A 226880-nucleotide genomic window follows, 5' to 3' on the forward strand; every position below is an offset into this window, starting at 1 on the left:
GCTGGATCCTGGAGGATGAGGGGCGGGTGATCGGCTCTAACCATGTTCCGCTGTGCTTCTATAATCAGATGCTGCAGGCGGCGGTGGCGGTGGTGGATGAGCCCTTTGAGGCCCGTCTGGTTCGGCTGCAGGAGGAGTATATCGACCTGATGCGCGTGGAGTATGAGCGCGCCTATGGCCAAGAAGCGGGCTGGCAGGCCTATGCGGAGTACCTGCATCACGGGCTGTTTGCCATCCGTCGTCGACTGGGGCTAGAGCGTTACGCTGAGCTGGATGCCCATTTGGTCAGAGCGCTGCAGCAGCAGCAGGCTGGCCGCGGCAGTGAGGGACATCTGGCCTGGCTGGTCCCGCTGCTGCATGACTACTATGATCCGATGTACGGCTACCAGTTGGAGAAGAAGGCAGCGCGGATTGTTTTTCGCGGTGACTATCGGGCCGTCAGGGAATATCTTCTCTCTCTCAGCCAGACATAGGGTGACTGATGCGGCTGTTTATTGCGGAAAAGCCCAGCCTGGGGCGGGCCATTGCGGATGTGTTGCCTAAGCCGCACCGGCGTGCGGATGGCTATATTCAGTGCGGTGACGGCGACGTGGTGACCTGGTGCGTGGGTCATCTGCTGGAGCAGGCCGAACCGGATGCCTACGATGCCCGCTACGCGCGCTGGAATCTGGCCGATCTGCCGATTGTACCGCAGAAGTGGCAGCTGCGGCCCAAGGCATCGAGCGCCAAGCAGCTGAAGGTGATCGAGCACCTGCTGCGCGATGCGCAGCAGGTGGTGCACGCCGGAGACCCGGATCGCGAAGGGCAGCTGCTGGTGGATGAGGTGCTCGACTTTCTGGCCCTGGCGCCGGAAAAGCGGCGCCAGGTACAGCGCTGCCTGATCAACGATCTTAACCCCCAGGCGGTGGCGCGGGCGCTGGAGCGACTGCGCGATAACCATGAGTTTATGCCGCTGTGCGTCTCCGCGCTGGCGCGCGCGCGCGCCGACTGGCTGTATGGCATCAACATGACCCGCGCCTATACCCTGCTGGGGCGCAACGCCGGCTATAACGGCGTGCTCTCCGTGGGCCGGGTGCAGACGCCGGTGCTCGGGCTGGTGGTTCGCCGCGATGAGGAGATCGCGCACTTTGTCGCCAAGGACTACTACGAGGTGCGGGCGCATATCGTAACGCCGGCCGGCGAGCGCTTCTGGGCGCAGTGGCAGCCCAGCGAGGCCTGCGAACCCCATCAGGATGAAGAGGGGCGCCTGCTCAACCGTGCGCTGGCGGAGCATGTTATCGCCCGGATCCAGGATAAACCCGCCCGGGTGACCGGCTATAACGATAAGCGTGAGTCTGAGGTGGCGCCGCTGCCGTTCTCCCTGTCAGCGCTGCAGATCGAGGCCGCCAAACGCTTTGCCATGAGCGCTCAGCAGGTACTGGATACCTGTCAGCGTCTGTATGAAACCCATAAGCTATTGACCTATCCCCGCTCCGACAGCCGTTACCTGCCGGAGGAGCACTTTGCCGGGCGCCATGCGGTGATGGCGGCGATTGCCGCCCATGCGCCGACGCTGGCCAATCTGGAGAGCGTCGACGTCCAGCGGCGTAACCGCTGCTGGGATGACAGCAAGGTTGATGCCCACCATGCCATCATTCCCACGGCCCGGGCAGGCAGCGTCGCGCTAAATGAGGATGAGCGTAATATCTATCAGCTGGTGGCGCGTCAGTACCTGATGCAGTTCTGCCCCGATGCGCAGTACCGTAAGTGCGTCATCGATCTGGAGATTGAGGGGGGGATCTTTATCGCCAAGGCGCGTTTTCTGTCTCAGGCCGGCTGGCGTGCGCTGCTCGGTGCCAAGGAGCGCGACGACGAAGATGAGGGGATGCCGCTGCCGGTGGTGGCCCGCGATGACCTGCTGCACTGCGAGCGGGGCGAGCTGATGGCGCGCCAGACGCAGCCGCCGCGTCACTTTACCGATGCCTCGCTGCTGTCGGCCATGACCGGGATCGCCCGTTTTGTGCAGGATAAATCGCTAAAGAAAATCCTGCGAGCGACCGATGGTTTAGGGACCGAGGCTACGCGCGCCGGTATTATCGAACTGCTGTTTCGCCGCGGGTTTCTGCATAAAAAGGGGCGCTATATCCACGCCAGCCCGGCGGGCAGCGCGCTGATCCACTGTTTGCCCGAGATGGCCGGTCGTCCGGATATGACGGCACACTGGGAGGCGACGCTGACGAAGATCAGTGAGCGGGGCTGCCGCTACCAGGACTTTATGCACCCGCTGGTGGAGACGCTGCAGCAGTTGATCCACCAGGCGCGTACCGCCGTGAACCCCCGTGCGTTCCGTGATCTGCCGCCCGCTGAGAGCGCCCGGCCACGGCGCGCCAAAGGGGCATCAACTGCGTCAAATAAGAGGAAAAAAGCATGAAACAGGCCGTAATGATGGCGCTCGCTGCGCTGCTGTGGAGCGGGGCGCTACAGGCTCAGGGATCCGTCTCCACCGACGGTGCCCAGCAGGGGGCCGCCGCCGTCGCCGCCGGCGGTATCGATGTGGTGGTGCCGATGCCGGCCAACGGATATACCAACGGGGTCAACGGCGTGAACTGTAGCCGCTGCTGCCTGTATCAGGATCGCTACTACTCCGAGGGGGCGGTCGTCAGCACGGATGGCCTGCTGCTACAGTGTCAGGCCAATCCGCAGGTGTTGAGTACCAACAACCTGCGCTGGGTCGTGCTGAAGAAAGGGTAAACGCAACAGGATCTCGTTGCGCTGGCCTCAGGCATCGGCGTGAAAACGCGCCAGCAGATCCAGATAGGCCTGCAGCAGCGGTCTATCCGCCGGTGCTAGGTCGTATGTCTGCGCCTGGCATGGGGTAACCCAGCACAGCGCCGCGTGCTCTCGCGCCTCGGGCTCACCCTCTTCCGGCTCTACCCGCCAGGCGTGCAGGTGAATGCGCTTACCCGGCAGGTGTAACGTGCTGCTGGCGACATAGTCGCTGACCCGGCAGCGTAGCCCCAGCTCTTCATCCAGCTCACGCTGCAGCGCCTGGGGCTGACTCTCTCCCGCCTCGACCTTCCCGCCGGGAAACTCCCACAGCCCCGCCTGATCCTGGCCTGAGCCACGCTGGGCTAACAGGATGGCGCCGCGTCGCTCAATGATGGCTGCGACGACGTGCAGGATTTTCTCCGCCGTCTGCGCGCTCATGACAGCGCGAACTCGGCCCAGATCGGGGCGTGATCCGAGGGTTTCTCCATGGCGCGGATCGCGTAGTCGATGCCGGTATCGGTACAGCGCTGGGCCAGCGGCTGACTGGCCAGCAGCAGATCGATACGCAGACCGCGATTATCATCGAACCCCTTGGAGCGGTAGTCGAACCACGAGAAGCGCTCGTCACCCTGCGGGTTGGCCTGACGATAGGTATCGACCAGCCCCCACGCCAGCAGACGATCCAGCCACTCCCGCTCTTCCGGCAGGAAGGAGCACTTGCCGCTGCGCAGCCAGCGCCGCCGGCTATCTTCGCCGATCCCGATGTCGATATCGCGCGGAGTGATGTTCATGTCGCCCATGATCAGCACCGGGTTCTGCGGCGAGAGCGCATCCTGCAGATAGCGCTGCAGATCGGCGTAGAATTTGCTCTTTGCCGGGAACTTTATCGGGTGATCGCGGCTTTCGCCCTGAGGAAAGTAGCCGTTAATGACGGTCAGCGTGCCCAGCTCGGTGGGGATATCGGCCATGATGATGCGCCGCTGCGCCTCGGCATCGTCACCCGGGAAGCCCTTACGCACCGCCAACGGCGCCATACGGGTCAGCAGGGCGACGCCGTAGTGGCCTTTCTGGCCGTGGTAGTGCAGGTGATAACCCAGCTGCGCCAGATCCTGCAGCGGAAACATATCGTCATGTACCTTGGTTTCCTGCAGACCGATCACGTCCGGGCTGTGCTTCTCAACAATCGCCGCGAGCTGATGGGGGCGGGCGCGCAGCCCGTTGATGTTGAAAGAGATAAACTTCATGGATTCTGGCCATTGAATAAAGGTGCCCGCATGGTAGCAGATGGCGGGCGCGAGCTGAACCTTGTCCTGCGTGGGGGTATTCGGGGGATGGGCGGCGTTCAGTCCCAGCGGCTCAGGTTGTGTGGCCGGTAGCTATCGAACGCATCCAGCAGGCGCTCGGCGCTGTCGTCGCGCAGCAGCGTCGCCAGATAAGGGGGACGAATAAACCCTTCGTCGGCGCTGTAGCGTAAAAAGTCGCACAGGCGCTGATAATAGCATCCTACGTCCAGCAGCCCTACCGGCTTGCTGTGGCAGCCAATTTGACTCCAGGTCCAGATCTCAAACAGCTCCTCCAGGGTACCGATGCCGCCCGGGAGGGCGATGAATCCGTCGGCTCGGGCCGCCATATGCGCCTTGCGCGTGTGCATATCGGGGACGATCTCCAGCGACGTCAGGCCGTGATGCGCCGTTTCGGCATCCACTAAACGCTGGGGGATCACGCCGTGAACCTCGCCGCCGGCCTCCAGCGCTGCGTTAGCCAGCGCCCCCATCAGCCCCTTGTCGCCGCCGCCGTAGATCAGCGTTCGTCCCTGGCGGGCCAAGGTGCGCCCCAAATGGCGAGCGCTGTCCACGTAGCGTTCGGCTACGCCGTCGCTGGCTCCGCAAAAGACACAAATCGCATTACGCATTATTTCCCTTAATTTGCAGGCAAAGTGTGAGGTATAGCGAATGTCCCGTCGGATGGCAAGGGATAAGCGCCGCGTTTGGGGCCGATACAGGCGTTTGGGATAGACGATAGAGAACAGCAGAAGACGGGGGGAAGGATGACTCGCCGCGCTGCGGCTCGCCCTACGGCCGTGGCCTGCGGCAACGTTGTCTCGCGTTGCTCGACGCGAACCTGGGTCGACGGTTCTCACCTTCCCCGGATCGGGTCATGGCTTGATATAGGTATTTGGGATGTATAGCAGAGAACAGCAGGAGAATGGTGGTGGGGGAAGGATTCGAACCTTCGAAGTCTGAGACGGCAGATTTACAGTCTGCTCCCTTTGGCCGCTCGGGAACCCCACCTTTTGGGAATTACATTGTTAACCGGTAAAACCGGACGCCGGGCTAAGGCGTTTTACGACACCATTTCGAGAGAAGAAATGGTGGTGGGGGAAGGATTCGAACCTTCGAAGTCTGAGACGGCAGATTTACAGTCTGCTCCCTTTGGCCGCTCGGGAACCCCACCAGATTGTCGCGCTTCGTTATCACCGGAAGCGGGGCGCATAATAACAAATCGCGCCGCGCTGTAAAGCGTTGGAGAGGAAAAAAATTTCGTTTGCCGTTTTTTTGCCCGCACTGCTGTGCGGGCGTACAGAAAACAGAGAAAAAACGAACAAATCAGAAAATTACAGTGCGATTGCCGCAGACGAATACCCGCTGAGCCAGCACGCGATACAGGGCTCGACTGAGCATATTTTTTTCCACATCGCGCCCCGCGCGTATCATCTCCTCTGCGGTATAGCTGTGATCGACGTGGATAACGTCCTGCATGATGATCGGTCCTTCATCCAAGTCATTGTTTACAAAGTGCGCCGTCGCGCCAATGATCTTCACCCCGCGCTGGTAGGCCTGGTGATAGGGGCGGGCGCCGATAAACGCCGGGAGAAACGAGTGATGGATATTGATGATGCGGTCAGGATAGCGGGCGACAAAGCCGGGGGTCAGCACCCGCATATATTTGGCTAGCACCACGTAGTCCGGCTCAAACCGATCGATCTGTTCGGCGACGGCCGCATCGTGCGCCTCGCGGCTAAGGCCTTCGTGACCGATCAGGACGAAGGGGATATCAAACTTTTCGACTAACGCCTGTAGCGTCGCGTGGTTGCCGATCACAGCGGCAATCTCGACATCCAGTCCGCCATAGGCGCTCTTGATCAGCAGATCGCCTAGACAGTGGGCCTCCTTGGTGACCAGGATCACGATGCGCTGACGGGATGTAGTGATGATTTCGCGGTCAGACCCCGGCGGCAGTGCGTCATCCAGATCGGCCAGCAGGGTGGCGTCGTTAAAGATCCCCTCAAGCTCGGTACGCATAAAGAAGCGCCCGCTGGCGTGGTCGACGAACTCATTGTTCTGAATAATGTTGAGCTGATGCTTGTAACAGATATTGGTGATTTTGGCGATCAGCCCCTTGGCATCGGGGCAGACGGTACGCAGTACTTTTCGTTGAATAACGGGTTGTGACATGTGTTTGCATCCTTGTTCTCGCCGGGGCCGTTACCGCCGGGCCCGCCGAGAAGGGAGCGTTAATTCCCCGTTCAGGGCGGGACGCAGCCTAGCGTCCGCAGCATTTTTTATATTTGTTGCCGCTGGCGCACGGGCAGGGGTCATTGCGTCCTACCGTGGGCCGGGCTCCATCAACATAGTACCAAGTGTGATTGAGATCCAGAAAACGCGATCGTTCGTGAATCGCGCCGTTTTGATGCGTCGAGGGGGTATGAAAGCGGGCGATAAACTCGACAAAGCCTTCATGCGCATCGCGGCCCGGCATCGCGGCGATAACGCGGAGTCCCAGCCATTGGGTATCGGCAAAGCTGGCGATAATCGCCTCGCGCTCCGCCGCCATCTGGCAGTCGGGATGCCAGGTGGCGATCAGATAGTCGGCGTGGTGGGTGACAAAGGCGCTGTAGCGTGAGCGCATCAGTTGCTCCGGCGTTGTCGCCCGCTGCTCTCCGTTCAGGTAAGGGGCGCAGCAGTCAGAAAATAGGCGCTCGCTGCCGCAGGGGCAGGGCGCATCGAGAGGGTGGCGTAACGTCATAGGAATAACCATTTGCAACTATTGGTGAGAAAAGGTTAGGCGCAATATCGCCCGGCTTCTATTCTGATCATAATAACCAATATCCACCGTAGATAAGTAAAAATCTGATTTTTAGAAAACTGCGGGGAATCGCGCAATATATAACATTTTTACTGGTCGTCAGGGCAAGCGTGCCGATATTGAACCACACTAGGATCAGTCAGCGTATGAGAGGCCGGCCATGTCACAGGTGCTCACCGATAAACAGATTATGATCGTCGACGATGACGCCGTGTTTCGTCGCCTGTTGGCCGGGTATCTGACGACGCAGGGCGTCAGGGTCACCGAGGCGGCCAACGGACGCGAGGCGTTGAAACTGTATCCGCAGTGTCATCCCGACCTTATCCTGTGCGATTTATCTATGCCGGAAATGAATGGCATTGAGCTATTGCGCCACCTGCTGATGCGCGGCAGCCAGACCCCGGTAATGGTGATTTCGGCGACGGAGTCGGTCAGCGATATTGCCCGCGCGATGCGGCTCGGGGCGAAGGATGTCCTGCTGAAGCCGGTGCGTGATTTTACCCGCCTGAGGCAGATGCTGCTGGCCTGCCTCTACCCGGCGCTGTTCGATTCGCTGGCGCTGGAGGAGAATGCCCTGAGCCATGATTGGGCCGCGCTGCAGCGTGAGCCTGCGCAGGCTGTGCGGCTTCTGCGCCAGCTACAGCCGCCGGTTCAGCAGGTGATCGCCGGCTGTCGAGTCAATTACCGCCAGCTGACGGAGCCGGACAGCTGCGGCCTGGTGCTCGATATTGCGCCGCTGTCGTCGCGGGATATGGCGTTTTACTGCCTGGATACGACGCGTAGCGCAGAGTATGGCGTTCTCGCGGCGCTGATGATCCGCGCTATCTTTAACGCGCTGTTGCAGAGCCAGCTGGCCGCTCAGGAGCGACCATTGCCGCCTATGTCAGTGATCCTTAAACGCGTCAACCAGCTGCTGCGCAAGGCGGGGCTGCGCGGGCAGTTTCCGATGCTGGCCGGCTATTATCATGCCGTCAGTGGCAATGTGGTGCTGGTTTCCGCAGGGTTACACGCTCGGCTGGAGGCGGAGGATCGTACGGTTCAGCTGAGTGGCGCTATGCCGCTGGGAACCCTGGGGAGCATACATGTGAACCAGCTCAGCCTGCGCAGTCGACGTTGGCAGTGTCAGATCTGGAGCAGCGTAGGGCAGCTTCGCCTGATGCTGGCGGCACCGGAGCATCAGGCGCTACAGGCGCTACAGGCGCTGCGGCATCTGGCGCCGGGGGCCATCGCGCGGTAGGTGGCCCTCCGCGTTTTTCGGTATTTTCTGCTATCCTTTTTCTCATCAATCGGCGCTGTTCTGGGCGCTGTCGTTTGTTTATCCATTTGATCTTAAATACAGATGAAAGACATGCGCGTGATTACCGAGCTGGTATACTCGCTGAGAGTTTTGCATTCATATCGTTCGGTTATGGACGAGCGAACAATGCGCCATTCGTATAGAGAGGTTGTATGTCAACGTCAGTGAGAAAAGTAAAAAAAGCCGTTATCCCGGTGGCCGGATTGGGAACGCGTATGCTGCCAGCAACGAAAGCTATTCCTAAAGAAATGTTGCCGCTGGTAGATAAACCGCTGATCCAGTACGTGGTTAATGAGTGTATTGCCGCCGGTATTAATGAGATCATTTTAGTCACGCATTCATCGAAGAACTCCATCGAGAACCACTTCGATACCAGCTTTGAGCTGGAGGCGATCCTTGAGAAGCGCGTTAAGCGTCAGCTGCTGGCCGAAGTCCAGGCCATTTGTCCTAAGCACGTGACCATTATGCAGGTGCGTCAGGGACTGGCTAAAGGTTTAGGTCATGCCATTCTGTGCGCACATCCGCTGGTCGGCGATGAGCCTTTTGCCGTGATATTGCCTGACGTTATTCTGGATGAATACAGCGCAGATTTAAGCAGCGATAACCTGAGTGAGATGCTGCGTCGCTATGAGTCCACCGGCGCCAGCCAGATTATGGTTGAGCCGGTGCCGATGGCCGATGTTTCTAATTATGGCGTGGTGGATTGCAGCGGTGCGCAATTGGCTGCGGGGGAAAGCATTGCTATTCGCGCCGTGGTTGAAAAGCCGCCGCGCGATAAGGCGCCGTCTAACCTGTCTATCGTTGGCCGCTATGTTCTCTCTCCGGACATTTGGCCGTTGCTGTCTAAAACCCCGCCGGGAGCCGGTGAGGAAATTCAGCTGACGGATGCCATTGCCATGCTGCTTAAGAATGAAACCGTTGAGGCTTACCACCTGAAAGGGCGTAGCCATGACTGTGGAAATAAGCTGGGCTATATGCAGGCGTTTGTCGAGTATGGGCTACGTCATCCTGCGCTGGGCAAAGATTTTGCAGCCTGGATCAAAGGGCTGAATTTAAGCAAGTAAATCGGTAAATAAAAGATGGCGTCCTTGGGGGCGCCATTTTTTTTGTCATTATGCAACTAGACAAAGGTATGGGTTTTTGGGTACCTATAATTGATTAAATTCATGAATGAGACTATTCCTAATGGCGGTGAAGGGCGCAGCGGTAATAACCATACAGAAACAATCATTACCAATAATGAGGCGGTGTGCGGCGGTGGCGTTGGCAGGAGTGATGGGGAAAACAAAAATAGCCTCATCAGAGGCTATTTTTAACATAGGTACCGAGTGTCTCGATTAGATCAGGAAGTCGTCCAGAGACTTGCCCTGCTCTTCAATGGCGTTCTTGATCACGGCAGGGGTACGACCCTGACCGGTCCAAGTTTTGGTTTCGCCATTTTCGTCAACATACTGATATTTAGCCGGACGTGCAGCACGCTTGGTTTTGCCGGCAACCTTGGTGGCATTCATGGTCTGCAGCAGTTCATTCGGGTCGATGCCGTCTGCGATCAGCATTTCACGGTACTGCTGCAGTTTACGGGTACGCTCTTCGATCTCGGCCTGAGCTTGCTGATCTTCTTCGCGGCGCTCTTTTACCACGACTTCCAGTTTCTCCAGCATTTCTTCTAGAGTTTCCAGAGTGCATTCACGGGCCTGGGCGCGGAGAGTACGAATGTTGTTAAGAATTTTTAATGCTTCGCTCATTTTCCTAATCTCAAATTATATTGGTGGGGGCGTCATCTTTATAATAGAGTGCGACTTTATTTAACGCAATAGTGAATTTTGTAAGAATGGAAAAATATTCGTCGGTATGAGTCAAATATCGAGAGGCTGACCTTGTTAATATTTCACCCTATTATCTATATCACCGTACGACGCTGGCTAGGCCATTCCGTGTGCGGTTTTACCTGTTGATTAGCCGTTTAATGTATATAAATGCACCCTGATTCTGCCTTTGCGCGGACAATTGTCCGGGAAGTGCTTATGGTATGCTTGTCATAAACCTGCCGGAGACAACTGTTAGGTCGATCACTTATTTGCATGAATCACGTCATATTTATTCTGTAAGCACGCTCTCGTATGCCGGTAGATAAGTGCGGTTTGTACAGATTTTGCACATCGGCGAAGCGGTGTCTTGGGGAATAACCCGGACATCACGCGGCCCGGCATATATGGTAGAATCCTGCACATCAGGTGATTTTTTCGGTTTAAGGCTGTTTGATGGCACAACTTTATTTTTATTACTCTGCAATGAATGCCGGGAAATCCACGGCGCTGTTACAGTCCTCTTATAACTACCGCGAGCGGGGTATGCATACCCTCGTATTCACGGCTGAAATAGATAATCGCTATGCGGTGGGGCAGGTCAGCTCGCGTATCGGGCTGCACTCGCCTGCGATGCTGTATAATCAGCAGACCGATCTGCTGGCTGAGATCCACCAGGCGCATCGGCAGCAGTGTGTACACTGCGTTCTGGTCGATGAAAGTCAGTTTCTCACTAAAGCGCAGGTGCTGGCGCTGTCGACGGTGGTCGATGATTTAGATATTCCGGTGCTGTGCTACGGCTTACGGACCGATTTCCGGGCGGAACTCTTTCCCGGTAGCCAATATTTGCTGGCCTGGGCCGATAAGTTGGTAGAGCTTAAGACTATCTGCCACTGTGGCCGCAAGGCGAATATGGTGCTGCGTCTGGATCAGGATGGACGGGCGCTGAAAGACGGTGAGCAGGTAGTGATCGGCGGTAATGAGCGCTATGTCTCCGTTTGTCGTCGGCATTATAAGGAAATGCTCGGCGTGACCGCCCCGTAACCTCCCGTCGCTCATCCTCTGCGCGCGTCGCCCGGCGCGCGTTCAACGCCTCTCAGCCTCTCCAGCGCCTTCCTCAGGCCATGGCGCGGTGATCCGTCGATAACGACCGCCCCGCGTGCACCGCGCCGATATCGTTCCCGCTGAGCGCGATGCGGAGGCTGGCCTCATCCTGTGCAGATGCTCTCCTTACGCCGAGCCCTGTGTCCCGTGAACCACGGCGGCGGCATGGCCTTTGCACGCCGCACAGCACGCGGCGATGGCTGCGGTTAACCCCCACATCGGGCGGGCGCGCTACGGCGAGGGGAGACGCGTCTGGGGACGCGGAGAGGCGGGGGCGACGGCGCCGGGGGACGTGGTTGGGCGATAGATAAAGAAAACGGGCCCCGCGTAAGCGGGGCCCGTACAGTGATTTATGCCGATTGCATCAGTGCGCATCGGCATGGCGCGGGATTAATCAGGCTTTTTTGGCCTTCTTTTCCGCTTTCGGCGCGGCAACGGTCTTGCTTTCTTCCTGCGCGTGCTCGACGAACTCGCGGCCATAGTAGGTGTCCAGCAGAATTTGCTTGAGTTCGGCAATCAGCGGATAGCGCGGGTTGGCGCCGGTGCACTGATCGTCGAAAGCATCTTCGGACAGCTTGTCCACTTTCGCCAGGAAGTCGGCTTCCTGTACGCCGGCTTCACGGATGGAGGCCGGGATACCCAGTTCAGCCTTGATGCTCTCCAGCCAGGCCAGCAGCTTCTCGATCTTCTGCGCGGTGCGGTCGCCCGGTGCGCTCAGACCCAGGTGGTCTGCGATTTCAGCGTAACGACGACGCGCCTGCGGACGGTCGTACTGGCTGAACGCGGTCTGCTTGGTCGGGTTGTCGTTCGCGTTGTAGCGAATAACGTTCGAGATCAGCAGGGCGTTGGCCAGACCGTGCGGAATGTGGAACTCGGAGCCCAGTTTGTGGGCCATGGAGTGACATACCCCGAGGAAGGCGTTGGCAAACGCGATGCCGGCGATAGTGGCGGCGTTGTGCACACGCTCGCGGGCTACCGGGTTTTTAGCGCCTTCGGCATAGCTGGCCGGCAGGAACTCTTTCAGCAGTTTCAGAGCCTGCAGTGCCTGGCCGTCAGAGTATTCGTTGGCCAAAACGGAAACGTAGGCTTCCAGCGCATGGGTTACCGCATCCAGACCGCCGAAGGCGCACAGGGATTTCGGCATATTCATCACCAGGTTGGCATCAACGATGGCCATGTCCGGCGTCAGCGCATAGTCAGCCAGCGGGTATTTCTGCCCGGTCGCGTCGTCGGTCACCACGGCGAACGGCGTTACTTCAGAGCCGGTGCCAGAGGTGGTGGTGATGGCGATCATCTTGGCTTTGACGCCCATTTTCGGGAACTTGTAGATACGCTTACGGATATCCATAAAGCGCAGCGCCAGCTCTTCGAAGTGGGTTTCCGGATGCTCGTACATCACCCACATGATTTTGGCCGCATCCATCGGGGAGCCGCCGCCCAGCGCGATGATCACGTCCGGCTTGAAGGAGTTCATCTGTTCGGCGCCTTTGCGCACGATGCTCAGGGTCGGATCGGCTTCAACTTCGAAGAAGACTTCGGTTTCGATACCGTGTGCTTTCAGTACGTTGGTAACCTGGTCGGCATAACCGTTGTTGAACAGGAAACGGTCGGTGACGATAAAGGCGCGCTTGGCACCGTCGGTTGCCACTTCTTCCAGCGCGATCGGCAGGGCGCCGCGGCGGAAGTAGATAGACTTCGGAAGTTTATGCCACAACATGTTTTCTGCTCGCTTCGCTACCGTTTTCTTGTTGATCAGGTGCTTCGGACCCACGTTTTCAGAGATGGAGTTACCGCCCCAGGAGCCGCAGCCCAGCGTCAGGGAAGGCGCCAGCTTGAAGTTGTACAGGTCACCGATACCCCCTTGAGAGGCCGGGGTATTGATCAGGATACGGGCGGTCTTCATCTTCTCGCCGAAGTAGTTTACGCGCGCACCCTGGTTATCTTGGTCGGTGTACAGGCAGGAGGTATGACCGATACCGCCCATGGCAACCAGTTTCTCGGCTTTCTCGACGGCGTCTTCGAAGTTTTTGGCGCGGTACATGGCCAGGGTCGGAGACAGTTTTTCGTGGGCGAACGGCTCGGAGTCGTCAACGACGCTGACTTCGCCGATCAGGATCTTGGTCCCTGCCGGTACGCTGATGCCGGCCATTTCGGCGATCTTCTCTGCCGGCTGGCCTACGATGGCGGCGTTCAGCGCGCCATTCTTCAGGATGATATCCTGAACGGCTTTCAACTCTTTCCCCTGCAGCAGGTAGCCGCCGTGGGTAGCGAAACGCTCGCGAACCTTATCGTAGACGGCGTCAACGACGATAACAGACTGCTCGGAAGCACAGATAACGCCGTTATCGAAGGTTTTGGACATCAGGATAGAGGCGACGGCGCGCTTGATATCCGCGGTTTCGTCGATCACGACCGGGGTGTTGCCGGCGCCAACGCCGATGGCCGGTTTGCCGGAGCTATAGGCCGCTTTAACCATGCCCGGGCCACCGGTGGCCAGGATCAGGTTGATGTCCGGATGGTGCATCAGCGCGTTGGACAGCTCGACGGACGGCTCATCGATCCAGCCGATGATGTCTTTCGGTGCGCCGGCGGCGATGGCAGCCTGCAGCACGATATCGGCGGCTTTGTTGGTCGCCTGCTTGGCGCGCGGATGCGGGGAGAAGATGATGCCGTTGCGGGTCTTCAGGCTGATCAGCGCCTTGAAGATCGCGGTAGAGGTCGGGTTGGTGGTCGGTACGATGCCACAGATCAGGCCGGTCGGCTCGGCGATGGTGATGGTGCCGAAGGTATCGTCTTCGGACAGGATGCCGCAGGTCTTTTCATCTTTATAGGCGTTGTAGATATATTCGGAGGCGAAGTGGTTTTTGATCACCTTATCTTCCACGATACCCATGCCGGATTCAGCGACGGCCATTTTAGCCAGCGGAATACGGGCATCGGCAGCGGCCAGAGCGGCGGCGCGGAAGATTTTGTCTACCTGTTCCTGAGAGAAGTTGGCAAACTCGCGTTGGGCTTTTTTGACACGGGCGACCAGCGCATCGAGTTCAGCAGTGTTGGTTACAGCCATGAATGCTCTCCTGATAATGTTAAACTTTTTTAGTCAATCAGCCGCATGAGGCATACCAGTATAGATGCTGGTGCATCGCTTAGCCGGGCATTCGCTGCCGACGGGCTGCTAATTTGCTAAAACAGCTTAACGTGGGGGTAAGGTGGATGCCGCGTCGAATGCGTTATCCTGGCACCTTGCCGAGATGGCCATCCGTATCCATCTTTTTTGATATCGTCGAGCTTACTCATTCTTGGGTATTTGTTTTGTGATTAAGGTCACGAAAACGTCAAGCTGACACCATTCAGCATGGTTTTAATGAGAATGAATCTCATCTTTAACGAAAACTCAGCGCCTTTACGTATAAAAAACAACAAAACCGGTATCCCGTCGCCAAATTTAACTACAGACGATACTGCGCATATCGACGGCAAATAGTAAAAATTCTACGGTGGAATGATAGATCGGCGCAGTCATTTCAATTACATTACGCGCGATGACCATCATCTTTATATTGTGGAGCACATAGTGACTCAGTCTCTGCTGGACCTGTCCGGGTATATCAAATTCTTTATTGGCCTGTTCGCCTTGGTAAACCCGGTTGGGATCTTGCCCGTGTTTATCAGCATGACCAGCTATCAGGCCGCCGCGGCGCGCAACCGAACTAACCTTACGGCGAACCTGTCGGTGGCCATTATACTGATCACGGCGCTGCTGCTGGGGGATTCGATACTGAATGTCTTTGGTATCTCCATCGACTCTTTCCGTATTGCCGGCGGTATCCTGGTGATGACTATCGCCATGTCGATGATCAGCGGTAAGCTGGGTGAGGATAAGCAGAATAAGCAGGAGAAGTCGGAAACGGCTATCCGCGAAAATGTCGGCGTAGTGCCGTTGGCGCTGCCGCTGATGGCCGGCCCCGGTGCCATCAGCTCGACCATCGTCTGGAGCTCCCGCTATCACGGTTGGCAAAACCTGCTGGGCTTTTCGCTGGCGATCATCCTGTTCGCTTTCTGCTGCTGGCTGCTGTTCCGCGCCGCGCCGCTGCTGGTGCGATTGTTAGGGCAGACAGGGATCAACGTCGTAACCCGTATCATGGGGCTGCTGCTGATGGCGCTGGGGATTGAATTTATCGTCACCGGAGTGAAGGCCATTTTTCCCGGCCTGCTGTAATCGCGCGGGGCGGCGGGGACGTCGCCCCTGTAATAGATATATCTGCACAATATCGTTACTCATCTTATTTTTATTTTGCGATCGTCTTTGTCGACGGGTTAATTCGCCTACCTCGCGCCCATTTCCGTAAAATTCTCCTACACAGACGCTGACATTGTGTACATTGTCCGGCGTTTCTTCATCGTTTCCTCGATTTTAATTAGTTTTTTTATCTGAATAAATCTTATCAAATGTAATATTGTTTTGATTTTCAGCGAAAAGTTGAAATTTTAGACAATGCAAAATGCTTTAAGCTTATATTTTATGTTATATCAGTGACTTACAATTGATTTTTATCATGGGGGAGGGCAGTCTGTGAGAAAGCACGGAATACAACAGTGCTCACAGGCCATCAGTCGGTTCACCCAGGACGTCACGCACCTCTGCGGGCGTCGGTTCGCGAGACGACGCGCTCGGTAGCCCAGGATGCTATAGGAGATCGACCGCTCGGTAGCCGCACTGACCCAGCCCATCATCAAACGGCCATAGGCGCCGTTATTTTGTTACCCGGCAACAATAAATGCCAGCCGCCGCGAAGGCGGTATAAGGCAAGCTGCAGCGAATGAACCGTTCCTTCATTACCGCAGTGAATAAATAACGATGTTGACCCGCCTGCCCGCAGGCTTCCTTTCGAATACGGGAGTGGTAGTAATGAGCAAACACATCATTAAAAAAAGTATGTTAACCCTTGGGATTTGCAGCGCACTGGGCGTCGCGGCGATAGCGCAGGCCGCCGAGGTTCCGGCCGACGTAAAATTGGCGGCTAAGCAGGAGCTGGTCAGAAATAATGGTTCTGAGGTCTCCTCTCTCGATCCGCACAAGATCGAAGGGGTGCCGGAAAACAACGTGACCAACGATCTGCTGGAAGGGCTGACGCAGCACGATAGCCAGGGGCAGACGATCCCGGGCGTCGCGCAGCGCTGGGAGAGCAAAGATAATAAAGTGTGGGTATTTTACCTGCGTCCGGACGCGAAGTGGTCCAACGGTGACCCTGTCACCGCAGAGGACTTCGTCTATAGCTGGCAGCGGATGGCCGACCCCAAGACCGCATCCCCCTACGCGAGCTATCTGCAGTATGCCCACGTCGCGAATATCGATGACATCATCGCCGGCAAACAGGATAAATCCGCCCTGGGAGTCAAGGCGCTGGACGATCGCACGTTCCAGGTGACCCTGAGCGAGCCGGTCCCCTACCTACCGGAGATGACCGCGCACTATGCGATGAAGCCGGTCAACAAGGCGGCGGTAGAGAAATTCGGCGACAAGTGGACTCTGCCGCAGAATTATGTCAGCAACGGCGCCTATAAGTTGAAGGACTGGATCGTCAACGAGCGCATCGTGCTGGAGCGAAACCCGCAGTATTGGGACAATGCGAAGACGATCATCGATAAGGTGACCTTCCTGCCCATCGCATCGGAAGTGACCGATGTGAACCGCTATCGGGCCGGCGAGATCGATATGACCTATAACAATATGCCGATCGAGCTGTTCCAGAAGCTGAAGAAGGAGATCCCCGAGCAGGTGAAAGTGGATCCCTATCTGTGCACCTACTATTACGAGATCAATAACCAGAAGCCGCCGTTTAACGACCCCCGCGTGCGCGAGGCGCTGAAGCTGGGGCTGGATCGCGATATTATTGTGAATAAGGTCAAAAATCAGGGCGATCTGCCGGCATACAGCTTTACGCCGCCCTATACCGACGGCGCCGCGCTGACGCAGCCGGCCTGGTTTGGCTGGTCGCAGGAGAAGCGCAACCAAGAGGCCAAGAAGCTGCTGGCGGAGGCGGGCTATGGCCCGGGCAAGCCGCTGACCTTTAATCTGCTCTACAACACCTCCGATCTGCACAAGAAGCTGGCGATTGCCGCGGCTTCGATCTGGAAGAAAAACCTGGGGATCGACGTGAAGCTGGAGAATCAGGAGTGGAAGACCTTCCTCGATTCGCGCCATCAGGGCAATTACGATGTCGCTCGCGCCGGCTGGTGCGCCGACTATAACGAGCCGAGCTCTTTCCTCAATATGATGCTGTCGACCAGCAGCAACAATACCCCGCACTACAAGAGCCCGGCCTTTGACCGCATTATGGCCAGTGCGCTGCAGGCGCCGGACAAAGCCGGCCGCGCGACGGTCTACCAGCAGGCTGAGCAGCAGCTGGACCGTGATTCAGCCATCGTTCCCGTGTATTACTACGTTAACGCCCGTCTGGTGAAACCCTTTGTCGGTGGCTATACCGGCAAGGATCCGCTGGACTATGTCTACGACAAAAACCTTTATATCGTTCAACATTAATTGCGCGTCGTGCGGCCGGGAAACCGGCCGCCGGCGTGGCTGACAGCCCGCGAGGCTGATGTACAGGGTTTGGGCTATGCTAAAATTTATCTTCCGTCGCTTCTTGGAAGCGATTCCGACGCTGTTTATTCTGGTCACCATCTCGTTTTTTATGATGCGTCTGGCGCCGGGCAGCCCGTTTACCGGTGAACGCACGCTGCCGCCAGAGGTGATGGCCAATATCGAAGCCAAATACCATCTTAACGATCCCATCTGGAAGCAGTATGGCCACTACCTGCTGCAGCTCTCTCAGGGGGACTTTGGCCCCTCGTTCAAATACAAGGATTATTCGGTCAACGATCTGGTGGCCGCCTCTTTCCCCGTTTCGGCCAAGCTGGGCTTTGCCGCCTTTGTCATGGCGGTTGTGCTGGGGGTCTCTGCCGGGGTCATCGCGGCCCTGAAGCAGAACTCGCGCTGGGACTATGTGGTGATGACCTTTGCCATGACCGGGGTGGTGATCCCAAGCTTTGTGGTCGCGCCGCTGCTGGTGCTGATCTTCGCCATCTCGCTGCACTGGCTGCCGGGCGGCGGCTGGAACGGAGGGGCGCTGAAGTTCATACTGCTGCCGATGGTGGCGCTGTCGCTCTCCTATATTGCCGGTATCGCGCGCATTACCCGCGGATCGATGATCGAGGTGCTGCACTCTAACTTTATCCGCACCGCCCGGGCCAAGGGGCTGCCGCTGCACCGCATTGTGCTGCGCCATGCGCTGCGCCCGGCGCTGCTGCCGGTGCTCTCCTACATGGGGCCCGCTTTTGTCGGCATCATTACCGGCTCGATGGTCATTGAGACTATCTACGGCCTGCCGGGGATCGGCCAGCTGTTCGTCAACGGCGCGCTGAACAGGGACTACTCGCTGGTGCTGAGCCTGACGATCCTGGTCGGCACCCTGACGATTGTCTTTAACGCTATCGTTGACGTGCTGTACGCCGTAATCGATCCCAAAATCCGTTACTGAAAGAGGCGCCTATGTTCGTTAATAAAAACAGCGCCGCCGCGGTGAGCAGCTTCAGCGAGCAGCTGGACGTGGAAGGGCGCAGCCTGTGGCAGGATGCGCGCCGCCGCTTTATGCATAACCGCGCGGCGCTGGTCAGCCTGTGCATTCTGTTTCTGATCGCCCTGTTTGTGATATTCGCCCCGATACTGTCGCCGTTTGCCTACGACGATACCGACTGGGGGATGATGTCGGCGGCGCCGGCGCTGGAGGGGGGGCACTACTTCGGTACCGACTCCTCCGGGCGCGATCTGCTGGTGCGTGTCGCCATCGGTGGACGTATTTCGCTGATGGTCGGGATTGCCGCCGCGCTGGTGGCCGTGGTGGTCGGTACGCTATACGGTGCACTCTCCGGTTACCTGGGCGGTAAGGTGGACTCGGTGATGATGCGCATGCTGGAGATCCTTAACTCGTTTCCCTTTATGTTCTTTGTCATTCTGCTGGTGACCTTCTTTGGCCAGAATATTTTGCTGATTTTTATCGCGATCGGCATGGTTTCTTGGCTGGATATGGCGCGTATTGTCCGCGGACAGACCCTGAGTCTGAAGCGTAAGGAGTTTATCGAGGCGGCGCAGGTGGGCGGGGTGACGACGGGGCGTATTATCCTACGCCACGTGGTGCCCAACGTGCTGGGCGTGGTGGTGGTGTACGCGTCGCTGCTGGTGCCGAGCATGATCCTGTTTGAATCGTTTTTAAGCTTCCTGGGGCTGGGTACCCAAGAGCCGCTCAGCAGCTGGGGCGCGCTGCTGAGCGATGGGGCCAACTCGATGGAAGTGTCTCCCTGGCTGCTGATCTTTCCGGCCTCTTTTCTGGTGATCACGCTGTTTTGTTTTAACTTTATCGGCGATGGGCTACGCGATGCCCTCGACCCGAAAGATCGCTGAGGAGCGCAGAGATGAAATCCAGTTTACTGAACGTACGCTCCCTACGCGTGACCTTCGCAACGCCGGACGGCGACGTCACGGCGGTCAACGATCTTAACTTCTCGCTGGACGCCGGCGAGACGCTGGGGATCGTCGGTGAGTCCGGTTCGGGAAAGTCGCAGACCGCGTTTGCCCTGATGGGGCTGCTGGCGCCGAATGGACGTATCGACGGGTCGGCCAGCTTTGATGGCCGTGAGATCCTAAATTTACCGGAGAAGGCCCTGAATCGCCTGCGCGCCGAAGAGATCGCCATGATCTTTCAGGACCCGATGACCTCCCTCAACCCCTATATGCGCGTGGGTGAGCAGCTGATGGAGGTGCTGATGCTGCACAAGGGGATGAGCAAGGCGCAGGCGTTTGATGAGTCTGTGCGGATGCTGGATGCGGTGAAGATGCCGGAGGCGCGTAAGCGCATGCGCATGTTCCCCCATGAGTTTTCCGGCGGGATGCGCCAGCGCGTGATGATTGCGATGGCGCTGCTGTGCCGCCCACGGCTGCTGATTGCCGATGAACCGACCACGGCGCTGGATGTGACGGTACAGGCGCAGATTATGACGCTGCTCAATGAGCTGAAGCGCGAGTTCAATACCGCGATCATCATGATCACGCACGATCTGGGGGTCGTGGCCGGTATCTGTGACAAGGTGCTGGTGATGTATGCCGGGCGAACCATGGAGTATGGCCAGGCGCGCGACGTGTTCTATCACCCCTCGCACCCGTACTCCATCGGGCTGCTGAACGCGGTGCCGCGTCTGGATGCTGAGAACGGAGCACTGCTGACGATTCCAGGCAACCCGCCGAACCTGCTGCGTTTGCCGGCCGGCTGCCCGTTTCAGCCGCGCTGCCCCTATGCCGATGCCGGCTGCGATGCGGCGCCGCCGCTGGCGGCCTTTGGCGATGGGCGTCTGCGCGCCTGCTTCAGAACGGTGGAGGAACTGGCATGAGTGGGTCAATGAGTGACAAAAACGTATTGCTGGAAGTGGCCGAACTGCGGGTCCATTTTGATATTCGAGACAGCAAGGCCTGGTTTTGGCAGCCGCCCAAGCGCCTGAAGGCGGTGGACGGTGTGACCCTGCGCCTGTACCAGGGGGAAACCCTGGGGGTTGTCGGCGAGTCAGGCTGCGGCAAGTCGACCTTTGCCCGCGCGCTGATCGGTCTGGTGAAGGCGACCTCCGGTAGCGTCAGCTGGCTGGGGCGCGATCTGCTGGGCATGAACGAAAAGCAGTGGCGAGAGGTGCGCAGCGATATCCAGATGATCTTTCAGGATCCGCTGGCGTCGCTAAACCCGCGGATGACCATCGGGGAGATTATTGCCGAGCCCCTGCGGACCTATTATCCGCAGATGGCGCGCGGCGAGGTGCGCGACAGGGTGAAGACGATGATGATGAAGGTGGGCCTGCTGCCCAACCTCATCAACCGCTATCCGCACGAATTCTCCGGCGGTCAGTGTCAGCGTATTGGGATTGCCCGGGCGCTGATCCTGGAGCCCAAGCTGATTATCTGCGACGAGCCGGTGTCGGCGCTCGATGTGTCGATTCAGGCGCAGGTGGTCAACCTGCTGCAGTCGCTGCAGCGAGAGATGGGGCTGTCGCTGATCTTCATCGCGCACGATCTGGCGGTGGTGAAGCATATCTCCGACCGCGTGCTGGTGATGTATTTGGGACATGCGGTGGAGCTGGGTACCTATGATGAGGTGTATCACAACCCACAGCACCCCTACACCAAGGCGCTGATGTCGGCGGTGCCGGTGCCGGATCCCGATAGGGAGCGCAATAAGCAGATTCAGCTGCTGGAGGGGGAGCTGCCGTCGCCGATCGATCCGCCGTCGGGCTGCGTGTTCCGCACCCGCTGTCCTCAGGCCGGACCGGAGTGCGCACAGACCCGGCCGCTGCTGGAGGGCAGCTTCCGCCACGCGGTCTCCTGCCTGAAGGTCGATCCGCTGTAGCCGAGCGGCGCGCTAAAAAAACCGCCTGACGGCGGTTTTTTTACTGGACGCGGCGCATCGGCGCTACTCTTTCCACAGGATATGGCACATTTTATGATCCTTCTCCCGGCAGATCAGAATGCGGGCGAAGACATCCTCGATATCGTCGCTGTCCGGATTCCCGTCGGTCAGGCCGATCACGACCTCGGCAAAGAAATCGGGGTTGAGCTCGACATCGACATGCTCCTGCCAGTCTTCGGCCGGATCGAACAGTTCGGCGGCGCCGCGCTGCTCAAACTGCAGGTTAAACAGCAGCACGTCCGCCGGATCCAGGTTGTCCGCCGCCAGCTCCAGAAAAATATCGTAGGCCTGATCCAGGGTCTCTTCTTCGCTCAGGCGGTTGTTTAAATCCATCATCTCAGTATCTCATTGAGGCCGCGGTCGGGGTGTGGCCGACCCGCGGACGGTTACAGCAAAGGGCTGAAAAAGTAAAAGAGGCGTTCGACGACGCGCTGCCACAGCGGGCGTTTTAACCATTCCAGCGGATCCAGCAGGGAGGAGCGCGCGATATAGTCCTCCTGTACGCAGGCGAGATCGCTGCCGAAGCCGTCATCGTCGATGACCAGCGTAATTTCAAAATTAAGCCACAGGCTGCGCATATCCAGGTTGACGGTGCCGACCAGACTGAGCTGACCGTCGACCAGCACGCTCTTGGTATGCAGCAGACCGCCCTCAAACTGATAGATTTTAACGCCGGCGGCCAGCATTTCGGTAAAAAAGGCGCGGCTGGCCCAGCCGACCATCATCGAGTCATTCTTTTTCGGCACGATGATCGAGACATCGACGCCGCGCTGGGCGGCGGTACAGATGGCGTGCAGCAGGTCATCGCTGGGCACAAAATAGGGGGTGGTCATCACCAGCTGCTGGCGCGCGGAGTAGACGGCGGTCAAGAGCGATTGGTGGATCAGCTCCTCCGGGAAGCCAGGGCCGGAGGCGATCACCTGAATGGTGTGACCCGACTCTTTTTCGAAGGGGAGGATATTGCATACCGGCTCCGGCGGCAGAATGCGTTTACCGGTCTCCATTTCCCAGTCGAAGGCATAGTAGATGCCCATGGTGGTTGCGACCGGCCCCTCCATACGCGCCATGACATCGATCCACTGTCCGACGCCGGCGTCCTGCTTAAAGTAGCGCGGGTCAACCAGGTTCATGCTGCCGGTATAGGCGATAAAGTTGTCGATCAGCACCACCTTGCGGTGCTGACGCAGATCCATGCGGCGCAGGAAAACGCGCAGCAGGTTGACCTGCAGCGCCTCGACGACCTCAATACCCGCTTCGCGCATCATGGCCGGATAAGGGCTGCGGAAAAACGCCACGCTACCGGCCGAATCGAGCATCAGGCGGCAGCGTACGCCGCGTCTTGCCGCCGCCATCATCGCTTCGGCAACTTGATCGGCCAATCCGCCGGGCTGCCAAATATAAAACATCATCTCAATGCTGTTATGCGCCAGCGCAATATCGCGGATCAGGGCATTGAGCGTGTCATCGGTAGAGGTGAGCAGCTGTAGCTGGTTACCCTTGACGCCGGCAATGCCCTGGCGCCGTTCGCACAGCTGGAACAGCGGTGCGGCAACCTCGCTGTTATGGGTGGCAAAAATGCTGCGACAGCTGCGCAGATCGGCCAGCCAGCGGGCGGTGGATGGCCACATCGCGCGCGCGCGTTCGGCGCGGCGTTTTCCCAGATGCAGCTCACCAAAGGAGAGATAGGCGATAATGCCGACCAACGGCAGAATGTAAATGATCAGCAGCCACGCCATGGCGGAGGGAACCGCCCGGCGTTTCATTAATATCCGTAACGTGACGCTGGCGATCAGCAGCCAGTAGCCAAAGATCGCCAGCCAGCTGATTACTGTATAAAAAGTGCTCATAACCGCAGGTTGTCCTTGCACAAATCCATCAATTGAGAGTTTACGCACAGATATACAAAGAAGAAACCTTTAGCGGTTAAATATATACAGATCGTGGTGGGCAGCGCTTTTTATACGATGGGTCCGTTCGGGGGTTGGTTTGTCTCTCAGGGGGGGTATAATCGCAGCGCAATTATCCGGAGGGGTACAATGCGACACAGTCGAAATGAAGTAGGGCGCTGGCGTATGCTGCGTCAGATCCATCGGCGGCGTAGCCGCTGGCTGGAAGGTCAGTCACGCAGAAACCGTCATATCTATTGCATTCGCCGTTTACACAGAATTCAGCATCACCGTTCTTTGCTCTATTCCGTTGCCTACGAGTGGTAGTCATTCAGCCCCGCGCAGCGGGGCTGAGGTCATATTTCGCCCGTCGGCTATTGCCCCAGATAGGCGTTCAGCATCCACACCTGCTTTTCCTGCTGCTTAATATAGTCGCTCATCAGAGAGACGGTTCCTTCGTCCGACGCGTCCGTCGCCAGCTGCAGGATTTCCCGCTGCTGCTGCAGCAGCAGGGCATAGCCGCTCAATAATCCCTGCAGGGTGCCGCGATCGTCGGTGATATCGACGTCCTCTTTGATATCGGCGCTTTTCAGATAGTCGCTGAAGGCGTGACGCGGGCGATAGCCGAGCGTCAGGATCCGCTCGGCCAGCTCATCAACTTTCAGCAGCAGATCGTTATAGGTCTCTTCAAACTTAACGTGTAGCTCAAAAAACTGCGGGCCGCTGATATTCCAGTGGTAGCCACGCACATTCATATACAGGATCTGGTAGTTGGCCAGCAGGACATTGAGTGCATCGGCCAGCGCGGCTGATTTTTTGGGATCCAGACCGATATGGGTTTTGGCGTTCTTTTTACTGTTTGCCATTCTGCATGCTCTCCTTGGATGACAGGGTGGATAGCGGCAGGCGCGCTGGACGCCAATCACCGCTGAATACAGTGGGATAGCCCGTTTTTTATCCATCCTGCCAGAGTCGGCGGCAGAGATCCAGCCCGCGTGACGCGGGCAGGCGACGCCCGCCATAAGCGACAGGTGAGAATAAAAGCAGCGAACGCATTTATCCGAATTATCATGATATTGCGACCCGCGAGGAATCAGGGTAGACTGCCCGGCATCACAGCAATGTGACAGAAAAGCGCATTTAGCATTTTAATGGAATCTCCATGTAGCCCCGGCTAAGTGCGCTTCTCTGAGGTAAGGAAAAGCCCGCGAATGCGGGCTTTTTTCTTTGTTTTTTTCAGCGCTGATGCGGCGTTAGAACACCTGTTTGTAGGGGGTTACGCTGACTTGGCGGTAGACCCCGGCGGCAACGTAAGGGTCGTTTCCCGCCCATGCCTGAGCCTGGCTCAGCGATTCAAATTCGGCGATCACCGCCGAGCCGGTGAACCCTGCGGCACCGGGATCGCTGCTGTCGATCGCCGGCAGGGGGCCGGCCGTCAGCAGACGGCCCTGATCGCGCAGCGTCTGCAGCCTGGCCAGATGGGCCGGGCGCGCCGCCAGACGCTGCTGCAGCGTATCTGGTGCATCCTGAGCATAAATCAGGTACAACATATTCTCCTCCTTATATTTATTCGAGCCAACCGAGGCTAGTGTGCTCTGGTTTTGGCCTCTCTCGAGAGGGCATAGACGCAGAGCCTGACGCTGGGGGAAATGCGGCGCCGCCTAAGCCGATACGTTAAGGTATCGTTGTCATAGGCGCAATATCCGTACCGTCGGCGCAGAGGATAATCCGTGCGGCCGCACAGTTTTACGCTCTCTGACAGTTCGCAGTTGAATATGATTGCTATTTGCATTTAAACTTGGCGGCAACACGCGATGTCCATTTACCCATTGAGTTACCAACACCTTGTCGGCTGATAAATTAACCCTGAAGCGATTTTTCCTGGTCCGTCGCCTTTCTTGGCCGATGGCGCTATCGGTATCCCTACATGCCTCGCTGATTGCTGGATTGCTGTATGCCTCTTACCATGAGATCCGCCCACAGCCTGCCGAGGAGGCGGGGCAGATCCAGGCGATAATGGTCAATCCGGCCATGTTTGCCGCCGTCGGGCAGGCGGCGTCTGCCCCACAGGCCGCGACGGCATCGCCTGCGCCGCAGGAGGCCAGTGCGGCAGCGGCACCGAGCGTTACCGCGCCCACGGCGCATAAGGAAAAAGAGCCGCCGCCGCCCGAGGCGCCGAAGCCGAAGCCGAAGCCGAAGCCGAAGCCGAAGCCGAGCGAGAGGGCGCAGCCCCGTAAACGAGAGGTGAAACCGGCGCCGCCGAAGGCGAAACCACCGGTACCGACGCCGCAGGCGACGGCGGCCAAGGCGGTATCACCTATGCCGCAGGCGGCGACGTCGCCGGAGAAGGTCCCCGGCGCCGCGCCCAAGGCGACGGCAGGCGCTCAGCTGGGTGTGGCGAGCGGTCACGCGCCGGCGGCGAGCGGTGGGCCGCCTGTGGCCTCGGGCGCGCCGCAGGCGGCCAGTCGTCCTGAGCCGGTCTATCCCCAGCGTGCGCTGGCGCTGCATATTGAGGGGCGAGTGAAGCTGCGCTTTGACGTCGACAGCGAGGGGCGCGTCGGCAATGTCACTATCCTGTCGGCCGATCCGCCCGGGGTGTTTGAGCGCGAGGTCAAGCGTGCTGCGCGGCGCTGGCGTTACCAGCCCGGGCGCCCGGGGCAGAACGTCGAGGTGACCGTCTATTTTCGGATCGATGGCCGGACGGCCGTCGAGTAAGCGCACGCCGGGCCAACGCTGGCCCGGCGTAGGGGAGGGGCTATTGCGCGGCGTCGTTGCGGAAGTTGGCCTTCCCCGCCGGCAGCGCGCGGGATTTATTCGCGTCGTTGACCGCGACATAGGTAAACACTGCCTCGGTAACGCATTCGCGCTGTCCAATCGGCTCGGAGGCGACCTTTTTCACCCAGACCTCAATGTTCACGGTGATGGAGCTGCGACCGGTGCGGATGCAGTGGGCATAGCAGCACACCACATCGCCTACCGCCACCGGCTTAAGAAAGGTTATCGCGTTCACTGCCACGGTAACCACGCGCCCCTCTGCGATCTCTTTTGCCAGGATAGCGCCGCCAATATCCATTTGTGACATGATCCAACCGCCGAAGATATCCCCGTTAGCGTTGGTGTCGGCCGGCATAGCCAGAGTACGCAGAACAAGTTCACCTGCCGGTAAACGCAGTTTTTCGCTCATAGTAAATGTCAGTCTTGATGTCTCAGTGTCAAAAGAAACGCCGGTCAGAGGCCGGCGCACAGTCTTAGGAGTGCTTTTGCTCTTCGGACATATTGCGGTAAATATAAACCCCGCTCAGCAGCGTGAATACCAGCGTCAGCGCCGTCAGCCCAAAGACCTTAAAGTCGACCCACACGCTTTGCGGCAGCCAGAAGGCGACATAGATGTTGGCCAGGCCACAGCCGAGGAAAAACAGCGCCCACGCCGCATTCAGACGGGACCATACGCCGTCCGGCAGCTGCAGCTCTTTCCCTAACATACGCTGGATCAGCGGCTTCTTCAGCACCATCTGGCTGATCAGCAGTGCCAGCGCAAACAGCGTATAGATAACGGTCACCTTCCATTTGATAAACAGATCGTTATGGAAGACCAGCGTCAGGGTGCCAAAAATAGCCACCATAATAAAAGTGATCAGGGTCATTTTCTCTACCCGGCGGTATTTCAGCCAGGTTAACACCAGCGCGACGGCGGTCGCGGCGACCAGCGCACCGGAGGCGACATAGATGTCATACAGTTTGTAACAGACAAAAAATACCACCAGGGGTAAAAAATCTAACAATTGCTTCATTCGGCAGTCCATCCTTTCATCGACCGGGCGACTATACCTGATTCGGCGCAGCGGCGGTATCTTTGTCGCTGCCGGGCCGCACGGTCATGCCCGTTGATTCTCTGTGATCCTGCATTATGCCGCCGTATTTCTCCCAGCTTTATTTTTTTGCAAAAAATTACACGCGAACCCGTTCTCCGGCCGACTTGACCAAGTGCGTCGGCCTATCCATGATGGAGGGGGCGCCTCTGAGGATTACGACGTTATGCAATGGAATTTTCTGCGCCGCTGGATGCCGGGGCTGTATCAACTGACGAAATACCGGCGGGAGTGGCTGGGCGACGATCTGCGCGCCGGGCTATCGGTCGCCGCCGTGGCGCTGCCGACGGCGCTGGCCTATGCCGATCTGGTCGGGGTAACGGCGGTGGTGGGGATTTACTCTTGTATCCTGCCGATGATCGCCTACGCGCTGTTTGGCTCCTCTCGGCAGGTGATCGTCGGGCCGGATGCGGCCACCTGCGCGGTGATTGCCGCGGTGGTAGCGCCGTTGGCGGCCGGCGATCCGCAGCGGCTGTGGCAGCTGTGCGTAATGATGACCCTGATGACCGGCCTGTGGTGCCTGGTCGCCAGCCGCTTTCGCCTCGGCGCGCTGGCGGATCTGCTGTCACGCCCGATTCTGACCGGCTTGCTCAATGGTCTGGCCATCACCATCATGATCGATCAGCTGGCGAAGATGCTGGGCTACCAGCCCGCCTCGCGCGAGGTGATCGAACGCATTCTCTCGCTGCCCCACGACCTGCTCTCCAGCCATTGGCCGACGGTGCTTCTGTCGCTGCTGACCCTGCTGCTTCTGCTGGGGCTGCGCCGTCTGCGTCCCGGCTGGCCCGCGGCGTTACTGGTGATCATCCTCGCCATGCTGGTGGTTTGGCTGGGGGGGCTGCAGCGCTTTGGCATTCAGACGATTACCGGTCTCGACGGGACGCTGCCGGTGGTGCAGTGGCCCAACTTTCAGCCTGCGCTGCTGCGCGATCTGGTGATGCCGTCCTTGAACCTGGCGCTGATAAGCTTTGTCAGCCTGATGCTGACGGCGCGCAGCTTTGCCTCTAAAAACGGCTATGAAATCAACCCAGACGCGGAGTTCCGCGCGCTGGGTATCGCCAACATCGTGTCGGCGCTTTCGCAGGGATTCGCCATCAGCGGCGCCAGCTCCCGTACCGCGGTCAACGATGCCAACGGCGGTAAAAGCCAGCTGGTCTCCATCGTGGCCGCGCTGTCTATCGCGGCGGTGCTGCTGCTGCTGGGGAGCCTGCTGCGCTATATTCCGGTGGCCGCGCTCGGCGTGGTGCTGGTGTATGCCTCCTGGCTGCTGCTGGACATCCGCTCGCTGGTGAATCTGCGTAAACACAACCCGTCGGCCTTTCGCCTGGCGCTGTTCACCTTCGCCAGCGTGCTGTTGGTGGGGGTTATGCCGGGGATCGGGTTGGCCGTGCTGCTGGGACTGCTGCAGTTTTTCCGCACGGTCTTTCGCCCCAGCGAACAGCTGCTGGGGGTGAATGAGGAGGGGATGATCCACTCGCTCGGCAACGGTAATCAGGTCCGGGCGGTCGAGGGGGTGCTGATCTACCGCTTTAACTCGCCGCTGACCTATTTCAATATCGCCTATTTTAAGCGTCGGGTGCTGAATCTGGTCGACGGAATGCCGTTTCAGCCGGAGTGGGTCGTGATCGATGCGGTATCCTGCTTCACCTATCCCGACATTAGCGTGCTGGCGGGAATCGATGAGCTGAAGCGCGATCTGCGCCAGCGTCGGGTGCATCTGGTGCTGGCCGGGCGTAAAACCGACCTAAAGCGCTGGTTTGGCCGCAGTCGAGCCGCCGGGGAGGAGAAGGGGCTGCTGTTTGTCGCCGATCTGTATCTGGCGCTGAAGCTGATCCAAAGCAGTCGCTGTGCCCACGCCGACGGTGCGGGCGCATCCCCGGGAGCCGATCAGCGCGGTACGACGACGATGCCTCATTAACGCACCAGGCTAACCATTATTTATAGAGGGAAATGTATTTTCTATAGTAGATAAATCTGTGATTAAACAGCTGATCTCCGGTGAGCAGGTCGCCATCTTTACCCTTCAGTCGCGTGTCGATGCCGGCCTTTTCAAAGCCTATTTTTCGTGGAAAGGGCAGCGCATTGAATGCGCTAATATGCTGTTTTTCGCCATCTCTTTCGCACATCTTAAAGATGATGTTATCGACTCCCCGTGCCGCGATATAGCTTACCAGCCGGGCCATTCGGTCATTCCACTTCCGGATGGCCTGCTCCTCACTCTGGTAATGCATAAAGTAGATCGTAATCTCCTGTATCCGGGCAACCGGAAACGGCATGTCGCTTTTAATAAAGCTTTCTTTATTGAGTGTGCAGCCAATGTAGCGGCTTAAGTTAGCGCACATTTTAATAAAATCGGCGGGTATAATGTATAGTCCGATAAATGGCGTGTTGTACGGTTTTTTTGCTATTTTATACGCGGCAAATCCCCAGCAGTTATTTGATATAATTGCGAAATCTTTATTGCGCAATATCATCCTATCTAAGATGTCGGTAATTCGGTATTTGATGATCAGTCGGCTCAACATGGCTGTGTCCTACGCGGGGGAGTCGAACGCGCGGCGCTCTGTCTACGGGAGCGCGGGAGGCGTGGCGCCCCCGCCTGCGGGCGGGGGCGGCCGATCAGGCTGGGGTCCGCAGCAGCATATACAGGCGGGAGAGATAGATAATCAGGCCGACGGAGATCAGGTTACTCAGGGTGCCCATGATGACCATGCCCAGGCTCGGGTGCAGCGCCGCCAGCGTATCGACCAACAGCAATAGAACCAGCTTCATCAGCATCCACAGCAGGATTGCCGGGCTGATGAGCCGTACGTGGGCGAAGGAGAGCCGAAAGCTGCTGCGAATGGCGGCGATCACACCGCAGCGCTCTGTGGTCATGATCATCGGGGAGAGGGCCAGACCAACGGCCAGGATGATCCCCGGTAAGATAAACAGCGTAATACCCAGTTGAACCATCAGGGTGCACAGCAGCATCAGCAGCAGCAGACGCGGCAGCATCGGCGCAGAGAGGCCGATGGCGCGCAGTGCGCTGAGGCGTGCGCCGGTGGACGCCTGAGGGATCAGCGTCAGCATGCCTCCCAGCAGCAGCACATTACCGATCAGCACCGAAAAGCTGGAGGCCGCCGAGACTTTCAGCAGCGTCATTTGTTGCTCCGGCGTCATCTGGCGGATCATCTCTTGCAGGCCTCGGGCGGCGCTGACGCCGTCGCCGCTGCTCAGCTGGCTGATCGCCTGTGCGCTGGGGCTGAGGGCCTGATTCAGCATCACGCTGATAAAGGCGGTCAGTAGCGCCAGCAGGACGATGGGCGTCACCTGATGGCGGAAAAAGTTAACGCTGTCACGGTAAAGGCTCCGGGCCGTGATGGGCATGCATAGCTCCTTGGCATGTCGTCGGGCGGCACCGGCCGCCCGGGGTGGAAAGAGATTTGCGGCGATTGTACCCCGTTAGCGGCCGCTGTGGCACCCCGCAATCGGCCAGGTGGCGATTTCTTCTGCGCTCCGCGTATTTTCCCGGTGTTCAGCGGCGGCGGCAGGGGGCGCCTATGGACCCCGTAGGCCGGATGGCGTGCGGCTCCTCCCGCGCGCGTCGGCGAACCTCGCTCTTTGCATACCTCGCGCGTTGCTGCGCCCTCCGCGCTCAGGTTAGCGTCTGCGCGCAGCGCCGTGGTCGCAGGGGGACTCTTTCCCTAAACTCGATGAAATGACGTCTGATTGATGTCTATCAAATTTCACTATTTCATTTCAAATCAAGAAACGGCGTCAACATCATTTAGTTCAATTTATATGTAAAAGATGTGATCTCGATGGGATCAATAATCACTCAATATGGTTATATTGCAAGCGAACGATAACCATATAAAGGAAAGGGATGATGATGAAAAAGTGTAGCGTTGCGCTATGTCTGGCCGCCGTATTGGCGCCTGCGGCGGCCTCGGCGCATCAGGCCGGTGACGTGATTGTCCGCGCCGGCGCGGCCACCGTGCGTCCGACCACCAGCTCTGACAATGTGCTGGGGCTGGGCGAGTTTAGCGTGGATAACAACACCCAGCTGGGGCTGACCTTCGGCTACATGGCAACGGATAACATCGGTATCGAGCTGCTGGCGGCTACGCCGTTCCGCCATAAGGTCTCGCTGGGGGCGCTGGGAAATATTGCGACCGTGCATCAGCTGCCGCCCACCCTGATGGCTCAGTGGTACTTTGGCCGCGCGGAAGATAAGCTGCGTCCCTATCTGGGGGTTGGGGTGAACTACACCACCTTCTTCAATAACAGCTTCGATCAGAATGCGACGTCGCTGGGGCTGCACGATCTGAAGGCGACGGACTCTTGGGGCGTTGCCGGGCAGGCGGGGCTCGACTATATGGTCAGCGAAAATTGGATGATCAACGCCTCGGTGTGGTACATCAACATTGATACCAAGGTGAAGTTCCGCGACAGTGCGGATAACCAGCACAGCATAAATACCAATATTAACCCGTGGGTATTTATGTTCGGCGCCGGCTACCGCTTCTGATCGGCGACGACGGTGAAGAGGCTGCCCCGTACGGGCAGCCTGAGCGCGTTATTTAATGCGCATATCGTTTTCGACCGAGCGGACGCCCTTGACGCCTCGGGCAACCTCAACCGCCCGCTGGGCATCGGCCCGGGAGGAGACAAACCCGCTCAGCTGTACCCGTCCTTTGTAGGTCTCCACGCTGATCTCTGTCGATTTAATACTTTTGGCATTGAGCAGCGCGCTTTTCACCTTGGTGGTGACCACGGTGTCATCAATGTAGTTGCCGGTACTCTCTTGGGTGGTGGATCCGGCGCAGCCCGCCAGTGACGCTGCCAGAACGGCGGCCAGTCCTAACGCCTGGATCTGTTTCGACCATTTCATGCTTTTCTCCTTATGCGGTGACGCGAAAGGGCAGCCGCCATGAACGGTGTCCCGATCTATCAATAATCATATCAATAGGTCAGCAGAGGGCAAGTCAAAATCCGCGGCGGGGGAAGACCGGCCGCCGCGGAGGGCATCAGGCGCGCGTGGCGGCCTTCATCGTTTGGATAAACGCGCGCAGCTGCTGCAGCATCTGGGGCGGGTTATCCAGATGCTGGGCGATCAGGTCAACCACCGCCGAGCCGGAGATGACGCCCGCGGCCCCGCCATCCAGCGCACTGCGCACCTGATCGGGGGTCCGAATCCCGAACCCCTGCAGCGCCGGCGCGGCACCCAGCGCCGCCAGCCGGGTCGTGAGATGGCGCAGCGGAGGCAGGCGGGTGCGATCGCTGCCGGTGACCCCGGCGCGTGACAGCAGGTAAACATACCCCTGACTGCGCGCGGCCAGCTGCTGCAGCAGCGCGTCATCGGCGTTGGGCGGACACAGGGCGATCGGCGCGATCCCATGCCGCTGCGCCGCCGCGTGGAAGGGGGCGGACTCCTCCAGCGGGACATCGGCAATCAATACCGAGTCTACGCCGGCCTGGGCACAGCGCCGGTAAAAGGTGTCGATCCCCGGATTGACCACCAGGTTAGCGTACATCAGCAGCCCAATGGGCAGCTGGGGATATTTTTCCCGCAGGGTGGTCAGCAGCGTAAAGCAGCGCTCGGGGGTCATGCCTGCCTTCAGGGCGCGCAGGGTCGCATTCTGGATCACCGGGCCGTCGGCCAGCGGGTCGGAGAAGGGGATCCCCAGCTCCAGCGCATCGGCGCCGGACTCAACCAGTGCGTCGATAATTTGCAGCGACAGCGCCGGCGTGGGATCGCCCAGCGTGACGAAGGGGACCAACGCGCCTTCCCGGCGGCGCTGTAGATGGGTAAATAATGTCTGGTAGCGTGTCATTGCATTTCTCCCCGGGACTGCAGAATGTCGTGAACGGTAAAAATATCCTTGTCGCCGCGCCCGGAGAGATTCACCACCAGCAGTTGCTCTTTCTCCGGCTGCTGATGAATGAGCTTCAGGGCGTGGGCCAACGCATGGGCGGACTCCAGCGCCGGAATAATGCCTTCCTGACGCGAGAGCTGCATAAAGGCGGCTAGCGCTTCGTCGTCGGTCGCGGAGACATAGTCGGCTCGGCCAATGCTGTTCAGGTGGGCGTGCTGGGGGCCGACCGAGGGAAAATCCAGTCCGGCGGAAAGCGAGTAGGACTCCTCAATCTGCCCCTCGGCGGTCTGCATCATGGGCGAGCGCATACCGAAGTAAATGCCGACGCGGCCGTGCTTGAGCGGCGCGCCGTGCTGTCCGGTTTCAATGCCCAGCCCGGCTGGTTCGACGCCGATAAGCTGAACCGACGCATCGTCGATAAAGTCGGCGAACATCCCGATGGCGTTGGAGCCGCCGCCGACGCAGGCCAAGACCGCGTCGGGCAGGCGGCCTTCGGCCTGCAGGATCTGACGGCGCGTCTCCGCGCCGATCATCCGCTGAAATTCGCGCACGATGGTCGGATAGGGATGGGGGCCGGCGGCGGTGCCCAGCAGATAGTGGGCCTGGTCATAGTTGGCAGACCAGTCGCGTAGCGCCTCGTTGCAGGCATCTTTTAGGGTGGCCGATCCGCTGTGTACCGGGATCACTTCGGCGCCCATCAGCCGCATACGAAACACATTGGGAGACTGGCGGGCAACGTCTTTGGCCCCCATATAGACCCGACACTTGAGCCCCAGTAAGGCACAGGCCAGCGCCGTTGCGACGCCGTGCTGCCCCGCGCCGGTTTCCGCGATGATCTCGGTTTTACCCATGCGCTTGGCCAGCAGCGCTTGGCCAAGGACCTGATTGGTTTTGTGCGCGCCGCCGTGCAGCAGATCCTCACGCTTCAGGTACAGGCGGGTGCGGGTACCGGCGGTGAGGTTGCGGCAGAGGGTCAACGCCGTCGGTCGCCCGGCATAGTTGTGCAGCAGGTCATTGAACTGGGTCTGAAAGGCGGGATCGTCGCAGGCGTCGACGAAGGCGGCCTCCAGCTGGTTTAGGGCCGGGATGAGAATTTGCGGCACAAACCTGCCGCCAAATTCGCCGAAATAGGGATTCAGTAAGCTCATGTCATCTTCCTGTCAGTCATAAAAACGGTGATAGCGTCTCAGGCGAGCAGCGCCTGGAAGGCCGCACGGAGTTTCCTGGGATCTTTACGCCCGGGAGCGGACTCCACGGCGGAGTTAAAATCGAGGCCCAGCGCGCCGAGGTCGGCCGCTGCGCGGCAGTTATCGGCGCCGATCCCCCCGGCCAGCATGATGTCGCCCAGGGGATGTCCATCCAGCAGGCGCCAGTCAAAGGGGTGTCCGCTGCCGGGGCGTACGCCGTCAAGCAGGTAGCGATCGACGTGGTGCAGGCGCGCGGTAGGCAGGGTATCGCTGACCGGCAGCGCCTTCCAAATCCGACAGGCCGCCGGTAACAGCGGACGCAGGCTATCGATATAGGCCTGATCTTCGCCGCCGTGCAGTTGAACGGCGTGCAGATCCAGGCGCTCTGCGGCCAGCGCAACGCTGGCGGGCTTGGCGTCGCGAAAGACCCCGACGTACCGCAGCGGGGCGGCCGAAATAATGCCGCGGGCGGTGGCGATATCGACGTAGCGCGGCGAGTCGGCAACGAAGATCAGGCCACCGTAGACGGCGCCGGAGCACAGCGCGCTGACCGCGTCTTCAGGGCGTGTCAGGCCGCAGACCTTATTGTCGCCAAAGCGCAGACGACAGACGGCGCTGCGCAGATCGGGCTGAGACATCAGCGCGCTGCCGATCAAAAAGCCCTGCACCAGGCGACCCAGGTCGCGGATTTGGGCGTGGCTGTGGATACCGGACTCGGCGATAAGCGTCGCGCCCGGCGGCGCCAACGCCGCGAGATGCCGGGTACGCTCGGGATCGACGCTGAGATCGTGCAGATTACGGTTATTAATACCGATCGCCCTGGCGCCCAGCGCGACGGCGCGCGCCATTTCGGCGGGGGTGCTGACCTCGGTGAGGATCCCCATGTTCAGCGCCGTGGCCACGGCGGCCAGCTGGCGGTACTGTGCATCGTCCAATACGGAGAGCATCAGCAGGATGGCATCGGCGCGGTAATGGCGCGCCAGATAGATCTGGTAAGGCGAGAGGATGAAGTCTTTACACAGCACCGGCTGCGTGACAACGTCACTTACCGCGCGCAGATAGCGGAAGTCACCCTGAAAATAGTCGCCGTCGGTTAGGACCGAGATGGCGGCGGCATGATCGCGGTATACCCGTGCGATAGCCTGCGGGTCAAAGTCAGCTCGGATTAGCCCGCGCGAAGGCGATGCTTTTTTACACTCCAGGATCAGGGCGCGCGGCGTCGCGTTGAGCGCCCGGTGAAAGTCGCGTTCGCTGCGCCGCAGGGTAGATTGAAAGTCTGACAGCGGCTGCTGCCGTTCCCGGGCGGCGATCCAGCGCCGTTTATCGGCGATGATGCGGCTGAGCAGGCTGGCGGGCGATGGCGAGGGTTGCGTCATGATAGATTCCTTGCGCTGTGTAAGGTTAGCCGCGGGCGGCCAGGGCGGTGACATAGTGATAGGCCCGTCCGCTGCGCAGGACATCCAGCGCCTGGCGGGCGTTAGCGGCCAGATCGCGCTGGCCGAACAGGCGCAGTAGCAGGGCCACGTTGGCGGCGACGGCGCCCTGATGCGCGGGCGCGCCCCCCCCCTGGAGCAGGCGAGTCAACAGGATGCGGTTCTCCTCCGGCGCACCGCCGCGCAGCGCGCTGAGGGGATAGTCCGGCAGGCCGAAGTCACGCGCCGTCAGCTGATAGTGGCGGATCTCGCCCTGGTGCAGCTCCGCCACCTGCGTCGGGGCGTGCAGGGCGACTTCATCCAGTCCGCCGCCGTGCACGACTGCCGCATGTTGATAGCCCAAACCGCGCAGGCTCTGCGCCAGCGGTAGCACCCGATCGGGACTGTAAACGCCGATCAGCGCTCGGGTGGGCCGGGCCGGGTTGATCAGCGGGCCGAGCAGATTAAAGATGGTGCGGGTCTTGAGCTGCTGGCGCACCGGCATGGCATGGCGAAAGCCGCTGTGGTACTGGGGGGCGAACAGGAAGCAAAGCCCCAGCTCATCCAGCGCTCGGCGCGATGCCTCGGCGCTCATGTCCAGGCGGATCCCCAGCGCCTGCAGCAGATCCGACGATCCGGTACGGCTGGATACGCTGCGATTGCCGTGCTTGGCGATGCGTACGCCGCAGGCCGCGGCGACAAAGGCGCTGGCGGTCGAAATATTGATGCTGTCGCTGCCATCGCCGCCGGTGCCGACGATGTCGGCAAACTCGTACGATGGACGAGGAAACGGCAGCGCCGCTTCCAGTAGCGCGCTGGCGGCGCCGGCGATCTCGTCGGGATGTTCGCCGCGGATCTTCATGCTGATCAGCGCGGCGGCCAGCTGGCTCGACGCCAACTGACCGTGCACGATGGCGCTAAAGAGCCGCTGACTCTCCGCGCGACTGATCACCTGCGCCCGGTACAGCTTATCCAATATGGTCAGATGCTCAGAGGTCAGTGACATGGCGGGACCTCCGCTGCGCTGAGGGGGGATAATCGGGGCTGGGGTGGCGCGGCGCGGGCCCAGTCGATGCTCTGCTCCAGCAGTCGGGCGCCCTGTGGCGTGAGGAGCGACTCCGGGTGAAACTGGAAACCGCAGACGCGCTGGCGATCGTGGCGCACCGCCATAACCATGCCCTGGACGTGGGCGTTGACGCAGAGTTCGGCCGGAATGCGCCGGGCGGCCAGCGAATGATAGCGCGCTACCGGCAGCGGGGACGGCAAGCCACGAAACATGGCCTCGCCATCGTGTTCGATGGCGCAGACCCGCCCGTGCAGGATTTCCGCCGCCCGATCGACCTGGCCACCATAGTGTTCGACGATAGCCTGGTGTCCCAGACAGATGCCGATGATGGGCAGGCGTCCGCACAGCGTTTGCAGCAGCGCGGGCATGCAGCCTGCGTCAGTCGGCGCGCCGGGGCCGGGGGAAAGCATCAGCAGCGGCTGGTGCAGCCTATCCAGATGCCGCAGCAGCGTATCCGGCGCGACGCTGTTACGGTAGATAACCACCCGATGACCGCCGCTGCGTAGCTGATCGACCAGGTTGTAGGTAAACGAGTCAATATTGTCGAGCAGTAAGACGTCGGCCATCAGATCGCTCCTTGCGGCTGGGGGGGATTCGCGTGCGCCGCCGCGATGGCGTTCAGCACCGCCCGGGCCTTGCTGCGGGTTTCATCGGCCTCCGCCTGAGGCAGGGAGTCCAGCACCACGCCGGCGCCGGCCTGTACGCTGGCGACGCCATCCTCTACGTAGGCGGCGCGGATAACGATACAGGTATCCAGATCGCCGCGGGCCGTGAGGTAGCCGACGGCGCCGCCGTAGCTGCCGCGCCGCCGCCGTTCGCTGGCGGCGATCAGCTGCATGGCGCGCACCTTGGGGGCGCCGCTCAGGGTGCCCATATTCATGCAGGCACGGTAGGCATGCAGCGCGTCGAGATCGGCGCGCAGGGTGCCAACGACCCGGGAGACCAGATGCATCACCACGGAGTAGCGATCCACGTTGGTCAGCTCGGCGACGTAGCGTGAGCCCGGCTCACAGATCCGCGCCAGATCGTTGCGCGCCAGATCGACCAGCATCAGGTGTTCGGCCAGCTCTTTGGGATCGCTGCGCATGTCCAGCTCCAGTCGGCCATCGAGATCGCGATCGATGCTGCCGTCGGCGCGCCGCCCGCGCGGGCGGGTGCCCGCGATGGGGTAGATTTCGACCTGTCGGCTGTCGGCGTCGTATTTCAGGGCACTCTCCGGCGAGGCGCCGAACAGCGTGAAGGCCTGATCCTGCATGAAGAACATGTAAGGGCTGGGGTTACTCTGCTTCAGCTGGCGATAGGCGGCCAGCGGGGCGGGACACGGCAGCGTGAAGCGGCGTGAGGGGACTGCCTGAAAAATGTCGCCGGCGAGGATAGCGCGCTGCATGTCGCGGACGATCGCGCCGAACGCCTCATCATCCCGATCGACCTCGACCGTTAACGGCGGACAGGGCGCAACGGGTGTCGCCTTGAAGGGGCGCTGCATCTCCGTCAGCAGAGCATCCAGGCGTCGCTGCAGGCGCTGGTACTCATCCGCCGCGGCGCTGAAGAGGCTGGCCTGCAGGCGGGCGCTACCCTGACGATGGTCGAGGATCAGCAGAGTTTCGGCCAAATAAAAGCAGAGGTCGGGGCAGCGCGGCCCTGCGCTGAGGTGTGGCAAGGGCTCAAAGCCGGCGACCAGATCATAGGCGAACAGGCCGCCGAGTAACATGGCCTCCGGCTCGGCGTCCGGCGTTGGCTGGCAGGAGAGCAGGGTACGCAGCGCGTCGAATACCGACGGGGTGTGCAGCCGGCTGTCTTCATCCTGCTCATTATCCTGCGCGGGAAAGGTGAGCGTACAGCTGTGGGCCTGACACGTACAGGCTACGTCTGGGGGCAGGGCATGACGCAGGGTGGTCAGCAGGGCGGCGCCGTTGGCGCTTAAGGACTCCAGGGTGACCTCTCGCTCACGCGCGGTAATACGCAGGGCGCTATCGATGATCAGGAGACTTTTCAGGTGGTGCTTACTGGCGATATCGGCAGACTCCAGCAGCAGCGTCGCCGGGCGCTGGGCACACAGTTGTTCAAAAAGCAGCGTCGGATCCGCGGAGTAAGCGGCGCTGCGGGTTAATACGGTCACGGCTGTTTTGGCCTGATGCATAGAATAGATCCCTGACGGTCATACACGGCGCGGACATAAAAAAGCCCGCATTATGCGGGCGGTAATAACGCAGGCGTACGGTTTCTGCGCGTTTATACCGCCTGAATGCGATGAGGACGCCACCCGCGTACGATGACGATGTCGCGAGATTGACACGGTATTTTCTGCATGACGCGCTCCGATTGGCTTCTGAGTGAACTTGCGTACTAGTAAACTAGTTTCGTGGTTCTATGTCAATGCCGCGGCGCATTTTTTCATCATCTGTGGCGTTGGGTCGCTATCCGCATTAGTGCCACAGAGCGTAAAACGCTATGATGAGGGTCATAACTGATTTGCAGTGGAGATCCATGGTGTTAGCGTATTTCCCAGAGGGACGCCCGGCGCTGTTTGATTTACACAGCCATACCCGGGCGTCGGATGGGCTGTTGAGCCCTGAGGCGCTGGTGGCGCGGGCCGTGGAGCGGAGCGTCACGACCCTGGCGATCACCGATCACGATACGTTAGGCGGCATCGCCGCCGCCCGTCGGGCGATCGCCGACCAGGCGCTGCCCCTGGCGCTGATCGCCGGCGTAGAGATTTCTACGCTGTGGGAGCATCATGAAATTCACGTCGTGGGATTGAATGTGGACGTGGACTGCCCGGCGCTGGGCGCTTTTCTGACGCTGCAGGCGCAGCGACGCGACGAGCGCGCCGCGGAAATCGGGCGCCGCCTGGCGCGTGCTCGGATTGAGGGTGCGCTGGAGGGTGCGCAGCGCCTGGCGCAGGGCGCGCAGTTGACCCGGGGGCATTTTGCCCGCTACCTGGTCGAACGCGGCTACGCGACCTGCAGCGCAGACGTGTTTAAACATTTTCTGGCGCGCGGTAAGACCGGCTATGTTCCCCCGCAGTGGGGCTCGATTGCCGAGGCCGTGACGGCTATCCATCAGGCGGGCGGCGTGGCGGTGCTGGCGCATCCCGGGCGCTATCGCCTGAGTGGCAAATGGCTGAAACGCCTGCTGACGACGTTCTGCGCCGCCGGCGGCGACGCGCTGGAGGTTGCCCAGTGCCAGCAGCCGCCCCATGAGCGTCACCAGCTGGGGCTGCTGGCTCGCCAGTTTGCGCTATCGGCATCGCAGGGGTCTGACTTTCATCAGCCTACGCCCTATCTGGATCTGGGACGAGGCCTTTCCTTACCCGATGGGGTGCTCCCCGTCTGGACGCATTGGGCTTCGCTGCCGCAGGCTTCCCAACCCGGCGCGAGTCTACTGGAGGCGTTATGAGTCAATTATTTTATATTCACCCGGAAAATCCGCAGCCGCGCCTGATCAAACAGGTGGTGGAGGTGCTGCATAAAGGGGGGGTGATCGTTTATCCCACGGACTCCGGCTATGCGCTGGGCTGTATGCTGGAAGAGAAAAATGCCATGGAGCGGATCTGCCGCATCCGGCGCATCGACAGCAATCACAACTTTACCCTGGTATGCCGGGATCTCTCCGAGCTCTCCAGCTATGCCTTTGTGGACAATGCGGCTTTCCGCCTGCTGAAAAACAATACGCCGGGCGGCTATACCTTTATTCTGAAGGCGAGCAAAGAGGTTCCCCGTCGGCTGATGAGCGAGAAGCGCAAGACCATCGGTCTGCGAGTGCCCTCCAACCCGATTGCGCAGGATTTGCTGGCTGAGCTGGGTGAGCCGCTGATGTCTACTACCCTGATGCTGCCGGACAGCGAGTTTGCCGAGTCCGACCCGGAGGAGATCCAGGAGCGGCTGGGTAAGCAGGTGGATCTGGTGATCCACGGCGGCTATCTGGGGCAGCAGCCGACGACGGTGATCGACTTGACCGACGATACGCCGTTGGTGGTGCGCGTCGGCGCCGGCGATCCCAAGCCCTTTCAATGAGGCAGACGGCGTCGCCGTATGCCCTGTTTTTATTTGCCGTTGTTAATTGTGGTTAATTAAGGAAACGCTATGTCGCAGATACTGAGTGAGCGCGATGAGCTGGCCTCCGATCTGGTGGCCTGTCAGCTGGTGATCAAGCAGATCCTGGATGTGATCGAGGTGATCGCCCCGGCCGAGGTGCGTGCCAAGATGGCGCAGCAGCTGAAAAGCATTGATTTTAACCAGCGGGGCATCGATGAGGTGACCCAGCGCGGAGTGCAGAAAGCCATCGCGCTGATCGAGCTGAAGTTTTCTGGTGAGCCGGAGAGCGCGGCGCATTAAGGTGATGCTCTGCACAGTTTAACGAAAATAAATTGTTAAAAAAATGTAGTGTGATAGCCTGTGATTGTTGAATAATTTCGACATAGAGTTTCTCATTGCATTTGAGCCCGCGGGAATTGCCTGCGGTTTTTTTTTGTCTCGCGTCCCCCGGCGACGCCGGGGGAGCGTGATGACGTTGATGGCTTACTCGTAGCGACGGTAATAGCGCTCCAGACGCAGCTGCAGCTTGCCGAGCAGGGTGCTGAAGGCCAGGTAGATCAGCGCCGTTTCGCTGTAGATGATCAGCGGTTCATAGTTGACCGCCACAATGCGCTGGGCGGCGAGAAACATCTCCGGTACGGTGATCACCGCGGCCAGGGAGGTATCTTTTATCAGCGAGATAAAGGCGTTGGAGAGCGGCGGCAGGCTGACAAAGACCGACTGCGGCAGGATCACCCGACGCATCGCCTGAGCGCTGCTCATACCGATGGCGCTGGCCGCCTCCCACTGACCCCGCGGGACCGACAGGATCGCGCCGCGTACGATTTCCGAGCTGTAGGCGCCGACGTTGAGAGTAAAACCGATCAGCGCGGCGGGAAAGGCATCTAGCGTGATCCCGGCGCTCGGCAGACCATAAAAGATCAGGAACAGCTGTACCAGTAGGGGGGTTCCACGGAAAACCCAGACATAGAAGTCGGCGCAGATCTTCAGCGGGCGAATGGCGTATAGGCGGATTAATGCGGTGGTCAGCCCCATCAGCAGGCCGCCGCAGAATGAGAGCAGCGCCAGCGGTATGGAGAAGCGCAGCGCGGCGGAGAGCAGCGGCCAGAAGGCGTCAACGACCGGCTGCAGCCAGTCGGGATGCGGCAGGGTATCGAGCAGGGGGGACAGCCAGTGGGGCATCATGGGGACTCCGTATCGGACGCCCGCCGCGAGAGCGGCGGGATAACGCCGGACATACGCGGCGGACGATTATTGAGAGACGTCGCTGCCGAAGTAGCGCTGAGATAGGGTCTGGTACGTGCCATCGGCGCGGATCTCGCTCAGCGCACGGTTCAGCGCTGCAACCAGCTGGGGCTGGCCTTTACGCACCAGAATCGCGGAGTCGGCGCGCTGATCCGCGACGGCCACCACCTTGAGGGGGGCATTGGGCTTATGCTGCCGAAAGTCGAGATAAGAGAGGTTATCGTTTAGCGTCGCCGCCGCCCGGCCGCTGATCACCAGCTCCAGCGACTGGTTGAACCCGTCGGTCGGCACCAGGTCTGCGCCATAGTGCTCCGCCAGCTTGGCATAGTTGCTGGTGAGGCTCTGGGCCGCTTTCTGCCCGCGCAGATCGTCAAAGCTTTTGAGCTGGGCATTGTCGCTGCGGACGATCAGCACCGCCTTCGCACCCACGTAGGGATCGGAGAAGTCAAACTTGGCCTGGCGCTCCGGGGTGATCCCGACCTGATTGATCACCGCATCGTAGCGTTTGGCCGATAGCCCGGCGATCAGTCCGTCCCAGCGCCCCTCGACAAAGACGGGCTTCAGCCCCATCTTGGCGGCCACGGCGCGGGCGATATCGACATCAAACCCGACCAGCTTGCCGCTGGCATCGTGGTAGGTATAAGGAGGATAGGTTCCCTCGGTGCCAAACTTGATACTGCCTGCGGACTGTATCGCCGCTAACTCGTCGCTACTCTGGGCCAGCGCACCGCCGCTCAGCAGGGTGAGGGCCAGCAGAGCCCGGGCTGTTTTTTTCATCATATTCCCGCCTCATTTATGGTTTGGTGTTGTTCGGATGCGGCCGCAGGTGACCGATGAGAGCAGGCTAACCGATAGCGTGATCTTTGCTAAATCACATTGTGGGATTATTAATAACCAGAAGGAATAAGCTCTTCGGAGGCTACAGTAGCCCGCCGCCGATCAGCGTCGCCAGCAGCAGCGCTGGGAGGCTGTACAGATGAAATAGGCCCCAGATACGGCGCCCGCCGGCCATGCGCAGGGCGATCAGGTTGGCCATCGAGCCCAGCGCAACGCCAAAGCCGCCGATATTGACGCCATAGGCCAGGGGGAGGCTGGGTGGCTGAACGCCCAGCAGCAGGATGGTGGCGGGAACATTGCTGATGAGCTGGCTCAGGGCGATCGCCGCCAGATACAGCGACGTCCCCTGCATCTGCGTCGCCTGCTGGCTGAGCCCCTCCAGCTGCGGCAGACTTATCAGCAGACGAACATCAATAAACATGATGATAAAGACGGCCAGTAGAGGCCAGTCGATGCGACGGAGGGTCGCTGGCGCCAGGTAGAGCAGCACCGCCGCCAGCAGCAGCAGCCCCGACGCGGGATAGCCGGCGTCGATGGCGGCGATAAACAGGGGATACAGCGCGAGACAGCTCCACAGCTGACGGCGTCGCCGATCGGGCGGCGCGGCGGCGTTGGGGAGTATGAGGCGGCGGCGCGGCGTCGACAGGCAGGTCAGCAGCAGCAGTAGGGCGCTCAACGTCGCCGCCAACGGCAGCATCTGCGCGATAAACGGCCAGAATCCCCACCCCGAGTGACCCCAGATCAGGATGTTCTGGGGGTTGCCTATGGGGGTGAGCAGCGAGCCCACGTTGACCGCCAGCGCTTCGAGCACGATCAGCCGGGTGACTGCCATGTTGGCCAGCTTTTTCAGGGCCAGGGTCAGCGGTACCACGATAAATAGCGCGACATCATTGGTCAGAACGGCGGCGAGCAGCAGAGAGGCGACGACCAGCAGCAGGGCGATGGCGCGCTCGCTGTGCAGTCGGGCGATGATACGCCGTCCCAGCCAGTCAAGGTAGCCGCTGCTCTCCACCCCTTTGCTCAGCAGCAGCAGACCGGTCAGGGTGATAATCGTACGCCAGTCGATGGCGGCGGGTAGGCTACTGAGCGGCAGAGGCGTAAAGGGTAACAGGGCGATGGCGAGCAACAGCGGCAGTAGCAGCAGCGGATCGCGCAGTAGGGATGTCAGACGGCGTGCGGCGGCACGGTAGCGGCGAGACATGGCCGTCAGGCGCTTTGCGCCGCGGCGGCATACTGGTGATGTAGCGCCGGCGCTGGCGTCGTGGGCTGCTCGGCCTGCAGACGGTAGCGGGTCGGCGTCATACCAAAGTGTTTACGAAACATATAGGTAAAGTGGGACTGAGAGGCAAAGCCATAGCACAGCGCGATATCGATGATCCCCTCATCGCTGTGACGCAGGCGCCGGGCGGCGCCGGTGAGTTTGCGCAGGCGAATATAGCGCCCCAGCGACATACCGGTGGTTTCTCGGAAGATCTTTTGCATATGCCATAGCGAATAGCCTGAATAGCGCGCCAGCTCATCCAGGTAGATATCGCGCCCCAGGTGTCGCTCGATCCATTCGCTCAGGGCGCAGACCAGTGCGGCATTGCGTTGTTGCTGGGTCATCGGCTCTCCGCGGCGGAAAATGGCCTGGTCACCTTAGCGGTGACCGTCCATATCATAAGGGAGGGTCGGCAGCGTCAGGGTGCGGTAATACTGCAGGCGCTCCCGGAAATAGCCGCGCAGCGCCTCGGGTTGTTCGCGTTCGACCTGTTCAGCGATCACCGGCATATGGTAACGCTCTTTATAGGACACCCCACTGGCCGCCAGATCGACATTGATGCGATCCATCTGTGCCTGGGGCAGCGTCGCCAGATTAAAACTCATAATAGCCTCCGTTGAGTATCGGACTATTATTTCAGAATTTGGCGGAGGGAAAAAGGGCTGGCCGCCGCGCTGATGCCAGAAGCGCATCGGGCGGCGGCCGGAAAATCAGAAGGGATTAGAGTGGCGCGGCCCTTGGGTTATCGGGCGGCGCGGGCGCAGCAGCGCAAGCAGACCGCCTACGATGGCGGCGCTTAAGACCACCAGATTAAACAGCAGGAAACCGGCCATCAGCATGGTCATCATGACAACGGCGCTCACCAGCATCAGCGCCTGGCGCAGTTTACCCTCCAGCCCCATCTTGCGCGACTGGCGCGACAGATACATCCGCCAGTATTGCATCTGCTGCTGCAGAAAACTACGCAGGCGGCCGGTGGTCGAAGTGGCAGAAGAAACGTCGGTCATAGAAACTCCTTTAAAACCCGGCGGGATCGCGCGGGATAGTGGCAGCCTACGGGATCCCTGGCTCCCGGCACAGTGGATTTAGGCAATTTTACGCCCCTGACAAAAGCTGACACGGCTATCGGGACGCAGCGCATTACAGCAGAAAGATCTTAAGAATTGCTTACGGCATCGCCGCGGGCGCGGCCTGTAAATTATTCACGGCATATGCATTGATTTCGTGTAAAATAAGCGCCCGCGTTGAGCCGGGCCCATGCCCGGTGGAAGCGACGCCTGTTTTAGCACCGGTCGCCGCGGCGGCCGGTCAACAATAACGACGCCTGTGAAGGCGACAGCTGAGGTTGCTCAATGAGCGAAAAATTACAGAAAGTTCTTGCCCGCGCCGGTCATGGCTCACGCCGTGAAATCGAAGCGCTGATCAAAGAGGGCCGGGTAAGCGTGGACGGTAAGCTGGCCACGCTGGGAGACCGTGTTGAGGTGATGCCCAACATGAAAATCCGCGTTGATGGCCGGGTGGTCTCCATCCGTGAGTCTGAGCAGGAAATCTGCCGCGTGCTGGCCTACTACAAGCCGGAAGGCGAGCTGTGTACCCGCCGCGATCCAGAAGGCCGCCCGACGGTGTTCGATCGTCTTCCCCGTCTGCGCGGTTCGCGCTGGATTGCCGTGGGACGCCTGGATATTAACACCTCGGGTCTGCTGCTGTTTACCACGGACGGCGAGCTGGCGAACCGCCTAATGCACCCGAGCCGGGAAGTTGAGCGTGAGTACGCGGTGCGCGTTTTCGGCCAGGTTGACGAAGACAAGCTGCGTCAGCTGCGCCGCGGCGTACAGCTGGAGGATGGTCCCGCCAGCTTTAAGAGCATCAGTTTCCAGGGCGGTGAGGGGCTGAACCAGTGGTACAACGTCACGCTGACCGAGGGGCGTAACCGCGAAGTGCGTCGCCTGTGGGAAGCCGTCGGCGTACAGGTGAGCCGCCTGATCCGTGTACGCTATGGCGATCTGCCCCTGCCGAAAGGGCTGCCGCGCGGCGGTTGGCAGGAGCTGCCGCTGGAAAATATTAACTATCTGCGTGAACTGGTGGAGCTGCAGGCGGAGACCGCCAGCAAGCTGCCGGTTGAGCGTGAGCGTCGCCGGATGAAGGCCAACCAAATCCGACGGGCGGTTAAGCGCCATGGCCAGCACAGCGGCGGCAGCCGTCGTGCGCCGACCACGAAACGCGGCTGAGTTTGTCGCGCTAAACCGCCTGACGGCGGGTAATAAGATGGTTTACACACACCCTGTGAGCGGTACGCTGACAGGGTGTTTTTTTATGGACAAGCCCCTCATGCAAAACGCGCGTTGGGTGGCATCCAGGAGCGGCATATCGGCCTGATGAAAAGCGAATATAAAAATGGTGCGCTGAAGCCGGGCAGGGTTTAAGCCACCCGGTGCGATGCTCATCGCGGCGTCGGCATCCATGGCCATAGCGACGCCGAATCGCGTTAGGCGAGCGAGCGTGAATCAAATCAGCGTTGCCAAAAGGGCGGGGTGCACAGATGTTTATGTCTCGCGCCCAGTTAGTGAGTTAGTCGAACGGACGGGCTATCTCAGGTATTTTCCTCTGCTAAGGCTGGAATCAAGCACAGAAAGTGGTATTACTATAGGGGTATCAGTACGTTATTGGATCGTACCACGGAGCGTCCCCTGGATGGGGGCCGCGGAAACGGTGCGGCACTTTTTTATGGATGGCTTAACGGACAATGAAACTCTTTCTTGCGACCCTGCAGTTTATGACCCGGATCCCGGTATCGCCGCGCTGCAGCGATGATCTGACCCTGAATGATTATCCGCGCGGCATCATCTATTTTCCCTTTGTGGGCTTGGTGATCGGGGTGATCAGCGCGCTGGCCTATGGCGTACTGGCGACCACCTACGGCAGTTGGCTGGGGGCGGTCGCTGCGGTGCTGGCGTCGACCCTGGTGACCGGCGCGTTTCATCTCGACGGTCTGGCGGACACCTGCGATGGGCTGTTCTCCGCCCGTCCGCGCGATCGGATGCTGGAGATCATGCGCGACAGCCGCATTGGCACCAACGGAACGCTGGCGCTGATCTTTGTGATCCTGCTGCAGGTGCTGCTGATCCAGCATCTGGCGGGCGGTAGCCTGCCTATCTATGCCGTGCTGGTGGCGATGCCGGTGATCAGCCGCACGCTGCTGGCCGTCATGATGTTCCGCCAGCGCTATGCGCGCGAGAGCGGCATGGGCAATCTGTATATCGGCAAAATCAGCGGCAGTCACTACGCGCTGACCCTGGTTATCGGCCTGCTGCTGGTGTTTGGTCTGTTGCACTGGCACGCCGTGCTGGCCGCGTTTATTACCTACCTCTTTGCCTTGATATACCGCGCTTTCATCAACATGCGGCTGGGGGGGCAGACCGGGGATACGCTGGGCGCGGCCAACGAGCTGTTTGCGCTGGTGTTTCTGTTGTCGCTGTACTGAGGATATCCCATGGAGCTCTATCTGGTTCGTCACGGCGAGACTCAGGCCAATCGGGATGGCGTCTACTGCGGCAGCAGTGATGTGGCGCTGACGCCGCAGGGGCTCCAGCAGGCGCAGGCCGTGGCGCATCAGCTGCAGGGGATCGCGTTCGACGCCGCCTATGCCAGCCGCCTGCGGCGTACTCAGCAGACCCTGCGCCCCATCATCGGTGCACAGGGGCAGTTTCACGTCCATGCGGGGCTAGATGAGATCAACTTTGGTGAATGGGAGCTGTGTCATCACCGCGATCTGGCGCGCCAGCAGAGCGCAGCCTATCGCGCCTGGTGCGATGACTGGCGCAGCGCTGTGCCGCCGGGCGGCGAGGGGTTCGTCGACTTTAGCGCCCGGGTGGAGGCGGTGATGGCAGAGCTGCTGGCCCGTCACGAGGGCCAGCGGGTGCTGGTGGTGGCGCATCAGGGGGTGCTCGCTCTGCTGTGCGCCCGTTTGCTGGGCATGGCGGCGGAGAATATGTGGCACTTCTCGTTCAGCCAGGGTAGCCACAGCCTGATCGCGATCCGACAGGGGTTTGCGGTGATCCGCAGCCTTAACGATCGCGCCGCGGCAGGCTAGCGGCCGCGGCGCGGGATTACCAGTCGATGCCTTTCTGCGCTTTGACGCCGGCGTTGAAAGCATGTTTTTCCGGGCGGATTTCGCTGACGGTATCGGCCAGGGCGATCAGATCGCGGTGGCAGGCGCGCCCGGTGATGATCACCGACTGGTGCGGCGGCCGGTCGCGCAGGGCGGCGAGCACCGTTTCCAGCGCCAGATAGTGGTAGCTGACCATGTAGGTCAGCTCATCCAGCACCACCAGATCGCGCTGCGGATCGGCGAGCATTCGCTGCGCCTGCTGCCAGACGAGCCGCGCGGCCTGGATGTCTGCGTCGCGATCCTGCGTTTCCCAGGTAAAACCGCTGGCCATGACGTGAAATTCGACGCCGTGGGGCTCCAGCAGGTTACGCTCCCCGTTTTCCCAGGTGCCCTTGATAAACTGTGCGACGCCGACCCGCTTGCCGTGACCGACGGCGCGGGCCACGGTACCGAAGGCGGCGGTGCTTTTCCCTTTCCCGTTGCCGGTAAAAATCATTATGATGCCGCGCTCCTCGCGGGCGGCGGCGATGCGCGCATCCACTTTGTCCTTCAGGCGCTGCTGGCGCTGCTGATGGTGTTGCCGATCCATGATGTTCTCCTGCTGAGCGCGGCGTCTGCGCCGCGCGTCATGTCGATGGGTTAACCCGCTTTCCCGGGGCGTCGCCCCGGCTGGGCATCCAGGCTACGCCCATTTTCACCCAGGCTGTCGTCTCCCATGAGATAGAGATACAGCGGCATAATCTGCGCCGGAGTGCGCAGCGCCTGCGGATCTTCGTCGGGAAACGCGCTGGCTCGCATCGCGGTACGCGTGGCCCCCGGGTTAATCGCGTTGACCCGTATCGCGCTGCCCGCCAGCTCTTGGGCCCATACCTGCATCAGTCCTTCGGTCGCGAACTTGGAGACGGCATAGGCGCCCCAGCCGGCGCGTCCTGCGCGTCCGACGCTGGAGCTGGTGAAGATGATCGAGGCCCGCTCGGCCCGTCGCAGCAGCGGCAGCAGATCGCGAGTCAACAAAAATGCGGCGTTGAGGTTGACCTGCATCACGCTCTGCCATTCGCTATAGGCCTGCTGCGCCAGCGGCGTGATGCTGCCGAGCAGGCCGGCGCAGTGGAGCAGGCCATCCAGATGACCGAACCGCTGGGCGAGATCGTCTGCCAGCGCCTGGCTCTGCGTCGGCGACAGCGTCATCAGATCGCAGCAGAGGGCGTGGGGGCGCGGGGCGCCATCGGCGACGATCTGGCGGCTGACGGCGTCCAGTCGCTCGGCGTCGCGACCCAGCAGGATCAGCCGAGCGCCGTGACGGGCGTAGCTTAGGGCCGCCTCGCGGCCAATGCCGGCGCTAGCGCCGGTGACCAGAATAGTGCGCCCCTGTAACAGGGCCGCGGGGGCTTGATATTGCACCATAAGACTCCCAACGCGTTCGCGTAGAAGGGGAAAATTCTCCGAGGGCAGATCTATAGCCCGTCGCCTGCGCCCCGGTCAACGGGAATATGACGAATGGCGTCATACTGGCGGATTTACCGCCTGTTTACCTGACAATGCTTGAAATTTTGTGACATGGCCTTAGGCTGTCTGACGCAGGGCCATCGCCTCCGGAGATGAGGAGGCCTTGGTCGATGGCATTAACATAACGAGCAACAAGGCGGTGAGTGTGGAGTGGTTATCTTTATATAGCCTGTTTTTGGCCAAGGCGGCGACGCTGGTCGTGGTCGCAGCGGCGGTTGTATTTCTGGTGGTCGGACTGCGCCAGCGTCAGGGCAACGGCGGTGGCGAGCTGCTGCTGACGGACCTGGGCGAACAGTACCGAACCATGCAGCGCAGCATGCGCAGCGCTCGCCTGCAGGGCGCCGCGCTGAAGCAGTGGCGCCGTCTACAGAAGAAGGTGGCCAAGGCGGAGGAGAAGCAGCGTAAGTCAGAGGCGCGCGGTGGCCTGCTGGCGGCAGAGAAGCCCTGCGTCTACGTGCTCGACTTTACAGGCAGCATGGATGCCCACGAGGTGGGCTCGCTGCGCGAGGAGATCAGCGCGGTGCTGGCGGTTGCCGGTCCGCAGGATAGCGTTCTGCTACGTCTGGAAAGTCCGGGCGGTGTGGTGCACGGCTATGGTCTGGCTGCCTCGCAGCTTAAGCGCCTGCGTCAGGCCGGGGTGCGCCTGACGGTGGCGGTCGATAAGGTGGCGGCCAGCGGCGGCTATATGATGGCCTGCGTCGCCGATCGTATTGTGGCGGCGCCATTTGCCATTATCGGCTCCATTGGCGTTGTGGCCCAAATCCCCAACTTTAATCGCTGGCTGAAGAAAAACGATGTCGACGTGGAGCTGCATACCGCCGGCGAGTTTAAGCGTACGCTGACGCTGTTTGGTGAGAATACCGATGCCGGTCGAGAAAAGTTCTGTCAGGAGCTGGATGAAACCCACCTGCTGTTCAAGCAGTTTGTGCAGCGCCAGCGCCCGTCTCTGGACGTGGATAGCGTGGCGACCGGTGAACATTGGTACGGCGAGCAGGCGCTGGAGAAGGGGCTGGTGGATGCGCTGAGCACCAGCGACGATCTGCTGATCGCGGAGATGGAGCAGGCCGACGTGATCGGCGTGCGCTACGTGCGCCGTAAGGGTTTCATGGCCCGGATGGGCATGGCGGCGGCGCAGGGCGCCGATACGCTGCTGCTGCGCTGGTGGCAACGCAGCCAGCGTCCGCTGCCCTGAGAGACACGCGAAAGGCGCGTATCGTCGCGCCCTTCGCGGTATCCGCCGCGCACAGGGCGGCCAGAATCAGTCGGCCAGGTGGTATTTCTCTGACAGCCTGTGGGCCAGATGCTTAAACATGTTGAAGGCCGCGGTGCTCTTCGGCGTCGGTAGGCCATCTTCATCCAGAAAAAACTCGCCGCGGAAAACCAGCACGTTGCCTTTCTGTTCGACGTCGGTTGCGACCATACCTTTCATATAATCCTCATGATCGCGGATGATCTGATTGGCCTCGGCCAGCAGCTGTTCACGTGTGATGGGGGTGGTTTCACTGAACATTTTCTCTCTCCAACTGTTACTTTTCCCCTATTTTACCCTGTCTTCCACGCAGGGCAAGGTGGGGGCGACGTGAGGCGAAAATTGGTAAAAATGTGCGGCGCGTGCTAATTAAGTTGCGTGGCGCTGGCGATCGGGTAGAGTGAGGCACTTCTTGATCCGTACGGAATTTATTGTTTACACTCTGCGCGCGTCGGCTAACGTGCCGCGGAGAGTGTGAGCGAAATATTGCGATAGATCAGTAAATTGTGGGGCACTTGCGCAACGATAGCGCGTTTGAACACAATTGCCTTGACCTCTACGGCGCCTGTCGCAATATACAAAAGAGTTCTATACAGTGCCGGCTTAATGGCGAATTAAAGGCTTCTGGCAACAGAAGGATGCATTCAGGTAAAGAGAATTATGGGTAAAGCTCTCGTTATAGTTGAGTCCCCGGCAAAGGCCAAAACCATAAATAAGTATCTCGGCAATGACTACGTGGTGAAGTCCAGCGTCGGTCATATCCGCGATCTGCCGACCAGTGGCTCAGCCAGTAAGAAGGGCGCGGCCTCGGCCGACGATAAGGCGAAGACGAAGGCCAAAAAGAATGAGCGCGATGCGTTGGTCAATCGTATGGGGGTCGATCCCTATCACGGCTGGCAGGCGCATTACGAAGTTCTGCCGGGCAAAGAGAAGGTGGTGTCTGAGCTAAAGTCCCTGGCCGAGAAAGCCGATCACATTTATCTGGCAACCGACCTTGACCGCGAAGGAGAGGCCATCGCATGGCATCTGCGCGAGGTGATTGGCGGTGATGACAGCCGCTATAGTCGCGTGGTGTTTAACGAAATTACCAAAAACGCCATTCAGCAGGCATTCAGTCAGCCCGGTGAGCTGAATATCGATCGGGTCAACGCCCAGCAGGCGCGCCGTTTCATGGATCGCGTGGTGGGCTATATGGTGTCGCCGCTGCTGTGGAAAAAGGTCGCCCGTGGTCTCTCGGCTGGCCGAGTCCAGTCCGTCGCCGTGCGGTTGATCGTTGAGCGGGAGCGTGAAATCAAGGCCTTCGTGCCGGAAGAGTATTGGGAGCTACGGGCCGATCTCGCCGTTGGCGCAGAGGTCAGCTTCCAGGCCCAGGTGACCCACTGCAACGATAAACCGTTTAAGCCGGTTAACGCCGCGCAAAGCCAGGCGGCCGTTGCCGCGCTGGAGCACGCCCGCTTCGCGGTGCGTGAGCGCGAGGATAAGCCGACCAGCAGCAAGCCGTCTGCGCCCTTTATCACCTCGACACTGCAGCAGGCGGCCAGTACTCGCCTTGGCTTTGGGGTGAAGAAAACCATGATGATGGCCCAGCGTCTGTACGAGGCAGGGTACATTACCTATATGCGTACCGACTCGACCAACCTGAGTCAGGACGCTCTGAATATGGTGCGGGCCTATATCGGCGATAATTTTGGTGCGGAGTACCTGCCGGCGGACGCCAACGTCTACGCCAGCAAGGACAATTCCCAAGAGGCCCACGAGGCGATTCGCCCGTCAGACGTCAACGTGCTGGCCGACGATCTCAAAGGGATGGAGGCCGATGCGCTGAAGCTGTATCAGCTGATTTGGCGCCAGTTCGTCGCCTGCCAGATGACGGCGGCCAAGTACGATGCTAGCACCATTACCGTGCAGGCCGCGGATTATACTCTGAAGGCGCGCGGGCGCACCCTGCGCTTTGACGGTTGGACTCGCGTGCTGCCTCAGCTGCGTAAGGGCGATGAAGATCGCGCTCTGCCGGCGGTGGAGAGCGGGCGGGCGCTGGATCTGCTGCAGCTGCAGCCAAGCCAGCACTTTACCAAGCCCCCGGCCCGATTCAGCGAAGCCTCGCTGGTGCGCGAGCTGGAGAAGCGCGGCATCGGCCGTCCATCGACCTATGCGGCGATTATCTCGACGATCCAGGATCGCGGCTATGTGCGCACCGATAACCGTCGTTTCTACGCGGAGAAGATGGGGGAGATCGTTACCGATCGCCTGGAAGAGAACTTCCGCGAGCTGATGAGCTACGACTTTACCGCGCACATGGAAGATGGCCTGGACCGCGTCGCTAGCGCTCAGGCTGACTGGAAAGTGATGCTGGACGGCTTTTTCAGCGACTTCAGCCAACAGCTGGAGGTCGCAGAGAAGCCGCCGGAAGAAGGGGGAATGCGCCCCAACCCGATGGTACTGACCAGCATCGCCTGTCCGACCTGTGAGCGGCAGATGGGGATCCGTACCGCCAGCACCGGGGTTTTCCTGGGGTGCTCGGGCTATGCGCTGCCGCCCAAAGAGCGCTGTAAAACCACCATCAATCTGGTGCCGGAGGCCGAGGTGCTTAACGTGCTGGAGGGCGATGATGCGGAAACCAACGCCCTGCGCGCGAAGCGTCGCTGCCCGAAATGCGGTACGGCGATGGACAGCTACCTGATCGATAACCACCGTAAGCTGCACGTGTGCGGTAATAACCCCGCCTGCGATGGCTATGAGGTAGAAGAGGGCGAGTTTCGTATCAAGGGGTATGACGGCCCGATCGTGGAGTGCGATAAGTGCGGCGCCGAAATGCATCTGAAGATGGGGCGCTTTGGCAAGTATATGGGGTGCACCAACGAAGCCTGTAAAAACACCCGTAAGATCCTGCGTAACGGTGAGGTCGCGCCGCCGAAAGAGGACCCGGTACCGCTGCCGGAGCTGGCGTGTGAGAAGTCAGACGCCTATTTCGTGCTGCGTGACGGTGCCGCGGGGGTGTTCCTGGCCGCCAACACCTTCCCTAAATCGCGTGAAACCCGCGCCCCGCTGGTGGAAGAGCTGTATCGCTTCCGCGATCGCCTGCCGGAAAAACTGCGCTATCTGGCAGAGGCACCGCAGCAGGATGAGCAGGGCAATGCCACGCTGGTGCGCTTTAGCCGGAAAACCAAGCAGCAGTATGTTTCCAGCGAGAAGGAGGGTAAGGCGACGGGCTGGACCGCGTTCTTTATCGATGGAAAGTGGGTCGTATCAGAGAAAAAGTAATCCCGCAGGGAGATGCTTCTATGCCGGCCTTTGGGCCGGCATTTTTATAGGGTTCACCGTGCCAAGCAATAACAAGTGCTATTGCTTTGTTATCTGTTTATACGTTCAGTAACATAATGATATAGTGGTTATATTAAATCCGTTTTCCGGTTTTTAATGTTATTTGCATGCCATGCGTCGCAATAACCAATGATAACTTAGGATGGCACAGGCTATGAAATTGCAGCAGCTTCGTTATATTGTTGAAGTTGTTAACCACAACCTTAACGTTTCCTCTACCGCGGAGGGGCTTTACACCTCACAGCCCGGTATCAGCAAGCAGGTGCGCATGCTGGAGGATGAGCTGGGGGTTCAGATCTTTTCGCGCAGCGGCAAGCACCTCACGCAGGTGACGCCGGCGGGACAGGAGATCATTCGGATTGCTCGCGAGGTGCTGTCCAAAGTCGATGCCATCAAGGCCGTAGCCGGTGAGCATACCTACCCCGATCAGGGGTCGCTGTATGTCGCGACGACCCACACGCAGGCTCGCTATGCCCTTCCTGCGGTGATCCAGGATTTTATCAAGCGCTATCCGCGGGTATCGCTGCACATGCATCAGGGGTCGCCGAGTCAAATTGCCGAGGCCGTTTGCAAGGGGAACGCCGATTTCGCCATCGCGACGGAGGCGCTGCACCTGTATGCCGATCTGGTGATGCTGCCTTGCTATCACTGGAATCGAGCGCTGGTGGTGACGCCGGATCATCCGCTGGCCGGGCGCGATCAGGTCAGTATTGAAGAGCTGGCGGAGTACCCCTTGGTGACCTACACCTTTGGCTTCACCGGGCGCTCCGCGCTGGACAGCGCCTTCAGTCAGGCGGGGCTGACGCCGCGTATCGTCTTTACCGCAACGGATGCGGATGTGATCAAGACCTATGTGCGGCTGGGGCTGGGGGTAGGGGTGATCGCCGGAATGGCCCTTGACCCGCAGATCGATGGTGATCTGGTCGCGCTGGACGCCAGCCATCTGTTTGGCTACAGCACCACGAAGATCGGTTTTCGCCGCAGCACTTTCCTGCGCAGCTATATGTACGATTTTATTGCTCGCTTTGCGCCTCATCTGACGCGGGAGGTGGTTGATGCCGCGCTGGCATTGCGCAGTAATGAGGAAATAGAGGCGATGTTTCAGGATATCGCGCTACCGGTAAAATAATCGGCAAATTCGACGTCCGTCGCCGCCTTTGCTGCGGACGTCGAGCTGTTTTACGTCGTCGGGTATTTTTTTATTCCGCAGCCTTTCCTCTGCGACCTTGTCCGTTAACGCTGAACATTTATCGGGATGCAATAGGTGATATAAGCTGCGCTGGTATCAGATAGGTCATATAAACAGCGGTACGCAGAGATCCTCTCCCTTTTCACGCGCGGTGCATCGCCGGCGTCGGCACCAGCTTGCTACAAATTAGCATTTTTCCAAATAATTATATAAATAATTATCTAGTAAAAATATATTCATTCTAATCAAGATATTACCAATAGGTGCTGTGAGTGAGATCACGAGATGGCAAGAGGCTATGGGGCTGAGCTATCTATTTGGCACTTTTTTTGAAAAGTGCTAAAAAAACAATTTGTAGTATGAATAATATGGCGTAGTCGGCCTAAAGTGAGGATGGAATCGGCTCAAAATGTATAATACATCGCATTTTAAACTTATTATTTCACTTTTTTCGCGGATAAGAGGATGACGAATGCGTCAGAATAGCGTAAAAAGGAGGACATGAGAGTCAAGGAAAACCAAAGGGTGAGTGCTGGAAAAATGAACGTCGCTGTGGCAGCAGAAAACGCTACGCATGGCAACTTATTTCAGCATAAACATGACCAGTTTTCCGCCGACCGTTTTATTTCTGTGCGACATGTCGTTCACTGAATAAAAATGGCTTGCCATTGAATTGAGAGTATGTGATAACGCATTGGAGTAAAGCGAGGTACAGTTCTGTCTATGTGTGGCATTTTCAGTAAAGAAGTTCCGAGTAAAAACGTTTGCGTTGCTTACTACTTCTCTGCCGAACCTTATCTTAGTGCCTCAAGCAGTAACGACTCTAGTTTGTCTGTGTAACGCCCTCGGGCGGTTTAATCAATAGTAAGGAAATACGTAAGATGGCTAAGATCAAAGGTCAAGTGAAGTGGTTCAACGAAGCGAAGGGTTTCGGTTTCATCACCCCGGCTGACGGCAGCAAGGACGTGTTCGTTCACTTCTCTGCAATCCAGGGCAACGGTTTCAAAACTCTGGCTGAAGGTCAGCACGTAGAGTTCGAAATCCAGGATGGCCAGAAAGGCCCGTCTGCTGTTAACGTAACTGCTATCTAAGTTAGCTGCGTTAGTGGTTAAAAACCCGCCGCCGGCGGGTTTTTTTACGTCCGTAGCCAGCCTGGGCGCCTATGTCCAGCGCGAGTGCCTTGCACCTGGCGCCGTCGCCCCCGATAATACCCGTCCTGTGTTGCCCCCGTCTCCATCGACGGCGGCGCGATTCCTCCAAGATAAGAGTAAACGCCATGCCGTACCAATGTCCCCTGTGCCACTCACCGCTGCGCCAAGATGCGCACCAGTGGTGCTGCGTTAACAACCATCGCTTTGACTGCGCGAAAGAGGGGTATGTCAACCTGATGCCGGTGCAGTTTAAACACTCGCGTCAGCCAGGCGACAGCAGTGAGATGATGCAGGCCCGTCGGGCCTTTTTGCAGGCGGACCATTACCTGCCGCTGCGCGACGCCGTACAAGGCCTTCTGGCGCGCTATTTACCCGCTGACGGCGGTAACGTTTTGGACATCGGCTGTGGCGAGGGATATTACACCGCCAGCTGGGCCAGCGTGCGGGGGGCGCAGGTGTATGGGCTGGACATCGCCAAGGTGGCCATTCGCTATGCGGCGCGGCGCTATCCGCAGGTTCACTTCTGCGTGGCGTCCAGTCTGCGCCTGCCGTTCGCCGATGCCAGCATCGGCGGTGCGGTACGTATCTACGCGCCGTGCAATGCGCAGGAGCTGGCGCGAGTGGTGGCGACGGGGGGCTGTCTGGTGACCGTGACGCCGGCGGAGCGTCATTTGTATCAGCTGAAAGCGTTGGTCTACCCCGAGGTGCATCTGCATGCCCAGAAGGCGGAGTCGCTGCCGGGCTTTACCCTGGTCGAGAGCCAGCGTCTGGGCTATGCCATGACGCTGAACGGGGACGAGGCGGCAGCGCTGCTGCAGATGACGCCCTTTGCCTGGCGGGCGCCGCAGGGGGTTGCAGAGGCGCTGCTGGCGCGCGCGACGTTTGAGTGTGAGACTGACTTCTTGATCCGGGTCTATCGCCGCGACTGAGGCGGCGGTAGAGAGGGGGCCTGGGAGCGACGCCCCTAGGCGGACTTCTGCTGATGCTCTAGCATAAACTTAAAGATCTCGTCCAGCGAGTCCAGGTTGGCCACCTGGATCAGTAGGCGCCGTTTTTCTAACGCGATCACCAGAATGCCGTCTTCCGACAGGTTCATGCTGCGGATGCGCGCATAGTCGATAAACACGTTGCCATAATAGAATCCCTGCGCTTTAAACAGCAGCTTGGGCCAGCGTAGATAGAAAATATAGATCGAGACGATTATCAGGCTAGCCAGTAGCCAGGTGGTAAAGGGCTCGCCCTGATCGCTGATGTTGCGGTAGGCCAAGATCGCCAGCAGTCCGACAAAGATCAGGCTATCGGCCTTATTGCGCCGCTTCAGGTTCACCCGCAGCAGGGTCGCACCGCGCTGGCGCGGCATAATGGCTTCGTCATAGATAGCGTACAGCAGAAACAGCACGATAAAGACCAACAGGGCGATATCGGTTAAAGACATGAACAACTCCGCAGGCTGGGGGTAAAACGGCACCGGACGGCCTGGGCCGTCCGGTGCTGGGGAAGATTACTGACCGAGCAGGCCGATCCAGTAACCGAAGATACCGATAAAGAAGAAGCCCACGATGATCCACAGGGCGTTCACCTTACGGCGCAGCAGCCACATACAGCCAAAGGTCAGCAGCAGCGGCACCAGGCCCGGCATCAGCTGGTCCAGAATGTTCTGTACCGTGGTGACGGTGGTGTGGCCCTCTTGGTTGGTCACCTTGGAGACCACCAGCGGAATGTTGACGTGGGTCCACTTGTTGACCAAGGCCCCCATGACAAACAGGCCGAGGATAGACGCCCCTTCCGTCAGTTTCTGCAGGAAGCCACCGCCCATATCGGAAACGATATCGACCCCTTTCTTATAGCCGTAGGCGACGCCGTAGTAACGTACCAGCAGACGCACCAGGTTAAACAGCACGAAGAACAGGATCGGGCCAAGCAGGCTACCGGTCATAGCGATACCGGCGCCGAGGGCGGCGAAGACCGGACGGACGGTACCCCAGAAGATCGGGTCACCGACGCCGGCCAGCGGCCCCATCAGACCGACCTTGATACCGTTGATCGCGGCATCGTCGATCGGTGCGCCGTTGGCGCGCTCTTCTTCCATCGCCATGGTGACGCCGAGGACCGGCGCCGCGACGAACGGCTGGGTGTTAAAGAACTCCAGGTGGCGACGGATCGCCTGGCGGCGCTCTTCGCTGTTCTCCGGGTACAGGCGACGGATTACCGGCACCATGGAGAAACAGAAGCCCAGCGCCTGCATACGTTCGAAGTTCCATGAACCCTGGAAAAGGTTAGAGCGCAGGAATACACCGCGGATATCGCCAGCGGTCAGCCTCTTCTCACCCTGAGACGGGGTTACAGATGAAGTCGTATCAACCATTTTTCTCACCTTCTCTCTTAGTCCAGTTCGTTGTCGAGATCGTTATTGCCGTTGGCAGCGGACTGTACCACCTGTGCCTTGTTGTATTTCGGGCTGAGCTGGATATACAGGATGGCCATGACCAGACCCAACACACCCAGTGCAACCAGGTTGAAGTTGGTGAACGCGGCGGTGACAAAACCCAGGTAGAAGAACGGCATCAGGTAGCCAGCGCGCATCATGTTGATGACCATGGCGTAACCGACGACGACGATCATCCCGCCTGCGATACCCAGACCGGTGGTGACGACCTCCGGAATGGCGCTCAGCATGGAGTGAACGGCATCGGTACCGACGGAGACGGCAACGATCACGGCCGGGATGGCGATACGCATTGCCTGCAGCAGCAGGGCGGAACAGTGCAGGTAAGAGATGGCGCGCAGATCCCCTCGCTCGGCGGCACCGTCAGCCGCGTGCTGGAAGCCCACGGTGATGGTACGTACGATGATGGTCAGCACCTGACCGGCGGCGGCCAGCGGGATCGCCAGCGCGATACCGGCGCCGATGCTCTGTCCACCGGCGATGACCAGGATGGTCGAGATGATGGAGGCCAGGGCGGCATCGGGTGCAACGGCGGCACCGATGTTCATCCAGCCCAGGGCGATCATCTCCAGGGTACCCCCGATGATGATGCCGGTCTTCATATCGCCGAGCACGATACCGATCAGGGTACAGGCGACCAGCGGGCGGTGGAACTGAAACTCATCGAGGATAGAACCCATCCCCGCAATACATGCCACGATAAATATCAGCACAATCTGAAGAGTGGTAATCTCCATTGTACTTCTCCTTTGACCAAAGAGCCGAGTTAGTTAAATCAATGCCTTACGGCATATCAGTTCATTTTACTGATAAGGTCCATCATCTTCAGACGCGGATCGTTGGACACCTTACGCACCTCCAGTTCAATGCCGCGGGCATCCAGCTTTTTGAAGGCTTCGATATCCGTTTCATCGACGGAGACGGCATTGTTGACCTGGGTTTTCCCCTGGCGGAATGCCATACCACCGATGTTCACCGTGGTGATCTTGACGCCGTTTTCTACCAGACGCTCGACGTCGGTCGGGTTGGTAAACAGCAGCATCACGCGATCGTTGGCGTATTTCGGGTTATTGTAGACGCGGATCATCTTAGCGACATCGACGACGTGGGCGGTCACGCCCGGCGGCGCCACCTGCTTAAGCAGGGTAGAGCGAACGTGGTCGTTGGCGACCTCATCACTGACGACGATGATGCGGGAGACGCCGGTTTCCTTGGTCCAGCGGGTGGCAACCTGGCCGTGGATCAGACGATCGTCAATACGCGCTAAGCCGATCTTCATGTGATCCTCTGGGTTCAGCGGCGCGGCAGGTTTAGCCTGTACCGGCGCGGCCACTTTCGGGGCGCTGGCCGCGGGGGCCTCTTCTTTGGCACGCAGTGCGCGTACACCCTCACGCCCCGTTTCCAGAGCCACGGCGACCAGCTCATCAAACGTAGGGTTATCGTCGCGGGCCATGAAGGTTTCAACCAGCATCGGTACGTTGACGCCGGTGATTACGTCATAGTGCTCTTTGTCCAATACGATCCGGCTGGCCGCGTTGAACGGGCTGCCGCCCCAGGTGTCCACCAGGAAGAGTACCCCTTCGCCGGTCTCCATCTGCGCCAGTTTCTGACTGTATTTTTCGATCAGGGTCTCGGCATTCTCACCGGGCACGAAGTCGATAAAGCCAACGTTACTTTGTTCGCCTAACAACATCTCGGCGGTTTTTAGCAACTGCTCCGCCGCGGCCCCGTGAGTACCGATCATAATAGCAATACTCACTCGCTACCTCCTCTGCTTTCCTTGATACTTTCACGCCGTAAAATAAACACGGCGTACCGTATGCAATTAAAGATACGAACTGTTTAACGAAACATCCATGTCGAGTCACTGCCCGCTGAAATTTCTTTGATCTTACGGACGTAAGATTCAGCCATTCCAAATCAATCACTTAGTTTTATGAATCGATTCAGGTATCGCCTGCAATCGGTTTCAGCAGGATTTATTTTAGTCAGTAAAAAAAATTTTTATGTGACGCCCATCGTTAATTGGTACATGACGTGAACAAATGTAGCCGCGATGGCGCTTTTTTGTACATTTGATTTTACGATTTTGCCGCGAGATGAAAGAGGAATGTTGCCAGGCTTCCCCTTGGTTATTCTGTGGATTTCTTGCTACAGTAGGCCGCCTGATTAATATGAGGAGTATTAGGTTCAACCTGACCTATGGATCGTCACCGACGCCGTTTTACCATCCCGCTTTTTTTCCCTTTACCTTTCCACGCTGGGCGTAGCCCAGGTTCTGCCACTCCCGCAGGGGTGCCGCGGCGTATGCCTTGGCCCGCTTTGCGCCTGCGCGGCTGTCGATGGTCGTCCGGCCCGCGCGCCGCTGCGTTGACGAGGGCAGAATAACCCATGATGGAACTGTTACTGGATCCCGCTATCTGGGCCGGCCTGCTGACGCTGGTGGTGCTGGAAATTGTCCTGGGCATCGATAACCTGGTGTTTGTCGCCATTCTGGCTGAAAAGGTGCCGCCGCAGCAGCGCGACCGGGCTCGGCTGATCGGGCTCAGTTTAGCGCTGATCATGCGCCTGGCGCTGCTGTCGCTGATCTCATGGATGGTGACGCTGACTCGTCCGCTGTTCAGTATCGCCATGTTTACCTTCTCCGGGCGCGATCTGATCCTGCTGCTGGGGGGGCTGTTCCTGCTGTTTAAGGCCACCATGGAGCTGCATGAACGTCTGGAAGGGCGGGTGCATGAGGTCAGCCATAAAGGCTATGCCAGCTTTTGGTCGGTGGTGGCGCAGATCGTCATTCTCGACGCCGTGTTCTCACTGGATGCGGTGATTACGGCGGTTGGGATGGTAGAGCACTTGGCGGTGATGATGCTGGCGGTGGTGATCGCGATGGCGATCATGCTGCTGGCCTCGAAGAGGCTGACGCGTTTCGTGAACGCCCACCCCACCGTGGTGGTGCTGTGTCTGAGCTTTCTGCTGATGATCGGTCTGGGGCTGATGGCCGAAGGCTTTGGTCTGCATATTCCCAAAGGGTATCTGTATGCGGCGATCGGCTTCTCGATCCTGATTGAAATGTTCAACCAGATAGCCCGGCGCAACTATCTGCGCCATGAGCAGCGCCGGCCGATGCGTCAGCGTACTGCCGAGGCCATTATGCGTCTGATGGGCAGCGGTCGCGGCGAAGGTGCGGCGGCGCAGACGGATGCGGCGCTAGTGCCGGGCGCGGCGGGTGCCTTTGCCGCCGAGGAGCGCTATATGATCAGCGGGGTGCTCACCCTGGCCTCGCGCTCGCTGCGCACGATCATGACGCCGCGTAATGAAATCTCGTGGATCGACTGTCGCCAGCCGGCGGATGAGATCCGCCGTCAGCTGATGGAGACGCCGCACAGCCTATTCCCGGTGTGCGAGGGATCGCTGGATCAGCTGCTGGGCGTGGTACGGGCGAAAGATCTGCTGATGGCGCTGAAGCAGAATACGCCGCTGGCCGAGTTCGCGGCTCAGCACACGCCGATCGTCGTACTCGAAAGCCTGGACGTGATCAACGTACTGGATGTGCTGCGTCAGGCGAAAGGCCGGCTGGTGATGGTCAGCGATGAGTTTGGCGTCGTTCAGGGGCTGGTTACGCCGCTGGATGTGCTGGAGGCCATCGCCGGCGAGTTTCCGGATGAGGACGAGACGCCGGATATCGTGGACAATGAGCAGGGGTGGCTGGTCAAAGGCAGCACCGATCTGCACACCCTAGAGCAGACGCTGGACGTTCACGGGCTGGTGCTGGGCAGCGGCACGCAGTATGCCTCGCTGGCCGGACTGCTGCTGGCGCACTTTGACCGGATGCCGGCGGTGGGCGCGGCGCTGACGCTGAACGGCCTGCGTTTTACCGTCGCAGAGGTCGAAGAGTACCGCATCGAACGGGTTCAGGTAGAGCGCGTCGGCCGTGCGCCGGATCCGTCCGCCTAAGTTTGTGCCGGGGCGCGGGAGAACTCTCCCGCGCTTTGCGCCGCCGGCGTAGAGTCGCCGCACTGCCGCTGGTAGTGGGCGTGCCAGCCGGGGAAATCCCGCAGCGGCATCGGCCGGGCGAAGAGATAGCCCTGCATGGCGTAAACCTGCCGCTGGCGCAGATAGTCGGCCTGCTGCGTCTGTTCGACGCCCTCCATGACCAGGCGTAGCCGTAGCTGGCGCGCCAGATCGATCATCAGGTCCAAGACCCGGGCATTAATCGCGTCGCTGCCGATGGTCGCGCAAAAGGCGCGATCGATTTTCAGCATTTCAGGCTGCAGATCCTGCAGGTAGCTCAGCGAACTGTGGCCGGTGCCAAAGTCATCCAGCGCCAGCGATAGCCCCATTTCACGCAGGATATGCAGCTGTGGATAGTCCTGGCTGGGCAGGCGCGTGCGCTCCGTCAGCTCCAGCATCAGGCGCTGTTGAGGTCGGTGGCGTAGCCACAGATTCTGGATATCCAGGGCCAGCTTGCCCTGGGCGAAATGCTCTGCCGCAACGTTAATACTGAAGTAAAAATCACGATCGTGCGGGAAATGGTGGCGCTGCGCCGCCAGCGCTTCCAGCAGGTAGCGAGTCAGCGGAACGATCAGCCCATTCTGTTCGGCCAGAGGAATGAAGATCTCCGGCGAGGTCCAGCCATGACGCGGATTATACCAGCGCAGCAGGATCTCCACGCCTTCGCAGCGGCCGCTTTCCGTGTGGATGATCGGCTGACAGTACAGCGTAAGCTGACGGCGGCGGATCGCCTGGGCGATCGGATAGGCCAGACTCATGCGATTGGCCGATGCCAGGTAGGTGAGGATCGACGCCAGCAGGAACAGCAGCAGCGCCAATGGAATATGGCGCGGCAGGCGCTGCAGCGCCAGATCGCGCGCGGCGGGGGAGAACAGTGAAATCGAGAACGGGTAGCGGCTGGAGCGTAGCTCCAGGCGCGGCGGCGTCTCGGCCTCCGCGGCGTCGGTCGGCGCCCGTACCCGCATATCGTTGAAGCGCAGCGTGTGGCCAGCCACATTCAGGGCCATGTAGTCGACATAGGGCGGACGCGGCGCCAGGATAAAGGCGGAGAGGGTGGCAATATTAAAAATATACACCATGCCGCTGGTGGGATTGGCCTGATCCGGTCGCCAGAACAGTAGGATCGGGCTACCGCGGTTAAGCAAGCGCGCCGCCCGCAGGACCAACGTATCTTTGGCCGATAGCATTTCGGGGTAAATGGCCCGCAGGGATTTGATCGGCTGATTGATCAGATTGGAGCAGGTCACGATGCCATCCTTTACCAGCAGTACGGCGCGAATCGTCTCCAGGTGTATCGCCATATTGGTCAGGTGCGGACTGATTTCTTCGCAGCGCTGATTTACCCAGCCGATATTATTTTTACTGACGGTCTCGGCGCGGGACAGGATCCTTTCCAACTGCGTAATGGCAATCGTGGCGGCGTTGCGCTGCATCTGTTGTACCGTTGTCAGCTCCTGTTGATAGCGGCTGGCGAGGGAAATAATACAGACGAGTGCGCCGATGGTGATAGCCAATAGGGCACGATACAAACGATAGCGTTTCATCGTGATATGTGAAAAAAGCATCAGGGCGCCCTTAAGCTGTGCTGTATCCGCGGGTAATCGACTACGGTTAACGGGCGGCGGCACGTTGCGGGTTGGCGTGGCTCGGGCCAACGGCAGACGGGCGGCGCTCCGCAACAGCAGCGCGATAAGCAGGCTCGCCATAACGGCCAGATATTATCGCGTATCCCAATAATTCATAAGAGAATAACTCAGTCGACTAAGCAATGTTGTCCGACCACTCTCATGGTATCTATATTTACCGTCTACCAGCAATAACGGCGCTATCCAATGACGTATAATTAGGATAAAACTCAATTATTACATTTGGTGTTGACAGCGGATCGCGCCGCTGTCGTGCCGATAGGCGTTGTTTTTACGCGCTTGCGTCGCTGCCGCGTACGCAAAGGCGTTATTTGGGCGTTTCAGAATAACCGGAACGCCGATGTGCGCCGGGATTTTTTGCTGTGCCATCCGCGGGGCGGTTGCCTAAGGTGAAACGATAGGATACTTTGATATAATAATCTGGATAAACAAATAGATATAAATTAGGTCCACACAGGCGCAGCAGGGCTGCGGCGGACCGCATACCGAGTGGATAAGGAGTGGTGATATGAATAACGCAGTAAAGGCGGCGATCCTGGCGCTGTCGGTGGCGGGTTTAGCCGCCTGCAGTACCCCACCGCAGACCTCGTTGGGCGGCGGTTTCGATGGCCCGCATCAGCAGAATGTCATGACGGTCAGCCAGGTGCAGAAGTCGACGGTGATCGATGAGGGGCAGATGGTGCAGCTGCGCGGGCACATTGTTCAGGCGCTGGGAGGCGAGGACTACCGCTTCCGCGACGACAGCGGCGCAATGACGCTGATCGTTCCCTCCAGCGCCTGGGCCGGCCGGGTGGTGACGCCGCAGCAGCGGGTCAGCGTGCAGGGGCGCATCGTCAAAGAGTTTGACGGGGTGAAGCTGTATACCGTTGCGATTCGTCTCGACTGAGGCGCTATGCATGGCCGGGCGCGTCCCGGTCATAGGATGACGATCCCGCGCGAGTGCGGCGGCGAATGACGCTGACGGTTAGGGTTAAAACGCTGGGGAGAGGATGCGAAAGAGAGAATGGTGCGTCCGAGTAGACTCGAACTACCGACCCCCACCATGTCAAGGTGGTGCTCTAACCAACTGAGCTACGGACGCACTGGGCGTATGCTGTGAAATGGTGCGTCCGAGTAGACTCGAACTACCGACCCCCACCATGTCAAGGTGGTGCTCTAACCAACTGAGCTACGGACGCATTAGGTGCATACTTTGAAATGGTGCGTCCGAGTAGACTCGAACTACCGACCCCCACCATGTCAAGGTGGTGCTCTAACCAACTGAGCTACGGACGCATCCGGTGTCGTCGTGGCTGACGACGGGGACGAATATTAGCGGCACATGGCCGAGCTGGCAAGGGGGGATTATCACTTTTTTCCTAGAAATTCACACGATTGCTGGCAGAGTGCGCAGCGCGGTGAAAAAAGCGGCGCCGCAGCGCCGCTCCAGCGGGTATTTTCCGCGCTTAGCGTGCGGCGCGCTGTAGGATCCAGCTTTCCGGCTGGCGCTGTAGCCAGCGGATGCGCAGCGCCATCATGATGGCCGCGGAGGTCAGACCGATGATAAAGCCGATCCAGAAGCCGCTCGGCCCCATGGCCGGGGTGATCCGGTTGGTCAGCGCCAGCAGATACCCGATCGGCAGCCCCAGTAGCCAGTAGGCGACAAAGGTAATGAAGAAGATCGAGCGGGTATCCTTATAGCCACGCAGCACGCCGCTGCCGATCACCTGCACGGAGTCAGAGATTTGGTACAGCGCCGCCAGCAGCATCAGGTGGGTCGCCATGGCGAGCACCTGTACATCGTCGTTATACAGCAGGGCGATAGGCTTGCGCAGGACGATGGTAAAAATGGCGGTGCAGGCGGCCATCGCCATTCCCACCGCGATCGCGGTGCGCGCCGAGACGCGGGCGCTCTCCGTCGAGCCTTGCCCCAGGCGATAGCCGACGCGGATGGTGGCTGCGACGCCCAGCGACATGGGCAGCACAAACATCAGCGAGCTGAAGTTCAGCGCGATCTGATGCCCGGCGACCGCCACGATCCCCAGCGGAGAGACCAGCAGGGCGACCACGGCGAACAGGGTGACCTCGAAAAACAGCGCCAGGGCGATCGGCATCCCGATAGCGATCAGACGACGTAGCGTGGCCCAGTCGGCCGCCTCAAACGCGCGGGGGCGACGGACATCCTTCAGCGATGGCGCCCGGGCGACGTAGCTGCGCATCAGCAGATACATGATCCAGTAGACGCTGGCGGTAGCGACGCCGCAGCCGACGCCGCCCAGCGCCGGGGCGCCGAATTTACCGTAGATAAAAATGTAGTTGATCGGAATGTTGATCAGGAGGCCGGCAAAGCCGATGACCATCCCCGGCTTGGTCTTGCTCAGCCCTTCACACAGCCCGCGCAGCACCTGGAAACAGAGATACCCCGGCGCTCCCCACATAATCGCGTGCAGATAGCCGATAGCCTTGTCGGCCAGCAGCGGATCGATATTATCCATCATGTTGATGATGTGTCCGGCATTATACAGGACGGCGATGATCAGCACGGAAAGCCCGGCCACCAGCCAGAAGCCCTGATTGACCTGGTGGGGGATGCTGGGCCGTTTACCTGCGCCGTTGAGCTGGGCGATGACCGGCGTCAGGGCCAGCAGCAGGCCGTGGCCAAATAGGATGGTCGGCAGCCAGATAGAGGTGCCGACGGCCACCGCGGCCATATCGGTAGCGCTGACGCTCCCGGCCATGATGGTATCGACAAAGCCCATTGCCGTTTGGGCAATCTGGGCAATGATAACGGGAATAGCCAACGCCAATAAACTACGCGCTTCGCGCCAATACTTCTGCACGGATACACCTTTATGGTTTTTGTGACACAAAATAGGGATGCGCCTATCCCCACGGCACACCATGGTGGGTCGCTTACGAGTAAGGGGGACGAACGGGTGATTCTACCGACTTGTTCGCGATATGGAAATATGCACAGGTAGAATGTTGAGCCAGGTGCGCGTATAAGGGGGTTTTATAGCGTAATACTTTGGTTTACGAGTGATTTAGGGCAAAATCATAGACAGTAATCCTAACCGAATATCTCATAGAGGAAGGCATTATGTTTACCGGTATTGTTCAGGGCACCGCGCCGGTGGTGGCGATCGATGAAAAACCTAATTTCCGTACCCACGTAGTACAGCTGCCGCCGGAGATGCTGCCGGGATTGGCGCTGGGCGCCTCGGTGGCCAATAACGGCGTGTGCCTGACCGTCACCGGGATTGAAGGCGATCGGGTCAGTTTCGACCTGATGAAAGAGACGCTGCGGGTGACGAATCTGGGAAGCCTGCGGGTGGGCGATCGGGTCAACCTGGAGCGGGCGGCCAAGTTTAATGATGAGATCGGCGGCCATTTGATGTCCGGTCATGTGATGGGTATGGCGGAGATCGTCAAAATCCTCAGCTCAGAGCACAATCGCCAGATTTGGTTCCGTATCAGCGATAGCGAGATGATGAAATATGTGCTGCATAAGGGGTTTATCGGCATCGACGGCATCAGCTTGACCCTGGGTGAGGTGAGCAAGAACCGCTTCTGCGTACACCTGATCCCGGAGACCCTGCAGCGCACCACGCTGGGAGAGAAGCGCCTGGGCGATTGGGTGAACATCGAGATCGATCCGCAGACGCAGGCGGTCGTCGATACCGTTGAGCGGGTGTTGGCCAGCCGCGCCGCCGTTGACGGCGCGCAGCCAGCCTAATGTTTGCGGGCTAGCGCTTAGCGCTCTGCGTGGGCGAGCCCGCGGGTGCGCATCATGCTGACAACCGCGGCCAGCGCGGCGCAGGCGGCGCCCAGCAGCAGGGCGCCGTGGGTTCCCCCGTCATCCCCCAGCCAGTTAAACATCAGCGCGACCAGCGCGGCACCCAAGGTTTGGCCAAACAGGCGGGCGGTGCCCAGCATGCCGCTGGCGCCCCCGCTGCGCTGACGCGGCGCCGCGGCGATCATGGTGTGGTTGTTTGGCGATTGAAACAGGCCAAAGCCGGCGCCGCACAGCGCCATACGCCAGATAATTGCCGCACTGTCCGGCTGGGCCGGCAGCAGCGCTAGCGCCAGCAGACCCACGCCGGTGAGCGCCATACCCATGCAGCCCAGCAGACCCGCATTGCATCGCTCAACCAGGCGTCCCGCGAGGGGGGCCATCACCATGGTGGCCAGCGGCCAGGGCGTCAGCAGCAGGCCGGTCGCCACCTCGCCATACCCCAGCGTACGCTGTAGAAAGAACGGCAGTGAGACCAGCGCCAGCATTTGCGCGCAGAAGGAGCAGATGGAGGTGGCGATGGAGAGGGCAAAAATGGGAATGCGCATCAGATCGATCGGCAGCAGCGGCTGCGGCTGGCGACGTTCGCGCCGGATCAGCAGCGTCGCGCTGCACAGCAGGGCGGCCAGCTCCAGCCACAGCAGCGCGGGAGACTGATGCTGCGCCAGCCCGCTGATCAGGGAGAGCAGCAGGCCGAAGGTCAGGGCGTTGAGCAGGGCGCTCTGGCGATCGAAGGGAGGGCGAGCCGCGGCAGGCGGATTGCGTGGCAGCGTGCGTCGGCCAATCAGCCAGGCAGCCAGGCCGAAGGGGATATTGATGGCAAACAGCCACGGCCAGTCGCCCAGGGCCAGCACGGCGGCGGCGATCGTCGGGCCGGCGGCGGAGGAGACGGCGACCACCAGTGCGTTTAATCCCATGCCGCGTCCCAGCTGATGCTGGGGATAGATCAGGCGTATCAGGGCGGTATTGACGCTCATCAGCGCGGCGGCGGCAAACCCCTGCAGCACCCGGGAGAGGGTCAGGGTCAGCAGGGAGTCGGAGAGGGCGCAGGTCAGTGAGGTCAGACTGAACAGCAGGCAGCCGCTGAGAAAGATGCGCCGATAGCCAATGCGTTCGCCCAGGGCCGCCAGCGAAAGGAGTGACACTGTCACCGCAAGCTGGTACGCGTTGACGATCCAGATGGCATCCGCCGCGCTGGCGTGCAGATCGCGGGCGATGCTCGGCAGCGCGACGTTAGCGATAGCGCCATCCAGCACGGCAATGGCGATACCCAGCGCGATGGCCAGCATGGCGCTGTAGCGCTGACGCAGCGGCAGCCCGTCACTGAGGCTTGGAGTCATAGCGAGCGTTTCCGTGGATACAGTCGGTTTTTATGATGGATCTCACTGTGCGCGCAAAAGCGCGCGCTGGCAATCTTTGCATCACCTTGATTGTCACGCGGTTGCAGCGACGTATCCGACTGTTATTCGGGGAGTGTTCCTACTATACTGAAACAGAGGTTCGTTTTTTTTGATAAGGGTAACCCGACTCCATGACAACAGAAATAGATAAACAGCCCGACGCCGTTTCCTCTGTCCTTAAAGTTTTTGGCATTCTGCAGGCGCTGAGCGAGGAGCGCGAAATCGGTATCACTGAGCTCTCCCAGCGCGTGCTGATGTCCAAGAGCACCGTCTACCGTTTTCTGCAGACCATGAAGTCGCTGGGCTATGTGGCGCAGGACAGCGGGACTGAAAAGTATACCCTGACGCTGAAGCTGTTCGAGCTGGGGGCTCACGCGCTACAAAACGTGGATCTGATCCGTCTGGCAGACATTGAAATGCGTGAGCTGTCGCGTCTGACGAAAGAGACTATCCACCTGGGGGCGCTGGACGAAGACGGCATCGTGTATATCCACAAGATTGACTCGATGTACAACCTGCGCATGTATTCCCGCATCGGACGTCGCAATCCGCTGCACAGCACCGCCATCGGCAAGGTGCTGCTGGCCTGGCGCGATCGCGCCGAGGTCGAGGCGCTGGTCAGCCAGATTGAATTTACCCGCAGCACCCCGCGTACCATCGCCGACGCCGCGCAGCTGATGCAGGCGCTGGAGCAGGTACGCGCCCAGGGCTATGGCGAAGACAACGAAGAGCAGGAGGAGGGACTACGCTGCATCGCCGTGCCGGTATTCGATCGCTTTGGCGTGGTCGTGGCGGGGTTAAGCATTTCGTTCCCGACGCTGCGCTTTTCAGAGGCGGCGAAGCAGGAGTACGTGGCGATGCTGCACAGCGCAGCACGGCGGATCTCGGAACAGATGGGCTGTCACGACTATCCGTTCTGATCGCGCCGACATCCGGCGCCCCGCGCGTCAGCGGAGCATCGAAAGCGCGGGGGCCGATGGCCCCCGCTGTCGTATGGTCACGGGTGGGATGGGGGTCAGTGGCGGGAGAGGTCGGCCTCCTCCGGCGCGTCAAAGATCCGGCGGTTGGTCTGGCGTAGCAGCTGGCTGGTAACGGCGCCGGCGGTCATGGCGCCGTTGACGTTGAGGGCGGTTCGCCCCATATCGATCAGCGGTTCAACGGAGATCAGCAGCGCAACCAGCGTGACCGGCAGCCCCATCGCCGGCAGAACGATCAGCGCGGCAAAAGTCGCACCTCCGCCCACGCCGGCGACCCCGGCAGAGCTGATGGTAACCACCCCGACCAGCGTGGCGATCCAGATCGGGTCAAATGGGTTGATCCCGACGGTGGGGGCGACCATCACCGCCAGCATGGCGGGGTAGAGCCCGGCGCAGCCGTTCTGGCCAATAGTGGCGCCGAACGAGGCGGAGAAGCTGGCGATGGCGTCGGGAATGCCGATGCGGCGCGTCTGCGCCTCGACGTTGAGCGGAATACTGGCAGCGCTGGAGCGGCTGGTAAAGGCAAAGGTCAGTACCGGCCACACCTTGCGGAAAAAGCGCAGCGGGTTAATCCCGACCAGCGAGAGGATCAGCGCGTGGACCGCGAACATGATCGCCAGCCCCAGGTAGGAGGCGACGACAAAGCCGCCCAGCTTAATGATATCCTGCAGGTTAGAGCTGGCGACGACTTTGGTCATCAGCGCCAGCACCCCGTAAGGCGTTAGCTTCATCACCTGACGCACCAGCTTCATCACCAGCGCCTGCAGGGTATCGATGCCCTGTACGACCCGCGGGCCCCGTTCGGCGTCGTCTTTGAGCAGCTGCAGCGCCGCACAGCCGAGAATGGCGGCAAAGATCACCACGCTGATGATCGAGGTGGGATTGGCGCCGGTCAGCTCCGCAAAGGGGTTTTTCGGAATAAAGGAGAGGATCAGCTGCGGCACCGTTAGATCGGCGACCTTACCGGCATAGCTGCCCTGGATCACCTGCAGTCGGGCACTCTCCTGGCCCCCTTGAACCAGTCCGTCGGCGGTCAGGCCGAACAGGTCGGTCACGCCAACGCCAACCAGCGCGGCGATCAGGGTCGTCAACAGCAGGGTACCGATGGCCAGCAGGCTGATCTTGCCCAGCGACGCGGCATTGTGGAGCTTCACCACGGCGCTGAGGATCGAGACGAAAACCAGCGGCATCACGATCATTTGCAGCAGTTGAACATAGCCGTTACCGACGATATTGAACCACGCGATCGAGTGTTTCAGCACCGGGCTGTCGGCGCCATAGATCAGCTGCAGCGCCAGGCCGAACAGTACCCCGATAACCAACCCCACCAAGACCTTTTTCGACAGACTCCAGCGGGTGTGGCGCGAGCGAGCCAGCAGCAGTAGCAGGGCGACAAATGCAATAACGTTGCCAATAAGCGGTAGATTCATCCCAAAATCCTCTTCAGTCTCGGGGCATCCTCCCCCGGCGCCGTGGCGCGCCAGCGGTAAAGGGCTGACCCGTGATGGTCATTGTTATGGGCGACAACCTGCGATGCCGCCATTATGCGCGACAGAATATCAGGACTCTGACGTCCTGATTTAGAATCAAATGGAATTAAATATAACAATATTTTCGGAATATTCTGCAGCGCGCCGCGCGCAGTGTGACGGTGCGCGTGCTGCGGTTTACGTCGGGGCGGCTGGCGTTACCAATAGGTGGAGTGATGGCGCAGCCATTCCATCAGCGGCATCAGGCTGCCTTGCCAGTAGAGAGAGAACCCCACCAGCGCCAGACACAGCACCCGTTCGAGCTGGTTGCCCTGGCGGGTGACCAGCAGCGGCAGGCGAAAGCGCCAGCGGATCGGCCACAGCAGCGGCACGCCGGCCGGGGTGAGCATGTCGGCCAGCAGGTGGCTGAGATAGCCGATGATCATGGCCTGCAGGGCGTCAGCCGGGATCCCCCAGGCGTCGCTGGGCCATTCATTGTTGAGCAGGTAAAGCGCGCCGGCGACGGCCAGCAGGCTGTGGGTGAATCCCCGGTGCCCGAACGCTCGGGCTATCGGCGCGGAAATCCAGCGCAGACGCTGGCCGAGCAGTGAGCGGGGATGGTCGATGTCCGGTAGCAGGCTGGTCAGCAGGGCGCCTGGGATCATATGCCACCAGTCGCCGTGCGCCAGTACCGGCGTCAGCTCGGCCTTTTTCGCCATGATAATGCAGGCGACAGAAAAGAGAAGGTGGCCTTCCGCCGTCATGATAGTGCCTAATCTGAATACTGTGGATTTATCCAGATTATATCAGTCAGACAATTCTGCAATAGGTGACAGCGTCACCCTCGCGCGTTTGCTGTATAAATATACAGAAACGGGGCCTTTCTGTGCGGTTCTGTACGGCCCCGTGCCGCGCGGGGGGTTAGGGCTGCAGATCGCGCCCTGTCAGCTGGGTCAGCGAGGCCAGCTTCACGTCGGCGAGCGCCCAGCGCGGATCGTCAAAACAGGCGGCGGCGGGGACGACGATGGAGCGCATGCGCGCCGCCTTGGTGGCGATCATGCCATTAAAGGAGTCCTCTAGGGTCACGCAGTCCAGCGGATCGCTGCCCAGCGCCTGCGCCGCGCGCAGGTAGACCTCGGGATGCGGCTTACTGTACGGCAGGTGTTCGGCCGAGGTCAGATGGTCGAAGTACGCCTCCAGCTGGAACATGGAGAGCACCTCCCGCAGCATTGCGAGGGGGGAGGCCGAGGCTAACCCGATGCGCAGATCCTGAGCGCGACACAGCTGCAGCGCGCTGACGACGCCCGGCAGCAGCGGACGGGTCTCCCGCACCAGCTCCAGCACCCGATCGAGAATGCGCTGGCAGACCACCTGCTGGCTGGGACCTTGCCAAGGCTGGCGCAGATACCATATCCGCACGACCTGGTCGATGCGCAGCCCCAGGGTTTCCGGTACATCGTCATGTACGTTCAGCCCTAGCTGACTGAACACCTCCAGCTCACCGCGCAGCCACAGCGGTTCTGAATCGATCAATAGTCCATCCATGTCGAAAATGGCGCTGGTAATACGTCCGGTACTCATGAGGGCTCCTTGCGGTGACAGACAGAAAGTCAGGACGGTTACTGTATCATTCACTATGCTTTTGTTTAAGCAGATGATGTGGCGGGAATGGTAATGTCCATATCGCGCAGGGGATGGATTGCGTCGCCGGACGCGGGCACGTAGACTGCGCACGTTTATTGAGAATTCGCAGAGTGTTAAGGGGAGTTTATGACCTATCAACAGGCCGGCTGGGTGGCGGTCGCCAAGCGTGTTTTGGGCTGGATAGTGTTCATTCCCGCGTTGCTGTCGACGCTGATTTCGCTGCTGGGCTTTCTGTACCAGCACAGTGAAAAGCAGCAGGGTATCAATGCGGTAATGTTGGATTTTATGCATGTCATGATCGACATGGTGCGTTTTAATACGACGTTTTTGGATTTTTTCTGGCAGCACTCGCCGTTGCCGCGCTGGGACGCGGGGCTGAGCGGCGCCAATCTACTGTTTTTAGTGATTTACTGGATGATTTTTGTCGGTATGGCGCTGTGCACCTCCGGCGCGCGCATGGGGCGCCAGGTTCGCCATATCCGCGAGGGGCTGGAGGATCACCTGATCCTCGAACGGGCCAAAGGGGAGACGGGGCAGACCCGCGCCCAGCTGGAGCAGCGCATCGTGATCCCGCGTCATACCATTCTGCTGCAGATCTTTCCGCTCTACCTGCTGCCGCTGATTGTTCTGGCGCTCGGCTATCTGGCGCTGCATCTGCTGGGGATGGTATAGCCCGATCGCGCCCGGCGTTGACCGGGCGCGTCGGTGGGATGCTATGCCGGCGTCTCGTGTCCCAGTGCCTCGATCGCTTTTTCAGTCTGCGCTAGGTGCGATCCGCCGTACAGGTTGCACTGATTCAGCCGATGGTAGAGCTGATAGAGCGGCTGGCGGGCGATAAAGTCGGCGGGCAGCGGCCAGACGCTCTGGTAGCCATCGTAAATCTGCGGCGGCAGCTGTGGCGAGAGCGGCAGCATCGCCAGATCGCATTCGCGGTCGCCCCAGTAGCAGGCGGGGTCAAACAGCACCGGTCCCTTCGCGCTGAGTCCCATGTTGTCCGGCCACAGATCGCCGTGCAGCAGCGACGGCTGCGGCTGGTGGTCCTGCAGGCGACGGCGCACGCGTTCGACAATCTCATCAATATTGCCAAAGGTGATCCCTTTCTCGGCCGCCAGCTGCAGCTGCCATCCGATGCGCTGCTCGGCAAAAAAGGTGGCCCAGCGCCGCTGCCAGGCGTTGGGCTGGGGCGATGTCGCCAGCAGGTTATCCGTATCCAGGCCAAACTGTGGCTGTTCGCTCCAGCGGTGCAAGCGCGCCAGCTGCTGTCCCAGTAGGTAGGCATGGTGGGCATCGAGCGGGCGCACCGGCAGATACTCTAGCAGCAAAAAGCTGGCGTCGCGGGTACTGCCGACGCCGTAGACCGCCGGCGTTTGCACCGTGCCGCTGCGCGCCAGCAGCGCCAGCTGGTCGGCCTCGGCCTGAAAGCTGTGCAGGACGTCGGGCGTATCGCATTTGACGAACACGCTGCGCTCTCCGTCGCCGATCCGCCAGGCCCGGTGCACGGCCCCGCCGGGGAGCTCCTGACGCTCACGCAGTGTGAAGGTTTGGTTGAAATGGCTGGTTAACAGACGGCTTACGGCTTGCCACATGGTTTACCCCCTCGACGTGAGCAGAGAGACGATTGACCGCGCTAGCGAGCGGCGCGGCGCCAGGATAACCGGACGGTGTGGTGCGTTCAGGCGTTATGGCAGTGACCGCGGGTCGTCGCCCGGGCCTGACGCAGCGCCGTAAAGTATTCATCGCACAGCAGTGCCTCCGCCTGGGGCATCTGCCCCAGCGCCTGCTGTCCCAGCGCCTGCGCCAGACGTTCGACGTCTGACTTTTCCTGCACGCTGGTCAGGGCATAGCAGTCGGTCGCGAGACGATGGGGAATACCGTCGGCATCGGCCACCGTGGTGGCGAAACCGGCATGCTGCAACGCGTGCCGCAGCGCGGCGCGCGCCGCGTCGTCGTTGGGCAGCGCCGTAAAGCGGACGATATAGCAGGCAACAGTGGATTGACTCATGGCATACCTCAGAGGATCTGCGAATCACCTCAAGAATAGACTAAAAATGTGTGCAAAAAGGTGAAAGGAGCAACAAAGCGTAAAAATCAGCTAGCCACGCCCCTTTTTTTTCTGGCACCATTCCCCAATTCAATTTTTACGCAAAAAAAGTAGAGGTGCCGTAACGGTGAAGATTCGACTCGGTTGTATGTTGGCAGTGCTGCTGCTGGCCGGATGTGCCAAACAGCATACGCCGGCGCCAGCCAAGGTAACGCTTAATCAGCATAGCGGGGGGTTTTTACGCGATTCGGCCGATATGGATCTGGCGGATGACGGTGAGTTCTCGACCTATATCCGCAGCGCGGCCAATACCTACAATGTGGATGAGACCCTGATCAAGGCGATCATTCAGGTGGAGTCGGGCGGCGATCCCCGGGCGGTGAGCAGTTCCAACGCGATCGGTCTGATGCAGCTGAAACCCTCGACCGCCGGGCGTGACGCCTATCGCAAGAAAGGGCGCTACGGTCAGCCGACCACCCGCGAGCTGAAGGATCCGGCGGTCAATATCGACCTGGGTACCGCCTATCTGAATATTTTGAAAAACCAGCAGCTGGCCGGGATCACCAATCCCGAGACCATGCGTTATGCGATGATCGTGGCCTATGCCAACGGGGCCGGCGCGATGCTGCGGACCTTCTCCCGCGATCGCGATACGGCAATTGCTAAAATTAACCGTATGACGCCAAAGCAGTTTTACCAATATATTCAGAAGCGCCACCCGGCCGCTCAGGCGCCGCGCTATCTGTGGAAAGTCAATACCGCCTATCTGGCAATGGCGCGTTAATTCAGGCTCAGTCCTGACTGTGGTTAGCCCCGGTTCGGTAGTAGGTTAACCACAGTCATCCCCCCTGAACCCCCGAGGAAACCGTTTGGGTTTCCTCGGGTGGTGGTTTTTTATGCTATAAAACCTGCTTTTTGTGACTTCTCACGCAAAATTTTATATCATTGCACCCGCACTTATTCTGCCACCCTTCGCTCATCGTCGTATTACCTCCGCATTTGCTGTGTCAATGCCGCTGGGATAACACGCCTGCTACCAAGGTAATGCCGCGTCGGCAGGGGGCAGTGTTCCGGGCAGAACAGGATGTCTGCATGAGCCTATCGTCCGTATAAACAAGGTATGACGAATTAATGACCGTACTTTCCACTGATGTCGGGCAAAACGCCGGTACGCGGCTGTCCCGCTGGAATAAAAACGATACTGTCTGGATGTTTGGACTGTATGCCACCGCCGTGGGGGCGGGGACGCTGTTTTTACCGATCAACGCTGGCCTGAACGGGCCGCTGGTGCTGATCCTGATGGCGCTGCTGGCTTACCCGTTGACCTACTTACCCCATCGGGCGCTGTGCCGCCTGGTGCTGTCCGGCAGCCGTCGCGATGGCGATATTACCGATGTGGTAGAAGAGCACTTTGGCACGCTGGCAGGCAAGGGAATCATGGTGCTGTATTTACTGGCATTTTTCCCTATCGTGCTGGTTTACAGCATCTCCATTGCCAATGCGCTGGAGAGCTTTTTGATCAATCAGTTTCATTTGACGCCGCCGCCGCGTCTGTGGCTGAGCTTTGGCGTGGTCGCCCTGCTGGCGCTGGTTCTGCGCACGGGGCGCGAGACCATCGTGGCCGCCATGGGGGTGCTGGTATTCCCGCTGATCTTGTTTTTAATGGGGATTTCGCTGTACCTGATCCCGTACTGGCAGCCTGCGCATTTCTTTTCCGGGCTAGGACAGACCCCGCTGCGCGATCCCGCGCTGTGGCGTTCGCTATGGCTGGCGGTGCCGGTGATGGTGTTCTCGTTTAGCCATGCACCGATCATCTCCTCGTTTGCCTCCAGTCAGCGTCAGCTGTACGGTGAGCAGGCGGAGCGCCGCTGTGCGCGCATTATGCGCTACAGCTACATTATGATCTGCGTCAGCATTCTGTTCTTCGTCTTCAGCTGCGTGATGAGCCTATCCCACGCGGATATGCTGGCCGCGAGGGAGCAGAATATTACCGTGTTGTCGAGCCTGGCTAACCGTTTCTCTAACCCGATGATTGCCTATCTGGGGCCGGTGATGGCGATCCTCGCGATGTCCAAGTCCTATCTGGGCACCTCGCTGGGGGTAACGGAAGGGGCCACCAGCCTGATCGACGGCGTATTTCGCAGCGTGGGGCGCTCTGTCTCCTCTCAGGTGACGAACCGTATTGCGGCGATCGTGCTGTTTCTCGTGACCTGGCTGGTGACCTATCAAAACCCGAACGCGCTGCACATTATTGAGACGGTCAGCGGGCCGCTGATTGCGGTGATCCTGTTTATTTTGCCCATGTACGCCATTCATCGCATTCCCGCGATGCGCAAGTACCGCTCACTCAGTAACCCCTTTGTGCTGTTGATGGGGCTGATCGCGCTCTCCGCGCTGGTGTACAGCCTGCTGTAACGCCGGGCTCAGCACGCCGAGGTCAGAAAGCACAACGCCCGCATTACGCGGGCGTTGTGTTATCGGCAGCGCGTCGATGCGGCTAGGCCGTTGTCGTCGCTGGCGGCGGCAGCGTGATGATCCGGGTACAGACCTGCTCCAGCAACGCCTGCTGATGGCTGAAGATGAGCATCCCCAGCGGACGGCTCTGGCTCTCCTGCAGCAGATAGCGCCAGATATCGCGCTGAATCGCCGGATCCAGCTGCGCGGTGATCTCATCGGCTATCAGGTAGCGGGTGCGCGGGTCCAGCGCCCGCAGCAGGGCGATGCGGGCCAGCTCGCCGCCGGACAGTTGGCCCGGCTTTCGCTGTAGCCAGTGGGGCTGGATATGCAGCCGCGCCAGCGCGGTCGCATCGGGATGCCAGGCATCGTGCAGGGCGTCGCCGGTGCTGCGCCAGGGGTTAAAGGTGAGCTCCGGATGCTGGGGAACCAGCTGTACCGGGCAGTAGCCGCGCCGCGGCAGCGGCGCCCCGTCAACTAGGAGCGTCCCGCTGGCCGCTTTTTGCCATCCGGCCAACACCCGCCCCAGGGTGGTTTTGCCAAAGCCGCTCGGCGCGCTGATCCCCAGACGCTCTCCGGGCGCTAGGCTGAGGTTCAGCGCCTGCCACAGGCATTTCCCCCCCTGGTGAACGGTTAAATCCTGGCAGATCAGCATAGGGAACGCTCCAGATCCGGGAATAGGGCGCCGCGCTCCGGCAGCGCCTGCCACTGGCGCATGAGTCGCTCGCTGATTTCGCCGCGCTGCAGCTGCGCGCGGCTGACGCTGTCGCTAACCTGGCCCTGGTGCAGGGCGACGATGCGATCGGCGTGCTGTGCCGCCAGCATCAGATCGTGGGTGACCCACAGAATGCCGCAGCCTTGCTCACACAGGCGCCGCAGCTGGCGTAGTAGCTGATGCGCCAGCGCCGCATCCAGCCAGGCGGTGATTTCGTCGGCCAGGATATAGCGGGCGTGGCTGAGGGAGGCGTGACAGGCCAGTACGCGCTTGGCCATACCGCCGGAGAGCTGACGCGGGTAGCTGTGCATCACCGTGGCCGGATCAAGATGGCTTTGGCGTAGCACCGCGCTGGCCTGCTCGGCGTCCCAATGCTGGCCGGCCAGATGGCGGGTCCGCTGCAGATGTCGCTCAATATTGAGCAGCGGATTGAGCGCAGAGACGCCCTGCGGTACATAGCACAGGGTATGGCCGCGCAGACGGCGGCGACCGTCGGCGGAGAGCGGCTTTCCATCCAGACTCAGCGTGCCGTGGCTGCGCAGATTGGCGGGTAGCAGATCGAGAGCGCACTGCAGTAGCAGGCTCTTGCCTTCGCCGCTGCCGCCGACCAGCGCCACCAGCTCACCGGGGGCGACATCGAGGGTGATTCCCTGTAGCAGAGGAGACCAGCGACGGGCGCCATACCAGCGATAGTGGGCCGCCTCCAGGGTGACGTTGTGAAAACTTAGCATGACTCGCTCCTTAGCCACAGTCGCTGCAGGGCGTGGGCAAACTGATCGAACAGCAGCACCAGCAGCAGCAGCATCAGGCCGGGAAACAGCACCAGCCACCAGTTACCGTGGCTGATAAAGCGCAGTGCATCGGCCAGCAGTAGCCCCAGCGATGGCTCATGCGGCGCCAGGCCAAAGCCCAGGAAGCTGAGCGCCGCGCTGTGCAGGACGGCGTGCGGAAACATCAGCAGGGTTCCGGTGAGCCACTGCGGCAGCAGGGCCGGCAGATAGTGGTGGCGCCAGCAGTAGGCCGGGCCGTTGCCGAGGCGGCGGGCCAGCGTCAGGTAGTCGCTGTGCGCTATGCGCTGGGCTTCGGCGCGCAGGATCAGCGCCAGGCGCGGCCAGTGCGTCAGGGCGACGGCCATGATGACGCCGCTCTTGCCGCCGCCGAGGGTAAAGCAGATCAGGATCAGCAGTAGCAGGTGCGGCAGCGCGAGCATGGTGTCGGTGAGCAGACGCATCAGGGTATCCAGGCGCGGGTGCAGCTGGGATAGGGCCGCCATCAGGAGCGCGATCATCCCGCTGCACAGCGCGGCGCCGATCCCGATTTGCAGGCTGGTGAGGGCGCCCTGAAAGCTGCGCAGCCACAGATCGCGCCCCATATTGTCGGTTCCGAACCAGTGGCGGGCGCTGGGCGGCTGATGGCGCGCCAGCAGGTCGATCGCCAGCGCCTGATCCAGAGAGGTATAGGCATACCAGGCGATCAGCAGCAGTAAAAATGAGGCGATAAACAGGCGCGCCAGCGTGGGGGCAGGGTTATACAGCATCGGGTCGCTCCAGAGCGCGGTTCATGCGGCGGATCAGCCAGGCCGACAGGGTATTGCCGACAAAGACCAGCAGGGTACTGAACAGGACGATCCCCATCAGCAGGGGAACGTCGCCGCGCAGACCGGCGTCGATCGTCGCCTGCCCCAGTCCGGGATAGGCAAACACCTTCTCCGCCAGCAGGGCGCCGCCGAGCAGCTCACCCAGCGAGGCAAACTGCAGGCACAGCGCCGGGGTGATCGCGTGACGCAGCACCTGGCTACGCAGCAGCGACCAGCCGCGATCGCCCTGCGCGCGGGCAAAGCGGACAAAGTCGCTGGCCATGACGCTGGCGATCTTCTCCCGGGTATGCAGAGCGATTTGTCCCATTCCCAGCAGGCTGAGGGCGCAGACCGGCAGCACCAGATGGCGCAGCCGTTCGGACCAGCCTGCGCTGGCGGCATTGCCGCCGGGCTCCCAGGCGCAGCATACCGGCAGCAGCGGCCAGTGCACGGCAAAGAGCGCCAGCAGCAGCAGCGCAATCCAGAAGGTCGGCAGGGAGGAGAGCAGGTAGCTCAGGCGGCAGATCAACCGATCGGGCCAGCGATTCAGGTAGCGACCGGCCAGGCAGCCCAGCCCGATGCCGGAGAGTCCGGACAGCAGCCAGGCGCCGGCGAGCAGGGCGAACGAGGTGGCAAAGCGCTCGCCGATCACGCTGGCGACCGGGGCGTTAAACAGCATGGAGTAACCCAGATCGCCCTGCAGCAGACACATAAACCAATGGCCGAAGCGTTGCCACAGGGGCTGATCCAGCCCCCAGCGGGCGGCGATCTTGGCGTACTGCTGCGGCGGAACGTGCAGCAGATCGTTACCGATATAGGCTCGGATGGGATCGACCGGTGAAAAGCTGAGCAGTACAAAGGTGCCGGCAGCCACCAGCACCAGAAGCAAAGCCAGCCGCAGCAGCGGGGCAAGCAGACGCATCATTAACGGCAGGTCCAGGTCCAGTCATCCAGATTGTTCAGCAGCGACCAGCTACCGTGAATTTCCGGGGCGCCTTTACCCAGATTGACGCATGGATTGGCCAGATAGGTGTGCTGAATATTCAGCAGCCAGGCCCAGGCGGCATCGCCCTGGACGCCGGCGCCCTGCTGTCCATCCCACTCGACCTGCTGCCAGAACGGCAGCGCCTTGCGCCAGTCAGGGGCGTCCACCGCCTGCTGCAGATGGCGTTCGACCGTCGGATTACTGTAATAGCCGGGGTTGTAGTACTCCACGCCGGCGGCTTTATCGCTGTAGTGGTGATACAGCTCCATGGGATCCAGGCTACCCCAGCCGAACAGGGTTGGGTTGGCGTGCATATGGCGCTCAACGGTTTCCCAGCTGCCGGACTTCAGGGTGATGGCGATCCCCAGCGGCTGCAGCATGGCGCGCACGGCCTCGGCGATGTCGCGACGGGTGCTGTCGCCGCTGGCGTACCACAGGGTCAGACGGGCGGCCTGGCCATTCTTTTCACGCACGCCGTCTTTGCCCACAACCCATCCCGCCTGCTCCAGAATCGCTTTCGCTTTGGCGAGATCGCCATCCTTAAAGGCGATGTCCGGATTTTGCCACGGCAGTCCCTGGACGGCGCTGTAGGCCGGAATAGCGTGGCCCTCCATCAGCGTATCGGCCAGTTGCTGGCGGTTGATGGCGTAGTTGATGGCGCGACGGATCGCGACGTCGGCGGTGATATCGTTGCCGATCGGATTGCCTTCGGCGTCTTTTTTACCGGCGGGTACCATGGGGAAGACGATACCGCGGTTTTCTACGCTGTCACGCACCCACAGCTTCAGGTTTTTCTGCTGGGGCGCCACGGCCATGGAGGGCGCGATGCGCACCAGGTCGAGCTGTCCGCTCTGGGCGGCGGCGTAGGCATTGTCTTCATCCAGGAAAACGAAGACCAGACGATTGAAGTCGTTTTTCTTCCCTGCGTAGTAGGGGTTGGCCTCGACGATCAGCTGCTGACCGGGCTGAAAGCTGACCAAGCGATAGGGGCCGGCGCCGATGGGCTGCTTGGCGAAGGTTTTCGCGTTGTAGTTGTCGCTGGGAACGATGCCCAGAGAACCCAGCACGTTGACGAAGGTGCTCTGCGGCGCGCTCAGGGTGATCTCTACGCGGCGATCGTCCAGGGCGCGTGCCTGGCTGAAGTTGCCCATATCGATCTTGCCACCGCTCTGCGCCGCCTTATTGTAGGTAAAGACCACGTCTTCGGCGGTCAGGGCTGAGCCATCGGAGAACTTCAGGTCCGGCTTCAGGGTCAGTATCCACGTTTTGCCATCGTCGCTGGTGCTGATGGCCTCCGTCAGCAGGTTGCCCCAGCTCATATCGGCGTTCTGGCGCAGCAGGGGGGCGTGCAGCAGGAAATAGCTGCCGTGGCTCCAGCCTAGCATCGGGTCAAAACCTTCCGTCGGCTCGGCGCCGATGGCCATTTTCAGGGTGTGGGACGCCGTTGCCGGTTCGGCGGCCATCAACGGGGCTTGCATGGCGAGCGTTAGGGCGCAGGAGAGTAGTGTAATTCGGCCGATATTCATCATTATATTCCCAGATTTTTTGTTGTTTATTTCATCATCGCGACGTCACTGTCGCTACATGCGCGCACGGTGAATCGGGTATACCGCGCAGCGGGGAGAGTTATAGCAAACCCCCCGGCGGGTAAACATGATTTAGAACAGGAAATGTATGCACTTTTCCTTACTTCTGCATACCGCAGTGTAGAAAATGATCGTCAGGAAGAGAAGCGTTTGTTTTGCGTACAGCCGCCGGGCCGTCGGGAAAAAACGTCGGGGATTCTGGATCAATGGCCCTACCAATTCCATAATAGTAACGGAGTACGGTAATTCATTGCAGTTGAGCTGGCGTAAAAGGAAATGATAATGGACTGGTATCTGAAGGTTCTCAAAAATTACTTTGTATTTTCCGGTCGGGCGCGCCGCAAAGAATATTGGTGGTTCGTCCTGATTAACTGCATTATCTCCATCGTGCTGGCTATGGTGCAAAAGGCGCTGGGCTGGACGTTTGAAAATGGGGAGGGGCTGCTGACTATCCTCTATAGTTTGGCGGTATTAATTCCATCCATTGCGGTTTTGGTACGCCGTCTGCACGATATTGGTCGTACCGGCTGGTGGGCGCTGATTGGCCTGATCCCGCTTATTGGCTGGCTGGTGCTGCTGATCTTTACCCTGTCGGACAGCCAACGCGACAACAATGCCTATGGCCCTAATCCGAAAGCGTTGTCCTGACGCGTCGCCGAAGATGGCCTGATGCCGGGCCATCTTTGGGGTATCCCCGCCCGTCACATTTTGCGGCATATTTTATATTCTGAAACAATGCAGCCAGAAGATTAGCAACCGGGCGGTTGGCCGGGTTGCGTTTTGTGCGTAACCTAACGGTTTAGGTTACTTGCTATGCCGTATCGCAGCCGCCCGGCGTCTGCGCATGCCGCCCGTGTCCCCATTTGCATGAATTTGTTAAAAGACGCCATTCGCGATCATGGTGCCGAGTCGGCGCTGTTTCTGCGCCGTACGCTGATTGCGCTGGTACTGGTTATCCTGTGCTTTACCGTACTGGTCGCTAACCTATACCACCTTCAGGTGCAGGAGCACGCCGAATATCAGACCCGTTCGGATGAGAACGACATCAAAACCCTGCCGGTGTCGCCGGTGCGCGGGCTGATTTACGATCGTCACGGTACGCCGCTGGTGGAAAACCAGACGCTATACCAGATTTCGCTGGTGCCGGGTAAGATCCCCCACCTTGACCAGACGCTGGCGGCGCTGACGCCGCTGCTGGATCTGACGCCTCAGGAGATTGCCGATTTCCACCAGGCGATGAAGCACGCCCGTCGTTTTGCCGAGGTGACGCTGAAAGAGGGGCTTAGCGAACGCGAGGTATCCCGGTTTGCGGTCAACGAGTTTGCCTTTCCCGGGGTGATGCTCTCGACCTATCAGCAGCGTTATTATCCCTACGGCGCACAGCTGGCGCACGTGGTCGGCTATGTGTCTAAAATCAACGATCGCGATCTGCAGCGCCTGGACGCCGCAGGACAGCTGGAAAACTATGCCGCCGACCACGATATCGGTAAACAGGGGATCGAGCGTTATTACGAGTCGCTGCTGCACGGCAAGACCGGCAGCCAAGAGGTCGAGGTTGACAGCCACGGACGGATAGTGCGCTATTTGAAAGAGCAGCCGCCCCACGCCGGTGCCAGCCTGTATCTGACGCTGGATCTGCCGCTACAGCAATATATTGAAGGGGTGCTGAAAGGCCAGCGGGCGGCGGTGGTGGTGATGGATCCGCGCGACGGCGGCATTCTGGCCATGGTCTCCAGCCCCAGCTACGACCCTAACCCCTTCGTTAACGGGATTTCCTATAAGGCCTATAGCGCGCTGCTGCATGACACGGCGCTGCCGCTGATTAACCGCGTGACCCAGGGAATCTATCCCCCGGCCTCGACGGTGAAACCCTATATGGCCAGCGCGGCGCTGCTGGCAGGGGTGATCACCCCACAGACGACCTTCTTCGGCGCCCCGACGTGGACGCTGCCTGGCACCCAGCGTCGCTACCGCGACTGGCTCAAGAGCGGGCACGGTATATTGAATGTGGTGAAGGCCATTGAGGAGTCGGCGGATACCTTCTTTTACCAGGTCGCCTATGAGATGGGGATCGATCGCATCCACCAGTGGATGAGCCAGTTTGGCTACGGTCAGCTGTCCGGTATCGATCTGGATGAAGAGGCGCGCGGGGTCTTACCCGATCGTGACTGGAAGATGCGGGTGCATCATAAGCCCTGGTATCAGGGGGATACGGTATCCGTCGGCATCGGGCAGGGGTATTGGACGGCGACGCCGATTCAGATGGTGAAAGCGCTGGGGATCCTGATTAACAACGGCAAAGTGGTGACGCCGCATCTGCTGTACGCCGTCCGTCGCGGGCAGCAGGTCGTACCGTACCGCCAGAGCCACTTCACGCAAATCGCCACCCAGACGTCGCCGGTCTGGGATATCGTCAAACGCGGGATGTACGGTATGGCCAACGATCCTAACGGCACCGGATATAAGTATTTTCATACGGCGCCCTATCAAATTGCCGGTAAGTCGGGTACCTCACAGGTTTTCGGCCTGAAGCAGAATCAGGTCTATAACGCCAAGATGATCCCGGTCAGGCTACGCGACCATATCTTCTATACGGTGTTCGCCCCGTATCCTCACCCGCGCATTGCGATGGCGGTGATCTTGGAGAACGGCGGCGGGGACGGCGTGACGGCGGCACCGGTCACCCGCGCGATCTTGGACTATATCTTCCGTCCGGCGGCGGTATCGCCGCCAGCGGCGCCACGGGCAAGCGCCCCGACGGAGCTGCGGCGTGCGGCCTGATGACGCTACATAAATAGCCAGAAGACCACGACCAGCGGGAAGCTCATTGGCCAGGTTAGCCCTACCATAACGGCTGAAAGCAGGCGTATTTTTATGGAGGGATCTTTCGTGGCAAAAAACGTCACGAACGCACAAAAAAGTACGCCGACGCAGTAGGCCGTTTTAATAAACGACCAGATTTCGGGATGCATGTGTAACCTAATAAATAATCAAATAAGTGGCGCAGGGCAGAACCCGGCGCAATGCGACACCCTGCGGTATCGCTATAAAATGTAAATGCTGTGTGTGGGCGTTATGATGGCAAATTTTCTCCCCTGCGCCAAGGGGGAATCCCCCCGAGCAGCAGAGGATTACCGGCCGCCTTGGCGGCAAGCCGGCATGACACCCGCGGCAAGGTGACTCAGCGTACGACCAGTACGGCGGTAGACGCGTGGCGCACGACCGACGCGGCCGTCGACCCGAGCAGGTAGGTGGTGATGTCCGGGCGATGCGAGGCGACGATGATCAGATCGGCGCCGATCTCCTCCGCCTGCAGCAGGATCCGATCACGCGGCGCACCGATGGCGATCGTGCAGTGCACGCGATCCTCCGGCAGATTGAACTGGGCAGCCACCTGCCGTAGTCCGGCCTCGGCATGCTGCAGACGGTCCTTTTCTGACGGATAGTGGCCGACCGGCAGCGAACCCATGCCGTAAAAACTGCTCAGCGGCGGCAGCACGGCCAGAAAATGGATATGCGCATCCTCCTGTCTGGCGAAGTTTTCTACGTGCGGGATCACCAGTCTGGACATGTTATCTTCAGTGAGGTCGATGGGAACCAGAATGGTCTTGTACATACAATCTCCTGTTTTTTAGGCAAAAGTAAAGTAATGGTCCTGCCTGTTAAGTGTAGCCCGTTTTCCCTCTCCGGGTGCTGAGTTCACCCCAAATAATCCTATGCAGCCGATCCGCCGCCGCACGGTCGAGCCAATGTCACTGATGACGGCGGCGGGGATGGCGCGGGTACTGTCGATGCGGGCCGGGGTGTGGTAGGTTAGGCTAACGTCTCCCGATGGTGGCTGCGGACGTTTGCCAGGCCAGATCGAGGGGAGACACCTGGATTGACTCCTGTTTGGCGAGGTCATGTAATGAAAGACGCGTTGCTGTTCAATGAAGCCTGTCAACTCATTGGGCTGGCGGTGATCCGTTTGCACCAGCATGGGCTGGAGGTAAACAGCGGGAATATTCTGGCGCACCTGCAGGCCCATGCGTCGATGGCGGAGCATGCGCCCCGGCAGAGGCAGATAGCGGAGACGGCGATCGATATATTGGGCGATCTCTAGGGCGTGCTCCGCGCCCGGAGACCATCAGGATGACGGCGCGATCGCCCTGCGGCGTCTCCGCCGTCGTCCCCCAGCTCAGACGTCCGCTTTTTGTCCCGGGCGATTTTATTAGCACAAGCGATCCGCGGGGTAATGTCGTGGCGCTGCGCCCGCTGATCGTCGAGCGGGGTGGCTATTACAACTTACTCCTCCAGCAGCGCGCCGTCGTCAATATCGGGTGCCTTGGGCGCGGCGCCCGTTGGGTAAATCTGCACGGTGCCGATGCCTCTATCCTGACCATAGCTTTTGTCAAAGCGCTCTCTATCCCCGGCGTCGTTAAGGTTGTAACGCAGTCCGAACTGCCCGTCGATCACGATGGCGCCCATCTCGGTGCGCACTAGGTTCATCGCGTGGGAAACGGCTTTGCCTCGAACCGGCGCCATGATGATGTTTCGACTTCCCTCCTGGCTACGCTGCAGCAGTTGGCCGGAGAGTGGCCGATCGGTCTGTAGAGCAACGCTGACATAGTGCTCCGGCGCCACATTTTGTGGCAGCCTGCCCGGCGCGGTGCTTTCTGCGACCCAAAAGTCATTGATCATGCCACACTCCAGCGCGGCGAGGTTCTGTTCTACGGCCTTGCTGCAGATCACACCGTTCTGATTGAGCGCGCGCCCCGAGAATAGGCTAAGGACATTGCTGAACATGCCCCTGATCCGGTGCGGATTGGTATGGCGAGCGATATAGTCAAACGCATACGATATTCCCCGTTGGTGTGCGCTGCGGAGTTCGCCGGTGCGATGGGTTTCCGTCGTCAGCCCGTCGAGAAAGGTGGGAGAGTCGGTGACCCTGTCGAAGAGGGGCGTCGGCTCTATGTGTTCAAGCATATCAACGTCGCTGTCCAGCTGGCGATGGGGAGGTAAAACGATGGGGATAAGATGACCCATAATAGAGGCTCCAGGTTGCTTTGCTACCTGGCAGTCTGTCGCCCGTCCCGCAACCCGTAACTACGGTCAACACCTGAAGTGAGGGATGCTGGGGGATGAGACGCTCCGGCGGCCTGGCATAAATCCATCCTGCCCGCCCGAGAAAAGGGATTGAGGCATATGGAAGGCCTGCGGTGGCGTGATAGCCTTAATGTGACGCACTTGGCGTGCGTGCGGGCGCGCCGTTACCGTGTGGAGAAGGGGGACCGTAGCCTCACTCGGCTCCTATTTTTTATTTTTTTCGCCAGGGGATATAATGATCGTCACGCGTTGATTTAATGTCGAGTTCTGCCCAATGCTTGCTGAAATAATAAAACGATGCCTCAATAACGATGCCGGATGTAAATCTATTTATCATTCTGAAAAAATTGACACCCAGGCTGAGGTTAGCATCGTCGTTAATCTATGGGAGATTAATGGAGAGATAACGTTATTATTGACGAGAGAGGATGACCTGATCCCCGCCAGCGATAGCGTTTGCCCGGAGTGCTGGATTAAATGGGAGGTGCTGAACGCTGAGGATGTCGGTATTACGCCTAGATATGCGTCTTTTACCAGTGAGTGTCAGCAGAATTACTGGCTGAAACGGCACCTGCCGTTATCATGATAACCGCGACTGCATGCCGACCTGATTGAGGATACGCACTCCACCCCCGTGGAATGGTGAAATAGAGGAGCATTGCAAACGCCTGGAGGTGCGTCGGCGCGATCTCAGCGCTCATTGCCGGAGTCAGTCTCGGCTACGGCTTTCCTTGGCCGTGTGGAGGCGTAATAAGAGGCTCTCTCCTGGATATTGATACGCACGGCGTTTGATAAGGCGGAGGTCGGGGGAATGTGCGCAGGGTCGCGTTATCGCGCTAAAGAGCGGTGCTACCCTGCTAAGCTAAATCCGCTAGGAGTTTCTTTATGAGTCATACGCACTACACCGACCGGTGGCAGCACTACCAAGCCCGCGCCGAACTCGCTTATACCCTCGACTGTTTTGGCGATTATCTGGCGAGGATGCACGGCTATCCGTCAGCGGTAGCGGGCTTTGAGGCGATATACCTATACCTGTGCGATAAGCATCATTGGCCGATCGCGCAGACTCGGGCGATGGAATATGACGATATTCGTTTAGCGCTGGCCCTTGAGATGCAGGGCTGGTCGCTGCCTTCTGAGGCGCGGGTAACGTCGTGATGCGTCTGAATGTGACGCCGCCGCACCCGTGCTGGATTCAGCGCGGCACAGCTTGAAAAACTGAATATTCATCAAGGCGGTGTCCATATTATGAGGATAATCTAAAATAGGTTTACGCTATATTTGGCGATTAGGCGAGCGGTACGCCACGAACGAAATGACCACCCATAATAGTCAGCGCTGTGCAATCAGGTAATGGCTGAGTCATTCATGTAAACCGTCAGTCCGTGCCCCGTAGGGAGTCGGACTGACAAAAGTGTAATAATCTTAGGATAAGTGACGAAACAATAAAAAATATACTTACATTGCGACACCAATTAAGTAACTATGACGTCGAGTGATTATTGCTATCCTAAAGCATCATTCTCGACTGAGTATGCGAACTGAACGGACCTTATTATCAAAGGCGCTCGCTTCTGTATCACCCTCAACGCGAGTATAGTAATTTCCGCTAAAATTCTTATCTTCGAAGAAACGTACCGTCCATCCATGAGGGATAGCGAAAGATGATATACGTTCGGAGAAATTATACTGGCTAAGATCAGAGATATCTTGAAGGATGTTCAAGGATTCACCTTTTTGATGTGGATCAGCATACACCTCGAGATGGTCGTTCTTAAGAATACAATGAGGCGAAAACGTGGTTCCCCAGGCATCATAATTTACGATTTCAGTATATTCTCCTATGGCTACACTTGGGCATGTCTTATGTGCCCCTGCCACAATATTAAGCTGGGGAGTAAATATATCCCTCGGTTTTGCATCATCGCAGACTTTACTACCAACGCCATATGGGCCAACATAATGACCGCTTCCTTTTATGTCAATATTAGCAAGAAAAGCCGTTCCTGAAACTAAGGTAAGGCATACCTGTGGCTTTTGCCTTCCATTAATTATTTTCTCTAATCCACTTACGGCATCTTCATCAATATCTCTTGAATTATAAAACCAACTTCTATCATTTATCTTTATAAATGCCGTATAAGATGATGTCCCATCACATCTCAAATCACCCAATCCACGATCGCGTACAGACGTAAGGCCGCTCAGTAATTTTTCAACAAAAAAATCGCGTTGTTCCATATATCCGTCTAGGATTGCATCCAGTGTGTTAGAATGTAGAGTATTTCCAGCAATAACAAGATTATCTCTAATAATACTCCCTTTGACGGAAGGAACCTCACCACCAGTAAACGCATACCCCTCAACTGGACCTGATGATGGATTGCTTAATATTAAAAACTGTCTTGAATCTCTCCCTTCAGTCCCATCCTGGTCATGGTCATATAACCACTCAAGAATCTGATTCCCTCTAACATTTCTAAGAATCATATCTTTTCCATTGTTTAAATTTATATTATTAAAGTTCACCGTTGCTTGTGTTGTTATTGTTCCAATAGGTGTAAGGGCATTCACTTTATCTGTTATGTCTAGGTTAGGTGGTAGGTAAACACAGCTGGCGAATGCTACACCATAAATTCCACTGTTTTCATCGTAGGCAACAAGAGAGAACGTTGCATTTGCGTTGAATGAGATAATTAATACGGAAAATATAAATATATTTAATGCTTTCATATTCCACACCTCTCTCATTAGTATATGAAACATATAAGCGCGCTACGAACACGATAGTTGTTATATTCATTGGTTTAATGCAATTAAAACAACATTAGAAAACAAATAAATCAAAATGGCGTCATTACGCTATCTTGTTGCGTGTTGCAATAGCGAGGCTACTGTGAAGCTTTACTAAGCTAAGCGTGTCGATACATCGCATCATTACACAAAAGTGTTACGCATTACAATTACAATTACAATTACAATTTATGGTAAATCAATATGATTGCCACACAGTATAAAAAATCAATTAATATATTTTATATATATGTTTTATGTGGAATGCATTAAATAAAAGAATATAACGATGGCGCTGTTGTTAAATAATTTAAAGAAAAATTCACTCTGTTGGCCTTTTACTATTCACACAGAGCAGGGATAACCCTGATAACCCCGCGACCGTCACACCGCTAATCCTCTTGTCCTCGGTGCTAGAATTCCCGTTTATCCGGCAGGCAGGTGCTTTGGTGGCTCTGTCGTCAGTACGGTGCAGGGCTTGGGTTTTATGTCGAGGCAGCCTCACCTTTGTAGATGAAATACCAAGCAGGGGGGCGATCTTATGGGCGGTAGTACGGCTAGGTGTACAGGATAAACTGCCGTGACGATGATGCAGGCATCGCTGTGGCGCACCGATCGATATTAAGGTACAGCAGGTATCCTGCCTCTGTAGCCTGGGACGGTCGGTGAATGTTACGATTTGGCGTTGGATAGCGAAGCGGCGCCTATCGGATGCTCGTGAACGGAGAGTGGAGAGACATAGGGGAGGTTCAATTATCCGGAAATCGCAGCTTTATATCTGGCGTAACAAACATTAGCAATGTATGATTGCGTCAAAATGCGCAAACAAATAAGTGTGCTGCGATATATGCGCATCTTAAAATCAAATGGCAACGGACTGAAAGAAATACAGTGCGAATTCTGTTTCAAGCGTTGCCGTTGTGAAAATATCCCGTGTTAGCATGAGCGGGTTGTACTGACTACGATGACCGATGAACTGGTGTTAGTATTACCGTTATTCCACCGGCTCAATCTGCTTAAAAAACTGAATGTCGGGATCCTTCTCCACGATCCCATTTATTTCATTGAGTAATGAAATAAAATAGGGCATTTTACAGTGCTGATCGAAGGCAGCCTGATCGAGAAATTGCTCTTGGAATACCAAAATATGGGATTTCATAGCATCTTCATACAAGCAGTAGCGTACACAGCCAGGTTCTTGTCTACTTACCTTAATCATTTTCAGTAAGATATCACGGAGAATGGTTGCTTTACCTTGTTTTGCCGTGAAGGTGGCCGTTAAATTTATCATTATTATTCCTTTTTTAAATTGCAGTTATTGATGGCTAAGTGTTATTGGTATCTACCCGCTCTTTCGATTAATTCAATTTGATAACCGTCTGGGTCGGTAATGAAGAAAAATTTTGCTAAAACATCACCCTGATGATGAAATACTTTAACCTCTCCCGGCATTAATCCCGCAGCATGCAATGCGCTATGCGTGGCGTGGATGTCATCAACGGAGACGGCAATATTCCCATATCCTGAACCATGGGAATAGGGCGTGCTCCTATCCACATTATAGGTTAACTCCAATTCGAAGCTACTCTCCTCATTGGCGAGATAGACAAGTGAGAAACTGTCGAAATCATACTGCTGCTGCACATTGAGTTGTAATGCTTGAGCATAGAATTTGAGTGATCTATCTAAGTTAGACACTCTAATCATTGAGTGTATCATTTTAGCCATGATGCGCTCTCCCATAGTGAACAATATGGATAATATAAGATCGCGCCGCAGGCTTAAGGTAGTAGTTATCTACTACCGGAGTGTTTTATTTTTAAGGGTAGAGTGAATCGTGAGATAAATGGCGCAATTAGTCGCTCACTCCTGATAGGAGACTGTACGGCAGTACATGCTGCTTGGGCGGTTATATGGGGGCGTGAGGGTGATACTTTGATGGCGTGAGTCACGCCTTGCTAACCTGAGTTACAATACTCTCGAGGTATATGAGGCATGAGCACCTTAGCAGTGAAGAGAAGTTTTTCATATCGATTTTATTATCTATGGCTTCGATGTATAGATTAGAGATAAACTGCCCTAAGGTTTTACTTTGAGAGATAGCGAGTCTTTCCAAGATTTCCCAGAATTTATTCTCTAGGCGTATGCTGGTGACGTGACCGCAGATACGTACGGAACGGGCGCTGCTGGTATAATTAAAGGGATCTTGCCCAGAAAAAATCGTACACATAAAATATACCCTATTATTAATTGTGCTAATTATAGCATAATAGCCCATCCCGATCGTAGTATAAGAGTACTACGGTCGGGGTGGGGCGCATTGCGATACGGTTTAGCATGAGAAGAGAATCGTTTGCAGCAGGACGCTTATCATATAATTATGTAGAGCAAGTCAATAACTTTATGATTTTATTGAGATAAAAATAACGGCGCGACTTCTGTGTCAGTATTAAAACGTCTCCCGCCAAATGTGGGTTCCCGATCATTGGTTTTTGGGAGTCTCTATCACTTAGCAACGTGTTTCTCTCAGATCGAGGTCTTTCTCGGTCATATGTCGGTTTTTATGTCCCAGCCGCCCGTAGGTGGAATTCCGTTCCGTACTGTGCCAGATACATCCGTGAAGAAAGGCTGCGGATCTCATGAAAAGAGGGTGGGTAGATCTCTTGAACCCGTCCGCACTTATCCATTCGACGGGAGAAACCTTTGGTCAGGGTATCGGGCACCAGGGCTCCCCCCGGCCTCCTGTTGAGGCGCGAGCGCTGGGAGTTGAGCAGGTAGTCGCTCGGCCCCGGTAGCCGGCAGCGCGCCAGTACCTCGCGCAGTCGCAGCGGATAGTCACCGAGCTGCAGATAGAGATCGAGGGTCATCGCCAGTCTGGCGCCGGTCTTGCGCTGGATCACCCACAGTTTATCTTCCCGGATATCCTGCCAGCGGAGCGCGCAGAGATCTTCCCGCCGTTGCCCCGTGAGCAGGGCCAGTTCAATGCTGCGCGGTAGCCATGGTGTTTTGGCGTAGCGCTCTATTAACCTTGACCTCTCCCCGTGGTTCTATGCCCGCATAACCGGTGCCAGGGTGAAACTGGCAAAACGGCGCAGATGGGCTACGATTATAGAGCAAGGCACTCAATGCCTGCATAATACCAACTTTTAGCGCACGGCTCTCCAAAAGAGCCATTCCCCTAGACCTGACACAGGAATCGTGTCAGATATTAAAATGCTCCCCGCCAATTTGAGTTCCCTATTATTGGTTTTTGGGGATCTCTATTACCTGCCAAAGTGTCTCCCTCAGATCGAGGTATTTCTCGGTCATATGCCGGTTTTTATGCCCCAGCAGCCGCTGGCAGAATTCCGTTCCGTACTGTGCCTGGTACATGCGTGAGGAAAGGCTGCGGATCTCATGAAAAGAGGGTGGGTAGATCTCTTGAACCAGTCCGCACTTATCCATCAGCCGGGAGAAACCTTTGGTCAGGGTATCGGGCACCAGGGCTCCCCCCGGCCTCCTGTTGAGGCGCGAGCGCTGGGAGTTGAGCAGATAGTCGCTCGGCCCCGGTAGCCGGCAGCGCGCCAGTACCTCGCGCAGTCGCAGCGGATAGTCACCGAGCTGCAGATGGAGATCGAGGGTCATCGCCAGTCTGGCGCCGGTCTTGCGCTGGATCACCCACAGTTTATCTTCCCGGATATCCTGCCAGCGGAGCGCGCAGAGATCTTCCCGCCGTTGCCCCGTGAGCAGGGCCAGTTCAATGCTGCGCGGTAGCCATGGTTTATACGACTCCAGCTGGAGCGCCTGCGCGTAAACGGTCTGCAGCATCGTTTCTGTCAGGCGGCGGCGCTTGACCCGGATCGGCGGCGTACGGGTCTGCGTCACCGGATTGTAGTCGATGAGGCCCGCGGCGATGGCCTCGCGAAATAGGGCGTTGAGAAAGGAGCGCATCAGACCCGCGGCGGAAAGGTGGCCGATCAGCACATAGTGGTGTAGCAGCGAGGCGATGTCGCGGGTGGTGACCTGAGCGATATTCTTCTGCCCGATCACCGTTTGTACGGCCTTGATCTGTGAGCGCCTGGCGCGCAGGGTATTGGCGGCTACGCCGCGGTAGCCGAGGATCCGCAGATACTCCGCCATCCATTGGCTGACGCTGGGGCACGCTTCCTCCATCGGTCGCTGGGTGTCGATATACTGGTTGGCCTCTTGCGCCTGGCGAACGGCCTCGTTTTTTCTGATATAGCCCAAGGGCATCTCCTGCCCACTGAGGGGATTGCGCCAGATGAAAAACCCGCCCTTACAGTACAGGTTGTCCGGTAATTTTGGCGTAGCGCTGTCATCGTTATTTTGGACCATTTTTTAGCCTCTCCAGCAAGGTGGGGGTAGACGCCGCCGTGCCGTCGGGAACGGTGGGCTGCTGCCAGGGTGGCAGGTAGCGGGCATCGCTCTGAATACGGTAGGCGCGGCCGTGGCGGTAGGGCTGCGGGTAAATATAGCCGCGCCGGATCCAGCGCCGGACGGTGTCCACACAGGGTGGCTTATCGAGATAGACTTGCCGGGCCCACGCCGGGATGGTGAGGTAGGTTGTCATGGCGGGCTCCGAGAGTCTGGGGGATGCGTTTTAATAAGAGAGAGTCAGCCGCGTGTCTAGGGCAGAGGAAGGGCCTTAGCAAACAGGGCGGGGACGCTTTAACCAACGGTCGCCGACCAGGTGATAGCGGCGGCAAAACGCCCGGTCGAGTTTCCCTTCTGCGGGTAGTTTGATGCCGATCGGCAGCGGCGTTCGGCGCGGGGTGAAGTAATCATCCAGATGCAGAGCGTTGGCCGTTAGCGCGCGGTAGAGTTGAGAATAGGCGACGCGCACACTGTCGGCCTGGCAGCAAAATAGCATGTCCTGCTGACCGGACTGTTTTTTGGCTTTAATAAAGAAGGCGAAGTATTCGGGCATGGCGAGGCTCTCCTGGCATAAAAAAGAGGATGCGGAAAGGGTGGAGCAAAGAGAAAATCAGAGAGACGATGGCCGGAGCACACGGGAGTTATCCGGCCAGGAGCCTGTACATAAATTTGTGTAATTGCCTGATTTTGATATGTTCAATTCAACATCAAAAGCAGGTTAATTTATGGACGAAAAACAGTTGCAGGCTCTGGCTAACGAACTGGCCAAAAATCTCAAAACCCCTGACGATCTCAGCCAGTTCGATCGCCTGCTGAAGAAAATCAGCGTTGAGGCGGCTCTCAACGCCGAAATGTCCCACCATCTGGGCTACGATAAAAATCAGCCTAAACCGGGTACCAACTCCCGCAATGGCTATTCCACAAAGACCGTTACCACCGGCGATGGCCCTCTTGAACTACGCACGCCGCGTGATCGTGATGGCTCTTTCGAACCGCAACTGGTGAAGAAAAACCAGACCCGGATCACCGGGATGGATAATCAGATTTTATCGTTGTACGCCAAGGGGATGACCACCCGCGAGATAGCGGCTGCGTTCAAAGAACTGTATGACGCGGATGTCTCACCGGCGTTAGTATCGAAGGTCACCGACGCGGTTATGGAACAGGTTACCGAATGGCAAAACCGTCCACTGGATGCAGTCTATCCCATTGTTTACCTTGACTGTATCGTCCTGAAGGTCCGGCAGGAGAGTCGCGTCATTAATAAATCCGTGTTCCTTGCCCTGGGTATCAACCTCGAAGGCCAGAAAGAACTGCTGGGTATGTGGCTGGCCGAAAACGAGGGCGCGAAGTTCTGGCTCAATGTGCTGACAGAGCTGAAGAATCGCGGCCTGAACGATATCCTCATCGCCTGTGTCGATGGTCTGAAAGGCTTCCCGGACGCGATCAATACGGTGTATCCGGAAGCCCGCATCCAGCTGTGCATCGTGCATATGGTGCGTAACAGCCTGCGGTTCGTCTCCTGGAAGGACTACAAAGCCGTCACCCGCGACCTGAAAGCCATTTATCAGGCCCCCACGGAAGACGCAGGGCAGCAGGCGCTGGAAGCGTTCGCCAGCGCATGGGACAGCCGCTACCCGCAGATAAGCCGCAGCTGGCAAATAAACTGGGCTAACCTGGCGACGTTCTTCGCTTACCCGGCAGACATCCGCAAGGTGATCTACACAACGAATGCTATCGAGTCGCTGAACAGTGTGATCCGGCATGCCATCAAAAAGCGTAAGGTGTTCCCGACGGACGACGCAGTGAAAAAGGTGGTGTGGCTAGCGATCCAGGCGGCATCACAGAAATGGACGATGCCGCTGAGGGACTGGCGTATGGCAATGAGCCGCTTTATTATCGAGTTCGGTGAGCGCCTGGACGGTCACTTCTGAGAAAAGGCATTTACACAGAATCGTGTACAGGGTCCCGGCCAGCGGTACGGCTGGGAACGCTGGCGCGGTGGTGGTTATTTGCCTGTCTTGATTAGCGTGATGTCAGCGAGCGCTTGCCGTATCCACCATACGCTTTGCCTTTGTCTTCTCCAGTAAAGCTGATATTGCTGCCTCGTTGTATGGTCTGGTTTTTGATAATGTCATTAACCGCTGTTACCAACGGTGCGAAAGTGATCCATATCCGACGCCTGAAATTAGATCCAGGGGTTAATCTGCTCTCCTGATTCGGGAGAGCTTATGGTCACTTTTGAGACAGTTATGGAAATTAAAATCCTGCATAAGCAGGGTATGAGCAGTCGGGCGATCGCCAGGGAACTGGGTATCTCCCGTAACACCGTAAAGCGTTATCTGCGTGCGCAGTCTGAGCCGCCAAAATATACGCCGCGTCCCGCAACCGCTTCACTCCTGGATGAATACCGGGACTATATTCGGCAACGCATCGCCGATGCTCATCCTTATAAAATCCCTGCAACGGTCATCGCCCGCGAGATCACGGAGCAGGGTTATCGTGGTGGCATGACCATCCTGAGAGAGTTCATACGTTCACTTGCCATTCCTCAGGAACAGGAGCCTGTCGTGCGCTTCGAAACAGAGCCAGGACGACAGATGCAGGTTGACTGGGGCACCATGCGTAATGGCAAATCACCACTTCATGTGTTCGTTGCCGTTCTGGGGTTCAGCAGAATGCTGTATATCGAGTTCACTGACAATATGCGCTACGACACCCTGGAAGAATGCCACCGTAATGCGTTCAGCTTCTTCGGTGGCGTACCGCGTGAAGTGCTCTACGACAACATGAAAACGGTAGTGCTACAGCGCGATGCTTATCGGGCCGGGCAACACCGGTTCAACCCTTCACTGTGGCAGTTCGGCAAAGAGATGGGCTTCTCTCCACGGCTGTGCCGCCCCTTCAGAGCACAGACTAAAGGCAAGGTGGAGCGGATGGTGCAGTACACCCGCAACAGCTTCTACATCCCGCTAATGACTCGCCTGCGTCCGTTGGGGATCACCGTCGATGTTGAAACAGCCAACCGCTACGGCCTGCGCTGGTTGCACGATGTCGCTAACCAGCGCAGGCACGAAACAATACAGACCCGTCCCTGCGATCGCTGGATCGAAGAGCAGCAGTCCATGCTGGCTCTACCGACGGAGAAAAAACAGTATGACGTGCAGGTAGACGAAAGCCTGGTGACCTTCGACAGGCAGCCACTGCACCACCCGCTATCCATCTATGACACGTTCTGCAGAGGAGCCGCATGATGGTGGAACTGCAACATCAACGGCTGATGGTGCTTGCCGAACAGCTGCAACTGGACAGTCTGATCAGCGCAGCGCCAGCCCTGTCACAGCAGGCAGTGGAGCAGGAATGGAGTTACATGGACTTCCTGGAGCATCTGCTTCACGAAGAGAAACTGGCCCGACATCAGCGTAAACAGGCAATGTATACCCGGATGGCGGCCTTCCCGGCAGTGAAAACGTTCGAAGAATACGACTTTACCTTCGCCACCGGTGCGCCGCAGAAGCAGATCCAGTCGCTGCGTTCACTGAGCTTCATAGAGCGCAACGAAAACATCGTGTTGCTGGGGCCATCCGGCGTGGGGAAAACGCATCTGGCAATAGCAATGGGCTACGAAGCGGTACGGGCGGGTATCAAGGTTCGCTTCACTACGGCGGCGGATCTCTTGCTTCAGCTGTCCACGGCACAACGCCAGGGGCGCTATAAAACAACGCTTCACCGTGGCGTGATGGCACCAAAGCTGCTCATCATCGATGAAATAGGCTACCTGCCGTTCAGCCAGGAAGAAGCCAAGCTGTTCTTCCAGGTCATCGCCAAACGTTATGAAAAGAGCGCGATGATCCTGACCTCCAACCTGCCGTTCGGGCAGTGGGATCAGACGTTCGCCGGTGATGCGGCGCTAACATCCGCGATGCTGGACCGGATCTTACACCACTCACACGTTGTTCAAATAAAAGGAGAGAGTTATCGACTGAAACAGAAACGAAAGGCCGGGGTTATCGCTGAAGCTAATCCTGAGTAAAACGGTGGATCAATATTAGACCGTCGGTGGAGATGTAAGTGGATCACTTTTTACCCGTCGTTGACAACCGCCGACATGTAACGGCTTGCGGTGGACAGCTCTTTCTGCATTTCAATGAGTTGTTTCGCTATGTAATACATGGCGTGTATGCGGATTTTAGCGCCAGTAACATCGTACCCATCACGCTCTAGCACCTCTAATAGCTCCAGCTCAGGGGCGCGGTTACGCTCATCCAGGATCACACGTGGAGTTATCCAGGCATTACCAAACTTGCGATCATGGGGATCGGCAGTTTCAGCCGGGAAGTTATAGCGATTCTGATCTACTGCCGCAGCCGGTGCCTTACTCAGGTATTCACCCTCCAGCGGTATACGGGCAGCAAGAGATAGCGCCTCGATGAACTGGTTTTGATGTATGTCTTTGTAGGTTACGCCAAAGTGAGACTTTAGCGCTGACCACATAGTGATAGCGGCTTTAGCGCGTTTGTCCTGGGCGATTGCCTCCACGCGGGATTTGACCAATTCCTTGATGGCCGACTGCTGCTCTGGTGTGAGTTTATCCGGCAGGGCTTTGAGGTTGCGTGAGGTGGTTTTCTGGAGTAGCTGCGCCTCCATGCGGTTGAACTCGGCGATATAGGCCTCTTTGAATGCGGCGGCCTTCTTACCGGTAAAGCCCATGACCAGGAAGACGAAACCATCTTTGGTCATCTCGTAGTATTTAGTGCCGATACCTGTACCGCCATTAGGATTTTCGCGTTGGTAGGACGTCTCCTTAAAATTGAGGAGACGAAATTCAGGCGAACATTCCAGAGAGTCAATTGACCGAAGCACGTTGTCGTGGCGCTTGATGAAGTACTCGGCTACAGCCTGAGAGGTGGTAACAGCTTTGCCATCGTGAATGGTTACACTGGGGGTGTGTACAGAAAGCCGATGAGTCATTTTTCTGTGTCCTACGTATATGTTCAAATTTACCCTGTGTTCAGCAGGGCGGTCGGGTACTTGAACACCGTACGTAGTCGGCCAGCAGTTTTTCCCTTACGGGTGTTGTATGGTCTGCTCGCTACCCGGCCATATCTGAAAGTATGGACACAAAAAAACCGCATTGCTGTCGGGTGCGGAGGCCGCTACGTAAGGTGTGTTCAGCACCTGAGCGGACTATACCCCCGACATCGCGGGTAAAACTAATTCCGATTTATGATACTTTACTTATAAATCATAGGAGTGCAATAAGGATAGTGGCCATCGGCCATCGGCCATCGGTTTCCCGGCCTATAAAGGGATCAGAGTGGTCTTTGTAGGTGCATACTCAGCTGCGGTCTGTGACTCACCGCCATGACGCCCGTAATGACAGTGCCGACCGCAGGTGGGTATTATTATTTCAATTGCAAATTATATTATTGATTATTGTCTTCTACTTAATAGTTGATTGTATGGCGTGATTATACTGACGGTCGGCTTTGTGATAGGAGCGGACGTCGCTGATATCAGATTTAGTTAATCAACTGGGATAGGTCATTATGACAGTAAAACTATTGATAATGGCTCTGTTGTAGGGGAAATAATTGTTTGTTAATTAGCCACAGGAGTTGAGGGTAAATCCAGTACTACATCCACGAACTTAAACCACACTATATTCTCCTGATAAGTCTGTTTTTCTGCCCTCTTTTACGTCAACCCCTACCGCACCGCGATTTTTTCAGTACAAGTTGATTTATGGATAAGATAGGAATAATACTTATTTTGATAGCATAATGCGTTTTACATGGTGGGCTCTATTGATATAAAATAAGGTATTATCAATGCTAGTGACTCATATGAACACTAAGTTAAGTATGCTGGGAACTACAACCAAAAATCTTAAAGGAGGGGATTTTGATATTATATATAATAGGGAATGGTTTCGATTTATATCATGGTATGAAAACAGGTTATAACGATTTCAAAAACTATGTAATGAGAGAAGATTGTGACGTATACGATGCTGTAGATGAATTTGCTCCTGCCGGAGACGAATGGAATGAACTAGAGTCATCTTTAGGTGATATAGATTACTACCACATAATTGAAAAGTGCGAGATACATTTAACTTCTTACGGTGCAGAGGATTTTAGAGACCGCGATCACCATAATTATGAATTTGAAATTGGAAGAATAACAAAGAGCCTGACAACCGACTTACTGCAACAGTTTCGTAACTGGATTAGCAAGATTGAAGTTCCTAAAGATGGACAATACAAAAAATTTAAAAGTCTTGATAATGAAGCAATCTTTCTTACCTTCAATTATACAAGTACTTTAGAACGACTTTACTCAATAAATGAATCTAATATCAAACATATACATGGATCAATTGATGATGGTAGTGAAATCATTTTAGGTCATGGTTGGGAGCGTACCAAAACTGTTAACCCTGCCCCAGGGGCTGACCAGGATACACGGGAGAGCGGAGGTTATTATCTATTAGATGAAATGTTTGATTCGAACTTTAAAAACTGCTCAGAAATAATAAATGAAGAGAGTGTTTTTTTTGATTCATTAAATTCAGTCACTCAGATAGTAGTAATCGGACATTCTCTTTCCGATGTTGACTCTAAGTATTTCAAAGAAATATTAAAACACGCTCCCCAAAGTGCAATCTGGCGATGCGCGCTACGTAACATCAATCAGGATCAAGAAAAAACAGATTTACTTGTTAACTTAGGGGTCAGTAGAGAGAACATTAAAAATGTGCTAATAAGTTCTCTATAAGAGCCATGACATGAATTTCGGGATACATATCGAGGAACACTCTGATTCAAAGGCTTTAATGTCCACTCCTCGCTCTTAGCTGACATTTGAGCAGATGGTTACTGATATCAACGCCTACAATACCCTATACAGCGCCGCCTCAGCCAAACAGCAGTTATCCCAGCTGGGTTGCGGCTGTTGGCGCTCACTGGCGCACAGTATGATCACATCTACCTGATGCGACCCGCGCTTGTTGGTCGCACTCGCTGGCGACTTCTGCCCGGTTTAGGAGGCGTGTGGCTGGAAATCTAAGCGGTATCACAAAAATGGACGATGCTACTGAGAGATTGAGATTGGTGTGTGGCAATGAGCAGCTTTATTATCGAGTTCGGTGACCGCCTGAACGATCACCTTTAATATATTGGCAGTTATATAGAATTACTGACAAGCACCTCTCGATAACATAAAATAAAAATCATGATTTTATTTTAATATTGTAATTATAATTATTTCCCTCTTATAATTTTAATCTTAGCAATCTAAAGGTTTATAACATTTAACTTAATTTTTTGATATTAAACCATACAGCCAAAGGAAAAATTCATTTATTTTTTTGATGGCATCAGTTAGATACATTGAGGAGATTATAATATTATCATTCTTTAGAGAAAGACCTTGTGTATTACTAGCAATATTTTCTAACTTGGATGCGGAACTCATTTTTTGTATGTCTCCATTAGCATGAACTATGCAATTCCTCACTTTGTTCAGATCCATGATGAATTCCCATTCTTGTGATATCCCAAAGTCTATGTCCATTAGTTTTGTTAAATACTTTTTCGCCTTGTGAATACCATCCCCATTGAAATCGGATACTGATATTTTTGTTTTTTTGATTCTTTGACAGATATTGCAAAAATCGTTTAGATTATGTTCCAAACATGAATATAAAGATACTAAAGAAGATTTGTTGAATATATTTGGTTGTATTTCGGTTAAAAAATCATACTGTTCAGAATAATGTTCGTTTAAATAATCAATATAATCATAAGACACCTCCTTCATTTCATCCTCATATGCTTTTTTTAATTTCGACAAGTCAATATTATGTTGTATGTTTGTCGTGATAATGTATTTTTCGAAATCGTCAAGTTGTGCCTGGAGTGAGTACTTTGAAAGCTGAACTAATATTTTGCTCATATTCATTGGGACGTTACCATATTCTAAATGTCAAAGCTAGCATATCATATGCTACACAATAAATAATTAATTTGAAATATCTTTAAATCTCCTCTTGGTCAACAAAGATAGAATAATTATAACTGTCTGTTTTTTCGCTCTTAACTGACATCTAGGTAGACTCGGCGCCCATCGACCCCTTAGATACACGCCGACACTACTTACCCAATAGAACCCTAACCCTCACACCGGCAACTCTCTTGCCAACTGCGCCAGGATCTCCCGTCTACTCGGTAGGCGGTTGCTTTGGTGGACCTGTTGCCAGGCGCGGCGTTGGGTCTTGGTTTTATGTTGGAGCAAGACATCGATCTTGCTGGCGGGGATGCCGAGTAGGGTGGCGATCTCCCGGCGTGCGCATTGATGCAGATGCAGCTGGTAAATGGCGCTGACGATGGCGTAGGAGTAGCTGCGGCGTAGGCCAATGTTAAAGCACTGCGGTACTCGGCGCCGCTGTGTGGGTTCGCTCGGCACGGGACGAGGGCAGGGTGTCCATGCTGCGCCGCTGCGGATGGTGGCGCGTTGGCGCATATGCCAGATAAGCCGAGCCGTGTGGTCACAGCGATCGTCCTGGGTGCGCGGTGCCGGGTAGATTAAGGGATCGTACTGATCGTCGTCGTACTCTTCTTCTGGTGTGATATCGCGGAGTTTCATTATGCGCTCCTTGCTCGGTTTAGGGCGGATTACAGCCGGTGGATCAGCAGCAGCGTCAGCCCGGCGATGGCCAGGCAGGCCAGGAAAATGACCCAGCCGTGGGGAGCGCTCGGTGGTTGGCGCAGTGCTTTGCCGCTGAGTTTGTAGCGATACAGTCCATTGATCGGGGGCGTTTTCATGGCAGCCTCGGGAGGGTGTGAGTTCTCCTTTATGGGGGATACCCCGGCCAGCGCCGGGGTGTGTCGTCGTCAGTCACCGCGATACACGGCGCCGCCGGGGCCTCGATGCAATGGCGGCGTGGGTTCGTACAGTGCTCCGGCGCTGGGGTGAGGTGGCATTGGCTGGAGCACCTGACGGCGAGGCTGGCGTGGGTAGAACGCCGCCGCCCGGTCGCGTAGGCGGTCGGCTGACCATTGGCGCCATGACTTACCATCAAACTGCGGGTTAGGCTGCCCGGCGCGTAATAGAGGAAGTAGCGCGATAACCTCGGCGACGAGGCGTTGGATCTGCCGTTGGCGGGCGTTGTCCGCTGGCGTTTCTTTGCCCTTTTCCATGGTGGCTCTCCTTTCATATCAGGCGTATTCGGCGCGCAGATCGTCGAGTGCCAGGGTGAAGCGCTGTTGTTCGCCGAGCGGTAAGATCGCCAGGCGGTTTTTGACCAGATTTTCCAACTGCTGAAAGGCGGCGCGATCACCGGGGGATAGCGCATCGAACGCGGCTTCGATTTCCAGTACCGCTTTATAGCCGCTGCGCTTTTTCTGGGTTTTTCCGCGCAGTTCGAACAGCCGCTGGCTGCCCAGCGCCGCTTTATGCCGGGCGATGCGCTGCTCTACCTGGCGGATTTCCTCTAGCGTTTCTGCCTGTTCCAGTGCCTGGAGCAAGGCGTCGCCCAGCGTGGCGTCGTGACTGTCCGCTGGCACCTCCGGTTGCGCGTCGTTTGCTGAGTTGGCGCTGTCTACCAGATCGCTGATGGAGACGCTGGGGGTGATGTCTTTTTCTTCCCGCGGGATGGGATCTTCCAGCTCGTCGGTGGAGTAGACGCCCAGCAGTACGTCCGGGGTGTAGAGGCGGGCCCAGCGTTTGGCGGCCAGGTAGGCCAGCTGCTGTTTGGGATCGCTGGCCCACAGGGTGGAGTTGCGCACCTGGGCCTGGGAGAGCATCAGCACTAGTTCGCGCGGTGTATCCTCACCGCGCAGGGTGGCCCAGACCTTAATCCCACAGCTTTTTTCATCGGCCAGCGTCCAGCCCGGCGCGATGTAGCTGTGCCCCTTGGCGGAGGTTTTCTCGATAAATTTGCCGATCACGTTTTCCCAGGGGCCGAACCAGTCGTAGTGCAGGCGATCTTTGGTGGGTGACATGGTGGTGATGATGGCGTTGACCAGCTGCGCCTCATACCCCAGGGTGCCGCTGACGATATGGGTTTTCTGCGCGACGGCAAAGGGATCCATACCCCAGCGGGCGGCCTGCATGGTGACGGCCATGCAGGCGTCGGGACTCTTCTGGAAGTGGGCGGGCACCATGGCGCCGCTGCCGGCCATGACACGGGAGAGGGTCATCAGGCGGTCAAACAGTTCGCCATTGGTCAGGATGGTGACGTTATCGATCAGCGCGTTGTGGTTGTTGTCGGTGGTTTCCGTTTTCATATGGGCTCCTTAGGCGGCCAGGTTTTCCAGGCGGCGCTGTTCGTAATCGGTCAATTCGTCGGTGATGACATCGACGATCGGGCCGGGCCAGTGGTTGCTGTCCATCGCCTGGCGGATGGCGGCCAGTTGGCGTTGGTATTCCAGCCGTCCCAGTGTTAGTTCATCTGGGGAGGCCTCGACCAAGGCCACCCAGTGGTAGCCCGGATCTTTGTTGACGAAAATCCAGAAAAACTGGTCGAGCATGGCGAGGTCGCAGTACATGCCAGCGCTGAGGTGGTAGTCCCGCTCGATGATTTCGCGGTGCAGACGGGCGCGCAGGTTGTCCTGCTTGACGTAGCCGAGGCTGACGGATTTGAGATCCAGGCCGATGCGGGCGTGGCCGGTGTCGATTTCCACATCGGGACGCACGCGGATCTCCAGCCCGGTGTTGTCATCCAGCCCGAAGTAGCTGACTTCAACCTCGCGCCGGGGGTGGCGTAGCAGGGGGCCAGCTAACGCATCGGCGAGTAGCGCGTCGCAGATGGCACGGCACTGGGCGAACTGGGCCTGACTGACTGGGATTTTCCCTACCGCTTGGCGTTGCCAGTCGGCCAGGATCTCGTCGGCAAAGCGGGCATCCGGCTGGATCTGGCGTAGGCTGGCCATCAGCTCCTCTTTTTTCCCACTGGTGTTCAGCGGCTGGGGTTTCTGGCGTTCGGCCTCAACCAGAGCGGGGGCGATTTGCGCCAGTTGCTCCAGCAGTGCTTCGCGGCTGCCGCCGGTTTTTAGCGGGGCGGGCAGGCTGGCGTTGTAGGCCTTGAAGCACTTCTTGATGGCGGCGGCGCTGGCGCCTTCGGGTTGATCCAAGGTCTGAAACGCGGCGGGCAGCGCCGCATACAGCTGGGCAAGTTCGTCGGCACTGCCACCGAGGGGCAGCGGCGTGGGCAGCCCGGCATTGTGTGCCAGCAGATGCGTCTTGAGCTGCTCGGTAGAGAGCGGGGAGGGCAAGGTGGCGTTATGGGCCTCGATGGCTTTTTTCATCGATTCGCTGCTGGTGAAGACGTCGGGCGGGAGCTGCGGCTCCAGGGCGTATTCGGCGGCAAACTTTTCCGGCTCTAATGCCAGGGTGTGGATCAGGGCGCCGAGCAGCAGCGCCGGTGATTCCTGGCGCGGGATGGTTTTGGCGATGTGGCGGCCATGAAAGTACATCAGGCTGATGCGGGCATCTTTGAGCATAGTACTGCTGATGCCGTTGGCGGCGTGGTAGTCCGTCGAGGAGAGTCCCGGATAGCGCCCCGGTTCAAAGCAGGATGGCGTTACCTGCTCCTGCTTCTTATCCTGCTCCTGTGTGGGCGTTGCCGTGTCCGGGGCTGACTCGGTGGGCAGGCTCGCCAGCGGTGAGGCGGCGAACAGGGCGGCCATGTTGTCGGGCGTCGCCTCGCGGGTTGGCGCGGTATCCTGGGCGTGGTTCCGGCGGGGAACCGGCTGAATGACGCCAAGATTTTCATCAATAAAGCACCGGGTGGCGTCCTCGTCCCAGGCGATGGACTCCGGCGCCGCCTGGATCATGGCAAAGATATCGTCGGGATGAACTTCCCAGATCCCCGGTGTGTCGGTGAGCAGTTTGTACCAGATAGCCAGCGCCTTATCGTTATCTGCCATTAGTTGCTGTGCACGGGCGACGATCGTCGGTTCGGGATTTAACAGGTCGTAGCCGTTGGCCGGTTGTAAGGCGCAGGCGATGGTGTGGCGCAGGAACGCGGGATCAAAGGGGCGCCCCGGCGCTAGCATGATGGGCGTTTCTGATGCTGCGCTGTTGGCGGGGGTGCGTGGTTCGGCGTTATCCGCCCTGTGCTGACGAATAAAGGTCACCAGTTCCGACCAATGAGGGATCAGGTGGTTGTAGCGTTGCTGGATTTGCATGATCAGCGCGTCCAGTCCGGCGGCATCCCGTTGTGCCAGTTCGCTGCATTTTCCGATGGCGACCGCCATATGGTAGTTGCCGGTGTAGATCTCGCCTTCGGCATTGAGAATTTCGAGGGCGGTGGGCAGATCGTCAAGGTAATAGTCGCGTGGGCCGTAGAGCTGTACCAAGGCGGCACGCTGTTCGAGGGGCAATTGCCAGAAGTCGAGGCGCGTCTCGTCGGGTTCTTGCTCCTCTTGAGTGGGGGCAGGGGTGTCCGGCGCGGGGGACATTTGGCTAACGGACGCTTCTTCCTGGGGCGCGGGTAAGGGAGCCTGGCGACGTACCCAGTCGTTGTCCACCACTTGGTAATGGCGGCAGAAGTCGCTGCTGAGGGTTTCTTCCGCCGGGAGATCATCGACCACCGGTAGATGGGTACGTTGGGGGTTAAAGTAGTTGGCCTCATCCAGCCTGGCGGCGTCCAGCGCGATGCTGAGTTTAGAGCGGGCGATGCGTTCATTATTGGCCGAACACCAAAACATCATGTCCGGTTTGCCGGATTTTTTCTTGGCCTTGGTGAGAAATGCGAAGGTTTCAGACATAGCGATGTTCTCCTGGCGTAAAGAGGAAAGGGAGAAGCAAAGGGAAAAATAGCGTGCGGGTGGCTGGACAGCGCTGGGGCTGTCCGGCCTGGGGTAGGGATTAGTCGTCTGCGTGGCGGAAACGGCGTGAGTCTTCGGCCAGTTCGACCAAATCCCCGTCGCTGTCAAGGAAGGCGACGCGGATATCGTAGATCATCGAGTAATAAAGGCTGCCGGATCTTTCCTGCAGATTGACTACCGGGGTTGCAAACACGTGGCTGACGACAACCTTTTCGCCAATGTGCGGGCGTTTGGTGATACTGCCGATGCCCTCTTTTTTGAGCACCACATCGCCGACGGCGAAGGGGCGATCTGGATTTTGCAGCAGAATGGCGACGGCGTTTTGCAGTGCTTCAATAGACATGATGGTTCTCCGTGGTGTGATCGGAATAGAAATAGCCCGATAAGACGGGGAGGGGGCTGAGGGGTGGTGCAAATTGGATGAATCTGAGGTTAATGGTGGCATTAAGCCATGATGAAGGTGTCGAATCTCCTGCCAGTATGAGGTCTTTTGGCGTCTTACATACCATCAAACCAAAGGAGATTCGACATGTCTGATAAAAAGCTACCCAATGGAAGAACGCCTGCTGAAGCGGCACACGATGTTGTAATGGTGCTGTTTAATCAGGGCTGGTTAACCAATGGGACTAACGATAAGCGTATTCCGGATAACATTCCCTATATCGTGAAAGAGATAATGGATCTTGAAGAGCTCTTTACCCAACAGTTTGAAAGACACGTAGTGGGTTAAGCGAGCAAAGAGGCTGGACTATGCCCGGCCTCTTTCCAAACCAGCCTGACAGGCTGCGTCGAGTGCGTTCCTCAATTCACTGATCTTTATGGTTACGGCTTCATCGGGATTTCTGATTAAGAAGACATCATCTTTCCCGGTGAGCTTTTCCATCATTTCTCGCCGGAAATTGCGTAGGATTAGGCCATCCTCGTTTTGGCGAAAAATAGCGTTTTGCCTGGCGCAATACGTCACGATTTCTTCCCATCCGTTGATAGGTTGCATAGTGGGTCTCCTGAGCGTAGGTATACCGGGTGTGGTATGCCGACTTGCGGTGATGCCGGTACGGCGGGGAACACCGGCGCGGTGGTGGGGATGTGCCTGTCTTTTTACCGCTTCAGGCTCGGCGGTTCCGGCCATTCCCCAACAGCCAGGAATGCGGTAGTCTGGATACCCCCAACAGCTAAATGGAAGTAGCGTTATGGTCGATGTATCTGCTGCATTTACCGTGATAAAAGATGTGTTTGGACTTCTTAACGTTGTTAATGGTGCAAAGTCTGACTATGAGATAAAAGCTGCAACGTCAGAAATTCAAGGAAGGTTAATCACGTTGCAAAACGATTGTTTTGCTCTTGGCGATATGATTCGCGCGAAAGAAGCAGAAGTAGTAGCGCTCAAAGCACAGATTGCAGAGTTTGAAGATTTCAAATAGCAGGTAGAAGGTTATATCCTTGATAAGCTTGATTCTGGTACGCTTGTTTACGCTAAGCGTCACACCATAAATGGTGCGGAGACAATGGTGTATCTTTGCCCAAATTGCTTCACCAAACGTATAATATCGATACTTCAACCAATAGTTATATCTTCGAATTTTCGTTTTCATAAGAGTCGTTGCCTGTCTTGTGAGCATGAATTCACGATGAATAAGAATGATGGCTATCGATCACCGGCTTCTCGGTATATGAGTCACTCAGGGGGGGCTTTGTAGGTGCATACTCAGCTGCGGTCTGTGACTCACCGCCATGACGCCCGTTATGACAGTGCAGACCGCAGGTGGGTATGGTGATTTTTATTTCAAATCATATTATTGATTATCATGTGTTAGTTAATAATTGATTGTGTAGCGTGATTATGTTGACAGTTGGTTTTGTGCCAATAAACGTTATTCGAATATTGATCAATCTAAAAGTTTTAGGCGTATCTAAACGTAGCAATGACTAATTTGACTGCCGAGCGAAAAACTTATACAGTATTAGGTGAGTTAGAGATAACTGTTTTATATCATCTTTTTGTTAGGTTACTCTGGCTACTATTAAAATATTAAAAACATTGCTGGCGAATATTCAGAAGATGTTTTTATTGGACCTAACGAATTATTGTAACGTACAAATGACTGAATCTGGCGTTAGCCATTAAAGGAGAGAACGATGGAGATTGAGCGTTGTAGTAATGTGGATTGTCGGCGGCCATTTGACGTTTCTGAAATTGGTGGGAGAATGCCTGGGACAAAAGAGCCTGAGGATATTACTTGTCCATATTGTCATCATACCATCACAAGGCGCAGTAACGGCGTATTCCAAACTCATGCACTTTCGTCAGCCCAAGAGGCTAAGTATAACTTGGAGAGCCCGCTTAAATAAGCATGTTGTAAAATCCAACACAGAGATCAAGCTAACTATAAATGTTTACAATTTGTGTTGATGTGTATAATTCATGCAATCACTTTAAGCACAAAGAAATGTAAGGCTTCATTGAAGTGTAATACTCTTACCGAAGTTATCTAGTGAAAAATAAGGGTATAATAATGGCATTACCTCTTGAATACAGAAGTGAAAGAGTTAAATATTTAGAGCGAGAAGCAAGCAAATATCAAACGTATGAGTTGTGGAATCTAACAAATTATGACTTTATGCTCTTGGGTAAATATATACAGATGTATTGTTTTATCGAGCTAAACATACAGAGGTTATTTAATGAACTTAAGTCAAAGGGGATTATCAAAACAAAATCAAAGGATAAGCTAAACGTTCCATATATTTTAGATAAATTAATCGAATTAGTGAGTGAAAACCTTATTGAATCTTCTAGAGTTAATGAAGTTATAGGTAAATTAAACGAAATAAAATTTCGCAGAGATTATAGGAATATCTTTGCTCATTGGGCTGCAAAAAGGATCCCTAATGAAGATGGAATGATTTTTTTCTCAAACGATGCCATTGATTATAAAAGAATTTTTGAAAGAAGAATTAATGCTGATATCGCTGCTTATGCTATTCTTGATGTGGCTGATATTCGTGGGTTAGTTGCACACCTCTGTGATTATGAAGAATGGATAGCTCATTTTTATGTTGAAATTTACGAGCAGCAGAGAAAAAGCAGATAACTAAACTAACGTTACACTTAGCTGATATTTTATCACCTCTCTACCAATATCGACGTTTACGATACCCTATACAGCGCCACCTGTGCCAAACAGCAGTTATCCCAACTGGGCTGCGGCTGTTGGCGCTCACCTGCGCAGAGTACGATCACATCTACCCGATGTGACTCGCGCTTGCTGGCGATTTCTGCCCGGTTTAGGGCAGGGCGGTGCACTAATTTTAAATCTAGCGCATGATCGATACGCGACTCGATCAGCTCGCTGAGCGGTTCTTCTCTGCAGCTGGCTCAGGTCTCTCGTTCAGCAATAATTATCAGAGATGTTCGAATCTAGCAACCGCAGAACCTTTTATTTCCATTTCCTGTTTCCAGCAGGTAGTTACTATACCTTCAAGTGGATTTTCGTCACTGCTCTGCCAGGATGAATTGAAAAGTGTGTTATCAGAATCGCTAAAGAAGTAAAGGTCACCGAAAATACTGTTCCGGATAAGTAGGGAATGATTTTCGTTTTGCCTCCAGACTTGATATATATCGCAATTATTGACTCTGATCTCGTGATGAGTTAGCTCACGTAGTGTCTGTCCAAAGTAGGTTCCGAATAAGATCAACGTATAATTGTCTTCATCCGATGTTATCTCACGTAAATTTTTTAGAAGTTCCTCTACATCGTGGACTATTTCTGTGCGGGAAGAGGGTAGGTGTAACAGGCGATGGTACACGTTGTGAAGCATGTGTTTTTCTACATTAGAAATCGATGTTAGATCTTCGGAAAAATTGCTATTGATGTCTCTGGAGATAAGGTTTTTAGGCATTTCAGTGCATATGCATTTAGTTTCCCATTGTTTGGTACTGTCCTCAGAAGTCCTGAAGGAAAAATGAGAAAGAAGAGTATTCTGAGTAAGTGTTTGAGGTAATTCTTGGGTAAGGGTGAGGTCGGTTTTTTTCAGACGTTCGGTATCAATGTCAGCGTTGAGAAGATCTGTATACAGACTTTGATTAAAAGCCTGAATATACGCATCCAGAGTTTCATTAAAGAAATTTATTTTATTTTTAAACTCTTCTTTAGACATTAAGTATCCACGTGAAGATGTTTCTTTATCGCGCTTCATTCGTTCTAGTTGAAAGATGATTTGCTCCTTTCTATGGTACGAAAAGATATTATCATTCAGTGCATTTAATACTCTTCTACTGACTGGATGAGGGCTGGATGATAGATAAAATGCGATATCTGTATAACCTTCGTATATATTGCTGACATCCTCATAGATTCCTATGTGGATACGTCCAGATATCATCTTTGTTTCATTGTATGCAGAAAATTTTTCAACCAAATCTGATAGTTTTTCGTACCAATAACCTTTATGAGTATCCTGTTGATATCCAAGTCTGATAATACTGTCAATAATATCTGTGGCAGAAGTAAATGTGGCAGTCATCTGATCATTTGCTCCTGTCGGATAAACAAGTTCAGATTTAAGTAATCGCTTTATTACTTCTTTCAGACGAATATTATTCCTCTGCTTAACATGAGAGATAATATATCCAGCTGTCAGTAGTCGTATGTCTGCTAGAGCATTGGAAAAAATAATTGATTGCGCCGCCTCATAAGAATATGGGTATCCCCTGAGTATAGATAACCATTCTTGACTATCGGGTGTCATAGTTAAATATGACGGTGTTAGGAAAAAACTGTGCCAACGATACTCTTCAAAATGTTGCTCAAAACGATTCTGGCTGAACCAAAGCAACAGCATGTCTGAGCTATGATCTGAGGCAAAGCGATCGTCTGCCATTATAGCAGTCATGGCTATCTGAGCAGTCTGGTTAAGATGATATAAGAGGTGTTCCGAGTAATCATCCAATCTATCTTCTGACTTGTCATTAAGACGTCGCCACATGTACCAACTTTCCCATTCCCTGATTAAACATCGAATAAGCTCCCTGTAGCGTTGTTCTTGACTTATTGATAGATTCTCTCCATAACCAGATCTCCAGTTGATGAGTGCATGCCATAAATAGAAGAGAGACTGAATACATTGTTGAAATTCATTAATTTTAATACAATCCAATTCACGATAAATAGAAAATGGAGCATCAATTATTTTTCGGAAATACTCTCCTGTTGTTTCTAGTGACTTTACAGCTTCATGGGTGAATGCGTAAAAATCATGGTGGAAAGATTGGCTAAACGTAACAAGTGATCCTGAATCATTATATTTATCCAAATAGTTCATGCTATTACACTGAAAACTTTTCTTTAGCGTTGTATAGGTTTCAACCAGCCTGTCGGTTGCCGCGATGAAGGTACTAATATTCCTGTCGATCAAAGCATCATACGCTTCACCATAGAAGTCACGGGTAATATTTCTATACTCCTTTCGGTTTTCTTTAGGCCCCTTGATAAAACAAATTTTGAATAGAAAAGTCCAGTATCTAGGAATAATCACATCCGAAGATGCAAGTAACGTAATTTTATTTTTGTTATATTTTAAGGAGGGGGTTGTGATTATTTTACCAGTTTTCCCCTTGACAGGTCTTAATCTGCGAAATAAAAGATTTACCAGCCATAGTTTTACATCTCTGATTTCTTTATCTTCATGAAGATTATAATGTATTAGATGCATGTTAGAATCATACCGGTTAACGATCTCTATTCCTTTGATATGTTGTTTGTCGATATGTATACTAAGATAATTGATCGATGAATCTATCTGTGAACGGATGATATAATTACTCACAATCTCTGACTGAAAATATTTAAGCATCAGGCGATCACGTTTTTTATCATCTAATATATTAAGGCTTGTGATAAAGAACCATATTGACAGTGAAATATTGAAAAGCATCCATACTAATGCCGTAATGGCAAAGGCTACATCAAGATATTTGTCCCCTATAGATGAGACCATCCCTCCAATTAGTATGAATGCGGCTAATGACAATCCGCTAAGCCCAGCAAACATATAGCCTGAATGCAATTGGTAGGCTGATTGTATATGTATCCTGGATGATTTTTTCTGGAAGAGAACACTGATTAGGCCAACAACAAGCGGAAATACGATACCAATGATTGTCAACTGGCCACCAAGGAGGCTAGACATCCATGTCGGCAACGTAGTGACCCCTTTCAGATGGGTGCTGGCAAATGAATGAAATTGTGAGCGAAATAGTTCAGCTATCAGTAGTGAGCAACCTGCTGCAGTCCAGAGAATGAGCATTGCTTTTAAGTAGTGAGTGGAGCAGTAAACCTGTATTCTTTCAGGCAGATTCCAGCAATGTTTTCTATAGATCGCGTTGTTTTTTAAGTTTTTTTTGATATCAGCCTTGATTTTATCTGAGAGGCTATTAATGAGTAAGCCAAACATAATTTTCCTAATCTTTTTAGTTAATTGTCAATTATACGTCATGTTTTTTAGTTTTTCATTGAAATATCATTATGTAGATCACAGATGATCTATCTGAAGCTCACCCCATGACTTTTAATGAGCTGATCTGTAAAAAATTACCAAGAATAATCCTCTATGAGTTGGTTTGCCTTGTGTATTCGTATTACTTACGATCTTTCCTACCACGGCTCAATTTTTAGATTTAGTAATAAATAGATGCTATTAACATAAAAGTTGAGTATCCATGGCTAGGTTTACTGGCAGATTGCACTCATCATTGTCCGCCGCTGGCCAGGGATGCCATGGCACCGTGATGCCTGGGGATGCCTGGGAACTGAGTTATGCGAATCTCTTCGCTCAACGCTGAGTGCATGGTCTTGATTGTTAAAGAGCGAAGCGTCCGGTAGGGCGCTTTTACTGCCCATGAGCCATCGCCGTCTTGCTCGCTGTTAGCGGAGGCATAGGCTAAATAAGCGTCACATTTCGAGACCACCATAGCCTTAGCTATCGCTCAAGTAAATGCCTAAAGCTATAAAGTGATGCCTGTTTCGTGCTTTTTGTTGATATCTAAAGTGATTTATTTATAGCTAATGGAGTTGTTTTGATATGGGGGCGGGTTATCGTGATATCTGGAGTGGATCGAGGGAGATGAAAAAACCGGCTATAATCCGGTTTCTATGATGCGGTGCAACTATGCGAATCTGACTAATCGCATTGGCCAATTAATGATAACTTTTCCGTTGATGTGCATCTGGTCTTCATCTCCTTTTTCAATGCTCCAGTTAGCATACGCGGGGTTATCAGAGATGACAGTGAGGGTGTTTTTTACCATTTGTAGCCTCTTGATATGTGAGGTGCTTCCATAGGTAAATGCGTAAACCCCATCCCCGTCGAAGTATTTTACCGATATATCGATAAAGACTAAATCTTCGGGGTCAATCGTTCCTTTCATACTATCGCCGTTGGCATTTATCGCACGAATGACGTTGCTCGAGCGACCACCAAACACCCTACGGGCGTAATCAGGCTCTAGTGATATAGACCGGATGATATCCGGGTAATCTTTGTTGTTGCTCCCTGGACCGCAGCTGTAAGAAATATCCATGACGCTTATGATATAAGAGTCATCCTTCGGTAATGGCAGGGATGAGATCACAACCCCATTATCCTTCCTCATTGGCCCCCGTCCAGATGATAACCATTCAGGCTGAACCCCAAGCACCGCCGCGATCTCGACAACTTTGCGAGAGCTCTTAGCCTTTCCTGATGTCAGTTTCCATACGCTGGGTTGAGCCATTCCTACAGCCTCCGCCAGAGAGGCCTGTGTCATTTTTGCCTCTGCCATGGCAAGGCTAAGTCTGTCTGCAAATGTATTTTCGTTCATAACAGAACTCTATAACTAAGGTTATATACAGTCAAAAACTAAAAGCTATTGCTTGTTCGATAGCTTTAGTTATAATTGTTCCATTGAGGAGCGCAGGGGGAACTATGACCAACAGCCTTATCAAAGAAGCTATCGCTCTAGCCGGTGGCCAGCAGGAGTTAGCCCGTTCGTGTGGCGTTCGGCAGCCATCGGTTTCCGAATGGCTTCGTGGCAAGAAAAAACCATCCGCAATCAGCGCAAAGCGGATTGAGCTGGCAACAGGAGGAAAGATTTTAGCCATCAATATTCGTCCCGATTTATATGAGATTTTAGATAACTAATAGAGCTTTCTAAAAGTGATACGCATTACATAACAGCAATCCCTATCCTCGTTGGACGCTGTGGGGATAGTCCTTTAACCCGATTAAGGACTGACCTATGACCATACACCATCCCTCCCTTTCCCCGGCAGGGGCCCAGCTGGACATCTTGCGCCAGCAGCTGCTGGCCCGTAAACGCGTGGGTAAGCCCGGCCTGCCGCTGCACCTGTTACGCGATGATCAGATCAAGACCCGCTGGACGGAGTCTGAGCTGGCGACCATTCGGGCGGCGTCCTCCGCCATGTCTTCCAATCCGGCTGTTGAAACCAATATCGCGGCGATCCGTGGCTTTCTGGCGATGTTCGCCGAGGCGCCGGAGATGCTGATCCATGTGCATCTGGCGTTGCAGGCCGCCGACATTTCAGCCCCCGACTGGTTGCCGCCACTGCCGGCATCGGGCAGAGCGCCATCATGAAACGGCAGCAGAAACTGAACACCACACAATCCGTGGCGCTGATTGCCGGGATCGTCGGTGAGAAGTTGGATTTGGCCGGGGAGGAGACCCGGCGTTTAGCCATCACAGGGGCTTTGCCCGGTGTGGCGCGGGCGTTTTATTCGCGCGAATCGGGCGGTGTAGCCTCCGGCACAGGAGAGCAGGTATGGCACACAGCACAGCAGGACGAGCACAGCCTTTCATCACGTTAGGCGTGCGCCAGACGGCGCCGGGAGGTGTCCGATGAGCTGGTCGCAATTCATTCACGACAACATTCGGCGCCAGCTGGTGGGCGAGGGCTTCGACGAGGCATTGGCGCGCAAGGGGGCGGAGGCGGGCGTCGCGCACTATGTTGCGCAGTCCACTCAGGCGTCCCGCCCTGGAACGCTATTTGATGACTGCCTGCGGGTAGCGCGCAGTTGGGCGCAGAGTAACCGCACGGCTCACGAGCGCAGCCAGCAGCGCCTCGCCCGCTCGGCGAACGCCCGGCGCTAAGGAGGGAGGGATGAGTCTATCGTACGCACTCTCTCACACGCTTCACCATGATCTGGCGGGAACCTCCCGCCAGCTCCAGGCAGTGTTTATCCAGCAAGCCAAACGAGGTTTTAGTGAATGCCGCCATGTCGCGGCATCGGTTGACTGTGCCCGTCGTCTGGCGATGCGAATTTCCACAGTGACGAAAAACGGTTGGTGACTTATGAGCATGATGCTGATGGCGATGGCCATGAAAATTAAGACAGGGAATCCACTGCGCAAATTGGTGCTGCTGAAGCTGGCCGACAACGCCAACGATCAGGGCGAATGCTGGCCGTCGATCCCGTATCTGGCGGCGACCTGCGAGATGGCCGAGCGTTCGGTGCAGAACCATATCAAATGGCTGCATGAGCAGGGCTTTTTATGGGTGGAGCCGCGCAAGAGCAAAAATGGCGGCCACCAGTCGAATATTTACCATTTGACGCTGGAGCGGCGGCTGCGTTCTCCGCTGGAGGAGGATGAAAAGGGCGATCTGCCTCCGGAGGAAAATCAGGAAAAAAATGGCGCTGCGCAGGGGGCGGGATCAGCCGGTGCAAATGATGCGTCTTTGTCTGAGGTGCCAGCGCAACAAATACGCCAGGGGTTGTCGTTTGATTCACTAGGGGTAGCGCAACCATTGCACCCAGAACCTATCATTAAGAACCTATCATTAGAACCTATACCCCCCTTACCCCCCAACAACAGCGAATTCGTTGAGCCCGACAAGGACAAAACCGATCGGGGAAAACCGGATTGGACAGAGCCCGATCGACACTATCGCGAGCTCGATAATCCTGAAGCCGATCACCCAGAGCGGGAAAATCTCACTCGACGATCGGCTGAACGTATGGACTATGGCGCTTATCTGGCAGCTTACAACGAGCTGGTGGGAGACAGGCTGGCGGAGAAGCGGCGTGGGCTGTTCGATGCCGAGGTGCTCAAAACCGAGGAGGCCTACCTGAACCATGTGATGACCCAGGCCGGCTTCTGTGATGTGAAGCCGGCGCCGGACGGCGGCACCTACCGCCAGCGCTGGAGCATTGCCTTTGCCAATATGGATCAGGCGACCTTTGACAGTATCTATCGCGGGGTGGCCGGGGTGATTTGGAATGAGACCCTGAGTCAGCATTTTGCCAGCGAGGCGGAGATGGCGCTGGCGGTGGATCAGCTGATGGCGTTTTAGTGATGAAAAAATCAGGCGCGTTTCGCAGCCGGGCGTGGCGGGAGTCGGCCCGGGGGCAGGGGTGTACCCTGCAAATTCCTGGGATTTGCAACGGTGATCCGCAGACGGTGGTGCTGTGCCATCTGCCCAGCCCGATGCATGGCATGGGGTACAAGTCGGATGACTTCTGGGCGGTGTATGGCTGTTCGGCCTGCCACGATGCGCTGGATGGCCGGGCACCCTATGACTGGCGACCCGGCGAGCGAGAGGAGGTGATGCTGGCGGCGCTGTATTGGACGCTGAGGGGGAGGGTAAGCGACGTATGAGGGGGATTTTTTCACCATGGTTTTCGGTACGTCAGTTTTATCAATCAGGTTGAAAAAATTGATGTATGTGAGAATTAAACCAATCATTAAACCTAGGTAAAAACATCTAATTTATTGTTTGTAATGTGTATTAACTGCAATGCATCAGTTTTTGATTTTTGAGGTTCAGGGTGATTTTTGAAGCGATTTTTAAATTAAGGGACACAGCCTCGTGCTGTTCATGTCTTGTACGCGAATTGGTACATATGCCATAATTGAGGATGAAAACCACTCTTAAGGATGCGAATCATGCACACTGTTACCTTCTCGGATGCCCGCAAGCATTTTGCGGATACCATGAACCGTGTAACCAACAACGCCGAACCGGTTCGCGTTATGCGCCGCGATGCACCCGATATTGTGATGGTCGATGCCGGTGAATATGAGGCTATGCTGGAGACGATCTACCTGTTCAGCAACCCGGCGAACGCGGCCCATCTCAACGAATCATTGGCACAGCTGGAGCGCGGCGAAGTTGTCACAGTGGACTATTAATTTTACCCTAAACGGCGCCGCTGATTTTGCCTACTGGAAGGGGATTGATCAGAACAAGGTTGAGCGGATACGAACCCTGTTACATTCCATCGAGGCCGACCCGTTCAGTGGGATAGGAAAGCCTGAACGCTTACGCCACCACAAGAACCCTGCTCTATACTCGCGCCGTATCGATCAACAGCACCGCCTCGTTTACAGTGTGTCAGGTAACACGGTTACGGTGGTTGCCTGCCGCTTTCACTACGGGGATAAATGAAAAACCGCCCGTTCCGTTTTGGCTCTGACGTCGGCAACCTGCTCGGTGGCCAGGAGCGGGTTTGACGGCACATGGTAAGCCCTTAACCGTGCTGCGCGTTATTTTCACGCACGATAGCCAAAATCGCGCCGCTGATCTTTGCCAGCGATTTAAAGCTGGGGTTCGTTGATGGCGATAGCGTTTTGTATGCACTGCTGCGGCTGGCAATCCCGGCCCTCTTGATGATGTCCGCGTGGCCCAGCTGCTCCGCGTATCCCCTTAACGCGGCCTGCAAAATATTCGGGCGCCCCTCGCTCATGGATTCCCAGGTGGCCTGGCGGAGGATCGCTTCTACATTTTCTGGCGTGAGTGAGCGTGAGGATACCGATAGCACTGCGCCTTTGCTCATGCGCCTAACCGTATCGGCAGAAAGCTCGGCATCTCCCCAGTTCAGCACGCCGCTGGCTGTCAGGGAAAAGCGGTTAAAGTTGGCGATCGCAGAGAAGGGCGGCTTGCTGAACAGCGCGGCTAAATCAGCCCTGCCTCGGAAGCCGTCGCTAAATTCGACCTCGATAACATGGTCGCCGACCACATCCACATCAATAATTTTCAACATAGCTGCCTCTTACGGGAGAGGGAGACAAGTCATGGTTAGTCGGCCATCTGTAGGAAGACGCCTATGGCCGCACCGTGCAGGATGCGGCAGGAGATCAGACAAACCGGATCTGCAGTTTCTTGCCGGTCGCGTGTGCAAATTTTTTCAGCGTGGCGAATGATGGCCCGCTTTGGCCGGAGGCTAAATTACTTTCCATGCGAGTGATCGCTGTAGGCTTGGTTCCCATACGTTCGGCGACCTGCGCCTGGGTCAGCCCCGCGTTTTTGCGGGCGGCGAGCATTTCATCGAGTAGGGCGTATTCCTCTTCGATGGCATCGTATTCTGCTTTAAATGCCGGGTCTTCCATCCATTTTGCAGCCATTTCATCATGCGTCATCGTGGGGGGGGTGCGTTTACCAGCCATGTTTTACCTCCTTCATTCTGGTTTCAGCCTTCTTACGTTCAGCGCTTGGCGTCTTCTGGGTTTTCTTGATGAAGCTGTGCAGCATGACGATACGTTTTCCGGTAAGAGTGCAGTAAAACACGCGGGCGATGCCATCACTGCCTTTGATTCGAAGCTCAAAAAGCCCATCGCCAAAAGGGCTTGTGTGTGGTTCTCCGAGATTACTACCGTAGATTTCCATGCGTTCAACGAGATGCTGGTATCGAACCCGCATACCCATTGGCAACTGATCGACCTCAAGCCGAACCTCTTCGCTGTAGTACTCAATAGTGTAGTTCATGGAGTGAAACATAACAATATTGTTATGTTTTCGCAAGTTCTTGCCCATCGGAATTGTGAGCGCTAGAGCGTAGTGGCAGCGGCAACATCTGTTGCTGGGATTGGCGTCCTGGAATGGGCGGTTTTTAAGAGCATTAGGAAATATATGCCACACACTGTTCCAAGGGGATGGTTATTGCATTCCTATGATTTGTAAGTAAAGTATCATAAATCGGAATTAGTTTTACCCGCGATGTCGGGGGTATAGTCCGCTCAGGTGCTGAAAACACCTCAACGCGGCCTCCGCACCCGATAGACTTGCGGTTTTTTTGTGGTCATTTTTTGGATATGGCCGAGTGTGGGCGAATACAATACCAGCGATGGGAATAAGCCCGCTTGACGTTGACAAGTTTTCAGCACTCGGCCACCCGAGCCGTTCGGGTACCGGGAAGATCGTCAGGCCGAACAGCGTGCGCGGCAGGCGGCCGCTGACCGGGTGTGCCGGAGCCCACATCCCCCTTATGGCATTGCCGTCTGCCAGCTGTCCGTCACCGTAGTACTGGGGCGGACGCTGCCCGCCCAGCGGGTGGTATTGGCGGCGCTGCTGCGCAAACATGGCCCCCGGGCAACGCTGGCAGCCAAGCAGCTGGCCGATATTCAGTGCCAGCAAAAGGGGCTGGAGAAAGCCCGGGTAATGCTGAGTGAGGGTGACTGGCGTTACCAGCGTAATCTGGCACAGCACGATGCGCTGGCGGGCCGTTCCGTAGCTCTCCGCCGGGCGCTAGCCGATTGGGCCGACGCCGAGGCGGCTCGTTCACCCCATTGCCCACGCTGCCGGGGCAGCGGCCAGCTATTACGCCCACAGCCCCATTGCTGTGATACCTGTGGTGGTCGAGGAAAAATCAGCGTGACCGCTGACCATTTCCGGCGTTCGCTGGTGGATGAGGGCATTGTGATAACGCCTGATGTGTGGCGGGCAGAGTACTCGCCATGGGTGAATGATACGCTCAATGGGTTGTATCAGGAGATGCAACTGGCCGGTGACGCCTTGTCGGTACGGTTAACATTGGAGGGGCAGGCGGTGGCTTGAAGAGATTGCCAATGGCTAATAAGTGAGCTAAATTCGGAAAGATGACCAAGCTATGTTTATAGCCAACTATTCATAAAAGCCTCGCTTGATGCGGGGCTTTTCCGTTCTACAGACCCTGGCATATGCCGGGGTTTTTTTATATCTGAATCACCCCAGCGCGGGGATAACGAGATGGCGAATATGCACCATAACCCGGAAACACTCAGTGAACTGCTGCTGTCCTGGTGGCAGGGCGATACCCCGGTAGGCGGCGTGCTGCTGGCGATTGTGACCGCCGCTGTTCGGGTGACCTATCTGGGTGGGGGTTGGAAACGAACCGCCCTAGAGGGGGCGCTGTGCGGCGCGCTGACGCTGACTGTGGTGGCGACGCTGGACTATTTCAGCCTGCCGAAGTCGCTGACCCCGGCCATCGGTGGTGCCATCGGATTTATAGGCGTGCAGCAGATTCAGCGTTTTGCGCTGTATATTCTGCAGCGCAAGCTGGGGATGCCGACAGACAAGGAGCGGTAATTATGGCACTGACTAAGGATCAAATTTTCGATGCTCTGCTGGGGCGTGAGGGCGGGTATGTCGATCACCCCCACGACAAGGGCGGGCCAACCAACTGGGGGATCACCGAGAAAGTGGCCCATGCCCACGGTTACACCGGAGATATGCGTAACCTGACGCGGGCCCAGGCGCTGGAAATCTATGAAAGCGACTACTGGTCAGGGCCTCGTTTTGACCAGGTGGCGGAGTATTCCGCGCCGGTGGCCGCCGAGCTGCTGGATACTGGGGTGAATATGGGGCCGTCGGTGCCCGGCAAGTGGCTGCAGCGCTGGCTGACCGCTTTTAACGATGGCGGACGCCTGTACCCGGATATCAGCGCCGATGGGGTGATTGGGCCGCGTACGCTCTCTGCGCTGCGGGCTTATCTGGATGCCCGAGGCGCGGAGGGGGAGCTGGTGCTGCTGCGGGCGCTGAACTGCAGTCAGGGCGATCGTTATCTGGCGCTGGCCGAGCAGCGGGTGCAGAACGAGTCATTTCTGTATGGTTGGGTGCGGGAGCGGGTCGGTCTGTCTTAACCATATCTGACGTGTATCCAAGAGCCTCGGCTATGCCGGGGCTTTGTCGTATCTGCGCCATGCCCGGCGCAAACAATTACACAGAGCCTTATAGAAACAGGCCTCGGAGAAACGTCGTTATAGGCGGCGACCTCTCTGTGGGCGCCGTTTCTGGGCAACGAGGCTTGTTTCTATAAGGTAACCATCGATATGAACACATCTATAGCTTTTTCTTGTTCCGACGCATCAAGCAATCATCATGTCGTTAATGAGTTCGCTGACATTGTTCCTGTTGTCAGTGGCCGGATCGGTGAGCGTGAAACCAGCGTTGTGAGCGGGACGTCGTTACACAAGGCGCTGGGAGTGGCAACCCGAATGACGGATTGGATAAAGCGTCGTATCGGGGAGTACGGCTTTAAAGAAGGTCTGGATTACATCATTGTTGAAAATTTGCGCTCCCCAAATTTGAGTAGCGCAAAATCTCGCCAGCAGATCAGCCATGAATACCTGATTACATTGGATATGGCCAAAGAGCTGGCAATGGTCGAGCGTAGTGAACAAGGGCGCGCCATTCGTCGTTACTTCATCCAGTGTGAAGAGGCGTTACAGCTTACCGCTCCAGAAGTCGCCGCGCGTTATCGTCGCAAGTTAAAGGCTCGCATCGGAGTGGCAAACCTGTTTAAGCCGATGTGCTCTGCGTTGGAATCGGTAAGGGCGGAACAGGGCAAGGTGACACAGTCTCACCACTATAGCAATGAAAGTAACATGATCTCCCGCATCGTCCTGGGAGGTCTTACTGTGAAGCAATGGGCAGGCATGAATGGAGTAGTGGGGGATCCTCGCGATTCGATGAATGCCGAGCAGTTAGAGCATCTGTCTTATCTGGAAAGTACTAATATCACTCTGCTGGATATGGGGATGGATTACCCGCAGCGGAAGGCTGAGTTGATCCGGCTGTCTCAGCGCTGGATGGCGCGGCGTCTGGGTTCGTGATGGCTTTTGTTTAACATCGCACAAAAATAGCGGTGGCAGTGTTCAGGCCTTGAATGATGCGAAGAAAATCGCATCGGTCATCACTATCAAGGGTGGGATTACATGGTTGGTGAACGGTTATGGAAGCCACTGGCGCTCATTGCGTTGGTGGCTTTGCTTTTATGGGGCCTCTCGACCTGGCGCTATGCATCCGGGTACGCCGCCGGTAATCGCCTGGCTGAGCAGGCGTGGCAGCTTAAGTGGGAGACGCGCAACCGGGAAGAGGAGACTGCCAGGGCAAATCGGGAGCGGGGCGAGCGGGCTGAGGAACAACGTCGCTGGCAGGCCATGATTAAGGTGAAACAGAATGCGGATCAACAACTGGAACAGATTAAAGCCGATGCTGCTCGCTCTACCGCTGATGTTGAGCGCCTGCGGTGTACGCTTTCTCAATTGCGGCAGCAGTTGGCAGACCGTTCCCCCTGCCGAGTTTCCACCGCTGGTGGAGCCAGCTCGGCAAGCGCCGCTGCCGGATTTCTGTTTGCCGACGTGCTCGGCGAATCTCTCCAACGCAATGCAGCGTTGGCAGCCTATGCTGATCGGGCCCGAGCCGCCGGCCTTGCCTGTGAGCGGCTCTACGATGCCGTGACGCCGTTGCGCGCGCCGTGAGGGCTGTGTTTTACCCAGGGTGCGGTAAAACTCTGCCTTTCAGGACGGGGAGAATGTCACTGGCACTGTCCTGACGCATTCGCTCCGTTTGGACAGACCTGTGTACTGCCAGGAATAATTCCCCAGCTTGAGCCTAATGGTCCAGCACAGGCGGTTAAGGTGAGCGTTACCAGTAGGGGGAGCACGATTTTCATATTTTGATCCCTGATGTATGAAAGTCCGCTTTTTAATTTATCACTATCAGGCTGTGATGGCCGCAGCGAGTATGACAAATCGTACTATTGAGACCGCTGTTTCACGCCGGCAGATTTTTATAAAAAAAATGTGATAGTACGACTCTAGCCAGGATAACCATTATGACAAAACCGGACTGGGCGGCGATTGCAGTGGCGTTCCAGGCCGGAGAGCTGTCCCTACGGGCCATCGGTGCCCAGCACGGCGTATCCGAAGGTGCCATTCGAAAAATGGCCAAAAAACATGGCTGGGTACGCGGTGAAAAAAACGGTACGCAAAAAAGTACGCAGGTACGCAAAAAAGGTACGCAGAAAAAACAGGGAAAAAAGTGCGTACCGGTAAAAAAGCAGCGCGGGCAGGAGGATGGGCAAGGGGGCGCAGAGGCGCTCTCCTCTGTTTCACCTGCGGCAAAACCAATTCGCGGTTCACGTCACGCGCCGCCCATCCGTCCTTTTCTGCCGCACAATACGGCGGCGGTGACCCATGGTGCCTATGCCCGCCGCATGCTGTGGCCCGATGACATTATGCAGGATGCGCAGCGGCTGCAGCTGGACGATGAGCTGCTGATGCTGCGGGCGGGCAACCTGACGGCGGCGACGAATATCGGGCGTTGGATAGCGCAGCTGGAGCAGGCAGATCCAGATCAGGGCAAGGTATTACGGGAAAATATCGGGGCGGCGGAGCGGGGGATTTTGCGTAATACGGTGCGCATTGAGTCGCTGGAGCGGACCCTGCGCGTCAATGCGCTGAACGAGGCCACGACGGCCAAGCGCTGGGCGGAGACGCAGCGGCTGACGTCGGAGAACAGCGATGCCGATACGCCGCTGCGGGAGGTGATTGAGCAGATCCAGGGGAGCCAGCAGGGAGGGCGGATCAATGCCGGTTCGGGCGATGAGTGAGCGGGAGCAGCAGGCGCTGGTCTACGGCTATCTGAGCGATCCGTGGTGGCGGCTGGACAATCTGTACCAGATTGTTGATGAGCAGGGGCGGCTGGTGCCTTTTCGGATGCGGCCGGCGCAGCGGCAGCTGTTTATGGAGATGCACGAAAAAAACCTGATCCTGAAAGCCCGTCAGTTGGGATTTTCCACCGCCATCGATCTGTACCTGCTGGATCAGGCGCTGTTCAGCCAAAATGTAAAGTGCGGCATTGTCGCGCAGGATAAGCAGGCGGCGGCAGAGATTTTCCGCACCAAAATCGAGGTGCCTTTCGATCATCTGCCTGGGTGGCTGGCGGGCTGTTTTCATGCGGTAAAGCGTCACGGCGGGGCCTCCGGGGGCTACATCGAATTCGCGCATGGCTCCAATATCATGGTGGCGACCTCTTTCCGTTCGGGCACGGTACAGCGGCTGCATATTTCTGAACATGGAAAAATCTGCGCCAAATACCCAGCCAAGGCGAAAGAGGTGCGCACCGGGACGCTGAATGCGGTGGCCGATGGCAGCATTGTATTTATCGAGTCCACGGCGGAGGGGGTCGGCGGCGATTTTTATGATATGAGCCTACGGGCGCAGGAAATGGCGCAAAGCCGTTTTCGCTGCTGGATATTCCCAATAAGACCGAGTTTGTCGAGCGGATCCGTCAGGCGGTAGGAATGGCCAAGTCAGCCGATGAGATGACGCCAGAGGAGCAGGAGGCGGCCGCCCAGCAGCAGCAGGTGGAGTAGCAACAGCTGGCGCTGGCGATGCGGGAGCTGGAGGCTAAGGTGGGTAAGCTGGAGGCCGAAGCCCAGCGCGCCGCGGCGTCGGCGCAGCGTGAGCAGGCACAGGCCGAGGGGCAGCGTTTTCATGATATGAAGACGCAGGCGGAACCTGCTTCTGAGTGGTGCGGTCTCGACGGCCGCCAGTCTGCGGGAGGTAGCGAGAAAGGTGATGCCAGACAGCGTGGTGTCTGTCGCCACCGATCTGCTGGCGAATCAAGTGCCCGGTTTTGATGAAGCGACATTTTGGCGCGATGCTCAGCAGAAGGCCGTGGGCCGTTTGTCTGCGGATATGCAGCAGGCGCGGGACAAGACGTTCTGGGAGAGCGGTCAGGGCTTTGGGGAGGCCTGGGGCGATCCGCGCAGCTATTTTGCCGGGGCCGTCGAGTCGCTGCCGGGTATGGTGGTGTCCATGATACCGGCCATGAGGCTGGCTAAGCTTACCTACAGCGCGAAGGTGGCGCAGGGGGTCGCGGCCACAGAGGCAGCGGCCAGCGCGGCGCGGGTCGCCAGGCTGACCGGATCCATCTCGGAGGGGGTGCTGGCCGGAGGCGCGTCATCCCGTGCGGTTAAAGAGGCCATTTATGCCCTGCCGGATGATGTGCTGCAGCATTCGGAGGCGGCGCAGAACCTGTTGGCCTCCGGGATGAGCGTGGAGGCGATACGCCGGGCGCTGGCGGAGGATGCCTCGACCAAGGCGTTTCTCATGTCGGGCGTAGCGACCGGCCTGTTCGGCGGTCAAGGTGATACGGTGCTCGCCAAAATCATGACCGGTCAGCTGAAACAGGGGATCGTGAAGCGTATTGCCAAGGGCGCCGTAGCAGAGGGTATCTTGGAGGAGATGCCGCAGTCCGCCCTGAGCCAGATGGCGGAAAACTACGCTCTGCAGACGGCCGATCCGCAGCGCCCACTTTCTGAGGCGGTGATGAACCAGGCGCTCGGCGGCGTGGCCATCGGCGGCGTGATGGGGGGGACGCTGGCGGGAGCGAGTCGCCCGGGGCGGTGGCAGGCGCCAAGCGACGCGCCACAGGCTGAAGACGCGCCACAGCCTGAAAATGATAACACGACGGCCGACGCTGCCGCAGAGGCGGCAGAAGCGCAGACGCCGGAGGCGTATCAGCGCTATCAAACCCAGTTTGCGCCGTTGGATCGCGATGCGCTCTTGCAGCATTACGTCGATGCCGATCTGTCCGAGGCGCCGGATGCGGCAGAGAAAAAACGGGCGGCCCATGAGCGGCTGCAGGCGCTGGAGCATGACGATGAGGTCAAGGCAGCGGCGCAGCAGCTGCGCAGGCTACCTCGACGCGATCTGCTGGCGCAGTACCATACGCTGAATGAAAAGGCGACGCGCACGGCGGCGGAACAGCTGCAGTGGGAGGCTGCCCGCCAGATACTACGTCAAGAGATGGCACCCCAGACACAAGAGGTGGATGATGCGTCCCCCTCTAGCTCTGCGGTGCCGGTGACTGAGGAGCAGCGTTCTCCAGCCTTGGACGAGGTAGATTCCGCTATGCCTATCGAGGATCTCGAGGCGTCAGCGTCGGAAGATAAAACGATACAACAGGCGGTTGTCTCGGCCCCCCTCTATTCTGAGCAGCCCCAGCCTCCCACAGAGCCGTCCGGAGAGAGTGAGGCGGAGCCCGCGGTATCCCCTTCGTCTGCCAATATCCATATTGAAGATTTCGGTGAGGTGATCCATGGGGCGGCGAAGCATCGCTGGGCGGCGTTGGCTGAGGCGATGCGTGAGCCGAAAACCGAGCATGACTATCAGACCGAACCACTGAGTAAACTGTTGCCGAAACCGGACTATGAAAAAATGGCTCGGGCAGGGACGGACAACAAAACGTTGGCACTGCTGGCGCTACTGCGTGGGCAGATCCCGGTCAAACCCCGTTCCTGTTACCAACGGTGCGAAAGTGATCCATATCCGACGCCTGAAATTAGATCCAGGGGTTAATCTGCTCTCCTGATTCGGGAGAGCTTATGGTCACTTTTGAGACAGTTATGGAAATTAAAATCCTGCATAAGCAGGGTATGAGCAGTCGGGCGATCGCCAGGGAACTGGGTATCTCCCGTAACACCGTAAAGCGTTATCTGCGTGCGCAGTCTGAGCCGCCAAAATATACGCCGCGTCCCGCAACCGCTTCACTCCTGGATGAATACCGGGACTATATTCGGCAACGCATCGCCGATGCTCATCCTTATAAAATCCCTGCAACGGTCATCGCCCGCGAGATCACGGAGCAGGGTTATCGTGGTGGCATGACCATCCTGAGAGAGTTCATACGTTCACTTGCCATTCCTCAGGAACAGGAGCCTGTCGTGCGCTTCGAAACAGAGCCAGGACGACAGATGCAGGTTGACTGGGGCACCATGCGTAATGGCAAATCACCACTTCATGTGTTCGTTGCCGTTCTGGGGTTCAGCAGAATGCTGTATATCGAGTTCACTGACAATATGCGCTACGACACCCTGGAAGAATGCCACCGTAATGCGTTCAGCTTCTTCGGTGGCGTACCGCGTGAAGTGCTCTACGACAACATGAAAACGGTAGTGCTACAGCGCGATGCTTATCGGGCCGGGCAACACCGGTTCAACCCTTCACTGTGGCAGTTCGGCAAAGAGATGGGCTTCTCTCCACGGCTGTGCCGCCCCTTCAGAGCACAGACTAAAGGCAAGGTGGAGCGGATGGTGCAGTACACCCGCAACAGCTTCTACATCCCGCTAATGACTCGCCTGCGTCCGTTGGGGATCACCGTCGATGTTGAAACAGCCAACCGCTACGGCCTGCGCTGGTTGCACGATGTCGCTAACCAGCGCAGGCACGAAACAATACAGACCCGTCCCTGCGATCGCTGGATCGAAGAGCAGCAGTCCATGCTGGCTCTACCGACGGAGAAAAAACAGTATGACGTGCAGGTAGACGAAAGCCTGGTGACCTTCGACAGGCAGCCACTGCACCACCCGCTATCCATCTATGACACGTTCTGCAGAGGAGCCGCATGATGGTGGAACTGCAACATCAACGGCTGATGGTGCTTGCCGAACAGCTGCAACTGGACAGTCTGATCAGCGCAGCGCCAGCCCTGTCACAGCAGGCAGTGGAGCAGGAATGGAGTTACATGGACTTCCTGGAGCATCTGCTTCACGAAGAGAAACTGGCCCGACATCAGCGTAAACAGGCAATGTATACCCGGATGGCGGCCTTCCCGGCAGTGAAAACGTTCGAAGAATACGACTTTACCTTCGCCACCGGTGCGCCGCAGAAGCAGATCCAGTCGCTGCGTTCACTGAGCTTCATAGAGCGCAACGAAAACATCGTGTTGCTGGGGCCATCCGGCGTGGGGAAAACGCATCTGGCAATAGCAATGGGCTACGAAGCGGTACGGGCGGGTATCAAGGTTCGCTTCACTACGGCGGCGGATCTCTTGCTTCAGCTGTCCACGGCACAACGCCAGGGGCGCTATAAAACAACGCTTCACCGTGGCGTGATGGCACCAAAGCTGCTCATCATCGATGAAATAGGCTACCTGCCGTTCAGCCAGGAAGAAGCCAAGCTGTTCTTCCAGGTCATCGCCAAACGTTATGAAAAGAGCGCGATGATCCTGACCTCCAACCTGCCGTTCGGGCAGTGGGATCAGACGTTCGCCGGTGATGCGGCGCTAACATCCGCGATGCTGGACCGGATCTTACACCACTCACACGTTGTTCAAATAAAAGGAGAGAGTTATCGACTGAAACAGAAACGAAAGGCCGGGGTTATCGCTGAAGCTAATCCTGAGTAAAACGGTGGATCAATATTAGACCGTCGGTGGAGATGTAAGTGGATCACTTTTTACCCGTCGTTGACAGTTCCCCCCACAAGTTAAGACGTTGGATACAGCAAGTACAGCAAACACGTGACATTGCCGGGCAGGTGTTAGCGGGGACGTTGCCCGTGGATAGTTATGTGGAGCGGTTGCGCCAGGATAAGGGAGCACACATCCAGAGGATGTTGCATACCTGGGAACTGCTAAGTGGACTACCTGCGGCACAGCTCACGCCGGCAGCGAGCTACCGTGTTCACTCGGCTAGTTATAGCCTGTTCGATGGGCAAGAATATGATCCACCCAAGGTAATCTATACCCTCGAAAACGCCCAGGGTCGCGCCTTATTAAGCTCTGCCGATCGCAATGATCTGTATCGTCAAGCGCGAGCATACTTTGCTCAACAGGCGATCGCGTCCCCGTCTGCAGATGAGCGAACCTCATTCGAGATCTATAAAAATCGGGCGACGCAGGAGATTTTTATCGGCTATGGAAAAAATAAAACGCCGTTAAAAACTGGCTTTAGTTCGCTAGCGGAGGCGCGCAATTATCTGCAGAGCCAACGAGGTGAGTTGCTGGCGACGCTGCATGCCTTACGGGAGCAGAGCAAAGAGGAGCAGCGCAACACAACGAATCGGGCGCGTGTCGGTAAGCCTCGACGTCAGGGGGTGGTGACGCCAGAGCAGTTTAGAGAAACTTTCGGTTTTCGCGGTGTACAGTTTGGCAACTATGTTGAGAATACCCGTCGCCAGTCTGATTTGAATCAGGCCTACGATGCTCTGCTCGACATGGCTGAAGTACTGAACGTCCCACCAAGCGCGCTCTCGTTGAATGGACGTCTCGGTTTGGCATTCGGTGCGCGTGGTAAGGGAGGGCGTAATGCCGCCAGCGCGCACTACGAGCCGGGGCAGGTCGCGATCAATCTGACTAAAGCGCAAGGCGCAGGTTCGCTGGCTCACGAATGGTTTCATGCCTTGGACAACTACTTTGGCGAGCAAACGGCCCAAGCGGAGCCGTCGGCGAGTCCGGCTGGGGTGTATGTCACTCAGCATAGGCGCGCTCACCATCGGCATGGTGAACGCGCCGGCACCGAGTCTCCCGTGCGCCAGGAGGTGTTCGATGCGTTTACGGGGATCATACGGGCTATCAACGATAGCGGTATGCAGGAGCGTGCGGCGCGGCTAGATCGAGTACGTAGCAAACCATACTGGTCAACCGAGATAGAAATGGCGGCGCGCGCCTTCGAGCGTTATGTGCAGCAACGGGCCCAGGCTAAGCAGATTGAGAATGATTTTCTGGTCAATATTCGTAAGGCCAGCGATCACGGAGCAGCGGAAACCTATACCTATCCAACACAGCAGGAACTGGATGGCGGGATTGGCGCGGCATTCGATACGTTGTTTAGTACGCTGAAAACGCGCGAGACGGAGCGAGGGATCGCGTTTTACTCTCATGAGCAACATCCGGTTCAGCGCCCGCCTTGGCCCGCCGATTTTCCCGATGTGGTGCTGCATGCCCGGCTGGGGGATGCAACGGCGCACCCTGACTATGCGGCGGCAAAAGGCGGGGATAAAGATGCCGCCTACAGGTTGGTTGCTGACGTGCTTAATAAGGCTGCCATCGACGATATCAGAGGCATCATCGGAAACCATAGCGTTGTGTTGACCGCCGTTCATGCCGAGGAGGCGAGCGGGCGCAATAAAATTCCACAAGCGATGGCCGAGGTCTTGGGAAAAGTTCTGCACCAAGAGGTCGATAGCGGTATCGTGCAGACGGTGCGGGTGGGGCGCAGCGGACTGGATGGCTTTGGCCGCCTGGCTAATCAGCCCGGCTTCGCCGGCGAGGTGCGGCGCGATGTGCCCTATTTCATCCTGGACGATACCCTGACGCAAGGGGGCACCTTGGCCGGGCTGCGGGGGTATATCGAGACGCAGGGGGGCCAGGTGATCGGCGCCTCGGCGTTGACGGGGAAAAGGTATTCAGCAAAAATGGCGCTATCGGCCGCGACGCTGGCGCGCCTGCGCACCCATTTAGGAGGGAGCAACCTTGAAAACTGGTGGAAGCAACAATTTGGCTACGGCTTCAGCGGACTCACCGAGTCCGAAGCCCACTACCTCCTTCGCGCCGGGGACGCTGACGCCATCCGAGATCGCCTCCTTGCAGCGCGACAAACGGGAAGCCCATCAATATTACCAGAGCCTGCTGGAGACGGCAGATCTCTCCCACCTGATGTAACCCACCGCGCCGCGCAAAACGCCTCCCCCCACGGAGGCGTTTCTGTTTTAGGCGAGGGGAACCGACTGACGGAGACGGGGCACAGCCCAGAAGTCGCCAGCGGGAATAACCCGATCCCACAGATTAATGCCATCGTGCGGGGCGTCCTGCGCAAGCTGAATGCGCCATCGCTGCATGTACGGGTGGTCCAGACCCAGAAAGAGGCCGAGCCCTTAGCCGGTGAACCGCTGGAGCAATATGGCAAGGTTCACGCCTTCTACCGCCCGCAGTCGCAGGAAATCGTACTGATTGCCGATAACCTCCCGACGCCGCGCATGGTGCGGGAAAAGCTGCGCCATGAAGTGATCCACCACGCCTTAGAGCAGGTGATCACGCCCGAGGAGTACCAACGCATCATTGACCGGGTGATGGAGACCCGCGCCAGCCGAGATGCGTTTATCCAACAGATTTGGCGCCGAATCGATGCCGCCTATGGACAGGAGCCGGTCGCGGTACAGGCCGGGGAGTTTCTGGCTCACATGGCAGAAAAACAGATGCCGGGCCGCTTTAGCGCGTTATGGGATCGGGTAGTCTCGCTGATCAAAACGCTCTTCAACCGCATCGGGTTGTTGCCCACGGTCGATGCCGAGAATCGCATTTATCTACGGGATACCCTGCGCACCCTGGGGCAGCGGCTACGCCAGGGGTATCGACCAACCGGCTCCGCCACATCAGCCGATGTCCCCAACGCGAAGGCGTCTACACCGCAAGCTCCCCTCAAACCGCTGGCTGAGGAGGCCGAGAAGCCGGGTACGCCTCTCTCCTCTGAGCAAAAAACACGCTCCGCTGACGATGTGCGCAATAGTCAGGCCCGTTACTCGCGAGAGGGCACCGCCCTTGAGCAGACGATACGGCGCAAAATGGGGTTAGAGCCGGAGCGCGGCTGGGGCGATAAGGCGCACGATGTCTATCGCGATTGGACAGCGCAGAGCCCGTCGGCGCGTAAGGGATGGCTGCGTGAGCTGGGGCGGCGGCTGAATACCGCCACCTTCGACGGTCTGGCGCCGATCAAATATGCCGAGGAGAGCCAAGGCAAAGCGGAGGCGGCCAGTTCGGCCTATATTGCCGCCCGCCTGGCCGCCGGCGCCAATACGGTGATGGCAGCGACGCTGGAGCATGGCCTGCCGGTCTACAACCCGCAGAGCGGCGTCATTGAACGCAAGGCGGGCAGCGGCAAATCGGATGCGCTGCTGGGGATCTTGGATGCGCTGGGGAAACACCGCGAGGACTTCTTTATTTGGATCGCCGGGCATCGCTCCGAACGCCTGATGCAAGAGGGGCGAGAGAAGCTGTTCAGCGCCGATGAAATTCGCCATATGAAGGCGCGGGATCGCGGCAAGGAGACGCTCTTTGCCCGGCAGAAGGTGAAGTATGACGCGCTGGTTAAATCCCTGCTGGACTTACAGCAGGCCACCGGGCTCATCTCTCCAGAGCGCCGTGCCACGTGGGAGGATGCGTGGTATTTACCCTATTTCCGCCAGACGGAGGATGGGCGTGTCGTGGGCCCTTGGTCTACCCGCGGGATAGCCAACCAGCGCAGCACGGTGCGGCGCCTGAAAGGGAGCGAACAGGCGATTAACGATCCGGTCGAGAATCTGGTGAACTACGCCGCGCGCGCCATCGATGCAGCGATGAAGAATGAGGCGATGCGCCGGATGGTGGTCAATCTGGCGGATAGCGGGGTGATTGAGACGATCGAGAAGCCCAATCGCATCGATTACCAGCGTCTGGGCAAACGCCAAGGCGTTGCCAAAGTCTATCTAGAGGGGGAGGAGCAGCTGGTCGAGGTGAGCGATCCGGCATTATTCCGGGCCATCACCATGATGGATGTGGAGCGCAGTAATGCCCTGTTTATGCGGGCCGCGCGTCAGGCCAAACGCATTCTGACCATCGGCACCACCAGTATGCCGGATTTTATCATCCGTAACTTTATGCGCGACTCGCTGCATTCCTGGGCCATCAATCAGGATGGGGTACGCGCCGTCACCAGCGCCTGGGCCGGGCTGAAAAAAGCCTATCGCCAGGATGATACGCTGATCGAGATGATGTTCGCCGGCGCCACCTTTGGCGGCGGCTATGCCAATGCCTATGATCCGGCCAGTACCGCGCAGAGCATGCGGGCTATCCTGCGCCGCAAGGGCTACAGCGACAGCCAGGTGCGCCGGTTTGAATCCAGCATTCTCCGCGATGGACAGGACGCACTGCGCCGGTTAGGCAGTGTCTGGTCGCGATATCGCCACCTGAGCGAGGCGGCAGAGAATGCCAACCGCGTCGCGACGTATCAGGCGGCGTTAAAGGCGGGTAAGGGCAGCGCGCAGGCGGCCTTTGAGGCGCGCGACCTGATGGACTTCAGTATGCAGGGGGCGGCAAAGAGCATGATCGCGCTGACGGACATGCTGCCCTTCTTCAACGCCCGTATGCAGGGGGTAACCGGTGCCAGGGTGAAACTGGCAAAACGGCGCAGATGGGCTACGATTATAGAGCAAGGCACTCAATGCCTGCATAATGCCAACTTTTAGCGCACGGCTCTCCAAAAGAGCCATTCCCCTAGACCTGACACAGGAATCGTGTTAGGTCTTTTTTTATTTCAATATAATCATTGTGTTACAAGCTAACCTTGGTTGTGCGTGTAATGACTCTTTTACCGTTAATTCCCCCAATATACTGACTAAACCTCTGATAATACACAGTCTCAATAAAAGCAAATCAGCAACGTCACTATTTTGTTTGATATCTTGTTATCGCGCGCCTATACCCAGCCTATATGTGGCCTGAGAGGTTCCAGATATAAAGCGTGATACGCTATCCTTCCCCCAATAATGGGCGCTTCGCGAATATCACATCCCCCCAGTGCGCCACCGACTCTCCGCGGCTTTGCTTCACCCTGTTCAGACTGCGCGTCACGCAGCGCCAGCTTCTCCGCCGCATCGGCGTCCATGGTATAGGGCGACGCTGTGGCGGCGGTAACCGCGATGAGGCTCGGACGCGTCATATCGGGTCTGATCGCGCGGGCGCAGGGGGGCGGGCGTGCGGCGGTATAGCTTCCCAGCCAGCGCGGATGGTCGGGGAAAACAGGTTTGGCGGTGCGGATCGTCGCCGCGAGCTGATCGTCAATAGGCTGCGGTTTCAGGCGGCGCTGCCCTGAGTCCAAACCCGCGGCGTAGGTGAGGTGGGGGTCAGCTGTTCCCGCGCTCCCCGGGGAGGGGCCTGGGCGCGCGCTATCCCGCTGACGATGGCTCGTCTACTCGCACTATCTCGGTGATCTGCACGGTGCGCGCCGGCGTTAGCGTCGCTCAGCTCAGCTTGGCTCAGCTCAGCCGTCGCCGAGCGGCACGGTTATTCAGCGCCCGCGGCGTGCGTATCTCCCCTTTTTATACATCGTGAGGCTCACCCGACGGGGCCCGGTTAGCGCTCGCAGCCCGGCTTCATTTTCGTCAGATCGGCGCGGTATTTCACTGCGGTTGATGTTGCATGGTGTGTGATACGACACGGCGTCAGGAAAGGAGGCCATTGGGGGAGCGACGTCGCATCTCGTGGGAACGCGCGACTCCCCCCGCCGAAGCAGGGGATGAGGCCAAGGGTAATGTGGAAAAACAGGTATGAAAAAACAGATCGCTGGACTGGTATTGGGCGCGGTGGGGATCCTGACTGCGCAGGTGGCGCAGGCCGGGAGCAGTACGCTGTCGCTGGGCTATGCGCAGAGTAAGGTACAAAATTTTAAAAACATGCCCGGCGTGAATCTGCAGTATCGCTATGAGTGGGACTCCGCGCTGAGCGTGATGGCATCGCTGAGCGTGTTGCAAAATGATGTGGATTCGACGACCCACTGGTGGGGCGTCACCTCGCAGGATCACGTGAAGGCGCGCTATAATTCTCTGCTGATAGGGCCGGCCTGGCGGCTGAATGAGGCCGTCAGCCTGTATGCGGCGGCCGGAATGTCTCACAGCCAGATGGCGCGGGACTACGTCAGCAGCGCGGGGCAGGCGCCGATTCACTATGCCGATACGGTCAATGCCTTGGCCTATGGCGGCGGCGTACTGGTCAACCTGAGCGCGCACGTTACGGCGAACCTTGGCTATGAGGGGTCGCAAACTCGCGTGCAGGGGCAGCGTCGTCACGTGAATGGGGTTAACGTCGGTCTCGGCTACCGTTTTTAGGTCGGGCCGCAGGGCGTTCGCCGGGCGGCCGGTGTCTCACCGGCGATGTCCGCGCCGGGCGCCGTTTGAGATGCTAAGGAGAATAGAGTGAGACGCGTTTGTCGATGGTTTTCCCGCGCGCTGTTGCTGGCTTTGCCGGCGATGGCGGCCTATGCCGCGCCCCCGGAGGCGCTGCGATCGCCGCGCCCCGGCGTGCTGTGCGATCGCTACCTCTGCGCGGACAGTCAGGGAATTTCCCGAGCGCTTACGACGCAATACCTGGGGCGAGCGGCGACGCAGAGGCTCTTCGCGCAGGGCGATTTTGACCTGACCCAGTTTACCTTTGCCAACGGGATCTTCTGCGATACCCACGAGCGCCTGTGCCGAGCGGATCGTTACTACGGTCCTGACGGTAAGCACAGTGGCGCCGTGTCGGCAAAATATACGGCGCTGCTGTTTCCCCGCTGAGGTTACGCGGGGGGCTCGACAGCCGGTTATCCACCGCGGATGACGGCGTCGGGGACCTCATAGCGCTCATGACCCGCGCGGATCAGGAACAGATCGCCCTCTTGATGCCAAGTAAAAGTCATATCGCCGTCGGCCTGGCTCAGATCGGCCGTTAACGGTTTACCGTGGGTGAAAAACAGGACCCGTTGCCGATGATCTGGCAGGAGGATAGTGACGGTGGCCTCACCCGGTGCGGGTGTCGCTAAAAGGGCACTGTCCCATCGGCTGACTGCGCTGCTGTGCGCAGGGTAGTTTGCCGCTGGCCGCGGTCGCCTTTGCTGCTTGCGCTGTCGCGGCACCCGCGATCGCGATCTTCAGGGTAAAGGGGGTGCGCTGTGTTGGATTGCTTGGCAGCGCCCATCGGGTAGACCCGTACAGTGTATTGTCCTTTCGTCGGTAGAATGCCTTGGTAGCTATCGCCATCCATCGCGCCGTTAAAGAGCGCCTCACCTGTGCTACCGGGCGCCATCAGGTTGAAGTAGGTCGACGAAGCGCCGTTAAGCGTGATGCTAATATGCTGTCCGTTCGCGGCAATTAGCGTGTAATCCAGGACATTTTCGCCTTTAATGCGGCTTTTTATCGTCGCGTTGGATCCGCCTTTGGGAAATTGTACCGCATGATGGGTGATGCCACTGACATCCGCTGCGGATAGGGCATACGTCGGCGCGAAGGCGCTGCAACCCAACAGACAACGTGCAAAAAGCGCGTGATGTTTGATGATCGGCCTCGGGATAGCGTGGAGGAGCGGCATAGCTAATGATAGTGTGGCGTCGATAAAAGTGATCTTACGCAAATTTTATTTCCTCATATCGATGCCAGATTCGTATGGGGCAGCCGGGCGCGCTCGCGTCCGGCCGATGAGGCGCTAGATACGTTGGCAGCGTACGATGTGCGGCGCGCCGTTCTGGCTGTGACGCGGCTGCAGCAGCGAAGGTGTGGCTGGCTCCGCGCCGTGGTGGCACCCACCGCCGCAGCCGTGCGCGCCGTCGTGCGCCTTGCGCGGCGGACGGGCCTGCGCCGGATCGGTGAGCGCCGGCAGCGGGCAGCGATCCTGGCAGTAGGCGCTTTGGAGATCGCCCCCCTTGGTCAGACGGATCTCCAGCCCCATCGCCAGCAGACGCTGCGCCATGTGCTGGCCGACGTTGCGTACCACTAGACGCTGTACCTGATGCTGACGCAGCAGGGCCAGCAGCTGTTTTTTCCCGGCGCAGTGCTCGGCGGCGGCGGGATTATCATAGCGGGCGATTTCGCAGCCCCGTTGGTCAAAGATCGCCACCTGAGGCGCTCGGGCCAGGTGGCCCGCGATACGGTTACCGTGCATGGGAATAGCCGTTAGCATCGTTTTCTCCTTACAGCTCATCAATCATCAGTGCCTTGCCATTACTGAGACAGTCCAGCAGCTTAAAGCGCGCCCGCTTGAGAATATTGGCCAGCGTCTGGCGAGAGACGCCCATCTCTGCGGCGGCCTGCTGCTGCTGTAACCCCTCGCGATCGACCAGCCGCAGGGCTTCAAACTCATCGCGCGCCAGCGTGACCTGTTCCAACTGCTGCAGCGGCATACCGTTGGGTTTAAAACAGCGGTGCTGTGGATGACTGCAGATCCGGCGCGGGATTTTGGGTCTGGGCATAGGTTCTCCTAAATGGCATATGCAATATATACACCCTGTAATTGGCATATGCAATATTCATTTTGAGGCGGATGGACAGATGTCGCCCGCGGGCTCGGCGTTCAGCTGACAGATAAACGCGATCAGTGAGGCGGTTTCCAGCTTACGGCTGATATTGGCGCGGTGTACCTCCACCGTGCGCAGCGAGACGTGCATGCGGTCGGCGACGGCCTGATTTTTTAACCCCTGACACAGCAGATCGAAGGTCTGCCGCTCCCGCTGCGTCAGACGCGCCAGGCGTTGTCGAATCAGAGCTGCGCGCGAGCGCTGAAGGGAGACGCGCTGGGCGGCGCTGATGGCGTGCAGCAGGCTATCGCTCTCCACCGGCTTCTCCAGAAAATGGCAGGCGCCGTGGCGCAGGGCCTCGACCGCCTGGGGGACATCGCCGTGGCCGGTCAGGAAGATAACGCCGAGCACGCTCTCTCGTTCGCGCAGGGCCTGATGCACCTGCATGCCGGACAGTCCCGGCATGCGCAGATCCAGGATCGCGCAGCCGGGCAGGGTCAGATCGGCGCCCGTCAGGAACGCGTTGCCGTCGGCGTAGGCGGCGACCGCCATGCCGTATCCTTCGAGAATGAATCCCAGCGAATCGCGCACCGATGCGTCATCGTCGACGATATAGACCGTAGCGGGTGTGTTCATGGCGTCTCCTCCGCCGGATAGGGAAGGGTCAAGGTGACCCGACAGCCGCCCTGCGGGCGGTTCTCCAGCGTCAGGGTGCCGCCGAGCGTCTCGGTGACCTGCTGGCAAATGGAGAGCCCCAGGCCGAGGCCATCGGGCTTGGTGGTAAAAAAGGCCTGCTGGACGCGGTGACTCTCGCCGGGAAGACCTGGGCCGTTGTCGTCGATAGTGAGCCGGTAGGCCTGCGGAAGATAGCGCTGATCGAGCGTGATGCGGCGCGGCGGCGTCTGGGTGGATAGCGCCTCAATGGCATTTTTCAGCAGGTTAAGCAGCAGCTGCTGCAGTCCAACGGCGTCGTAGCGCCCGCGGATCGGCGTTCCGCTGAGCTGTCGCTCTAGCGTGATAGCGTGGCGGCGCCGCTCGCTGGTCAGCAGGGTCAGGGTATCGTCCATGACGTCATGGGGGGCTAGGATCTGGCTGGGCTCAGGCGTGCGGCGGATCAGGCTGCGCAGGCGCTTGACGATGGCGTCGGCCCGGCTGACCTGCTGGCGGATGTGTCCCAGCGCGGGGATCAGCGTATCGACGGGGGCCTGCCGCTCCGCCCGCAGCAGGCAGCCGTCGGCATAGTTTTTGATCGCCTCCAGCGGCTGGTTGAGCTCATGGGCCAAACTGGTGCCCAGCTCTCCGACGATGGCGACGCGCTGAGCGTGCTCTAACGCCAGGCGCTTACGGTTGAGATCCGCCTCGGCGTCCAGCAGGCGCCGCTGGGTACGCTGGAAGCGCCACTCTAGCCACAGGTGGTACAGGGTCAGCAGCAGCAGCACCCCCAGCGCGCCCCACAGCCAGGCCTGGTTCTCCTGTAGCCAGCGCAGAGCGCGCAGGGTAAGGCCGGGGGGATGGGTCTCCTCCAGGCGCCGGTAAAACTGTTCGACGCTGTAAGCGCTCTCCGGCGCACTCCAGCCCCGCGATCCGGCGGCCTGGGCCGCCGGGTGATGTTCCGGCAGGGCCAACAGCGCCCCGGCGACCTGTTTGGCCAGCGCGGGGCTGGCCTGCGCGGTGCGGGCAAATGACCAATTGGGGTACAGCAGGGTGCTGCTCTGGCAGCGAAAGTCGGGCGGGGCGATATTATCGATGACCCGAAAGGCGCCGGGGGCGATCAGTCCTTCGGCCACCATGGTTTCCAGCTGGCAGACCGGCACGATCACGGCGTCGGTTTCACCATCGCGCAGGCGGTAGATCAGCGCATCCAGCGGAAAGCCGGCAAAGCGAGTTTGGGCGAAGAAGTGGCGGTAGTCATAGCCTTCGCGCGCCAGGCGGTAGAGCAGTGTCTGGTAGCCGCCAAAGGCCTGGGGCGAGACGGCGCTGATATTTTTGCCGCGCAGATCGGCCAGGTGGCGCAGGCGGCTGTCGCTGCGCACGATCAGCGCAGATCCGATGACGTTGGTATTGCCGTGGCGCTGCGGGCTTTTCAGGGTCGCCAGCCAGGAGAGCGGGTAGTGCCGCCCCAGCGTGACCGCCTGTCCAGGATTGGTAATCACGAAATCCAGCCGCTGCTGACGCACGGCGCTGTCCAGCGCGCTGATGTCATAGGGCTGCAGGTGGAAGCGATAGGCGGGCAGTCGCTGACTGAGCCAGTCGGCCAGCGGCTGCCACTGACGCTCGGCCATCTGGGTTCCGCGGGTGGCCAGCACGCCAATGGTCACCGTCTGCGGCGGCGTGGGTGCCGCCCGGGCGGGGAGCAGCAAAAGCAGGGCCAGCCATGGGCTGCCGTAGCGCATCAGCGGGGTCATCGGGTATTCAGGCTCAGAAATTCAGTCGATGGTTAATTTTGATATAGGTCAGCAATCAAACGCTATTGTGGTTTTCCACAATAGGAAGGTCTTTTCCCTGCCGCCCATAATAAATCACGCCAATCAATAAGCGAGCGAAGATATGTGGAACTGTGACATTACGGGGCAGATGCGCTGCGCGGGGAGAGTGTGATGCAGGATGACAAACAACAACAGCGGCGGCGCCTGCTGTTAGGGATCGGCAGCGTCAGCGCCGGTCTGGCGCTGCTGCCGTGGGGGGAGGCGCTGGCGGCGCAGTCGCTGGCGGAGACGGCGTCGCGACAGGGGATGCGCGGTAAGCGTTGGGCGATGATTATCGACCTGCGTAAGTGCGTCGGCTGCCAGGCCTGCACGGTTGCCTGCTGCATGGAGAACCTGCCGCCCATCGGCCAGTTTCGCACCACGGTAAAGCAGTATGAGGTCAGCGGCGCCGCGGCAAACGGCGTCAGCCAGATGTTCATGCTGCCGCGCCTGTGTAATCACTGTGAAAATCCGCCCTGCGTCGCGGTCTGCCCGGTGCAGGCGACCTATCAGCGCGACGATGGCATCGTGATGGTGGATAACCGGCGCTGCGTCGGCTGCGCCTACTGTATTCAGGCCTGCCCGTACGATGCCCGTTTTATCAATCAGCAGACGCTGACCGCCGATAAATGCACCTTCTGCGCCCACCGTCTGGAGGCGGGGTTGTTGCCCGCCTGCGTCGAGTCCTGCGTCGGCGGGGCGCGCATCATCGGCGATATGCACGATCCCGACAGCACCCTGAGCCGCCTGCTGGCGCAGCATCGGGCGTCGGTTTATGTACTGAAGCCGGAGCAGCATACGGCGCCGCGGGTGTTCTACCTGGGGCTCGACGCCGCGTTTGTCAGCCAGGTCAGCGGGCAGGCGGCGCTGTACGGTGATGAGGAGATAGGCGAATGATCAGCGAGATCCTGGTAGCGCCGCAGCCGGTTGCCTGGCTGCCGTGGGCGGTGCAGTACTTTTTTTATATCGGCAGTGCCTATGGCGCGGCGCTGTTGCTGTGGCTGGCGCTGCGGCGTCGCGATAGTTACAGTGTCACATTTATTCGCGCGATGGCGCTGGTGCTGCTGATCTCCTGCGTGGTCGGGCCGCTGGCGCTGACGGCCGATCTGCATCAGCCCGGTCGTGCCTGGCACTTTTTTGCCTATCTAACGCCCGGCTCATGGATGTCGCGCGGCGCGCTGCTGCTGCCGCTGTTCTCCCTGCTGGGCGTCGTCACCGGGTGGCTCTGCCTGCGTCCCGCGCTGCAGGAGGCGGCGCGGACGCGCTGGAGCCCCCTGCTGATCCTGTTAGCCGCGGGGCGCTGGTCTGCGGCGCCGGCGCTGGTGCGCCTCTGCGCCCTGTTGACCTTGCTGTCCGGCGCCAGCATCGCCCTGTATACCGGCAGCGAGGTCGGGATAGTGGCGGCGCGTCCGCTGTGGCACCAGTGGGTGCTGCCGTGGCTGTGGCTGTGCAGCGCGCCGTTGGCCAGCGTGGGGCTGTGGGCGCTGGTGCGCGGCCTGCTGGATCAGCCGGTCACGGCGACCGATCGGCGTCTGCTGCGCGCGGTGATCTGCAGCGCCGCGCTGGCGAGCCTGCTGTTGCTGGCCTGCTGGCTATTCTGGCCCACGGGGCGGGTCGGGGCGGAGGGGCTTTCGTTTATGCGTGCACAGGCGTGGCCCGCCGCGCTGTTGCTGCTGCTGACGCTCGCGGCGTCGCGGTGGCTGGCGCAGCGGCGCTGGCCGGTCGCCCTGTTGGCCATCGGCGCGGCGGCCTCGCTGCGCTGGCTGACCCTGATCGACGTACAGCGGGTCCCCCGCTATGACGCGGGGATTTACCCTTACACGCTGGCGATCGGCAGCGAGGGGTGGCTGGGGATCCTGGCCATAGCGGGACTGTGGGTTTGCCTGGCGGCGATCCTGACTGAACTGATTGAGGCGCGCGCTGACGCGGTGGAGCAACAAAATGGATAAACGCAGACGTCATTTACTGAAGCTGGGGCTGGCCGCGGGCGGCGGCGCCGTGTTCGCCGCCGGCTATGCCACGACGGTGCGCCGTGCGGCGCGCGAGGTGACGCAGGGCAGCGCCGGTGAGCCGACGCGTAGCGCCCAGTTTGGCAACGCGCTGCAGCCGGAGCTGCGTATCGACGGCGGAGGGCGGCTGGCGGTCAACCCGCAGCAGCGCCTGGCCAATGGGATGTGCTTTGGCTGCTGGACCCTGTGTGGGGTGCGCCTGCGTATCGATAATAACAGCGAACGGATCCTGCGCATCGGCGGGAATCCCTACCATCCGCTCTCTCAGCAGCAGCAGATCCCCTACGCCACGCCGCTGGCGCAGGCCTGGCGCTCTCTGGCGGGCGAGGCGGGGCTGATGGGGCGTTCGACCGCCTGCGCCCGCGGCAATGGGATGCTGGAGATCCGTGAAAGCCCGTACCGTATCACCCAGCCGATGAAGCGGGTGGGGAAACGCGGCGAGGGGCGCTGGCAAACCATCAGCTATGAGCAGCTGCTGCAGGAGATCTGCGACGGCGGCGATCTGTTCGGCGAGGGGCCGGTGGAGGGGCTGCGTTCGCTGCGAGACCTGACCACGCCGCTGGATGCGGCGCACCCGGAGTTTGGGCCGCGGGCCAACCAGCTGCTGGTGACCAACGCCAGCGATGAAGGGCGCGATCACATCATTAAACGCTTTGCCTTGAACAGCTTCGGCACCCGCAACTTTGGCCATCACGGTTCGTACTGCGGCTATTCGTTTCGCGCCGGCTCCGGCGCATTGATGCACGATTTGGATAAGAACGCGCACATGAAGCCGGATCTGGAGGCGGTGGAGTTTGTGCTGTATATCGGCACCTCACCGGCGCAGTCGGGAAACCCCTTTAAGCGCCAGGCGCGCCAGCTGGCCGCCGCGCGAACCCAGACGGGATTTAGCTACGTGGTGGTAGCGCCGTCGCAGCCGGTGAGCACCAGCCTGGCGGCCGGGGATAATAACCGCTGGCTGCCGATCCGCCCCGGCACCGATGCGGCGCTGGCGCTGGCGATGATCCGCTGGATCCTGGCGCAGCAGCGTTACAACGCCGCTTACCTCAGCCAGCCGGGCGAGGCGGCCATGATGCAGGCCGGCCAGGCCCACTGGTGTAATGCGACGCATCTAGTGATTTGTCAGCCCGGGCACCCGCGCGAGGGGCAGTTTTTGCGCCGTTCGGATCTGCCGGGGGGCGTTTCGGAGACGCAGGACCCTCCGGCGCTGGTGCTGGCTGCGGCGGACGGCGCGCTGGTCAGCGCTGAGATCGCGGCGCCGGCCCAGCTGTGGGTGGATACCGAGCTTAGCGGCGCTCAGGGTCCTCTGCGGGTAAAAAGCGCGTTGAGCTGCCTGCGCGACGAGGCGCAAAAGCTGACGCTGGCGCAGTACAGCGACATCTGTGGGGTGCCCGAGGCGGATATCGTTGCGCTGGCGCGGGAGTTTACCGCCCACGGGACGCGCGCGGCGGTGGATACCCACGGCGGAACCATGCATGCCAACGGCTTCTATACCGCCTATGCCATCCTGATGCTGAATGTGCTGATCGGGAATATTAATCTGAAGGGGGGGATGATGGCCAAGCCGCCGGCCTATCCCGCCTTTGGTCGCGGGCCGTGCTATGACTTCGAGCGCTTTCCGGGCAAGGTCAAGCCCGGCGGTCTGATGCTGTCGCGCAGCAAGGCGCACTATGAGCAGAGCAGCGAGTACCGTGAGAAGGTCGCCGCGGGCGTCTCGCCCTATCCCTCGCGGGCGCCGTGGTATCCGCTGTCGGCGCCCCTGCTGACCGAGCAGCTGTGCGCCGCGCTGGACGGCTATCCCTACCGCCTGAAGGCGTGGATCAGCCACATCGCAAACCCGCTGTACGGGGTGCCGGGGCTGCGCGCCCTGCTGGAGGATCGCCTACGCTCCCCGGCGCAGCTGCCGCTGATCGTGGCGGTCGATGCCTTTATCAACGAGACCTCGGCGCTGGCCGACTATCTGGTGCCGGATACGGTCACCTATGAGAGCTGGGGGATCGCCGGGATCTGGCAAGGGGTGCCGACGCGGGCGGCGACGGTGCGCTGGCCGGCGGTGACGCCGCTGAGCGCGCGGACGGCGGACGGTCGTCCGATCAGCCTGGAGAATTTCCTGATCGACCTGGCCAAGCGGCTGGCGCTGCCCGGCTTTGGCGCCCGGGCGCAGCAGAATGCGCAGGGGGAGTGGCTGGCGATCGACAGCGGAGAGCAGTACTACCTGCGCGCCACGGCCAACCTGGCGCAGCTGGATACGCCGGTGGCGCCGGCGACGGCGCAGGACGTGGCGCTGAGCGGGGTCGATCGCCTGCTGCCGCTGCTGCAGGCGACGCTGCCGGCGGCTGAGGTGGGGCCGGTGGCCAGCGTACTGGCGCGCGGCGGTCGTTTTGAGGACGCGGCGTTGCGCTATCAGGGAGAGATGATGGCCCACCGCTACCGTCGCCCGTTTGCCGTGTGGAATGCGCAGGTGGCGGCGGCGCGCAACAGCATGACCGGCGAGCGCTACTGCGGCTGTCCAACCTGGATGGCGCCGCGTCTGGCGGACGGTACGCCGCTGCGCGAGCGCTGGCCGCAGGAGGCGTGGCCCTTTGAGCTGACCAGCTACAAGTCCAATATTCACAGCGCCGTGTCTGCGCTGTCGCCGCGCCTGTGCGCCGTGAAGCGCGATAATCCGATCTACCTGCACCCAACGGACGCCGAGCGGCTGGGGATCGGCAACGGCGATGCCGTCGAGGTGACGACGCCGGGCGGCGCCCTGCGGGCGCAGGCGATGATCTTGGACAGCGTGATGCCCGGGGTGATCGCCGTTGAGCACGGCTATGGCCACTGGGAGCTGGGCGCCCGGTCGCATATCATCGACGGACGGGCGCAGCCCGCGCCGCCGGTGACGCTGGCGGGCGTCAGCCTGAACCAGCTGGGGCTGGTTGACCCGACCCGTCAGAGCCCGGGGCTGCTGCTGGACTGGGTGGTCGGCTCGGCCGCCCGCCAGGGGCTGCCCGCCCGCATTCGGCGGCTGGCGAGCTAAGGCGGCCGGGGCGCCTCAGCGCAGGGGAATGGCGGTTCCCCAGCGCTGCCAATCATCGGGGGGATTCTCGTGCAGTAAAAAGTGGGTTCCCGTCGGCGCCGCCGGCGCTAGCGGCGTTGAGGGCGGCGTAGCGAAGGCGATGCCGCCGCGGATAAACTGCTGGAACGTGCCGGTCTTGACCACGCCGCCGGTCAGGCCGAACGCCAGATTATAGCCAGAGGCCTGCCAGAAGACGCTATTGGTGCGCACCAGACGTTGATAGGCGCGGCCAATGCGCAGCGCCACCTGCACCCGATCGCCCAGGCTGCCCAGGGTTAGGCCGGTGACGGTTCCCACCTCCATACCGCGGTACAGCACCGGCGTGCCGATCTGCAGCGAGCCGGCGTCCTGGGTATCGACCGCGATACTGATCCCGTCCAGATAGCGCGCATCGCTCAGCGTCGCATCCTGCAGCTCAAAACGTCGGGTCGCGTTGCCGCTGCCCGGCTCCAGGTTGATGAACGGCTGCAGCAGCGCCTCCAGGTTATTCACGCCGGCGGCGGAAATATGCGGCGTCACCAGCGAAAAGCGAGTTCCCGCTCGGGCAAAGGCATCGACATACTCCGGGTAGAGCACCGCCTGCGCCAATACCTGCCGGCGATCGGCGCTGAGGCTGAGCGAGGCCAGCTGACCGATGTCGATCCCCAGGTAGCGGATCGGCATGCCCGGCGAGAGGCGGGTGCCGTCATAGGTTGAGAGAACGATCTGGCCGCCGACGGCGCGGGCGGCGGTTTCATTCGGGTAGAGGGGGCGTCGGTCGCCCGCGGGGGGCGTTACGCCGCTGAGGTTATCGAGGCTGATGGCGCCTTTCAGGGCGCGTTCAAGGGGGGCGGCCTCCACCGTCAGACCGCCGCCGTTGAGCTGCACCCGTGCGCCGCCCTCGGCCCAGAATACGCTCTGTCCCCCCACCAGATGGCGATAGGCGGGCTGGATATACAGGGCGATATCGAAGCCGTCGCGCCGCGGGGCGATGGCGGCGATTTCGCCGATGCGAAATTTACGGTACAGCACCGGCGAGCCGGGCTGGATATCCGGCAGGGCGGCGGCGCGCAGGGTCAGGGTCGTCGGAGGCTGTTCGCCGCGGATATCATCGCGGGCGGCGGCGGCGTCGCGGAACAGCGGATAGTGGCTCAGGGCCTTGCCGCGCTGGCCGGGCAGGATCGCAATCCCTCCCTCTAGCCACTCCTGCGGGGCGGCGCCGGTCACCGCCAGGCCATTGACGCCCAGCTGTAGGCCGAGGCGGCTGTTGACCACAAAGCGGCTGTCGGCGTGGATAGCGTGCCGGTACGGCGGCGCGATGACGACCTCAAACTGTACGTCGTCGTCGCGCAGTTCGCGCCCGGTGACCTGCCCAACGCGGATCCCCTTGAGGCGCAGCGGCTGGCCGACGTCGATACCGTAGCCCTGGGGGGCGCTCAGGGTCAGGCGCAGCGCCCCCGGCTCCTGCAGCAGCGCCTCGGCGGCGGGGAGTACGGTAAAGTGGCGCAGCGGCTCGCCGTCGCCGGGGTGAAGTTCGAGGACGCTGCCGTTGAACAGCTGGCTTAGGTTAAGCCGGCTGAGCGTGAGGCCGGGCGCGCTGAGGCTGATGCGGCTCTGGCTGCGCAGCAGGTCGCTGACGCTGGGATCGACGGCCAGGGTGCCGCTGACCCGCCCCTCGTCGTTGAGCTCCAGCGCGGTGAGCAGGCCGACCTGCACGCCCTGATACAGCAGCGGCGTGCGGTTGGCCTGCAGTCCCTCGCCGCCGGGCAGCGCCAGCGTGACGCTGACGCCGCGCTGGCTGCTGGCCAGGCTAGGGTAGAGGGTGAAGCTGGCGCCGGGGCGTACCGGGGCGGACGCCGGCGGGGAGTCGAATGCGATGGCGCCGTTGACCAGCGCGGCGAGGCCCTCTACCTGCAGCGAGATGCCGGACAGGCTGACGTCGCCGCGGATCCCCGAGACATTCCAAAAGCGGCTTTCCGCCTTGACCAGCGGGGCAAAGCGCCGCTCGATCAGCACATCGATACGCACCCCCTGTTGCCCGTCGTCGATGGCATAGTTATAGACGCTGCCGACCGGTATCTTGCGGTAATAGACCGGTGAGCCGTTGCTGAGCGCCCCTAAGTCCGGCGCGCGGAGGTGCAGCAGCAGCTCATCGGTCCCCGGATGGAGGCTGGGCTGCTCCTCGCGGGCGATAAAGCGCTGGCGCGGCGCGCCGTCGCCCGGCTGCATGGCGATGTAGTTGCCGCCGACCAGCGCGTCCAGCCCGGAGACCCCCGCCAGAGAGGCCTTGGGCGTGACCAGCCAGAACTGTGTTCCCTGGCGCAGGGCGCTGCTCATGCTGCGCTGGATGTTCACGGAGACCTCGATGCTCTTCAAATCCGGGGTGACGCTGACCTTGCTAACCGTGCCCACCTCGACCCCTTGAAAGCGCACCGGCGTGCGTCCGGCCACCAGGCCAGGCGCGGATTGAAAGGTGATCACCACCGTTTCACCGCGCCCCTGCAGGGTGGTATAGCCCATCCAGCCGGCGGTCAGCAGCGCGACCAGCGGCAGCAGCCAGAAGGGCGACAGGCGACGTTTATGCCTGACGATCGCGTTATTGGGCGTATTTTGTGTCGTTGGCGTCGGTTGTGGCATGTGCATCCCATATCAGTCGACTGTCCAGCCATTCCACGGCCAGCAGCGTCAGAAATACCGCGGCGCCGAAATAAAAGGCCGCCGCGCCCATGGTAAACGAGAACAGCTGGTCGCGATCGATTAGCGACATCATCAGCGCAATGACAAACAGGTCCAGCATCGACCAGCGACCGATCCAGGTGACCAGCCGCAGCATGCGCATGCGCCGCACCAGGTCGCCCCCGCGGCGCAGGTGTATGCCCAGCAGCAGGAACAGCATGACCGCCACCTTGATAAAGGGCACCAGGATGCTGGCGATAAAGACGATCGCGGCGATCGGCAGATTCCCCCCGTTGGCCAAGGCGAGCGTTCCCGAGAGCAGGGTGTCCTCGATGCGCACGCCGTTGACGTACAGGATCGAGATGGGCTGCAGGTTGGCCGGCAGCAGGATGATCACGGCGGCGATCAGGGTGGCCCAGGTTTTTTGCAGGCTGTAGGGCTGACGGCGGTGCAGCGGTAGGCGGCAGCGTCGGCAGTGTCCGTGGGCGTCCGGCGGGGCCGTATGGCGACAGGCGTGGCATAGCAGCAGCGCGCTGTCCGGCGCCGTTTGGGGCGGCTGCGGGTACAGGCGGCGCCACAGCTGTTCGAGGTTCAGATGGATCAGCAGCAGCAGGGTCAGCAGGGTGGCGACGATATAGGCCAGCAGCGCGGGACCGGGATCGACGGCGGCATATTCGCGGACCTTAATGGCGGCGACGGCCAGCGCGATCAGGTAGATATCCAGCATGATCCACGGGCGCAGCAGGGTGAGCAGCAGCAGCAGCGGGCGCAGGTTCAGGCGCAGTCGCTGGCCGAGGTACAGCGCCAGCAGCAGCGAGGGCAGCAGCAGCGGCGCTACGATGGCGCAGAAGGCGACCATGCCAGCGGTGAGGATCTCGCCCTGCATGGCCATCTGTCCGATGCCCTGCCAGACGCTGGCCTGCACCGTGACGCCCAGCAGATGGATCTGTAGCAGCGGCTGAAACAGGGCCAGCGGCAAGAGTACCAGCAGGGTGAGCGATAGCGCCGCGAGGCGGGGCAGCGGCCAGTCTCGGCCATCATACAGGCGGGCGTCGCAGCGCGGACAAAAGGCGGACTGGCGTGCGTCGATGGTCGGGAGACGGCACAGCGCATCGCACTCCGGGCAGCGCAGACGATGCGTCGGGACGCCGACTCGGCGAGTCATGCCATTAATACCGGAAATGGGTGGCGTTGCCGGATTAGCGGATAGCGCATCTATCGTCCCATGGTTGGCGGAGAAGCTGTGTACAACAGTGGTGCAAATATACATGGCGTCAGCGGATAAGACGACGCTATTCGGCTTTTTGCTTGTGTGTTGTCGCATTTAATGCTTATTTTATGAGAGGCGCGCCCGCGCAGGCTAATGGGATCCTATCGTCATTGAGAGAATCATGAGTAAAGAGACGTTTTATACCGATATGGCTCGCGATCTGAGCGCGCTGTGTAGCGGTGAATTCAACGCGATTGCCACGCTGTCCAACGTGAGCGCCCTGCTGTATGAGCGCTTGCCCGCGGTGAACTGGGCCGGTTTTTATTTTCTGGATGGGCAAACGCTGGTGCTGGGGCCGTTTCAGGGCAAACTGGCCTGCGTACGCATTCCCGTGGGGAGAGGGGTCTGCGGTACGGCCTGCGCTACGGGGCAGGTGCAGCGCGTGGGGGATGTGCACCGTTTCGATGGTCATATCGCCTGTGACGCGGAGAGCAATGCGGAAATCGTGCTGCCGCTGGTGGTCAACGGGCGGACGATCGGGGTGCTGGATATCGATAGCACACAGTTTGAGCGCTTCGACGAAGAAGATGAAAAAGGCCTGAAAAGCGTGGTGGGCGCGCTCTGCCAGCATCTGGAGCGCTGCGACTGGGCAAAATTTGTGACTTTTGCTTAAGGTTGTGGTGCTGATGGCATGGCATTTGGCGGTAGCCTCATTATAATGTCGCCTGTTCATGCCATCGCTGGTTGGCAAACCCGTTGTAATCAGGAAATTTCATGGAAAATCAACCAAAGTTGAACAGTAGTAAAGAAGTCATCGCCTTTTTGGCTCAACGTTTCCCTCAGTGCTTCAGCACCGAGGGTGAAGCCCGCCCGTTAAAGATCGGCATCTTTCAGGATCTGGTTGCGCGGATGCAGGGGGAAGAAAACGGCCTGAGCAAGACTCAGCTACGTTCAGCACTCCGCCTTTACACATCCAGCTGGCGCTACCTGCACGGGGTAAAACTGGGTGCAGAGCGTGTCGATCTGGATGGCAACGCCTGCGGCGTGCTGGACGAGCAGCACGTAGAGCATGCCCGTCAGCAGCTGGAAGAGGCCAAGGCCCGGGTCCAGGCACAGCGTGACGCCCGCAAGCGCGAAGCCGCCGAAAACGGCGAAAAGCGCGAGCCGCGCCGTCCGCGTCCGGCGGGTAAAAAGCCCACCGTGCGCCGTGACGCTGAGCAGGGCAGTAAAGAAGTGCGTAAACCGCGTGCCGCCAAGGCTACGCAGGAGCGCAAACCGCGCGCCAAGAGCGAGACCACGGAACAGCGCAGCACCCCGGTGACCTCGCTGGAGCAGCTGCACCTGGGGCAAACCGTGAAGGTCAGCGCCGGTAAGCATGCCATGGAGGCATCCGTACTCGAGATCACCAAAGACGGTGTACGTGTCCAGCTGTCTAACGGTCTGGCAATGATTGTACGCACAGAACACTTGCAGTTCTGATACGGAGGCCAACCCAGGCATGAACAATTTTTTCCGGGTATCGGCAATCGCCCTGTCGCTGTTTGCAGGTACCGTTTTTGCAGCGGATGACGCCGTCAGCGGCGCCGTCCAGCTGCCCCAGTTGCATCAGGAACCTCAGCATGCAACGGTCAGTGAACGTGTGACCGCACGTTTCACCCGCTCCCATTACCGCCAGTTTGACCTCAACGCAGACTTCTCGAAGAAAATCTTCAACCGCTACCTGAACATGCTGGACTATAACCACAACGTGTTTCTGGCATCGGATATCGCCCGCTTCCGCGATCGCGAAGGCAAGCTGGGCGATGAGCTGCGCAGCGGTCAGCTGGATACGGCCTATGCGCTGTTTAACCTGTCTCAGCAGCGCCGCCTGGAGCGTTATGAGTACGCCCTGACGCTGCTGAAAAAGCCGATGAGCTTTGACGGCAGCGACACCATCGACGTCGATCGCAGCAAGGCGCCGTGGCCGACCAGCGTCGCCGAGCTGGACAAGCTCTGGTACGCCAAGGTGAAGTATGACGCACTGAACCTGAAGCTGGCCGGTAAGGACTGGCCGGAGATCCAGAAGATCCTGACCAAACGCTATCAGTTCGCCATTAAGCGCCTGACCCAGGGCAACAGCGAGGATGTCTTCCAGCTGTTTATGAATGCGTTTGCCCGAGAGATCGATCCCCATACCAGCTACCTGTCGCCGCGCAATACCGAGCAGTTCAATACGGACATGAGTCTGTCGCTGGAGGGCATCGGCGCGGTGCTGCAGCAGACAGAGGATGACTACACCCAGATTAACTCTCTGGTGGCCGGCGGTCCGGCGGCCAAGAGCAAGGTGCTGAAGGTGGGCGATCGCATCGTGGCGGTCGGCCAGCCGGGTAAGGCGATGGTCGATGTGATCGGCTGGCGTCTGGACGACGTGGTCGCCCTGATCAAAGGGCCGAAGGGCAGCAAGGTGCGCCTGGAGATCCTGCCGGCGGGTAAAGGAACCAAAACCCGTATCGTCACCCTGACCCGCGAACGTATCCGCCTGGAAGATCGCGCCGTGAAGATGAGTGTCAAAACGGTGGATGGCCATAAAATCGGCGTGTTGGATATTCCCGGCTTCTACGTCGGCCTGACGGAGGACGTCAAGGTTCAGCTGCAGAAGCTGGAGAAACAGCACGTGAGCGCCATCGTCATCGATCTGCGCGGCAACGGGGGCGGTGCCCTGACAGAGGCCGTGTCCCTGTCGGGTCTGTTTATTCCCAGCGGGCCGGTGGTGCAGGTGCGCGATAACGTCGGCAAGGTGCGTGAGGATGACGATACCGACGGCGTTGTCTACTACAAAGGACCGCTGGTGGTGCTGGTCGATCGCTTTAGCGCCTCGGCATCCGAGATTTTCGCCGCCGCCATGCAGGACTACGATCGCGCCCTGATCGTGGGTGAACCCACCTTCGGCAAGGGAACGGTACAGCAGTACCGCTCAGTGAACCGCATTTACGATCAGATGCTGCGTCCAGAGTGGCCGGATCTGGGTTCGGTGCAGTACACCATCCAGAAGTTTTACCGCATCAACGGCGGCAGCACCCAGCGCAAAGGGGTGACGCCGGACATCGTGATGCCGACCGGTATCGATCCGGCGGACACCGGCGAGAGCTTTGAGGATAACGCGCTGCCGTGGGATAGCATCAACGCCGCCGCCTATAATAAGGCTGGCGATGTACAGCGCTTTGATCCGCAGCTGATCGTGCTACACGATGCGCGCATCGCCAAAGATCCCGAGTTCCAGTACATCGAACAGGATATTGCCCACTACAAGGCGCTCAAGGCGCGCCGTAACATTGTCTCTCTGAACTACGCTCAGCGTGAAAAGGAGAACAAGGACGACGACGCGATTCGCCTGCAGCGGATCAACGCCCGGCTGAAGCTGGAGGGCAAGAAGCCGATCGCCTCGCTGGATGATATTCCTAAGGATTATCAGGAGCCGGATCCCTACCTGAATGAGACGGTGAAAATCGCCGAAGATCTGGCCCTGCTGGAGCAGAAAAACGCACAGCAGGCTCAGGAGTAGGGGTAAGCAGAGCCGAACGGCTCACTGAAAAAAGCGCGACATCGGTCGCGCTTTTTTTTGTCTTGCGATCCTCGCCAAGAGGGGGAGTGACGCCGCGGCGTCTGGCGTCAGCTCCGCCCCCGCGATCCTCCCCGCGGCCCCCGTGGCACACTGCGATGGTCACAGTCACAGGAGCCGATGATGAAATACGCCGTTTTCGCCGCACTATTGCTGCCGTTGGCCGCCGGGGCCGACTGGCGATCGCCCGCGTTTCCCCAGTTCGTCGCCGTGGACGAGGGGCGCTTTAGCGCCAGTCAGCCGCTGGCCAAAGGCGAGGCGCCGCGATGGCGGCGCTTCCGGGATGGCCGCTACCAGGCCCTGGTCGATACCCGCTCGGGAACGCCGACGCTGACGCTGTCCGTACACGATGAGGCCGCGCAGCGGGCGGCGGCGGCGGCGCGGCGCTGTCCACGTTGGGATGGGCGTCCGCTGCGCGTACCGGTCGATCGGGCCTTTAGTGAAGGCAGCCTGGTGCGCGATTTTTACAGTGGAGAGGTCGCCCGCGTCACCCAGGGCACGGTGACCCTGCAGCCGGCGCTGGGCAGCAATGGCCTGCTGCTGCTCGAATCGGCTGAAACCGCGGGGCCGGCGCCGTTCGACTGGCACAACGCGACGGTCTATTTTGTCCTGGTCGATCGCTTCGCCAACGGCGATCCCAGCAACGATAATAGCTATGGTCGCCAGAAGGACGGGATGCAGGAGATCGGGACCTTTCACGGCGGCGATCTGCGCGGGCTGACCGGCCAGCTCGACTATCTCCAGCGTCTGGGGGTTAATGTCCTGTGGATCAGCTCGCCCCTTGAGCAGATCCACGGCTGGGTCGGGGGCGGTAGTCGGGGCGACTTCCCGCACTATGCCTATCATGGTTACTACCCGCTGGACTGGACGCGGCTGGATGCCAATATGGGCAGCGAGCAGGATCTGCGGGCGCTGGTGGAGGGGGCCCACCGGCGCGGTATCCGAGTGCTGTTCGACGTGGTGATGAACCATACCGGCTATGCGACGCTGGCGGATATGCAGCAGTACCAGTTCGGCGCGCTGTTCCTGCAGGGGGAGACGCTGCGGCAAACGCTGGGCACCCATTGGCGCGACTGGCGGCCGGGGCGCGGCCAGACGTGGCATAGCTTTAATGACTATATTGATTTCGGCAATCGCGCGGCGTGGGCGCGCTGGTGGGGGAAGGGGTGGATCCGTACCGATATCGGCGACTATGATGCCCCGGGATTCGATGATGTTACGCTGTCGCTCTCTTTTCTGCCGGATGTGAAGACCGAGTCTAGCGCGGCGTCCGGTTTGCCGATCTTTTATCGTCATAAGCCGGATACCCGCGCCCGGGAGATCCCCGGCTACACGCCGCGAGACTACCTAACCCACTGGCTCAGTCAGTGGGTGCGTGAATACGGCATCGATGGCTTTCGCATCGACACGGCAAAGCACGTAGAGCCGGCGGCCTGGCAACAGCTGAAGCAGCAGGCTAGCGCGGCCTTGGCCGAATGGAAGCGGGCTAATCCGCAGCAGGCGTTGGACGATGCCCCCTTCTGGATGACCGGCGAGGCCTGGGGGCACGGCGTGATGCGCAGCGCCTATTATCGTCACGGCTTCGATGCGATGATCAATTTTGACTATCAGGAGCAGGCGGCGCGGGCGCAGGGCTGTCTGGCCGATATCGATCCGCTGTGGCAGCAGATGGCGGCGCAGCTGCAGGATTTTAACGTGCTGAGCTATCTGTCGTCCCATGATACCTGTCTGTTTCGCAGCGACGGCAGCGGCGCCGCGGCGCTGCTGCTGCTGGCGCCGGGCGCGGTGCAGATTTTCTACGGCGATGAGTCGGGGCGTCCGCTGGGGCCAACGGGATCTGATCCGCTGCAGGGCACCCGTTCGGATATGAATTGGCAGGATATCCGCGGCCCGGCGGCGGCGCAGGTCGCGCACTGGCAGCGCCTGGGGCAGTTCCGCGCCCGCCATCCCGCTATCGGCAAGGGGGAGCAGACGACCGTCGCGATGCCGCAGGGCTACGGCTTTATCCGCAATGATGGGCGGGATCGGGTGATGGTGGTCTGGGCCGGTCAGCCGGAGTAGCGTCTGCCGCGCCAGTTGTTACAAAAATTTCCGGGGCGCGGTGGCGGCAACCATTTGATTTTTGCCGGAGCGGTGTGAAAAGTAGCCGTCATGTGCAGCATAAATGTAAAGTTTTGTTTCTTTACCCCGTTATCGCACGACAGCCCTTGAAACCGGCGCAGATGGCCTTACCATCTGATCATCGCATGGTGCGATATGTTTGAGAGGATTGACAACGATATGATGCGTATTGCTTTGTTCCTGTTGACCAACCTGGCCGTGATGCTGGTGTTCGGCCTGGTGCTGAGCCTGACGGGCATTCGGTCCAGCAGCGTGCAGGGACTGATGATCATGGCACTGCTGTTCGGTTTTGGCGGGTCCATTGTTTCGCTGCTGATGTCCAAGTGGATGGCGCTGCGCTCCGTTGGTGGCGAGGTGATTGAGCAGCCGCGCAATGAAACCGAACGCTGGCTGGTTGAGACGGTACGCCGTCAGGCCCAGCAGGCCGGTATCGGCATGCCGCAGGTTGCCATCTATCACGCACCGGATATCAACGCGTTCGCCACCGGCGCCCGGCGCGACGCCTCGCTGGTTGCGGTGAGCACCGGTCTGCTGCAGAGCATGAGCCGCGATGAGGCCGAGGCGGTGCTGGCGCATGAGATCAGCCACGTCGCCAACGGTGACATGGTGACGATGACGCTGGTGCAGGGGGTGGTGAACACCTTCGTGATCTTTATCTCCCGCCTGATAGCCCAGGTGGCGGCGGGTTTCCTCTCTGGCAATCGCGATGAGGGCGAAGGCGAGAGCAGCGGTAACCCGATGATCTACTTTGCCGTTTCCATGGTGTTGGAGCTGGTGTTTGGCATTCTGGCCAGCATCATTACCATGTGGTTCTCGCGCTACCGCGAGTTCCGCGCCGATGCCGGGTCAGCCGGGCTGGTTGGTCGCGAGAAGATGATCGCCGCTCTGCAGCGCCTGAAGACCAGCTATGAGCCGCAGGAGGCCGGCAGCATGATGGCTTTCTGTATCAACGGTCGCGGTAACCGCACCTTTGGCGAGCTGTTCCTGTCACACCCGCCGCTGGATAAGCGCATCGAGGCGCTGCGCAGCGGTCAGTACCTGAAGTAACGCGCGCTGCGCGCCGATGCGGTAAGAGGATCGTGCCGCTCACCCAAGGGTGGGCGGCCTTTTTTTTTGCGCCCACCGCGTGGGGCGCGGGGGCGGGCTAGCTCAGGGTCATCAGGCTGGCGTTGCCGCCGGCCGCCGCGGTATTCACGCTCAGCGCGCGCTCGTGGACCAACAGCGCCAGACGCAGCCGCGTATCGCCGGGCGCGAGGCCCTGCAGCGTGACGATGGCGCCGTCGCGGGCGGCGATCTGCGCGCCGAGGAGGCGTAGCCGATCGCTGTCACCGTGGTAGATTGCCGCGTCGAACGCCTGCGCCATTAGGGTCTCTGCCGGGCTCAGCGTGATGCGCGCCGCCACCGCCGGCGGCAGATCCTTGTGCAGCGCGCGGTGCAGCGGTGTCTCCGGCCACAGGACGCGGCAGCCGACCGCCAGGGCCGCCGCCAGCTGGATCAGCGCGTCGTCCTCGCGCTCCGCCACGCACAGTACCCGCTCGCGCGGGACAAGGCGCAGGGTATTACGCTCCCCGGTCGGCCCTCCCAGCAGGCGCGGGGCGGCGCCGGGGTACAGGCTGGCGTAGCGCTGGCACAGGATCTGAAGCGCCGGGCGATCGGCGGCCCAGTCGTTCAGGGCCTGCAGCGGCGATGCGGCGCTGTCCGGCTGGCGGTGGGCGGCATCGGCACCGAACGTCAGCGCGTTTTCCGGGCTGCGGGCCAGCAGGCGGTAGAGGTAGAGCGGGCCGCCGGCCTTGGGTCCGGTGCCGGAGAGTCCCTCGCCGCCGAAGGGCTGCACGCCGACGACGGCCCCGACGATATTGCGGTTAACGTAGATATTGCCGACGTGGGCGCGCTCGGCGATGCGGTCGATGGTTTCGTCGATGCGCGAATGCACCCCGAGGGTCAGGCCGTAGCCGGCGTCGTTGATCTGGGCCAGCAGCGCATCCAGCTGCTCGCGACGGTAGCGCACCACGTGCAGCACCGGGCCAAAGATCTCCCTCTGCAGCGTATTGAGGCTGTCCAGCTCGATCAGGGTCGGCGGAACAAAGTTACCCCGAGCGTTGCGCTGGAGGTCGTCCTGGGCGCACGCCGCCTGGAATACCGGGTGTCCCTTGGCCCGCATGGCGAGGATATGCTGCTCGATATTGCTCTGGGCCTCGCTATCGATCACCGGGCCGATGTCGCACGCCAGCCGCTCCGGGTTACCCAGGCGGTATTCAGCCATGGCCCCGCGCAGCATGGTCAGGGTTCGCTCGGCGATCTCCTCCTGCAGGCAGAGGAGGCGTAGGGCGGAGCAGCGCTGCCCGGCGCTGTCGAAGGCGGAGGTGACAATGTCACCTACAACCTGCTCGGTCAGCGCCGATGAGTCGACGATCATCGCGTTGAGTCCCCCGGTCTCGGCGATGAGCGGCGTCGGGCGCCCCTGGGCATCGAGCCGATCGGCGACGGCGCGCTGCAGCCGTTTGGCGACCTCCGTCGAGCCGGTAAACATGACGCCGCGCACCCGGCTGTCGTTGACCAGCTGGGCGCCGACGGTTTCGCCGCGCCCCGGCAGCAGCTGCACGGCGCCGGGTGGGACGCCGGCGCAGTGCAGCAGGGCGATAGCCTGGGCGGCGATCAGCGGCGTCTGTTCGGCGGGCTTGGCCAGTACGCTGTTGCCGGCGGCCAGCGCGGCGGCGATCTGGCCGGTAAAGATGGCCAGCGGGAAGTTCCACGGGCTGATACAGACGACGCAGCCCAGCGGGCGATGGGTCTCGTTGTCGAAGCTGGCGTGCACCTGTTCGGCATAGTAGCGCAGGAAGTCGACGGCTTCGCGCACCTCGGCGATGGCGTTGGCGAAGGTCTTGCCCGCCTCGCGTATCAGAATCCCCACCAGCGTCGGCATCTGGCGCTCCATCAGGGTGGCGGCGCGCGCCAGGATGGCGGCACGGGCCTGCGGCGGCGTGGCCCCCCAGATGGGGGCGTTACGCTGCGCGTTCGCCAACGCCTGCGCGACTTCCTGCTCGCTGGCGTCGCGCGTATAGCCGACGATATCGCCCGACTCGGCGGGGTTAGGCAGGGGGCGCAGCTCGTCTTCGGCGCAGGGCTGCTCCAGCAGCGGCGTGGCTACCCACCGCTGATGGGTGTCGTTCAGCAGAGCGCAGGAGAGAGAGGCCAGGCGCTGCTCATTGCTCAGATCCAGTCCGGCGGCGTTGGCGCGCCCCGGGGCATACAGATCGCGCGGCAGCGGGATCTTTGGATGGGGGAGTCCGGGGCATCCCTCCTGCGCCGTCAGCTTATCCACGGCGGCGACCGGGTCGGCGACCAGATCCTCCAGCGGCAGGCTGGCATCGGCGATGCGATTGACGAAGGAGGTGTTGGCGCCATTCTCCAGCAGACGGCGCACCAGATAGGCCAGCAGCGTCTCATGGGTGCCGACCGGCGCATAGATGCGGCAGGGGCGATTGAGTTTGCCGTCGGCGACCTTGCCGACCACCTGCTGGTATAGCGGCTCGCCCATGCCGTGCAGGCACTGGAACTCATACTGCCCCGGGTAGTAGTTCTGTCCGGCCAATTGATAGATGGCCGCCAGCGTATGGGCGTTATGGGTGGCGAACTGCGGGTAGATCAGGCGAGGCACGCTCAACAGCTTCTTGGCGCAGGCCAGGTAGGCGACGTCGGTATAGACCTTGCGGGTGTAGACCGGATACCCCTCCAGCCCTTCGACCTGGGCGCGCTTGATCTCGCTGTCCCAGTAGGCCCCCTTCACCAGGCGGATCATCAGACGGCGCTGGCTGCGGGCGGCGAGATCGATCAGGTAGTCGATCACCGCGGGGCAACGCTTTTGGTAGGCCTGGATCACAAAGCCGATGCCGTTCCAGCCGCTCAGCTCGGGCTCATGGCACAGCCTCTCCAGCAGATCGAGAGAGAGCTCCAGGCGGTCGGCCTCCTCGGCGTCGATATTGATGCCGATGTCGTACTGGCGCGCCAGCAGGGTGAGGGCGCGAAGGGTCGGATACAGCTCCTCCATCACGCGTTCATACTGGGCGCGGCTATAGCGCGGGTGCAGGGCGGAGAGCTTGATCGAGATCCCCGGTCCTTCATAGATGCCGCGCCCGTTGGCCGCCTTGCCGATGGCGTGGATCGCCTGCTGGTAGGAGAGCAGATAGGCCTGCGCGTCGGCGGCGGTCAGCGCCGCCTCGCCCAGCATGTCGTAGGAGTAGCGGAAGCCTTTCTCCTCCAGGCGATGCGCGTTGGCCAGCGCCTCAGAGATGGTCTCGCCGGTGACGAACTGCTCCCCCATCAGGCGCATCGCCATATCCACCCCCTTACGGATCAGGGGCTCGCCGCGCTTGCCGATGATCCGGCTCAGCGCGTGGGAGAGGTGGGCCTCGCTGTGGGTCGCGACCAGCCGGCCGGTGAACAGCAGCCCCCAGGTGGCGGCGTTGACGAACAGCGAGGGGCTGTGACCGAGATGCGACTGCCAGTCTCCGCCGCTGATCTTGTCGCGGATCAGCGCATCGCGGGTGGCCTTATCGGGAATGCGCAGCAGCGCCTCGGCCAGGCACATCAGCGCGACCCCCTCCTGCGAGGAGAGGGAGAACTCCTGCAGCAGGCTCTGTACCATGCCGGCCCGTCCGCCGGCGTTCTTCTGGCCGCGCAGCTGCTTCGCCAGGCGGTAGGCCAGCTGATATGCCTGCTCGGCCAGGGGGGGCGGCAGGCGGGCCTGTTCGAGCAGCATCGGGACGGCGTCGCTCTCCGCACGGCGGTAGGCCGCGGTGATATTGGCCCGCAGCACCGACTGCGGCAGAATTTGTTCGGCGAACGCTAGGAAGGGTGAGTGTCCCTCCTGCGGCGGTGGCGCCGTCTCTAACGCGGGGGGATCGACGGCGGTCGCCAGCTCCGGCAGCGTTTCGCCCTGTTCCAGACGCTCCAGGTAGCTGAAGATGGCCTGTTTGATCAGCCAGTGCGGCGTACGGTCAATCTGGCTGGCGGCCGCCTTGATGCGCTCGCGGGCGGCGTCATCAAGCTTAACGCCCAGGGTTGTCGTTGCCATCGCATTTACTCCTTTTGGCTCGGTCTGTCGCGCGGTTGAGGCCAGCCGTTTGGGATGGCACAGCAGCGCCGCTGCGTGAAGGATAGGCCGCCGCGCTAGGCCGGCGACGGGGATCCGCGCTCGGATCCCGGCGCTCGCCGTTTCATGGCTGCGCCGCGTTGCAAAAAATATCCATTATGTTGCAACTTTGTGCAACCTTGTTAAATGCGACGCGGCCTACAGGTTTGAAAATGATATTTCTCCCGGCGTTAATGTCATTATAGAAAGTATGGATAACGGGCTGCGCCAGGTTTCCGTGCGAATTATCCCAAAATGAAAAGGTGCAACCGGTGTAAATGTGATCCAGTACGGTTTGTGCTCATTTTTCTCGCCGCGCCGCATAGGTTTTATGTAAATGATGTGTTAACTAATGGTTGAAATTTGAACCTGCGGCGGGAACGGCGGCGTCATGACGGGCCCGGTGCGCCAGACGAGACTTTCGGGAGAGCGATAATGGTAATAAGCACGCCCATGTTGGTGACATTTTGTATCTATATCCTGGGGATGATCCTGATCGGTTTCCTGGCCTGGCGATCGACGAACAGCTTCGATGACTATATTCTCGGCGGGCGTCGCCTGGGCCCCTTCGTGACCGCGCTGTCGGCCGGGGCATCGGACATGAGCGGTTGGCTGCTGATGGGCCTGCCCGGCGCGGTGTTCGTCGCCGGCATCTCGGAGAGCTGGATCGCCATCGGCCTGACGCTGGGCGCCTGGCTGAACTGGCGGCTGGTAGCGGGGCGCCTGCGGGTGCACACCGAGGCGAACGATAACGCCCTGACCCTGCCGGACTACTTTACCGCCCGCTTCGCCGATGACAGTCGCCTGCTGCGTATCCTCTCCGCCCTGGTGATCCTGCTGTTTTTCACCATCTACTGCGCCTCCGGGATCGTGGCCGGCGCCCGCCTGTTTGAGAGCACCTTCGGCATGAGTTACTCGACGGCGCTGTGGGCCGGAGCGGCGGCGACCATCCTCTATACCTTTATCGGCGGCTTCCTGGCGGTCAGCTGGACCGATACGGTGCAGGCGAGCCTGATGATCTTCGCCCTGATCCTGACGCCGGTGATGGTGATGATCAGCGTCGGCGGCTTCGACGATGCGCTGGTGGTGATCCGGCAGAAAAGCCTCGACAGCGTCGATATGCTGAAGGGGCTCAATCTGGTGGCGATCCTCTCGCTGATGGGATGGGGGCTGGGCTACTTTGGTCAGCCGCATATCCTGGCGCGCTTTATGGCGGCCGACTCGCACTACAGCCTGGTCAACGCCCGGCGTATCAGCATGACCTGGATGGTTCTGTGCCTGCTCGGCGCGGTCGCCGTCGGCTTTTTCGGCATCGCCTACTTCACCGATCATCCCGGGCTGGCCGGTGCGGTGGATCGCAACGCCGAGCGGGTCTTTATCGCGCTGGCGCAGCTGCTGTTTACGCCGTGGATTGCCGGGATCCTGCTGTCCGCTATCCTGGCGGCGGTGATGTCGACGCTCAGCTGCCAGCTGTTGGTGTGCTCCAGCGCGATTACGGAGGATCTCTACAAGGCGTTCCTGCGCCAGCGGGCCGGACAGCGGGAGCTGGTGTGGGTCGGGCGGGCGATGGTGCTGCTGGTGGCGCTGGTGGCCATCGCGCTGGCGAGCAATCCTGAAAACCGGGTGCTGGGGCTGGTGAGCTATGCCTGGGCCGGCTTCGGGGCCGCCTTCGGCCCGGTGGTGATCGGCTCAGTGCTCTGGTCGCGGATGACCCGTAACGGCGCGCTGGCTGGGATGGTCATCGGCGCCCTCACGGTGATCGTCTGGAAACAGTACGCCTGGCTGGGGCTGTATGAGATCATTCCGGGCTTCCTGTTCGCCAGCGTCGGGATCCTGGTGGTCAGCCTGCTGGATCGCGCGCCCTCGCCGACGGTGCAGCGGCGCTTTGCCGCCGCCGATGCCGAGTATCGCTCGCCGCCGCCGCGCGCGCTGCAGCCGGAGCTGGAGTAACGGCGCCCGCGCGGGCCGGGCGCCTGTCCCGACCTGGCGCTACTTGGCGCGCCCCTGGGTCTCGGCGTCGTGCATCCGCTGGTGATCGTGGATGATCTGTTGATGCGCGGCCGCGCTGCCGTTGTCCATGGCCTGGTGGGCGATTATCGCCCGCTGATGCTGATCCAGGGGGGCGCTATCGCGCTCCGGTGACGGCGCCGTCGCGCCGTGGTGCTGAGGGCTATCCACCTGCAGGGGTCTATCCAGCCCGTCGGCGGCCAGAGCCGCGCTGCTGAGGCCAAGGGTGAGCAGGGCGGTGTAGATCAGTCTCTTCATCGGTATGGCTCCATATCGGTTATCTCTGCGTGCGATGCCGTGGCATCGGTCACGCGAACGGGGGGCGTGGTGCGTCGGGAAACGCCCCGGCGCGGGGGATGGACGACCGTACGCGGCCGTCTCTCCCCCGATGCACACCAGTATACCGGGGGGATCCGCAGCCGCGCGTGACGGGAGAATGACGATCGCGTAATGATTTATCGCATTGATTATTAATATATTACTTGTCACCACCCGCGGCGCGAGGCAGGGAGACGGTAAAGCGGGTGGCGTCGGCGTCCGAGCTAACCCAGATCTGGCCCTGATGCGCGGCGATGATCGATTTGACGATGGCCAGGCCGATGCCGCTCCCCTCGCCGTTACGCTGACGCGCGGGATCGACGCGGTAGAAACGGTCGAACAGGCGCGGCAGGTGCCGCGCGGCGATGGGCGCGCCGGGATTGGCGACGCAGAGCCGCACCGCGTCGGCCGTCTCGCTGAGGTGCACGGTCACGCGGTGGCCCGCCGGGGTGTGGCGAATGGCGTTGGACAGCAGATTGCTGATGACCCGCCGCAGCATCGCGGGATCGCCCCAGGCGGCGGGCCCCTTGCCATCCATGCGCAGGGTGACCTGGCGCTCCTCCGCCCAGGCCTCGAAGAAGTCAAACACCTTGAGGGTCTCCTGGCGCAGGTCGAGGGGGACGCGGCTGAGGCGAAGACGCTGACTGTCCGCCTGCGCCAGAAACAGCATGTCGTTCACCATCTTCGCCATCCGCTGATACTCTTCAAGGTTCGAATAGATTACCTCCTCCAGTTCACTCTGGGTCCGGGTCTGGCTCAGCACGATTTCGCTCTGGGTGATCAGGTTGGTGATCGGGGTGCGCATCTCGTGGGCGATGTCGGCAGAAAAGTTTGCCTGCCGGGTGAAGACGTCCTCGATGCGGGCGAGCATCTGGTTGAAGGAGAGCACCAGCTGCCGCAGCTCGATCGGCACCGCGTCGGGGGCGAGGCGGGTATCGAGATTCTCGGCGGTGATGGCCTTGATCTTCCCGCTGAGATCGCGCAGCGGTCGATGTCCGCTGTAAACGGCGAGCAGCACGATGAAAATGATCAGCAGGCTGATGACGGCCGCGCAGATCATCAGATTGCTCTTCAGCTGCTCAAGATAGTGCAGGTGTACGTTGATGGAGAGGGCGATCAGCAGGGTATAGGGGGTGCGCGGATCGCCCGCCGGGTAGACCGTGGTGGCGATGAGGCGGTAGGCGTTTTGAGCCGCCGCCTCGCGAGGGCCAGCGGCGTGGTCGTCGTTTGGCCACAGAAAGACCTGCCCGCTGTGCAGATGGCGCGGCAGCGTCGGCAGCTGCCAGACCGCGTCGAGATCGGCGGCGGCGGCGTCCGCGCGATAGCGATAGCGAAAACCGTGGTCGCCGGCGCGCAGCGCGACGCTGATGTTGGGGTAGCCGGCCAGCACGCGGCTGAGGGTATCGAGGCGCTGGACGCCGGCGCGGGGCGGCTCTTGCAAGACGCGCAGGACGCTGCTGCGCACCTGTTGGAGCGTGGCGTTGTCCAGCTCGGCGAAATGGCGTTCGACGGAGTAGATCATGATCCAGGTGAACGCGGCGAAGGCGAGGCTGGTCGCCAACGAGATGGTGAGGGTCAGGCGGGCCGCCAGGGAGATGGGGCGCCGCGTGCGCTTAGTCGACATCCGGCGCCTCGAGCAGGTAGCCCACGCCGCGCACCGTCTGGATCAGCTTAGGTTCGAAGTCGAGGTCGATCTTCGCCCGCAGCCGCTTCACGGCCACGTCGATGGCGTTGGTGTCGCTGTCGAAGTTCATGTCCCAGACCTGCGAGGCGATCAGGGAGCGGGGCAGCACCTCGCCCTGGTGACGGATAAAAAACGTCACCAGGGTGAACTCTTTCCCCGTTAGCGTGATGCGCTTACCGCCGCGGGTCACCTTTCTGGAAAGGAGCTCCACGGTGAGATCGGCGACGTGAAACTGGCTCTCGGGGATAGGGGGGCTGCCGCGTCTCAGTAGGGTTCTCACCCGCGCCAAGAGCTCGGCGAAGGCGAAGGGCTTGACCAGGTAGTCGTCGGCGCCGAGCTCCAGCCCCTTTACCCGCTGCTCGATGGTGCCGAGGGCGCTCAGCAGCAGGATCGGCAGTCCCTGGTTGGCGCTGCGCAGCATGCGGACGATCTCCCAGCCGTTGACGTCGGGCAGCAGGATATCAAGGATGATCAGATCATAGCCGGCGGTCATCGCCAGGTGGTATCCCGTTAAACCGTTGTCGGCGAGATCGACGACAAATCCCGCCTCTGTCAGCCCCTTACACAGGTATTTCCCGGTTTTCACCTCATCCTCGACGATCAGTATCTTCACCCTTTGCTCCGTTATCTCGTGACGCCCCGGCCATTGTAGAGGGCTAACGGGCGAGATCAATCGATGCGCGGGAAAATGACAGCTTTGTCATTCAGCCGTCACCGGGCAAACCGTATCGGTTTGTTAAGGTGCCCTTCTCATGGATGGGCGGCGCGATGGGCGCCCCTTATCGGCATCGGCGAGCTTGGGCGATCAGCGTTATGGTTAGGATAAAGCAGTTAAGCGTCAGCGTGGTCTTGGCTCTGACGGGGTGCGTCTCCCTGGCGCCAGAGTATCAGCGCCCGGCATTGCCGGTAGGCGCGCAGTTCTCATCGTCGCCGTCTGCCACCGGTGCGGCGACGACGCACTATCAGGATCGGGGCTGGCGCCCGTTCTTTCGCGATGCGCAGGTTAGGCAGCTGATCGACGATGCGCTGCGCAACAACCGCGACCTGCGGCAGGCGGTGATCTCTGTGCGGCTGGCGCGCGCGCAGTGGGCGCTGCAGGAGGCCGACCGCTATCCCCAGCTCGATGCCGCCGCCCAGGCGAACTCCCGCGCGCCGCTGCGGGGCGGCGCTAGCGATCGGGAATATCAGCTGGGCGGCGCGCTGGGGGTTGAGCTGGATCTGTTCGGCCGACTCCAGTCGATGAGCGCGCGGGAGCAGCAGAACGTTCTCGCCAGCCAGCAGGCGCAGCGCGCGGTGCATATCCTGTTGGTCGCCAATGTCGCGCAGGCCTATTTTACCCAGCAGTTGGCCTACGCCCAGCGGCGTATCGCGCAGGAGACGCTGCAGAGCTATCGCCACTCCTACGCTCTGATCGAACAGCAGGTGCGGGCCGGCGGCGCCAACCTGCTGGCGCTGGAGCAGGCGCGTGGGCAGATCGACAGCACCCAGGCGACGCTGGCGCGGCGTGAGGGAGACGTGGCGCAGGCCAACCATGCCATACAGCGGCTCGTCGGCGTCTATGACGGCGCGCCCCGCGATCGGCGCGGGCTGGAGAGCCCGGTCGGCCCGGTTGCGCTGCCGGTGCCGCTGCCATCGACGATCCTGCTGCAGCGCCCCGACATCATGGAGGCGGAGCATCAGCTGCGGGCGGCGGATGCCGATATCGGCGCGGCCCGGGCGGCGTTCTTTCCCACGATCTCGCTGAGCGGCGGCCTGAACGCCAGCGGCAGCGATTTGGCCGGATTATTCAGCGCGGCAGGTGGGATGTGGAGCTTTGTCCCCAAGATTACGCTGCCCATCTTTAACGGCGGGCATAACCGCGCCACTCTGCAGCTCGCCGAATTACGCCAGCAGCAGTCCATCGTGAACTATGAAAATAAGATCCAGGCGGCGTTTAAGGAGGTGGACGATGCCCTCTCTACGCGCCGGAGCCTCGCCGAGCAATTAACGGCGCAGCAGCGCTATCTCGACGCGCTGCAGGCGACCGTAGGGCGCGCCCGCGGCTTATACGCCCACGGCGCGCTGAGCTATCTCGAGGTATTGGACGCCGAGCGCGCGTTATTTACCACCCAGCAGACGCTGCTCGATCTGCGCTATGCCCAGCAGGCTAACGAGATAGCGCTTTTTGCCGCCCTGGGCGGCGGTTGGCAGGCATAACCCTTTTCCCTTAATCCTATGGAGTGAACTCGATGAAAACGGTGATTAAAGTAACTTTATGCGCAGCGTTGGTCATGGCGAGCGGTACCCCGGCGCTGGCGGCGCAGAGCGCCCATCAGCACGACCAGGCGATGGCCGCCGATCTTTCTGCGGCGCCGCAGATCACGACCCGCGGCGAGGTGAAGGCGATCGATCTGCAGAGTAACAAGATCACTCTCAGCCATCCGGCGATACCCGAAGTGGACTGGCCGGCGATGACCATGCGCTTTACGTTCGACCAGGAGAGCCAGGTGGCGGGGCTAAAGGTCGGCGATCGGGTGACGTTTTCATTTGTTCAGCAAGGCGCGATCTCTCGGTTGACCGCCATTCATGTCATCTGACCGCGGCGATGCTATTTATGCCGGTGATCCTCGAGGGCGCACCGGCCGTTCGACTCTGCGGCCGTCGTGAATGACCGGCGCGCGAATGGGGATTGTCATGCCTGCTCTAAATATAAAGTATGCCGCGGCGCTTGCCGGCGGCCTTATTCTGGGTGCGGCGATCACCGTTGCCCTGTATCCATATCTGAATCTGACGTCGTCAGCCACCGCGACGTCGGCGCCCGCCGAACGCCGCGTACTATTCTGGTATGACCCGATGAAGCCCGATGTCAAATTCGATCAGCCGGGTAAATCCCCCTTTATGGACATGGATCTGGTACCGAAATACGCCGACGAGGGCGGCGACGCGGGGCAAGAGAGCGGGGTTCGCATCGATCCCGCCCAGCGGCAGAATCTGGGGCTGAAGACGGCCACGGTGCGCCGGGGGACGCTGCGCGACGCCCTGACGCTGCCCGCCACCATCAGCTTTAACGAGTATCAATACGCGATCGTGCAGGCGCGCGCGGAGGGGTTTGTCGAGAAGGTCTACCCGTTGACCAACGGCGATCGTATCGCGCGCGGCAGCCCGCTGGTCGATATCACCCTCCCGGCCTGGGTCGAGGCGCAGAGCGAATATCTGCTGCTGAGCCCATCGGGGGGGATCAGGCGGCGCAGCGCCAGGGCGTTCTGGAGCGCCTGCGCCTGAGCGGGATGCCGGAAGAGGATATTCAGCGCCTGCGCACCGCGCGGCGCATCCAGACGCGCTTTACTCTGCGCGCGCCGATCGACGGGGTGATCACCGCCTTCGATCTGCGCGCCGGGATGAACTTCTCCAAGGATAAGACGGTGGCGCAGATCCAGGGTATCGACCCGGTCTGGGTCAGCGCCGCGCTGCCGGAGGCGATGGCCGCGCAGCTGAACGCGGATAGCCGCTTCGAGCTGGCGGTGCCGGCCTATCCACAGCAGCGCTTCTCGGTGCGCGACTGGCGCACGCTGCCCAGCGCCGATCCGACGACGCGCACCCTGCAGATTCGCCTGGCGGTGGCGAATCCCGACGGCAGGCTGAAGCCCGGGATGAACGCCACGCTGCGTCTTGAGACGCAGAGCCCGCCGCTGCTGCTGATCCCCGCCCAGGCGATCGTCGATAGCGGCGACGAGCAGCATGTGATCACCGTGACGCAGGACGGGCGCTTCCTGCCGAAGCGCGTCGCGGTGGCGCAGGAGGCGCAGCAGCAGGCGGGGATCGCTGCGGGGCTGACGGAGGGAGAGTCGGTGGTGGTCAACGGCCTGTTCCTGATCGACTCGGAGGCCAGCATCAGCGGGGCGCTGGCGCGTATGCGTCAGGCGAGCGCGGGGGAGACCGCCTCATCCGCCGTCGCACCGGAGCCCATCGCGTCGCACGTCGGACACGGAGACGCACGCCATGATTGAATGGATTATTCGACGCTCGGTGGCGAACCGTTTCCTGGTGATGATGGGCGTCCTGTTCCTCAGCCTCTGGGGCGGTTGGACCATCGCTAACACGCCGGTGGATGCGCTGCCCGACCTCTCCGACGTCCAGGTGATCATCAAGACCAGCTACCCGGGGCAGGCCCCGCAGTTGGTGGAGGATCAGGTTACCTATCCACTGAGCACCACCATGCTGTCGGTGCCGGGCGCCAAGACGGTGCGCGGCTTCTCCCAGTTCGGCACCTCCTATGTCTATGTGATCTTCGCCGATGGCACCGACCTCTACTGGGCGCGCTCGCGGGTATTGGAGTATCTGAATCAGGTGCAGGGCAAGCTGCCGGCGGGGGTCAGCGCGGAGATCGGGCCCGATGCCACCGGGGTCGGCTGGATCTTCGAGTATGCGCTGCTGGATAAGCACGGGCGGCACGATCTGGCCGAGCTGCGCTCGCTGCAGGATTGGTTCCTGAAGTATGAGCTGAAGACCATCCCCAACGTCGCCGAGGTCGCCTCGGTCGGTGGGGTGGTGAAGCAGTATCAGATCCAGGTCGATCCGCTGAAGCTGGCGCAGTACGGCGTCCGTCTGGCGGAGGTGAAGCAGGCCGTCGGCTCATCCAACCAGGAGGCGGGCGGCGCGTCGCTGGAGCTGGCCGAGGCGGAGTATATGGTGCGGGCCAGCGGCTACCTGCGCACCCTCGACGATGTGAACCACATCGTCTTAAAGAGCGGCCCGGATGGCGTGCCGGTCTATCTGCAGGACGTTGCGCGGGTCCAGATCGGGCCGGAGATGCGCCGGGGGATCGCCGAGCTGAACGGCGAGGGCGAGGTGGCCGGCGGGGTGGTGATCCTTCGCTCGGGTGAGAATGCCCGCCAGGTGATCACGGCGGTGAAGGCGAAGCTGGCCGCACTGCAGGGCAGTCTGCCGCCGGGGGTGGAGGTGGTGACAACCTATGACCGCAGCCAGCTGATCGATCGGGCCATCGATAACCTGAGCGCCAAGCTGATCGAGGAGTTTATCGTGGTGGCGCTGGTCTGCGCCCTGTTTCTGTGGCACGTACGCTCGGCGCTGGTGGCGATCGTCTCCCTATCGCTGGGGCTGTGCATCGCCTTTATCATCATGCGTTACCAGGGGCTGAACGCCAATATCATGTCGCTGGGGGGGATCGCCATCGCGGTGGGGGCGATGGTCGATGCGGCGATTGTGATGATCGAGAACGCCCATAAGCGTCTGGAGGAGTGGGCGCATCGTCATCCCGAGCGTCCTATCGACAACGCGACCCGCTGGCGGGTGATCACGGATGCCGCGGTCGAGGTGGGGCCGGCGCTGTTTATCAGCCTGCTGATCATCACGCTCTCCTTCATCCCGATCTTTACCCTCGAAGGGCAGGAGGGGCGGCTGTTCGGCCCGCTGGCTTTCACCAAGACCTACGCCATGGCCGGCGCGGCGGCGCTGGCGATCGTCGTCATCCCGATCCTGATGGGGTTCTGGATCCGGGGCGACATTCCGCCGGAGAGCCGTAATCCCCTGAACCGTTTTCTGATCCGCGTCTATCACCCGCTGCTGCTTGCCGTGCTGCGCTGGCCGCGGCTCACCCTGCTGGCGGCGGCGCTGTCGATGGTGACGGTGATCTGGCCGCTGGAGCGCATCGGCGGCGAGTTTTTGCCGAACATCAATGAGGGCGATCTGCTGTACATGCCCTCGACGCTGCCGGGGATCTCGCAGGCCCAGGCGGCGCAGCTGCTACAGACCACGGATAAGCTGATCAGGCAGGTGCCGGAGGTGGCCAGCGTCTTTGGTAAGAGCGGGAAGGCGGAGAGCGCGACCGACTCGGCGCCGCTGGAGATGATCGAGACCACCATTCAGCTGAAGCCGCAGGATCAGTGGCGTCCGGGAATGACGATGGACAAGATCATCGCCGAGCTCGACGCCACGGTGCGCCTGCCGGGGCTGCCCAACCTGTGGGTTCCGCCGATCCGCAACCGCATCGACATGCTCTCCACCGGCATCAAGAGCCCGATCGGCATCAAGGTATCGGGCACCGTGTTAGCCGACATCGACGCCACGGCCCAGCGTATCGAGGCGGTGGCGAAGGGGGTCCCCGGGGTGGTCTCGGCGCTGGCGGAGCGCTTGGAGGGAGGGCGCTACATCGATATTCAGATCCAGCGCCAGCGGGCCGCCCGCTATGGGATGACGGTAGGCGACGTGCAGCTGTTTGTCTCATCGGCCATCGGCGGGGCGATGGTCGGCGAGACCGTCGAAGGGGTGGCGCGCTACCCGATTGCGATCCGCTATCCCCAGGCGTGGAGGAACTCGCCCGAGGCGCTGCGTCAGCTGCCGATCCTGACGCCCCTAAAGCAACAGATCACCCTGGGGGATGTGGCCGAGGTGCGCGTGGTCTCCGGGCCGACGATGCTGAAGACGGAGAATGCCCGTCCGGCCAGCTGGATCTATATCGATGCCCGCGGGCGCGATATGGTCTCGGTGGTCGAGGATCTGAAGACGGCGATCCAGCGCCAGGTCACCCTGGCGCCGGGCACCAGCGTTAGCTTCTCCGGTCAGTTCGAGCTGCTGGAGCACGCCAACCGCAAGCTGATGCTGATGGTGCCGATGACGCTGGTGATCATCTTCGTACTGCTCTATCTGGCCTTTCGGCGGGTAGAAGAGGCGCTGCTGATCCTGATGAGCCTGCCCTTCGCCCTGGTGGGCGGCATCTGGTTCCTCTACTGGCAGGGGTTCCATCTGTCGGTTGCCACCGGCACCGGCTTTATCGCCCTGGCCGGCGTGGCCGCCGAGTTTGGCGTGGTGATGCTGATGTACCTGCGCCAGGCCATTGAGCAGGATCCGGCGCTGAGCCACGCCGAGCGCTTTACCCCGGCCGCGCTGGATGAGGCGCTGTACCACGGCGCGGTGCTGCGGGTGCGCCCCAAGGCAATGACCGTGGCGGTGATCATCGCCGGTCTGCTGCCGATTCTGTGGGGAAGCGGGGCGGGCTCCGAGGTGATGAGCCGCATCGCGGCGCCGATGATCGGCGGGATGATCACCGCGCCGCTGCTGTCGCTGTTCATCATTCCGGCGGCCTATAAGCTGATCTGGCTGCGTCGCCATCACCTCGGCGCGTCCTGCGCGGCCGATCCGCGCGAGTGAATAGACGCACCGCCGCGTCGCTCGGGCGTTTAGCGCGCGACGCGCAGGCCGCCGCAGACGCCCTGCGGGGAGAATAGCACCTGCCAAAGCTGGATGTCGCGGGCGCGGAATGCGCCCGCACAGGCGGCAAGATAGTAGTTGAACATGCGAAAGAAGCGCGCGGAGTAGTTCGCCTTCAGCTGGGGCCAGGCGGCGTTGAAGCGCTGCTGCCAGGCCATCAGGGTACGATCGTAGTCGGCGCCGAGGTTGTGCCAGTCCTCCATCACGAACCGCGCTTCGCTGGCGTCGGCGATATGGCGCAGCGACGGCAGACAGCCGTTGGGGAAAATGTATTTATTGATCCAGGGATCGACATCCGGGGTGGTGTGGTTGGCGCCGATGGTGTGCAGCAGGAACAGCCCGTCATCCTTCAGATTTCGCCGCGCCACGGCGAAGTAGGCGTCGTAGTTCTTCGGCCCCACGTGCTCAAACATGCCCACGGAGACGATGCGGTCATAGCGGGCGTGGAGATCGCGGTAGTCCTGCAGCAGGATCTGTACCTCCAGCCCCTGGCAACGCGCGGCGGCCAGCTTTTGCTGTTCGGCCGAGATGGTCACGCCGTGCACGCGCACCCCGTACCGACGAGCGGCGTAGGCCGCCAGACCACCCCAGCCGCAGCCGATATCCAGCAGCGTCATGCCCGGTCGCAGCTGCAGCTTTTCACAGATCAGGTGCAGTTTATCCTGCTGTGCCTGCTCCAGGGTATCGGCCTGTTTCCAGTAGGCGCAGGAGTACTGCATCGCGGGGTCGAGCATCAGGCTGAACAGATCGTTGCCCAGATCGTAGTGCTCACGCCCGACCTGCCACGCCCGGCGCCGGGACTGCAGGTTAGCCAACCTGGCGCCGACGACGCGCAGGGTATCACGGAAATGGTGCGGCATTTGCTGCTGCAGACCGGCGCGCAGCGCTTTATCAAAGAAGATATCGAGTCGATCGCACTGCCACCAGCCGTCCATATAGCTTTCGCCCAGCCCCAACGACCCCTGCTGTAGCACGCGCTTGAAAAAGAGGGGGTGATTAACGCGGATATCATATGGGCGATCACCGTTAACCCGGATACCGGCCCGACTGAGCATCTCACTGACGATGCGGTACCCGGCATCGCGCTGCACGCCGCTACTCTCCACGCACGATGAACTCATAGTGTCTCCCTTGCCAAATCAGATGGACGGTCAGCCTAATCGTATCGCCGGCTTCAGCGAGCGGAGGGCTGCCGTTGCCGGGCTGCGCAAAACGCAGGGCTGGTCACATTCTGTTCAGTATAGGACGGCGGGAAAGGGGGCTCAAGGGAGGCGGGAAACATCGCCAGACGCGCGGGGAGACCCCCAGCGCGCCGGCGTGGAAATCAGCGGCGGGAGAGGGAGTGTTGGCCCTGCTGCATCTCGCGGCGTTTTTCCAGCATGGTAGTGACGCTGTCACTTTTAAGCCAATACCCCAGCACCACCAGCGGAATGGTGCCGGCCATGATGGCGGTGGTCGCCAGCAGCGGCATGTGGATCAGCGCCGATACCAGCAGGCTGGCCAGGAAGCAGACGCCCAGCTGCAGCGTGTTCTGCAGCGCCGCCGCCTTGCCGCTGTTGTTCGGGAAGGGCGTCAGGGCGCTGGCCACCACGATGGGATAGATAGCGCCGTTCATCATCGCCATGACGCAGAACGGTACCAGCAGCGCCAGCAGACCGGGCTGGTAGCTGAGGGCCATCACCAGCATCGCCAGCATGCTCAGCGAGTAGATAACCAGCAGCCACGGCAGCAGCAGGGTACCGCCGATGCGGCTCAGCAGCGCCCGACAGCCGTAGCCACCCAGCAGGAAGGCGATGGTCTGCGGCACATAGCTCAGGCCGATATCGTTCGGGCTGTACCCCATCTCGCCCAGAATAAACGGCGAGCCGGTCAGCCAGGCGAAGAAGCCGGCGGAGCAGGCGGCGTAGATCAGGACGTTGCCGCTAAAGATATTGGAGCGCATCAGGCGCAGGAAACCGATGCGCGGTGCCTGACGGTTCGCCGCCGCCCGGTGCTCCTGCAGACGCAGGGTTGGGATCATCAGCAGCAGGGTGATGGCGAACAGCACGGCGAAGATGGCCTGCCATTCAAAGTGGTTGAGCAGCCAGGCGCCGAGCAGCGGCGCCAGCGCCGGCGAGAGGGCCACCAGCGGCATAACCGTCGCGAAGACGCGGTTCGCGACCCCTTTGCTGTAGCGATCGATAACCAAAGCCTGCCAGGTGACCGCCGCGGAGCAGACCCCGACGGCCTGCACGAAGCGCAGGATCAGCAGCTGGGTCGTATTGCCGACCCACAGCATCCCCAGGCAGGCCAGCGCGAACATGCCCAGCCCTAACAGCAGAACCGGCTTGCGTCCGATGCGATCGGAGAGCGGCCCCCACAGCAGCTGTGCAAAGGCAAAGCCGGCCAGAAAGATGCTCAGGCTGGCGCTGATGGCGCCGGCGGAGGCGCCCAGATCGTGGCGCATGGCACCAAAGGCGGGCAGATACATATCGGTGGCCAGATATCCCAGCATACTGAGGCCAGCCAGATAGACCATGAAACCTGATTTACTTCTCATTATTTTGACTCGTTATGAATATGTTGCAGGCGGAGAATGTGACGAGTGAGAGTTTATGGGCTGACGTCAGCGTTGTGAAACGCTATTATTTGGCATGATGGATGAAAATTTTTGAAAGCAGAATAGCGAGGGGCTGAGCATGTGGTCAGAATATTCGCTGGAGGTCGTGGATGCGGTCGCCCGCACCGGGAGCTTTAGCGCGGCGGCGCAGGAGCTGCATAGGGTGCCCTCTGCCGTCAGCTATACCGTACGTCAGCTGGAGAACTGGCTGGCGGTACCGCTGTTTGAACGACGTCACCGTGACGTTGAGTTGACCGAGGCCGGGGCGTTTTTTGTCGATGAAGCCCGCAGTATTATCAAAAAAATGCATGCCACCCGACGTCAGTGTCAGCAGGTCGCCAACGGTTGGCGCGGTCAGTTCCACGTCGCAGTGGATCGCATCGTGCGTCCGCAGCGCTGCCAGCAGCTGGTAGTGGACTTTTATCGTCACTTTCCCGATATGGAGCTGATGATCCACAGCGAGGTGTTTAACGGTGTGTGGGATGCCCTGATCAACGGGCGGGTCGAGGTGGCGATCGGGGCGACGCGGGCGGTGCCCGCCGGCGGGCGCTATGCTTTCCGCGATATGGGCTTTCTGCGCTGGCGCTGCGTGGTCAGCCCCGACCACCCGCTGGCCGCGTTTGACGGCGAGGTGGACGACGACCGCCTGCGCCCCTTTCCGGCGCTGAGCATCGAGGATACCTCGCGGACGTTACCCAAGCGGGATACCTGGCTGCTCGATAATCAGCGGCGTCTGGTGGCGCCGGACTGGCCGTGCGCCATCGACTGTCTGGAGGCCGGGCTTTGCGTCGGCCTGATGCCGGCCCACGCCGCCGAGCCGCTGATTGCCGCGGGGCGTCTGCACGCGCTGCGGCTGTGCCAGTCGTTTCCCGACAGCGCCTGCTGCGTGACCTGGCAAGATCACAGCCGCTCACCGGCCCTAGAGTGGCTGCTGGCTTACCTGGGCGATACCCGCACCATGAACCAGGAGTGGCTTATGCCGCAGCCAGCGTGACGATCCGTCCGCCGGGCGGAACGTCGGCGCGATCGTGGGTGACCAGGATCGCGGGAACGGCGCGTTCGGCGATCTGCTGATAGACCCAGCGGCGAAAGCGGCGGCGCAGCGGGGCGTCCAGACGGGAGAAGGGCTCATCGAGCAGCAGGACCGAGGGCGCGGCCAACAGGGTACGCAGCACGCTGATGCGCGCCCGCTGTCCCCCGGAGAGGGCGGCGGGATAGCAGTCGCCCCGCTCGGTCAGCTCCGCCTGCTGCAGCGCTTGCGTCACCGCCGCCTTCGACGCCCCCGGCGGTAGGGCAAAATGCAGATTTTGCGCCACCGTCAGGTGGGGGAACAGAACATCATCCTGAAACAGCAGCCCGATCCCGCGCTGCCAGGGCGGCAGGCGACTCAGGCTGCGCCGATCCAGCCAGACCTCGCCGCGGACGAGCAGCGGCGGCTGTAGATGGCCGCCGATCCCGGCCAGCAGGGTGGATTTGCCGCAGCCGCTGGGGCCCATCAGCGTGACGATCTCCCCCGGCGACACCGTCAAGGTCAGCGGCGCCAGTAGGGGGCGCCCCGCCAGTTCGACGCGCAGCTGGTTGAGATTAAGGGTGGCCATGCGACGTTGCTCCTCGTATACCGCGCAGCGGTAGCCATAGCGCCAGCAAAAATGCCGGCAGCGGTAGCAGGGTTTGCCATAGGGCGCCGATGGCGGCCAGGCGCCGATCGATGCCGCTGGCATAGGCGACGGTTTCCGTGGCCAGCGTCGGCAGCCGCCCGGCGCCCAGCCCCAGCGTCGGCAGATACATGCCGACGCTGACCGCGAGGCCAAAGGCCATCGCCAGCAGCAGCGCCGGCAGCATCTGCGGCAGCTTAATCCGGTAAAAGGCCTGCCAGGGCGTCTTACCCAACGCCAGCGCCACCTGGGTCTGACGCGTATCGAAACGCAGCCAGGCACCGGACAGCGTCAGCAGGTAGTAGGGGGTGACGAACAGCAGCTGGCCATAGATAACCAGCGGGTAGCTGCCCAGCAGTTGGCTGCGGGCGGCGAAATACTGTAGACCGAAGATCAGCCCCATCTGCGGCAGCAGCAGCGGCAGCAGCAGCCGGGCGCCGGGGGCCCGTCGCCTCAGGGTATACCACTCCAGCGTGCCGAGCGCCAGGATCAGCGCCAGCAGGTTGACCGCCAGCGCGATGCACAGGGTATGCCACAGCGGGGCGCTCCAGTCACTGACGCTGTACAGCCAACTGTCATAGCGCCACTGCCGCGGCCAGCGTTGCGCAAAGGGCCAGCGCTGAGCCAGGGAAATCAGCACCAGCATCAGGTAGGCCGCGGCGGCCAGCGCCAGCGCCAAAGGCCAAAAGGCGGCGTAGGGCGCAGGCCCACCGCGGGCGACGCGCCGTCGCGGGGGACGGCGACCCACGGCGACCCACAGGTGTTCAATGCCATACCAGAGCAGCAGCGCCAGCGCGTTTAAGAGCATCAGCAGCAGCGCCCCGAGGGCCGCCAGCGCCGTCTGTCCACCGTCGGCAATCCACTGCCACAGCAGCTGCGCAAACAGCAGCGGCCGCTGCGGACCGAGCAGCTGCGCCAGATCCAGCGCCGACAGGGCAAAGGCCAGGACGCAGAACATGGGCAGGCGTAGCCCCGGCAGCAGCTGCGGCACCACGATGCGCCACCAGCCCTGCGCCGGGGGATAGCCCAGCGCGGCGCTGATGCGCAGCTGCCGCTGCGCGGCGCAGCGGGCGGCCAGATTCAGGGTAAGCAGATAGAAAAAGGGGGTCTCTTTTAACAGCAGGAGCAGCGAGAGGCTCAGGCCGTAGGGATCGTTGGGAAGCGGCAGATCGGGCGGCTGCTGCCAGTCAAACAGCGGCGCCATCAGGCGCCACAGCAGGCCGGTTGGCGCCAGCAGCATCAGCAGGCCGGTGGCCAGGGCGATGTGGGGGGCTGCCAGCAGCAGCGCCGGCGCCAGCGTGTGCTGACGCTGACGCCGTAGGGTGAGCCCGGCCAGCGCCAGCGCCAGCAGCAGGGCGCCGCCGGAGGAGCCTAGCGCTATCCACAGCGACAGAGCCAGGCTGCGGCCCAGCGCGGGCCACTGCAGCAGCTGCAGCAGCGCCTGTCCCGCATTTTGCTCGGTCAGCGGCAGTAGGGTCGCCGGAACCATCGCCGCCAGCGGTAGTGCGCCGGACAGCAGCACCAGCGCGGGAAACAGGACCAGCCGGGACACGCGCTTAGCGGCGGTAGTCGATGAACGGCCCGTCGGCCACGGAGCGACGCTCAACCAGCTTAGGATGCACTTCGATGGTTTGGGCGTCTTCGCGCTTGCTGGTGATGCGATCGAGCAGCATGTCGAATGCCATGGCGCCAAGGCGCTCCTTGGGCTGATGAATGGTGGTCAGCGCCGGGGTAAAGTAGCGGGCGTTGCGCACGTTGTCGTAGCCGATGACGGAAATATCCTGCGGTACGCGCAGCCCCATCTCGTCCGCGGCGCAAATGGCGCCCATCGCCATGATATCGCCGCCGACAAACACCGCCGTCGGGCGCTGCTTCTGCGACAGAATGTTTTGCATCGCCGCATAGCCAGACTCCGGCTCGAAGTCGCCTTCGACCAGCCAGCTCTCCTGCGGCGTGATGTTGGCCTCCTGCAGCGCCTTGAGGAAACCGCGCAGGCGACCGCCGCCGGTGTTGCGCGATACCGGGCCGGTGATGGCGCCAATGTCGCGGTGGCCGCGCTCGATCAGGTAGCGGCCGGCCAGATAGCCGCCCTCGAAGGCGTTGTCCTGGATAGCATCGGTAAAGTCGCTGCGGCGGGTGCCCCAGTCCATGACCACCATCGGGATATGACGGTAGTCCTCAAGGATCTCCAGCAGGTTCTCCGGATATTCGGAGCACATCACCAGCAGGCCGTCGACGCGCTTTTGCGCCAGCATAGCCAGGTAGGCTTTCTGCTTCTCCAGATTATTGTGGGAGTTACACAGGATCAGGGTATAGCCTTGGCTGTAGCAGCTATTCTCTACCGACTCGATGACCTCGGCAAAGTACGGCGCCTCGCTAGAGGTCGCCAGCAGGCCGATGGATTTGGTGTGGTTGACCTTCAGGCTGCGGGCAACGGCGCTGGGGGAGTAGTGTAGTTCTTTAATGGCCTCCCAGACGGCGGCTTTGGTCTCGTCGGCGACAAAGCGGGTTTTATTGATGACGTGAGACACCGTGGTGGTCGATACGCCTGCGCGCTTTGCCACATCTTTAATCGTTGCCATGAAACAAATGACTCCTAGGCGTACGCGCTGCGTCGCCGTTTTGTTAATCGTTTGCCTGCGTGCATCGGAAAATACGCCTGACAGCGCGGCTCGGCGCCGGCGCGTTTGCGCAATAGGGTGACGTTTGCCATTTCTTGTTTAGAATTATAGCGTCGGCACGCGGCAGTAAACCGCAAATTCTGTCTGATCTCAGGCAAAAGGGGAAGCACTAATTGGCGATTTGCGCAGGATGTAATCATAAGATTTTCTGCGTGTTTTAAGATGTGATTTATGTAAAAATGATTTAACACGGGTTTTGTGCGAATTCTTAAGTCAGTAAAAATTGATACAGAACGTAAAACATGAGGTGTCAGGATGGAAAACGATCTGAAGTATTCTCTGGTAACAACGGTGGTGGCGCTGGCGCTGATCGTCGTGGCCAGCCTGATCGCCGCACTGCACTAAGTTAGCGGGCGGCGTAATAAAAAAGGCGCTCGGTGAGCGCCTTTTTTGTCTCTCTGGTCGGTTACGCCAGATTCTGGGCGACGAACTCCCAGTTCACCAGCGCCCAGAAGTTTTCCAGGTACACCGGGCGAGCGTTACGGTAGTCGATGTAGTAGGCGTGTTCCCATACGTCCACGGTCAGCAGCGGCTTGTCGTCGCCGGTCAGCGGGGTCGCGGCGTTAGAGGTGTTGACGATGGCCAGGGTGCCGTCCGCCTTTTTCACCAGCCAGGTCCAGCCGGAGCCGAAGTTGCCTACGGCAGACTTGGTCAGCGCGTCTTTGAACGCGGCAAATGAGCCGAAGGCGGCGTTGATGGCGTCCGCCAGGGCGCCGCGCGGTTCACCGCCGCCGTTCGGGGAGAGGCAGTGCCAGTAGAAGGTGTGGTTCCACACCTGAGCGGCGTTGTTAAAGATACCGCCGGAGGCGCTCTTCACGATCTCTTCCAGCGATTTTCCTTCGAACTCAGTGCCTTTGATCAGGTTGTTCAGGTTGACTACATAGGCGTTGTGGTGCTTACCGTAGTGGTATTCCAGCGTTTCGGCGGAGATATGCGGTTCCAGCGCATTCATGGCGTACGGTAATGCAGGTAATTCAAATGACATAGCTCTCTCCTTAATGCTTCTGTGGCAAGACGGTTAACCCGTAAGCAACGCAGATGAGACGTCGCCGGCGGTTAGACAAAAATGAAAAAATCTTGTTGTCCGCTTGTTATGGTTTGTGATTCTAGCAAGTTTTGCCGTGAAAGACAGGGGGCAGGTGTATTTTAGCTGACTGAGTGGCGAAATGTGCAGCAGACAAGCAGTGAAAGCGGCGTGCGGCAGGGGGCGGTCATGGGGGAACCGCCGCCGGAACGGGGGCGTACGGGGCGTTAGCGGATGGTTTTCGGGGTCATGACGCGGCGGGCGCCCAGGTAGTGATCCTGCCAGTAGTCATCGCCCAGATAGCTGACGCGGATCTCCTCGCCGGTGCGCGGAGACTGGATAAATTTGCCGTTGCCCAGATAGACGCCGACGTGATCGGCGGCGCCGCGTCCGTGGATCTGAAAGAACACCAGATCGCCGCGCTGCAGCTCGGCGCGCTTGACCGGCGCGGCGTCGCGCAGGTGGTACATTTCGTTAGCGGTGCGCGGCATTTTAATGTTCAGCAGATCCTGATAGGCGTAATAGATCAGGCCGCTGCAGTCAAAGCCGGTATGGGGAGAGGTACCGCCCCAGCGGTAGGGTTTGCCTATCTGGCGCATCAGCTTATTCATCGCCGTCTGTTTGGCGTGCTGGTAGCGTTTCTTGTGCAGCGGACTCATGTGGATCGGCTGGCTATCTTCATGGCGGCCGGCCGCGCGGTGGGCCGTCTTAAGAGGCGAGGGGCGACCGTAGGCTTTTTTACCCGGGTGCGACGCCCCATGTGCGCTCGCGCGACGCGCAAGGGGCTTTTCGCCGCGGTGGTGCGCTTGCGCCTTGTGCTCGACGGCGGCGCGGTGCGGTGCGGCGACCGTGCGGTGGCTACTGTGCGCCGCGCGCTTTTCCCGGGCGGGGGGATGAGACGCCGCGCTGTGATGCTTGTGTGCCCCGGCGTCTGCCCTGCGTTTTTTACGCTCGCCGCTCTGGCTGTGGCCCGCCGTGGCTTTTCGCTGATCGGCGATGACTTTGTGTGCCGGTGAGGCGGCCGCTGAGGTGGTAAACCATTGGGTAAACAGCAATACAAAGAGCGCAACGAGTAGACGCATGATCAGTCGCTTCCAAGCCAAAAACTAAAATAAAAACGCAGAAACAGTATTAATTAAAATATGCTGAACATAACAGTACTGATGTTTACGTATTCGCGTCTAATTGTGAGTAAATATTTCAATTGTCTGATTTAGCGACAGAGAGGGCTTTTTTACAGTGATATTGCCTATTAAAAAACGGTTGAGCAGGATAATGGGCGAATAATGAGCGGCTGGCAGAGCGACGATGTGCTGCCGCGGCAGCGCGCTGTGCAATAGACCCTGTAAAAGATGGTGTTTTTTTCCTGCCGTGCCCGCCGCTACAATAGCGCGATCCGACGCCGCGTGCCCCGCGGCGGGCGGGGGAGGCGCCTTTCGTGCCCCATCCCTTGTCTGCTGTGGTCGGCGCGGGCGATAATGACAATATACTGCGTTACCGCTATAACACTGGATATTTAAGGAAGTAAAGATCATGACCACTATCGAAAAGATTCAGCGCCAGATCGCCGAGAACCCGATTCTGCTGTATATGAAAGGCTCACCGAAGCTGCCGAGCTGCGGCTTTTCTGCGCAGGCGGTGCAGGCGCTGTCCGCCTGCGGCGAGCGCTTTGCCTACGTGGATATCCTGCAGAACCCGGACATTCGCGCCGAGCTGCCAAAGTTTGCTAACTGGCCGACCTTTCCGCAGCTGTGGATTGAGGGTGAGCTGATCGGCGGGTGTGACATCGTGCTGGAAATGTATCAGCGCGGCGAGCTGCAGACGCTGATCAAAGAGGCCGCGGCGCGCCACGGCTCAGCGGCGCAGGACAACGCCTGATCGCGCGGCGTTAGGCCATGTAAAAAGGCGCCGCAGGGCGCCTTTTGTGTATCGGTCGGGACCGTGTGCTAGAGGATCATCGCTGCCGCCCAGCCGAAGCCGAGCAGCGGCAGGTTGTAGTGCAGGAAGGTCGGCACCACCGAATCCCAGATATGGTCGTGCTGGCCGTCCATATTCAGCCCAGAGGTTGGCCCCAGGGTAGAGTCAGAGGCCGGCGACCCGGCATCCCCCAGCGCCCCGGAGACGCCGATAATGGCGATGGTCGCCATGGGGGAGAAGCCAAAGGCAATGCACAGGGGCACATAGATTGCCGCGATGATCGGCACCGTGGAGAAGGAGGAGCCGATGCCCATGGTGATGACCAGCCCGACCACCAGCATCAGAAACGCAGCCAGTCCCCGGTTGCCGCCGATCGCCCCCTCGATAGAGGTCACCAGCGTATCTACGCTGCCGGTGGCTTTGATCACGGCGGCAAACCCGGAGGCGGTGATCATGATAAAGCCGATCATCGCCATCATATGCACCCCGCGGGTAAAGACATCCTGAGTATCCCGCCAGTGGATCACGCCGCCGAGAATAAACACCACAAAGCCCATCAGCGCGCCGAGCACGATAGAGTTGGTCGCCAGCTGCACCCCGAGGGCGGCGATGATGGCGATAACGGCGACCCACACGGCCCGTAAATGAATACGCTTATGCTCCGGCTCGGCGGACAGAATGCGCCCCTCGTTGTAGCGGCGCGGCCTGCGGTAGCTGAAGAAGATGGCCAACAGCAGGCCGAACAGCATCCCCAGCCCCGGCAGCAGCATGGCGCTGGGCACCTGGGCGGCGGTGACCTGTAGCCCGTTCTCATTGAGGTTCTTCAGCAGAATATTGTTCAGGAAGATGCCGCCAAAGCCGATCGGCAGCACCATATAAGGGGTGATCAGGCCGAAGGTCAGCACGCAGGCTACCGCGCGCCGATCGAGGTTCATCCGCGAAAATACGTGCAGCAGCGGCGGGATCAGAATGGGAATAAAGGCAATGTGGATGGGGATCAGGTTCTGCGACGAGATGGCGATCAGGGTCAGGATCAGCAGCAGACCGTATTTAAACCAGAACAGGCGGTGGGCGCTCGGCGTCAGCCCCATGCGGCGGATCACGCCGTGGGCCAGCACGTCGGTGATCCCAGAGCGTGAAATCGCGACGGCAAAGGTACCCAGCATGGCGTAGCTGAGGGCGATCTCCGCGCCGCCGCCCAGCCCACCGCTGAAGGTCGTGATCGTGGTGTCCAGGGTGAGACCGCCGCTCAGGCCGGCAACCAGAGAGGCGACGATCAGGGCGATCACCACGTTAACCCGCAGCAGGCTGAGCAGCAGCATTACGACCACGGCAATTACAACAGCATTCATAGACGTCAATGTCCTAAAAGTCGTTCAAGGCAATAGCAGGATTATTAGCATGTTTCCGTGCGCGGCACGACAAAAAAATACCCTGCCGTGACCTTTTTCCCGTCGTCGCGGGGCGGAATAAAAAACGCCCGCGGAGCGGGCGTGCTTGCAGGGGGGCGATTATGCCTCTGCGGAGGGGGCGGTATCGTTCAGGTAGGCCGGGGGCCAGCCGCCCAGGCGTTTCCAGCGGTTCACCAGCTCACAGAACAGCGTGGCGGTCTGCTGGGTATCATACAGGGCCGAATGGGCCTGGGCGCTGTCGAAGGGGATCTCCGCGCTGAGGCAGGCTTTGGCCAGCACCGTTTGACCGAGAACCAGCCCGCTGAGGGCGGCGGTATCGAAGGTGGCGAACGGATGGAACGGGTTGCGCTTCAGCCCGGCGCGCTCTGCGGCCGCCATCAGAAACGAGTGGTCAAAGTGGGCGTTGTGGGCCACGACCACCGCGCGATTGCACGCCTGATCTTTAATTCCCTTGCGCACCATCTTAAAGATGGCGTGCAGCGCGGTATATTCGCTGACGGCGCCGCGTAGCGGGTTGTGCGGATCGATTCCGTTAAAGGCCAGCGCCTCTGGCGAGAGCACGGCGCCTTCAAAGGGGGTGATATGGAAATGCAGGCACTGATCGGTTTCCAGCCAGCCGTCGTCGTTCATTCGTAGAGTGACGGCGGCAATTTCCAGCAGGGCGTTGCGATTGGCGTCAAAGCCTGCGGTTTCGACGTCGATGACGACCGGGTAAAAGCCGCGAAAGCGCGCGCTCAGCGCATTGAGATTAGAGGTGTCAGCCATGAGTTCGTTGGTGTCTTTATTTTGAATGCAGCGCGCATTATGGCAAATTTTGCCGTGTTTTACACGGGGATGGCAAATGAGCAGGGGCGCGGGCGGCACATATTGCGTCCGCCCGGGTGAACGGGGCGGGGAGGTTAGCGGCCCAGCCCTTCGCTAGCCGAGCGGTTTTCGATCAGCTCGATTTTATAGCCGTCGGGATCGTCGACAAAGGCGATGATCGTATGACCGCCTTTGACCGGGCCCGCCTCACGGGTAACGTTGCCGCCGGCGCGGCGGATCTGCTCGACGGTGGCGGCGACGTCATCGACGCCGAGGGCGATATGGCCGAAGGCGCTGCCCATCTCATAGCTATCGACGCCCCAGTTATAGGTCAGTTCGATCACGGCGCCTTGGCTCTCATCGCCATAGCCGACGAAGGCCAGAGAGTATTTATAGGCTTCGTTTTCACTGGTGCGCAACAGGCGCATGCCCAGCACCTGGGTATAGAAGTCGACGGAGCGCTTCAGGTCAGTGACCCGCAGCATGGTATGAAGTACACGCATAGTTATCCTCAACGCTGGCAAAGTAAAAAGACGTTTCAATAGTGTCACAGCGGCCGCCGACTTGGCAACGTCAAACCCGGTGAGCGGTTGGGCCGGGCGCGTTGACGACGCGCTGATTCCGATGACTCGGCGCGGCGATCGCCGGGTGGCGTAGGGCGGCGCCGGGGCGCGGAGGATCTTTAACGCATTTAATTGATTAATTGTTATCATATTAGCTCAAATAATTATTTGATGTTTCTTTTCGGCGTCGTATGGAATTTGTGTGATAGATATTTATGTTGCATTTTTATAGCGCAGGTTAAATCAATAAATGGGGCGTCGCTGGGCGGGGAGAGGACGGCGCAATCGCCCGCGCTGCCTGAGTGCGGCGGCGCTAGCGCATTCTTGCGGTGTATTATGTGATAGACGACGATTAATTTGGATATATTTGCAATATGTATGTTTATTAATGCGCAAACAATAAGCATGAATAAGCTTTTTTTCATTATTTCGCTTTATATTGTTTAGCTAACTGGTTAATATTATTGGCACGCAATCGCTCGACTATCGCCGTTTTTGGCTCGATAGACGCGCGGGAGTGAACCACAAAGGAATTGGCCGATATGTACCCGGCACGGGCATCGGGATGATGATGCGTTACCGTTCGGTGCCATAGCCGAAAGGAGCTCGCCGCCTGAGGCCTGACCGCTGCGTTTCACCGGAAAGGGGAAACCAACGGGCATCGCGCCGCCGGATCCTGTCCAAAGGGGAGCTGCACGCTGAGTCGTGTCCTCCGGACAGAGGTCGGTGATGACGGTGTATCGGGTTTATGGATTAGCACGCTCATTATAAGGAGATTAAATTGGAATCAACATTGGGGTCGGATTTATCACGGTTGGTGCGTGTATGGCGTGCCTTGATCGATCAGCGACTGAAGCCGCTGGAGCTGACGCAGACGCATTGGGTGACGCTGTATAACATTCACCGCCTGCCGCCGGAGCAGTCACAGATTCAGCTGGCCAAGGCGATTGGCATTGAGCAGCCGTCGCTGGTGCGTACGCTGGATCAGCTGGAAGATAAGGGTCTGATTACTCGACATATCTGTGCTAACGATCGCCGTGCCAAACGCATTAAGCTGACGGACGGTGCCGAACCCGTGATTAGGGAAGTGACCGACGTGATTTCGCTGACGCGCAGTGAAATCCTGGACGGTATCTCAGCGGATGAGGTCTCGCTGTTGACCAGTCTGGTCGAACGTCTGGAGCAGAACATTATTCATTTACAGAATAAATAAACCGCATCGCGTTCGAGCAGTCAAAAAAAAACCGGAAGGCATGCCTCCGGTTTTTTTTATTTATTGCCGTGGGATCACATCGGCGAGACGTTAACGGTGCTGCCGTTGCTCAGCAGCATTACGCGCTGATTAACCCGGAAAGCCTGCTTGTCGTTTTTCTGTACCACGGCGATGGTCTTACCGCTGTCGAGACGGATCACCAGCTGGACGCCGTTGGTACGGTTGACCGCGCCCTCAATGCTGTTGCCGGCCACGCCGCCCGCGACGGCGCCTGCGGCGGTCGCCAGGCTGCGTCCGGTGCCGCCGCCGATGGTGTTACCCAGCAGCCCCCCGATGACGGCGCCGCCGATGGTGCCGATCATGTTCGCCTCGCTACCGGCTTGAATCTGTACCGGCTCCATGGAGACGATGGTGCCATATGTCACCTGCTGTACCTGCTTGGCCTGATTGGCGCTGTACACGTCGCCGGACAGGGTGCTGGTATTGGCACAGCCCGCCAGGGTTGCCGTGGCAATAGCGACAATAATAAGACGCTTCATCATGATTAGGTTCCTTTTATTACCATTACCCGTGTTCTTTCCCGAGGTGCGGCGGCGAGATGGCGGGGCATCATGACCGGACGCGGACGCGGGATGAGCGTAGCTTCAGTGTATGTCAAAATGGCTTAACCGTGGATAAACCGTCGCCGGCGGCGGCGCGCGGCCCATCAGTATGGTATGTATCATGTTATTCTAATGATAAAACGGTAGCTTAAGAAGTCGGAATCCGTAAATTATGTTGCAGCTTTTTGCTGCCGTCGGATTTATCCGCAATTGGCGCTGATATTGATAAACGTTAAGTCGATCCGTGAGTTGGGTGATAGGCTGGACGAAATACCGGCGGCGGCCTGCGCGGCGCGTCGCAACACCGGAGTCGAAGAGAATATGAAAACGGGACGCTATATCGGCATTATGTCCGGCACCAGCCTGGACGGTATTGATGTGGTTCTGGCCGCGATCGATGAAACGCTGGTGGCACGCCAGGGGCACTACGTTCACCCCATCCCCCATGAGATCAAGACGGCGATCCTGGCCATGAGCCAGGGGCAGGAGACGACGCTGGCGGCGGTGGGCGAGCTGGACCGCGCCCTGGGCACGCTGTATGCCGAGGCGGTCAATCAGCTGCTGCAGCGCCAGCGGCTGACGCCCCATGATATTGTGGCCATCGGCTGCCATGGACAGACCGTCTGGCATCAGCCCGAGGGGAGCGCGCCCTTTACGCTGCAGCTGGGGGATAATAACCGCGTAGCAGCGTTGACCGGGATCGCCACGGTGGGCGATTTTCGGCGGCGCGATATGGCCTACGGCGGGCAGGGTGCCCCGCTGGTCCCGGCATTTCATCATGCGCTGCTGGCCCATCCCGGCGAGCGCCGCATGGTGCTGAATATCGGGGGGATCGCCAATTTATCGCTGCTGCTGCCTGGCGCGGCGGTGCGCGGTTTTGACACCGGGCCGGGCAATATGCTGATGGATGCCTGGATCTGGCGTCGGTGCGGACGTCCGTACGACGCCGACGCCGCCTGGGGACGCGGCGGCCGCGTTCTTAGCGCGCTGCTGGCGCAGATGCTGGCGGATCCCTATTTTGCGCGTCCGGCGCCGAAAAGCACCGGGCGGGAGCTGTTTAACCTCGGCTGGCTGGAGCGGCACCTGCAGCGCTGGCCCGGCGTGGACGCCCGGGATGTTCAGGCGACGCTGGCGGAGCTGACGGCGCGCAGCATCGCCGATCAGGTCCAGCTGGCCGGCGGCTGCGAGCGCCTGCTGGTCTGCGGCGGCGGCGTCCACAATCCGCTGGTGATGGGCCGGCTGGCGGCGCTGCTTCCGGGGACCGAGGTCGCACCGACCGATAAGTACGGCGTCAGCGCGGATGATATGGAGGCCCTGGCCTTTGCCTGGCTGGCCTACCGGACGCTCTCCGGGCTGCCCGGCAACCTGCCGTCGGTGACCGGCGCCGATCGTCCGACGCTGCTGGGTGCCATCTACCCGGTCAATCCCTACGATACCGATGTCGTTTTCTAAACGGAGGGCACGATGATGCGTTTTTCCCAGGTGATTATCGCCATGCTGACGCTAAGCGGGTGTCAGTGGTGGCCCGGCGTGACTCCGCTACAGACGCTGCACTATCGCTGCGGCACGCTGCCGCTGACCGTCCAGCAGGACAACGCCCGGCGTCAGGTGCGCCTGGTGCTGGACGGCAACGCCCTGACGCTATCACAGACGCTCTCGGCATCGGGCGTGCGCTACAGCGATGGCCGCTATACCTTCTGGTCTAAGGGCGAGGGCGCCTTTGTCGAGCGCGACGGAAATCTGATCCTGAATGATTGCCGCCTGCAGCGCTGAGCCTGACTGTCCCTATAGTTTCCCCTCTGCTGTCACCGTCCGGCCCACCCTGCGGCGGATGGTGGATTTATTCTTATTATTATCAATTAATTACATCCTATCTCCGGCCATCGCTCACCGCGGCGCGGGGTGAATTTGTATGGCAAAATCCCCGTTCCTTCCGCCTGACGCGAGGTCGGGGGAACGCGGGTGATTGAGATTGTGGCGGCCAGCGTGCAGAATGAATTCATCTCCGCTGTCAGGACGTTGAATATGAGCGAAAACAACGAGTTTGATATTGCCGATCTGCGCCGCGACTATGTGCGCGGCGGCCTGCGCCGCCGTGATTTAACCGCCGATCCGCTGGATCTGTTCGAACGCTGGCTGCGCCAGGCGTGCGATGCGCGCTTAGCCGATCCGACCGCCATGTGCGTGGCGACGGTGGATAAATCCGGCCAGCCCCACCAGCGCATCGTGCTGCTGAAGCACTACGATGCGCAGGGCATGGTGTTTTATACCAATCTGGGCAGCAATAAGGCCCAGCAGCTGGAGGAGAATCCGCGTATTAGCCTGCACTTCCCTTGGCATATGCTGGATCGACAGGTCAGTATCACCGGCACGGCTCACCGTCTCTCGGCCCTGGAGGTGATGAAGTATTTTCACAGCAGACCGAAGGACAGCCAGATTGCCGCCTGGGTGTCACACCAGTCGGCGCGCATCTCCACCCGCGGGATCCTGGAGAGCAAGTTTTTGGAGCTGAAGCAGAAGTTTTTGCAGGGCGAGATCCCGCTGCCCAGCTTTTGGGGCGGCTACCGGGTATCGGTGCAGACCATGGAGTTTTGGCAGGGGCGCGAAAGCCGCCTGCACGATCGTTTTCTGTATCAGCGCGACGGGGATAGCTGGCAAATTGACCGCCTGGCGCCCTAGGTTGGAGACAGGGACGGCGGCGACGTCGACCATTTGGCTACGCCTTAACCCTCAAACGGTTACCGGTGCTGCCTAACGGCGTTATTTCCCCTGTAAAGGCTGGCGTGACGGAGCGCGGCGCTTTATCCTATAGCGTTTATTATCCGCCTTGACACCGCCCTGTAAGGGTGACGGTGTGTGTTAACACTAATGGAGTTATTAATGGCAAGCAGCAACCTGATTAAACAACTGCAAGAGCGGGGCCTCGTTGCCCAGGTTACGGATGAAGAAGCGTTGGCAGAGCGACTGGCGCAGGGGCCCATCGCACTGTATTGCGGATTCGATCCGACCGCTGACAGCTTGCATTTGGGCCATCTGGTTCCCCTGCTGTGCCTTAAGCGCTTCCAGCAGGCCGGGCATAAGCCGGTGGCGCTGGTGGGCGGGGCGACCGGTCTGATCGGCGATCCGAGCTTTAAGGCGACCGAGCGTAAGCTGAACACCGAAGAGACGGTGCAGAGCTGGGTGGACAAAATCCGCCGCCAGGTTGCGCCGTTCCTGGACTTCGACTGCGGGAGCAACAGCGCGATTGCCGCCAACAACTACGATTGGTTTGGCGGCATGAACGTGCTGACCTTCCTGCGCGATATCGGCAAGCACTTCTCTGTTAACCAGATGATTAACAAAGAGGCGGTTAAGCAGCGTCTGAACCGTGACGATGTGGGGATCTCCTTCACCGAGTTCTCCTACAACCTGCTGCAGGGCTATGACTTTGCCAGCCTGAACCGGATGCACGGCGTCGAGCTGCAGATCGGCGGCTCCGATCAGTGGGGGAATATCACCTCCGGCATCGATCTGACCCGCCGTATGAACCAGCAGCAGGTGTGGGGACTGACCGTTCCGCTGATCACCAAGGCCGACGGAACCAAGTTTGGTAAGACCGAAGGCGGCGCGGTATGGCTGGATCCGAAAAAGACCAGTCCGTACAAGTTCTACCAGTTCTGGATCAATACCGCCGATGCTGACGTATACCGTTTCCTGAAGTTCTTCACCTTTATGAGCATTGAGGAGATCAATGCGCTGGAAGATGAAGATAAGAACAGCGGTAAGGCGCCGCGCGCGCAGTATGTGCTGGCCGAGGCGGTGACGCGCCTGGTGCACGGCGAGGCGGGGCTGGAGGCGGCGAAACGCATCACCCACAGCCTGTTCTCCGGCAGCCTGAGCGAAATGACCGAGGCCGACTTTGCCCAGCTGGCGCAGGATGGTATGCCGATGGTCGAAATGGATAAGGGCGCCGATCTGCAGCAGGCGTTGGTTGACGCCGAACTGCAGCCGTCGCGTGGCCAGGCGCGTAAAACCATCGCCTCTAACGCGGTCACCGTCAACGGTGAGAAACAGTCCGACCCCGAATACACTTTCAGCGACGGCGATCGTCTGTTTGGCCGCTATACGCTGCTGCGTCGCGGCAAGAAGAACTATTGCCTGATCTGCTGGAAGTAATCACAGCAATCAAGGGGGCTGCGGCCCCCGTTAATACCAACGACTGCCCAGTGGGCAGATAAGCAAAAATACGATGAAGAATATCCTTTCCATTCAATCTCACGTGGTGTTTGGCCACGCCGGCAACAGCGCCGCCGTTTTCCCGATGCGTCGCATGGGCGTTAACGTATGGCCGCTGAATACCGTTCAGTTTTCTAACCATACTCAGTACGGTCACTGGACCGGCAGCGTGATGCCGGCTAATCATCTGACCGAGATTGTGCAAGGGATTGCCGATATTGGGGAGCTGGCGCGCTGCAACGCGGTGCTGAGCGGCTACATTGGTTCGCCGCAGCAGGGCGAGCATATTTTGCAGATCGTTCGACAGGTGAAGCAGAGCAACCCCGAGGCATGGTATTTTTGTGACCCGGTGATGGGACACCCGGAAAAAGGGTGCATCGTCGCGCCGGGCGTGGCGGAGTTCTTCTGCCAGCAGGCGGTGGCCTGCAGCGATATCATGGCACCGAATCTGCTGGAGCTGGAGACGCTGACCGATCGTAAGATAACCTGCGTCGAGGAGGCCCTGGCGGCTTCGCGCGCGCTGATCGCCCGCGGCCCGCGCATTGTCTTGGTCAAACACCTGCACAACGCCGGCTACGATAGCAACAGCTTTGAAATGCTGCTGATCACCGCCGACGAGGCCTGGCACATCGCCCGTCCGCTGGTGGACTTCGGCGCTCGCCAGCCGGTGGGCGTTGGCGATTTGACCAGCGGTCTGCTGCTGGTGAACCTGCTGAAGGGCGAGCCGCTGCAGCGCGCGCTGGAGCACGTGACGGCGGCGGTCTATGAGGTAATGCTGACGACCCAGGCGATGGGAGAGTACGAGCTGCAGCTGGTCGCCGCGCAGGATCGCATCGCCTGTCCGCAGCACCGCTATACGGCGCGGGCGCTGCACGGCTGATGCCCGACTGTCCGCCACAGGCTAGGCCTCCCTTGGGAGGCCTTTTTCTTTTGTCTTCTGCGCGCCGCGTCGAGCGCGTTATTTCAACCCCTCGGCGCTGAGCGTGGCATCGACCGCTGGCCGCGCGGCGATACGCGCCATATAGTCGGCCAGCGCGGGCCATGTGGCCAGATCGAAGTGCATTGCCTTGGCCCAGCACAGCAGGGTGAACAGATAGGCGTCGGCGACGCTGAAGCGCGGGCACCTGTCCCTTGGGATTAATGCTCAGATAGTCGCTGCCGTGCTCGGTACGTTTGCTGGCCAGATCCACGCTTTCAATGGTGAAGTCCAGCCCGGCCTCACGCAGTACGATATGCGGTGAAAGAGAGCAGGCCCCGGACGTATAGAACAATTTCATCACTCGCTCCTTGGACGTTTCTGACAGGTAGATGACTGTTAGCGTAGTCCGTCAGCGGCGGCCTGTCTGTGTGGCAGATAGAATTTATACGTGGGCGCCAGCGGTAAAAAAAAGGCGCCGCAGGGGCGCCTTTTTTGCGAGGGAGAGAAATTAATCGCCCAGGGTCATACGGTTCAGCTTCGGTGCGGTCAACAGCATCAGCACCGCGATGACGGCGGTAGCGAGGCCGATCTGCATAAATACGTGGCTATAGATAGCCAGTGAGGCGTGCGGATCGGCAACCTCACCGCCCGGTACGGCGGTCAGCGCAGCCACTTTACCGGCGATCAGCGCGGCGGCGGCGGTGGTCAGGAACCACGAGCCCATGATAAAGCCCATCAGTCGCTGCGGCACCAGCTGTGCCACCATGGCCAGACCCAGACCGGAGATCATCAGCTCGCCGATACTCTGCAGCGCATAGCTCAGGATCAGCCAGTTAACCGACACAATCCCCGCTTCATTGGCGAAGGATGCGCCCCATGGCAGCACCAGGAACGCGCCGGAGCACAGCACCATACCGATAGCAAACTTGTGCGGCATCGGCAGGCGGTCGCCCATCTTGTTGTAGATTGCGGCCAGGATCGGGCTAGCGACCATGATCCAGAACGGGTTCAGCGCCTGATACTGCTCCGGCTCGAACGCGATGCCGAAGATGCTGTGTTCAACGTTATGGATGGCGAAGAAGTTCAGCGAGGTCGGCATTTGGCTATACAGCACGAAGAAGACCACAGCTTCCAGCATCAGTAGGAAGGCGACGATCATCTTACGGCGTGCGCCGCCCTGCAGTGCAAAGGTCTCTTTCGCGAAGATCAGGATGATGCCGGCGGAGATGATGGCCAGCGCCCAGCGCGCGATGGTCTGGTTATGCAGCAGCCAGGTTGAAATAGCAACCAGGATCACCACGCCGACCAGGGTCATCATCAGCTTGCCGACCTGCAGCGGTGCGAAGTCCGGCTTGGAGCCCTGATCCTTCACCCAGCGACGGCACATCATAAAGTTGACCAGGGTGATCAGCATGCCCACGACGCTCAGGGAGAACGCGACGCTCCAGCCAAAGCGGGCCGCCAGCCACGGAGTTGCCAGCATAGAGAAGAAGGAACCGATGTTCACCGACATGTAGTACATGGTGAAGGCGCCATCCAGGCGCGGATCGTTTTTCTCATAGCAGGTAGAGAGCAGCGAGGAGGGGTTAGCCTTAAACAGGCCGTTACCGACCGCGATGGTCGCCATCCCCACGTAGACCAGCGACAGATCATGGCCGGAGTAGGCGACAAAGGCATAGCCAATGGCCAGAACCAGCGCGCCGAGCATGATGACACGCTTGGCACCCAGCACCTTGTCACCCAGCCAGCCGCCGATAGCGACGAAGCCGTATACCAGGGCGCTGAAGGATGAGAACAGGGTAATGGAGTCGGCCTCGGTCATGCCCAGCATCTTAACCAGGTAAACGGCCATGATGCCCTGCAGGCCGTAATAGCCAAAACGCTCCCACAGTTCGATAGAGAAGATCAGATAGAAAGCACGGGGCTGTTTAAACGCGTTGAGACTCACGTTTTCCGGTTGGTTGTTGTTTGCGTTTGACACAAGTTACCTCTGGTTTTTCACGCCCGTCTGACGACGGGTAACGGCCGCGGCGCATGTTTAAAAAACATACTGTTTACATTGTTATACGCGGCAGGAAGAGGGGTACTCTTAACGATATTTTGCAGGCTGACAATAGGTTTGTAATATCCTGTTACACAAACATTCTCTGGAATAATCCGATAATGTTACAAATGTTACTCAGAGGGAACTAACGCCTAAAATGCATTTTCCGATGTAAAATTTTGCCGAATTGCCGTACAAAAGCAATTTCGTTGTATGTTTCGCTATTTTTATAAAAAGCAGGGTTATTGTCTGGCTGTTCGCAATAATTGTATTTGATTGTACTAAATTATCGTCTTTTTCCAAAATCATCAAATCAAGCAACATATCGGCATCAATCGAAAAATAATATTAACGATTTAAATGTGATCAACCTCAAAATTATGACAACGAAAGTGCTTGCACTGTGGAAAATAAAGTGAAACTGCGCTAGCAGAGGTAAAAACGAGGGAGAGATCACAGCAGACGGCGCCGCGCACCGTCGGACAGGTGCGCGCGGCGCCGGGAAAGGGCTTACTGCTCGGGGTAGACTTTATCGCGGAATTCGCACAGATCTTCGATGAGGCAGGAGCCGCAGCGCGGGCGCCGGGCGATGCAGGTATAGCGCCCGTGCAGGATCAGCCAGTGATGGCAGTTGAGGGCGAACTCCGCCGGTACGACCTTAAGCAGCTTCTCCTCAACTTCGTTGACCGTCTTTCCCAGCGCAAAGCGGGTGCGGTTACAGACGCGAAAAATATGGGTATCGACGGCGATGGTCGGCCAGCCGAAGGCCGTATTGAGCACGACGTTGGCGGTCTTGCGTCCGACGCCGGGCAGCGCCTCCAGCGCCTGGCGATCTTCCGGCACCTCGCCGCCGTGCTGCTCCAGCAGGATGCGACAGGTCTTGATAATGTTTTCCGCCTTGCCGTTATACAGGCCGATGGTCTTGATGTGCCGCTTGACGCCGTCCACGCCGAGCGCCAGCAGCGCCGCGGGGGTGTTGGCCGCCGGAAACAGCGTCGCGGTTGCCTTATTGACGCTGACGTCGGTCGCCTGGGCCGACAGCAGCACGGCGATCAGCAGCTCGAATGGGCTGCCGTAGATCAGCTCGGTGGTCGGCTGCGGGTTGGCGTCGCGTAGGCGCCGAAGTATCTCAATGCGTTTTGCCTGATTCATCATGCCTGCTCATGGTTTTCCGTGGGCGCCGCGTCGCGCGGCGCTGGGCCAACGGCGCTACGCTGCGCCTGACGCCGGCGTAGCTTTTGATCGATAACATATTTGAACGCCAGCATAAACCCAAGGCCAAGAAATGCGCCCGGCGGCAAAATGGCCAGCAGGAACGGCGTATCGGTATGAAACAGCTCAATGCGCAGCGCGCGGGCCCAGTGGCCGAGCAGCAGGTCGGCGCCGTCGAACAGGGTGCCGTTGCCCAGGATTTCACGCAGGGCGCCTAAAACGAACAGCGCCGCGGTCGCGCCCAGCCCGGTCGCCAGGCCGTCCAGCGCCGCCATCCCGACGGGATGGTGGGCGGCATAGGCCTCGGCGCGTCCGATGACAATGCAGTTGGTGACGATCAGCGGAATAAAGATCCCCAGCGATTGATACAAGCCGAACGCGTAGGCGTTGATCAGCATCTGCACCGCGCTGACGACGGAGGCGATGATCATCACATAGATAGGAATGCGGATCTCGCCGGGCACCCAGCGGCGCAGCGCCGAGACGGCGCTGTTGGTCAAGACCAGCACCAGCGTGGTGGCCAGCCCCAGCCCCAGGGCGTTGGTGGCGGTAGAGGAGACCGCCAGCAGCGGGCAGAGGCCGAGCAGCTGCACCAGGGCCGAGTTGTTCTTCCATAGCCCGTTGAGGAATAGATTTTTGGCTTCACTCATTCACTTTCTCCACAGCGCGGCAGACTGGCCAGATGCGGTCGGATATCGTGGATCGCCAGCGTGGTGCGGCGAACGGCGTTAACCACCGCCCGCGGGGTAATGGTGGCGCCGGTAAACTGGTCGAACTCACCGCCGTCTTTCTTTACCCGAAACGCCGGGTCCTGTGCGCCGTGCACCACCTTATTGCGAAAGCTGTCGATCCAGTCGGAGATACGGATTTCGATTTTATCGCCCAGCCCCGGGGTTTCGTGCTGCTCTTGCACCCGCACCCCCAGGACTTTACCGCTGAAGTCGGCGCCGACCAGCAGACGAATGGCGCCGGCATAGCCATCGGGCGCGGTGGCTTCGACCAGCGCCGCGATCGGCTGGCCCTGACGCTGGGCCAGATACAGCCGGTGCGGTGCGCCGTCGCCCAGGCGGGGATCGCGCAGCAGCAGGCAGCTGCGCTGCAGGTCGTTGTCGTAGTCACCCGGCGCGATCACCTGATCAAACAGCCGCTGCTGCTGCAGCGCCGCCTGACGGGCGATGGTGCGGGTGGTCAACTGATGCACGATCGCGGTCAGCGCGGTGGCGAGAATAGCAAACAGGGCCAGGCGGATACCGTGGCGGCGCATAGTGGTTAGCATGGGGACTCCTTAGCGATGCCCATAAACGCGCGGCTGGGTGTAGTGGTCGATCAGCGGCACACAGATGTTGGCCAGCAGTACCGCAAAGGCGACGCCGTCGGGGTAGCCGCCGTAGGTGCGGATCAGCCAGACCAGCACGCCGCACAGCAGGCCAAAGATCAGGCGCCCCCGCGGGGTGGTGGCGGCGGTGACCGGATCGGTGGCAATGAAAAACGCGCCCAGCATGGTAGCGCCGGAGAACAGGGTGGTCAGCGGCGGCGCAATGCTCTGCGGCGCCAGCCCGCTGCCCAGCGCGGCGCACAGCGCCATGGCGGCCAGGAAGCCGAGCGGGATCTGCCAGTGAATAATGCGGCGCAGCAGCAGCAGCAGGCCACCGAGCAGGAATCCCGCGTTGACCCATTGCCACCCTAAACCGGCCAGCTCGCCCTGCCAGATGGGCTGGCGGAAGATTTCCGTCAGCGTCTGGCCGCTGCGCAGCCCGGTCTTCACGCTGTCGAGCGGTGTGGCGGAGCTCACGCCGTCCACGCTCAGCAGGGCGTGCAGATCGGCGGCGTGACCGCCGAAGATCTGTAATAGGGTATGGCTGAAATCCAGCGGCTGACTCAGCAGGCTCTGCGGCGGCAGCCAGGTGGTCATAGGTACCGGAAAGGCAATCAGCAGCATGACATAGCCGACCATGGCCGGGTTGAAGGGATTCTGTCCCAGTCCGCCGTACAGCTGCTTGGCGATGATGATGGCAAAGGCGCTGCCGAGCACGACGAGCCACCAGGGCGCCAGCGGCGGCAGGCTGATGCCCAGCAGCAGCCCGGTTAGCAGCGCGGAGTTATCGCCGAGCGTACTGAGCGGGCGTCGGCGCAGACGCAGCGCCAGCGCTTCGCACAGGCAGGCGGTGACGATCGCCAGCGCCAGTTGGATAAGCGTGCCATAGCCAAAAAAGTGGATCTGGGCGGCGATGCCGGGTAACGCGGCGGCGACGACCCAGAACATGATCCGTGCGGTGTGTTGACGGTTGTGGGTAAAGGGGGAGCTGGCGATTCTGAAGGCCATTTATTCCTCGCTTGGCGCTGCGGACGCCTGCTTTGCCTTAATGCGGGCGATAGCGGCCGCGACGGCCGCTTTCTGCGCATCCGTGGGGGTGGATGGAGCGGTGGGCTGGGGCGCCTCTCCGTTGACCAGCGCCTGGCGGGCTTTTACCCGGGCGATGGCCGTCGCAATCGCCGCCTGGCGATCGGACGCCGGCGTCTCTCTCTCCGAGGCCGCCGGTGTATCCGCGTCGGATCCTGGCGCGTAGGCTGCCTGCAGCGTAGCCCGGGAGATCTGACGGCGAGGGCTTTCACCCTTGTCTGCCGCCGGCGGTACGGGGTTCGGGGCGTCGGTCTCACTCGCCGCGGCCTGCTTGGCCTTGGCGCGGGCGATGGCAGCGGCGATAGCGGCCTTGCGCGGGTCGTCCGGCGCCTTGTCTGCCGTCGGCGGCGCGGGGTTCGGGGCGTCGGTCTCGCTCGTGGCAGCCTGTTTGGCCTTGGCGCGGGCGATGGCGGCGGCGATAGCGGCCTTGCGCGGGTCGTCCTGCGTATTGTCTGCCGCCGGCGGCGCGGTGTTCGGGGCATCGGTTTCGCTCGCCGCGGCCTGCTTGGCCTTGGCGCGGGCGATAGCGGCCTTGCGCGGGTCATCCGGCGTATTGTCTGCCGCCGGCGGCGCGGTGTTCGGGGCATCGGTTTCGCTCGCCGCGGCCTGTTTAGCTTTGGCGCGGGCGATGGCGGCGGCCAGCGCCGCCTGTCGCGGATCGTTTACCGCGGCGGCGTCTACGGCGGCGTCGCTATCATCGGTTGGGCCCGCTTTACGCAGGTTAATGCGCTGCAGCGCGGCTTGGATGGCCTCCCGATCGCTGCTGCTGACGCTGACCGCCGCCTGTTTGTGACGCTGCTCGCGCGCCGCCTTTTCCCGCGCCAGGCGCGCCAGACGCGCCTCAAAGCGCGCCTTGGCCTCGGCGGCGCGTCGGGCCTCATCGTCCAACGCGCGGATCTCGGCTTTTTCTTGGCGATAATACTGCACCAGCGGAATATTGCTGGGGCACACATAGGCGCAGGCGCCGCACTCGATGCACTCCTGCAGATGGTAGTCGCGCGCCTTATCGTGCTCTTTGCCCTGGCTGTACCAGTACAGCTGCTGGGGCAGCAGGCGCGCGGGGCAGACGTCGGCGCAGGCGCCGCAGCGAATACAGGGCTGCTCCGCCTGCGGCGCGCTGAATTCATCGCGCGAAGGCGTCAGAATACAGTTGGTGATCTTGACCACCGGGACGCCGAGGCGCGACAGGGTAAAGCCCATGAGCGGGCCCCCCATGATCACCATCGGGTGTTTGTTCTGCGCAATAAAGCCGCCGTTTTGCAGCAGATGCTTCACCGGCGTACCGATGGCGGCCCAGACATTCCCCGGGCGATGCATCTGCTCGCCGGTCAGGGTGACCACGCGCTCGATCAGCGGCTCTCCGTCGATGACGGCGCGCTTGATGGCGTAGACCGTCGCCACGTTTTGCATCAGCACGCCGATGGAGGCCGAGTGCTGGCCGTGGGGAACCTCCATGCCGGTCAGGATCTTGATCAGCTGCTTGGCCCCGCCGGAGGGATATTTGGTGGGGATCACCCGCAGCTGTATCTGTTCGTGACCCTGTAACGCTTGACGCAGGGCGGCGATCGCCTGCGGCTTATTGTCTTCGATGCCAATCAGCACCCGCTCTGGCGACAGAATGTGGCTCAGTATCGCGCAGCCGGTGACGATGTCCGCGGCGTGCTCGCGCATCAGGCGATCGTCGGCGGTGATGTAGGGCTCACACTCGGCGGCGTTGATGATCAGGGTATGAATGCGATCTGCGCCGCCGTTGAGCTTGGCGGCCGTCGGGAAACCGGCGCCGCCGAGCCCGGCGATCCCGGCCTGATGAATATGGTCGATCAGCGCCGGGGGCGTCAGGGCGCGATAGTCGGGCAGCGGGTGACGCTCTCCCCAGCGCTCCTGCTGGTCGGGAACCAGGCTGATGCACAGCTCGGGCAGGCCGGAGGGGTGTGCGGTCACCTGGCGCGAGATGGCGCTGATGGTGCCGGAGGTCGACGCGTGTACCGGCAGGGTGCGGCCATTGCCGCGGGTGAGCGGTTGGCCTTTCAAGACCCGTTCGCCGACCTTGACCAGGAGGTCCCCCTCGGGTCCCAGGTGCTGCTGCAGCGGAATGATCAGCAGATTCGGCAGCGGAATGCGGCGCAGCGGGATCTCGCTGGAGATCTGCTTCATCTCAGGGGGGTGGATCCCCCCTTTAAAGTCCCACAGTCTCTCTTTACGCAGTGCGGCGAACAGCTTAAACATGGCGCTCAACTTCCAGAATGTGTACGGGAATGGTCTGCAAATCCCATTTCCAGGTGGCGGTCGTGGTGGGTACGGGCACCAGCTGGATACACGACGTCGGGCAGGGCGGTAGACACAGGCCGCAGCCGGTGCACTGATCGCTGATAACGGTGTGCAGCGCCCGCGTCGCGCCGACGATGGCGTCGACCGGACAGGACTGAATACACTTGGTGCAGCCGATGCAGTTGGCCTCGTCGATCAGCGCGACCTGGCGCTGAGGCTCGCTCTGGGCATTTTCACCCTCCAGCGGCTGCGGGTCGACGGCCAGCAGGGCGGCGATATTACGCATTACCGCATCGCCGCCCGGCGCACAGCGATTGATCTTTTCGCCGTTGGCGACGGCTTCGGCATAGGGGCGGCAGCCAGGGTAACCGCACTGGCCGCACTGGCTCTGCGGCAGCAGGGCGTCAATACGTTCTACGATGGGGTCCGCTTCCACCTGAAAACGACGGGCGGCAAATCCCAGGATCAGGCCGGACACCAGCGCGATGGCGCTGACGGCGGCGATCGCTATCCACAATGAAGACATTAGAATTTCACCAATCCGCTAAAGCCCATAAAGGCAAGAGACATCAGCCCGGCGGTGATGAGGGCAATGGACGCGCCGCGAAACGGCGCCGGTACGTCGGCCAACGCCAATCGTTCACGGATGGCGGCAAACAGCACCATCACCAGCAAGAAGCCGGCGGCGGCGCTAAACCCGTACACGGCCGACTGCAGAAAGTTGTGCGACTGGTTGACGTTGAGCAGCGCCACGCCGAGCACCGCGCAGTTGGTGGTGATCAGCGGCAGAAAAATGCCCAGCAGACGATATAGAATCGGGCTGGTTTTACGCACCGCCAGCTCGGTGAATTGTACCACGACGGCGATGACCAGAATAAAGGTCAGGGTGCGCAGATAGGTCAGCCCCAGCGGCACCAGAATAAATTGGTTTACGGCCCAGGCGCAAACGGACGCCAGGGTGAGTACAAAGGTGGTTGCCAGTCCCATGCCCATCGCCGTCTCAAGCTTTTTCGATACCCCCATAAAGGGGCACAGGCCGAGAAATTTAACCAGGACGAAGTTATTGACCAGGACGGTGCCGACCAGCAACAACAGGTAATCGGTCATCACACAAAACCTACAAAGCAGAAAGATCAGCCGGAAGATGAAACCGCTGTATTATCGGGGTTTAACCGGCTGACGACAACAGATCAAACGTAGGGTTATTGCGATTTGCGCAAATTACCCACGATAAGGGCGGCGTCGACGGCGTAAATTGGCGCTATTGCTCAATAAATGTCTGGCGCACGCGGGCCGAACGCTTGATATAGGGAACAAACACGGCGGCGGCCAGCAGCGGCGTGATGATCCCGCGCAGCGCCAGCGTATCGCTGATCGGCGAGAAGGCGAACGACTTCAGCGCCAGCAGCAGCATGACCAGCAGCCAGGCGATGAAATGCTTGGGGAAGCGCCGCGAACGCTTAAAAAACAGGCGCAGTACGTGCAGGGAGAAGCACCATACGCCCAGGGTAATGAGCAGAGAGAGCCCCCACTGAGAGGAAAAGGTGCCGCCGTGGGCCCACAGGCGTCCGCCGCCGCCGTGCTGCAGCAGCGTCATGATGAACAGCACCAGCATCAGGCTGGAGGAGAAGAGAGAGAGGATCATGTAGGCCAATGGCGCAAACAGCCAGCCGCCGATACGGTCAGTTTTCATCGTATGCAATACCGGATAAAAGGGCGAATGCGGGGGAGTATACCCGATCCCGGCGCCGGAGGGTGCAGGGATCGGGGGGCGGCGTTAGCTCAGGCCAACGGTATTGCCGTCGGCGTCGATATCGATGTGGCGGTAGGCTGGCAGGGTGCTGAGCCCCGGCATCGTCATGATGTTACCGGCGTAGGCGCGAATAAACCCGGCGCCGGCGGAGACCTGCAGACTGCGGATAGGCAGCACAAAGTCGCGCGGGGCGTTTTTCAACGCCGGATCGGCGCTGATGGAGAGCGGAGTCTTCGCCATGCACAGCGGCAGGTGGCCAAAGCCGGCCTGCGCCAGCGCCTCCAGCTCCTGCTGCGCCTGCGCCGTCAGCTCGGCGTGGCTGGCGCCGTAGCTGTGCGCCAGGGTCTGCAGCTTGTCTGCCAGCGGCATCTCGTCCGGATACAGCAGCGTGACCTGGGCCGCCTGGCTGCAGGCGTCGGTGACACAGGCCGCCAGGCGCGCCGCGCCGCGCCCGCCGAGGGCAAAGGCTTCGCTGAACTCGACGCCGAAGGCGCCGGCGCTCAGCGCATAGTCGCGCAGTATGGCCAGCTCCTGCGGCGTATCCTCCGGCCAGCGGTTGACGGCGATCACTACCGGCAGACCGTAACGGCGGGCGTTGGCGATGTGCCAGCCCAGGTTTTCACACCCGGCGCGCAGCAGATCGGCGTTCGGCTGCTTGACCTCTTCCGGCAGCGCCTGTCCCGGCTTCATATTGAACTGCCCGCTGTTGGCCTTCAGGCTGCGCAGCGTGGCGACCAGCACCACGCAGGAGGGGGCGATCCCCGACTGGCGATATTTGATATTGAAGAACTTTTCCATGCCCATGTCGGAGCCAAAGCCCGCCTCGGTGACCACATAGTCGGCCAGCTGCAGGGCCAGTCTATCGGCCAGCACAGAGGAGTTGCCGTGGGCGATATTGGCAAAGGGGCCCGCGTGGATCAGCACCGGCGTCTGCTCGCTGCTCTGCATCAGGGTCGGGTGGATCGCCTCTTTCATCACGACGGTCATGGCACCGGCAACCTGCAGATCCTCCGCGGTGATCGGCGCGCCCTGCAGGGAATAGGCCAGGATCACCTTACCGATGCGCAGACGCATATCGGCCAGGCTCTCGGAGAGCGCCAGAATGGCCATCAGCTCCGAGGCGGCGCTGATGTCAAAGCCATCGTGGCGCGGCACGCCGTTATTGCCGCCGCCGACGCCAACGTCGATGCTGCGCAGCGCCCGATCGTTATGATCCATCACCCGCTTCCAGACGATGCGCTGGGGGTCGATATCCAGACGCGGCAGCCCGCTCTGGTCGGAGAACGCGTCGCCCAGGCGCTGCTCATGGAACAGACGGGCATCGAGCGCCGCCGCGGCCAGGTTATGGGCGGCGCTGATAGCGTGAATATCGCCGGTCAGGTGCAGATTGAGCTGCTCCATCGGCAGCACCTGCGACGCACCACCGCCGGCGGCGCCGCCCTTGACGCCGAATACCGGGCCGAGGCTGGGCTGGCGGATACAGGCGATGGCGCTGTGCCCCAGATGGTTCAGCCCTTGGCTCAGGCCGAGGGTCGTAACGGTTTTCCCTTCGCCGAGCGGCGTGGGGGTGATGCTGGAGACCAGGATCAGTTTACCGCGGGACGGGCGGGGCGTGAGCTTCCGCATATCCACCTTGGCCGCATAGTGGCCATAGGGGATCAGGGCTTCAGAGGCGATGCCGATTCGGGCGGCAACGGCGGCGATCGGCTGCAGGGCAGGCTGAGATGAAGGCATCGGTTCGCAGCGGGATATCATGGCGTGTCGTGATCCTTTACATAGACAGAGTAAACACAGGCGCTGCCGGCAGCAGGCCGCTAAGTGGGCTGAGCGGCATCGATTATACGCCTGGACGGGCTCGGGTGCGTACTATGCCACACTGCGCAAACGTTTGCTCCGCTAAATGTCGAAATATTGTGACAGGGCGGGGGAAAACGGCGCCGGACAGGATAAAAAATGGACTGCGCCGCCAGCGTGGACTATTTTATAAGGCTGGCTGATTTATCATGCCGCTGAATACGGCGAGGATAGGGGGATAGCCGCGGCGTCGCCGGGTATTTACGCGTAATTTGCATCGTTGTTAGCGTTAATAGAAAAGGCGAGGTAAACGATTAACCGGATGGAATAATTCAGATAACCTAATTTAAATTCATTTTCCCTATCCGGGGCGTCCGCCGCCCGCTATTCCAGCGGCCTGCTCTGCGTAGTTGAGACAACGGCGTCGGGCTCAGCGAGAGGCGGGCGCGCTGGGGAGGGGAAAACCCTGTCCGCCGCGCGCGGACAAACGACCGATGCGCGCGGCGCAGCTCATTCTAGACGACATAGTGCCAAATCTCTTTCGGCACGCAGCCTACGTCAAATAGGCGCCCGCCGCTGACCAGCTCGGCGCGCCGATGATCGGCGGCGCGATACATATTTATAATGTCGCGTTCATCGTGCAGAGAATAATTTAAATGGTCGAAAAGTTTTTCCAGACTGTCGCTATTATTCACTTTGCGGAATTTGTGCAGGAATTCGTCAACGTTCATATTTTGGTCATTGTTCGAAATGGATATGTATAATAAAAAACAGTATTCAGCAATTATTCTAATGAGTCCAGAGAGATATTAGTGACATGGATTACAAATTTATGAAATATTGATGGCAACGACGCCATTCAGCCCGCCGCGGCGGCGGGGATTTTGTCAGGGTCTGTAACAGGGGGCGTGGCAGCAGGGGGAAACCCCGTTATGATGGGGCGACCCCATCGATTGACAAGGAAACCGGTGTTATGTCCTGGCTGCGGCGTTTACGCATTGATCCATTTCTGTTGGTCTTGATCCTGGTGGTGCTGCTGGCATCGCTGTTTCCCTGTCGCGGTGAAGCCAAGACCCTGTTTGGTCACTTGACGACGGCGGCCATCGCGCTGCTGTTTTTTATGCATGGCGCCAAGCTGTCGCGCGAGGCGATCGGCGCCGGCATCGGCCACTGGCGGCTGCATCTCGTGGTCTTCCTGAGCACCTTCGCGCTGTTTCCCCTGCTGGGGGTGGGGCTGGGGACGCTGGTGCCGGCGCTGATGAGCCCGGCTATCTATCTGGGCTTTCTGTATCTGTGCGCGCTGCCGGCGACGGTACAGTCGGCCATTGCCTATACCTCGATGGCCGGCGGCAACGTGGCGGCGGCCATCTGCAGCGCCTCGGCCTCCAGTATGCTGGGGGTGTTTTTATCGCCGCTGCTGGTGGGGCTGCTGATGCATACGCAGGGCGACAATATCGATAGCCTGCATGCGATCGGCGCGATTGTGCTGCAGCTGATGCTGCCGTTCCTGCTGGGGCATCTGTCGCGTCCGCTGACGGCGGCCTGGGTGGCCCGTCACCGGCGCCTGATCAATGTAACCGACCGCTCATCGATTCTGCTGGTGGTCTATACCGCGTTCAGTGAGGCGGTGATCGAGGGGATCTGGCAGCGTATTGACGCTGTCTCGCTCGGGGTGATCGTGCTGGTCTCTTGCCTGCTGCTGACGATTGTGCTGCTGATTAACACCGTCGTCGCCCGGGCGTTGGGATTTGATAAGGCCGATGAGATAACCATTGTGTTCTGCGGCTCTAAAAAAAGCCTGGCCAATGGTATCCCGATGGCCAACGTGCTGTTTCCGGCGGCGGCCGTCGGAATGATGGTGCTGCCGCTGATGATTTTTCACCAGCTGCAGCTGATGGTCTGTGCCTGGCTGGCCCAGCGCTACGCCCGCGGCGGTCAGGCGCGCGCTGAATAGCGAGGCCCCAGGGCGCGCTGGGGCTGGGGGACGTTAGCCCGCCTGCTTGGCGTCGCGCAGCGCCTGTTTCTCCGCCGGGCTCAGGAAAGCCATGGTCAGGCCGTTGTACTGCGCCTGGCGGATCTGCTCGGCGCTCAGCCCTGCCGCCGGGGCGGCCGTCTGATATTCGTGACGCAGCTCAATCCCTTCGACCGCCGGGTCATCCGTATTGAGGTTAGCGATAATGCCGTGCTGTAGGAAATGCTTCAGCGGATGCTGTGCCAACGAGGGCACCGTACTGGTCTGCAGGTTAGAGGTGAGGCAGGACTCCACGCCGATGGCGTGCTCCGCCAGATAATCCATCAGGCGCGGATCCTGGATCGCATTCACGCCGTGGCCAATGCGTTCGGCACCCAGCTCGCGGATAGCCTGCCAGATGCTTTCCGCCCCCGCGGCTTCGCCGGCGTGTACCGTAATGTGCCACCCCGCGTCACGCGCCCGGGTAAAGTGCGACATAAACAGATCGCCGGGGAAGCCCAGCTCGTCACCGGCCAGATCCAGCGCGGCGATCTGATCGCGGCAGCTCAGCAGCGCCTCCAGCTCTTGGCGGCAGGCCTCCTGCCCAAAGGTGCGGCTCATGATCCCAATCAGCTTGACCGGAACGCCGACGTCGCGCGATCCGGCGCGGACGCCGTCAATGATGGCTTCCACCACCCCCTGCAGCGGCAGGCCGTGGCGCTGCGCCATGTAGTAGGGAGAAAAGCGCAGCTCGGCATAATCGATGCCTGCGCGCTTCAGATCTTCAACGTTTTCGTAGGCAACCCGGCGACAGGCGTCCAGGGTGGCCAGAACGGCGACGCCCCAGTCCAGCTTCTGCAGAAAGCTGACCAGATCCGGCACCGTATCGCTGATTTGGACGTGGGGGCGCAGGGCCTCCAGCTCGTTCGCCGGCAGCGCCAGCTGATACTGTTGCCCCAGCGCTAAAATGGTTTGCGGTCGGATATTGCCATCAAGATGGCGGTGCAGGTCGGTCAGGGGAAAACGCGAATCGATCATGATGGGCACTCTCAGTTATTTTGCGTAAAGTGCGCAACAGTATAAAAATAACGCGATGTAAAGCGCTATCTCATTACATAAAAGTGTGATCAACATCACTAAAAATCAACGGATGTCTCGATTTATCGATATACTGTATATATATACAGTGGTGCGCGTGACGCGGGGATGGGAAGAAAAACGCCCGCCGAGCGGCGGGCGTTATCGCGGGTGCCGGGGAGGATTACTGTGCGCCAGCGGGCGCCGAATCCATACCGCCAAGCACGCCAAACAGGCCAGCGAACTGGGCTAGGGTCATCGGCTTACCGTTCAGGGTCACCTGACCGTCGGCATAGTGCAGCTGGCTGACGATCGCGTTATCCTGCTGCATCGTCAGCTTAAACATCTGGCCCATGGCGGAGACGCCCTGCACCTGCTGTGCCGCCAGCTTTTGTGCCTCATCGGCCTGGTAGCCCTCGAGCTCGGCCGCATTGGCGGCGATTTGCGTCGCCATCGGCATGGAGAGGTTGAGGGAGACATCCAGCGTACGGACGGCCTGCAGCAGCGGTGGCAGCGCCGCGGCGGCCTCGGTCTTGGCCGGTACGCCCAATGACAGGCTCAGGTCAAACTGACTGCTGCCGGCGCTGTTTTTCCAGGTGACCGGCTTGAGTTCGATCTGGGGGTTGCCGTTCAGCAGGGTCGGTAGCGCGGCATCCAGCATGCGGGTCAGCTGCTGCTGATAGGCGATGCTGTCGCTGCTGTTGCCGCTACTGATCTGTCGGCTGATAAAGGCATTGTACTCATCGGCAAACCCTTTCACGCCATGGCCATCGAACCCGTTCAGATTCAGCGTCATGGCGCCGCCGCCGAAGGCTTTCCCATCGATCTGCAGCGCGCCCAGGCGATAGTCCACCCGTGCGTCCAGCGTACGCTCACCCTCTTTCAGGCTGGCGTCCATCGCCAGATCGTCCAGCGCGGCGCTCTCTTTGCCATCGACCGACAGGCTCAGTCGCTTGGCGGCGATCTGCTGTTCACCGACATTCAGGCCGAACTTGCCCATCTTACTGTGGGTGGTAAAGGTGGCGCCGGTCAGCGACAGGGTTTCACGCTGCCCACCGTTCGGGGCGTCGATGCTCAGGCTCTTGGCATCCGCCGCCAGATCCATTCGGCTGAGATCGCGAGCGATATCGGCCTTAATCTGTGCGCCGCCAAAGTCGATTTTATTCTCGCCCGCTTGCAGAGAGAGCGGCAGCAGGGTTATCTCGGAGCGGTTATCTCCGCTATAGGCGATCCGGGTATAGGCATCGAGAGGCGACTGCCCTTTATTGGCCGTAAACAGCGGGGCGACCAGCGGCGTATTGGCCAACTCACTGTGCACCACGGCCATGCTGGGCGCCAGGGAGAAGTGAGTCAGCGGGAAGGGGCCATGGCTGATGGTTTCATTCAGCGCCAGCTGCTGGCCCGGCTTCAGCAGTGCATCCTGTTTGGCGGCGGGATCGGCTTGGATAATGTAGTGAACCCGGCTGGAGAAAACGCCGCGCTGGTAATCCTGGTAGCTGATCTTCAGGCCGGCCTGAGGCAGGCGCTGCGTGAGGCTTTCGTTAAGGCGGGCAACTTCACCGTCCATACGCTGCTCAATAAGCTTACCGGTATACCACGATGCGCCGCTCCAGGCTGCGCCCAATACCACGATGACCGCAACGGCGACGGCTGATTTTTTCATACTCTGTCCTTCTGTAGCCAGAATCGGGCACCGGCTTCAAGCGCAGCGGTGCCGGAAGGTAAAAAACGCCCGCAGGCGTTTTTATTGTGGAGGCAAGGGGGCGTAATTGGCAAATAATTCGTTGAAAATTAATCTAACTGATTAAAAACGCGCGCCAGCTCGCCGTGACCGGTCACCGAAACCTGGCGGTCGGCGGCGCTGAGATAGCAAGACTCGCCGGCGCGCAGGATCAGCGTCTGTGCTCCCTGCTGCAGACGGGCCTCTCCGCGTATGCAGAACAGTACGGCGGCGCTCTCTTGGTGCAGCGGCTGCGGCTGTGCGCTCAGCGTATGGACCGCAAAGGCAAAATCGGCGACCGGCACCGGAAAACGGCGCTCCGCGCCAGAGGTGCACGGCGCCGTCAGCAGCGTATCGCGCGGTTTGGCAACGAAGCGGACGTTCGCCAGCAGCTCGGCGACGTCGATATATTTCGGGGTCAGGCCAGCGCGCAGTACGTTATCCGAATTGGCCATGACCTCCAGGCCGACGCCGTGCAGATAGGCGTGGGGGGTTTCGGCATCCAGGAACATGGCCTGGCCCGGCGCCAGCGCGATCACGTTCAGCAGCAGCGGGGAGAACAGGCCGCTGTCATCCGGGTAAATCGGGGCAATGGTGCGCAGGGTGTCCCAGACAACGCCTTGCTGGTGGGCCATCTCCTCGCGCAGGCGGCGCAGCGCATGGGCTTTTTCCTCGCCCTGCATATTGAGCAGGTTGGCAAACAGGGTTCGCAGCGTGTCGGCGTTCGGGTGCGCGATAAAACCGGCGATATCCGGGTGGGCATCGGCTAGCGACTGCAGCAGGGCGGCTATCTGGTCGAATTCGCGAAAGCCGTTCATCGCCGCAAAGGGGGTCAGCGCATACACCAGCTCCGGTTTATGGTTGGCGTCCTTGTAGTTACGGTTCGGGGCATTCAGCGCGATGCCGGCGGCCTCCTCACGCGCAAAGCCGGCTTCGGCGGCGCGCTTATTGGGATGTACCTGGATGGAGAGCGGCTGGGCGGCGCACAGCACCTTGAACAGAAACGGCAGCTCGCCAAAGCGGCGGGCGACGGCATCGCCCAGCTGAGCGCGTGGATCGGCGGCGATGTGATCGCGCAGGCTTTGCTCGGCGCCGTGCGCATCCTGCACCCGAGAGCTGTTCAGCGGGTGGGCCCCCATCCACAGCTCGGCCATCGGCTGGTTATCGGGGTTAGCGATGCCATAGAGGTTACTCAGCGCGTCGTGGCTGCCCCAGGCATAGTGCTGTATGGCATTGATCATCTTTTGCATCTATCGGTTCCGCGAGTCAGTGAAACGTGAATTTTCTTCAGTAAACAGGAACAGCCCCCGCCTCGGCAAGGGGATTGATCATCTAAATGGCGAAGGCATTCACAATGAGGCCATTGATAAGGAAGTATACTGAAAAAACAGCGATTAATTTTTCACCGCGCGGGCGATGGACCAACGGAAAATCGAGGAGAGACGATGACGGCGATGCGTATAGAGAGCGACGCGATGGGGCAGGTGAAGGTTCCTCAGGAACGGATGTGGGGCGCCCAGACGCAGCGCTCTCTGGCGCATTTCCGTATCTCGGTAGAAAAGATGCCGCCGGCGCTGATTACGGCGCTGGCGCTGGTCAAGCTGTGCGCCGCGCGCGTCAACAGAGAGGCCGGGCGCCTGACGCCGGAGAAGGCGGACGCCATTATGCTGGCGGCGCAGGAGGTTATCGACGGTCAGCGCGCCGGGGAGTTTCCGCTGTCGGTCTGGCAGACGGGATCCGGTACGCAGACCAATATGAATATGAACGAAGTGCTGGCGAACCGGGCCAGTGAGCTGCTGGGGGGGGGCCGCGGCGAGCAGCGGTTGGTGCATCCCAATGATGACGTCAATAGCGCCCAAAGCTCCAACGATGTGTTTCCAACGGCGATGCACGTGGCGACGGTGCTGGGCATTGAGCGCGATCTGCTGCCGCGGATCGCCCAGCTGAGCGATACCCTGCGGCATAAGGCGCAGTGCTTCGCCTCCATTGTGAAGATTGGACGCACCCATCTGCAGGATGCCACGCCGCTGACGCTGGGGCAGGAGATCTCCGGCTGGGTGGCGATGCTGGAGCATAGCGGGCAACATATCCGCCACGCGCTGCCGCACCTGTACGAGCTGGCGCTGGGGGGAACGGCGGTCGGAACCGGGCTGAATACGCCGCCGGGCTTTGCCCAGCGCGTCGCCGCGCAGATCGCCGAACAGAGCGGTCTGCCGTTCGTCAGCGCCCCCAATAAGTTCGAGGCGCTGGCGACCTGTGATGCCCTGGTACAGGGACACGGTGCGCTGAAGGGGCTGGCCTGCTCCCTGATGAAGATAGCCAACGACGTGCGCTGGCTGGCCTCTGGGCCTCGCTGTGGGATAGGGGAGCTGAGGCTGCCGGAAAATGAGCCGGGCAGCTCCATCATGCCCGGGAAGGTCAACCCGACGCAGTGTGAGGCGCTGACCATGGTGTGCGCGCAGGTGCTGGGGAATGATACGGCGGTGAATATCGGCGGCGCCTCCGGTAACTTTGAGCTGAATGTCTTTCGTCCGCTGGTGATCCACAATGTCTTACAGTCGCTGCGCCTGTTAGCCGACGGTATGGAGAGCTTTAACCAGCACTGTGCGCAGGGACTGATGCCGAATCGGGAGCGTATCGATGAACTGCTGCAGCGTTCGCTGATGCTGGTGACGGCGTTGGCCCCACACATCGGCTACGATCGGGCGGCAGAGATCGCCAAGAGGGCGCACCGAGAGGGGACGACGCTGCGGGAGGCGGCGCTGGCGCTCGGCTACGTTAGCGCGCAGGCGTTTGACCAATGGGTTCAACCCGCGCAGATGGTGGGGAGCGTCGCACAGGGCGACTGATTTGTGACAATGTCACGCTTAGTTTCCCCGCCCATCGACCTCACGGTACAGGTGCAGCCGGGGGATCAGCGGGATCAGCTGCTTGGCCCGCGGGCGATGGCGCAGCGCGATGTTATCGGCGTCGTAGTCGGCCAGGGTGCCGATGCGCGGCGCCAGCTCGGCGGATTCGCACAGCGCGATCAGCGGCATGCTGCACGGGTGCTGCACCTGACGCTGGATGGCGCTGTACCACACGCGGGCAATCGGCTGAACCTTGACCGGACGACGAATTTTGAGTTTGACATCCTCGGGCAGCGCCAGCAGGGTATCTCGCTCCTGCAGAATGCGCTGCGTCCACTGCTCGCCGGTATAGGGGGCAACGGCGCGCCCGGCGCGCAGGCTCTTGTCCAGGCGCGTCAGCACCTCGGCGCGACTGAGATTATTGATCACCTGCTTGTTTGCCCAGCCGAAGCCGACGCTGCTGGGGTCGTCCAGTAGCGTCAGGGTGCGGTAGGCGCTGAGGGTCAACAGTCCTTTGAGCTGGCGGTGGACAAATTCAAAACGCTGCTCCGGCGGCAGGCCGGTCTCCACGGCGATGATCTGCTCCAGCTGCCGTTTGTAGCGGTTGACCCGCTCGATCGCGTCGCGCAGCGCGCTGCGCTGTGAGGGGGTGGCCTGATAGCACAGCACGCCGGGCAGGCGTACCGCGGCCTTACTGCTGACGTGCTGGCTGTGGTGGTGGAGGAAGAGGCGGCGAAAGTGGCGGCGTCCGGCGTCAAAGGCCTCGTCGGCGGCGCAGGGGGTGACGGCGATGCGGCGGATCTCCTCATGCTCTTTGCCTTTTTCTATCTCCGGCAGCGCAAAGATTTGCGCCTGCAGCGGAGTGAGGGCGGCCAGCTGGTGGTCGGTATGAGCGAGCGCCTCCTCCAGTTGACGGAAGCAGAGATGAAGTCGTTCGATGACGCTGCTGGTGGACATAAAGAAGATAAACTCTTATTAGTTACAACATACTTTTGACTATGACACACCGCGCCATCTGCAGCAACGCATTTTCCCCTTACCCTCGTATGAACGGTGAGCAACGTAAGCCAACCAGGATGACGCGTACCGATAGGTGTAGAGGGGCTTAGATGAAGGGGACTCCCCGGACTGACGATTTCCCCTGGCCTTGTGGGTAACCAATGCCCACGTCACGCTCTGAGCAGACCGCCACCGCGGGTGTCTTGAGGCGGTATCGATATCCACAAATTATCCAGAATGATAGCTTTCCGGCTTTCGTTGGATCAGAGGCGGTGGGCGGACGTAAATTTTTGTGCAAGGGCTCGGCGACTCGCCCCGGCGTCAATACGTGTCGTCACCGTAGGCGTAGGTAGCCGTTCTTCACTCCGTGCTGAAGCAGGGACAACGCGCTTTCCGGCTACATTGGCCCTCGCAATACCTGAGTCGGTGCGCTTGCGTCTCAAGTAACCGATCTCGCCGAGCCGCCCTTTGGCCGCCCGGCGAGGGCGCTATGAGAGGGGAGCGGCTTCAGGAAGACGCTGCAGCCGCCGGCCCAGCAGCCAGGCGAGCAGCAGCATGACGACCAGGAAGATGACGATACCGTTCCAACCGTGGCTGTGCCAGAACACTCCGCCCAGCGTCCCGGCGACGCTGGAGCCGACGTAGTAGCTGAACAAATAGAGCGAGGAGGCCTGACCTTTGGCCCGGCGCGCTCGGCGTCCGATCCAGCTGCTGGCCACCGAGTGGGCGGCGAAGAAGCCGGTGGTAAACAGCACCATGCCAATAAACACCAGCCACAGCGCGGAGAAGGCGGTGATCAGCAGCCCCAGCAGCATAATGATGATCGCGACGCTCAGCACCGGGCCCCGGCCAAAGCGCGCGGTCATCGCCCCGGCCTTGGGCGAGCTGTAGGTGCCGCTGATATAGACCAGTGACAGTACGCCGACGATAGCCTGGCTAAGGTAATAGGGCGAGGCCAGCAGGCGGTAGCCAATGTAGTTAAACAGCGTGACAAAGCTGCCCATCAGCAGGAAGCCTTCGGCGAACAGCAGCGGAAGCCCCCGATCGTGGCAGTGCAGGCGCAGATTGAGCAGCAGGTTGCGCGGGCGCAGAGAGGTCGGGCGAAAATGGCGCGAGGGCGGCAGGATCTTCCAGAACATCAGCGCGCCGCACAGCGCAAATAGCCCGATAACGGCCAGGGTGGCCCGCCAGGAAAAGTAGTCCGTCAGGACGCCGCTGATCAGTCGGCCGCTCATGCCGCCGATCGAGTTTCCGCTGATGTACAGCCCCATGGAGAACGCGACTACCGAAGGATCCATCTCTTCGCTGAGATAGGTCATGGCCACGGCCGCGACGCCGCTCAGGGCTAGCCCCACCAGGGCTCGCATTACCAGAATGGCATCCCAGCTGCTCATCAGGGCGCAGATCAGGGTGCAGATCGCCGCCAGCAGCAGCGCCGTGACCATGACATTTTTCCGTCCGATGGCATCGGAGAGCGGGCCGGTAAACAGCAGCCCGATGGCCAACATGGCGGTGGACACCGACAGCGATAGGCTGCTGGTCGCCGGCGTGATGGCGAAATCCTGCGATAGCACCGGCAGGATGGGCTGTACGCAGTACAGCAGGGCAAAGGTGGCCAGCCCCGCTGAAAACAGGGCCAGCGTGACCCGCTTAAAATCGGGGCGGTCGCGGGTGATAAAAGGGGGTTTACCAGTAAGGCCATCGCTGATGGCGGTGGATGCCGGAGAGACGGTATCCGGCGCGGCTTCAGCCGGGGAGGTATTCACACAATATCCTTGTACGGGGCACACAGAGAGTCAGCGTAGGCCGCATCACGATCTGCGATGTCGACGCGGAACTAGGCTGCATGATAGCGAGCATAGAATTACGCCTGCTGAATGTCTAATATATTAATAAGAACCAATAATATATTTAAAGTATCAATAGCCATGCGCATCGAAATTCGTCATCTAAAGTACTTTATCGCCGTTGCCGAGGAGCGACATTTCAACCGGGCGGCGGAGCGGCTGAATATCTCCCAGCCGCCGCTGAGCCAGCAGATCCAGGCGCTGGAGCGTGAGTTGGGCGCCTGTCTGCTGATGCGCACCAACCGCAGCGTCAGTCTGACGCAGGCGGGGAGCCTTTTTCTGAAAGAGTGCTATGCCATCGTTGGCCAGCTGGAGCAGGCGGCAGAAAAGGCGGCTCGAGCACATCGAGGGGAGACCGGGGATCTGACCATTGGCTTTACCTCATCGGTCCCCTTTATTCCCCGGGTGGCGCACAGCCTATTCGCCTACCGCCATCGCTATCCGCAGGTGCATCTGCAAATGCGCGAGCTCAATACCAAGCAGCAGATCGAACCGTTGGTTGAGGGAAAGCTGGACATCGGCATTTTGCGCAATACCCAACTGCCCGGCGTGCTGACGCACCGGGTGCTGCAGCGCGAGCCGCTGGTTGCGGTTTTACACCGTCATCATCCTTTGGCGCAGCGGGGGCAGGCGCTGAAGTTCTGCGACTTGGCCGACCAACCCTTTGTCTTTTTTTCCCGCGGCGATGGTACAGCGCTGTACGATGAACTGCTGTCGCTGCTGAAGAGGGCCGGCATTGTGCCGTATATTACGCAGGAGGTCGGCGAGGCGATGACGATCGTCGGACTGATCTCAGCAGGGCTGGGCGTCTCTATTCTGCCGGCCTCCTATACCCGTATTCAGGTGGACGGTGTGTGTTATCGCGCATTGGATGAGCCCGACGCCTATACCGAGGTGTGGCTCGCCTACCACCGCCAGCGTCCGCTGAGCGCACAGGCCAATGCGCTGATCGCGCTGCTGACCGCGCCATCCGCCGACGCCATGGTGGCGCCAGCCATGCTGGAAAACCCACCGAATGGGTAAGTATTTGTGCACTTAATCACATAACTAATCAAATGGTTGACGCCTTTTTGTAAAATACCCACCATACCCGGTAAGATTTATTTTGAAGCGCGAAAAATAACTGGGAGTAGCAGTAGTGATTGCTGACGGTCAGCCGGGGCATATTGATCAAATCAAGCAGATAAATGCTGGGGCGGTTTACCGCCTTATCGATCGTTTTGGCCCCATTTCGCGCATTGAGCTTTCAAAACGCGCACAGCTGGCTCCCGCCAGTATCACCAAAATCGTGCGTGAGCTGCTTGAGGCTCACCTGGTGCAGGAGACGGAGTTCCAGGAGCCCGGCAGCCGCGGGCGTCCTGCCGTGGGGCTTACGCTGGATACCGCCTCTTGGCACTATCTGTGCGTGCGGATTGGGCTGGGCACCATGACGCTGGCGCTGCGCGATCTGAGCGGGGCGCTGGTCGCCGAAGATGAGCTCGCGCTGCCGGCGCAGGGGGAACTGCCGCTGCTGACCCGCATCGTGACCGAGATCGATCTGTTTTTTACCCGCCACCAGCATCAGTTAGAGCGTCTGACGGCGATTGCCATCACGCTGCCGGGGTTAATCAACGCCGCCCAAGGGATCGTACACCGGATGCCGTACTATGCCGAGGTGCGTGACATGGCGCTGAGCGCCGAACTCTCGCGCCATACTGGGTTGCCGGTATATCTGCAGCATGACGTTTGCGCCTGGACCATGGCCGAATCGCTGTTTGGCGCCGGCGCGGGCTGTGCCAACCTGATTCAGATTGTCATTGACCATAACGTGGGCGCCGGCGTGATCAGCGAAGGGCGTCTGCTGAACGGGAGCCGTCAAAGTCTGGTTGAAATAGGGCATACCCAGGTCGATCCCTATGGTAAGCAGTGCTACTGCGGAAACCATGGCTGTCTGGAGACGATTGCCGGGCTGGGCAATATACTGACGCTGGCGCAGCAGCGCCTCGCGCTGTCGCCGTCGTCACAGCTGCACGCGGTCAGCCCGCTGAACATTGAGGCGCTGTGTCAGGCCGCGCTGCAGGGAGATCAGCTGGGGCGGGACTTGATCAATAGCGTCGGCCATAGCGTAGGCCGCATCGCGGCGGTGATGGTTAACCTGTTTAACCCGGAGAAAATCCTGATAGGCTCACCGCTAAACCAGGCCGCAGAGGTCTTGTTCCCCTCCATTGCCAGCGCAATTCGGCAGCAGGCGCTGCCCCATTACACCCAGCATCTGTCGGTTGAAGCCAGCCATTTCCACCATCATGGCACAATGCCCGCCGCGGCGTTGGTCAAAGAAGCGCTGTATAACGGTTCGCTGCTGGTACAGCTGCTGCAAGGGTAATTGTTCGCTTTTGTTTGCCGAGCTGTTACTCATTTCCCGTGAATTCGCGCGGTGGGTAAGAAAATGATCCGCGCGATAAATAAAAATTTGAGCTAACGCAAGCCGCGTGAGAAGCGCTTCGCCTAGACTTTCTGGTTTATTGGCGATCGCGGGCACACAGCATACTTCCGGTCAGATCGTTCTGCTTTTCTATTATTAATCGGAGTCTCTCCGGAGTAATTATTCCATGTTAAAACGCGTATTCGTTACGGGAACCGACACCGAGGTGGGTAAAACGGTGGCTTCTCGTGCGTTATTACAAGCTATTCAGGCGGCTGGACACAGTGCGGTGGGGTATAAACCTATCGCCGTAGGCAGTGATGAGACCCCGCAGGGGCTCCGCAATCGAGATGCCGTCACGCTGCTCAACGCGTCCTCCATGGCGCTAAGCTATGACGAGGTCAATCCTGTCACCCTGCGCGAAGAGATAGCTAATGCCTATACCGGCGAGGCGCTGGACTACGGCGCCATGAGCCGTGGACTACAGCATCTGAGTGCCAAGTCGCAGCATGTCGTGGTGCAGGGAACCGGCGGCTGGCGGGTATTGATGCAGGATTTACGCCCGCTCTCCGAATGGGTTGTGCAGGAGCAGCTCCCGGTGATCCTGGTGGTAGGGATTAAGCTGGGCTGTATCAGCCATGCCATCTTGACCGCCCAGGCCATTATTAATGATGGCCTGCCGTTTGTCGGCTGGATTGCAAACCGGATTAACCCCGGCCTGTCGCACTATGCTGAAACCATTGATGCTCTGAGGCAGAAGCTGCCGGCGCCGCAGCTGGGAGAGATTCCCTATCTGTACCGCCCAGAGGAAAAAGCGCTGGCACGCTATATCGATTTGTCCGCGCTGGACTGACGCTGCGCGTGGAGAGCAGACGTTACTAAAACGGGCGTGCACAGTGCACGCCCGTTTGCTTTTACCTCAACGGCTACGGATGGGCCGTCTCCGTCGTTGGCGTCGCCGGAGCTTCTGCGGCGGCCGTGTTCATCGGGTACGGCGTATAGACACCGTTCAGGCTCTTCAGGAAGGCCACGATATCGTCGACATCGCTTTGCGGCAGGGTGACGCCGACCTGATAGCGCAGCATCTGCTTCACGGCCTCATCCAGCGTCTGCACATCGCCACGGTGGAAGTAGGGCCCGGTCAGCTCAACGTTACGCAGCGTCGGTACCTTCTGGCGCAGCTTATCGCGCAGATCCTGGGTGACGTTCATCCGACCGATGTCCGCGCTGGTCATTTCGCCAAACGGATATGCCTTGATCAGCCCGAGTGGCTCGTAAGACTCTCCCCCCATGGCCACGCCGGCGTGGCAGGTTGCGCAGCGGTTATCCTTAAATAGCTGATAGCCACGCTGCTGCTGGGCCGTGAGCGCGCTGCTATCGCCGCGCAGGTAGCGGTCAAACGCGGAGTTCGGCGTAATCAGGGTCCTCTCAAACTCGGCGATGGCGTCAGTGATGGTTTTTCCACTGAAGCCCTGCGGATATACCTTGAGGAACGCCTGCTTAAATGCCTGATCTTGATTCAGCTTATCGATGATCTGCTCCCACGATGTGGACGCCATCTCGATCGGATTCAGCGGTGGCCCACCGGCCTGATCCTGCAGGGTTGCCGCACGGCCATCCCAGAACTGGGCGATGTTGAACGCAGAGTTAAACACCGTTGGCGCGTTGATGGGGCCAACCTGGTCATCGACGCCGAGCGATGTTTTCCGCCCATCGACGCCACCGGCGCCCAGCTGGTGACAGTGGGCGCAGGCCACGGTGTCATTGCTGGATAAGCGCGGATCGTGGTACAGACGGAATCCCAGCGCGACTTTTTCGGCGTTGACCGGTAAAGACTCAGGGATCGGCTGTATCGGCTCATTGCGCAGCGAGGGCGCCATATCCGGCGTTGCATAGTATTTTTGACGCTGCTCATCCACCCACGTCAGCAGCGTATCGCGATCGGCCTGCGACATCCGACCGGCCCAGTGCATTGCGGTATAGCGGGTTGGCGGCATGGTTTGATGCTGAACCACCCATTCCAGCTTATTGAGATCCGTCAGGGTCGGCGGTTGGCCGCTGGCGGTTTTCCACGGGGAGGGTTTCAGCAGACTTTCGCGCAGGGGAGTCAGGTTGAACGCCTTATATCCCTGATACATGTCATACTCCATCAGCTGTTTCACGCCGGGAACGCTGGCGTAAAACGGCAAATTAGCCGATGGTGTATGGCAGTAGTCACAGCCTTTTTCGCTCAGTATCCCCAATACCTGCGCATTAAGCGGTGAACTTGCCGGTTCACTCGGTACGGTATTACGCTGTTTGTCATGATTATAGACATAGCCGACCAACCCTAAGTAGCAGGCGAGACCGGCAATGACGATGCCTCCCGCCCATTTCGTTATTTTTTTCATTGTTACAAAACTCCTTTTGAGAGTGTCAATACGGCTGCGGAGGCAGCCGACAAATGTCGGCGAACCGACGCGCCCATAGTGCAGGGTGGTCTCGCGTCGATATTTGATAAGTGTCAACGATAGATGCAGGGATAACCTATCATTAAGATAGGAATCGACAATTAAGCGCGTTTTGTTAGATGTATATACTGTCTTTTAGGCCGGATTTGGCGATTAATTTATATATTACAGGGTAATACTATCTGTTTCTGACAGATGATCTGTACTCGCCGTACCAACGCCATCGGCTGGACGACCGTGTGGCGAGAGGCACCGGCGCTGACGCCGCGGCGATCGCATCGTCAGTGAACGCCGGCTTATTATGCGTTGGTTGGATAGAGAGATTACGCCGATAATGAATTCCCTTTCACCATACTTAATTGCATTATGATTATCTCTGTTGATATAGGTCGGCGCGGTGATCGCCAACCATAGCCGCATCGCTTTTACAATACAGAGATTTATTTAATTTATGAGTTATTGGGGAAGTGTTAAGGTGACGCTAATATAGCGATAAATTACCCATCGGCTTCACACTTTTTTATTAAGCCGGTTGAAGTTATTATAGGTGCAATTACAATACTAAAACACTGGATTGTTACTGCACCTGCAGGCAAAACCTGATCGTTGGCGATGACGTCAAAGGTCAGGTTTTTTTTTGTCTTGTCGCCGTGCCGGCCTATCGACGGCGGCGGGAGCGCGCCCGGGGGATGATGATGCGCATTGCCAAAATCCTGAATAATAATGTGGTGCTGGTGCTGGTGCTGGCGCTGGATAGCCGGCAGCGCGAGCTGGTGATGATGGGGCGAGGCCTTGCTTTTCATCAGTGCGTAGGGGATATCCTGGATGAGGGTAGAATAGAGAAAATCTTTGCGCTTCAGTGTAATAGACTAAGCTGCAGACCTCATAACATGATTCTACACCTTCCCTTGGATGCTATAGCCACCTGCGAGCGCATTATTTTATCGGTTTATACTGGTCAGGGTAAATTGCAGGCCGGGCTCGCCAGCGCCTTGGCGGAGTACTGCTATTGCGCCATTGAGCGACATCGGCGAGGGGCCGTTATTCACAATGCACTTTTACGGGAAATTATCGGGCGCTATCCGCGTGAGTTCGCGCTGGGACTGCAGGTGAAATCGCTGATCACCCAATATTTTAGTCTAGCGCTTAGCCATGATGAGGTCGGGTTTATTGCGCTGCACTTTGTCATGGCGCGATTAAATAGCCATGGCGCCACGGGCCATTAATGACTGCGGTCGTACTCAGGCTTGGCCGAGAATAACGCGCCCGCGGCGATCGTCTCTGCAGCGCCGCGCCGTCAATGGGCCTGCGTGTTTATCCGGCGCACGCTGTGCGTATGGGGTCCGATAAATAAATCCACCAGCGAGGGGCTGCTTTTTTTACGCATTATTATAGCGCGGGGCAGAGAAAACGGTTCGTGACTGGATTGCGACTGCATAAGGCAGGCAAAACCTGAGCGTGACGTCGGGTAAGACGTCGTCCTCAGGTTTTTTTATTTGAACCATCGGCACAGGGGAACGCTATGGATAGCCAACGTGGGGCGCCGCATGCGCAGTATCAGGCGCTGGCGCAAGATATTTTGCATTTGATTGGTGGCAAAGAGAATGTGGCAAGCCTACTGCACTGCGCGACGCGTCTGCGCTTTCGATTAAACGATCCCGCGTTGGCCGATGCGGAAGGCGTGAAAGCGTGCCCCGGCATTATTACGGTTGTAGAAAGCGGCGGCCAGTTTCAGGTGGTGATCGGCAACCATGTGCATGATGTTTGGCTAGCGGTACTCCATGCGAGTGGGCAGAGCGAAGATGATGCGCCTTCGTCGCCGGGCGGAAATAGCACCGTGATGGGGAAAGCGATCGATATTGTCTCCGGTATCTTTACCCCCTTTATCGGTGTCTTAGCGGCGACGGGGATCGTGAAAGGGCTGCTGGCGCTGGCCGAAGTCTGCGGCTGGCTCAATCCCGCCGGCGCCACCTATAAAATCTGGTTTGCGGCGGGCGATGCACTGTTCTTCTTTTTCCCTCTGTTTCTTGGCTACAGCGCCGGGAAAAAATTTGGCGGCAATCCGTTTATTACCATGGCGATCGGCGCTGCGCTGCTGCATCCGCTGATGATTCGCGCCTTTGAGGCCAGCTTAGCGCCGGGGGCGGCCACAGAGTATTTTCTGGGGATCCCGGTCAGCTTTATTAACTACAGTTCATCGGTGATCCCTATCATTCTTGCCGCCTGGCTCAGCTGTTGGCTAGAGCGCCACTGCAGCCGATGGCTGCCGGCGGCGATGAAAAATTTCTTCACCCCGGCTATCTGTCTGTCGGTCGTCGTTCCGCTGACCTTTCTAATGATTGGACCGCTGGCGACCTGGCTGAGCCAGCTGCTAGCGAATGGCTATCAGGCCGTTTATACATTAGCGCCGTGGATCGCGGGGGTTGTGCTCGGGGCGCTCTGGCAGGTTTGCGTGGTCTTTGGCCTGCACTGGGGGCTGGTGCCGCTCATGCTCAATAACATGGCCGTGGTGGGGCATGACTCTATGGCGCCGATGCTGATACCGGCGGTGATGGGACAGGTGGGGGCGGTGCTGGGGATCTTCCTGCGCACTCGCGATGTTCAGCAGCGGGTTCTGGCGGGATCCGCGCTATCCGCCGGGATTTTTGGCATTACCGAGCCCGCTATCTATGGTCTGAATCTACCGCTGCGTCGTCCTTTTATCTTCGGCTGTATCGCTGGCGCTATTGGCGGCGGAATTGCCGGCTTCAGCGGGACGCAAATCTACTCTGTCGGCTTTGCCAATTTCTTCGCTATCGCACAGATGATCCCGCCTCAGGGCGTGGATGCGTCGGTCTGGGGGGGCGCCATCGGGATCTTCGCCGCGCTGTTTATCGCCTGTGGGCTGACCATGATGGCCGGGCTGCCGCGCGCGTCGGCCGAGGCTACGCGCTCAAGCGAGCAGATGAAGGCGACTGCGCACGCTGATGCGGATATTGAGCGGAATGCACCGCATAGGTAACTCAGCTGCGCCACGACGGTCGGCGTTAGTCTGCCGGGGCGCAGGATCACTCAATGCAAGGGGAAACATGATGCCAACATTTCCACCGGAGTTTTTATGGGGTGGCGCTATCGCTGCCAATCAGGTCGAGGGCGCCTATCTGGAGGAGGGAAAAGGACTTTCCACCTCAGATATCCAGCCCTACGGCGTGCTGGGGAAGATGGTCGATCGTACGCTGGGCGGCAGCGGGATTAAAGATATCGCCATCGATTTTTACCACCGCTATCCGCAGGATATTGCGCTGTTTGCCGAGATGGGATTTACCTGCCTGCGCATTTCCATTGCCTGGACGCGGATTTTTCCACGGGGCGACGATGCCGAGCCAAACGAAGCCGGACTGGCCTTCTACGACAGGCTATTTAGCGAGCTGGAAAAGTACCATATCGCGCCAATTGTGACACTGTCACATTATGAGATGCCGTGGGCGCTGGTCGAAAACTACGGCGGCTGGCGCAGCCGCAGGGTGATCGCGTACTTTGAACGCTATGCCAGAACGGTTTTTACGCGCTATCGGGATAGGGTGAAGCTGTGGCTCACCTTTAATGAGATCAATATGTCCTTACATGCGCCGTTAACCGGGGTTGGCCTCCGCGGAGAGTGCGCCGAGGCCGATGTATATCAGGCGATTCATCATCAGCTGGTCGCCAGCGCCTTAGCGGTTAAAGCCTGCCATGAGATCATTCCCGACGCTAAGATAGGCAATATGTTGTTGGGGGCCTTAATGTATCCTCTGACCTGTAGGCCTGAAGATATCCTTAACGCGCTACACGCCAACCATCGCTGGCAATTTTTTGCTGACGTCCAGTGTCGCGGCACATATCCCGGCCATCTATTACGCTATTTACGCGAGCGCGATATTACGCTGGAGATAACCGACGCCGATCGCGCGATACTCGCCTACACCGTCGACTTTATCTCTTTCAGCTATTACATGACTGGCTGTGTCTCTGCCGACGAGCGGCTATATGAAGCATCATCCTCAAATATTTTCAACATGATCCCTAATCCGCATCTTCGTGCGTCGGAGTGGGGGTGGCAGATCGATCCGCTGGGTCTACGGACATTGCTGAATATGCTTTGGGATTACTATCAGAAACCGCTCTTTATCGTTGAAAATGGCTTAGGGGCGAAGGATCGCGTTGAGGCGGATGGCCACATTCATGATGATTATCGTATTAGCTACTTAAACGATCACCTCGTGCAGGTGAGTGAGGCTATCGAGGATGGCGTGGCGGTGATGGGATATACCTGCTGGGGACCGATCGATCTGGTCAGTGCATCAACGGGGGAGATGTCAAAGCGCTATGGGTTTATTTATGTCGATCGCGATGAAGAGGGTAACGGTACGCTGGAGAGAATGCGTAAAGACAGCTTCTTTTGGTATGCCGATATTATTAAGAGCCATGGAATGACGCTGCGTAAGAAAGAGGAATGATGGTATTGAGGGGGGCCATTTTATTATTTTCCATGCGCAACTACGCGTTGCTATTTAACTTTTATTCGCGGAATGACGTTTTGCGGTATTGAACGATCCTGCAGTGGAGGTGGTTGCTATATCCGTAATTTACACCGATAGCGTTGCGGCGCCGGTTCACTGCGTCGGTACAACGGCTTTATCTCGTCTATGAGGGATCTGCTATGAGCCAAGGAAATAAGCTAAAGGCAAAAATATTGATAATCTTATCGGCGCTGTATTCGGGGGCTCTACTGGCCTCATCGCCTTCCGTCGAGCAGCGTCTGGATGCGCTGGAGAAACAGGAGGCCGAGCGCCAGCGGGCGGCTGCGTCGCCGAGTGATGATCTGTGGCTCCGCTACAGCGGTTACTTTCGCGGCGGCTGGGCAAGCAGCAGTAGAGGCAGCCCGCGTCCCTATGCCGTTGGCTCCCTGGGGCGCTTGGGGGATGAGTATGGCGCCTGGTTTGATCTCCGCCTGGATAAGCGTGTTTACGCCAACCAAGGGAAAACGGTCAATGCGGTGGTACAGCTGGATGGTAACGTCAGCAACGCTTATACGACGGCCTGGTTTAATACGTTTGAAGACAATCTGCTGCAGTTTTCAAACCTGTATGTCACCACCACCGGCTTTATCCCGTTTATGCCGGAGACAACCTTTTGGGTGGGGAAAAATGCGCTGCCGTTCTATGAGATTCAGATGCTGGATTGGAAGGCCAACTGGGCCGTATCGGCGGGCGGTGTTGGCTTGGAGAATATAAAAGCAGGGCCTGGAAATATAGACGTTACGCTGCTGCGCCAGGATTTAAAGCTTTACGCTAGGGATTACAACACCAGTACGCCGGTGAATACCAACGCCATCGAGCTCCGCTATAAAGATATCCCGCTGTGGCATAACGCAACGCTGGATATTGCGGCCAGATACAACCTGGCTAATCGCAGTCACGCAGCCAAATCAAATGAATACTTCTCCATTCAGGATGCCTGGTTAGCTGCGGGAATCGTACGGCAGCGCTTTGAAAACGGCGGATTTAACGAGTTTGTTATTCAGGCAGCCAATAACTCTGTGGCCAGTGGCTTTATGAGTATCTCTGATGCCAATCCTCACTATGGCGACGGCGTGTATTATCACGGCGATCATAATAATGGCAACGCCTTTCGCCTAATCTCGCAGGGGGAGATGTACCTACACCCTAAAATCATCATGGCTAACGCATTGGTGTATGCATGGGGACACGATGTGTATAGCTATGCCAGCGGGGCGCATACCGATTTTGACTCATTCCGCGCCGTGCTACGTCCTGCATATATATGGAATGACTTTAACCAGAGCGGCGTTGAGGTCGGCTGGTTTAACCAGGTGAATCGGGCAAATCGCGGCCGCTATCATGAAGAGGGATATAAGATGACGCTATATCACGCGTTTAAAGTTGATACCAGCATGCTGCGCTCCCGTCCTGAAATTCGTTTCTATACGACCTGGATTAAGACGCTGCATAATGATATCTCACAGTTCTCTTTTGAGGATGAGCGTCCCGAGCAATTCAGCTTTGGGGTGCAGGCTGAAATCTGGTGGTAAGGGCTGCGGAAAGGCGCAGGCCAGGAAAGTAAGTGGGAATCGTCTTATCTCTCCGTGCTAGTATAGTCGCAGGATTTTCGACGACATAGGCCCTATGAGTACGGATACGACATCGATAAGCCCGAAGCGGGTACTGGTCTTGGCAGCCTGTATGCTTGCCACCTTTATGGCGGCGATTGAGGTAACGATTGTCTCTACCGCCATGCCAACCATCATTGCCGATTTGGGCGGCTTTTCCCTGCTGGGATGGGTATTTGCCGCCTATTTGCTGACACAGGCGATCTCTATCCCTATCTATGGGCGGTTAGCGGATCTGCATGGGCGCAAACGGATGTTTTATATCGGCGCCACGCTGTTTCTGCTGGGCTCGGTGCTCTGCGGCTTTGCCCACAGCATGCTGTGGCTGATCGCGTTCCGCGCGCTGCAGGGGGCCGGCGCCGGCGCGATTACGCCGATCGCCGTCACCATTATCGCCGACGTTTATGGCCCCCTTGAGCGTCCCCGAATTCAGGGATATCTCTCCAGCGTCTGGGGCGTATCGGCGATCGTTGGGCCATTGATGGGGGCATTTATCGTCCAGCATTTCCACTGGTCTCTGGTCTTTTGGATCAATTTGCCCATTGGCTGTTGCGCGATGTATTTGCTATGGCGCTATTTTCCCGAACAGCGGCATCCGCGGCGCCATGCGCTGGATCTGGCCGGGACCGCCTGGCTCGCCATCGGCATTACCGCGCTGCTGCTGTCACTGCTGCAGGCCGAGTGGCTGGGGCGGTGGGTGCTGCTGCTGCTGGCCATCGCCGTGCTGAGCGGTTTTTTACTGTGGCGTCAGGAGCTGCGCGCGGCAGAGCCGCTGTTCCCGGCCGTACTCTGGCGGCAGCGCATTATGGTGGCCGGCAACATCGGCGGGCTGGTCGTTGGGGCCGCCATGATGGGTGTCGCCGCGTTTTTGCCCACCTATGTGCAGGGCGTTATGGGGTATTCGGCTCTGGAGGCCGGTACGACGCTGGCCCTGATGTCGATAGGTTGGCCTATCGCGAGCACGCTCAGCGGTCGGCTGATGGCCCATACCTCCTATCGCACCACGGCGCTGCTGGGCGCCCTGTTGCTGATTGCGGGAAGCCTATGCCTGCTGTGGCAGACCCCGCAGGGGAGCCTGTGGTGGGGGCGGATTTCGGCCTTTATCATTGGCGCGGCGATGGGAATGACCAATACCACCTTCCTGGTCTCGGTCCAAAACAGCGCGCCGCACGCCATGCGCGGTATCGCGACGGCCTGCACGGTGTTTACCCGTATGCTTGGCTCTGCGCTGGGCACCGCAATTCTTGGCGCGACGCTCAACCTGAATCTGGCCTGGCGTCTACCGCAGGTGAGCGATCCGGTACAGCGGCTGATGACCCTGCGGGCTCAGCCGGCGACGGAGGAGGTCGGCGCGCTGCTGGCACCGGTCGCGGCGTCGCTGCACGCGGTGTTTATTGCAGCGGCGCTATTGGCGTGGCTTGCCCTGTTGGCGGCATGGCTGATCCCGGCAGGGGCGGGGCTGCGCGAACGGATTGAAGAGATCGGGGATCATAAATAGCCTAGGCCGCCGTCGGCGGCCTAGGCGT

209 protein-coding genes, 5 tRNA genes, 1 other RNA gene and 4 pseudogenes (1 of these 219 cut by a window edge) are annotated in these 226880 nt (G+C 59.2%); 100 read left to right on the forward strand and 119 right to left on the reverse strand.

What is annotated here, in order from left to right; all coding sequences use genetic code 11:
* The 3 genes in view from mnmH to L1P05_RS07305 are tightly spaced (at most 8 nt apart) and all read left to right on the forward strand, a layout consistent with a single transcriptional unit that may run on beyond the window.
* Positions 1–473: the end of a tRNA 2-selenouridine(34) synthase MnmH gene (gene mnmH, locus L1P05_RS07295; protein ID WP_012848345.1), read on the forward strand. The gene continues 640 nt to the left of window position 1, outside the view; 473 of the gene's 1113 nt are visible here — the last part of the coding sequence; the start codon falls outside the window, past its left edge; it ends in the stop codon at positions 471–473.
* Between the two features lie 8 nt (positions 474–481).
* Positions 482–2410, forward strand: a complete 1929-nt coding sequence (locus L1P05_RS07300; protein ID WP_012848346.1) for a DNA topoisomerase III — start codon at positions 482–484, stop codon at positions 2408–2410.
* The gene (locus tag L1P05_RS07305) at positions 2407–2730 is read left to right on the forward strand and encodes a DUF1496 domain-containing protein (protein WP_012848347.1); all 324 of its coding nucleotides are present in this window, start codon (positions 2407–2409) and stop codon (positions 2728–2730) included. The genes L1P05_RS07300 and L1P05_RS07305 overlap by 4 nt, the downstream gene beginning before the upstream one ends.
* A gap of 27 nt (positions 2731–2757) precedes the next feature.
* On the opposite strand, the gene L1P05_RS07310 is transcribed toward L1P05_RS07305, so the two are convergent.
* From L1P05_RS07310 to L1P05_RS07345, 8 genes are all read right to left on the reverse strand, one after another.
* Positions 2758–3186, reverse strand: a complete 429-nt coding sequence (locus tag L1P05_RS07310) for a pyrimidine (deoxy)nucleoside triphosphate diphosphatase (RefSeq protein ID WP_012848348.1) — start codon at positions 3184–3186, stop codon at positions 2758–2760.
* Positions 3183–3992, reverse strand: a complete 810-nt coding sequence (gene xthA, locus L1P05_RS07315; protein WP_012848349.1) for an exodeoxyribonuclease III — start codon at positions 3990–3992, stop codon at positions 3183–3185. The genes L1P05_RS07310 and xthA overlap by 4 nt, the downstream gene beginning before the upstream one ends.
* Positions 3993–4090: 98 nt before the next feature.
* Positions 4091–4660, reverse strand: coding sequence for an LOG family protein (locus L1P05_RS07320; protein ID WP_012848350.1), 570 nt, complete (start codon positions 4658–4660; stop codon positions 4091–4093).
* A 119-nt stretch (positions 4661–4779) separates the two neighbouring features.
* Positions 4780–4908, reverse strand: a non-coding RNA gene (locus L1P05_RS07325) — RtT sRNA.
* Between the two features lie 46 nt (positions 4909–4954).
* Positions 4955–5039, reverse strand: a tRNA-Tyr gene (locus L1P05_RS07330).
* Positions 5040–5117: 78 nt separating this feature from the next.
* Positions 5118–5202 (reverse strand) — tRNA-Tyr (locus L1P05_RS07335).
* A gap of 152 nt (positions 5203–5354) precedes the next feature.
* The gene (purU, locus tag L1P05_RS07340; RefSeq protein WP_012848352.1) at positions 5355–6203 is read right to left on the reverse strand and encodes a formyltetrahydrofolate deformylase; all 849 of its coding nucleotides are present in this window, start codon (positions 6201–6203) and stop codon (positions 5355–5357) included.
* Positions 6204–6291: 88 nt separating this feature from the next.
* Positions 6292–6774 carry a YchJ family protein gene (locus L1P05_RS07345; RefSeq protein ID WP_012848353.1) on the reverse strand — a complete coding sequence of 161 codons (483 nt, stop codon included), beginning with the start codon at positions 6772–6774 and terminating at the stop codon, positions 6292–6294.
* Positions 6775–6994: 220 nt separating this feature from the next.
* Here L1P05_RS07345 and rssB point away from each other — a divergent pair, with 220 nt between their 5' ends.
* The 3 genes from rssB (at position 6995) to L1P05_RS07360 (ending at position 9447) form a co-directional block, all read left to right on the forward strand.
* Positions 6995–8071 (forward strand): two-component system response regulator RssB, encoded by a 1077-nt coding sequence (rssB, locus tag L1P05_RS07350; protein ID WP_012848355.1) that lies wholly within the window; start codon positions 6995–6997, stop codon positions 8069–8071.
* 212 nt (positions 8072–8283) lie between these two features.
* On the forward strand, positions 8284–9195 hold the full coding sequence (galU, locus tag L1P05_RS07355; RefSeq protein ID WP_012848356.1) for a UTP--glucose-1-phosphate uridylyltransferase GalU: 912 nt from the start codon (positions 8284–8286) through the stop codon (positions 9193–9195).
* 102 nt (positions 9196–9297) lie between these two features.
* Positions 9298–9447 carry a hypothetical protein gene (locus tag L1P05_RS07360; RefSeq protein WP_012848357.1) on the forward strand — a complete coding sequence of 50 codons (150 nt, stop codon included), beginning with the start codon at positions 9298–9300 and terminating at the stop codon, positions 9445–9447.
* A 21-nt stretch (positions 9448–9468) separates the two neighbouring features.
* Here L1P05_RS07360 and hns read toward each other — a convergent pair whose 3' ends face one another.
* Positions 9469–9876: a histone-like nucleoid-structuring protein H-NS gene (hns, locus tag L1P05_RS07365; RefSeq protein ID WP_015461379.1), complete on the reverse strand. Its 408-nt coding sequence runs from the start codon at positions 9874–9876 to the stop codon at positions 9469–9471.
* Between the two features lie 516 nt (positions 9877–10392).
* On the opposite strand from hns, the gene L1P05_RS07370 reads away from it, so the two are divergent.
* Positions 10393–10980, forward strand: a complete 588-nt coding sequence (locus tag L1P05_RS07370) for a thymidine kinase (RefSeq protein WP_012848359.1) — start codon at positions 10393–10395, stop codon at positions 10978–10980.
* Positions 10981–11434: 454 nt separating this feature from the next.
* Here L1P05_RS07370 and adhE read toward each other — a convergent pair whose 3' ends face one another.
* Positions 11435–14107, reverse strand: coding sequence for a bifunctional acetaldehyde-CoA/alcohol dehydrogenase (gene adhE / locus L1P05_RS07375; RefSeq protein WP_012848361.1), 2673 nt, complete (start codon positions 14105–14107; stop codon positions 11435–11437).
* A 507-nt stretch (positions 14108–14614) separates the two neighbouring features.
* On the opposite strand from adhE, the gene L1P05_RS07380 reads away from it, so the two are divergent.
* The 6 genes from L1P05_RS07380 to oppF all read left to right on the forward strand — a co-directional run bounded on the left by L1P05_RS07380 (position 14615) and on the right by oppF (position 21485).
* A complete protein-coding gene (locus L1P05_RS07380) occupies positions 14615–15259 on the forward strand; it encodes a YchE family NAAT transporter (RefSeq protein WP_012848364.1) in 645 nt (214 codons plus the stop codon).
* Positions 15260–15949: 690 nt separating this feature from the next.
* Entirely contained in the window at positions 15950–17584 is a 1635-nt protein-coding gene (oppA, locus tag L1P05_RS07385) for an oligopeptide ABC transporter substrate-binding protein OppA (RefSeq protein WP_012848365.1), read from the forward strand.
* Positions 17585–17660: 76 nt separating this feature from the next.
* The gene (oppB, locus tag L1P05_RS07390) at positions 17661–18581 is read left to right on the forward strand and encodes an oligopeptide ABC transporter permease OppB (protein WP_012848366.1); all 921 of its coding nucleotides are present in this window, start codon (positions 17661–17663) and stop codon (positions 18579–18581) included.
* A gap of 11 nt (positions 18582–18592) precedes the next feature.
* Positions 18593–19501 carry an oligopeptide ABC transporter permease OppC gene (gene oppC, locus L1P05_RS07395; RefSeq protein WP_012848367.1) on the forward strand — a complete coding sequence of 303 codons (909 nt, stop codon included), beginning with the start codon at positions 18593–18595 and terminating at the stop codon, positions 19499–19501.
* 11 nt (positions 19502–19512) lie between these two features.
* A complete protein-coding gene (oppD, locus tag L1P05_RS07400; protein WP_012848368.1) occupies positions 19513–20484 on the forward strand; it encodes an ABC transporter ATP-binding protein in 972 nt (323 codons plus the stop codon).
* A complete protein-coding gene (oppF, locus tag L1P05_RS07405; RefSeq protein WP_012848369.1) occupies positions 20481–21485 on the forward strand; it encodes a murein tripeptide/oligopeptide ABC transporter ATP binding protein OppF in 1005 nt (334 codons plus the stop codon). The genes oppD and oppF overlap by 4 nt, the downstream gene beginning before the upstream one ends.
* Positions 21486–21548: 63 nt before the next feature.
* Here oppF and L1P05_RS07410 read toward each other — a convergent pair whose 3' ends face one another.
* Positions 21549–21878 carry an HI1450 family dsDNA-mimic protein gene (locus L1P05_RS07410; protein ID WP_015461382.1) on the reverse strand — a complete coding sequence of 110 codons (330 nt, stop codon included), beginning with the start codon at positions 21876–21878 and terminating at the stop codon, positions 21549–21551.
* Between the two features lie 53 nt (positions 21879–21931).
* Positions 21932–23392, reverse strand: coding sequence for a cardiolipin synthase (gene cls / locus L1P05_RS07415; protein WP_012848371.1), 1461 nt, complete (start codon positions 23390–23392; stop codon positions 21932–21934).
* 189 nt (positions 23393–23581) lie between these two features.
* On the opposite strand from cls, the gene L1P05_RS07420 reads away from it, so the two are divergent.
* Positions 23582–23758 carry a YciY family protein gene (locus L1P05_RS07420; RefSeq protein WP_071525666.1) on the forward strand — a complete coding sequence of 59 codons (177 nt, stop codon included), beginning with the start codon at positions 23582–23584 and terminating at the stop codon, positions 23756–23758.
* A gap of 47 nt (positions 23759–23805) precedes the next feature.
* Here L1P05_RS07420 and L1P05_RS07425 read toward each other — a convergent pair whose 3' ends face one another.
* Both L1P05_RS07425 and L1P05_RS07430 read right to left on the reverse strand, forming a co-directional pair.
* A complete protein-coding gene (locus tag L1P05_RS07425) occupies positions 23806–24297 on the reverse strand; it encodes a Dps family protein (protein WP_012848373.1) in 492 nt (163 codons plus the stop codon).
* A gap of 387 nt (positions 24298–24684) precedes the next feature.
* Positions 24685–24981 (reverse strand): YciI family protein, encoded by a 297-nt coding sequence (locus L1P05_RS07430; RefSeq protein WP_012848374.1) that lies wholly within the window; start codon positions 24979–24981, stop codon positions 24685–24687.
* 295 nt (positions 24982–25276) lie between these two features.
* On the opposite strand from L1P05_RS07430, the gene L1P05_RS07435 reads away from it, so the two are divergent.
* Positions 25277–26146 (forward strand): TonB family protein, encoded by an 870-nt coding sequence (locus tag L1P05_RS07435; protein ID WP_012848375.1) that lies wholly within the window; start codon positions 25277–25279, stop codon positions 26144–26146.
* A 40-nt stretch (positions 26147–26186) separates the two neighbouring features.
* On the opposite strand, the gene yciA is transcribed toward L1P05_RS07435, so the two are convergent.
* A complete protein-coding gene (yciA, locus tag L1P05_RS07440; RefSeq protein ID WP_012848376.1) occupies positions 26187–26615 on the reverse strand; it encodes an acyl-CoA thioester hydrolase YciA in 429 nt (142 codons plus the stop codon).
* A gap of 64 nt (positions 26616–26679) precedes the next feature.
* Positions 26680–27222 carry a septation protein A gene (locus tag L1P05_RS07445; RefSeq protein WP_012848377.1) on the reverse strand — a complete coding sequence of 181 codons (543 nt, stop codon included), beginning with the start codon at positions 27220–27222 and terminating at the stop codon, positions 26680–26682.
* Between the two features lie 244 nt (positions 27223–27466).
* Here L1P05_RS07445 and L1P05_RS07450 point away from each other — a divergent pair, with 244 nt between their 5' ends.
* A complete protein-coding gene (locus tag L1P05_RS07450; RefSeq protein ID WP_012848378.1) occupies positions 27467–29218 on the forward strand; it encodes a SulP family inorganic anion transporter in 1752 nt (583 codons plus the stop codon).
* 16 nt (positions 29219–29234) lie between these two features.
* On the opposite strand, the gene L1P05_RS07455 is transcribed toward L1P05_RS07450, so the two are convergent.
* Positions 29235–29825 (reverse strand): DUF1919 domain-containing protein, encoded by a 591-nt coding sequence (locus L1P05_RS07455; protein ID WP_012848379.1) that lies wholly within the window; start codon positions 29823–29825, stop codon positions 29235–29237.
* A gap of 94 nt (positions 29826–29919) precedes the next feature.
* Positions 29920–30669 (reverse strand): YciC family protein, encoded by a 750-nt coding sequence (locus L1P05_RS07460; RefSeq protein WP_012848380.1) that lies wholly within the window; start codon positions 30667–30669, stop codon positions 29920–29922.
* Between the two features lie 505 nt (positions 30670–31174).
* Between L1P05_RS07460 and ompW the strand changes: the two genes are divergently transcribed.
* Positions 31175–31813 (forward strand): outer membrane protein OmpW, encoded by a 639-nt coding sequence (ompW, locus tag L1P05_RS07465; RefSeq protein WP_015461387.1) that lies wholly within the window; start codon positions 31175–31177, stop codon positions 31811–31813.
* A 48-nt stretch (positions 31814–31861) separates the two neighbouring features.
* Here the strand turns inward: ompW and L1P05_RS07470 are convergent, their stop codons facing one another.
* The 7 genes from L1P05_RS07470 to L1P05_RS07500 all read right to left on the reverse strand — a co-directional run bounded on the left by L1P05_RS07470 (position 31862) and on the right by L1P05_RS07500 (position 38966).
* On the reverse strand, positions 31862–32176 hold the full coding sequence (locus L1P05_RS07470) for a BON domain-containing protein (RefSeq protein ID WP_012848382.1): 315 nt from the start codon (positions 32174–32176) through the stop codon (positions 31862–31864).
* A 136-nt stretch (positions 32177–32312) separates the two neighbouring features.
* Positions 32313–33119 (reverse strand): tryptophan synthase subunit alpha, encoded by an 807-nt coding sequence (gene trpA / locus L1P05_RS07475; protein WP_012848383.1) that lies wholly within the window; start codon positions 33117–33119, stop codon positions 32313–32315.
* Complete coding sequence (trpB, locus tag L1P05_RS07480) at positions 33116–34309, reverse strand: tryptophan synthase subunit beta (protein WP_012848384.1); 1194 nt, start codon at positions 34307–34309, stop codon at positions 33116–33118. Before trpB ends, trpA begins: the two co-directional genes overlap by 4 nt.
* A gap of 38 nt (positions 34310–34347) precedes the next feature.
* On the reverse strand, positions 34348–35724 hold the full coding sequence (trpCF, locus tag L1P05_RS07485) for a bifunctional indole-3-glycerol-phosphate synthase TrpC/phosphoribosylanthranilate isomerase TrpF (RefSeq protein ID WP_012848385.1): 1377 nt from the start codon (positions 35722–35724) through the stop codon (positions 34348–34350).
* Between the two features lie 25 nt (positions 35725–35749).
* Entirely contained in the window at positions 35750–36766 is a 1017-nt protein-coding gene (gene trpD, locus L1P05_RS07490; protein WP_012848386.1) for an anthranilate phosphoribosyltransferase, read from the reverse strand.
* Positions 36757–37392 (reverse strand): glutamine amidotransferase-related protein, encoded by a 636-nt coding sequence (locus tag L1P05_RS07495; RefSeq protein ID WP_012848387.1) that lies wholly within the window; start codon positions 37390–37392, stop codon positions 36757–36759. The genes trpD and L1P05_RS07495 overlap by 10 nt, the downstream gene beginning before the upstream one ends.
* Positions 37392–38966: an anthranilate synthase component 1 gene (locus L1P05_RS07500; protein WP_012848388.1), complete on the reverse strand. Its 1575-nt coding sequence runs from the start codon at positions 38964–38966 to the stop codon at positions 37392–37394. The genes L1P05_RS07495 and L1P05_RS07500 overlap by 1 nt, the downstream gene beginning before the upstream one ends.
* A 347-nt stretch (positions 38967–39313) precedes the next feature.
* Here L1P05_RS07500 and rnm point away from each other — a divergent pair, with 347 nt between their 5' ends.
* The 3 genes from rnm to L1P05_RS07515 all read left to right on the forward strand — a co-directional run bounded on the left by rnm (position 39314) and on the right by L1P05_RS07515 (position 41163).
* Positions 39314–40225 (forward strand): RNase RNM, encoded by a 912-nt coding sequence (rnm, locus tag L1P05_RS07505; protein WP_012848389.1) that lies wholly within the window; start codon positions 39314–39316, stop codon positions 40223–40225.
* Positions 40222–40842, forward strand: a complete 621-nt coding sequence (locus tag L1P05_RS07510; protein ID WP_012848390.1) for an L-threonylcarbamoyladenylate synthase — start codon at positions 40222–40224, stop codon at positions 40840–40842. Before rnm ends, L1P05_RS07510 begins: the two co-directional genes overlap by 4 nt.
* Positions 40843–40911: 69 nt before the next feature.
* Positions 40912–41163 carry a DUF2766 family protein gene (locus tag L1P05_RS07515; protein ID WP_012848391.1) on the forward strand — a complete coding sequence of 84 codons (252 nt, stop codon included), beginning with the start codon at positions 40912–40914 and terminating at the stop codon, positions 41161–41163.
* A 183-nt stretch (positions 41164–41346) separates the two neighbouring features.
* Here the strand turns inward: L1P05_RS07515 and L1P05_RS07520 are convergent, their stop codons facing one another.
* The 6 genes from L1P05_RS07520 to L1P05_RS07545 all read right to left on the reverse strand — a co-directional run bounded on the left by L1P05_RS07520 (position 41347) and on the right by L1P05_RS07545 (position 45213).
* Complete coding sequence (locus L1P05_RS07520) at positions 41347–42045, reverse strand: amino acid ABC transporter permease (RefSeq protein ID WP_045474420.1); 699 nt, start codon at positions 42043–42045, stop codon at positions 41347–41349.
* 69 nt (positions 42046–42114) lie between these two features.
* Entirely contained in the window at positions 42115–42885 is a 771-nt protein-coding gene (locus L1P05_RS07525) for an amino acid ABC transporter substrate-binding protein (RefSeq protein WP_015461393.1), read from the reverse strand.
* A gap of 142 nt (positions 42886–43027) precedes the next feature.
* The gene (locus L1P05_RS07530) at positions 43028–44146 is read right to left on the reverse strand and encodes an SLC13 family permease (RefSeq protein WP_012848394.1); all 1119 of its coding nucleotides are present in this window, start codon (positions 44144–44146) and stop codon (positions 43028–43030) included.
* Positions 44147–44151: 5 nt separating this feature from the next.
* Positions 44152–44550, reverse strand: a complete 399-nt coding sequence (locus L1P05_RS07535) for a helix-turn-helix domain-containing protein (protein WP_012848395.1) — start codon at positions 44548–44550, stop codon at positions 44152–44154.
* 33 nt (positions 44551–44583) lie between these two features.
* Positions 44584–44811, reverse strand: a complete 228-nt coding sequence (locus tag L1P05_RS07540) for a DNA polymerase III subunit theta (protein WP_012848396.1) — start codon at positions 44809–44811, stop codon at positions 44584–44586.
* Between the two features lie 105 nt (positions 44812–44916).
* Positions 44917–45213, reverse strand: a complete 297-nt coding sequence (locus L1P05_RS07545; RefSeq protein ID WP_012848397.1) for a hypothetical protein — start codon at positions 45211–45213, stop codon at positions 44917–44919.
* A 345-nt stretch (positions 45214–45558) separates the two neighbouring features.
* On the opposite strand from L1P05_RS07545, the gene rluB reads away from it, so the two are divergent.
* The 3 genes from rluB (at position 45559) to L1P05_RS07560 (ending at position 48296) form a co-directional block, all read left to right on the forward strand.
* The gene (gene rluB / locus L1P05_RS07550) at positions 45559–46434 is read left to right on the forward strand and encodes a 23S rRNA pseudouridine(2605) synthase RluB (RefSeq protein ID WP_012848398.1); all 876 of its coding nucleotides are present in this window, start codon (positions 45559–45561) and stop codon (positions 46432–46434) included.
* Between the two features lie 515 nt (positions 46435–46949).
* Positions 46950–47687: an adenosylcobinamide-GDP ribazoletransferase gene (gene cobS / locus L1P05_RS07555; RefSeq protein ID WP_012848399.1), complete on the forward strand. Its 738-nt coding sequence runs from the start codon at positions 46950–46952 to the stop codon at positions 47685–47687.
* 9 nt (positions 47688–47696) lie between these two features.
* Positions 47697–48296 carry an adenosylcobalamin/alpha-ribazole phosphatase gene (locus L1P05_RS07560; protein WP_012848400.1) on the forward strand — a complete coding sequence of 200 codons (600 nt, stop codon included), beginning with the start codon at positions 47697–47699 and terminating at the stop codon, positions 48294–48296.
* A gap of 16 nt (positions 48297–48312) precedes the next feature.
* Here L1P05_RS07560 and cobO read toward each other — a convergent pair whose 3' ends face one another.
* Together cobO and L1P05_RS07570 are read right to left on the reverse strand one after the other, a co-directional pair.
* Positions 48313–48903, reverse strand: coding sequence for a cob(I)yrinic acid a,c-diamide adenosyltransferase (cobO, locus tag L1P05_RS07565; protein WP_012848401.1), 591 nt, complete (start codon positions 48901–48903; stop codon positions 48313–48315).
* A gap of 50 nt (positions 48904–48953) precedes the next feature.
* A complete protein-coding gene (locus L1P05_RS07570) occupies positions 48954–49715 on the reverse strand; it encodes a YciK family oxidoreductase (protein WP_370686064.1) in 762 nt (253 codons plus the stop codon).
* Positions 49716–49965: 250 nt separating this feature from the next.
* Here L1P05_RS07570 and sohB point away from each other — a divergent pair, with 250 nt between their 5' ends.
* Positions 49966–51012: a protease SohB gene (sohB, locus tag L1P05_RS07575; RefSeq protein WP_012848403.1), complete on the forward strand. Its 1047-nt coding sequence runs from the start codon at positions 49966–49968 to the stop codon at positions 51010–51012.
* 66 nt (positions 51013–51078) lie between these two features.
* Here sohB and L1P05_RS07580 read toward each other — a convergent pair whose 3' ends face one another.
* A complete protein-coding gene (locus tag L1P05_RS07580) occupies positions 51079–51330 on the reverse strand; it encodes a YciN family protein (protein WP_012848404.1) in 252 nt (83 codons plus the stop codon).
* A gap of 399 nt (positions 51331–51729) precedes the next feature.
* On the opposite strand from L1P05_RS07580, the gene topA reads away from it, so the two are divergent.
* From topA to rlmA, 5 genes are all read left to right on the forward strand, one after another.
* Positions 51730–54330 (forward strand): type I DNA topoisomerase, encoded by a 2601-nt coding sequence (gene topA, locus L1P05_RS07585; RefSeq protein ID WP_012848405.1) that lies wholly within the window; start codon positions 51730–51732, stop codon positions 54328–54330.
* 214 nt (positions 54331–54544) lie between these two features.
* Positions 54545–55519, forward strand: coding sequence for an HTH-type transcriptional regulator CysB (gene cysB / locus L1P05_RS07590; RefSeq protein WP_012848406.1), 975 nt, complete (start codon positions 54545–54547; stop codon positions 55517–55519).
* Positions 55520–56302: 783 nt separating this feature from the next.
* Positions 56303–56419 (forward strand): DUF2627 domain-containing protein, encoded by a 117-nt coding sequence (locus L1P05_RS07595; protein ID WP_071818514.1) that lies wholly within the window; start codon positions 56303–56305, stop codon positions 56417–56419.
* A gap of 41 nt (positions 56420–56460) precedes the next feature.
* Entirely contained in the window at positions 56461–56670 is a 210-nt protein-coding gene (gene cspE / locus L1P05_RS07600) for a transcription antiterminator/RNA stability regulator CspE (protein WP_004094893.1), read from the forward strand.
* A gap of 185 nt (positions 56671–56855) precedes the next feature.
* Positions 56856–57659 carry a 23S rRNA (guanine(745)-N(1))-methyltransferase gene (gene rlmA, locus L1P05_RS07605; protein ID WP_012848407.1) on the forward strand — a complete coding sequence of 268 codons (804 nt, stop codon included), beginning with the start codon at positions 56856–56858 and terminating at the stop codon, positions 57657–57659.
* Between the two features lie 35 nt (positions 57660–57694).
* Here the strand turns inward: rlmA and L1P05_RS07610 are convergent, their stop codons facing one another.
* The 4 genes from L1P05_RS07610 to manX all read right to left on the reverse strand — a co-directional run bounded on the left by L1P05_RS07610 (position 57695) and on the right by manX (position 60935).
* On the reverse strand, positions 57695–58165 hold the full coding sequence (locus L1P05_RS07610; RefSeq protein WP_012848408.1) for a DUF986 family protein: 471 nt from the start codon (positions 58163–58165) through the stop codon (positions 57695–57697).
* Between the two features lie 66 nt (positions 58166–58231).
* The gene (locus L1P05_RS07615; RefSeq protein WP_005285361.1) at positions 58232–59095 is read right to left on the reverse strand and encodes a PTS mannose transporter subunit IID; all 864 of its coding nucleotides are present in this window, start codon (positions 59093–59095) and stop codon (positions 58232–58234) included.
* 17 nt (positions 59096–59112) lie between these two features.
* Positions 59113–59913 carry a PTS mannose/fructose/sorbose transporter subunit IIC gene (locus tag L1P05_RS07620; protein ID WP_012848409.1) on the reverse strand — a complete coding sequence of 267 codons (801 nt, stop codon included), beginning with the start codon at positions 59911–59913 and terminating at the stop codon, positions 59113–59115.
* Between the two features lie 56 nt (positions 59914–59969).
* The gene (manX, locus tag L1P05_RS07625) at positions 59970–60935 is read right to left on the reverse strand and encodes a PTS mannose transporter subunit IIAB (protein WP_012848410.1); all 966 of its coding nucleotides are present in this window, start codon (positions 60933–60935) and stop codon (positions 59970–59972) included.
* Between the two features lie 635 nt (positions 60936–61570).
* Between manX and L1P05_RS07630 the strand changes: the two genes are divergently transcribed.
* A complete protein-coding gene (locus L1P05_RS07630) occupies positions 61571–63127 on the forward strand; it encodes a TerC family protein (RefSeq protein WP_034168803.1) in 1557 nt (518 codons plus the stop codon).
* Here the strand turns inward: L1P05_RS07630 and L1P05_RS07635 are convergent.
* Positions 63124–64749 carry an EAL domain-containing protein gene (locus L1P05_RS07635; RefSeq protein ID WP_045474424.1) on the reverse strand — a complete coding sequence of 542 codons (1626 nt, stop codon included), beginning with the start codon at positions 64747–64749 and terminating at the stop codon, positions 63124–63126. The two genes, L1P05_RS07630 and L1P05_RS07635, sit on opposite strands and share 4 nt — an antisense overlap.
* 589 nt (positions 64750–65338) lie before the next feature.
* Between L1P05_RS07635 and L1P05_RS07640 the strand changes: the two genes are divergently transcribed.
* Complete coding sequence (locus L1P05_RS07640; RefSeq protein ID WP_012848414.1) at positions 65339–65716, forward strand: YgiW/YdeI family stress tolerance OB fold protein; 378 nt, start codon at positions 65339–65341, stop codon at positions 65714–65716.
* A gap of 118 nt (positions 65717–65834) precedes the next feature.
* Here L1P05_RS07640 and L1P05_RS07645 read toward each other — a convergent pair.
* From L1P05_RS07645 to L1P05_RS07660, 4 genes are all read right to left on the reverse strand, one after another.
* Positions 65835–65911, reverse strand: a tRNA-Val gene (locus L1P05_RS07645).
* A 20-nt stretch (positions 65912–65931) separates the two neighbouring features.
* Positions 65932–66008, reverse strand: a tRNA-Val gene (locus L1P05_RS07650).
* 20 nt (positions 66009–66028) lie between these two features.
* Positions 66029–66105 (reverse strand) — tRNA-Val (locus L1P05_RS07655).
* Between the two features lie 170 nt (positions 66106–66275).
* A complete protein-coding gene (locus tag L1P05_RS07660) occupies positions 66276–67649 on the reverse strand; it encodes an MATE family efflux transporter (RefSeq protein WP_012848415.1) in 1374 nt (457 codons plus the stop codon).
* Positions 67650–67909: 260 nt separating this feature from the next.
* Between L1P05_RS07660 and L1P05_RS07665 the strand changes: the two genes are divergently transcribed.
* Positions 67910–68545, forward strand: a complete 636-nt coding sequence (locus L1P05_RS07665; protein WP_012848416.1) for a riboflavin synthase — start codon at positions 67910–67912, stop codon at positions 68543–68545.
* Between the two features lie 17 nt (positions 68546–68562).
* On the opposite strand, the gene L1P05_RS07670 is transcribed toward L1P05_RS07665, so the two are convergent.
* The gene (locus tag L1P05_RS07670) at positions 68563–69942 is read right to left on the reverse strand and encodes an MFS transporter (protein ID WP_012848417.1); all 1380 of its coding nucleotides are present in this window, start codon (positions 69940–69942) and stop codon (positions 68563–68565) included.
* 191 nt (positions 69943–70133) lie between these two features.
* Here L1P05_RS07670 and kdgR point away from each other — a divergent pair, with 191 nt between their 5' ends.
* Positions 70134–70922: a DNA-binding transcriptional regulator KdgR gene (gene kdgR, locus L1P05_RS07675; RefSeq protein ID WP_012848418.1), complete on the forward strand. Its 789-nt coding sequence runs from the start codon at positions 70134–70136 to the stop codon at positions 70920–70922.
* Positions 70923–71017: 95 nt separating this feature from the next.
* Here kdgR and L1P05_RS07680 read toward each other — a convergent pair whose 3' ends face one another.
* From L1P05_RS07680 to hxpB, 3 genes are all read right to left on the reverse strand, one after another.
* Complete coding sequence (locus L1P05_RS07680) at positions 71018–72409, reverse strand: L-cystine transporter (protein WP_012848419.1); 1392 nt, start codon at positions 72407–72409, stop codon at positions 71018–71020.
* A gap of 257 nt (positions 72410–72666) precedes the next feature.
* Entirely contained in the window at positions 72667–73212 is a 546-nt protein-coding gene (locus L1P05_RS07685; RefSeq protein WP_012848420.1) for a metal-dependent hydrolase, read from the reverse strand.
* A 157-nt stretch (positions 73213–73369) separates the two neighbouring features.
* Positions 73370–74029 (reverse strand): hexitol phosphatase HxpB, encoded by a 660-nt coding sequence (gene hxpB / locus L1P05_RS07690; RefSeq protein ID WP_012848421.1) that lies wholly within the window; start codon positions 74027–74029, stop codon positions 73370–73372.
* 189 nt (positions 74030–74218) lie between these two features.
* Here hxpB and L1P05_RS07695 point away from each other — a divergent pair, with 189 nt between their 5' ends.
* Positions 74219–74764 carry a YniB family protein gene (locus L1P05_RS07695; RefSeq protein ID WP_012848422.1) on the forward strand — a complete coding sequence of 182 codons (546 nt, stop codon included), beginning with the start codon at positions 74219–74221 and terminating at the stop codon, positions 74762–74764.
* Positions 74765–74805: 41 nt separating this feature from the next.
* Here the strand turns inward: L1P05_RS07695 and L1P05_RS07700 are convergent, their stop codons facing one another.
* Together L1P05_RS07700 and ghoS are read right to left on the reverse strand one after the other, a co-directional pair.
* Positions 74806–75678, reverse strand: a complete 873-nt coding sequence (locus tag L1P05_RS07700; RefSeq protein WP_012848423.1) for a fructosamine kinase family protein — start codon at positions 75676–75678, stop codon at positions 74806–74808.
* 86 nt (positions 75679–75764) lie between these two features.
* A complete protein-coding gene (gene ghoS / locus L1P05_RS07705; protein ID WP_012848424.1) occupies positions 75765–76094 on the reverse strand; it encodes a type V toxin-antitoxin system endoribonuclease antitoxin GhoS in 330 nt (109 codons plus the stop codon).
* A 166-nt stretch (positions 76095–76260) separates the two neighbouring features.
* Between ghoS and L1P05_RS07710 the strand changes: the two genes are divergently transcribed.
* Both L1P05_RS07710 and L1P05_RS07715 read left to right on the forward strand, forming a co-directional pair.
* Positions 76261–76917: a transglycosylase SLT domain-containing protein gene (locus L1P05_RS07710; RefSeq protein WP_015461408.1), complete on the forward strand. Its 657-nt coding sequence runs from the start codon at positions 76261–76263 to the stop codon at positions 76915–76917.
* Between the two features lie 347 nt (positions 76918–77264).
* Positions 77265–78548 carry an SLC5/6 family protein gene (locus L1P05_RS07715; protein ID WP_012848426.1) on the forward strand — a complete coding sequence of 428 codons (1284 nt, stop codon included), beginning with the start codon at positions 77265–77267 and terminating at the stop codon, positions 78546–78548.
* A gap of 82 nt (positions 78549–78630) precedes the next feature.
* On the opposite strand, the gene L1P05_RS07720 is transcribed toward L1P05_RS07715, so the two are convergent.
* From L1P05_RS07720 to L1P05_RS07740, 5 genes are read right to left on the reverse strand one after another with little or no spacing between them, the layout of a single operon-like run.
* Complete coding sequence (locus tag L1P05_RS07720) at positions 78631–79242, reverse strand: ATP-binding cassette domain-containing protein (RefSeq protein ID WP_012848427.1); 612 nt, start codon at positions 79240–79242, stop codon at positions 78631–78633.
* Entirely contained in the window at positions 79236–80033 is a 798-nt protein-coding gene (locus L1P05_RS07725) for an ATP-binding cassette domain-containing protein (RefSeq protein WP_012848428.1), read from the reverse strand. The genes L1P05_RS07720 and L1P05_RS07725 overlap by 7 nt, the downstream gene beginning before the upstream one ends.
* Entirely contained in the window at positions 80027–80839 is an 813-nt protein-coding gene (locus tag L1P05_RS07730; RefSeq protein WP_012848429.1) for an ABC transporter permease, read from the reverse strand. Before L1P05_RS07730 ends, L1P05_RS07725 begins: the two co-directional genes overlap by 7 nt.
* A complete protein-coding gene (locus L1P05_RS07735) occupies positions 80829–81803 on the reverse strand; it encodes an ABC transporter permease (protein WP_012848430.1) in 975 nt (324 codons plus the stop codon). Before L1P05_RS07735 ends, L1P05_RS07730 begins: the two co-directional genes overlap by 11 nt.
* Positions 81803–83392 carry an ABC transporter substrate-binding protein gene (locus L1P05_RS07740; RefSeq protein WP_012848431.1) on the reverse strand — a complete coding sequence of 530 codons (1590 nt, stop codon included), beginning with the start codon at positions 83390–83392 and terminating at the stop codon, positions 81803–81805. Before L1P05_RS07740 ends, L1P05_RS07735 begins: the two co-directional genes overlap by 1 nt.
* A 339-nt stretch (positions 83393–83731) precedes the next feature.
* Here L1P05_RS07740 and L1P05_RS07745 point away from each other — a divergent pair, with 339 nt between their 5' ends.
* Complete coding sequence (locus L1P05_RS07745; protein WP_012848432.1) at positions 83732–84097, forward strand: DUF805 domain-containing protein; 366 nt, start codon at positions 83732–83734, stop codon at positions 84095–84097.
* A gap of 219 nt (positions 84098–84316) precedes the next feature.
* On the forward strand, positions 84317–86230 hold the full coding sequence (gene mrdA / locus L1P05_RS07750) for a penicillin-binding protein 2 (protein ID WP_012848433.1): 1914 nt from the start codon (positions 84317–84319) through the stop codon (positions 86228–86230).
* A gap of 5 nt (positions 86231–86235) precedes the next feature.
* Here mrdA and L1P05_RS07755 read toward each other — a convergent pair whose 3' ends face one another.
* A complete protein-coding gene (locus L1P05_RS07755; protein ID WP_012848434.1) occupies positions 86236–86421 on the reverse strand; it encodes a GhoT/OrtT family toxin in 186 nt (61 codons plus the stop codon).
* Positions 86422–86630: 209 nt separating this feature from the next.
* Positions 86631–87065 (reverse strand): universal stress protein, encoded by a 435-nt coding sequence (locus L1P05_RS07760; protein WP_012848435.1) that lies wholly within the window; start codon positions 87063–87065, stop codon positions 86631–86633.
* 291 nt (positions 87066–87356) lie between these two features.
* Between L1P05_RS07760 and L1P05_RS07765 the strand changes: the two genes are divergently transcribed.
* Positions 87357–87551 (forward strand): DUF2767 family protein, encoded by a 195-nt coding sequence (locus L1P05_RS07765; RefSeq protein ID WP_015461414.1) that lies wholly within the window; start codon positions 87357–87359, stop codon positions 87549–87551.
* 182 nt (positions 87552–87733) lie between these two features.
* Here L1P05_RS07765 and L1P05_RS07770 read toward each other — a convergent pair whose 3' ends face one another.
* Positions 87734–88474: a hypothetical protein gene (locus L1P05_RS07770; protein ID WP_012848437.1), complete on the reverse strand. Its 741-nt coding sequence runs from the start codon at positions 88472–88474 to the stop codon at positions 87734–87736.
* Between the two features lie 945 nt (positions 88475–89419).
* Here L1P05_RS07770 and L1P05_RS07775 point away from each other — a divergent pair.
* A complete protein-coding gene (locus L1P05_RS07775; protein WP_015461416.1) occupies positions 89420–89692 on the forward strand; it encodes a hypothetical protein in 273 nt (90 codons plus the stop codon).
* A 360-nt stretch (positions 89693–90052) separates the two neighbouring features.
* Here L1P05_RS07775 and L1P05_RS07780 read toward each other — a convergent pair whose 3' ends face one another.
* From L1P05_RS07780 to L1P05_RS07815, 8 genes are all read right to left on the reverse strand, one after another.
* A complete protein-coding gene (locus L1P05_RS07780) occupies positions 90053–91267 on the reverse strand; it encodes a DUF1028 domain-containing protein (RefSeq protein ID WP_071818553.1) in 1215 nt (404 codons plus the stop codon).
* A gap of 1054 nt (positions 91268–92321) precedes the next feature.
* On the reverse strand, positions 92322–92618 hold the full coding sequence (locus L1P05_RS07785) for a putative quinol monooxygenase (protein WP_012848441.1): 297 nt from the start codon (positions 92616–92618) through the stop codon (positions 92322–92324).
* 41 nt (positions 92619–92659) lie between these two features.
* Positions 92660–93055 (reverse strand): VOC family protein, encoded by a 396-nt coding sequence (locus tag L1P05_RS07790; protein WP_041692507.1) that lies wholly within the window; start codon positions 93053–93055, stop codon positions 92660–92662.
* Between the two features lie 220 nt (positions 93056–93275).
* Positions 93276–93605 (reverse strand): ribbon-helix-helix domain-containing protein, encoded by a 330-nt coding sequence (locus tag L1P05_RS07795; protein WP_197713303.1) that lies wholly within the window; start codon positions 93603–93605, stop codon positions 93276–93278.
* 283 nt (positions 93606–93888) lie between these two features.
* A complete protein-coding gene (locus L1P05_RS07800; protein WP_306304528.1) occupies positions 93889–94350 on the reverse strand; it encodes a tyrosine-type recombinase/integrase in 462 nt (153 codons plus the stop codon).
* A gap of 217 nt (positions 94351–94567) precedes the next feature.
* Positions 94568–95662, reverse strand: coding sequence for a tyrosine-type recombinase/integrase (locus L1P05_RS07805; protein WP_012848444.1), 1095 nt, complete (start codon positions 95660–95662; stop codon positions 94568–94570).
* Positions 95649–95897, reverse strand: coding sequence for an excisionase (locus L1P05_RS07810; protein WP_015871361.1), 249 nt, complete (start codon positions 95895–95897; stop codon positions 95649–95651). The genes L1P05_RS07805 and L1P05_RS07810 overlap by 14 nt, the downstream gene beginning before the upstream one ends.
* Before the next feature lie 75 nt (positions 95898–95972).
* Complete coding sequence (locus L1P05_RS07815; protein ID WP_012848446.1) at positions 95973–96254, reverse strand: RecE family exodeoxyribonuclease; 282 nt, start codon at positions 96252–96254, stop codon at positions 95973–95975.
* A gap of 172 nt (positions 96255–96426) precedes the next feature.
* Between L1P05_RS07815 and L1P05_RS07820 the strand changes: the two genes are divergently transcribed.
* From L1P05_RS07820 to istB (L1P05_RS07830), 3 genes are all read left to right on the forward strand, one after another.
* A complete protein-coding gene (locus L1P05_RS07820) occupies positions 96427–97635 on the forward strand; it encodes an IS256-like element ISEic2 family transposase (protein ID WP_012848447.1) in 1209 nt (402 codons plus the stop codon).
* A 297-nt stretch (positions 97636–97932) separates the two neighbouring features.
* Positions 97933–98955: an IS21 family transposase gene (istA, locus tag L1P05_RS07825; RefSeq protein WP_012846921.1), complete on the forward strand. Its 1023-nt coding sequence runs from the start codon at positions 97933–97935 to the stop codon at positions 98953–98955.
* Entirely contained in the window at positions 98952–99734 is a 783-nt protein-coding gene (gene istB, locus L1P05_RS07830; RefSeq protein ID WP_012846920.1) for an IS21-like element ISSen3 family helper ATPase IstB, read from the forward strand. Before istA (L1P05_RS07825) ends, istB (L1P05_RS07830) begins: the two co-directional genes overlap by 4 nt.
* 560 nt (positions 99735–100294) lie before the next feature.
* Here the strand turns inward: istB (L1P05_RS07830) and L1P05_RS17560 are convergent.
* Positions 100295–100672 (reverse strand): annotated as a pseudogene (locus tag L1P05_RS17560) (Rha family transcriptional regulator); the annotation flags it as partial.
* A 933-nt stretch (positions 100673–101605) separates the two neighbouring features.
* Between L1P05_RS17560 and L1P05_RS07840 the strand changes: the two are divergent.
* Positions 101606–102481, forward strand: coding sequence for a bacteriophage abortive infection AbiH family protein (locus L1P05_RS07840; RefSeq protein ID WP_012848450.1), 876 nt, complete (start codon positions 101606–101608; stop codon positions 102479–102481).
* 540 nt (positions 102482–103021) lie between these two features.
* Here the strand turns inward: L1P05_RS07840 and L1P05_RS07845 are convergent.
* The 6 genes from L1P05_RS07845 to L1P05_RS07870 form a co-directional block, all read right to left on the reverse strand.
* Positions 103022–103666: a hypothetical protein gene (locus L1P05_RS07845; protein ID WP_012848452.1), complete on the reverse strand. Its 645-nt coding sequence runs from the start codon at positions 103664–103666 to the stop codon at positions 103022–103024.
* Between the two features lie 216 nt (positions 103667–103882).
* A complete protein-coding gene (locus tag L1P05_RS07850; protein WP_012848454.1) occupies positions 103883–104350 on the reverse strand; it encodes a hypothetical protein in 468 nt (155 codons plus the stop codon).
* 29 nt (positions 104351–104379) lie between these two features.
* Positions 104380–104529 (reverse strand): hypothetical protein, encoded by a 150-nt coding sequence (locus L1P05_RS07855; RefSeq protein ID WP_012848453.1) that lies wholly within the window; start codon positions 104527–104529, stop codon positions 104380–104382.
* 393 nt (positions 104530–104922) lie between these two features.
* Complete coding sequence (locus L1P05_RS07860; RefSeq protein ID WP_012848456.1) at positions 104923–105993, reverse strand: RecT family recombinase; 1071 nt, start codon at positions 105991–105993, stop codon at positions 104923–104925.
* Between the two features lie 9 nt (positions 105994–106002).
* The gene (locus tag L1P05_RS07865; RefSeq protein ID WP_012848457.1) at positions 106003–108477 is read right to left on the reverse strand and encodes a RecE family exodeoxyribonuclease; all 2475 of its coding nucleotides are present in this window, start codon (positions 108475–108477) and stop codon (positions 106003–106005) included.
* Positions 108478–108577: 100 nt separating this feature from the next.
* Positions 108578–108880 carry a hypothetical protein gene (locus L1P05_RS07870; protein WP_012848458.1) on the reverse strand — a complete coding sequence of 101 codons (303 nt, stop codon included), beginning with the start codon at positions 108878–108880 and terminating at the stop codon, positions 108578–108580.
* Between the two features lie 186 nt (positions 108881–109066).
* Between L1P05_RS07870 and L1P05_RS07875 the strand changes: the two genes are divergently transcribed.
* Positions 109067–109267 carry a hypothetical protein gene (locus L1P05_RS07875; RefSeq protein ID WP_005286448.1) on the forward strand — a complete coding sequence of 67 codons (201 nt, stop codon included), beginning with the start codon at positions 109067–109069 and terminating at the stop codon, positions 109265–109267.
* An 18-nt stretch (positions 109268–109285) separates the two neighbouring features.
* On the opposite strand, the gene L1P05_RS07880 is transcribed toward L1P05_RS07875, so the two are convergent.
* Entirely contained in the window at positions 109286–109531 is a 246-nt protein-coding gene (locus tag L1P05_RS07880; protein WP_041692508.1) for a hypothetical protein, read from the reverse strand.
* 196 nt (positions 109532–109727) lie between these two features.
* Here L1P05_RS07880 and L1P05_RS07885 point away from each other — a divergent pair, with 196 nt between their 5' ends.
* The gene (locus L1P05_RS07885; protein WP_012848459.1) at positions 109728–109958 is read left to right on the forward strand and encodes a hypothetical protein; all 231 of its coding nucleotides are present in this window, start codon (positions 109728–109730) and stop codon (positions 109956–109958) included.
* Positions 109959–111050: 1092 nt separating this feature from the next.
* Positions 111051–111629, forward strand: coding sequence for a hypothetical protein (locus L1P05_RS07890; RefSeq protein ID WP_041692510.1), 579 nt, complete (start codon positions 111051–111053; stop codon positions 111627–111629).
* 310 nt (positions 111630–111939) lie between these two features.
* Here L1P05_RS07890 and L1P05_RS07895 read toward each other — a convergent pair whose 3' ends face one another.
* Positions 111940–114990, reverse strand: a complete 3051-nt coding sequence (locus tag L1P05_RS07895) for an O-antigen polymerase (RefSeq protein ID WP_012848461.1) — start codon at positions 114988–114990, stop codon at positions 111940–111942.
* 712 nt (positions 114991–115702) lie between these two features.
* Positions 115703–116395, reverse strand: a complete 693-nt coding sequence (locus L1P05_RS07900) for an XRE family transcriptional regulator (protein WP_041692511.1) — start codon at positions 116393–116395, stop codon at positions 115703–115705.
* Positions 116396–116499: 104 nt separating this feature from the next.
* Between L1P05_RS07900 and L1P05_RS07905 the strand changes: the two genes are divergently transcribed.
* From L1P05_RS07905 to L1P05_RS07940, 8 genes are all read left to right on the forward strand, one after another.
* A complete protein-coding gene (locus L1P05_RS07905; protein WP_012848463.1) occupies positions 116500–116715 on the forward strand; it encodes a transcriptional regulator in 216 nt (71 codons plus the stop codon).
* A gap of 97 nt (positions 116716–116812) precedes the next feature.
* Complete coding sequence (locus L1P05_RS07910) at positions 116813–117169, forward strand: hypothetical protein (protein WP_012848464.1); 357 nt, start codon at positions 116813–116815, stop codon at positions 117167–117169.
* Complete coding sequence (locus L1P05_RS07915) at positions 117166–117399, forward strand: hypothetical protein (protein WP_005286423.1); 234 nt, start codon at positions 117166–117168, stop codon at positions 117397–117399. The genes L1P05_RS07910 and L1P05_RS07915 overlap by 4 nt, the downstream gene beginning before the upstream one ends.
* 31 nt (positions 117400–117430) lie before the next feature.
* Positions 117431–117682 carry a hypothetical protein gene (locus L1P05_RS07920; RefSeq protein WP_012848465.1) on the forward strand — a complete coding sequence of 84 codons (252 nt, stop codon included), beginning with the start codon at positions 117431–117433 and terminating at the stop codon, positions 117680–117682.
* Positions 117683–117884: 202 nt separating this feature from the next.
* A complete protein-coding gene (locus tag L1P05_RS07925) occupies positions 117885–118883 on the forward strand; it encodes a DUF1367 family protein (protein WP_012848466.1) in 999 nt (332 codons plus the stop codon).
* A 2-nt stretch (positions 118884–118885) separates the two neighbouring features.
* Positions 118886–119188 carry a nuclease domain-containing protein gene (locus tag L1P05_RS07930; RefSeq protein WP_012848467.1) on the forward strand — a complete coding sequence of 101 codons (303 nt, stop codon included), beginning with the start codon at positions 118886–118888 and terminating at the stop codon, positions 119186–119188.
* A gap of 288 nt (positions 119189–119476) precedes the next feature.
* Positions 119477–119722: a type II toxin-antitoxin system Phd/YefM family antitoxin gene (locus L1P05_RS07935; RefSeq protein ID WP_012848468.1), complete on the forward strand. Its 246-nt coding sequence runs from the start codon at positions 119477–119479 to the stop codon at positions 119720–119722.
* A complete protein-coding gene (locus L1P05_RS07940) occupies positions 119610–119978 on the forward strand; it encodes a Txe/YoeB family addiction module toxin (protein WP_196796969.1) in 369 nt (122 codons plus the stop codon). Before L1P05_RS07935 ends, L1P05_RS07940 begins: the two co-directional genes overlap by 113 nt.
* Before the next feature lie 82 nt (positions 119979–120060).
* Here the strand turns inward: L1P05_RS07940 and dhiA are convergent, their stop codons facing one another.
* From dhiA to L1P05_RS07955, 3 genes are all read right to left on the reverse strand, one after another.
* Positions 120061–120573 (reverse strand): type II toxin-antitoxin system antitoxin DhiA, encoded by a 513-nt coding sequence (gene dhiA, locus L1P05_RS07945; protein WP_012848469.1) that lies wholly within the window; start codon positions 120571–120573, stop codon positions 120061–120063.
* A 94-nt stretch (positions 120574–120667) separates the two neighbouring features.
* Positions 120668–120976 (reverse strand): helix-turn-helix domain-containing protein, encoded by a 309-nt coding sequence (locus tag L1P05_RS07950; protein ID WP_005286394.1) that lies wholly within the window; start codon positions 120974–120976, stop codon positions 120668–120670.
* Positions 120966–121295 (reverse strand): type II toxin-antitoxin system RelE/ParE family toxin, encoded by a 330-nt coding sequence (locus L1P05_RS07955; RefSeq protein WP_015871332.1) that lies wholly within the window; start codon positions 121293–121295, stop codon positions 120966–120968. Before L1P05_RS07955 ends, L1P05_RS07950 begins: the two co-directional genes overlap by 11 nt.
* 474 nt (positions 121296–121769) lie before the next feature.
* On the opposite strand from L1P05_RS07955, the gene L1P05_RS07960 reads away from it, so the two are divergent.
* From L1P05_RS07960 to L1P05_RS07990, 7 genes and pseudogenes are all read left to right on the forward strand, one after another.
* Entirely contained in the window at positions 121770–122363 is a 594-nt protein-coding gene (locus tag L1P05_RS07960) for a hypothetical protein (protein ID WP_012848471.1), read from the forward strand.
* A 171-nt stretch (positions 122364–122534) separates the two neighbouring features.
* Entirely contained in the window at positions 122535–122873 is a 339-nt protein-coding gene (locus L1P05_RS07965; protein WP_012848472.1) for a phage holin, lambda family, read from the forward strand.
* A 2-nt stretch (positions 122874–122875) separates the two neighbouring features.
* Positions 122876–123427, forward strand: a complete 552-nt coding sequence (locus L1P05_RS07970; RefSeq protein WP_012848473.1) for a glycoside hydrolase family 108 protein — start codon at positions 122876–122878, stop codon at positions 123425–123427.
* Positions 123428–123616: 189 nt separating this feature from the next.
* The gene (locus L1P05_RS07975) at positions 123617–124399 is read left to right on the forward strand and encodes an antA/AntB antirepressor family protein (protein WP_045475170.1); all 783 of its coding nucleotides are present in this window, start codon (positions 123617–123619) and stop codon (positions 124397–124399) included.
* Positions 124400–124501: 102 nt separating this feature from the next.
* Entirely contained in the window at positions 124502–125047 is a 546-nt protein-coding gene (locus L1P05_RS07980) for a DUF2514 family protein (RefSeq protein WP_041692512.1), read from the forward strand.
* Positions 125048–125403: 356 nt separating this feature from the next.
* Positions 125404–126180, forward strand: coding sequence for a hypothetical protein (locus L1P05_RS07985; RefSeq protein WP_012848476.1), 777 nt, complete (start codon positions 125404–125406; stop codon positions 126178–126180).
* Positions 126158–126808 (forward strand): annotated as a pseudogene (locus L1P05_RS07990) (terminase); the annotation flags it as partial. The gene L1P05_RS07985 and the pseudogene L1P05_RS07990, both read left to right, overlap by 23 nt.
* A 74-nt stretch (positions 126809–126882) precedes the next feature.
* On the opposite strand, the gene L1P05_RS17565 reads toward L1P05_RS07990, so the two are convergent.
* Complete coding sequence (locus tag L1P05_RS17565; RefSeq protein ID WP_012848478.1) at positions 126883–127068, reverse strand: hypothetical protein; 186 nt, start codon at positions 127066–127068, stop codon at positions 126883–126885.
* 82 nt (positions 127069–127150) lie between these two features.
* Between L1P05_RS17565 and L1P05_RS08000 the strand changes: the two genes are divergently transcribed.
* The 6 genes from L1P05_RS08000 (at position 127151) to L1P05_RS08025 (ending at position 137662) form a co-directional block, all read left to right on the forward strand.
* Positions 127151–128935 carry a hypothetical protein gene (locus tag L1P05_RS08000; protein WP_236888279.1) on the forward strand — a complete coding sequence of 595 codons (1785 nt, stop codon included), beginning with the start codon at positions 127151–127153 and terminating at the stop codon, positions 128933–128935.
* 26 nt (positions 128936–128961) lie between these two features.
* The gene (gene istA, locus L1P05_RS08005; protein WP_012846921.1) at positions 128962–129984 is read left to right on the forward strand and encodes an IS21 family transposase; all 1023 of its coding nucleotides are present in this window, start codon (positions 128962–128964) and stop codon (positions 129982–129984) included.
* A complete protein-coding gene (istB, locus tag L1P05_RS08010; RefSeq protein ID WP_012846920.1) occupies positions 129981–130763 on the forward strand; it encodes an IS21-like element ISSen3 family helper ATPase IstB in 783 nt (260 codons plus the stop codon). The genes istA (L1P05_RS08005) and istB (L1P05_RS08010) overlap by 4 nt, the downstream gene beginning before the upstream one ends.
* Positions 130764–130969: 206 nt before the next feature.
* Complete coding sequence (locus tag L1P05_RS08015) at positions 130970–135577, forward strand: LPD5 domain-containing protein (RefSeq protein ID WP_012848481.1); 4608 nt, start codon at positions 130970–130972, stop codon at positions 135575–135577.
* A gap of 1080 nt (positions 135578–136657) precedes the next feature.
* A complete protein-coding gene (locus tag L1P05_RS08020; protein WP_012848483.1) occupies positions 136658–137215 on the forward strand; it encodes an Ail/Lom family outer membrane beta-barrel protein in 558 nt (185 codons plus the stop codon).
* A gap of 87 nt (positions 137216–137302) precedes the next feature.
* Entirely contained in the window at positions 137303–137662 is a 360-nt protein-coding gene (locus L1P05_RS08025) for a YcgJ family protein (RefSeq protein WP_012848484.1), read from the forward strand.
* Between the two features lie 241 nt (positions 137663–137903).
* Here the strand turns inward: L1P05_RS08025 and L1P05_RS08030 are convergent, their stop codons facing one another.
* From L1P05_RS08030 to L1P05_RS08050, 5 genes are all read right to left on the reverse strand, one after another.
* Positions 137904–138494: a hypothetical protein gene (locus tag L1P05_RS08030; protein ID WP_071818517.1), complete on the reverse strand. Its 591-nt coding sequence runs from the start codon at positions 138492–138494 to the stop codon at positions 137904–137906.
* 72 nt (positions 138495–138566) lie between these two features.
* Positions 138567–139040, reverse strand: a complete 474-nt coding sequence (locus L1P05_RS08035) for a NifB/NifX family molybdenum-iron cluster-binding protein (protein WP_012848486.1) — start codon at positions 139038–139040, stop codon at positions 138567–138569.
* Positions 139041–139050: 10 nt separating this feature from the next.
* A complete protein-coding gene (locus L1P05_RS08040) occupies positions 139051–139329 on the reverse strand; it encodes a DUF134 domain-containing protein (RefSeq protein ID WP_015461422.1) in 279 nt (92 codons plus the stop codon).
* A gap of 57 nt (positions 139330–139386) precedes the next feature.
* Complete coding sequence (locus L1P05_RS08045; RefSeq protein WP_012848489.1) at positions 139387–140010, reverse strand: response regulator transcription factor; 624 nt, start codon at positions 140008–140010, stop codon at positions 139387–139389.
* Entirely contained in the window at positions 140007–141779 is a 1773-nt protein-coding gene (locus L1P05_RS08050) for a sensor histidine kinase (protein WP_012848490.1), read from the reverse strand. The genes L1P05_RS08045 and L1P05_RS08050 overlap by 4 nt, the downstream gene beginning before the upstream one ends.
* A 192-nt stretch (positions 141780–141971) precedes the next feature.
* On the opposite strand from L1P05_RS08050, the gene dsrO reads away from it, so the two are divergent.
* From dsrO to L1P05_RS08065, 3 genes are read left to right on the forward strand one after another with little or no spacing between them, the layout of a single operon-like run.
* Complete coding sequence (dsrO, locus tag L1P05_RS08055; RefSeq protein WP_012848491.1) at positions 141972–142736, forward strand: sulfate reduction electron transfer complex DsrMKJOP subunit DsrO; 765 nt, start codon at positions 141972–141974, stop codon at positions 142734–142736.
* Positions 142733–143788 carry an NrfD/PsrC family molybdoenzyme membrane anchor subunit gene (gene nrfD, locus L1P05_RS08060; RefSeq protein WP_012848492.1) on the forward strand — a complete coding sequence of 352 codons (1056 nt, stop codon included), beginning with the start codon at positions 142733–142735 and terminating at the stop codon, positions 143786–143788. The genes dsrO and nrfD overlap by 4 nt, the downstream gene beginning before the upstream one ends.
* The gene (locus L1P05_RS08065; protein WP_012848493.1) at positions 143781–146867 is read left to right on the forward strand and encodes a tetrathionate reductase subunit A; all 3087 of its coding nucleotides are present in this window, start codon (positions 143781–143783) and stop codon (positions 146865–146867) included. Before nrfD ends, L1P05_RS08065 begins: the two co-directional genes overlap by 8 nt.
* Positions 146868–146882: 15 nt before the next feature.
* Here the strand turns inward: L1P05_RS08065 and L1P05_RS08070 are convergent, their stop codons facing one another.
* Together L1P05_RS08070 and yebS are read right to left on the reverse strand one after the other, a co-directional pair.
* Positions 146883–149522 (reverse strand): PqiB family protein, encoded by a 2640-nt coding sequence (locus L1P05_RS08070; protein ID WP_012848494.1) that lies wholly within the window; start codon positions 149520–149522, stop codon positions 146883–146885.
* Positions 149482–150726: a membrane integrity lipid transport subunit YebS gene (yebS, locus tag L1P05_RS08075; protein WP_012848495.1), complete on the reverse strand. Its 1245-nt coding sequence runs from the start codon at positions 150724–150726 to the stop codon at positions 149482–149484. The genes L1P05_RS08070 and yebS overlap by 41 nt, the downstream gene beginning before the upstream one ends.
* 226 nt (positions 150727–150952) lie before the next feature.
* Between yebS and L1P05_RS08080 the strand changes: the two genes are divergently transcribed.
* The 5 genes from L1P05_RS08080 to htpX all read left to right on the forward strand — a co-directional run bounded on the left by L1P05_RS08080 (position 150953) and on the right by htpX (position 157537).
* Complete coding sequence (locus L1P05_RS08080) at positions 150953–151444, forward strand: GAF domain-containing protein (protein WP_012848496.1); 492 nt, start codon at positions 150953–150955, stop codon at positions 151442–151444.
* 101 nt (positions 151445–151545) lie between these two features.
* Complete coding sequence (gene proQ, locus L1P05_RS08085; protein WP_012848497.1) at positions 151546–152250, forward strand: RNA chaperone ProQ; 705 nt, start codon at positions 151546–151548, stop codon at positions 152248–152250.
* Positions 152251–152269: 19 nt separating this feature from the next.
* On the forward strand, positions 152270–154312 hold the full coding sequence (prc, locus tag L1P05_RS08090; RefSeq protein WP_034168097.1) for a carboxy terminal-processing peptidase: 2043 nt from the start codon (positions 152270–152272) through the stop codon (positions 154310–154312).
* 180 nt (positions 154313–154492) lie between these two features.
* Positions 154493–156430: an alpha-amylase gene (locus tag L1P05_RS08095; RefSeq protein WP_012848500.1), complete on the forward strand. Its 1938-nt coding sequence runs from the start codon at positions 154493–154495 to the stop codon at positions 156428–156430.
* 219 nt (positions 156431–156649) lie between these two features.
* Positions 156650–157537, forward strand: a complete 888-nt coding sequence (htpX, locus tag L1P05_RS08100) for a protease HtpX (RefSeq protein WP_012848501.1) — start codon at positions 156650–156652, stop codon at positions 157535–157537.
* Positions 157538–157634: 97 nt separating this feature from the next.
* Here htpX and putA read toward each other — a convergent pair whose 3' ends face one another.
* A complete protein-coding gene (putA, locus tag L1P05_RS08105; RefSeq protein WP_012848502.1) occupies positions 157635–161564 on the reverse strand; it encodes a trifunctional transcriptional regulator/proline dehydrogenase/L-glutamate gamma-semialdehyde dehydrogenase in 3930 nt (1309 codons plus the stop codon).
* 492 nt (positions 161565–162056) lie between these two features.
* Here putA and putP point away from each other — a divergent pair, with 492 nt between their 5' ends.
* Positions 162057–163571 (forward strand): sodium/proline symporter PutP, encoded by a 1515-nt coding sequence (putP, locus tag L1P05_RS08110; RefSeq protein ID WP_071818518.1) that lies wholly within the window; start codon positions 162057–162059, stop codon positions 163569–163571.
* Between the two features lie 39 nt (positions 163572–163610).
* Here putP and L1P05_RS08115 read toward each other — a convergent pair whose 3' ends face one another.
* From L1P05_RS08115 to L1P05_RS08125, 3 genes are all read right to left on the reverse strand, one after another.
* Positions 163611–163886, reverse strand: a complete 276-nt coding sequence (locus L1P05_RS08115; RefSeq protein ID WP_012848505.1) for a hypothetical protein — start codon at positions 163884–163886, stop codon at positions 163611–163613.
* Between the two features lie 220 nt (positions 163887–164106).
* Positions 164107–165570: a Cu(+)/Ag(+) sensor histidine kinase gene (locus tag L1P05_RS08120; RefSeq protein ID WP_012848506.1), complete on the reverse strand. Its 1464-nt coding sequence runs from the start codon at positions 165568–165570 to the stop codon at positions 164107–164109.
* Positions 165560–166243: a copper/silver response regulator transcription factor gene (locus L1P05_RS08125; RefSeq protein WP_012848507.1), complete on the reverse strand. Its 684-nt coding sequence runs from the start codon at positions 166241–166243 to the stop codon at positions 165560–165562. Before L1P05_RS08125 ends, L1P05_RS08120 begins: the two co-directional genes overlap by 11 nt.
* Positions 166244–166443: 200 nt before the next feature.
* On the opposite strand from L1P05_RS08125, the gene L1P05_RS08130 reads away from it, so the two are divergent.
* From L1P05_RS08130 to L1P05_RS08145, 4 genes and pseudogenes are all read left to right on the forward strand, one after another.
* Positions 166444–167826 carry an efflux transporter outer membrane subunit gene (locus tag L1P05_RS08130; protein ID WP_012848508.1) on the forward strand — a complete coding sequence of 461 codons (1383 nt, stop codon included), beginning with the start codon at positions 166444–166446 and terminating at the stop codon, positions 167824–167826.
* Positions 167827–167858: 32 nt separating this feature from the next.
* On the forward strand, positions 167859–168206 hold the full coding sequence (locus tag L1P05_RS08135) for a copper-binding protein (RefSeq protein WP_012848509.1): 348 nt from the start codon (positions 167859–167861) through the stop codon (positions 168204–168206).
* Between the two features lie 97 nt (positions 168207–168303).
* Positions 168304–169616 (forward strand): annotated as a pseudogene (locus L1P05_RS08140) (efflux RND transporter periplasmic adaptor subunit).
* Positions 169609–172776, forward strand: coding sequence for a CusA/CzcA family heavy metal efflux RND transporter (locus L1P05_RS08145; RefSeq protein WP_012848510.1), 3168 nt, complete (start codon positions 169609–169611; stop codon positions 172774–172776). The pseudogene L1P05_RS08140 and the gene L1P05_RS08145 overlap by 8 nt, the downstream one beginning before the upstream one ends.
* A 29-nt stretch (positions 172777–172805) precedes the next feature.
* Here the strand turns inward: L1P05_RS08145 and cfa are convergent, their stop codons facing one another.
* Complete coding sequence (gene cfa / locus L1P05_RS08150) at positions 172806–173957, reverse strand: cyclopropane fatty acyl phospholipid synthase (protein ID WP_012848511.1); 1152 nt, start codon at positions 173955–173957, stop codon at positions 172806–172808.
* 203 nt (positions 173958–174160) lie between these two features.
* The gene (punC, locus tag L1P05_RS08155; RefSeq protein ID WP_012848512.1) at positions 174161–175375 is read right to left on the reverse strand and encodes a purine nucleoside transporter PunC; all 1215 of its coding nucleotides are present in this window, start codon (positions 175373–175375) and stop codon (positions 174161–174163) included.
* 139 nt (positions 175376–175514) lie between these two features.
* Here punC and punR point away from each other — a divergent pair, with 139 nt between their 5' ends.
* The gene (gene punR, locus L1P05_RS08160; protein ID WP_012848513.1) at positions 175515–176429 is read left to right on the forward strand and encodes a DNA-binding transcriptional activator PunR; all 915 of its coding nucleotides are present in this window, start codon (positions 175515–175517) and stop codon (positions 176427–176429) included.
* Here punR and L1P05_RS08165 read toward each other — a convergent pair.
* From L1P05_RS08165 to purR, 3 genes are read right to left on the reverse strand one after another with little or no spacing between them, the layout of a single operon-like run.
* Entirely contained in the window at positions 176410–177033 is a 624-nt protein-coding gene (locus L1P05_RS08165) for an ATP-binding cassette domain-containing protein (RefSeq protein ID WP_012848514.1), read from the reverse strand. The two genes, punR and L1P05_RS08165, sit on opposite strands and share 20 nt — an antisense overlap.
* The gene (locus L1P05_RS08170; RefSeq protein WP_012848515.1) at positions 177020–178642 is read right to left on the reverse strand and encodes an ABC transporter permease family protein; all 1623 of its coding nucleotides are present in this window, start codon (positions 178640–178642) and stop codon (positions 177020–177022) included. The genes L1P05_RS08165 and L1P05_RS08170 overlap by 14 nt, the downstream gene beginning before the upstream one ends.
* A 4-nt stretch (positions 178643–178646) precedes the next feature.
* On the reverse strand, positions 178647–179672 hold the full coding sequence (gene purR / locus L1P05_RS08175; protein ID WP_012848516.1) for an HTH-type transcriptional repressor PurR: 1026 nt from the start codon (positions 179670–179672) through the stop codon (positions 178647–178649).
* A gap of 354 nt (positions 179673–180026) precedes the next feature.
* Here purR and cydH point away from each other — a divergent pair, with 354 nt between their 5' ends.
* Positions 180027–180116, forward strand: a complete 90-nt coding sequence (gene cydH / locus L1P05_RS08180) for a cytochrome bd-I oxidase subunit CydH (RefSeq protein WP_095666566.1) — start codon at positions 180027–180029, stop codon at positions 180114–180116.
* A 61-nt stretch (positions 180117–180177) separates the two neighbouring features.
* Here cydH and sodB read toward each other — a convergent pair whose 3' ends face one another.
* Positions 180178–180756, reverse strand: a complete 579-nt coding sequence (sodB, locus tag L1P05_RS08185; protein WP_012848518.1) for a superoxide dismutase [Fe] — start codon at positions 180754–180756, stop codon at positions 180178–180180.
* 266 nt (positions 180757–181022) lie between these two features.
* The gene (locus L1P05_RS08190) at positions 181023–181877 is read right to left on the reverse strand and encodes a C40 family peptidase (RefSeq protein WP_034168103.1); all 855 of its coding nucleotides are present in this window, start codon (positions 181875–181877) and stop codon (positions 181023–181025) included.
* Between the two features lie 448 nt (positions 181878–182325).
* On the opposite strand from L1P05_RS08190, the gene L1P05_RS08195 reads away from it, so the two are divergent.
* Complete coding sequence (locus L1P05_RS08195; RefSeq protein WP_034168104.1) at positions 182326–182673, forward strand: Grx4 family monothiol glutaredoxin; 348 nt, start codon at positions 182326–182328, stop codon at positions 182671–182673.
* A 68-nt stretch (positions 182674–182741) separates the two neighbouring features.
* Here L1P05_RS08195 and L1P05_RS08200 read toward each other — a convergent pair whose 3' ends face one another.
* The 3 genes from L1P05_RS08200 to gloA form a co-directional block, all read right to left on the reverse strand.
* Entirely contained in the window at positions 182742–184064 is a 1323-nt protein-coding gene (locus tag L1P05_RS08200; RefSeq protein ID WP_012848522.1) for a Na+/H+ antiporter family protein, read from the reverse strand.
* Positions 184065–184223: 159 nt separating this feature from the next.
* Complete coding sequence (rnt, locus tag L1P05_RS08205; protein ID WP_015461459.1) at positions 184224–184889, reverse strand: ribonuclease T; 666 nt, start codon at positions 184887–184889, stop codon at positions 184224–184226.
* A 134-nt stretch (positions 184890–185023) separates the two neighbouring features.
* On the reverse strand, positions 185024–185431 hold the full coding sequence (gene gloA / locus L1P05_RS08210; protein ID WP_012848524.1) for a lactoylglutathione lyase: 408 nt from the start codon (positions 185429–185431) through the stop codon (positions 185024–185026).
* A gap of 841 nt (positions 185432–186272) precedes the next feature.
* Here gloA and slyA point away from each other — a divergent pair.
* The gene (gene slyA / locus L1P05_RS08215; protein WP_015461460.1) at positions 186273–186704 is read left to right on the forward strand and encodes a transcriptional regulator SlyA; all 432 of its coding nucleotides are present in this window, start codon (positions 186273–186275) and stop codon (positions 186702–186704) included.
* A 74-nt stretch (positions 186705–186778) separates the two neighbouring features.
* Here the strand turns inward: slyA and L1P05_RS08220 are convergent, their stop codons facing one another.
* The gene (locus L1P05_RS08220) at positions 186779–187246 is read right to left on the reverse strand and encodes an outer membrane lipoprotein (protein ID WP_012848527.1); all 468 of its coding nucleotides are present in this window, start codon (positions 187244–187246) and stop codon (positions 186779–186781) included.
* Between the two features lie 381 nt (positions 187247–187627).
* Between L1P05_RS08220 and anmK the strand changes: the two genes are divergently transcribed.
* From anmK to pdxY, 5 genes are all read left to right on the forward strand, one after another.
* Complete coding sequence (gene anmK / locus L1P05_RS08225; protein ID WP_041692516.1) at positions 187628–188758, forward strand: anhydro-N-acetylmuramic acid kinase; 1131 nt, start codon at positions 187628–187630, stop codon at positions 188756–188758.
* Between the two features lie 12 nt (positions 188759–188770).
* On the forward strand, positions 188771–189079 hold the full coding sequence (locus tag L1P05_RS08230) for an MliC family protein (RefSeq protein WP_012848529.1): 309 nt from the start codon (positions 188771–188773) through the stop codon (positions 189077–189079).
* Between the two features lie 252 nt (positions 189080–189331).
* Positions 189332–189985: a pyridoxamine 5'-phosphate oxidase gene (gene pdxH, locus L1P05_RS08235; protein WP_015461462.1), complete on the forward strand. Its 654-nt coding sequence runs from the start codon at positions 189332–189334 to the stop codon at positions 189983–189985.
* A 201-nt stretch (positions 189986–190186) separates the two neighbouring features.
* Positions 190187–191461, forward strand: a complete 1275-nt coding sequence (gene tyrS, locus L1P05_RS08240; protein ID WP_012848532.1) for a tyrosine--tRNA ligase — start codon at positions 190187–190189, stop codon at positions 191459–191461.
* Positions 191462–191534: 73 nt separating this feature from the next.
* The gene (gene pdxY, locus L1P05_RS08245; RefSeq protein WP_012848533.1) at positions 191535–192401 is read left to right on the forward strand and encodes a pyridoxal kinase PdxY; all 867 of its coding nucleotides are present in this window, start codon (positions 191535–191537) and stop codon (positions 192399–192401) included.
* A gap of 78 nt (positions 192402–192479) precedes the next feature.
* On the opposite strand, the pseudogene L1P05_RS08250 reads toward pdxY, so the two are convergent.
* From L1P05_RS08250 to ydgT, 12 genes and pseudogenes are all read right to left on the reverse strand, one after another.
* A pseudogene (locus L1P05_RS08250) lies at positions 192480–192798 on the reverse strand (glutathione binding-like protein).
* 150 nt (positions 192799–192948) lie between these two features.
* Positions 192949–194421, reverse strand: a complete 1473-nt coding sequence (gene dtpA / locus L1P05_RS08255) for a dipeptide/tripeptide permease DtpA (RefSeq protein ID WP_012848534.1) — start codon at positions 194419–194421, stop codon at positions 192949–192951.
* Between the two features lie 573 nt (positions 194422–194994).
* Positions 194995–195636 (reverse strand): endonuclease III, encoded by a 642-nt coding sequence (nth, locus tag L1P05_RS08260; protein ID WP_012848536.1) that lies wholly within the window; start codon positions 195634–195636, stop codon positions 194995–194997.
* Positions 195636–196346, reverse strand: a complete 711-nt coding sequence (locus L1P05_RS08265; RefSeq protein ID WP_012848537.1) for an electron transport complex subunit E — start codon at positions 196344–196346, stop codon at positions 195636–195638. Before L1P05_RS08265 ends, nth begins: the two co-directional genes overlap by 1 nt.
* Positions 196343–196972 carry an electron transport complex subunit RsxG gene (rsxG, locus tag L1P05_RS08270; protein ID WP_012848538.1) on the reverse strand — a complete coding sequence of 210 codons (630 nt, stop codon included), beginning with the start codon at positions 196970–196972 and terminating at the stop codon, positions 196343–196345. The genes L1P05_RS08265 and rsxG overlap by 4 nt, the downstream gene beginning before the upstream one ends.
* Positions 196973–196981: 9 nt before the next feature.
* Positions 196982–198019, reverse strand: coding sequence for an electron transport complex subunit RsxD (rsxD, locus tag L1P05_RS08275; RefSeq protein ID WP_012848539.1), 1038 nt, complete (start codon positions 198017–198019; stop codon positions 196982–196984).
* Complete coding sequence (gene rsxC, locus L1P05_RS08280) at positions 198020–200323, reverse strand: electron transport complex subunit RsxC (RefSeq protein ID WP_012848540.1); 2304 nt, start codon at positions 200321–200323, stop codon at positions 198020–198022.
* Positions 200316–200891, reverse strand: a complete 576-nt coding sequence (gene rsxB, locus L1P05_RS08285) for an electron transport complex subunit RsxB (protein ID WP_012848541.1) — start codon at positions 200889–200891, stop codon at positions 200316–200318. Before rsxB ends, rsxC begins: the two co-directional genes overlap by 8 nt.
* The gene (gene rsxA / locus L1P05_RS08290) at positions 200891–201472 is read right to left on the reverse strand and encodes an electron transport complex subunit RsxA (protein WP_012848542.1); all 582 of its coding nucleotides are present in this window, start codon (positions 201470–201472) and stop codon (positions 200891–200893) included. The genes rsxB and rsxA overlap by 1 nt, the downstream gene beginning before the upstream one ends.
* Positions 201473–201626: 154 nt before the next feature.
* The gene (locus L1P05_RS08295; protein ID WP_012848543.1) at positions 201627–202058 is read right to left on the reverse strand and encodes a DUF2569 domain-containing protein; all 432 of its coding nucleotides are present in this window, start codon (positions 202056–202058) and stop codon (positions 201627–201629) included.
* Positions 202059–202142: 84 nt separating this feature from the next.
* Positions 202143–203873 carry a formate--tetrahydrofolate ligase gene (locus L1P05_RS08300; RefSeq protein WP_012848544.1) on the reverse strand — a complete coding sequence of 577 codons (1731 nt, stop codon included), beginning with the start codon at positions 203871–203873 and terminating at the stop codon, positions 202143–202145.
* A gap of 554 nt (positions 203874–204427) precedes the next feature.
* Positions 204428–204643 (reverse strand): transcription modulator YdgT, encoded by a 216-nt coding sequence (gene ydgT / locus L1P05_RS08305; protein WP_012848545.1) that lies wholly within the window; start codon positions 204641–204643, stop codon positions 204428–204430.
* A gap of 242 nt (positions 204644–204885) precedes the next feature.
* Between ydgT and L1P05_RS08310 the strand changes: the two genes are divergently transcribed.
* A complete protein-coding gene (locus L1P05_RS08310) occupies positions 204886–205866 on the forward strand; it encodes a bile acid:sodium symporter family protein (RefSeq protein WP_012848546.1) in 981 nt (326 codons plus the stop codon).
* 33 nt (positions 205867–205899) lie between these two features.
* Here the strand turns inward: L1P05_RS08310 and add are convergent, their stop codons facing one another.
* From add to manA, 3 genes are all read right to left on the reverse strand, one after another.
* Complete coding sequence (gene add / locus L1P05_RS08315) at positions 205900–206901, reverse strand: adenosine deaminase (protein ID WP_012848547.1); 1002 nt, start codon at positions 206899–206901, stop codon at positions 205900–205902.
* A 223-nt stretch (positions 206902–207124) separates the two neighbouring features.
* Positions 207125–208603 carry a YdgA family protein gene (locus tag L1P05_RS08320; RefSeq protein WP_012848548.1) on the reverse strand — a complete coding sequence of 493 codons (1479 nt, stop codon included), beginning with the start codon at positions 208601–208603 and terminating at the stop codon, positions 207125–207127.
* A 128-nt stretch (positions 208604–208731) separates the two neighbouring features.
* A complete protein-coding gene (manA, locus tag L1P05_RS08325; RefSeq protein ID WP_012848549.1) occupies positions 208732–209910 on the reverse strand; it encodes a mannose-6-phosphate isomerase in 1179 nt (392 codons plus the stop codon).
* 195 nt (positions 209911–210105) lie between these two features.
* Between manA and fumC the strand changes: the two genes are divergently transcribed.
* Positions 210106–211509, forward strand: coding sequence for a class II fumarate hydratase (gene fumC, locus L1P05_RS08330; RefSeq protein ID WP_012848550.1), 1404 nt, complete (start codon positions 210106–210108; stop codon positions 211507–211509).
* A gap of 18 nt (positions 211510–211527) precedes the next feature.
* Here fumC and tus read toward each other — a convergent pair whose 3' ends face one another.
* Positions 211528–212466: a DNA replication terminus site-binding protein gene (tus, locus tag L1P05_RS08335; RefSeq protein ID WP_012848551.1), complete on the reverse strand. Its 939-nt coding sequence runs from the start codon at positions 212464–212466 to the stop codon at positions 211528–211530.
* Between the two features lie 530 nt (positions 212467–212996).
* Positions 212997–214217: an MFS transporter gene (locus tag L1P05_RS08340; RefSeq protein WP_225857743.1), complete on the reverse strand. Its 1221-nt coding sequence runs from the start codon at positions 214215–214217 to the stop codon at positions 212997–212999.
* A gap of 219 nt (positions 214218–214436) precedes the next feature.
* Between L1P05_RS08340 and L1P05_RS08345 the strand changes: the two genes are divergently transcribed.
* From L1P05_RS08345 to bioD, 3 genes are all read left to right on the forward strand, one after another.
* Entirely contained in the window at positions 214437–215378 is a 942-nt protein-coding gene (locus L1P05_RS08345) for a LysR family transcriptional regulator (protein WP_034168082.1), read from the forward strand.
* A 115-nt stretch (positions 215379–215493) separates the two neighbouring features.
* Positions 215494–216717: a sugar metabolism global transcriptional regulator Mlc gene (mlc, locus tag L1P05_RS08350; protein ID WP_012848555.1), complete on the forward strand. Its 1224-nt coding sequence runs from the start codon at positions 215494–215496 to the stop codon at positions 216715–216717.
* Between the two features lie 226 nt (positions 216718–216943).
* Positions 216944–217609: a dethiobiotin synthase gene (bioD, locus tag L1P05_RS08355; protein WP_012848556.1), complete on the forward strand. Its 666-nt coding sequence runs from the start codon at positions 216944–216946 to the stop codon at positions 217607–217609.
* 73 nt (positions 217610–217682) lie between these two features.
* Here the strand turns inward: bioD and L1P05_RS08360 are convergent, their stop codons facing one another.
* On the reverse strand, positions 217683–219146 hold the full coding sequence (locus L1P05_RS08360) for a cytochrome-c peroxidase (RefSeq protein WP_012848557.1): 1464 nt from the start codon (positions 219144–219146) through the stop codon (positions 217683–217685).
* Between the two features lie 749 nt (positions 219147–219895).
* Here L1P05_RS08360 and L1P05_RS08365 point away from each other — a divergent pair.
* The 5 genes from L1P05_RS08365 (at position 219896) to L1P05_RS08385 (ending at position 226852) form a co-directional block, all read left to right on the forward strand.
* Positions 219896–220432 (forward strand): CAT RNA binding domain-containing protein, encoded by a 537-nt coding sequence (locus tag L1P05_RS08365; RefSeq protein ID WP_012848558.1) that lies wholly within the window; start codon positions 219896–219898, stop codon positions 220430–220432.
* A 296-nt stretch (positions 220433–220728) separates the two neighbouring features.
* On the forward strand, positions 220729–222207 hold the full coding sequence (locus L1P05_RS08370; RefSeq protein ID WP_012848560.1) for a PTS transporter subunit EIIC: 1479 nt from the start codon (positions 220729–220731) through the stop codon (positions 222205–222207).
* A gap of 70 nt (positions 222208–222277) precedes the next feature.
* The gene (locus L1P05_RS08375) at positions 222278–223681 is read left to right on the forward strand and encodes a glycoside hydrolase family 1 protein (RefSeq protein WP_012848561.1); all 1404 of its coding nucleotides are present in this window, start codon (positions 222278–222280) and stop codon (positions 223679–223681) included.
* Positions 223682–223884: 203 nt separating this feature from the next.
* Positions 223885–225276 carry a carbohydrate porin gene (locus L1P05_RS08380; protein ID WP_012848562.1) on the forward strand — a complete coding sequence of 464 codons (1392 nt, stop codon included), beginning with the start codon at positions 223885–223887 and terminating at the stop codon, positions 225274–225276.
* Between the two features lie 94 nt (positions 225277–225370).
* A complete protein-coding gene (locus L1P05_RS08385; RefSeq protein ID WP_041692517.1) occupies positions 225371–226852 on the forward strand; it encodes an MDR family MFS transporter in 1482 nt (493 codons plus the stop codon).
* Positions 226853–226880 lie beyond the last annotated feature (28 nt).

It is taken from the genome of Edwardsiella piscicida (genome assembly GCF_021733145.1).
Lineage (GTDB): Bacteria > Pseudomonadota > Gammaproteobacteria > Enterobacterales > Enterobacteriaceae > Edwardsiella > Edwardsiella piscicida.

Bases quoted from the DNA above. Each gene is read 5' to 3' on its own strand.
- L1P05_RS07300 (WP_012848346.1), top strand. From the start codon at position 482: ATGCGGCTGTTTATTGCGGAAAAGCCCAGCCTGGGGCGGGCCATTGCG.
- L1P05_RS07305 (WP_012848347.1), top strand. From the start codon at position 2,407: ATGAAACAGGCCGTAATGATGGCGCTCGCTGCGCTGCTGTGGAGCGGG.
- L1P05_RS07310 (WP_012848348.1), bottom strand. From the start codon at position 3,186: ATGAGCGCGCAGACGGCGGAGAAAATCCTGCACGTCGTCGCAGCCATC.
- xthA (WP_012848349.1), bottom strand. From the start codon at position 3,992: ATGAAGTTTATCTCTTTCAACATCAACGGGCTGCGCGCCCGCCCCCAT.
- L1P05_RS07320 (WP_012848350.1), bottom strand. From the start codon at position 4,660: ATGCGTAATGCGATTTGTGTCTTTTGCGGAGCCAGCGACGGCGTAGCC.
- purU (WP_012848352.1), bottom strand. From the start codon at position 6,203: ATGTCACAACCCGTTATTCAACGAAAAGTACTGCGTACCGTCTGCCCC.
- L1P05_RS07345 (WP_012848353.1), bottom strand. From the start codon at position 6,774: ATGACGTTACGCCACCCTCTCGATGCGCCCTGCCCCTGCGGCAGCGAG.
- rssB (WP_012848355.1), top strand. From the start codon at position 6,995: ATGTCACAGGTGCTCACCGATAAACAGATTATGATCGTCGACGATGAC.
- galU (WP_012848356.1), top strand. From the start codon at position 8,284: ATGTCAACGTCAGTGAGAAAAGTAAAAAAAGCCGTTATCCCGGTGGCC.
- L1P05_RS07360 (WP_012848357.1), top strand. From the start codon at position 9,298: ATGAATGAGACTATTCCTAATGGCGGTGAAGGGCGCAGCGGTAATAAC.
- hns (WP_015461379.1), bottom strand. From the start codon at position 9,876: ATGAGCGAAGCATTAAAAATTCTTAACAACATTCGTACTCTCCGCGCC.
- L1P05_RS07370 (WP_012848359.1), top strand. From the start codon at position 10,393: ATGGCACAACTTTATTTTTATTACTCTGCAATGAATGCCGGGAAATCC.
- adhE (WP_012848361.1), bottom strand. From the start codon at position 14,107: ATGGCTGTAACCAACACTGCTGAACTCGATGCGCTGGTCGCCCGTGTC.
- oppA (WP_012848365.1), top strand. From the start codon at position 15,950: ATGAGCAAACACATCATTAAAAAAAGTATGTTAACCCTTGGGATTTGC.
- oppB (WP_012848366.1), top strand. From the start codon at position 17,661: ATGCTAAAATTTATCTTCCGTCGCTTCTTGGAAGCGATTCCGACGCTG.
- oppC (WP_012848367.1), top strand. From the start codon at position 18,593: ATGTTCGTTAATAAAAACAGCGCCGCCGCGGTGAGCAGCTTCAGCGAG.
- oppD (WP_012848368.1), top strand. From the start codon at position 19,513: ATGAAATCCAGTTTACTGAACGTACGCTCCCTACGCGTGACCTTCGCA.
- oppF (WP_012848369.1), top strand. From the start codon at position 20,481: ATGAGTGGGTCAATGAGTGACAAAAACGTATTGCTGGAAGTGGCCGAA.
- L1P05_RS07410 (WP_015461382.1), bottom strand. From the start codon at position 21,878: ATGGATTTAAACAACCGCCTGAGCGAAGAAGAGACCCTGGATCAGGCC.
- cls (WP_012848371.1), bottom strand. From the start codon at position 23,392: ATGAGCACTTTTTATACAGTAATCAGCTGGCTGGCGATCTTTGGCTAC.
- L1P05_RS07420 (WP_071525666.1), top strand. From the start codon at position 23,582: ATGCGACACAGTCGAAATGAAGTAGGGCGCTGGCGTATGCTGCGTCAG.
- L1P05_RS07425 (WP_012848373.1), bottom strand. From the start codon at position 24,297: ATGGCAAACAGTAAAAAGAACGCCAAAACCCATATCGGTCTGGATCCC.
- L1P05_RS07430 (WP_012848374.1), bottom strand. From the start codon at position 24,981: ATGTTGTACCTGATTTATGCTCAGGATGCACCAGATACGCTGCAGCAG.
- yciA (WP_012848376.1), bottom strand. From the start codon at position 26,615: ATGAGCGAAAAACTGCGTTTACCGGCAGGTGAACTTGTTCTGCGTACT.
- L1P05_RS07445 (WP_012848377.1), bottom strand. From the start codon at position 27,222: ATGAAGCAATTGTTAGATTTTTTACCCCTGGTGGTATTTTTTGTCTGT.
- L1P05_RS07450 (WP_012848378.1), top strand. From the start codon at position 27,467: ATGCAATGGAATTTTCTGCGCCGCTGGATGCCGGGGCTGTATCAACTG.
- L1P05_RS07455 (WP_012848379.1), bottom strand. From the start codon at position 29,825: ATGTTGAGCCGACTGATCATCAAATACCGAATTACCGACATCTTAGAT.
- L1P05_RS07460 (WP_012848380.1), bottom strand. From the start codon at position 30,669: ATGCCCATCACGGCCCGGAGCCTTTACCGTGACAGCGTTAACTTTTTC.
- ompW (WP_015461387.1), top strand. From the start codon at position 31,175: ATGAAAAAGTGTAGCGTTGCGCTATGTCTGGCCGCCGTATTGGCGCCT.
- L1P05_RS07470 (WP_012848382.1), bottom strand. From the start codon at position 32,176: ATGAAATGGTCGAAACAGATCCAGGCGTTAGGACTGGCCGCCGTTCTG.
- trpA (WP_012848383.1), bottom strand. From the start codon at position 33,119: ATGACACGCTACCAGACATTATTTACCCATCTACAGCGCCGCCGGGAA.
- trpB (WP_012848384.1), bottom strand. From the start codon at position 34,309: ATGAGCTTACTGAATCCCTATTTCGGCGAATTTGGCGGCAGGTTTGTG.
- trpCF (WP_012848385.1), bottom strand. From the start codon at position 35,724: ATGACGCAACCCTCGCCATCGCCCGCCAGCCTGCTCAGCCGCATCATC.
- trpD (WP_012848386.1), bottom strand. From the start codon at position 36,766: ATGTCACTGACCTCTGAGCATCTGACCATATTGGATAAGCTGTACCGG.
- L1P05_RS07495 (WP_012848387.1), bottom strand. From the start codon at position 37,392: ATGGCCGACGTCTTACTGCTCGACAATATTGACTCGTTTACCTACAAC.
- L1P05_RS07500 (WP_012848388.1), bottom strand. From the start codon at position 38,966: ATGCATCAGGCCAAAACAGCCGTGACCGTATTAACCCGCAGCGCCGCT.
- rnm (WP_012848389.1), top strand. From the start codon at position 39,314: ATGGTGTTAGCGTATTTCCCAGAGGGACGCCCGGCGCTGTTTGATTTA.
- L1P05_RS07510 (WP_012848390.1), top strand. From the start codon at position 40,222: ATGAGTCAATTATTTTATATTCACCCGGAAAATCCGCAGCCGCGCCTG.
- L1P05_RS07515 (WP_012848391.1), top strand. From the start codon at position 40,912: ATGTCGCAGATACTGAGTGAGCGCGATGAGCTGGCCTCCGATCTGGTG.
- L1P05_RS07520 (WP_045474420.1), bottom strand. From the start codon at position 42,045: ATGCCCCACTGGCTGTCCCCCCTGCTCGATACCCTGCCGCATCCCGAC.
- L1P05_RS07525 (WP_015461393.1), bottom strand. From the start codon at position 42,885: ATGAAAAAAACAGCCCGGGCTCTGCTGGCCCTCACCCTGCTGAGCGGC.
- L1P05_RS07530 (WP_012848394.1), bottom strand. From the start codon at position 44,146: ATGTCTCGCCGCTACCGTGCCGCCGCACGCCGTCTGACATCCCTACTG.
- L1P05_RS07535 (WP_012848395.1), bottom strand. From the start codon at position 44,550: ATGACCCAGCAACAACGCAATGCCGCACTGGTCTGCGCCCTGAGCGAA.
- L1P05_RS07540 (WP_012848396.1), bottom strand. From the start codon at position 44,811: ATGAGTTTTAATCTGGCGACGCTGCCCCAGGCACAGATGGATCGCATC.
- L1P05_RS07545 (WP_012848397.1), bottom strand. From the start codon at position 45,213: ATGACCGACGTTTCTTCTGCCACTTCGACCACCGGCCGCCTGCGTAGT.
- rluB (WP_012848398.1), top strand. From the start codon at position 45,559: ATGAGCGAAAAATTACAGAAAGTTCTTGCCCGCGCCGGTCATGGCTCA.
- cobS (WP_012848399.1), top strand. From the start codon at position 46,950: ATGAAACTCTTTCTTGCGACCCTGCAGTTTATGACCCGGATCCCGGTA.
- L1P05_RS07560 (WP_012848400.1), top strand. From the start codon at position 47,697: ATGGAGCTCTATCTGGTTCGTCACGGCGAGACTCAGGCCAATCGGGAT.
- cobO (WP_012848401.1), bottom strand. From the start codon at position 48,903: ATGGATCGGCAACACCATCAGCAGCGCCAGCAGCGCCTGAAGGACAAA.
- L1P05_RS07580 (WP_012848404.1), bottom strand. From the start codon at position 51,330: ATGTTCAGTGAAACCACCCCCATCACACGTGAACAGCTGCTGGCCGAG.
- topA (WP_012848405.1), top strand. From the start codon at position 51,730: ATGGGTAAAGCTCTCGTTATAGTTGAGTCCCCGGCAAAGGCCAAAACC.
- cysB (WP_012848406.1), top strand. From the start codon at position 54,545: ATGAAATTGCAGCAGCTTCGTTATATTGTTGAAGTTGTTAACCACAAC.
- L1P05_RS07595 (WP_071818514.1), top strand. From the start codon at position 56,303: ATGTGTGGCATTTTCAGTAAAGAAGTTCCGAGTAAAAACGTTTGCGTT.
- cspE (WP_004094893.1), top strand. From the start codon at position 56,461: ATGGCTAAGATCAAAGGTCAAGTGAAGTGGTTCAACGAAGCGAAGGGT.
- rlmA (WP_012848407.1), top strand. From the start codon at position 56,856: ATGCCGTACCAATGTCCCCTGTGCCACTCACCGCTGCGCCAAGATGCG.
- L1P05_RS07610 (WP_012848408.1), bottom strand. From the start codon at position 58,165: ATGTCTTTAACCGATATCGCCCTGTTGGTCTTTATCGTGCTGTTTCTG.
- L1P05_RS07615 (WP_005285361.1), bottom strand. From the start codon at position 59,095: ATGGTTGATACGACTTCATCTGTAACCCCGTCTCAGGGTGAGAAGAGG.
- L1P05_RS07620 (WP_012848409.1), bottom strand. From the start codon at position 59,913: ATGGAGATTACCACTCTTCAGATTGTGCTGATATTTATCGTGGCATGT.
- L1P05_RS07630 (WP_034168803.1), top strand. From the start codon at position 61,571: ATGGAACTGTTACTGGATCCCGCTATCTGGGCCGGCCTGCTGACGCTG.
- L1P05_RS07635 (WP_045474424.1), bottom strand. From the start codon at position 64,749: ATGCTTTTTTCACATATCACGATGAAACGCTATCGTTTGTATCGTGCC.
- L1P05_RS07640 (WP_012848414.1), top strand. From the start codon at position 65,339: ATGAATAACGCAGTAAAGGCGGCGATCCTGGCGCTGTCGGTGGCGGGT.
- L1P05_RS07665 (WP_012848416.1), top strand. From the start codon at position 67,910: ATGTTTACCGGTATTGTTCAGGGCACCGCGCCGGTGGTGGCGATCGAT.
- L1P05_RS07670 (WP_012848417.1), bottom strand. From the start codon at position 69,942: ATGACTCCAAGCCTCAGTGACGGGCTGCCGCTGCGTCAGCGCTACAGC.
- kdgR (WP_012848418.1), top strand. From the start codon at position 70,134: ATGACAACAGAAATAGATAAACAGCCCGACGCCGTTTCCTCTGTCCTT.
- L1P05_RS07680 (WP_012848419.1), bottom strand. From the start codon at position 72,409: ATGAATCTACCGCTTATTGGCAACGTTATTGCATTTGTCGCCCTGCTA.
- L1P05_RS07685 (WP_012848420.1), bottom strand. From the start codon at position 73,212: ATGACGGCGGAAGGCCACCTTCTCTTTTCTGTCGCCTGCATTATCATG.
- hxpB (WP_012848421.1), bottom strand. From the start codon at position 74,029: ATGAGTACCGGACGTATTACCAGCGCCATTTTCGACATGGATGGACTA.
- L1P05_RS07695 (WP_012848422.1), top strand. From the start codon at position 74,219: ATGACCTATCAACAGGCCGGCTGGGTGGCGGTCGCCAAGCGTGTTTTG.
- L1P05_RS07700 (WP_012848423.1), bottom strand. From the start codon at position 75,678: ATGTGGCAAGCCGTAAGCCGTCTGTTAACCAGCCATTTCAACCAAACC.
- ghoS (WP_012848424.1), bottom strand. From the start codon at position 76,094: ATGAGTCAATCCACTGTTGCCTGCTATATCGTCCGCTTTACGGCGCTG.
- L1P05_RS07715 (WP_012848426.1), top strand. From the start codon at position 77,265: ATGACCGTACTTTCCACTGATGTCGGGCAAAACGCCGGTACGCGGCTG.
- L1P05_RS07720 (WP_012848427.1), bottom strand. From the start codon at position 79,242: ATGCTGATCTGCCAGGATTTAACCGTTCACCAGGGGGGGAAATGCCTG.
- L1P05_RS07725 (WP_012848428.1), bottom strand. From the start codon at position 80,033: ATGCTAAGTTTTCACAACGTCACCCTGGAGGCGGCCCACTATCGCTGG.
- L1P05_RS07730 (WP_012848429.1), bottom strand. From the start codon at position 80,839: ATGCTGTATAACCCTGCCCCCACGCTGGCGCGCCTGTTTATCGCCTCA.
- L1P05_RS07735 (WP_012848430.1), bottom strand. From the start codon at position 81,803: ATGATGCGTCTGCTTGCCCCGCTGCTGCGGCTGGCTTTGCTTCTGGTG.
- L1P05_RS07740 (WP_012848431.1), bottom strand. From the start codon at position 83,392: ATGATGAATATCGGCCGAATTACACTACTCTCCTGCGCCCTAACGCTC.
- L1P05_RS07745 (WP_012848432.1), top strand. From the start codon at position 83,732: ATGGACTGGTATCTGAAGGTTCTCAAAAATTACTTTGTATTTTCCGGT.
- mrdA (WP_012848433.1), top strand. From the start codon at position 84,317: ATGAATTTGTTAAAAGACGCCATTCGCGATCATGGTGCCGAGTCGGCG.
- L1P05_RS07755 (WP_012848434.1), bottom strand. From the start codon at position 86,421: ATGCATCCCGAAATCTGGTCGTTTATTAAAACGGCCTACTGCGTCGGC.
- L1P05_RS07760 (WP_012848435.1), bottom strand. From the start codon at position 87,065: ATGTACAAGACCATTCTGGTTCCCATCGACCTCACTGAAGATAACATG.
- L1P05_RS07765 (WP_015461414.1), top strand. From the start codon at position 87,357: ATGAAAGACGCGTTGCTGTTCAATGAAGCCTGTCAACTCATTGGGCTG.
- L1P05_RS07770 (WP_012848437.1), bottom strand. From the start codon at position 88,474: ATGGGTCATCTTATCCCCATCGTTTTACCTCCCCATCGCCAGCTGGAC.
- L1P05_RS07775 (WP_015461416.1), top strand. From the start codon at position 89,420: ATGAGTCATACGCACTACACCGACCGGTGGCAGCACTACCAAGCCCGC.
- L1P05_RS07780 (WP_071818553.1), bottom strand. From the start codon at position 91,267: ATGAAAGCATTAAATATATTTATATTTTCCGTATTAATTATCTCATTC.
- L1P05_RS07785 (WP_012848441.1), bottom strand. From the start codon at position 92,618: ATGATAAATTTAACGGCCACCTTCACGGCAAAACAAGGTAAAGCAACC.
- L1P05_RS07790 (WP_041692507.1), bottom strand. From the start codon at position 93,055: ATGGCTAAAATGATACACTCAATGATTAGAGTGTCTAACTTAGATAGA.
- L1P05_RS07795 (WP_197713303.1), bottom strand. From the start codon at position 93,605: ATGGGCTATTATGCTATAATTAGCACAATTAATAATAGGGTATATTTT.
- L1P05_RS07805 (WP_012848444.1), bottom strand. From the start codon at position 95,662: ATGGTCCAAAATAACGATGACAGCGCTACGCCAAAATTACCGGACAAC.
- L1P05_RS07810 (WP_015871361.1), bottom strand. From the start codon at position 95,897: ATGACAACCTACCTCACCATCCCGGCGTGGGCCCGGCAAGTCTATCTC.
- L1P05_RS07815 (WP_012848446.1), bottom strand. From the start codon at position 96,254: ATGCCCGAATACTTCGCCTTCTTTATTAAAGCCAAAAAACAGTCCGGT.
- L1P05_RS07820 (WP_012848447.1), top strand. From the start codon at position 96,427: ATGGACGAAAAACAGTTGCAGGCTCTGGCTAACGAACTGGCCAAAAAT.
- istA (WP_012846921.1), top strand. From the start codon at position 97,933: ATGGTCACTTTTGAGACAGTTATGGAAATTAAAATCCTGCATAAGCAG.
- istB (WP_012846920.1), top strand. From the start codon at position 98,952: ATGATGGTGGAACTGCAACATCAACGGCTGATGGTGCTTGCCGAACAG.
- L1P05_RS07845 (WP_012848452.1), bottom strand. From the start codon at position 103,666: ATGAATATGAGCAAAATATTAGTTCAGCTTTCAAAGTACTCACTCCAG.
- L1P05_RS07850 (WP_012848454.1), bottom strand. From the start codon at position 104,350: ATGAAACTCCGCGATATCACACCAGAAGAAGAGTACGACGACGATCAG.
- L1P05_RS07855 (WP_012848453.1), bottom strand. From the start codon at position 104,529: ATGAAAACGCCCCCGATCAATGGACTGTATCGCTACAAACTCAGCGGC.
- L1P05_RS07860 (WP_012848456.1), bottom strand. From the start codon at position 105,993: ATGAAAACGGAAACCACCGACAACAACCACAACGCGCTGATCGATAAC.
- L1P05_RS07865 (WP_012848457.1), bottom strand. From the start codon at position 108,477: ATGTCTGAAACCTTCGCATTTCTCACCAAGGCCAAGAAAAAATCCGGC.
- L1P05_RS07870 (WP_012848458.1), bottom strand. From the start codon at position 108,880: ATGTCTATTGAAGCACTGCAAAACGCCGTCGCCATTCTGCTGCAAAAT.
- L1P05_RS07875 (WP_005286448.1), top strand. From the start codon at position 109,067: ATGTCTGATAAAAAGCTACCCAATGGAAGAACGCCTGCTGAAGCGGCA.
- L1P05_RS07880 (WP_041692508.1), bottom strand. From the start codon at position 109,531: ATGCAACCTATCAACGGATGGGAAGAAATCGTGACGTATTGCGCCAGG.
- L1P05_RS07885 (WP_012848459.1), top strand. From the start codon at position 109,728: ATGGTCGATGTATCTGCTGCATTTACCGTGATAAAAGATGTGTTTGGA.
- L1P05_RS07890 (WP_041692510.1), top strand. From the start codon at position 111,051: ATGGCATTACCTCTTGAATACAGAAGTGAAAGAGTTAAATATTTAGAG.
- L1P05_RS07895 (WP_012848461.1), bottom strand. From the start codon at position 114,990: ATGTTTGGCTTACTCATTAATAGCCTCTCAGATAAAATCAAGGCTGAT.
- L1P05_RS07900 (WP_041692511.1), bottom strand. From the start codon at position 116,395: ATGAACGAAAATACATTTGCAGACAGACTTAGCCTTGCCATGGCAGAG.
- L1P05_RS07905 (WP_012848463.1), top strand. From the start codon at position 116,500: ATGACCAACAGCCTTATCAAAGAAGCTATCGCTCTAGCCGGTGGCCAG.
- L1P05_RS07910 (WP_012848464.1), top strand. From the start codon at position 116,813: ATGACCATACACCATCCCTCCCTTTCCCCGGCAGGGGCCCAGCTGGAC.
- L1P05_RS07915 (WP_005286423.1), top strand. From the start codon at position 117,166: ATGAAACGGCAGCAGAAACTGAACACCACACAATCCGTGGCGCTGATT.
- L1P05_RS07920 (WP_012848465.1), top strand. From the start codon at position 117,431: ATGAGCTGGTCGCAATTCATTCACGACAACATTCGGCGCCAGCTGGTG.
- L1P05_RS07925 (WP_012848466.1), top strand. From the start codon at position 117,885: ATGAGCATGATGCTGATGGCGATGGCCATGAAAATTAAGACAGGGAAT.
- L1P05_RS07930 (WP_012848467.1), top strand. From the start codon at position 118,886: ATGAAAAAATCAGGCGCGTTTCGCAGCCGGGCGTGGCGGGAGTCGGCC.
- L1P05_RS07935 (WP_012848468.1), top strand. From the start codon at position 119,477: ATGCACACTGTTACCTTCTCGGATGCCCGCAAGCATTTTGCGGATACC.
- L1P05_RS07940 (WP_196796969.1), top strand. From the start codon at position 119,610: ATGAGGCTATGCTGGAGACGATCTACCTGTTCAGCAACCCGGCGAACG.
- dhiA (WP_012848469.1), bottom strand. From the start codon at position 120,573: ATGTTGAAAATTATTGATGTGGATGTGGTCGGCGACCATGTTATCGAG.
- L1P05_RS07950 (WP_005286394.1), bottom strand. From the start codon at position 120,976: ATGGCTGGTAAACGCACCCCCCCCACGATGACGCATGATGAAATGGCT.
- L1P05_RS07955 (WP_015871332.1), bottom strand. From the start codon at position 121,295: ATGAACTACACTATTGAGTACTACAGCGAAGAGGTTCGGCTTGAGGTC.
- L1P05_RS07965 (WP_012848472.1), top strand. From the start codon at position 122,535: ATGGCGAATATGCACCATAACCCGGAAACACTCAGTGAACTGCTGCTG.
- L1P05_RS07970 (WP_012848473.1), top strand. From the start codon at position 122,876: ATGGCACTGACTAAGGATCAAATTTTCGATGCTCTGCTGGGGCGTGAG.
- L1P05_RS07975 (WP_045475170.1), top strand. From the start codon at position 123,617: ATGAACACATCTATAGCTTTTTCTTGTTCCGACGCATCAAGCAATCAT.
- L1P05_RS07980 (WP_041692512.1), top strand. From the start codon at position 124,502: ATGGTTGGTGAACGGTTATGGAAGCCACTGGCGCTCATTGCGTTGGTG.
- L1P05_RS07985 (WP_012848476.1), top strand. From the start codon at position 125,404: ATGACAAAACCGGACTGGGCGGCGATTGCAGTGGCGTTCCAGGCCGGA.
- L1P05_RS17565 (WP_012848478.1), bottom strand. From the start codon at position 127,068: ATGAAAACGCTGCCCCTCGGCCTGTGCCTGCTCACGCTGCGCCGACGC.
- L1P05_RS08000 (WP_236888279.1), top strand. From the start codon at position 127,151: ATGCCAGACAGCGTGGTGTCTGTCGCCACCGATCTGCTGGCGAATCAA.
- istA (WP_012846921.1), top strand. From the start codon at position 128,962: ATGGTCACTTTTGAGACAGTTATGGAAATTAAAATCCTGCATAAGCAG.
- istB (WP_012846920.1), top strand. From the start codon at position 129,981: ATGATGGTGGAACTGCAACATCAACGGCTGATGGTGCTTGCCGAACAG.
- L1P05_RS08015 (WP_012848481.1), top strand. From the start codon at position 130,970: ATGTTGCATACCTGGGAACTGCTAAGTGGACTACCTGCGGCACAGCTC.
- L1P05_RS08020 (WP_012848483.1), top strand. From the start codon at position 136,658: ATGAAAAAACAGATCGCTGGACTGGTATTGGGCGCGGTGGGGATCCTG.
- L1P05_RS08035 (WP_012848486.1), bottom strand. From the start codon at position 139,040: ATGCTAACGGCTATTCCCATGCACGGTAACCGTATCGCGGGCCACCTG.
- L1P05_RS08040 (WP_015461422.1), bottom strand. From the start codon at position 139,329: ATGCCCAGACCCAAAATCCCGCGCCGGATCTGCAGTCATCCACAGCAC.
- L1P05_RS08045 (WP_012848489.1), bottom strand. From the start codon at position 140,010: ATGAACACACCCGCTACGGTCTATATCGTCGACGATGACGCATCGGTG.
- L1P05_RS08050 (WP_012848490.1), bottom strand. From the start codon at position 141,779: ATGACCCCGCTGATGCGCTACGGCAGCCCATGGCTGGCCCTGCTTTTG.
- dsrO (WP_012848491.1), top strand. From the start codon at position 141,972: ATGCAGGATGACAAACAACAACAGCGGCGGCGCCTGCTGTTAGGGATC.
- nrfD (WP_012848492.1), top strand. From the start codon at position 142,733: ATGATCAGCGAGATCCTGGTAGCGCCGCAGCCGGTTGCCTGGCTGCCG.
- L1P05_RS08065 (WP_012848493.1), top strand. From the start codon at position 143,781: ATGGATAAACGCAGACGTCATTTACTGAAGCTGGGGCTGGCCGCGGGC.
- L1P05_RS08070 (WP_012848494.1), bottom strand. From the start codon at position 149,522: ATGCCACAACCGACGCCAACGACACAAAATACGCCCAATAACGCGATC.
- yebS (WP_012848495.1), bottom strand. From the start codon at position 150,726: ATGACTCGCCGAGTCGGCGTCCCGACGCATCGTCTGCGCTGCCCGGAG.
- L1P05_RS08080 (WP_012848496.1), top strand. From the start codon at position 150,953: ATGAGTAAAGAGACGTTTTATACCGATATGGCTCGCGATCTGAGCGCG.
- proQ (WP_012848497.1), top strand. From the start codon at position 151,546: ATGGAAAATCAACCAAAGTTGAACAGTAGTAAAGAAGTCATCGCCTTT.
- prc (WP_034168097.1), top strand. From the start codon at position 152,270: ATGAACAATTTTTTCCGGGTATCGGCAATCGCCCTGTCGCTGTTTGCA.
- L1P05_RS08095 (WP_012848500.1), top strand. From the start codon at position 154,493: ATGAAATACGCCGTTTTCGCCGCACTATTGCTGCCGTTGGCCGCCGGG.
- htpX (WP_012848501.1), top strand. From the start codon at position 156,650: ATGATGCGTATTGCTTTGTTCCTGTTGACCAACCTGGCCGTGATGCTG.
- putA (WP_012848502.1), bottom strand. From the start codon at position 161,564: ATGGCAACGACAACCCTGGGCGTTAAGCTTGATGACGCCGCCCGCGAG.
- putP (WP_071818518.1), top strand. From the start codon at position 162,057: ATGGTAATAAGCACGCCCATGTTGGTGACATTTTGTATCTATATCCTG.
- L1P05_RS08115 (WP_012848505.1), bottom strand. From the start codon at position 163,886: ATGAAGAGACTGATCTACACCGCCCTGCTCACCCTTGGCCTCAGCAGC.
- L1P05_RS08120 (WP_012848506.1), bottom strand. From the start codon at position 165,570: ATGTCGACTAAGCGCACGCGGCGCCCCATCTCCCTGGCGGCCCGCCTG.
- L1P05_RS08130 (WP_012848508.1), top strand. From the start codon at position 166,444: ATGGTTAGGATAAAGCAGTTAAGCGTCAGCGTGGTCTTGGCTCTGACG.
- L1P05_RS08135 (WP_012848509.1), top strand. From the start codon at position 167,859: ATGAAAACGGTGATTAAAGTAACTTTATGCGCAGCGTTGGTCATGGCG.
- L1P05_RS08145 (WP_012848510.1), top strand. From the start codon at position 169,609: ATGATTGAATGGATTATTCGACGCTCGGTGGCGAACCGTTTCCTGGTG.
- cfa (WP_012848511.1), bottom strand. From the start codon at position 173,957: ATGAGTTCATCGTGCGTGGAGAGTAGCGGCGTGCAGCGCGATGCCGGG.
- punC (WP_012848512.1), bottom strand. From the start codon at position 175,375: ATGAGAAGTAAATCAGGTTTCATGGTCTATCTGGCTGGCCTCAGTATG.
- punR (WP_012848513.1), top strand. From the start codon at position 175,515: ATGTGGTCAGAATATTCGCTGGAGGTCGTGGATGCGGTCGCCCGCACC.
- L1P05_RS08165 (WP_012848514.1), bottom strand. From the start codon at position 177,033: ATGGCCACCCTTAATCTCAACCAGCTGCGCGTCGAACTGGCGGGGCGC.
- purR (WP_012848516.1), bottom strand. From the start codon at position 179,672: ATGGCAACGATTAAAGATGTGGCAAAGCGCGCAGGCGTATCGACCACC.
- cydH (WP_095666566.1), top strand. From the start codon at position 180,027: ATGGAAAACGATCTGAAGTATTCTCTGGTAACAACGGTGGTGGCGCTG.
- sodB (WP_012848518.1), bottom strand. From the start codon at position 180,756: ATGTCATTTGAATTACCTGCATTACCGTACGCCATGAATGCGCTGGAA.
- L1P05_RS08190 (WP_034168103.1), bottom strand. From the start codon at position 181,877: ATGCGTCTACTCGTTGCGCTCTTTGTATTGCTGTTTACCCAATGGTTT.
- L1P05_RS08200 (WP_012848522.1), bottom strand. From the start codon at position 184,064: ATGAATGCTGTTGTAATTGCCGTGGTCGTAATGCTGCTGCTCAGCCTG.
- rnt (WP_015461459.1), bottom strand. From the start codon at position 184,889: ATGGCTGACACCTCTAATCTCAATGCGCTGAGCGCGCGCTTTCGCGGC.
- gloA (WP_012848524.1), bottom strand. From the start codon at position 185,431: ATGCGTGTACTTCATACCATGCTGCGGGTCACTGACCTGAAGCGCTCC.
- L1P05_RS08220 (WP_012848527.1), bottom strand. From the start codon at position 187,246: ATGATGAAGCGTCTTATTATTGTCGCTATTGCCACGGCAACCCTGGCG.
- anmK (WP_041692516.1), top strand. From the start codon at position 187,628: ATGAAAACGGGACGCTATATCGGCATTATGTCCGGCACCAGCCTGGAC.
- L1P05_RS08230 (WP_012848529.1), top strand. From the start codon at position 188,771: ATGATGCGTTTTTCCCAGGTGATTATCGCCATGCTGACGCTAAGCGGG.
- pdxH (WP_015461462.1), top strand. From the start codon at position 189,332: ATGAGCGAAAACAACGAGTTTGATATTGCCGATCTGCGCCGCGACTAT.
- tyrS (WP_012848532.1), top strand. From the start codon at position 190,187: ATGGCAAGCAGCAACCTGATTAAACAACTGCAAGAGCGGGGCCTCGTT.
- pdxY (WP_012848533.1), top strand. From the start codon at position 191,535: ATGAAGAATATCCTTTCCATTCAATCTCACGTGGTGTTTGGCCACGCC.
- nth (WP_012848536.1), bottom strand. From the start codon at position 195,636: ATGAATCAGGCAAAACGCATTGAGATACTTCGGCGCCTACGCGACGCC.
- L1P05_RS08265 (WP_012848537.1), bottom strand. From the start codon at position 196,346: ATGAGTGAAGCCAAAAATCTATTCCTCAACGGGCTATGGAAGAACAAC.
- rsxG (WP_012848538.1), bottom strand. From the start codon at position 196,972: ATGCTAACCACTATGCGCCGCCACGGTATCCGCCTGGCCCTGTTTGCT.
- rsxD (WP_012848539.1), bottom strand. From the start codon at position 198,019: ATGGCCTTCAGAATCGCCAGCTCCCCCTTTACCCACAACCGTCAACAC.
- rsxC (WP_012848540.1), bottom strand. From the start codon at position 200,323: ATGTTTAAGCTGTTCGCCGCACTGCGTAAAGAGAGACTGTGGGACTTT.
- rsxB (WP_012848541.1), bottom strand. From the start codon at position 200,891: ATGTCTTCATTGTGGATAGCGATCGCCGCCGTCAGCGCCATCGCGCTG.
- rsxA (WP_012848542.1), bottom strand. From the start codon at position 201,472: ATGACCGATTACCTGTTGTTGCTGGTCGGCACCGTCCTGGTCAATAAC.
- L1P05_RS08295 (WP_012848543.1), bottom strand. From the start codon at position 202,058: ATGAAAACTGACCGTATCGGCGGCTGGCTGTTTGCGCCATTGGCCTAC.
- L1P05_RS08300 (WP_012848544.1), bottom strand. From the start codon at position 203,873: ATGATATCCCGCTGCGAACCGATGCCTTCATCTCAGCCTGCCCTGCAG.
- ydgT (WP_012848545.1), bottom strand. From the start codon at position 204,643: ATGAACGTTGACGAATTCCTGCACAAATTCCGCAAAGTGAATAATAGC.
- L1P05_RS08310 (WP_012848546.1), top strand. From the start codon at position 204,886: ATGTCCTGGCTGCGGCGTTTACGCATTGATCCATTTCTGTTGGTCTTG.
- add (WP_012848547.1), bottom strand. From the start codon at position 206,901: ATGATCGATTCGCGTTTTCCCCTGACCGACCTGCACCGCCATCTTGAT.
- L1P05_RS08320 (WP_012848548.1), bottom strand. From the start codon at position 208,603: ATGAAAAAATCAGCCGTCGCCGTTGCGGTCATCGTGGTATTGGGCGCA.
- manA (WP_012848549.1), bottom strand. From the start codon at position 209,910: ATGCAAAAGATGATCAATGCCATACAGCACTATGCCTGGGGCAGCCAC.
- fumC (WP_012848550.1), top strand. From the start codon at position 210,106: ATGACGGCGATGCGTATAGAGAGCGACGCGATGGGGCAGGTGAAGGTT.
- tus (WP_012848551.1), bottom strand. From the start codon at position 212,466: ATGTCCACCAGCAGCGTCATCGAACGACTTCATCTCTGCTTCCGTCAA.
- L1P05_RS08345 (WP_034168082.1), top strand. From the start codon at position 214,437: ATGCGCATCGAAATTCGTCATCTAAAGTACTTTATCGCCGTTGCCGAG.
- bioD (WP_012848556.1), top strand. From the start codon at position 216,944: ATGTTAAAACGCGTATTCGTTACGGGAACCGACACCGAGGTGGGTAAA.
- L1P05_RS08360 (WP_012848557.1), bottom strand. From the start codon at position 219,146: ATGAAAAAAATAACGAAATGGGCGGGAGGCATCGTCATTGCCGGTCTC.
- L1P05_RS08365 (WP_012848558.1), top strand. From the start codon at position 219,896: ATGATGATGCGCATTGCCAAAATCCTGAATAATAATGTGGTGCTGGTG.
- L1P05_RS08370 (WP_012848560.1), top strand. From the start codon at position 220,729: ATGGATAGCCAACGTGGGGCGCCGCATGCGCAGTATCAGGCGCTGGCG.
- L1P05_RS08375 (WP_012848561.1), top strand. From the start codon at position 222,278: ATGCCAACATTTCCACCGGAGTTTTTATGGGGTGGCGCTATCGCTGCC.
- L1P05_RS08380 (WP_012848562.1), top strand. From the start codon at position 223,885: ATGAGCCAAGGAAATAAGCTAAAGGCAAAAATATTGATAATCTTATCG.
- L1P05_RS08385 (WP_041692517.1), top strand. From the start codon at position 225,371: ATGAGTACGGATACGACATCGATAAGCCCGAAGCGGGTACTGGTCTTG.